193 protein-coding genes, 1 tRNA gene, 1 pseudogene, 2 CRISPR repeat arrays and 4 riboswitches (2 of these 201 cut by a window edge) are annotated in these 230,686 nt (G+C 65.5%); of the genes and pseudogenes, 146 read left to right on the top strand and 49 right to left on the bottom strand.

From position 1 onward, the window contains the following. From NYE40_RS21830 to NYE40_RS21745, 18 genes are all read left to right on the top strand, one after another. Window positions 1-699: the 3' portion of an ABC transporter ATP-binding protein gene (locus NYE40_RS21830; protein ID WP_028599032.1), read on the top strand. Its footprint begins 240 nt before the window's first position; only the last 699 of its 939 coding nucleotides appear in the window; the start codon falls outside the window, past its left edge; its stop codon occupies window positions 697-699. A gap of 13 nt (window positions 700-712) precedes the next feature. Further along, window positions 713-1,846 carry an ABC transporter permease gene (locus NYE40_RS21825; RefSeq protein ID WP_339278948.1) on the top strand — a complete coding sequence of 378 codons (1,134 nt, stop codon included), beginning with the start codon at window positions 713-715 and terminating at the stop codon, window positions 1,844-1,846. Window position 1,847: 1 nt separating this feature from the next. Beyond that, window positions 1,848-2,996: an ABC transporter permease gene (locus tag NYE40_RS21820; RefSeq protein ID WP_339278947.1), complete on the top strand. Its 1,149-nt coding sequence runs from the start codon at window positions 1,848-1,850 to the stop codon at window positions 2,994-2,996. Between the two features lie 188 nt (window positions 2,997-3,184). Beyond that, window positions 3,185-3,598, top strand: coding sequence for a DoxX family protein (locus NYE40_RS21815; protein ID WP_101807659.1), 414 nt, complete (start codon window positions 3,185-3,187; stop codon window positions 3,596-3,598). Window positions 3,599-3,695: 97 nt separating this feature from the next. Further along, on the top strand, window positions 3,696-4,031 hold the full coding sequence (locus NYE40_RS21810) for a metalloregulator ArsR/SmtB family transcription factor (protein ID WP_028599036.1): 336 nt from the start codon (window positions 3,696-3,698) through the stop codon (window positions 4,029-4,031). Next, window positions 4,028-4,447, top strand: coding sequence for an SRPBCC domain-containing protein (locus NYE40_RS21805; RefSeq protein WP_028599037.1), 420 nt, complete (start codon window positions 4,028-4,030; stop codon window positions 4,445-4,447). Before NYE40_RS21810 ends, NYE40_RS21805 begins: the two co-directional genes overlap by 4 nt. A gap of 60 nt (window positions 4,448-4,507) precedes the next feature. After that, complete coding sequence (locus tag NYE40_RS21800; RefSeq protein ID WP_339278946.1) at window positions 4,508-5,101, top strand: DUF1801 domain-containing protein; 594 nt, start codon at window positions 4,508-4,510, stop codon at window positions 5,099-5,101. 64 nt (window positions 5,102-5,165) lie between these two features. Continuing rightward, complete coding sequence (locus NYE40_RS21795; protein WP_339278945.1) at window positions 5,166-6,743, top strand: FAD-dependent oxidoreductase; 1,578 nt, start codon at window positions 5,166-5,168, stop codon at window positions 6,741-6,743. Window positions 6,744-6,926: 183 nt separating this feature from the next. Further along, window positions 6,927-7,031, top strand: a complete 105-nt coding sequence (locus tag NYE40_RS21790) for a putative holin-like toxin (protein WP_028599040.1) — start codon at window positions 6,927-6,929, stop codon at window positions 7,029-7,031. A 288-nt stretch (window positions 7,032-7,319) separates the two neighbouring features. Then, the gene (locus NYE40_RS21785; protein WP_339278944.1) at window positions 7,320-7,871 is read left to right on the top strand and encodes a sigma-70 family RNA polymerase sigma factor; all 552 of its coding nucleotides are present in this window, start codon (window positions 7,320-7,322) and stop codon (window positions 7,869-7,871) included. Continuing rightward, a complete protein-coding gene (locus NYE40_RS21780; RefSeq protein ID WP_339278943.1) occupies window positions 7,864-9,267 on the top strand; it encodes a DUF4179 domain-containing protein in 1,404 nt (467 codons plus the stop codon). Before NYE40_RS21785 ends, NYE40_RS21780 begins: the two co-directional genes overlap by 8 nt. Before the next feature lie 285 nt (window positions 9,268-9,552). Then, window positions 9,553-10,239 carry a cell division ATP-binding protein FtsE gene (ftsE, locus tag NYE40_RS21775; RefSeq protein WP_028599043.1) on the top strand — a complete coding sequence of 229 codons (687 nt, stop codon included), beginning with the start codon at window positions 9,553-9,555 and terminating at the stop codon, window positions 10,237-10,239. After that, window positions 10,229-11,146 carry a permease-like cell division protein FtsX gene (gene ftsX / locus NYE40_RS21770; protein ID WP_028599044.1) on the top strand — a complete coding sequence of 306 codons (918 nt, stop codon included), beginning with the start codon at window positions 10,229-10,231 and terminating at the stop codon, window positions 11,144-11,146. The genes ftsE and ftsX overlap by 11 nt, the downstream gene beginning before the upstream one ends. Window positions 11,147-11,158: 12 nt before the next feature. Next, window positions 11,159-12,352 carry a peptidoglycan DD-metalloendopeptidase family protein gene (locus NYE40_RS21765; protein WP_339278942.1) on the top strand — a complete coding sequence of 398 codons (1,194 nt, stop codon included), beginning with the start codon at window positions 11,159-11,161 and terminating at the stop codon, window positions 12,350-12,352. A 138-nt stretch (window positions 12,353-12,490) separates the two neighbouring features. Further along, the gene (locus NYE40_RS21760; protein ID WP_028599046.1) at window positions 12,491-12,898 is read left to right on the top strand and encodes a nucleotidyltransferase domain-containing protein; all 408 of its coding nucleotides are present in this window, start codon (window positions 12,491-12,493) and stop codon (window positions 12,896-12,898) included. Then, window positions 12,888-13,298 (top strand): DUF86 domain-containing protein, encoded by a 411-nt coding sequence (locus NYE40_RS21755; protein ID WP_028599047.1) that lies wholly within the window; start codon window positions 12,888-12,890, stop codon window positions 13,296-13,298. The genes NYE40_RS21760 and NYE40_RS21755 overlap by 11 nt, the downstream gene beginning before the upstream one ends. A 123-nt stretch (window positions 13,299-13,421) precedes the next feature. Next, complete coding sequence (locus tag NYE40_RS21750; RefSeq protein ID WP_339278941.1) at window positions 13,422-14,918, top strand: S41 family peptidase; 1,497 nt, start codon at window positions 13,422-13,424, stop codon at window positions 14,916-14,918. Window positions 14,919-15,028: 110 nt separating this feature from the next. Beyond that, window positions 15,029-16,336 (top strand): PDZ domain-containing protein, encoded by a 1,308-nt coding sequence (locus NYE40_RS21745; protein WP_101807662.1) that lies wholly within the window; start codon window positions 15,029-15,031, stop codon window positions 16,334-16,336. Here the strand turns inward: NYE40_RS21745 and NYE40_RS21740 are convergent. Beyond that, the gene (locus tag NYE40_RS21740) at window positions 16,333-16,728 is read right to left on the bottom strand and encodes a hypothetical protein (protein ID WP_153784411.1); all 396 of its coding nucleotides are present in this window, start codon (window positions 16,726-16,728) and stop codon (window positions 16,333-16,335) included. The genes NYE40_RS21745 and NYE40_RS21740 overlap by 4 nt on opposite strands. On the opposite strand from NYE40_RS21740, the gene NYE40_RS21735 reads away from it, so the two are divergent. Next, window positions 16,727-18,007 carry a chloride channel protein gene (locus tag NYE40_RS21735; protein WP_101807663.1) on the top strand — a complete coding sequence of 427 codons (1,281 nt, stop codon included), beginning with the start codon at window positions 16,727-16,729 and terminating at the stop codon, window positions 18,005-18,007. The two genes, NYE40_RS21740 and NYE40_RS21735, sit on opposite strands and share 2 nt — an antisense overlap. 412 nt (window positions 18,008-18,419) lie before the next feature. Here the strand turns inward: NYE40_RS21735 and NYE40_RS21730 are convergent, their stop codons facing one another. The 3 genes from NYE40_RS21730 to NYE40_RS21720 all read right to left on the bottom strand — a co-directional run bounded on the left by NYE40_RS21730 (window position 18,420) and on the right by NYE40_RS21720 (window position 21,108). Continuing rightward, window positions 18,420-18,791, bottom strand: coding sequence for a hypothetical protein (locus NYE40_RS21730; RefSeq protein ID WP_339278940.1), 372 nt, complete (start codon window positions 18,789-18,791; stop codon window positions 18,420-18,422). Between the two features lie 52 nt (window positions 18,792-18,843). Next, a complete protein-coding gene (locus NYE40_RS21725; protein WP_084137301.1) occupies window positions 18,844-20,145 on the bottom strand; it encodes a peptidylprolyl isomerase in 1,302 nt (433 codons plus the stop codon). 117 nt (window positions 20,146-20,262) lie between these two features. Next, window positions 20,263-21,108: a dienelactone hydrolase family protein gene (locus tag NYE40_RS21720; RefSeq protein WP_028599051.1), complete on the bottom strand. Its 846-nt coding sequence runs from the start codon at window positions 21,106-21,108 to the stop codon at window positions 20,263-20,265. A gap of 208 nt (window positions 21,109-21,316) precedes the next feature. Here NYE40_RS21720 and NYE40_RS21715 point away from each other — a divergent pair, with 208 nt between their 5' ends. Both NYE40_RS21715 and NYE40_RS21710 read left to right on the top strand, forming a co-directional pair. Next, complete coding sequence (locus NYE40_RS21715) at window positions 21,317-22,234, top strand: M15 family metallopeptidase (RefSeq protein ID WP_028599052.1); 918 nt, start codon at window positions 21,317-21,319, stop codon at window positions 22,232-22,234. Between the two features lie 275 nt (window positions 22,235-22,509). Continuing rightward, on the top strand, window positions 22,510-23,418 hold the full coding sequence (locus NYE40_RS21710) for an NAD(P)/FAD-dependent oxidoreductase (RefSeq protein WP_101807664.1): 909 nt from the start codon (window positions 22,510-22,512) through the stop codon (window positions 23,416-23,418). Between the two features lie 259 nt (window positions 23,419-23,677). Here the strand turns inward: NYE40_RS21710 and NYE40_RS21705 are convergent, their stop codons facing one another. Then, the gene (locus tag NYE40_RS21705; protein WP_028599054.1) at window positions 23,678-24,547 is read right to left on the bottom strand and encodes an SDR family oxidoreductase; all 870 of its coding nucleotides are present in this window, start codon (window positions 24,545-24,547) and stop codon (window positions 23,678-23,680) included. 109 nt (window positions 24,548-24,656) lie between these two features. On the opposite strand from NYE40_RS21705, the gene NYE40_RS21700 reads away from it, so the two are divergent. Next, window positions 24,657-25,250 (top strand): GNAT family N-acetyltransferase, encoded by a 594-nt coding sequence (locus NYE40_RS21700; RefSeq protein ID WP_028599055.1) that lies wholly within the window; start codon window positions 24,657-24,659, stop codon window positions 25,248-25,250. A gap of 135 nt (window positions 25,251-25,385) precedes the next feature. Here NYE40_RS21700 and NYE40_RS21695 read toward each other — a convergent pair whose 3' ends face one another. Further along, window positions 25,386-26,270: an aldose epimerase gene (locus NYE40_RS21695; protein WP_028599056.1), complete on the bottom strand. Its 885-nt coding sequence runs from the start codon at window positions 26,268-26,270 to the stop codon at window positions 25,386-25,388. Between the two features lie 138 nt (window positions 26,271-26,408). Here NYE40_RS21695 and NYE40_RS21690 point away from each other — a divergent pair, with 138 nt between their 5' ends. Continuing rightward, entirely contained in the window at window positions 26,409-27,887 is a 1,479-nt protein-coding gene (locus NYE40_RS21690) for an HD-GYP domain-containing protein (protein ID WP_052333259.1), read from the top strand. 101 nt (window positions 27,888-27,988) lie between these two features. On the opposite strand, the gene NYE40_RS21685 is transcribed toward NYE40_RS21690, so the two are convergent. Beyond that, window positions 27,989-28,207, bottom strand: coding sequence for a hypothetical protein (locus tag NYE40_RS21685; RefSeq protein ID WP_028599057.1), 219 nt, complete (start codon window positions 28,205-28,207; stop codon window positions 27,989-27,991). Between the two features lie 267 nt (window positions 28,208-28,474). Between NYE40_RS21685 and NYE40_RS21680 the strand changes: the two genes are divergently transcribed. Further along, window positions 28,475-29,872 carry an ATP-binding protein gene (locus NYE40_RS21680; protein WP_028599058.1) on the top strand — a complete coding sequence of 466 codons (1,398 nt, stop codon included), beginning with the start codon at window positions 28,475-28,477 and terminating at the stop codon, window positions 29,870-29,872. A 124-nt stretch (window positions 29,873-29,996) separates the two neighbouring features. Here NYE40_RS21680 and NYE40_RS21675 read toward each other — a convergent pair whose 3' ends face one another. Further along, a complete protein-coding gene (locus NYE40_RS21675; RefSeq protein WP_028599059.1) occupies window positions 29,997-30,431 on the bottom strand; it encodes a universal stress protein in 435 nt (144 codons plus the stop codon). Between the two features lie 208 nt (window positions 30,432-30,639). Between NYE40_RS21675 and NYE40_RS21670 the strand changes: the two genes are divergently transcribed. Continuing rightward, a tRNA-Thr gene (locus NYE40_RS21670) sits at window positions 30,640-30,715 on the top strand. Window positions 30,716-30,810: 95 nt separating this feature from the next. Here NYE40_RS21670 and NYE40_RS21665 read toward each other — a convergent pair. The 3 genes from NYE40_RS21665 to NYE40_RS21655 form a co-directional block, all read right to left on the bottom strand. After that, on the bottom strand, window positions 30,811-31,071 hold the full coding sequence (locus NYE40_RS21665; RefSeq protein WP_180968364.1) for a YkgJ family cysteine cluster protein: 261 nt from the start codon (window positions 31,069-31,071) through the stop codon (window positions 30,811-30,813). A gap of 432 nt (window positions 31,072-31,503) precedes the next feature. Beyond that, window positions 31,504-33,249: a hypothetical protein gene (locus NYE40_RS21660; RefSeq protein WP_101807666.1), complete on the bottom strand. Its 1,746-nt coding sequence runs from the start codon at window positions 33,247-33,249 to the stop codon at window positions 31,504-31,506. A gap of 147 nt (window positions 33,250-33,396) precedes the next feature. Beyond that, on the bottom strand, window positions 33,397-34,698 hold the full coding sequence (locus NYE40_RS21655; protein WP_028599062.1) for an AAA family ATPase: 1,302 nt from the start codon (window positions 34,696-34,698) through the stop codon (window positions 33,397-33,399). Between the two features lie 264 nt (window positions 34,699-34,962). On the opposite strand from NYE40_RS21655, the gene NYE40_RS21650 reads away from it, so the two are divergent. Beyond that, window positions 34,963-35,466 (top strand): metallophosphoesterase, encoded by a 504-nt coding sequence (locus tag NYE40_RS21650; protein ID WP_028599063.1) that lies wholly within the window; start codon window positions 34,963-34,965, stop codon window positions 35,464-35,466. A 160-nt stretch (window positions 35,467-35,626) separates the two neighbouring features. Continuing rightward, window positions 35,627-36,520 carry a hypothetical protein gene (locus NYE40_RS21645; protein WP_052333260.1) on the top strand — a complete coding sequence of 298 codons (894 nt, stop codon included), beginning with the start codon at window positions 35,627-35,629 and terminating at the stop codon, window positions 36,518-36,520. Between the two features lie 1,005 nt (window positions 36,521-37,525). Here NYE40_RS21645 and NYE40_RS21640 read toward each other — a convergent pair. Then, on the bottom strand, window positions 37,526-38,476 hold the full coding sequence (locus NYE40_RS21640; RefSeq protein WP_339278939.1) for an NUDIX domain-containing protein: 951 nt from the start codon (window positions 38,474-38,476) through the stop codon (window positions 37,526-37,528). A 313-nt stretch (window positions 38,477-38,789) separates the two neighbouring features. Between NYE40_RS21640 and NYE40_RS21635 the strand changes: the two genes are divergently transcribed. Both NYE40_RS21635 and NYE40_RS21630 read left to right on the top strand, forming a co-directional pair. Further along, window positions 38,790-40,595 carry an ATP-binding protein gene (locus NYE40_RS21635; protein WP_052333141.1) on the top strand — a complete coding sequence of 602 codons (1,806 nt, stop codon included), beginning with the start codon at window positions 38,790-38,792 and terminating at the stop codon, window positions 40,593-40,595. Between the two features lie 46 nt (window positions 40,596-40,641). Further along, window positions 40,642-41,709, top strand: coding sequence for an aromatic acid exporter family protein (locus NYE40_RS21630; RefSeq protein WP_052333142.1), 1,068 nt, complete (start codon window positions 40,642-40,644; stop codon window positions 41,707-41,709). A 154-nt stretch (window positions 41,710-41,863) separates the two neighbouring features. Here the strand turns inward: NYE40_RS21630 and NYE40_RS21625 are convergent, their stop codons facing one another. The 5 genes from NYE40_RS21625 to NYE40_RS21605 all read right to left on the bottom strand — a co-directional run bounded on the left by NYE40_RS21625 (window position 41,864) and on the right by NYE40_RS21605 (window position 45,406). Continuing rightward, on the bottom strand, window positions 41,864-42,169 hold the full coding sequence (locus NYE40_RS21625; RefSeq protein ID WP_028598552.1) for a hypothetical protein: 306 nt from the start codon (window positions 42,167-42,169) through the stop codon (window positions 41,864-41,866). A gap of 26 nt (window positions 42,170-42,195) precedes the next feature. Continuing rightward, window positions 42,196-42,339: a hypothetical protein gene (locus NYE40_RS21620; RefSeq protein WP_228551716.1), complete on the bottom strand. Its 144-nt coding sequence runs from the start codon at window positions 42,337-42,339 to the stop codon at window positions 42,196-42,198. Window positions 42,340-42,446: 107 nt separating this feature from the next. Next, window positions 42,447-43,046 carry a TVP38/TMEM64 family protein gene (locus NYE40_RS21615; RefSeq protein ID WP_028598553.1) on the bottom strand — a complete coding sequence of 200 codons (600 nt, stop codon included), beginning with the start codon at window positions 43,044-43,046 and terminating at the stop codon, window positions 42,447-42,449. Between the two features lie 16 nt (window positions 43,047-43,062). Further along, window positions 43,063-44,277: an MFS transporter gene (locus NYE40_RS21610; protein WP_101807768.1), complete on the bottom strand. Its 1,215-nt coding sequence runs from the start codon at window positions 44,275-44,277 to the stop codon at window positions 43,063-43,065. Further along, complete coding sequence (locus tag NYE40_RS21605; protein WP_339280093.1) at window positions 44,240-45,406, bottom strand: glycosyltransferase; 1,167 nt, start codon at window positions 45,404-45,406, stop codon at window positions 44,240-44,242. The genes NYE40_RS21610 and NYE40_RS21605 overlap by 38 nt, the downstream gene beginning before the upstream one ends. A gap of 79 nt (window positions 45,407-45,485) precedes the next feature. Here NYE40_RS21605 and NYE40_RS21600 point away from each other — a divergent pair, with 79 nt between their 5' ends. The 10 genes from NYE40_RS21600 (at window position 45,486) to NYE40_RS21555 (ending at window position 56,769) form a co-directional block, all read left to right on the top strand. Beyond that, window positions 45,486-45,875: a hypothetical protein gene (locus NYE40_RS21600; RefSeq protein WP_339280110.1), complete on the top strand. Its 390-nt coding sequence runs from the start codon at window positions 45,486-45,488 to the stop codon at window positions 45,873-45,875. 185 nt (window positions 45,876-46,060) lie between these two features. Further along, window positions 46,061-46,618, top strand: coding sequence for a hypothetical protein (locus tag NYE40_RS21595; protein ID WP_339278938.1), 558 nt, complete (start codon window positions 46,061-46,063; stop codon window positions 46,616-46,618). Between the two features lie 381 nt (window positions 46,619-46,999). After that, a complete protein-coding gene (locus NYE40_RS21590; RefSeq protein WP_028598555.1) occupies window positions 47,000-47,974 on the top strand; it encodes an aldo/keto reductase in 975 nt (324 codons plus the stop codon). Window positions 47,975-48,359: 385 nt separating this feature from the next. Further along, entirely contained in the window at window positions 48,360-49,340 is a 981-nt protein-coding gene (glpX, locus tag NYE40_RS21585; protein ID WP_028598556.1) for a class II fructose-bisphosphatase, read from the top strand. Window positions 49,341-49,534: 194 nt separating this feature from the next. Continuing rightward, window positions 49,535-50,809: a glyceraldehyde 3-phosphate dehydrogenase NAD-binding domain-containing protein gene (locus NYE40_RS21580; protein WP_339278937.1), complete on the top strand. Its 1,275-nt coding sequence runs from the start codon at window positions 49,535-49,537 to the stop codon at window positions 50,807-50,809. Window positions 50,810-50,951: 142 nt separating this feature from the next. Then, a complete protein-coding gene (locus NYE40_RS21575; RefSeq protein ID WP_339278936.1) occupies window positions 50,952-51,167 on the top strand; it encodes a GapA-binding peptide SR1P in 216 nt (71 codons plus the stop codon). After that, entirely contained in the window at window positions 51,164-53,848 is a 2,685-nt protein-coding gene (gene ppdK / locus NYE40_RS21570) for a pyruvate, phosphate dikinase (RefSeq protein ID WP_339278934.1), read from the top strand. The genes NYE40_RS21575 and ppdK overlap by 4 nt, the downstream gene beginning before the upstream one ends. Window positions 53,849-53,884: 36 nt before the next feature. After that, window positions 53,885-54,553, top strand: coding sequence for a helix-turn-helix transcriptional regulator (locus tag NYE40_RS21565; protein WP_043111202.1), 669 nt, complete (start codon window positions 53,885-53,887; stop codon window positions 54,551-54,553). An 18-nt stretch (window positions 54,554-54,571) separates the two neighbouring features. After that, the gene (locus NYE40_RS21560) at window positions 54,572-55,399 is read left to right on the top strand and encodes a pyruvate, water dikinase regulatory protein (protein WP_043111203.1); all 828 of its coding nucleotides are present in this window, start codon (window positions 54,572-54,574) and stop codon (window positions 55,397-55,399) included. Window positions 55,400-56,232: 833 nt separating this feature from the next. After that, on the top strand, window positions 56,233-56,769 hold the full coding sequence (locus NYE40_RS21555; RefSeq protein WP_339278933.1) for a hypothetical protein: 537 nt from the start codon (window positions 56,233-56,235) through the stop codon (window positions 56,767-56,769). A gap of 88 nt (window positions 56,770-56,857) precedes the next feature. Here NYE40_RS21555 and ilvA read toward each other — a convergent pair whose 3' ends face one another. Beyond that, window positions 56,858-58,168: a threonine ammonia-lyase IlvA gene (gene ilvA, locus NYE40_RS21550; protein WP_084137080.1), complete on the bottom strand. Its 1,311-nt coding sequence runs from the start codon at window positions 58,166-58,168 to the stop codon at window positions 56,858-56,860. Between the two features lie 150 nt (window positions 58,169-58,318). Here ilvA and NYE40_RS21545 point away from each other — a divergent pair, with 150 nt between their 5' ends. The 5 genes from NYE40_RS21545 (at window position 58,319) to NYE40_RS21525 (ending at window position 63,233) form a co-directional block, all read left to right on the top strand. Then, the gene (locus NYE40_RS21545) at window positions 58,319-58,867 is read left to right on the top strand and encodes a hypothetical protein (protein WP_101807761.1); all 549 of its coding nucleotides are present in this window, start codon (window positions 58,319-58,321) and stop codon (window positions 58,865-58,867) included. Window positions 58,868-59,062: 195 nt separating this feature from the next. Continuing rightward, window positions 59,063-59,881 (top strand): hypothetical protein, encoded by an 819-nt coding sequence (locus tag NYE40_RS21540; RefSeq protein ID WP_101807760.1) that lies wholly within the window; start codon window positions 59,063-59,065, stop codon window positions 59,879-59,881. Between the two features lie 29 nt (window positions 59,882-59,910). After that, window positions 59,911-60,363, top strand: a complete 453-nt coding sequence (locus NYE40_RS21535; protein ID WP_153784394.1) for a flavodoxin — start codon at window positions 59,911-59,913, stop codon at window positions 60,361-60,363. A gap of 1,605 nt (window positions 60,364-61,968) precedes the next feature. Then, window positions 61,969-62,592, top strand: a complete 624-nt coding sequence (locus NYE40_RS21530; protein WP_339278932.1) for a deoxynucleoside kinase — start codon at window positions 61,969-61,971, stop codon at window positions 62,590-62,592. Then, on the top strand, window positions 62,589-63,233 hold the full coding sequence (locus NYE40_RS21525; protein WP_153784393.1) for a deoxynucleoside kinase: 645 nt from the start codon (window positions 62,589-62,591) through the stop codon (window positions 63,231-63,233). The genes NYE40_RS21530 and NYE40_RS21525 overlap by 4 nt, the downstream gene beginning before the upstream one ends. Before the next feature lie 97 nt (window positions 63,234-63,330). On the opposite strand, the gene NYE40_RS21520 is transcribed toward NYE40_RS21525, so the two are convergent. After that, window positions 63,331-63,702, bottom strand: a complete 372-nt coding sequence (locus NYE40_RS21520; RefSeq protein WP_339278931.1) for a hypothetical protein — start codon at window positions 63,700-63,702, stop codon at window positions 63,331-63,333. 157 nt (window positions 63,703-63,859) lie between these two features. Between NYE40_RS21520 and NYE40_RS21515 the strand changes: the two genes are divergently transcribed. Beyond that, complete coding sequence (locus NYE40_RS21515; RefSeq protein WP_339278930.1) at window positions 63,860-65,104, top strand: sialidase family protein; 1,245 nt, start codon at window positions 63,860-63,862, stop codon at window positions 65,102-65,104. 6 nt (window positions 65,105-65,110) lie between these two features. On the opposite strand, the gene rsgA is transcribed toward NYE40_RS21515, so the two are convergent. After that, window positions 65,111-66,352, bottom strand: a complete 1,242-nt coding sequence (rsgA, locus tag NYE40_RS21510; protein ID WP_339278929.1) for a ribosome small subunit-dependent GTPase A — start codon at window positions 66,350-66,352, stop codon at window positions 65,111-65,113. A 660-nt stretch (window positions 66,353-67,012) separates the two neighbouring features. After that, window positions 67,013-68,308, bottom strand: a complete 1,296-nt coding sequence (locus NYE40_RS21505; protein WP_339278928.1) for a hypothetical protein — start codon at window positions 68,306-68,308, stop codon at window positions 67,013-67,015. 239 nt (window positions 68,309-68,547) lie between these two features. On the opposite strand from NYE40_RS21505, the gene NYE40_RS21500 reads away from it, so the two are divergent. Both NYE40_RS21500 and NYE40_RS21495 read left to right on the top strand, forming a co-directional pair. Then, window positions 68,548-71,916, top strand: a complete 3,369-nt coding sequence (locus NYE40_RS21500) for a glycoside hydrolase family 3 C-terminal domain-containing protein (RefSeq protein ID WP_339278927.1) — start codon at window positions 68,548-68,550, stop codon at window positions 71,914-71,916. A gap of 102 nt (window positions 71,917-72,018) precedes the next feature. Next, window positions 72,019-72,522, top strand: a complete 504-nt coding sequence (locus NYE40_RS21495; protein ID WP_339278926.1) for a DUF2691 family protein — start codon at window positions 72,019-72,021, stop codon at window positions 72,520-72,522. 112 nt (window positions 72,523-72,634) lie between these two features. Here NYE40_RS21495 and NYE40_RS21490 read toward each other — a convergent pair whose 3' ends face one another. Then, window positions 72,635-72,928, bottom strand: coding sequence for a DUF3817 domain-containing protein (locus NYE40_RS21490; RefSeq protein WP_339278925.1), 294 nt, complete (start codon window positions 72,926-72,928; stop codon window positions 72,635-72,637). A 236-nt stretch (window positions 72,929-73,164) separates the two neighbouring features. Here NYE40_RS21490 and NYE40_RS21485 point away from each other — a divergent pair, with 236 nt between their 5' ends. After that, window positions 73,165-74,139, top strand: a complete 975-nt coding sequence (locus NYE40_RS21485; RefSeq protein ID WP_339278924.1) for an arsenic resistance protein — start codon at window positions 73,165-73,167, stop codon at window positions 74,137-74,139. A gap of 782 nt (window positions 74,140-74,921) precedes the next feature. Here NYE40_RS21485 and NYE40_RS21480 read toward each other — a convergent pair. Both NYE40_RS21480 and NYE40_RS21475 read right to left on the bottom strand, forming a co-directional pair. Next, window positions 74,922-74,999, bottom strand: coding sequence for a putative holin-like toxin (locus tag NYE40_RS21480; protein ID WP_228551919.1), 78 nt, complete (start codon window positions 74,997-74,999; stop codon window positions 74,922-74,924). 134 nt (window positions 75,000-75,133) lie between these two features. Next, window positions 75,134-76,294 (bottom strand): AraC family transcriptional regulator, encoded by a 1,161-nt coding sequence (locus NYE40_RS21475; RefSeq protein WP_339278923.1) that lies wholly within the window; start codon window positions 76,292-76,294, stop codon window positions 75,134-75,136. Window positions 76,295-76,427: 133 nt separating this feature from the next. Here NYE40_RS21475 and yicI point away from each other — a divergent pair, with 133 nt between their 5' ends. Continuing rightward, window positions 76,428-78,764: an alpha-xylosidase gene (yicI, locus tag NYE40_RS21470; protein ID WP_339278922.1), complete on the top strand. Its 2,337-nt coding sequence runs from the start codon at window positions 76,428-76,430 to the stop codon at window positions 78,762-78,764. Between the two features lie 160 nt (window positions 78,765-78,924). Here the strand turns inward: yicI and NYE40_RS21465 are convergent, their stop codons facing one another. The 4 genes from NYE40_RS21465 to NYE40_RS21450 all read right to left on the bottom strand — a co-directional run bounded on the left by NYE40_RS21465 (window position 78,925) and on the right by NYE40_RS21450 (window position 83,759). Next, window positions 78,925-79,878 (bottom strand): ABC transporter substrate-binding protein, encoded by a 954-nt coding sequence (locus tag NYE40_RS21465; protein WP_101807753.1) that lies wholly within the window; start codon window positions 79,876-79,878, stop codon window positions 78,925-78,927. Window positions 79,879-79,917: 39 nt separating this feature from the next. Then, entirely contained in the window at window positions 79,918-80,937 is a 1,020-nt protein-coding gene (locus NYE40_RS21460) for an iron ABC transporter permease (protein ID WP_028598571.1), read from the bottom strand. Continuing rightward, a complete protein-coding gene (locus tag NYE40_RS21455) occupies window positions 80,938-81,942 on the bottom strand; it encodes an iron ABC transporter permease (protein ID WP_244912713.1) in 1,005 nt (334 codons plus the stop codon). Between the two features lie 149 nt (window positions 81,943-82,091). Next, window positions 82,092-83,759, bottom strand: a complete 1,668-nt coding sequence (locus NYE40_RS21450; RefSeq protein WP_339278921.1) for a helix-turn-helix domain-containing protein — start codon at window positions 83,757-83,759, stop codon at window positions 82,092-82,094. A gap of 507 nt (window positions 83,760-84,266) precedes the next feature. Between NYE40_RS21450 and NYE40_RS21445 the strand changes: the two genes are divergently transcribed. From NYE40_RS21445 to fumC, 13 genes are all read left to right on the top strand, one after another. Next, window positions 84,267-85,157 carry an ABC transporter permease subunit gene (locus NYE40_RS21445; protein ID WP_101807776.1) on the top strand — a complete coding sequence of 297 codons (891 nt, stop codon included), beginning with the start codon at window positions 84,267-84,269 and terminating at the stop codon, window positions 85,155-85,157. A 12-nt stretch (window positions 85,158-85,169) separates the two neighbouring features. After that, window positions 85,170-86,084, top strand: a complete 915-nt coding sequence (locus tag NYE40_RS21440) for a carbohydrate ABC transporter permease (protein WP_028598575.1) — start codon at window positions 85,170-85,172, stop codon at window positions 86,082-86,084. Window positions 86,085-86,224: 140 nt separating this feature from the next. Beyond that, window positions 86,225-87,946, top strand: coding sequence for an ABC transporter substrate-binding protein (locus tag NYE40_RS21435; RefSeq protein WP_339280092.1), 1,722 nt, complete (start codon window positions 86,225-86,227; stop codon window positions 87,944-87,946). 168 nt (window positions 87,947-88,114) lie between these two features. Continuing rightward, entirely contained in the window at window positions 88,115-89,908 is a 1,794-nt protein-coding gene (locus NYE40_RS21430; protein WP_339278920.1) for a histidine kinase, read from the top strand. Window positions 89,909-89,910: 2 nt separating this feature from the next. After that, entirely contained in the window at window positions 89,911-91,449 is a 1,539-nt protein-coding gene (locus tag NYE40_RS21425; RefSeq protein ID WP_339278919.1) for a response regulator, read from the top strand. A 115-nt stretch (window positions 91,450-91,564) separates the two neighbouring features. Beyond that, window positions 91,565-92,428 carry an AraC family transcriptional regulator gene (locus tag NYE40_RS21420; protein WP_101807748.1) on the top strand — a complete coding sequence of 288 codons (864 nt, stop codon included), beginning with the start codon at window positions 91,565-91,567 and terminating at the stop codon, window positions 92,426-92,428. A gap of 57 nt (window positions 92,429-92,485) precedes the next feature. After that, a complete protein-coding gene (locus NYE40_RS21415) occupies window positions 92,486-93,184 on the top strand; it encodes an SOS response-associated peptidase (protein WP_028598580.1) in 699 nt (232 codons plus the stop codon). 313 nt (window positions 93,185-93,497) lie between these two features. Continuing rightward, entirely contained in the window at window positions 93,498-97,112 is a 3,615-nt protein-coding gene (locus NYE40_RS21410; RefSeq protein WP_240478995.1) for a CheR family methyltransferase, read from the top strand. A 370-nt stretch (window positions 97,113-97,482) separates the two neighbouring features. Continuing rightward, the gene (locus NYE40_RS21405) at window positions 97,483-97,683 is read left to right on the top strand and encodes a hypothetical protein (RefSeq protein WP_339278918.1); all 201 of its coding nucleotides are present in this window, start codon (window positions 97,483-97,485) and stop codon (window positions 97,681-97,683) included. A 169-nt stretch (window positions 97,684-97,852) separates the two neighbouring features. After that, window positions 97,853-98,041, top strand: a complete 189-nt coding sequence (locus NYE40_RS21400) for a hypothetical protein (protein ID WP_028598583.1) — start codon at window positions 97,853-97,855, stop codon at window positions 98,039-98,041. 114 nt (window positions 98,042-98,155) lie between these two features. After that, window positions 98,156-98,932 (top strand): type I methionyl aminopeptidase, encoded by a 777-nt coding sequence (map, locus tag NYE40_RS21395; RefSeq protein WP_028598584.1) that lies wholly within the window; start codon window positions 98,156-98,158, stop codon window positions 98,930-98,932. A 248-nt stretch (window positions 98,933-99,180) separates the two neighbouring features. Further along, window positions 99,181-99,849 carry a bifunctional 2-keto-4-hydroxyglutarate aldolase/2-keto-3-deoxy-6-phosphogluconate aldolase gene (locus NYE40_RS21390; protein WP_028598585.1) on the top strand — a complete coding sequence of 223 codons (669 nt, stop codon included), beginning with the start codon at window positions 99,181-99,183 and terminating at the stop codon, window positions 99,847-99,849. Between the two features lie 110 nt (window positions 99,850-99,959). Continuing rightward, window positions 99,960-101,348: a class II fumarate hydratase gene (gene fumC, locus NYE40_RS21385; protein ID WP_339278917.1), complete on the top strand. Its 1,389-nt coding sequence runs from the start codon at window positions 99,960-99,962 to the stop codon at window positions 101,346-101,348. 124 nt (window positions 101,349-101,472) lie between these two features. Here fumC and NYE40_RS21380 read toward each other — a convergent pair whose 3' ends face one another. Beyond that, entirely contained in the window at window positions 101,473-101,850 is a 378-nt protein-coding gene (locus NYE40_RS21380) for a potassium channel family protein (RefSeq protein ID WP_101807774.1), read from the bottom strand. 974 nt (window positions 101,851-102,824) lie between these two features. On the opposite strand from NYE40_RS21380, the gene NYE40_RS21375 reads away from it, so the two are divergent. The 5 genes from NYE40_RS21375 (at window position 102,825) to NYE40_RS21355 (ending at window position 108,385) form a co-directional block, all read left to right on the top strand. Next, entirely contained in the window at window positions 102,825-104,843 is a 2,019-nt protein-coding gene (locus tag NYE40_RS21375; RefSeq protein ID WP_339278916.1) for an ABC-F family ATP-binding cassette domain-containing protein, read from the top strand. 6 nt (window positions 104,844-104,849) lie between these two features. Next, entirely contained in the window at window positions 104,850-105,500 is a 651-nt protein-coding gene (locus tag NYE40_RS21370; protein ID WP_101807744.1) for a fumarylacetoacetate hydrolase family protein, read from the top strand. Between the two features lie 234 nt (window positions 105,501-105,734). Then, complete coding sequence (locus NYE40_RS21365) at window positions 105,735-106,325, top strand: ribonuclease H-like YkuK family protein (RefSeq protein WP_101807773.1); 591 nt, start codon at window positions 105,735-105,737, stop codon at window positions 106,323-106,325. Window positions 106,326-106,587: 262 nt separating this feature from the next. Next, a complete protein-coding gene (locus NYE40_RS21360) occupies window positions 106,588-107,766 on the top strand; it encodes an ABC transporter permease (RefSeq protein ID WP_339278915.1) in 1,179 nt (392 codons plus the stop codon). A 28-nt stretch (window positions 107,767-107,794) separates the two neighbouring features. Next, window positions 107,795-108,385, top strand: a complete 591-nt coding sequence (locus tag NYE40_RS21355) for a TetR family transcriptional regulator (RefSeq protein ID WP_339278914.1) — start codon at window positions 107,795-107,797, stop codon at window positions 108,383-108,385. Window positions 108,386-108,489: 104 nt separating this feature from the next. Here NYE40_RS21355 and NYE40_RS21350 read toward each other — a convergent pair whose 3' ends face one another. Next, complete coding sequence (locus tag NYE40_RS21350) at window positions 108,490-108,957, bottom strand: DNA starvation/stationary phase protection protein (protein WP_339278913.1); 468 nt, start codon at window positions 108,955-108,957, stop codon at window positions 108,490-108,492. 207 nt (window positions 108,958-109,164) lie between these two features. Between NYE40_RS21350 and NYE40_RS21345 the strand changes: the two genes are divergently transcribed. Further along, window positions 109,165-111,387, top strand: coding sequence for a methyl-accepting chemotaxis protein (locus NYE40_RS21345; protein ID WP_339278912.1), 2,223 nt, complete (start codon window positions 109,165-109,167; stop codon window positions 111,385-111,387). Between the two features lie 202 nt (window positions 111,388-111,589). Here the strand turns inward: NYE40_RS21345 and NYE40_RS21340 are convergent, their stop codons facing one another. Continuing rightward, window positions 111,590-111,994, bottom strand: a complete 405-nt coding sequence (locus tag NYE40_RS21340; RefSeq protein ID WP_101807739.1) for a secondary thiamine-phosphate synthase enzyme YjbQ — start codon at window positions 111,992-111,994, stop codon at window positions 111,590-111,592. Between the two features lie 168 nt (window positions 111,995-112,162). Between NYE40_RS21340 and galU the strand changes: the two genes are divergently transcribed. The 4 genes from galU to htpG all read left to right on the top strand — a co-directional run bounded on the left by galU (window position 112,163) and on the right by htpG (window position 117,834). Further along, window positions 112,163-113,044 carry a UTP--glucose-1-phosphate uridylyltransferase GalU gene (gene galU / locus NYE40_RS21335; protein ID WP_146000452.1) on the top strand — a complete coding sequence of 294 codons (882 nt, stop codon included), beginning with the start codon at window positions 112,163-112,165 and terminating at the stop codon, window positions 113,042-113,044. A 192-nt stretch (window positions 113,045-113,236) separates the two neighbouring features. Then, window positions 113,237-114,631: an FxLYD domain-containing protein gene (locus tag NYE40_RS21330; RefSeq protein WP_153784382.1), complete on the top strand. Its 1,395-nt coding sequence runs from the start codon at window positions 113,237-113,239 to the stop codon at window positions 114,629-114,631. 22 nt (window positions 114,632-114,653) lie between these two features. Beyond that, complete coding sequence (locus tag NYE40_RS21325) at window positions 114,654-115,811, top strand: trypsin-like peptidase domain-containing protein (protein WP_153784381.1); 1,158 nt, start codon at window positions 114,654-114,656, stop codon at window positions 115,809-115,811. 145 nt (window positions 115,812-115,956) lie between these two features. Next, window positions 115,957-117,834, top strand: a complete 1,878-nt coding sequence (htpG, locus tag NYE40_RS21320; protein WP_339278911.1) for a molecular chaperone HtpG — start codon at window positions 115,957-115,959, stop codon at window positions 117,832-117,834. A gap of 101 nt (window positions 117,835-117,935) precedes the next feature. On the opposite strand, the gene NYE40_RS21315 is transcribed toward htpG, so the two are convergent. Beyond that, a complete protein-coding gene (locus tag NYE40_RS21315; protein ID WP_153784379.1) occupies window positions 117,936-118,304 on the bottom strand; it encodes a hypothetical protein in 369 nt (122 codons plus the stop codon). Window positions 118,305-119,200: 896 nt separating this feature from the next. Next, on the bottom strand, window positions 119,201-119,815 hold the full coding sequence (locus tag NYE40_RS21310) for a superoxide dismutase (RefSeq protein WP_101807724.1): 615 nt from the start codon (window positions 119,813-119,815) through the stop codon (window positions 119,201-119,203). 329 nt (window positions 119,816-120,144) lie between these two features. Between NYE40_RS21310 and NYE40_RS21305 the strand changes: the two genes are divergently transcribed. The 7 genes from NYE40_RS21305 (at window position 120,145) to folE (ending at window position 124,661) form a co-directional block, all read left to right on the top strand. Continuing rightward, window positions 120,145-120,567, top strand: coding sequence for a GNAT family N-acetyltransferase (locus tag NYE40_RS21305; protein ID WP_153784377.1), 423 nt, complete (start codon window positions 120,145-120,147; stop codon window positions 120,565-120,567). A gap of 143 nt (window positions 120,568-120,710) precedes the next feature. Then, complete coding sequence (locus NYE40_RS21300; RefSeq protein ID WP_339278910.1) at window positions 120,711-121,277, top strand: DUF402 domain-containing protein; 567 nt, start codon at window positions 120,711-120,713, stop codon at window positions 121,275-121,277. Then, window positions 121,274-121,858: a signal peptidase I gene (gene lepB / locus NYE40_RS21295; RefSeq protein ID WP_339278909.1), complete on the top strand. Its 585-nt coding sequence runs from the start codon at window positions 121,274-121,276 to the stop codon at window positions 121,856-121,858. Before NYE40_RS21300 ends, lepB begins: the two co-directional genes overlap by 4 nt. 60 nt (window positions 121,859-121,918) lie before the next feature. After that, a complete protein-coding gene (gene rnhA / locus NYE40_RS21290; RefSeq protein WP_101807720.1) occupies window positions 121,919-122,371 on the top strand; it encodes a ribonuclease HI in 453 nt (150 codons plus the stop codon). 89 nt (window positions 122,372-122,460) lie between these two features. After that, a complete protein-coding gene (queG, locus tag NYE40_RS21285) occupies window positions 122,461-123,714 on the top strand; it encodes a tRNA epoxyqueuosine(34) reductase QueG (protein ID WP_339278908.1) in 1,254 nt (417 codons plus the stop codon). A 53-nt stretch (window positions 123,715-123,767) separates the two neighbouring features. Beyond that, window positions 123,768-124,025 carry a YneF family protein gene (locus NYE40_RS21280; RefSeq protein WP_028598616.1) on the top strand — a complete coding sequence of 86 codons (258 nt, stop codon included), beginning with the start codon at window positions 123,768-123,770 and terminating at the stop codon, window positions 124,023-124,025. Window positions 124,026-124,067: 42 nt separating this feature from the next. Further along, a complete protein-coding gene (gene folE, locus NYE40_RS21275) occupies window positions 124,068-124,661 on the top strand; it encodes a GTP cyclohydrolase I FolE (RefSeq protein ID WP_153784374.1) in 594 nt (197 codons plus the stop codon). Window positions 124,662-124,872: 211 nt separating this feature from the next. On the opposite strand, the gene NYE40_RS21270 is transcribed toward folE, so the two are convergent. Both NYE40_RS21270 and NYE40_RS21265 read right to left on the bottom strand, forming a co-directional pair. Further along, the gene (locus tag NYE40_RS21270) at window positions 124,873-126,060 is read right to left on the bottom strand and encodes a superoxide dismutase (protein WP_339278907.1); all 1,188 of its coding nucleotides are present in this window, start codon (window positions 126,058-126,060) and stop codon (window positions 124,873-124,875) included. Between the two features lie 300 nt (window positions 126,061-126,360). After that, entirely contained in the window at window positions 126,361-127,395 is a 1,035-nt protein-coding gene (locus NYE40_RS21265) for an alpha/beta fold hydrolase (protein WP_101807716.1), read from the bottom strand. Window positions 127,396-127,700: 305 nt separating this feature from the next. Between NYE40_RS21265 and NYE40_RS21260 the strand changes: the two genes are divergently transcribed. Together NYE40_RS21260 and NYE40_RS21255 are read left to right on the top strand one after the other, a co-directional pair. Then, the gene (locus tag NYE40_RS21260; protein ID WP_028598620.1) at window positions 127,701-128,471 is read left to right on the top strand and encodes an IclR family transcriptional regulator; all 771 of its coding nucleotides are present in this window, start codon (window positions 127,701-127,703) and stop codon (window positions 128,469-128,471) included. 250 nt (window positions 128,472-128,721) lie between these two features. Further along, window positions 128,722-130,092: a dicarboxylate/amino acid:cation symporter gene (locus tag NYE40_RS21255; protein ID WP_028598621.1), complete on the top strand. Its 1,371-nt coding sequence runs from the start codon at window positions 128,722-128,724 to the stop codon at window positions 130,090-130,092. A gap of 157 nt (window positions 130,093-130,249) precedes the next feature. Here NYE40_RS21255 and NYE40_RS21250 read toward each other — a convergent pair whose 3' ends face one another. Continuing rightward, a complete protein-coding gene (locus tag NYE40_RS21250; RefSeq protein ID WP_028598622.1) occupies window positions 130,250-130,840 on the bottom strand; it encodes a hypothetical protein in 591 nt (196 codons plus the stop codon). Between the two features lie 5 nt (window positions 130,841-130,845). Next, window positions 130,846-131,037: riboswitch (cyclic di-AMP (ydaO/yuaA leader) on the bottom strand. Window positions 131,038-131,245: 208 nt separating this feature from the next. Here NYE40_RS21250 and NYE40_RS21245 point away from each other — a divergent pair. The 11 genes from NYE40_RS21245 to NYE40_RS21195 all read left to right on the top strand — a co-directional run bounded on the left by NYE40_RS21245 (window position 131,246) and on the right by NYE40_RS21195 (window position 141,181). Next, window positions 131,246-132,364: an amidase domain-containing protein gene (locus tag NYE40_RS21245; RefSeq protein WP_339278906.1), complete on the top strand. Its 1,119-nt coding sequence runs from the start codon at window positions 131,246-131,248 to the stop codon at window positions 132,362-132,364. An 87-nt stretch (window positions 132,365-132,451) separates the two neighbouring features. Next, on the top strand, window positions 132,452-133,579 hold the full coding sequence (locus tag NYE40_RS21240; RefSeq protein ID WP_339278905.1) for a D-alanine--D-alanine ligase: 1,128 nt from the start codon (window positions 132,452-132,454) through the stop codon (window positions 133,577-133,579). Between the two features lie 78 nt (window positions 133,580-133,657). Beyond that, entirely contained in the window at window positions 133,658-133,975 is a 318-nt protein-coding gene (locus tag NYE40_RS21235; RefSeq protein ID WP_153784369.1) for a hypothetical protein, read from the top strand. Then, the gene (gene uvsE, locus NYE40_RS21230; RefSeq protein WP_028598626.1) at window positions 133,972-134,988 is read left to right on the top strand and encodes a UV DNA damage repair endonuclease UvsE; all 1,017 of its coding nucleotides are present in this window, start codon (window positions 133,972-133,974) and stop codon (window positions 134,986-134,988) included. Before NYE40_RS21235 ends, uvsE begins: the two co-directional genes overlap by 4 nt. 36 nt (window positions 134,989-135,024) lie before the next feature. Next, window positions 135,025-135,846 (top strand): sulfite exporter TauE/SafE family protein, encoded by an 822-nt coding sequence (locus NYE40_RS21225; RefSeq protein ID WP_028598627.1) that lies wholly within the window; start codon window positions 135,025-135,027, stop codon window positions 135,844-135,846. A gap of 136 nt (window positions 135,847-135,982) precedes the next feature. After that, complete coding sequence (locus NYE40_RS21220; RefSeq protein ID WP_028598628.1) at window positions 135,983-136,819, top strand: inositol monophosphatase family protein; 837 nt, start codon at window positions 135,983-135,985, stop codon at window positions 136,817-136,819. A gap of 166 nt (window positions 136,820-136,985) precedes the next feature. After that, on the top strand, window positions 136,986-137,219 hold the full coding sequence (locus NYE40_RS21215; protein ID WP_028598629.1) for a hypothetical protein: 234 nt from the start codon (window positions 136,986-136,988) through the stop codon (window positions 137,217-137,219). A gap of 5 nt (window positions 137,220-137,224) precedes the next feature. Further along, a complete protein-coding gene (locus tag NYE40_RS21210; protein WP_043111208.1) occupies window positions 137,225-137,926 on the top strand; it encodes a sulfite oxidase-like oxidoreductase in 702 nt (233 codons plus the stop codon). Window positions 137,927-138,106: 180 nt separating this feature from the next. Next, entirely contained in the window at window positions 138,107-138,556 is a 450-nt protein-coding gene (locus NYE40_RS21205; protein WP_052333153.1) for a MarR family transcriptional regulator, read from the top strand. A gap of 63 nt (window positions 138,557-138,619) precedes the next feature. Beyond that, window positions 138,620-140,248, top strand: coding sequence for an MFS transporter (locus tag NYE40_RS21200; RefSeq protein ID WP_028598631.1), 1,629 nt, complete (start codon window positions 138,620-138,622; stop codon window positions 140,246-140,248). Window positions 140,249-140,353: 105 nt separating this feature from the next. After that, window positions 140,354-141,181 (top strand): (2Fe-2S)-binding protein, encoded by an 828-nt coding sequence (locus NYE40_RS21195; protein ID WP_028598632.1) that lies wholly within the window; start codon window positions 140,354-140,356, stop codon window positions 141,179-141,181. A 59-nt stretch (window positions 141,182-141,240) separates the two neighbouring features. Here NYE40_RS21195 and NYE40_RS21190 read toward each other — a convergent pair whose 3' ends face one another. From NYE40_RS21190 to NYE40_RS21175, 4 genes are all read right to left on the bottom strand, one after another. Further along, entirely contained in the window at window positions 141,241-142,533 is a 1,293-nt protein-coding gene (locus NYE40_RS21190; protein ID WP_028598633.1) for a dicarboxylate/amino acid:cation symporter, read from the bottom strand. Between the two features lie 56 nt (window positions 142,534-142,589). Then, window positions 142,590-144,035 (bottom strand): NAD-dependent malic enzyme, encoded by a 1,446-nt coding sequence (locus NYE40_RS21185; protein ID WP_028598634.1) that lies wholly within the window; start codon window positions 144,033-144,035, stop codon window positions 142,590-142,592. 225 nt (window positions 144,036-144,260) lie between these two features. Next, window positions 144,261-144,962 carry a response regulator gene (locus NYE40_RS21180; protein ID WP_028598635.1) on the bottom strand — a complete coding sequence of 234 codons (702 nt, stop codon included), beginning with the start codon at window positions 144,960-144,962 and terminating at the stop codon, window positions 144,261-144,263. Next, a complete protein-coding gene (locus NYE40_RS21175) occupies window positions 144,949-146,571 on the bottom strand; it encodes a sensor histidine kinase (RefSeq protein ID WP_043111209.1) in 1,623 nt (540 codons plus the stop codon). Before NYE40_RS21175 ends, NYE40_RS21180 begins: the two co-directional genes overlap by 14 nt. 172 nt (window positions 146,572-146,743) lie before the next feature. On the opposite strand from NYE40_RS21175, the gene NYE40_RS21170 reads away from it, so the two are divergent. The 19 genes from NYE40_RS21170 (at window position 146,744) to NYE40_RS21080 (ending at window position 172,844) form a co-directional block, all read left to right on the top strand. Then, window positions 146,744-147,823, top strand: coding sequence for a DctP family TRAP transporter solute-binding subunit (locus NYE40_RS21170; protein ID WP_028598637.1), 1,080 nt, complete (start codon window positions 146,744-146,746; stop codon window positions 147,821-147,823). 186 nt (window positions 147,824-148,009) lie between these two features. After that, window positions 148,010-148,910: a CRISPR direct-repeat array (repeat unit 32 nt; unit sequence GTTTCAATCCACGCTCCCCAGCGGGGAGCGAC). A gap of 379 nt (window positions 148,911-149,289) precedes the next feature. Then, complete coding sequence (locus NYE40_RS21165) at window positions 149,290-151,821, top strand: CRISPR-associated helicase/endonuclease Cas3 (protein WP_028598638.1); 2,532 nt, start codon at window positions 149,290-149,292, stop codon at window positions 151,819-151,821. Between the two features lie 334 nt (window positions 151,822-152,155). Beyond that, window positions 152,156-152,875 carry a type I-C CRISPR-associated protein Cas5c gene (gene cas5c / locus NYE40_RS21160; RefSeq protein WP_028598639.1) on the top strand — a complete coding sequence of 240 codons (720 nt, stop codon included), beginning with the start codon at window positions 152,156-152,158 and terminating at the stop codon, window positions 152,873-152,875. A 3-nt stretch (window positions 152,876-152,878) separates the two neighbouring features. After that, window positions 152,879-154,813 carry a type I-C CRISPR-associated protein Cas8c/Csd1 gene (gene cas8c, locus NYE40_RS21155; RefSeq protein ID WP_028598640.1) on the top strand — a complete coding sequence of 645 codons (1,935 nt, stop codon included), beginning with the start codon at window positions 152,879-152,881 and terminating at the stop codon, window positions 154,811-154,813. Window positions 154,814-154,878: 65 nt separating this feature from the next. Beyond that, window positions 154,879-155,751, top strand: a complete 873-nt coding sequence (gene cas7c / locus NYE40_RS21150) for a type I-C CRISPR-associated protein Cas7/Csd2 (protein ID WP_028598641.1) — start codon at window positions 154,879-154,881, stop codon at window positions 155,749-155,751. Beyond that, window positions 155,738-156,415, top strand: coding sequence for a CRISPR-associated protein Cas4 (cas4, locus tag NYE40_RS21145; protein ID WP_028598642.1), 678 nt, complete (start codon window positions 155,738-155,740; stop codon window positions 156,413-156,415). Before cas7c ends, cas4 begins: the two co-directional genes overlap by 14 nt. Then, window positions 156,412-157,443: a type I-C CRISPR-associated endonuclease Cas1c gene (gene cas1c, locus NYE40_RS21140; protein ID WP_028598643.1), complete on the top strand. Its 1,032-nt coding sequence runs from the start codon at window positions 156,412-156,414 to the stop codon at window positions 157,441-157,443. Before cas4 ends, cas1c begins: the two co-directional genes overlap by 4 nt. Window positions 157,444-157,461: 18 nt before the next feature. Further along, complete coding sequence (cas2, locus tag NYE40_RS21135; protein ID WP_028598644.1) at window positions 157,462-157,752, top strand: CRISPR-associated endonuclease Cas2; 291 nt, start codon at window positions 157,462-157,464, stop codon at window positions 157,750-157,752. Between the two features lie 65 nt (window positions 157,753-157,817). Beyond that, window positions 157,818-158,320: a CRISPR direct-repeat array (repeat unit 32 nt; unit sequence GTCGCTCCCCACTGGGGAGCGTGGATTGAAAC). Between the two features lie 160 nt (window positions 158,321-158,480). Continuing rightward, window positions 158,481-158,993 carry a VOC family protein gene (locus NYE40_RS21130; RefSeq protein ID WP_339278904.1) on the top strand — a complete coding sequence of 171 codons (513 nt, stop codon included), beginning with the start codon at window positions 158,481-158,483 and terminating at the stop codon, window positions 158,991-158,993. A gap of 179 nt (window positions 158,994-159,172) precedes the next feature. After that, window positions 159,173-159,796 carry a uridine kinase gene (udk, locus tag NYE40_RS21125; RefSeq protein WP_153784361.1) on the top strand — a complete coding sequence of 208 codons (624 nt, stop codon included), beginning with the start codon at window positions 159,173-159,175 and terminating at the stop codon, window positions 159,794-159,796. A 536-nt stretch (window positions 159,797-160,332) separates the two neighbouring features. Next, window positions 160,333-161,301, top strand: a complete 969-nt coding sequence (locus NYE40_RS21120) for an ABC transporter permease subunit (RefSeq protein WP_339278903.1) — start codon at window positions 160,333-160,335, stop codon at window positions 161,299-161,301. Between the two features lie 18 nt (window positions 161,302-161,319). Next, window positions 161,320-162,207, top strand: coding sequence for a carbohydrate ABC transporter permease (locus NYE40_RS21115; protein ID WP_153784360.1), 888 nt, complete (start codon window positions 161,320-161,322; stop codon window positions 162,205-162,207). Window positions 162,208-162,299: 92 nt separating this feature from the next. Beyond that, window positions 162,300-163,979, top strand: a complete 1,680-nt coding sequence (locus NYE40_RS21110) for an extracellular solute-binding protein (RefSeq protein WP_028598649.1) — start codon at window positions 162,300-162,302, stop codon at window positions 163,977-163,979. Between the two features lie 112 nt (window positions 163,980-164,091). Further along, window positions 164,092-165,984: a sensor histidine kinase gene (locus NYE40_RS21105; protein ID WP_052333154.1), complete on the top strand. Its 1,893-nt coding sequence runs from the start codon at window positions 164,092-164,094 to the stop codon at window positions 165,982-165,984. Continuing rightward, window positions 165,984-167,759: a helix-turn-helix domain-containing protein gene (locus NYE40_RS21100; protein WP_052333155.1), complete on the top strand. Its 1,776-nt coding sequence runs from the start codon at window positions 165,984-165,986 to the stop codon at window positions 167,757-167,759. Before NYE40_RS21105 ends, NYE40_RS21100 begins: the two co-directional genes overlap by 1 nt. Before the next feature lie 182 nt (window positions 167,760-167,941). Next, complete coding sequence (locus NYE40_RS21095) at window positions 167,942-169,771, top strand: cellulase family glycosylhydrolase (protein ID WP_339278902.1); 1,830 nt, start codon at window positions 167,942-167,944, stop codon at window positions 169,769-169,771. 25 nt (window positions 169,772-169,796) lie between these two features. Next, complete coding sequence (locus NYE40_RS21090) at window positions 169,797-170,750, top strand: hypothetical protein (protein ID WP_339278901.1); 954 nt, start codon at window positions 169,797-169,799, stop codon at window positions 170,748-170,750. 67 nt (window positions 170,751-170,817) lie between these two features. Then, the gene (locus NYE40_RS21085) at window positions 170,818-171,411 is read left to right on the top strand and encodes a YjgB family protein (protein ID WP_028598652.1); all 594 of its coding nucleotides are present in this window, start codon (window positions 170,818-170,820) and stop codon (window positions 171,409-171,411) included. A 227-nt stretch (window positions 171,412-171,638) separates the two neighbouring features. Continuing rightward, window positions 171,639-172,844 (top strand): P1 family peptidase, encoded by a 1,206-nt coding sequence (locus NYE40_RS21080; protein ID WP_028598653.1) that lies wholly within the window; start codon window positions 171,639-171,641, stop codon window positions 172,842-172,844. Between the two features lie 243 nt (window positions 172,845-173,087). Here the strand turns inward: NYE40_RS21080 and NYE40_RS21075 are convergent, their stop codons facing one another. Then, window positions 173,088-173,609: a PCYCGC motif-containing (lipo)protein gene (locus NYE40_RS21075; protein ID WP_052333156.1), complete on the bottom strand. Its 522-nt coding sequence runs from the start codon at window positions 173,607-173,609 to the stop codon at window positions 173,088-173,090. A 137-nt stretch (window positions 173,610-173,746) separates the two neighbouring features. On the opposite strand from NYE40_RS21075, the gene NYE40_RS21070 reads away from it, so the two are divergent. From NYE40_RS21070 to NYE40_RS21035, 8 genes are all read left to right on the top strand, one after another. Beyond that, window positions 173,747-174,466 carry a MerR family transcriptional regulator gene (locus NYE40_RS21070; RefSeq protein ID WP_153784354.1) on the top strand — a complete coding sequence of 240 codons (720 nt, stop codon included), beginning with the start codon at window positions 173,747-173,749 and terminating at the stop codon, window positions 174,464-174,466. 195 nt (window positions 174,467-174,661) lie between these two features. Next, a complete protein-coding gene (locus NYE40_RS21065) occupies window positions 174,662-177,310 on the top strand; it encodes an FG-GAP-like repeat-containing protein (protein WP_339278900.1) in 2,649 nt (882 codons plus the stop codon). A gap of 1,032 nt (window positions 177,311-178,342) precedes the next feature. Further along, on the top strand, window positions 178,343-179,773 hold the full coding sequence (locus tag NYE40_RS21060; RefSeq protein ID WP_052333158.1) for an alpha-amylase family glycosyl hydrolase: 1,431 nt from the start codon (window positions 178,343-178,345) through the stop codon (window positions 179,771-179,773). A gap of 379 nt (window positions 179,774-180,152) precedes the next feature. Further along, entirely contained in the window at window positions 180,153-182,294 is a 2,142-nt protein-coding gene (locus NYE40_RS21055) for a carbohydrate-binding module family 20 domain-containing protein (RefSeq protein WP_052333159.1), read from the top strand. Between the two features lie 162 nt (window positions 182,295-182,456). Beyond that, window positions 182,457-182,630, top strand: a riboswitch (cobalamin riboswitch). 172 nt (window positions 182,631-182,802) lie between these two features. Beyond that, a complete protein-coding gene (locus tag NYE40_RS21050) occupies window positions 182,803-183,735 on the top strand; it encodes a DUF4430 domain-containing protein (RefSeq protein ID WP_156876706.1) in 933 nt (310 codons plus the stop codon). Further along, entirely contained in the window at window positions 183,735-184,622 is an 888-nt protein-coding gene (locus NYE40_RS21045) for an energy-coupling factor transporter transmembrane component T (protein ID WP_339278899.1), read from the top strand. Before NYE40_RS21050 ends, NYE40_RS21045 begins: the two co-directional genes overlap by 1 nt. After that, window positions 184,595-186,514, top strand: a complete 1,920-nt coding sequence (locus NYE40_RS21040) for an ATP-binding cassette domain-containing protein (RefSeq protein WP_043111211.1) — start codon at window positions 184,595-184,597, stop codon at window positions 186,512-186,514. The genes NYE40_RS21045 and NYE40_RS21040 overlap by 28 nt, the downstream gene beginning before the upstream one ends. An 85-nt stretch (window positions 186,515-186,599) precedes the next feature. Continuing rightward, window positions 186,600-187,229 carry an ECF transporter S component gene (locus tag NYE40_RS21035; RefSeq protein ID WP_028598657.1) on the top strand — a complete coding sequence of 210 codons (630 nt, stop codon included), beginning with the start codon at window positions 186,600-186,602 and terminating at the stop codon, window positions 187,227-187,229. Window positions 187,230-187,444: 215 nt separating this feature from the next. Here NYE40_RS21035 and NYE40_RS21030 read toward each other — a convergent pair whose 3' ends face one another. Continuing rightward, entirely contained in the window at window positions 187,445-187,618 is a 174-nt protein-coding gene (locus NYE40_RS21030; protein ID WP_153784348.1) for a hypothetical protein, read from the bottom strand. Window positions 187,619-187,712: 94 nt separating this feature from the next. Between NYE40_RS21030 and NYE40_RS21025 the strand changes: the two genes are divergently transcribed. The 4 genes from NYE40_RS21025 (at window position 187,713) to NYE40_RS21010 (ending at window position 190,720) form a co-directional block, all read left to right on the top strand. Further along, entirely contained in the window at window positions 187,713-188,303 is a 591-nt protein-coding gene (locus NYE40_RS21025; protein WP_052333161.1) for an AAA family ATPase, read from the top strand. 67 nt (window positions 188,304-188,370) lie between these two features. After that, window positions 188,371-189,039 carry an alpha/beta hydrolase gene (locus NYE40_RS21020; protein ID WP_028598658.1) on the top strand — a complete coding sequence of 223 codons (669 nt, stop codon included), beginning with the start codon at window positions 188,371-188,373 and terminating at the stop codon, window positions 189,037-189,039. Then, window positions 189,036-190,202 (top strand): GNAT family N-acetyltransferase, encoded by a 1,167-nt coding sequence (locus tag NYE40_RS21015; protein WP_164820186.1) that lies wholly within the window; start codon window positions 189,036-189,038, stop codon window positions 190,200-190,202. Before NYE40_RS21020 ends, NYE40_RS21015 begins: the two co-directional genes overlap by 4 nt. Next, on the top strand, window positions 190,199-190,720 hold the full coding sequence (locus NYE40_RS21010) for a DUF6886 family protein (RefSeq protein WP_028598660.1): 522 nt from the start codon (window positions 190,199-190,201) through the stop codon (window positions 190,718-190,720). Before NYE40_RS21015 ends, NYE40_RS21010 begins: the two co-directional genes overlap by 4 nt. Here the strand turns inward: NYE40_RS21010 and NYE40_RS21005 are convergent. From NYE40_RS21005 to NYE40_RS20995, 3 genes are all read right to left on the bottom strand, one after another. Continuing rightward, entirely contained in the window at window positions 190,687-191,607 is a 921-nt protein-coding gene (locus NYE40_RS21005; protein WP_028598661.1) for a LysR substrate-binding domain-containing protein, read from the bottom strand. The two genes, NYE40_RS21010 and NYE40_RS21005, sit on opposite strands and share 34 nt — an antisense overlap. 24 nt (window positions 191,608-191,631) lie before the next feature. After that, the gene (locus tag NYE40_RS21000; RefSeq protein ID WP_028598662.1) at window positions 191,632-192,183 is read right to left on the bottom strand and encodes a GNAT family N-acetyltransferase; all 552 of its coding nucleotides are present in this window, start codon (window positions 192,181-192,183) and stop codon (window positions 191,632-191,634) included. A 78-nt stretch (window positions 192,184-192,261) separates the two neighbouring features. Then, a complete protein-coding gene (locus tag NYE40_RS20995) occupies window positions 192,262-192,819 on the bottom strand; it encodes a dihydrofolate reductase family protein (RefSeq protein ID WP_028598663.1) in 558 nt (185 codons plus the stop codon). Between the two features lie 193 nt (window positions 192,820-193,012). Between NYE40_RS20995 and NYE40_RS20990 the strand changes: the two genes are divergently transcribed. Both NYE40_RS20990 and NYE40_RS20985 read left to right on the top strand, forming a co-directional pair. Next, window positions 193,013-193,717 carry an O-methyltransferase gene (locus NYE40_RS20990; protein ID WP_043111212.1) on the top strand — a complete coding sequence of 235 codons (705 nt, stop codon included), beginning with the start codon at window positions 193,013-193,015 and terminating at the stop codon, window positions 193,715-193,717. A 265-nt stretch (window positions 193,718-193,982) separates the two neighbouring features. Then, entirely contained in the window at window positions 193,983-194,471 is a 489-nt protein-coding gene (locus NYE40_RS20985; protein WP_028598664.1) for a hypothetical protein, read from the top strand. Window positions 194,472-195,003: 532 nt separating this feature from the next. Here NYE40_RS20985 and NYE40_RS20980 read toward each other — a convergent pair. Together NYE40_RS20980 and NYE40_RS20975 are read right to left on the bottom strand one after the other, a co-directional pair. Beyond that, window positions 195,004-196,353, bottom strand: coding sequence for a glutamate-1-semialdehyde 2,1-aminomutase (locus NYE40_RS20980; RefSeq protein ID WP_043111213.1), 1,350 nt, complete (start codon window positions 196,351-196,353; stop codon window positions 195,004-195,006). A 93-nt stretch (window positions 196,354-196,446) separates the two neighbouring features. Then, window positions 196,447-197,532, bottom strand: a complete 1,086-nt coding sequence (locus NYE40_RS20975) for an LCP family protein (RefSeq protein ID WP_084137107.1) — start codon at window positions 197,530-197,532, stop codon at window positions 196,447-196,449. A gap of 328 nt (window positions 197,533-197,860) precedes the next feature. Here NYE40_RS20975 and NYE40_RS20970 point away from each other — a divergent pair. The 11 genes and pseudogenes from NYE40_RS20970 to guaA all read left to right on the top strand — a co-directional run. After that, window positions 197,861-198,865, top strand: a pseudogene (locus NYE40_RS20970) (ABC transporter ATP-binding protein); the annotation flags it as partial. 391 nt (window positions 198,866-199,256) lie between these two features. Next, the gene (locus tag NYE40_RS20965) at window positions 199,257-200,051 is read left to right on the top strand and encodes an ABC-2 family transporter protein (protein WP_028598665.1); all 795 of its coding nucleotides are present in this window, start codon (window positions 199,257-199,259) and stop codon (window positions 200,049-200,051) included. A gap of 19 nt (window positions 200,052-200,070) precedes the next feature. Further along, complete coding sequence (locus tag NYE40_RS20960; protein ID WP_028598666.1) at window positions 200,071-200,862, top strand: ABC-2 family transporter protein; 792 nt, start codon at window positions 200,071-200,073, stop codon at window positions 200,860-200,862. A gap of 36 nt (window positions 200,863-200,898) precedes the next feature. Continuing rightward, window positions 200,899-201,387, top strand: coding sequence for a thioredoxin-dependent thiol peroxidase (gene bcp, locus NYE40_RS20955; protein ID WP_028598667.1), 489 nt, complete (start codon window positions 200,899-200,901; stop codon window positions 201,385-201,387). A 402-nt stretch (window positions 201,388-201,789) separates the two neighbouring features. Continuing rightward, window positions 201,790-202,653, top strand: coding sequence for a glycerophosphodiester phosphodiesterase family protein (locus NYE40_RS20950; protein ID WP_052333163.1), 864 nt, complete (start codon window positions 201,790-201,792; stop codon window positions 202,651-202,653). A gap of 41 nt (window positions 202,654-202,694) precedes the next feature. Next, a complete protein-coding gene (locus NYE40_RS20945; protein WP_339278898.1) occupies window positions 202,695-204,602 on the top strand; it encodes a polysaccharide deacetylase family protein in 1,908 nt (635 codons plus the stop codon). Window positions 204,603-204,707: 105 nt separating this feature from the next. Further along, complete coding sequence (locus tag NYE40_RS20940; protein ID WP_339278897.1) at window positions 204,708-205,319, top strand: hypothetical protein; 612 nt, start codon at window positions 204,708-204,710, stop codon at window positions 205,317-205,319. A gap of 790 nt (window positions 205,320-206,109) precedes the next feature. Continuing rightward, window positions 206,110-207,153 (top strand): MoxR family ATPase, encoded by a 1,044-nt coding sequence (locus NYE40_RS20935; protein WP_228551702.1) that lies wholly within the window; start codon window positions 206,110-206,112, stop codon window positions 207,151-207,153. A 479-nt stretch (window positions 207,154-207,632) separates the two neighbouring features. Next, window positions 207,633-208,877, top strand: a complete 1,245-nt coding sequence (locus tag NYE40_RS20930; protein WP_339278896.1) for a DUF58 domain-containing protein — start codon at window positions 207,633-207,635, stop codon at window positions 208,875-208,877. 533 nt (window positions 208,878-209,410) lie between these two features. Then, window positions 209,411-212,353, top strand: a complete 2,943-nt coding sequence (locus tag NYE40_RS20925; protein ID WP_339278895.1) for a transglutaminase-like domain-containing protein — start codon at window positions 209,411-209,413, stop codon at window positions 212,351-212,353. A 410-nt stretch (window positions 212,354-212,763) separates the two neighbouring features. Beyond that, window positions 212,764-214,305, top strand: coding sequence for a glutamine-hydrolyzing GMP synthase (gene guaA, locus NYE40_RS20920; RefSeq protein ID WP_101808217.1), 1,542 nt, complete (start codon window positions 212,764-212,766; stop codon window positions 214,303-214,305). Between the two features lie 82 nt (window positions 214,306-214,387). On the opposite strand, the gene NYE40_RS20915 is transcribed toward guaA, so the two are convergent. Continuing rightward, on the bottom strand, window positions 214,388-216,157 hold the full coding sequence (locus NYE40_RS20915) for an asparaginase domain-containing protein (RefSeq protein ID WP_339278894.1): 1,770 nt from the start codon (window positions 216,155-216,157) through the stop codon (window positions 214,388-214,390). Between the two features lie 15 nt (window positions 216,158-216,172). Next, window positions 216,173-217,360 (bottom strand): asparaginase, encoded by a 1,188-nt coding sequence (locus tag NYE40_RS20910; RefSeq protein WP_052333166.1) that lies wholly within the window; start codon window positions 217,358-217,360, stop codon window positions 216,173-216,175. Window positions 217,361-217,771: 411 nt separating this feature from the next. On the opposite strand from NYE40_RS20910, the gene NYE40_RS20905 reads away from it, so the two are divergent. From NYE40_RS20905 to purL, 10 genes are all read left to right on the top strand, one after another. After that, entirely contained in the window at window positions 217,772-218,995 is a 1,224-nt protein-coding gene (locus tag NYE40_RS20905) for an MFS transporter (RefSeq protein WP_084137120.1), read from the top strand. Window positions 218,996-219,095: 100 nt separating this feature from the next. Continuing rightward, a riboswitch (purine riboswitch) is annotated at window positions 219,096-219,196 on the top strand. Between the two features lie 240 nt (window positions 219,197-219,436). Next, on the top strand, window positions 219,437-220,825 hold the full coding sequence (locus tag NYE40_RS20900) for an NCS2 family permease (protein ID WP_028598673.1): 1,389 nt from the start codon (window positions 219,437-219,439) through the stop codon (window positions 220,823-220,825). Between the two features lie 292 nt (window positions 220,826-221,117). Continuing rightward, window positions 221,118-221,687: a nitroreductase gene (locus tag NYE40_RS20895; RefSeq protein WP_153784294.1), complete on the top strand. Its 570-nt coding sequence runs from the start codon at window positions 221,118-221,120 to the stop codon at window positions 221,685-221,687. Between the two features lie 488 nt (window positions 221,688-222,175). Beyond that, window positions 222,176-222,275, top strand: a riboswitch (purine riboswitch). 185 nt (window positions 222,276-222,460) lie between these two features. Then, window positions 222,461-222,949 carry a 5-(carboxyamino)imidazole ribonucleotide mutase gene (gene purE, locus NYE40_RS20890; RefSeq protein ID WP_028598677.1) on the top strand — a complete coding sequence of 163 codons (489 nt, stop codon included), beginning with the start codon at window positions 222,461-222,463 and terminating at the stop codon, window positions 222,947-222,949. 44 nt (window positions 222,950-222,993) lie between these two features. Further along, window positions 222,994-224,178, top strand: a complete 1,185-nt coding sequence (gene purK, locus NYE40_RS20885; RefSeq protein WP_339280089.1) for a 5-(carboxyamino)imidazole ribonucleotide synthase — start codon at window positions 222,994-222,996, stop codon at window positions 224,176-224,178. Between the two features lie 36 nt (window positions 224,179-224,214). Next, window positions 224,215-225,510, top strand: a complete 1,296-nt coding sequence (gene purB, locus NYE40_RS20880) for an adenylosuccinate lyase (RefSeq protein ID WP_153784292.1) — start codon at window positions 224,215-224,217, stop codon at window positions 225,508-225,510. Window positions 225,511-225,633: 123 nt separating this feature from the next. Further along, complete coding sequence (locus NYE40_RS20875; RefSeq protein WP_339278893.1) at window positions 225,634-226,533, top strand: phosphoribosylaminoimidazolesuccinocarboxamide synthase; 900 nt, start codon at window positions 225,634-225,636, stop codon at window positions 226,531-226,533. A 1,019-nt stretch (window positions 226,534-227,552) separates the two neighbouring features. After that, window positions 227,553-227,795, top strand: a complete 243-nt coding sequence (gene purS / locus NYE40_RS20870; protein ID WP_028598681.1) for a phosphoribosylformylglycinamidine synthase subunit PurS — start codon at window positions 227,553-227,555, stop codon at window positions 227,793-227,795. A 4-nt stretch (window positions 227,796-227,799) separates the two neighbouring features. Continuing rightward, window positions 227,800-228,495 carry a phosphoribosylformylglycinamidine synthase subunit PurQ gene (gene purQ / locus NYE40_RS20865; RefSeq protein ID WP_028598682.1) on the top strand — a complete coding sequence of 232 codons (696 nt, stop codon included), beginning with the start codon at window positions 227,800-227,802 and terminating at the stop codon, window positions 228,493-228,495. Beyond that, on the top strand, window positions 228,473-230,686 hold the 5' portion of the coding sequence (gene purL / locus NYE40_RS20860; RefSeq protein ID WP_339278892.1) for a phosphoribosylformylglycinamidine synthase subunit PurL. It continues 36 nt past the right edge of the window; the window shows 2,214 of its 2,250 coding nt (coding positions 1-2,214); its start codon is at window positions 228,473-228,475; its stop codon lies beyond the right edge, outside the window. Before purQ ends, purL begins: the two co-directional genes overlap by 23 nt.

Here is a 230,686-nt window from a genome sequence, read left to right as displayed (position 1 = left end):
GTGCCGCAGGACCTCGCCATCTACGGCGAGCTGAGCGCCTTCGAGAACGTCGCCTTTTTCGCCGGCCTGTACGGCCTGCGGGGCGCCGAGCTGAAGGCCCGCGCCGAGGAGGCGCTCGAATTCGTCGGGCTCTCGGACCGTGCCGGCGCCAAGCCGGACGGCTTCTCCGGGGGCATGAAGCGCCGCCTCAACATCGCCTGCGCGATCGCGCACAAGCCGCGCCTCATCATCATGGATGAGCCGACCGTCGGCATCGATCCGCAGTCGCGCAACTACATCCTCGGCTCGGTGCGGCAGCTCAACGAGTCCGGCTGCACCGTCATCTACACGAGCCACTACATGGAGGAGGTCGAGGAGATCTGCAGCCGCGTGGCGATCGTCGACCACGGCAAGATCATCGCCGACGGCACGAAGGAGCAGCTCAAGGCGATCATCACCGACATCAAGGAGCTGTCGATCGAGCTGAAGCCCGGCTCGCCGTACCGGCTGCAGGAGCTGCAGCAGGTGCCGGGCGTGCGCGCGGTGACGGAAAAGGAAGGCGCGCTGCGCGTGCAGAGCGATGCCTCGGTCGACAATTTGAACCGCATCCTCAAGGCGCTGATGGAAGGCGGAGCGGAAATCCGCTCGCTGCAGGAGCTCGAGCCGAATCTCGAGACGGTATTCCTGACGCTGACCGGCCGCAGCCTGCGGGATCGCTGAGGAGGCTGGACCGATGACCCCTATGCTGCGCATCGCGCTCAAAGAAATCCGGACCGACTTCCGCGATCGGAAGACGTTTTTCCTGCTGCTCGGCTTCCCGCTGCTGCTCATCCTCATTCTCGGCACGGCGCTGTCCGGCTCCTTCGACTCGGAAAGCGGCGCCGTCCTCAAGCCGCAGGTGCTCGTCCAGGACGCCAGCGGCGGCGACAAGCCGCTTGCCGAGGCGTTCGCCGCGTTCCGCCGCCAGGCCGAGACGAATGGCGTCGTCTTCACCGACGCCTCGGGCACAGCCGACGGCACCGCCGAAGTCGAAGCGGGCCGCTACGACAGCTTCGTGCGGCTGACTCCCTCCGGCATGGAGGTGCACGGCAGCACCCGCCATCCGATCGAGAGCAACATCGCGCAAGGCATGCTGCAGGCGTTCGCCGACCGCTACAACGCGGCGGCGGCGATCGGCGCGCAGCGGCCCCAGGCGCTGCAGAGCGCTTTCTCCGCCTCCGAATCGGCCGGCGGTTATGTGCAGGAGCGCTCGATCGACGAGAACCGCAAGCCCGGCTCGATGGACTACTACGCGCTGGCCATGACCGTGGCGGTCGCGCTGTGGGGAGCCCTGTCCTCCGTGCGCCTCGTCGCCGGCGAGAGAGCGCAGGGCACCGCGGCCAGGCTGATGGCGGCTCCGGTGCGCAAGAGCGACATCTTCGCCGGCAAGGTGCTGGGCAACGTCGTCGTGAACAGCGTCTGCATCCTGGCGGTCGTGCTCCTCAGCAAGTGGGCGTTCGGCGCCTACTGGGGCGACAACCTGCCGCTGGCGCTGGCGCTGCTGCTGACCGTCGTGCTGCTGGCGACGAGCCTCGGGCTGTTCTTCAGCTATTTGCTGCAAGGCAAATCGGCAGGCGGAGTCGTCATGCTGCTCGTGCAGCTGGCCGCCTTTTTCGGAGGCGCGTACTTCCCGGTCTCGACGAAGGCCGCGGACGCCAGCCTTCTCAACCTATGGTCGCCGGTCTACTGGGCCAACTCCTCGCTGTCGCGGCTCGTCTATGAGGGTCAGATCGCGCCCGCTCTGCAGACGATGGCGCTCAACCTGGGGCTGGCGCTGCTGCTGCTCGCCGCATCGGCCTGGCATATGAATAAAAAGGAGGAATTGTAGCATGATCAAGGACTTGGCTTGGCTGTTCGGCTTCATGCTGCGCGGCACGTTCCGTAAGCGGAGCAGCTGGATGCTCTATCTGGGCCTCCCGGTCGTCGGCGTGCTGACCTCCGTGCTGCTCTACTCCGGCACGCAGTCGCCGCCGCTGCGGGTCGCGATCGTGAACGAGGACGGAGCGGCGCGCATCGCCGCCGATACGGCCGCCTATGTCGGCGGCCTGCGCGAGGTGCAGGTTCAGGAGCTCGGCCGCGAGGAAGCGAAAAAAGAAATCGCCTCCGGCAGCCTGGACGTGGCGCTCCTGCTGGAGCCTGGCTTTTCGGCCGCCGCCGCCGCGGGCCATCCGCAGGGAATCGCCCTGGAATCGGTCAAGGGAGCGTCGGTGACGGCTTACGTCAAAAGCATGCTGGACGCCTACCTGTCGAATGTCGCGGCGATCAGCCGGGCGGCGGACGGAGACGGCGCGGCGTTCGAGGCGATGTACGCCGCTTATCGCGACGGCGCGTTCAAGCTGACGGCGGAGTCCGCCCGCGATACGTCGGTCGCCCGGTCGATGAGCGCGCAGGCGATCGGCTTCCTCATCCTGTTCATGCTCATGTCGGCCGTGAATCTGTCCGAGATGCTGCTCAAGAGCCGCGAAAACCGCACCTACCTGCGCATCCTGTCCTCGCCGGTGCCGGCCGGCACGTACGTGCTCGCCAATACGCTCGTCAATTTGTCGGTCATGGCCGTGCAGATCGCGCTGGCGCTCGGCGTGATGCGCTTCGGCTTCGGCATCGACGCCGGCATGCCGCTCGCCGAGCTCGGAGCCCTGCTGCTGCTGTTCGGCCTCGTCTCGGTCAGCCTGTCGCTCGCGATCGTCGCCTTCTCCCGCAGCTCGGCGATGGCGAGCGCGCTCTCGAACTTCATCATCACCCCGAGCTGCCTGCTGGCGGGCTGCTTCTTCCCGGCGAGCATCATGCCGGAGACGATCCGCCGCATCGGCGACTTCATGCCGCAGCGCTGGGTGCTGACGTCGATCGACGCCCTGCAGAGCGGCCGATACGCCGACATTCCGCTCCACATCGCGGTGCTGCTCGCCTTCGCGCTGGTGTTTTTCCTGGCGGCGGCGTTCAAGCTCGGGAGGAGCGACGATACGCGCAGCTTCGTGTAACGGACCCGCATCGAACCCAAGCCCTCTTTCCGAGACGCTTGGGTTTTGTTCTTTTCAGCGAAAAAAAGAGCTCCTGGCATTGACGCGACACCATAAGGTGTCGTATTCTAAATGGGCCACCAAATGGTGTCGTATCGACCGGCATGGCGGACGGGGCAGGAAACCGAACCGATGAGGAGGAAATAAAGATGAGCATGCAGACCGGCACGGCAGCGAGCTTGAACGCAAGTCCGCGATCCCGAGGGAAAGCGGCCGCATATTGGACCGTCACGCTGTTTTTCGCGGCGGCGATGCTGCTGAGCGGACTTGGCCAGCTGATGCGGCTGGAAGGGAACATCGAGCTGGTGCGGAATCTGGGATACCCGCTTTACCTCATGACCATCCTAGGAATCTGGAAGGCGCTAGGGGTCGTCGCAATCGTCGTTCCCGGCTTTCCCCGGGTGAAGGAATGGGCTTACGCCGGCTTCTTCTTCCTCATGACGGGAGCGGCATGGTCCCATGCGCTCGACCATGAGTACGGTTTTCCGGTTTTCCTCCCGCTGGCGTACGCCGCTCTCGCCGCCGCTTCCTGGGCGCTGCGTCCGCGCAGCCGCAAGCTTTGAGCTTCAGGAGCGCCGCGGGCGCCCGCCCGCCGGGCTCGTGAGCCGGTCTGAGCCGGACTGAGCCGGTCCATGCACAACAGGTAAGGGAGAGGACGTCATGAGCGAGAACGGCCCGCAGCGGGATGTGTTCGAAGCCATTGCAGATCCGACCCGGCGCCGGCTGATCCAGATGCTGGCCGCAAAAGAGGAGATTCCGCTTCATGAACTGACGGCGCCGTTCGCCATGGGGCGGACGGCCGTATCCAAGCATCTGGCCATCCTCAAGGAGGCCGGGCTGGTGGCGGACCGCAAGGTCGGCCGGGAGACGCGATTCAGGCTGAACGCCGCTCCGCTCCGGGAGATTCAAGACTGGGTGGCTTTCTATAGCAAGTTTTGGAGCGCCAATATGGCGCGTTTGAATCAGCTTTTACTCGAGGAGGAAGAACAACGATGAGCCAGACGTTAACGATGGATTTTCCGTTTTCGACGACGGTCGAGCAGCTGTGGTCCGCTTTGACCGACTCCAAGAAGCTCGCCAAGTGGGTCGCCAACATCCATACCGGGGAGCCGATGGACAATGATTTCGAGCCGGTCGTCGGCCGCCGCTTCCAGTTCCGCACGACGCCGAACCAGTGGTGGGACGGAGTCATCTCCGGCGAGGTGCTGGTCGTGGAGGAGCCGACGAAGCTGTCCTATACCTGGACCAGCGCCATGGAGGAGCATACGATCGTATGGACGCTGCAGGAGCTCGGTGGCGGCAAGGTCAACCTCCATCTGGAGCAGACCGGCATCTCGACGTCCCAAGCCGTCGAAGGCGCCCGCTTCGGCTGGGGCAAATGGCTGGCCGAGCTGGAGAAGCTTGTCGCCTAGCTGCGGAAAGGCCGGCTCGCGGGGCCGGCCGACAACGGAATCGAAGAGAGGGGGTTCGGCATGACAGCGAATGCGACGAACGCGCGAGTCGATGTCTTTATCAAAAAGGCGCAGAAGTGGAAGGAGGAGTACGAGCTGCTGAGGCAGATCGTGCTCGACTGCGGGCTGTCCGAGGACTATAAGTGGATGCATCCCTGCTACACGCTGGGAGAGGCGAATATCGCGCTCATTCACGGCTTCAAGGACTACTGCGCGCTGCTTTTCCCTCAAGGGGCGCTGCTGAAGGACCCGCAAGGCATCCTCGTCCAGCAGACCGAGAACGTGCAGGCGGCTCGCCAGCTCCGCTTCACGAGCGCGCAGCAGATCGAGGAGATGAAAGAGGTCGTGACGGCGTATGTGCTCGAAGCCGTCCAAAACGAGAAGGCCGGGCTGAAGGTGAAGCTGAAGGAGACGGAGGCGTTCCCCATGCCGGAGGAGCTGGAAGCGCGGTTCGCCGAGATGCCGGAGCTCAAGACGGCCTTCGACGCGCTGACGCCGGGCCGGAGGAGAGCTTATCTGCTTCATTTCTCGCAGCCCAAGCAAGCGAAGACCCGCGTGTCCCGGATCGAGAAGTGGACGCAGCCGATCCTGGAGGGAAAGGGCTTGAACGACTAGCCGGTTTCGGCTTGGATGGAGATGGGCATACAGAGGAGAGGAAATCCAATTCAGGAGGCATCGCATGGACACCTCATCCTCGCCATCTGGCAAGCCTTCCCGCTTGCCTCAGCTCCCGGAGTCGCTCTGGCGGGCGACGACGGAGCTGCCCTCATTCCCGTCGCTCCGGGGCACCGTCCGGGCGGACGTCGCCATCGTCGGCGGCGGCATCGCCGGCATTACAAGCGCCTACCTGCTGACCAAGCAAGGCTTCAAGGTCGTCCTGCTGGAAGCCGGACTGCTGCTCGACGGCACGACGGGCCATACGACGGCCAAGATCACCGCCCAGCACGGGGCGATCTACGGCAAGCTGCTCAAGCATCTGGACCGGGAGCAGGCCAAGCAGTATTTCGACGCCAACGACGAAGCGCTCAAGTGGATCGTCCGGACCGTCGCCGAGCTCGGCATCGAGTGCGGGCTGAAGACCGAGGACGCCTACCTGTACGCGGACAACGAGGCAGATCTCGAGACGCTGCGTCAGGAGTGGAAGGCATACGAGCAGATCGGCCTGCCCGGTGAGTGGGTCGACAAGCTGCCGCTCGAAGGGCTTGCGGAGCTCGGCGCGATCAAGCTGCCGGGCCAGGCCCGCTTCCATCCGCTGCAGTATTTGCAGGCGCTGCTGCAGGAGGCGCTGAAGCAGGGCCTCGTCGTCCATGAATACACGACCGTGACGGACAAGGTCGAGGAGGGCAAGCAGGACGGCCGGCTCAAGCTGCGCACGGCCGCCGGCGGCACCGTCGACTGCAGCTGGGCGCTGTCCGCCTCGCATTTCCCGTTCACGGACGGCGGCGGACTGTACTTCTCGCGGCTGCATGCGCAGCGTTCGTACGTGCTGGCGGTCGAGGCGGAAAAGCCTTTTCCCGGCGGCATGTACTTGTCCGTCGGCCAGACGGTGCGCTCGCTGCGCGCGGCCGAGCTGGACGGCCGTCCGGTCGTGCTCGTCGGCGGCGAGAACCACAAGACCGGCCAGGGGCCGCCGATGATCGAGCACTACGAGGCGCTGGAGCGATACGCCGACTCCCTGCTCGGCGTCCGCAGCATCGCGTACCGCTGGTCGGCGCAGGATCTGACGACGCTCGACGAGATGCCTTACATCGGCCCGATCCGGGACAAGCATCCGAACCTGCTGATCGCCACCGGCTTCAACAAATGGGGCATGACGACCGGCACGCTGGCGGCGCTCACGTTCGAGGAGATGGTCCGCACCGGGCAGAGCCTGCATCTGGAGCTGTTCAAGCCGTCGCGCTTCCATGCCGACCCGTCGATCAAGACGTTCGTCCGCGAGAACCTGAACGTCGCCGGACAGCTGCTCGCCGGCAAGCTGGACTCGCCGATGGAATCGCCGGAGGCGCTCGCGGCCGGCCAGGGCGGCGTCGTCAAGGTCGCCGGCAAGCGCGCCGGCGGCTATCGCGAGCCGGGCGGCGCGCTGCATCTGGTCGACACGACCTGCACGCATATGGGCTGCGAGTGCAAGTGGAACGCGGGCGACCTCAGCTGGGACTGCCCTTGCCACGGCTCGCGGTTCGGCTATGACGGCACGGTGCTGGAGGGCCCGGCCATCGAGCCGCTCAAGCGGCTGGAGCTTCCGCGGGCGGAGGGCTGACGCTTCGTCGCGGACCGGGAGGTGGGGGAATTCCCGGCAAGGAGAGGATAGGCCGCTGCTAGAGAGAACTCCGTAGCCGCGAGCTATAGTGAATAACGTCGAATCCTGGTATAATCAGGAAGCAGAAAGGGAACGGGCTTTATGGGCGGTCTAGGTTGAGCCTCTCGGAAGGGAGGTCATGCCATGACGGTTAAGGATGCGTTGGATCTTATGATCGGCTTCGGCGGGCTGCTGCTCGCCTTGTTATCGCTGGTCGTTTCGATCGTCGCCCTTAACAAAAAGAAATAGGCCGCCCGCCCTGGAAGGTAGCGACCTATTCCTATGAGTTGATATCCTGCCAGCCTAACCGCTCTTAAAGCGGCCGATCTGCCAAGCCGTGGACGTTACAGCGTCTGCGGCTTGTTTATGTTATGCATTCTACTCCCATATTATCACAAGTCCGCCGTAATTGAAACCGCCAGCAGCCTTGGACGGCCCGTGCCGATCAAGGTTTTTCAACGTTTTCAAGAAAACCAAAACCGAACCCTCGCTCTCCCCGTCTAATAGCGAAGGTGAACGAGAAAGGACGGCGAGGGAATGCCGGAGCGCATGGAACAACGGGGCCAAGAAGCGGCAGAGCTCGTCCGCCGGGCGCAGAAGGGCGAGGACGAGGCGTTCATCGAGCTGATGGCCGGGGCCAAGGAGCAGCTGCTGCGCATCGCGCTCGCCTATCTCCGGGACGAGGAGGCGGCGCTCGAATGCCTGCAGGAGACGACCTGCCGCGCTTACGCGGCGCTTGGGAGGCTGCGCCAGCCGGAGCATGTCCGCACCTGGCTCGTCCGCATCCTGCTGAGCGCCTGCGCCGATGAGCGCAGGCGGCGCAAGCGGCAGCAGCCGGTGCCGGTCGTGCCGGAGAGCGCGGCGGGCGGCGAGCATCCGGGCGCGCGGCTGGAGCTGGAGGAGGCGGTGGCCGGCCTCGAGCCCAAGCTGCGCCAGCTCGTGCTGCTGAAGTATGCGGAGGACATGACGGTGGCGGACATCGCGCGGACGCTGGAAAAGCCGGAGGGCACGATCAAGACATGGCTGAACCGGGCGCTGCGGCAGCTGCGCCGGGAGCGCGGCGCGAAGGAGGGGATGGAGCATGGATGATCGGCATGGAGAACGCTTGGATCCGAAGCTCGATCGGCATGGAGAAAGGCTGGAGCGGGAGCTTGCCGAGCTGGGCGGACGCCCGCCGTCGCCGGAGCTGCTGCTGCGCGCGGATGCCGCTATTGCCGCGGGCATGGCGCAAGGCCGGCTTCGCCGCCGCAGCCGTCGCCGCTGGCAGCGCCTCGGCTCTGCGGCGCTGACGCTTGCGCTCGTGCTGGCGGTCGGACTCGCGTCGATCCGCATCTCGCCGGCTTTCGCTTCGGCAGTGAGGCAGCTGCCCGGCATGGCGGCGATCGTGGACGCGATCCGCGAGGAGTACAGCCTGAACCGGACGGTGCAGGACGCGCTCGACGAAGGCTACCTGCAGCCGCTGCATTTGACCCAGGATCACGAGGGCGTAAAGGTGACGCTGGAGGGGCTGGTCGCCGACGACTATCGGATGATGTTCGTGTATACGGTGGCGGGACTCGGCGAGAACGAGCATGCGGATGTGGGAAAGGTGAAGGCGCTTGACCGAAACGGACAGAGCGTCATCGAGGGAGCGGGCTTCTCGTTCGACGGGAGGGAGGAGGCGGTCAAGCGCCAGACGATGGAGCTGATGCTGCAGCCAGGCAGTCCGCTCCCCGATTGGCTCGACCTGCAAGTCGAGGTGAACGGAGCCCCGTACCGCTTCCAGTTTCCCGTCGACCGCGAGCTGTTCGCCGACAAGTCGCGCACGCTGCCTTTGGAGGAGACGATCTCGATTGAAGATCAGCAGCTGCGCTTCACGAGCATGCGCATCTCGCCGCTGAGCGTCGCCATCGAGGCGGAGTACGACCCGGCCAACACGATGAAGCTGTACGGCCCCGTCGACATGAAGCTGACGGATGATTCCGGCACGGAGTGGGGAGGAGTCGGCTATTCGGCGGGCAGCTTGGAGGAGCACAAGGTGCGCTTCGAGTTCCAAAGTCCTTATTTCCGCCAGCCCAAGTCGCTCTACTTGAGCGGCAAGACGTTCCGCGCCTTGCCGAAGGACAAAGGCCTCATCGTCCTCGACGCGGAGAAAGGCGAGCTGCTGGCAGCGCCGGACGACCGCCTGAAGCTGATCTCCAGCAGCGTGGATGCGAAAGGAATGAAGCTCGGCTTCGAGCTGCGCGTCGACGGGCCGGACTCTCCATCGCGCTCCTACTCGGTGCTCGGCAGCGATTTTACCGATGCGGGCGGCAGAAGCTTCGGGCTGCATCTGCAAGGGGGCACGGAGACGAGCGACCCGGAAGGAAGGCAAAAGCTCAGCTACACGTACGGCCCCGGCGACTACAAGCAGCCGCTGACGTTCGAGATCTCCAATTATCCGAATTATATCGAAGGCGAGTACCGGATCCGGCTGCCTCTGGAAGAGCTCCCGCCGGAACAATAGATCATCTCCTCCGAAGCCGCTCTGCGAAAGCAGGCCGGCTTCTTTTTTTCGACATTTATCTACAAAGCGAGAGCCGCTAGCCGATGTAAATAAGGAGGCTTGAAACGCTCCGGTCCGGAGCATTCGACAGTCTTGCCGCCTGCGGCGATGTCGAAAGCCCGCGCCTCAGCGCGGCGAACGATGAGAATTGTGAAAATGAAGGAGAAAACGGCTTTCTGGAAAGGAAATCCGGTTTTTCTGTCGAACAGTCATAAGCGGAAAAAAGACAGGATGTGAGCGATACCCGTGATTGAAATGATGGACATCTGGAAGACCTACCCGAACGGCGCTCATGCGCTCAAGGGCATATCCGTGGTCATCGACCGCAATGAATTCGTGTACATCGTCGGGCCTTCCGGCGCCGGCAAGTCCACGTTCATGAAGCTGATCTATCGCGAGGAGTTCCCGACCAAAGGGCAGCTGTTCGTGAACGGCTTCAATATAGGCAAGCTCAAGCCGCGCAAGATCCCGTACGTGCGGCGCAATATCGGCGTCATCTTCCAGGATTACCGGCTGCTGCCCAAGCTGACCGCCTACGAGAACGTCGCGTTCGCGATGGAGGTCATCGAGGCGCCGCGCAAGCTGATGAAAAAGCGCACGATGGAGGTGCTCGAGCTCGTCGGGCTCGGCGGCAAGCATGCGCATCTGCCCGCCCAGCTGTCCGGCGGCGAGCAGCAGCGCGTCGCGATCGCGCGCGCGATCGTCAACAACCCGAGCGTCATCGTCGCCGACGAGCCGACCGGCAACCTCGATCCTGAGACGAGCTGGGGCATCATGAACCTGCTCGAGGAGATCAATTTCCGCGGCACGACTATCGTCATGGCCACCCATAACCGCGAGATCGTCAACACGCTGCGCAAGCGCGTCATCGCCATCGAGAACGGACTGATCGCGCGCGACCAGGCGAGAGGGGAATACGGCTATGAAGCTTAGGACGCTGGCGAGGCATCTGCGCGAGGGCGTCCGCGGCATCTTCCGCAACGGCTGGATGAGCTTCGCGTCGATCAGCAGCATCTTCATCTCCCTGTTCATCCTCGGCGTATTCGTGCTGCTGGCGCTCAACGTCAGCAAGCTCGCCGACCAGCTCGAGAGCCAGGTCGAGATTCGGGCGTTCCTGCAGCTGGACGCTACGGCGGAGAGCGCCGCCGCGCTGGAGACCAAGCTGCGCGCCATCCCGGAGGTCAAGAGCGTGGAGTACCGCACGCCGGAGCAGAACCTGCAGGAGATGAGCGAGATGCTCGGCGCCGACGGCAAGCAGCTGCTGGAGGACTACCAGGGCGAGGACAACCCGCTGCCGGCGAGCTTCACGATCGAGGTGTACGACCCGCAGACGATCGCGGCCGCCGCGTCGCAGGTGCAGGCGGTCAGCGCCGCGCAGGACCCGCCGGCGTTCCAGCAGATCAAGTACGGCCAAGGCACGGTCGAAACCTTGTTCAAGATCACGGGCGCCGTACGCAACATCGGCCTCATCATCGTCGCCGGACTGGCCGTGACGGCGATGTTCCTGATCGCCACGACGATCAAGACGACGATCATCGCCCGTCAGCGCGAGATCGGCATCATGAAGCTGGTCGGAGCGACCAACGCGTTCATCCGCTGGCCGTTTTTCGTCGAGGGGGCGCTGATCGGCTTCCTTTCCTCGGCGCTGACCGCCGCCGTCGTCGTGCTCGGCTACGGCGAGCTCATCCGCCAGTCCGAGTTCGACCTCGGCCTGATGAGCATCCGGCTCGTCTCGATGGAGGAGGCGGCCGGCATCATCGTTCCGGTAACGATCGGCATCGGCACGCTGCTCGGCGTGTGGGGAAGCGTGTTGTCCGTCCGCAGATACTTGAAAGTGTAGGAGGAAAGCAGCTTGAACAGAACGATCCGCAAGCTGGCCGGCTCCGTGCTCGCCGGCGCGCTTATCCTGACCGCCATGCCGCAAGCGGCCGGCGCGCTGTCGCAGTCCGAGAAGATCAACCGCGAGCTCAAGCAGGTCCGCGAGCAGATGCAGGCGGCCGCGCAAGGGCGCAAGCAGGCCGATGCGCAGTCCAAGACCGTGCTGACGCAAAAATTCTACACCGCCGAATCGCTCAAGGCGATCATGACCGAGATCGACACCGTCGGCTCGCGCATGAGCGCCGTCCAGTCGCAGGTATCCAGCACGACGCAGGCGCTGGAGCAGACAGCCCGCGAGCTGGACGAGGCGGAGCAGCGGATCGCCCGGCAGGACGAGCGGCTGCAGTCGCGCATGCGCGTCACTTACATGAACGGCCGCGTCAGCTACCTCGACGTGCTGCTGAACGCGACGAGCTTTTCCGACTTCCTGGGCCGTCTCGACTCGCTGCACACGATCATGGTGCAGGACAAGGAGACGCTGTTGGACCGCAAGCAGGACAAGCAGCTCGTCATCGCCAAAAAAGCCGAGGTCGAGCAGAAGCTGGCCGAGGTGAAGAGTCTGTACGCCAAGGTGGCCGAGTACCAGCAGGTGCTGGCCAGCAAGGAAGCGCAGAAGACGCAGCTGATCTCCTCCTACAACACCAAGCTCGACGAGCTCGGCGACATCAGCGAGGAGCAGGAGAAGCTGCTGCTGGAGCTGGCCGCCAAGGAATCCGCGCTCATCAAGAAGAAGAACTCGCTGAAGACGACCTACAGCGGGGGCCAGCTCGGCGCGCCGGTGAAGGCCTCGTACCGGCTCAGCTCGCCGTTCGGCTATCGCATCCACCCGATCAGCGGCACTCGCAAGCTCCATGCCGGCGTCGACATGGCCGCTCCGGCGGGCACGAACATCTACGCTGCGGAAGGCGGCATCGTGCTCGTCGCCCAGTGGTGGAGCGGCTACGGCAACTGCATCGTCATCGACCATGGCGGCGGGCTGTGGACGATCTACGGCCATATCCGCGACGGCGGCATCCTGGTGGAAAAGGGCCAGACCGTCAAGCGCGGCGAGCATATCGGCGAGGTCGGCTCGACCGGCAACTCGACCGGCAACCACCTGCACTTCGAGGTGCGCAAAAACGGCGAGCCGGTCAATCCGCTTCCTTACTTGAAAGGCAAAGCGAACTGAGGAATGCGGCGAAACGCGGGCATGGCGCCCGCGGCTCAAGCAACAGGAAGGAACCGTCCGGGCGATTCGCTTGGACGGTTTTTTGCTATACTGGATTTAGGAAGATGTGGGAAACGAATTCAGAAGGACGGTGATCGCATGGATGCGCGCCTGGACCTGGATATCGCGGTGGACGAGATTGAAAAGGCCGTCTCGCCGGATCTCCTCCTGCTCTTCGGCTCGGCCGCGGCCGGTCGGATGCGGGCGGACAGCGATATCGATCTCGCCTATTACGGCGGCAAGCCGCTCTCTGCTTACGAAAGGTTCCTGCTGGCGCAGAAGCTGGCCGGCCGGCTGGGCAGGGAGGTCGACCTGGTCGATCTGAAGGAAGCTTCGACGGTCATGCAGATGCAGATTTTAAGCGAAGGCCATACGCTCCGCTGCAAGGACGAAGACCTGGATCTCCGGCTCCGGACTCAGGTCTATAAAATGTATGCCAAGCTCAACGAGGAGCGTTCGCCCGTGCTGCGGTCGATCCGGGAAAGGGGGAGCATCTATGAAGCATGACGTCATCCTCAATAAAGCGGCAAACATCGAACGCTGTTTGAGACGGATCGGAGAAGTGTATCAAGGGAGACCCGAACACCTGAACGACTTTACGAAGCAGGACTCGATCGTGCTCAATCTTCAGCGCGCCTGCGAAGCGAGCATCGACTTGGCGATGGCGGTCGTGGCATCAGGCAAGCTCGGCGTGCCGCAGACGAGCCGGGACGCCTTTGAGCTGCTGGAGCAGAGCGGACGGCTTGACTCCGAATTGGCGGACAAGATGAAGGCAATGGTCGGCTTCCGGAATATCGCCGTACATGATTATCAGAAGCTTAACCCGGATATCCTCCGCTCCATCCTGGATCTGCATCTAGGGGACTTCACAGACTTCGCCCGCGCGATGCTCGCTTCGGACGGCTAGCCGGCAAGCCGCCTCGCGGCTCCTGCCATCGTTGCCAAATAATCCGCTCCTCTCTGTCGCATACTAAGCGGCGGAAGATCCGGCTCCCGTGCAGGAGCGCCGGACGAAGAGAGGAGAGGGAGCATGAACCGAAACGAAAACGCAGCGGCCGGGCCGCGCCTGCTGAAGGCGGTGCTGTCGGCGTCGCTGGCCGCGGCGCTGCTGCTGGGAGGAGCATGGCCGGCGGGAGAGGCGGGCGCGAAGCCGGCATCAGCGGAAGCGGCGCGCCCGGCGCAAGCCGGAGAGCGTCAGGACGCCTCCGCCGGCTTGACCAAGGAGGAGGCGCAGCGGCTGAGCGCCGTGATGGAGCTGATCCAGCGCCAATATTACGAGCCGGTCGACCGCGACAAGCTCATCAGCGGCGCGCTCAGCGGCATGGTGCAGGCGCTGGGCGACCCTTATTCGACCTACATGGACGCCGGGGCGGCGAAGCAGTTCTCCGAGACGGTCGAAGGCGCGTTCGGCGGCGTCGGCGCGGAGGTGACGTCCGAGAGCGGCAAGGTCGTCATCGTCTCGCCGATCAAGGGCTCCCCGGCCGAGAAGGCCGGCCTGCAGGCGAAGGACGTCATCCTGTCCGTGAACGGCGTCGGCCTGTCCGGACTGCCGATCTCCGAGGCGGTCGCCAAGCTGCGCGGGCCGAAGGGCAGCGCGGCCGAGCTGGTCATCCTGCGGGCGGGAAGGGCCAATCCGTTCGCGGTGAAGCTGATGCGCGCCGAGATCGACATCGAGACGGTCGAAGGCAAGCGGCTGGCGGACGGCATCGGCCTGATCGAGATCCGCCAGTTTTCGCTGAATACGGCCGACCGGTTCGCGGCTGAGCTGGCCAAGCTGGAGAAGCGCGAGCTCAAAGGGCTCGTCATCGACGTGCGCAACAATCCCGGCGGCATCCTGCCGGTCGTGGAGCGGATCGCGCAGCCGTTCGTGCCGAAGGGGAAGCCCATCCTGCAGATCGCGCAGCGCGGGGCGAAGCCGGAGCAGGTGCTGTCGGAGGGCGGCGGTAAGCCGTATCCGGTCGCGGTGCTGATGAACAAAGGCAGCGCCAGCGCCTCGGAAATCCTCGCCGGAGCGCTGCAGGAATCGGCGGGCGCGGTGCTCGTCGGCGAGACGTCTTTCGGCAAGGGGACCGTGCAGGTCAGCTACGACCGCCAGCTCGAGGGCGGGCTCGTCAAGATGACGATCGCCAAGTGGCTGACCCCGAGCGGCGGCTGGATCCACAAGCGCGGCATCAAGCCGGATGTGGCGGTCCGTCCGCCCGCGCTGTACGCCGCGACGCGGCTGTCCAAGACGGCCACGATCCCCGCCGATGCGATCAGCGACGACGCGAAAAGCCTGCAGGTCATGCTGAAAGGGCTCGGCTACGACCCCGGACGCTTGGACGGCTATTACAGCAGCGGCACCGCCGAGGCAGTGCGCGGCTTCCAGCGGGCCAGCGGCCTGCGGGCGAGCGGCCAGGCCGATCCGGCGACCCAGCGCAAGCTGGAGGAGGCGGTGCAGGCTTGGGTCAGCGGAGACGAGCATGACACGCAGCTCGAGGCGGCCGTGCAGGCGCTTCGCGAGGGCAAGGGGGCGCCGCGGCATTGAGCAGGGGCGCCTTCGACCAGAGGCCAGATTCTTCCTTCAGGGGAGGAATCCGGCCTCTGCGCGTCGAAACCATACGGTCTAGCCAGCCTGAAGGAAAATGAGGTGCTTGCTTGGAACTGACATTGGAGCTGCTGCGGCAGTACGGCTCGGCGGCGCTTGGGCTGCTGGCGCAGCCTTATTATTATTTGGCCTTGATCGTTATGGGATTCCTCTATCGACGGCTCGCCGTCACGGAGCGTTCGCACTTCCACGTGCGGCTGCATGCCTGGCCGCTGCTGCTGCTCCGGGCCGCTGGATGGGGCTTGCTGGCGGGCGCCGGCGTCAGCATCGCCGCCGCCTTCATCGGCGCGGCGCTGACGCCGGATGCCGTGCTTTGGCTCTGGGGCACGGCCGCTGCGCTCGCCCTGCTGCGCGTACGCTTCCTATGCTTCGCCTACAGCGCAGGCGTGCTGGGCGTGCTGCAGGCAGCCAGCGGCTTGCTGTCGCTGGAAGAAAGCGGCGGGACGGCCGGACGGCTCGGGACGTCGCTGGCGGCGCTCGACATGCCGGGCCTGCTGCTGCTCGTCGCTCTGCTGCATGTCGCGGAGGCGCTGCTCGTAAAGAGGGATGGGCAGCGACTCGCCTCGCCGCTTTATTTGGAGGGCAAGCGGGGCAAGCTGATCGGCGGCTACTCGCTGCAAGGCCTGTGGCCCGTGCCGCTGCTGCTGCTCGTGCCGGCCTCCGGCGGAGCGGAAGGTGCCGCTGCCGCGCTGCCCTGGACGCCGCTGCTCGGCGGAGAGGGCTGGAGCGCCGGCTGGACGGTGCTGGCGCTGCCGGCCGTCATCGGCTTCACGGACCTGGCGCTGTCCGAGCTGCCCAAGCAGGCGGCCCGCCTCGCCTCGCGCCGGCTGCTGATCTACAGCCTGATCCTCGGCGCGCTTGCGCTGGCGGCGTCGTACGCGCGGCCGCTCGTCCTGGTCGCTTCGCTGGCGGCGCTCGGCCTGCATGAAGCGCTGACGCGGCTGGCGGAGCGCCGGGAGCGGCAGCGGCCGCCGCGGTTCGTCCATGACGAGCGCGGCCTCTGCATCCTCGGCGTGCTGCCCGGCACGCCGGCGCAGGAGATGGGGCTCGAGGCCGGCGAGGTGCTGCGCAAGGTGAACGGACGAGGCGTGCGCACCAAAGAGGAGCTGCATGCCGCCCTGCACGAGAACTCCGCCTTCTGCCGGCTCGAGGTGCTCAACCTGGACGGACAGGTCAAGTTCGTGCAGCGGGCCCGCTTCGCCGGCGAGCATCATCAGCTGGGCGTGCTGCTCGCGCCGGACGAGGATGCGGCCTACAGCGCCGTCCCGGGCCGCGGCTCCGTGCTGGCGCTGCTGCTGCGGCGTGGACACAAGGTGCGGCGCAGAGCGTCCGGCGAGCCGCCGTCCATGGAGGCTTAGGCGCGGACAAGGTCGGAGACGCGGACATGAACGCAGCTGCAGGCGCAGGGACCGGTCAGCCACGGACGCGGCCGGATGCGCAGCCGAAGTCGCGCGGTTAGGCGATGGCAGGTGCAGGTGAAGGTGTAGGCGCAGGTGCAGGTGCAGGCGCCGGCATAGGCATAGGTGCAGGTGAAGGTGCAGGCGCCGGCATAGGCATAGGTGCAGGTGCAGGTGCATGTGAAGGTGCAGGCGCAAGTGCAGGCGTAGGTGCAGGCGCCGGCGTAGGTGAAGGTGCAAGTGCAGGCGCCGGCATAGGCATAGGTGCAGGTGCAGGCGCCTGCGCAGGCGGATCGGCCCGGAACGGGCCTTTTTGCCTTGGCCAACACGATCAGGAAAGAAGGAAAAGGCATGAGCGAAGCCACAGGCCTGAAAAAGCGGCTGGCGGAAGCGGGCAAGGGCAAGGGCGCGGGCGGCATGGTGGCCTTCCTGCTCAAGTGGCTGGCGCTCGGCTCGCTCGTCGGGGCATTGGCGGGCACGGCGTCGGCGTTGTTCCTGTGGAGCCTGGAGCTGGCGACGGAGACGCGGCTGGAGCATTCCTGGCTGCTGTTCCTGCTGCCGGCGGCGGGCTTTTTCGTCAGCTGGATCTATCGGCAGTACGGAGGAACGGCGATCCGAGGCAGCAATCTGATTTTGGAAAGCATCCACGAGGGCCGCGAGCGCATCCCGCTGCGCATGGCCCCGCTCGTGCTGGGCGGCACCGTGCTGACCCATCTGACGGGCGGCTCGGCAGGCCGGGAAGGGACGGCCGTGCAGATGGGCGGCTCGCTCGCCTGGCTCGCCGGCACGCTCGTCCGGTCCGGCGCCGCCGACCGGCGCATCCTGCTGCTCTGCGGCATGGCCGGCGGCTTCGGCTCCGTGTTCGGCACGCCGCTGGCGGGCGCGGTGTTCGGCGTCGAAGTGCTGGCGATCGGCATGCTGCGGCACGGGGCGCTTTACCCTTGCCTCGTGGCCGCGCTCGTCGGCGATGCCGTGACGCGCGCCTGGGGCATCGGCCATGCCGCCTATCGGATTGGCGAAGTGCCGGCCGAAAGCTTCGGCACGCTGGCGGCCGTCGCCATCGCGGCCGTCGCGTTCGGCCTGGCGGCGAGGCTGTTCATCGCCGCCGTGCACGGCGTGCGGCGCTTGGCGACGCGGCTGGTCGCGCCGGCGCCGGGGCGCGCCGCAGCTTGCGGCGCCGTCATCGTGCTGCTGGCGCTGCTGGTCGGCGGAGGGGATTACCTTGGCCTGAGCCTGCCGCTGCTGCAGGACTCGTTCGCTCCTGCGGGGACGGTCGAGCCGTTCGCCTGGTTATGGAAGCTCGTCTTTACGGCGCTCACGCTCGGCGCGGGCTTCCAGGGCGGCGAAGTGACGCCGTTGTTCGTCATCGGCTCGACGCTCGGCCATGCGCTCGCTCCGCTGCTGCAGCTGCCGGCTCCGCTGCTCGCGGGGCTCGGCCTGGTCGGCGTGTTCAGCGCGGCGGCGAACACGCCGCTCGCGTGCTTCGTGCTCGGCCTGGAGCTGTTCGGCGCCGACGCGGCGGCCTATCTGCTCGTCGCCAGCGTCATCGCCTATCTCTGCTCGGGCTCCGCGAGCATCTACTCTTCCCAGCGGCGGACGATCCGCAAGGACGGCCGCGAGCCGGTCGGCTGAGCGAAGCCGCCTTCTGCCCGGCGGCTGTTGCAGGCTCTGCCCGGCGGTGTAAGTCGATGTCCGCCGGTGTCCGCCGAAAGGACTCTGCCGATCTCGGACTCCTCAACCCGGCGGCTCCGTTGGTCTCCAGCATGCGCCCCGACACCGGAGCTACGCGGAAAAACCGAGCAACTCGGTTCGACCGGATGCCTCGTCGGCGGAGATACGCGGAAAAACCGAGCAACTCGGTTCGACCGGATGCTCCGACGGCGGAGATGCGCGGAAAAACCGAGCAACTCGGCTCGAACGGATGCTCCGACGGCGGAGATGCGCGGAAAAACCGAGCAACTCGGCTCGAATGGATGCTCCGACGGCGGAGATGCGCGGAAAAACCGAGTAACTCGGCTTTAGTTGTTGCATTGGGGAGCGTGGATCAAGACTGCGACCCGAAAAAGTCGGGTTGCATAGTCCCGGCAGCACGCTCGGCAAGCTGCAACCCGAAAAAGTCGGGTTGCAGAGGACCGCGAGCGTGCCCGGCAAGCTGCAACCCGAATAAGTCGGGTTGCAGAAGCCCGACAGCCCGCTCGGCAAGCTGCAACCCGAAAAAGTCGGGTTGCAGAAGCCCGGCAGCGCGCTCGGCAAGCTGCAACCCGAAAAAGTCGGGTTGCAGAAGCCCAGCAGCGCGCTCGGCAAGCTGCAACCCGAAAAAGTCCGGTTGCAGAGTCCCGACAGCCCGCTCGGCAAGCTGCAACCCGAAAAAATCGGGTTGCAGAAGCCCGACTGCCGCTCGACCCGAGCGAAGCACAAAAAAAGCTCTTGCCCTCCGGTCCTTCGGACCGGGGCAAGAGCTTTTCACTTTACTTCGAGTTGCTTGCGGCATTCTCTGCCGGAGCATTCTCCGCCGGAGCGTTTTCGCTCGATCCGTTCTTCTCCGCGCTGCCGTTCGTGTTCTGCGAAGGGTCGAGCGTGTTCGTGATCGTCGCCTTGGCGCGCAGATCGGTGATGAGCGTCTGGGACAGCGTGCTCAGCTGCTGGTTCTCCAGTGTCTTCCGGATCTCTTCTTTTTTGTCCTCGAGCGTCGGGGTCGTCGCTTCCTTGCGGTCCACCAGCTTGATGATGTGGTAGCCGTAATCGGACTTGATCGGAGCGCTGATCTCGCCGATCTTCATGCCGAAGGCCGCTTCCTCGAACTCCGGCACCATCGAGCCCTTGCCGAAGAAGCCGAGGTCGCCGCCGTTGGCCGCGCTGCCCGTATCGGTGGACTTCTCCTTGGCGATCGCCGCGAAGTCGCCGCCGTTCTTAAGCTGCTTCTCGATCGCATCCGCTTCTTCCTTGGTCGCGACGAGGATGTGGGACGCCTGCACCTGCTCCGGCGTAGCGAAGCTTTCCTTGTTCTCTTCATAGTTCTTCTTGATATCCTCGTCCGACACCTTCACCTGGTCGGCGAGCAGCTTGCGCATCTGCACCTGCATGAGCATCTGCTTCTTCAGGTCGTCCAGCGACATGCCGGACTGCGCCAGCGCGTTCTCGAATTCCGCCTCGGAGGTGAAGTTCTTCTTGATGTCCTCCAGCTCGGCGTTTTCTTCTTCTTCGGTAACCGCGACGCTTTTATTGTCGGCTTCCTGGTCGACGAGCTTCATCGTGACGAGCTGGTCGAGCGCGGACTTGCCGTAGGTCGGAGCGAGCATGTCGTACAGCTCGTCCTTCGTGATCTTCTCGCCGTTGACCGTCGCGACGGCCTCGCCGCCTCTATTCGAAAAGAGGCTGACAAGCGCGATGATCAGGCCGACCGCCAGCACGAGGGAAGCGATCATCCATCCGGTCGCCGCGCCAGAGCGCTTCGGGCCGCCGCCGTCTCCGTCGCCTTGGACGCCGTCGTTGTCGAGCGGCAGATCGGCTGCTCCCGCGACCGGCGTCACCGGCACCGAGCCGAACGCGCGCTCCGGATCGGCGGTGTGCACCTCCGCATCGTACTCGGCCTCGCGGAGGGCGTCCTCGGAGCGGCGCTCCGAGACTTCCTCTTCGGCTTGAATCGTCTCTTCGGCGCGCTCGCTGCCGGAATCGCCGGCGAAGTCCGCGCCTTCGCGCGTCGCCGTATCTTCCGGCGTCAGATGGTCGTTGCCGTTCGCGTCAAGCGGATCTTTCTTATGGTCTGCCATTCGAAAATTGACTCCCTTCTGTGTGTGGACGGGACTTGTCCCGGTTGTTCGCTCCTCGCATCATATCAAATCCGGGGAGCGCTTACCTTAACGGAACATGAAAAGCAGCTGCGCTTCTTACATCTTCTCCCGGAGAAAGCCGACCGTGGCTTCCAGCGCCGCATCGAGCTCCGGCGTCGCGCCGGCGAACGGATGCGACGCCCCGAACGTATGGCTCGCGCCTTCGAGCAGCAGCGAAGGCTGCTGCGGCGCGGCTTCCTTCAGCCGGCCGAACCCCTCGATCAGCCGCGAGCTGTCCGCGTCGCCCTGGATGAGGAGGACGGGGGCGCGCAGCGAGGCGAGGCGGGCGGGGATGTCGAAGCGATCCGCGTTCCGGTCGAGATCCTCGAAAAACCCCTTGCCGATCGGCATCTGCTGGCCGGTGCGGGCGTTCGGCACGAACGCCTGGCCGTCCCTGCGCGCCGCCGCCTCGAACTCCGCGTCGAACAGGTTCGCCCGGGCGATGCCGTTCCAGGTAACGGCCGCGCGCACGATCGGATGCTCGGAAGCGAAGATGATCGCGTTGCCGCCGCCGCGGCTGTGGCCGCAGATGCCGATCCGCTTGGCGTCGGCCTGCTCCGGATGCGGCAGCTCCCGACCGACGAGCGCGGCGACGATCCGCTCCAGATCGCTCTGCTCGCGGCTGTACGTATTGAGGGCGAATTTGTTCAGCTCGTCGAATTCCTCGCCGCCGCTTACGCCGTTGCGGGAGAAGTTGAAGGTGACGGCATAAAAGCCGGCCTCCGCGATCCGCTCGGCGGCATAGGGCAGGAAGCCCCAGTCCTTGAAGCCCTTGAAGCCGTGGGCGATCAGCACGACGGGCTTGCGCCCGCCGCTCGGAACGAAGCGGACTTCGCCGCGGATTGTGCCGCCGTCGCTCAGCCTGAGCTCGAAAGGGGCTTGGCGAGGCGCTTTGGTTTCCATGCGGGTCATGCTCCTTTCACTTCATAGCTTTTCCAAATCTAAGCATAAACTTCCGTGCCCGTCAGTTCAATCTCAAGTTGCCAAGTTCAGGGCGGTTGAAACCATTCTTCGCGTTTCGCCGTCTGTGTGGTATAACGGAAGCTGAACTTATCCGCTTGCAGCATATAGAAAAGGACGCCGAGCGTCCCTTCAAGGAGATGGAACCATCATGAACAGCAAACGCAATCGAATGCCTGCCGCGTCCGCCCTGCTGCTGGCGGCGGCGTTGACCTTGTCTGCCTGCTCCGGCGCCGCCGCGCCGGAACCCGATGCTTCGCCGGGCGCTTCGGCGACCGCGTCGCCGCCGGCGTCCGCGGGAGGAGGCGGGAGCTCCGCTTCCCCATCGCCGAGCTTGACGCCTTCGCCGTCGTCCTCGCCGACTGCAAAGCCATCGTCCTCGCCGTCCGCCAAGCCGAGCTCGAAGCCGTCCGCCAGTCCGGCGGGGGCGAAGGGCGGCTCCACGGGAGGCTTCTACGAAGCCATCGAGGTGACGGCAAACGCCTCTGCCGCCGCGGCGCTCGTCAACAAGCAGTTCCGGCTGCCGGAAGGGTACGCGCCGAAGGAGCTCGTCTATCCCGACATCCCGTTCACGTTCTCGGAGAAGATCGACAAGCGCAAGCTCCGCAAGGAAGCGGCGGAGGCGCTCGAGCAGCTCGTCGCCGGCGCGGCGAAGGACGGCATCAAGCTCGCCGGCGTGTCGGGCTACCGCTCCGAATCCCGGCAAAAAACGCTGTACGAGGGCTATGTGAAAAAGGACGGCGTCGCGGCGGCCGACAAGTACAGCGCGCGTCCGGGACATAGCGAGCATCAGACGGGACTGGCGATCGACATGTCCGGCATCGACGGAAAATGCGCGGCCGAAAGCTGCTTTGCCGGCACGCCGGAGGCCGAGTGGCTGGCCGAGCACGCGACCGACTACGGCTTCATCATTCGTTATCCGGAAGGCAAGGAAGACATTACGGGCTACAAGTACGAGCCTTGGCATATCCGCTACGTCGGCGTCGAGCTCGCCGCGAAGCTCGCCGAGAGCGGCGACACGCTGGAGGAGCATTACGGCGGAGCGGTTCCGGTCTCGGGCGGCAACTGACCGCAAATGAACATGGAGCCGCCCCCGGTCGATCCCATCGACCGGGGGCGGCTTTTTGGGATGCGGCCGACGCGTCCTGCATGCCAAGGCGCGCCCGCCTGCGTGCCATCGCATACCCGCCTGCGTGCCAAGGCGTGCCCGCCTGCATGCCAAGGCGCGCCCCGCCTGCGTGCCAAGGCGCGCCCGACTACGGGACGTTCGGCAGGGCTCCGCTTCTACACCTGTCCCGTCCTACATACGATACGAAAGGAGAGCAAGCGGGGGAGGTGGAGCGGATGGTCATCGATTGCGCCATCATCGGCGGCGGCCCGGCGGGCTTGGCGGCGGCGCTCGTGCTGGGCAGGGCCCGCCGCTCGGCGCTCGTCGTCGATGACGCCCGTCCGCGCAATGCGGTCACGGCAGCGGGGCACGGCTATCCGACGAGGGACGGCGTTCCGCCCGGAGAGCTGCGGCGGCTGGCCCGGGAGGAGCTGGCGGCCTATCCGGGCATCCGGCTGCGCTCGGGCAAGGTCGCGGCGATCGAGGGCCGGGCGGGCAGGTTCCGGGTGCATCTGGAAGGGGGCGGCGGCTTCGAGGCGCGGACCGTGCTGCTGGCGGCCGGGCTCAAGGAGCAGCTGCCCGACATTCCGGGCCTGCGCGAGCTTTACGGGACATCGCTCTTCAACTGCCCGTACTGCGACGGATGGGAGCTGCGGGATGCGTCGCTGGTGGCGATTTCGACGGGCGGGAATCTTTTTCAACAGGCGAAGCAATTGCTCGTCTGGTCGCGCGATCTGCTCGTCTGCACGCACGGCCGCGGACAGCTCAGTCCGCAGCAGCAGCAGGCGCTGGAGGCGCGCGGGGCGCGCGTCGCCCGCGCGCCGATCGCCGCTCTCGAAGGGAGCGGCGGCAAGCTGCATGCCGTGCGCTTCGCGGACGGCAGCCGGATCGCGCGCAGCGGCGGCTTCGTCACGCCGGACGCGATGCTCGGCACGCCGCTCGGCGCGATGCTCGGCTGCGCGCATGACGCGCATGGCGTGCTGCTCGTCGACGGCTTCGGCCGCACGAGCGTGCCGGGCGTCTACGCCGCGGGCGATACCGCCGGCATGTCGCCGTCGCAGGTCGTCGGCGCCGCCGCGAGCGGCAACCGCGCGGCTTTCTCCATCGGCGGCGACTTGGCCGAAGCGGACTTCGGCCCGGCGTGACGGACGCCGCTCGCCGCGCGGGCACTAGGAAGCGCCCGAGCTGCGGGATGGCTCCTCCGTAGTGGCAATTTTTTGCACTAGGAAGCGCTGCAGCAGCGGATGGCTCTCCTTATTGGCCATTTAGGAAACGCCGCAGCCCGTGGCGGCTCTCCGTCGTGCCGATCTTGGCACTAGGAAGCGCCGCCGCCCGGCACTGGGGCGGCTCAATAAAAAGGCTGTCTCGCCGAGAACGCTCGGGAGACAGCCTCTTTTCCTTTTTCTACCCGTTCAGCACCTGTCCGCCGTTGATGTGGATCATCTGGCCCGACACGTACGACGAGTCGCTGCTGGCCAGGTACACATAGGCCGGGGCGAGCTCATGCGGCTGGCCGGCGCGCTTCATCGGCGTGTCGCCGCCGAACTCGGACACATGCTGCTCGTCGAACGTCGACGGGATGAGCGGCGTCCAGATCGGTCCCGGCGCGACGCCGTTGACGCGGATGCCGCGCTCCACGAGATGGTTGGACAGCGCGCGCGTGAAGCTGACGATCGCGCCCTTGGTGGACGAGTAGTCGATCAGCTGCGGGTTGCCCTCGTAGGCGGTGACGGAGGCGGTGTTGACGATGGAGCTGCCCGGCTTCAGATGGGGGAGCGCCGCCTTGGTCAGATGGAACATCGAGAAGATGTTCGTGCGGAACGTCTTTTCCAGCTGCTCGGCCGTAATGTCCTCGAACTTCGGCTGCGGATGCTGCTCCGCCGCGTTGTTCACGAGCACGTCCAGGCCGCCGAGCGCCTCGACGGTCCTGCTCACCGCTTCCTTGGCGAACGCCTCGTCGCCGATATCGCCCGCCAGCAGCAGGCAGGAGCGGCCGGCCGCCTCGATTTCCTTTTTCGTCTGCTCCGCGTCCGCATCCTCGCTCAGGTAGACGATCGCGACGTCGGCGCCTTCCTTGGCGAAGGCGATCGCCGCCGCGCGCCCGATGCCGCTGTCGCCGCCGGTGATGAGCGCCTTTTTGCCTTCGAGCTTGCCGGACCCGCGATAATCGGGCGCCGCGTAGACGGGGAGCGGATTCATCTCCGACTCGATGCCGGGCTGCTTGTCCTGATGCTGCGGGGGGAACGTCTTCACGGTTTCGGTTGGGCTGGACATGGGATACCTCCTTGGGGGTATAGTGGGATAGGATAAATGTACCCCGATGCCGCCCGGATCAACCGAAAGATCGAGCTCCGGGCCGGCGGAAAGGCAAGGAGGAAACCGCATGAATACGCAAGCGATCGAAATGATCGAGCCGGAGGCGGCAGCAGGCTTCGCGGCCGAGATCGTGACGCCGGACACGGCCGCCGAGGCGTCGGAGCTGCTCGTCGGCATCGCGCGCTGGCTGCGCGGCAACGGATCCAGGCAATGGTCCGGACTGCTGGATGGAGAGGACAGCCACGGCCTGGACGAGGCCGTCCGCCGCGGAGAAGCCATCCTTTTCCGCGACGGGATGGACGGTCCCGGACGGGAGAAGGGCCGGCCCGCCGGCCTCGTGCTGCTGCTGCGGCAGCCGGGCGCTTGGGACCGCGAGCTGTGGGGCGAGCAGGGGCATGAGCCTTATGTCTACCTGCACCGGCTGGCGGTCGCGAGAGCTTATGCCGGCAGCGGGCTTGGACGGGCGATCCTGCGCTGGGCGCGGGAACAGGCGGTCCATCCCGGCAAAAAGGCGATCCGCCTCGACTGCATCGCCGGCAATCCGAAGCTGGAGGCGCTGTACGCGTCCGCCGGCTACTCGCGGCTCGGGACGAGCCCGAACGGCTTCTGCCTGTTCGAGCAGGCGCTGCCCGAGGCGCAGGAGCGGCGGCCGAGCCGGTAATCCGCTCCGCTTGAAGGCCATCGCAGCGTCAAGGAGCAGCATGATGAAAAGCGCAGCCGCTGTCGGCCGGCTCGAAAAAGCAGAAAAGCCTCCTTTTCCCCCTGATCAAGAGGAAAAAGAAGGCCGGGCGCGTCGTCAGCCCTGCCCCGGAGCATGCGAAGCGCGCAGCGTCAGCACCGCCTCGATCTCGCCGCCGGGAGGCACCTGCACGAGCTCCTCGCGGCGATCGAGCTCGCCGGACAGCGCCATCCACGGCTCGACGCAGACGAACGGCTTGCCCGGCACGCTCCACAACACGACGTACTTGAACGCCTCGCTGTAGGCGAGCGTCACGGTGATGCCGCTGTCGAGCGGGAAGGAGATCTCCGGCCGCCTAGCGTCGAGCAGCGCGGCCGATTCCTGCATCAGACCGAGGTCGAGGCGGCCTTCGTACGGCTTGACCTGGCCGTCGTTGTAGTCGAGGTAGCGGGTCGCGTCGGTCGCGAACGGGATGTCCTTGGCCGAGGTGGCGAAGTACGGGTGGAAGCCCGGATACATCGGCATGGCGCGGTCCGAAAGGTTCCGGTACTGCTGGCGGATCGTCAGCTCGCCGTCCTTGAGCGCATAGGCGAACCGCAGCTCGAAGTCGAACGGGAACGCCGCGCGCGTCCGCTCGCTGCTGCGCAGCACCAGCGTCGCGGAGGCGGCGCCGTCCTCGGACGTCTCCGCGACCTGCCACGCCTCGGTCCGCGCGACGCCATGCTGCTTCATCGCATAGGGCTTCCCTTCCCACTCGTATTCGCCGCCGGCGACCGGGCCGCTGATCGGGAACAGCACCGGGTTGCCTCCCCGGATGTTGGCGGACGGATCGAGGAAGGTGGCTTCGTCCAAATAGAACAGCTCGTAGCCGTTCAGCCGGCATTCCAGGGCAATGCCCCCGCGCTCGGGACAGAGCAGCACCCGCGAGCGGGTGGAAGCCTCCGACAGCTCGACCATTTCATAGGCTTCTTTATACATTCTCGCTTGATGACGGGATGACACTCGAGTTCAGCTCCTTGTTTCGATGACTTGAAAAGTTTCCAGATTGCGGTATGCTAGCGGTAATGGCGGTTTTGCCTAAAACCTAACGGATCGCTACTCCAATCAGCCCGAAAGGGCTCGCGAGGTGAACCCCGACGTATGCGCCGTCCTGCCGTCCGGATGATGTCGGTCGCCCTCGTTTCCTTCCTGCTGCCTCTCGGGATGTTCCTTGCCCTTCGGGAGAGCGGAGGATTCGACCCGCGCCTGCATGCTCCCATTATTCATTTCTATATTGTCAGCGGCGTCTCCTTCTTGGCGCTGCTGCTTGCCGCTGCCCTCGGCTATGCCGGGATGCGGCTGCGGAATTTCGGCATCGCGTTCCTGTCGCTCGCCTACGTTTCGATGACGGGGCTGCTCATGCTGCACGGGCTGGCGACGCCGGGGTTCCTGATGGACCACAACAGCGTTCAAGGCGTGTCCAGCCAGCTCGGCATCCTGGCCGCCGCAGGCTGGATCTGGCTGTCGTCGCTGCCCGCCGCCAGACGGATGGTGCTGCGGCTGGGCAACGCTTCCCGCTGGCTCGCGCCGGCGTATACGCTGCTGCTGCTCGCTTTTCTCGTCTTCTCGCTCCAGGGCCCGCATACGATGCACGACTGGGCGCTCGACCTGCAAGGCTCTCGGCCCGCGCTGACCGGACTGGTGCTGGCGCTGCTCGCCCACGCCGCCTGGAGCTACGCCCGGAACTACCGCAGCGCCCGCATGCCGCTGCAGCTCGGCATCCTGTACGGCTGCGGCTTGCTCGCTGCCGGGCAAGTCGTCATGGTGTCGGGAGAGCCTTGGCGGCTCAGCTGGTGGCTCTACCATGTGCTGCTGCTGCTCTCGCTCGTCTCGGTCGCCTGGGGGCTCGGCCGGCAGCTGGCTGGCAGCCGCGGCTCGCTGAGCGCCGCGCTGCGAGCGCTGTACCGATCGACGCCGCAGGAGTGGCTGCAGAAGTGCATCTCTCCGAGCGTCGAGGACCTGATCGAGGCGACGGAGCAAAAGGACGGCTATACGGCCGGACACAACTACCGCGTCGCGCTGTATGCGCTCAAGCTCGCGGAAAAGCTGGACCTGGCCCCCGAGCAGCTGCTGGCGATCGGTCAAGGAGCGATCGTGCACGACGTCGGCAAGCTGTACGTGCCGGAAGCGATCCTAAACAAGCCGGCCGCGCTCTCTCCGGAGGAGCGGCAGGTCGTCGAGCTGCATCCGGTGCGGGGCTACGAGCTCTGCCGCAACCTCGGCTTCATGCGGCAGGAGCTGGCCGTTGTCCGCTCTCATCACGAGCGCTGGGACGGCACCGGGTATCCCGACCGGCTGGAGGCCGAGCAGATTCCGCTGACGGCGCGCATCGCGGCGGTCGCCGACGTGTACGACGCGCTCACCTCGCAGCGGGCGTACCGGCGGGCGATGACGCCGGAGCAGGCGCTGGCGTTCATCGGCGCCGAGTCCGGACGCCACTTCGATCCGGCCTGCGTCGCCGCATGGCTGGAGCTGGCAGAGGAGGAGCCGGAGTTTTTCGCCCGCATGACGGAGGAGGAGCAGCGGCCCCTGCTCGGCCGCAGCCGCTCGGTTCCGGGCTCCGTTCCTCCCCTCGCCTGAATGGGTAGAGACGCGCCCTTGACCTTCTCTACAAAAAAAGCTGCGCTCCGACGACGGAGCGCAGCTTTTTCGGTTGGGGACGGATGGGCGGAGGCGCCGGCTCAGCCGACCTCCAGGTACAGCTTCGTTCCGTCATTGTATTGGAAAATCGCCACGTCGCGGCTCATCTCGACGGAGGCGATCCGCTTCCAGCGCTTGCGGAAATCGAAATTGAGCTCGTATTCCTTGAGCTTGTCGGGCAGCAGCCGAACCGCTTCTTCTTGTCCCGGGGGGTAGAAGACGGGAACGGATCGGTTCTTGTAGGTGATGGACTTCATCATATCGGCGATGCACCCCCTTGGGGAAATAGTTCTTCTTTTCTCTTATTCTACATTAAACGGATTAAAAGAATATGAAAGATTCGGGACATTTTTCTACTTGCAGCCGTTCGGTATGAGTCTTCTTGCCTATTTCTTCGACAAATTACGCGGAAAATTGAGGTCTATCGATAGAAAAAAGCCGGATTCGGCGGCGAGCGGACGATCGGAGTGTTGCAATGCCGGCCAATCCTGTAAAATAGCGGTATTACGGTTGCCCAGGAGGCCAAGGTGGCGTTTCTCAAAGTATTCTTCACGAATATCAGCCTGCTCGTCACAATCGCCTATCTGTTCAATCTCGGGTACAAGCTGTTCTTCCATCGCATCCGTCCGGCCGCGCAGCAGGCGGCCGCGGCGCTCGTCTTCGTCGCATCCGGCATCCTGACGATGCTGTTCGGGCTGCAGCTGAGCGACGAGGTGCGGTTCGACCTGAGGCAGGTTCCGCTGCTTCTGGCCGTGCTTGCGTTCCGCTCGCCTTGGGCGGTCGGGCTGATCGGCGCCGGCATCGGCGCGGGCCGGCTGCTGTTCGGCATCGCTCCCGCCGCCTGGGCCGGCGTCGGCAACATGCTCATCCTCGGCATCGCGGGCGCGCTGGCCAACGTCTGGTTCCGCAAGCGGCGCCTTTCCTACCCGGTCCGGGCGACGATCACGATTCTAGGCATCAATCTGCTGAACGGCATCAACATTTCATTGTTTGGCGTCATTCCGTTCGAGGTCTACTGGAGCCGCTTCTTCCCGCTGACGTTCCCGCTTTCCGTCCTGCTGAGCGGATTTTTCGTCTATATGATCCGCGATTTCAGCAAGGAGCAGGAGCGGATGAAGGAGCTCGGCGTCAAGAACGACACGCTCCGCCTGCAGACCGAGGAGCTGCAAGCGGCCAAGCACGAGCTCGAGGAGCAGGCGGTCCAGCTCAAGCTCGCGTCCAAGTACAAGTCGGAGTTTTTGGCCAATATGTCGCATGAGCTCAAGACGCCGCTCAACAGCATCCTGCTGCTGTCGGAGCTGATCGGCGACAACGAGGACGAGCGGCGGACCGTGGAAGAGCGGAGGCATGGCGCGATGATCCATGCGGCCGGCCGCGAGCTGCTGCAGCAGATCGAGGATATCCTCGATCTGTCCCGGGTGGAGGCCGGCAAGCTGTCGATCCAGATCGAGCCGCTGTCGACGCTGGAGCTGATGCAGTCGCTGCAGCTGCAGTTCGAGCCGCAGGCGCGGCGCAAGGGGCTCCGCTTCGACGTCGAGGTCGACCCGGAGGCTCCGGAGCTGCTGCTGACCGATCCGCTCCGGATCCGCCAGATTCTGCGCAATCTGCTGGCCAACGCGATCAAGTTCACCGATGCGGGCGGAGTCGCCTTGGCGGTGCGCGCGGAGCCGGCGGCCGATCGGACGCCTTGGCTGCGGTTCGACGTCGTGGACAGCGGCATCGGCATCGAGCCGGACAAGCATGAGCTGATCTTCGAGGCGTTCCGCCAGGCGGACGGCGCCGTCACCCGCACTTATGGCGGAACCGGGCTGGGGCTGTCCATCAGCCTGCAGCTGGCGGAGCTGCTCGGAGGCCGGCTGGAGCTGGAAAGCCGCGCAGGCGGAGGGAGCCGCTTCTCGCTCGTGCTCCCGGCCCGCATGAACTAGCTTCCGATTGGCCGCGCCGAACGCTGCGATCCGCCTCGTCCTCCGTGGACGCAGGCGCGGCAAGAGGCCGCCTCCGAGAGACGGAGGCGGCCTGTTCGCCTGTTGCGTTTTATTTGAGGCGGGTTTATTTCACGACCAGCACCGGCACTGGGGCATGCTGCGTCACATAATGGCTGACGCTTCCGGTGAACAGCTCCTTGAAGCCGCCTTTGCCGTGGCTGCCGACGACGATCAGGTCCGCGCCGCGCTCCTTCGCGAGTCCGACGACCCGTTTGCCGGGATCGCCGTCGGTAATCATCACTTCAATCGGCATGTCGGTCGCGGAGGCGATGATCGTCCGCGCCTCGGCCGCGACGGTCTCGGCTTCGAGCCGCATCGATTCCGCGCCTGCCGGCGGCGACGCGGCTACCGCCTCGCCGATGATGACCGGCGCCGCATTGAAAGCATGGACGACCTCGAGCATCGCCTTGAAGGTGGAGGCCAGCTCGATCGCCGAGCGCAGCGCTCGCACCGATTGCTCCGAACCGTCGTAACCAACCAAGATTTTGGAATAGGGCATTGCCATACGCCTCCGATCAGATAGTCTTTCTTTTTCTTTTTACCCCAACAGGATGGCCATCAATCTCGGACAAAAAACCGTCACATTTACAGGGGCGGCAAACATTCGACAAGCGCTTGACATTATTCGCGTGATTCGGTATTCTATAAAAGTCGCCGCTGACGAAATGGATTGGACAAGCGCGAGGCGGACGACATGAAAATGGCTTGCTGATGTAGCTCAGCTGGTAGAGCAACGCATTCGTAATGCGTAGGTCGGGGGTTCGAATCCCTTCATCAGCACCATTCACTTTACATGCAAGGATTCATTCCCTTCGCAAAAACGTTGCTTTCGGCCTGTACCGGGAGCGGCGTTTTTTTATTTTGTCTGGAAACGAGCCTCAGCTCTTCGGCGCGGTCGCCCGCTCCAGCCGCCCAAGATAGCCGAGCGCATGCTCGCGGCTGTCTCCGCACATCTCCGGCTCGGGCAGCAGCTCCGAGCAGACGGCGGGCCGCTCCGGCCGGCCGAAGAGGGCGCAGCGCAGATCGGGCAGCAGCTGCGGACAGGGCATGCCGGCCGGCTTGCCCTGCGGCAGGCCGGGAATCGGCGAGGAGATGGAGGCGGCGATGCAGCATGCGGCGCATCCGTTTCGGCATTGCATAGCGGGTTCCTCCTTGGCATAGAGTAGATCAAGGCTGGCTCTCTTTCGAACGCCGGCTGAAGGCCGCGTTTTTGGAAGCGCTTAATCGGGTATTGACGCTAAACCGGTCGAGCAAGTTGCTGCTGCCAGGTCTGATCGGGCGCGTTCCCGGCCATACTGACAGCAGGAAGCCATGAACCGAAGGAGAGATGCGCCATGATACGGAGAGAAGGACAGCTGTGGATCGGCCTGCTCAACGGCTTGGCGCTGGCGCTGCCTTTTTGGGCCGCTTGCGTCGCCTGGCTGGTCGTGCATTTCGGCTGAGAGCGGAGGCTTTTCCGAATCGCTGCCTAGGGGCGGCGCCAGCCCATCCTGCACGACCTCTGTTTCCCGAATTATTCAGGAGCGCGTACCGTCCCGGCCGGGACGCGCTCCTTTTTGCTGCGCCTGCCGCTAGCGGCGGCGCGCGGCAGCCTCGGGCGCGCGCCGCTCGGGAGCGAACACGTCCAGCAGCAGGCCCGCTGCCGCAGGATCGGCGCCTTCCCAGACGGCGGCGAAGCGGATCCGGTGAGAGACGCCGGCGATGTCGTACGGCCGGGCCAGATGCTGGCGCGGCGAGCCGAGGATCAGCGTATGGAGGCGGACGCCTCTGCGCTGGGCCAGCGTCGCCAGCCGCTCGCGGTACGGGGGCGTCACCTCGCCGACGCCGTCGGTGAGCAGGACGAAGTCGGCGGCGGCGAAGCCGCGCGCGCCTTGCACGAGCTCGATGCCGCGCGCGATCGGCGCGTCGAAGTTCGTGCCGCCGCCGTAGGCGAGCCGCGAGAGCTCGTAGAATTTATCCCAGTCGGGGCGCTGATGATGCAGGCGATGCTCCAGCACCTCGCCCTTGGCGCCGAACAGCAGCAGCGTGAAATCGCGCCGCTCGCCGAGCGTGAAGGCGGCGAACGCCGCCGTGAACGCCTGCGCGAGCCGGAGCTTGGCCCCGCGCATCGAGTGGGAGGTGTCGACCATGCAGATGACCGGTCCGCGCTGCGGCTCCTCCTCGCGTCCCTCGGGCGCGTAGGTGAGCAGCTTGCGGTCGAGCCAGCGCATGAGGAAGTACGGCTCGTAGTCGGGGTCGGCGAGCAGGCTCGCTTCGGACGGCAGCATGCGGGCGATGTCGCCCGACAGCTCGAGGCCGCCGCGCGCCTCGGGAGCGCGGCGGGACGCGGCCTGCTTGCGTGCGGCCTTGAACGCATGCAGCTGGCGTCCGACCTCCTCGAGGAAGGCGAGCAGCTCCTTGTGGCCGCGCAGCCGCTCGACCCACAGGGCGTACTGCTCGTACGTCTGGCGGCGGAGCCGGCCGAGCTCGCTGCCCCAGCGCCGGTTCGCCAGCCGCTGGCTCGCCTGCAGCAGCGCGTGGATGCCGCCGCTGTCCGCCTCCGCGCGGCTCAGCGAGCCGCGCAGCGAATCGGCCAGCCAGCCGCCGAGCTCGTCCTCGAGCCGCTGCATCGCCGCCGCCTCCCGGGCGGTGACGCGCGCGAGCCGCCGCTCCTGCTGGCCGAGCTCCTGCTCGGCCTTGGCGAGCTTGGCGCGATGCTTGTCGCGGCGCACGAAGTCGGTGCGCATCGCCTCGCGCAGCTCCTCGACGCGGCGGCGCAGCGCGGCCAGCTCCTCGAGGTCGAGCGGCCGCGCGTCCAACGCGCGCTGCTTGTCCTCGGCGGCGCTTTTGCCCTGCTGCAGCCGGTAGCCGACGAGCTGCAGCTGCTGCAGCTGCTTGTCCGTCAGCCGCTCGCGCAGCTCTCCGGACGCCTCCTCGCCCCCGGAGCCCTTTTCCTGCGGGCCGGCGCCGGCGATCGGCCGTTTTTCGCGCTCGCGCTTGCGGGCTTCCTCCTCATACGATTCCGTCAGCCACATGAGCGCCTTGAGCGCGGTCTTGAACGAAGCGTTGACCTCGTGCACGGTGCGCGGATGGATCTCGCGGTAGTAGTGCTGGCGGCGCAGGGCGGCCAGCATCCAGCGATGGAACGGATCGCCGCCGGCCGGATGCTCGAAGGCGGGATCGGGCAGGTAGAAGCTCATGAAGAAGTCGGCGAACAGCTCCAGGTCGAACCACGGCACCTGCCGCTCGGCTTCCCGCATCCACTCGCGCGCGGTGCGGGAGGAGCGGACGAAGCCGTCGAACTGGTAGCGGTCGACGCGCGCGCAGCGGATGAGCATGCGGATTCCTCCTTGTCGGTCGGACGGGTGGTCGGGCAGGCGGCAAGCGGACCGGCGTTCGGTCGCGCACGCGGACGGTCGGTACACGGGCGGTCGGACGGTCGGGCAGGCGGACCGGCATGGCGCGCTGCAGCGCGGGCCTGCGCGCTACAGCGTGTAGTCGTAGGCGATGCCCGGGATGTCCTTGTCGAACAGGCTGCGGTAAAGGCCCTGCACCTGCTGCAGCAGCTTCTCGCCCTGGATGCGCAGCCGCGTAAAGCGGACGGCGTATTCGTCCGCATGGAGGACGAACACCGACTGCGCGGCGATCCATTCGGGGAGCTGCTTCTCCCGCTCCTGCCAAGCGGTCAGCCGGCCCTGCAGCGAGCGGGCGGCGTCCTCGAGCTCGGCGCGGGCTTCGTCCAGCTGGCCCTTGAGCCGCTCCGACTGGCCCGCGCCGAGCGAGCCGCCGACCTCCTTGCGGAACTGGAAGCCGCTCAGCTCGTCCTCCTTGTCCAGCCAGCGGCGCAGCGTCTCGCGGTAGGACGGGAGCGGCAGCTCCTTTTCCAGCTCCTTGGCGAGCAGCTCCTGCCAGGCTTCCGCGAACAGGCCGCGCAGCTCCTCCAGGTCCTCGGGAAAGTCCCACAGCAGATGCGGCGTCAGCACCGTATCCCAAACGCTGACCTCGTCGCGGCCGTGGATCGCCGCGCTGATCTGCCAGGTGCGGCCGATGCGGCGCCAGCGGCGGTCGGAGAGCACGTATTCCTTTTCCTCGAGCAGCGTCTTGAGCCGGAACAGCAGGACGAGCACCGGCTCCGGCAGGCGCGCCTCGCGGGCGCGCTCCTGCACCTGCTTCAGCACGGCGGGATCGAGCAGCGCCGGCGGGGGGCTGTCGGGAGCCTGGAACATGCGCTCGAAGCTCGCGATCTGCTGCAGGTAGCGCGTCTCGTAGCGGAACAGGAAGCGGTCGTACAGCGCGGCCAGCCCTTCCTGCTCCTCGGGCAGCTCGTTGGAGGCGGCGATCAGCGTCAGCAGCGGCACCGGCTGCGCCTCCGCGCCGTTGTGGAAGCGGCGCTCGTTGAGCAGCGTGAGCAGGGAGTTCAGGATGGCGCTGCTCGCCTTGAAGATCTCGTCGAGGAAGGCGACCTCCGCGTCCGGCAGGTATCCCCGCGTCTGGCGGATGTAGCGGTCCTGCTTGAGCTGCTGGAGCGACACGGGGCCGAACAGCTCGTCCGGCGAGGTGAAGCGGGTCAGCAGGTAGTCGAAGCTGCGGCTCGTGCCGAGCAGCGCGGCGGCGGCGCGGGCGAGCTGCGATTTGGCGGAGCCGGGAGGCCCGACGAGCAGCAGGCTTTCGCCGCTCATCATGGCCAGCAGCAGGACGCGGATCAGCTCCTCGCGTTCCTGGAAGCGGTTCTCCAGATGGTGCATCGCTTCGCGCAGCTTGTTGGTCAAGGCGATCGTTGAGGTCATGGCGGCGGAAGGCCTCCTTCACGGCGATGTTTCCGCGCATATGCGGTGCTTCCATTGTACCAAACCGCCGGGCTCCGCACGAATGGGCCGGGGGAAGGGGAGCGGCGCCGCCGCGAAGCGCTTGATCCGCGCGCTGTCGTCGCCGCCCGGTCCGCACAATGGGCGCGGCGCCGCAGCTGCCGGTTCATGGACGATCGCCGATGTGATAAGCTGGAGGAAGCAACGATTACGCCGGCCTGGAGCCGGCACGGAGGGGGAAGCCGCATGAGAATCGGACTCGTGTCCGACACGCATCTGAGCGGGGCGGCGGCAAAGCTGCCGGATGAGCTCGTGCGGGGCCTGCAGGGAGTCGAGCTGATCCTGCACGCGGGAGACTGGACGCATGAGCGGGCGGTCTTGCTGCTGGAGCGGATTGCGCCGGTGGACGGCGTCGCCGGCAACAACGACGGACCGGAGCTGGCGCGGCGCTTCGGCCGCAAGCGGCTGCTGGAGCTGGGCGGCTGCCGGATCGGCATCGTGCACGGCGACATCGGCTGGGGGCGCTGGACGGAGCAAAAGGCGCTTTCCAGCTTCGAGGAGGAGCGGCCCGACCTGATTCTTTTCGGCCACTCGCATACGCCGTACCGCAAGCAGCACGGCCCGTCGCTGCTGTTCAATCCGGGCTCGCCGCTGCAGAAGCGCCGCCAGCCGCGCTATTCGTTCGGCCTGCTCGACATCGAGGGCGGACGGCTGCGCGCGGAGCATGTGTATTACGACGATCGGAGCTGAGCGGAGAGGCCGACGGGCGTAAAGCAGGCGAGGAGTCGAGCGGAATATCGGAGGAGAGGGAGCTGGGGAGAGGCGGGCGGGCAGGCACATGCCCGCCCGCCGCGTCATATCCTAGGGAAAGACGCCGGGCATGCAGACCCGCCTCATGGGAGGATTTCCAATGATCATTCCGAATTTTCCGAACGACCTGCTCGAGGAGCATCTGCGCTGGCACCATGCCAACCATGTCAGCGACAACGACAATCCCCCGATCGGCTGGGGCGACCGCTTCCTGAACTTCCACCGCCAGTACATCCGCAAGGTGCTGAGCTGGTATCAATCCCAGGGCTACGACATGAGCCTCGTCCAGCCTTGGACGTCCGTGCCGCAAGGCATCCGCATGAGCCGTTGCTACGACCAGAACGCGGAACGCAGAATTCTGCAGCAGCCGCAATCGTTCGCGACGGCCGACGATCTGGGCCGCTTCATCGAGCGGCTCCATGCCTGCATGCACGACGCCGGCTCCGACGTGCTGAACGAGCCGCTGCTGCAGGATCTCGACACCGCTCCCCGCTCGACGTATTTCTACAACATCCATGGCATGATCGACAACTGGTACTCCAATTGGGAAAGGCTCCAGGGCGGCGGCCAGACGCAGCCGCCCTGGGGCGGGGGCGGGGGAGCGCCGTTTCCGGGAGGCGCCCCCGGTGGCTTTCCGGGCGGATTTCCCGGAGGCTTTCCCGGCATCGGCCCGTTCGGCGGCCGGCCTGGGCTGTCCGGCTTCGGCGGTCCTGTGCCGGGGCAGGGAGCGGCGTTCCCGCTCCCTGCCGGCGCCGGCGGAGCGGCCGCTGCGGCCGCCGGCCCGAGCGGCAGCGTGAACGCCGTGCCGGAGAAGCCGGCCGGCGGCCGCTCGCGCAAGGCGGCGGCGGGCGGCGCGCGCAAGGCCGCGAAGGGCGGCGCTCGGCGGCCGGCGCGGGGCTCCGCCCGCAAGGCGGCGCCGGGCTCGGCGCGCAAATCCGCGCGCGCCGGGCGCTCCGGCGCGCTGAAGCCGAAGCGCCGCGGCCGCCGGCGTTGAGGGAGAGGTGCCGGCGGCGGCCGTCGCTGCGCGCGGTGCTGCGGCCGCCGCGCCGCGTGCAGCGGGCTGGCGTGCCGCGCCGGTTCGGCGCCAATGCGGCAGAAGCCAAACGGAAGGAAGGCGAGCTTGCTCGTCTTTCGTTCCGTTTGGCTTCTTTATGTTGCGGATGGATCGGCCGAATGGGCGGAGTCCGCGGGAACCAAGGCACAAATGTGCCTTGGATTTGCCGAATGGGCGGAGTCCGCATCAACCAAGGCACAAATGTGCCTTGGATCGGCCGAATGGGCGGAGTCCGCGGGAACCAAGGCACAAATGTGCCTTGGATTGGCCGAATGGGCGGAGTCCGCGGGAACCAAGGCACAAATGTGCCTTGGATTGGCCGAATGGGCGGAGTCCGCGGGAACCAAGGCACAAATGTGCCTTGGATTGGCCGAATGGGCGGAGTCCGCGGGAACCAAGGCACAAATGTGCCTTGGATTTGCCGAATGGGCGGAGTCCGCGGGAACCAAGGCACAAATGTGCCTTGGATCGGCCGAATTGGCGCAGTCCGCGGGAACCAAGGCACAAATGTGCCTTGGATTGGCCGAATGGGCGGAGTCCGCGGGAACCAAGGCACAAATGTGCCTTGGATGCCGAATGGGCGGAGTCCGCGGGAACCAAGGCACAAATGTGCCTTGGATCGGCCGAATTGGCGCAGTCCGCGGGAACCAAGGCACAAATGTGCCTTGGATTGGCCGAATGGGCGGAGTCCGCGGGAACCAAGGCACAAATGTGCCTTGGATCGGCCGAATGGGCGGAGTCCGCGGGAACCAAGGCACAAATGTGCCTTGGATCGGCCGAATGGGCGGAGTCCGCGTCAACCAAGGCACAAATGTGCCTTGGATCGGCCGAATGGGCGGAGTCCGCGTCAACCAAGGCACAAATGTGCCTTGGATTGGCCGAATCGGCGCAGTCCGCGGGAACCAAGGCACAAATGTGCCTTGGATTGCATTCGGCTTGCTTTGCCTAGGCTTTGCCGCCGGCCTCCGCCAGTTGGAGCAGCCGCCGGAACAACCCGGCGTAATAGCCGTCGTGCCGTGGGACGAAGTGCTCCGCCCGTACAGCGAGGCTCGCCGCTACCAGCGCTGGCGCTCCGTCGCCCGCATTCGCGTCGCCGCCGTCCTTGCCGCATTTTGCACTCCCGGCGTCCCTGCCTTCGGCACTCCAACCGTCGCCCGCATTCCCGTCGCCCGCATTCCCATCGCCAGCACTCCCGCCACCACCGCCTCCGGCACTCCTGCCGCCGTCCGCATCCTCGCGGCCCCCGCCTCCGGCACTCCTGCCGCCGTCCGCATCCTCGCCGCCCCCGCCAACGGCACTCCTGCCGCCGTCCGCATCCTCGCCGCCTCCGCCAACGGCACTCCTCCGGTCGCCCTCGCCGCCCGCACTACCGCCGCCCGCCAGCTCGGCGCCTTCCGCCCTCAGCTCGCTGAGCTCGCCTTCGAACAGCCGGATCATGCCGCGCAGCGGCGCCTCGTAGACGCCGAGCACCTCCTCCGGCTGCAGCCGCAGCGACAGCGGACGCCGCTCGCAGCGGAGGGCGTACTCCTCGCTCCGCTCATGGTCGATGAACGGCTCGCCGCCCGCGCTGCCGATCGCCCTGGCCTCGCTCCAGCCGAGATAGGCGAGCTCCTCGAACGCCGCGGCGATGCCGAGCTCCTCCTCCAGCTCGCGCACGGCCTCCCGCACCGTCTCGCCCGCCGCCAGATGGCCGGCCGCCGAGATGTCCAGGAAGCCCGGATACGTGTCCTTGCCGAGCTGCCGCTTTTGAAACAGCACCTTCGGCTCGCCGGAGCCGATGCGGTACACCCAGCAGTGAAAGCTGCGATGCCGCAGGCCGAGGCGATGCACGTCCCGGCGCGAAGCGGTGCCGACCGGCATCCAGCTTTCGTCGTAGATGTCGAATTGTTCTTCCATCCGGATCCGCTCCTTTTCTCATAGCCCTAGATCGACGTGCCGGCAATCCCGCAAACACGCCCTAGTGTACGCGAGCCGGGCGCGAAATTCCAGCCCGCTCCGGCTGTAAGCGCGCCGAAATCGCGGAAGCGGTTTCTGAAAGCGCCTCCCATCCGGCATGAAAAGGATTTTCTTTCCTGCCGTCGAATTGGGTGGAAAGCCGCAGCAGGACCGGCTCCTCGAACCGATCTCCGTCAAGGAGGCGCGCGCCCGTTCCTGGCTGCGAAAAAGAGCTCCGGCAGAAAGAGAGATGAATGGGGGAGGACCCATTTACATGAAACCATACCTGACGATCGACCATCTGATTTACCTCCTGCTCGCTTTTATCATCACGACGTTCTCCTCGTACACGATGCTGAGCATGACAGGGGGGCTTCAGCGCACTCGGCCCGGCCGCTTGTTCTGGCTCACCGGAGCTGCGGCCGTGTTCGCGCTCGGCGTCTGGTCGATGCACTTTGTCGGCATGCTCGCCTATGATTACGTCATGACCGTCGGCGCGCTGACGGTCCTGCCGCTGATCGTCACGACGATCAGCGCGCTGTTCGCGCTGTCCTTCCTGCTGCGAGGCGGCCATCCCGCCTCCATCCTGCGCCAGCTGACGGCGTCGTCCATCCTGACGGCCGGGGTGCTGCTGCTGCATCTCATGGGCCTGCTGACCCACCGCCTCGGCCATTTCCGCGTCGATCCCATCTACATCTCCGTCGGAGCGCTGTGCTTCTTGAGCGCGACCGTCGCAGCCCTCCATCTCCACGCCAAATACGGCGGAAAATTCCGCCCGCTGTGCAGCCTGCTGCTGGCATGCGGCACGCTTGCCCTTCATGTGCTGTCCCTCGCCGGGACGACCGTATCGAGAACGATGTCGCCGCCGGACTACCGGCTGGACGATTACGTCATGCTCATGGGCCTGCTGCTCGCGCTGGCCGCGATCGTCATTTTCGCCTTCAGCATCATCGCATGGGTGGCCGACCGCCGCTACGGCCTCATCAACGAGCGGTACCGGCTCATCGTCGAGAACTCGATCGACACGATCGCCGTCATCAGCGGCTCCAATTGGGAATTCATCAATCGCTCGGGCCGGCGCATGTTCGAGATCCAGAACGAGTCGGAGATGGTCGGCCGCTCGGTCTACGAATTTCTTTACTCCGGCCATCACGAGCGCATGAGCGCCTACCTGCGGCCGACCTTGCGCCGCAGCGGCAAGGAGAGGAGACGAGGGGAAAGCCCTCCGATCGAGCTCGATTGGGTAACCGTCAAGGGACGGCTCATCAGCACGGAAGTCATCCTTTCGGAATCGACCTTCGTCGGCAAGCCGATCGTCGTCGTCATCATCCGCGACATCTCGGAGCGCAAGAAGAACGAGGAGCTGCTCATCAACTCCGAGAAGCTGTACGTCGCGGGCCAGCTCGCGGCCGGCATCGCCCACGAGATCCGCAATCCGCTCACCTCGCTCAAAGGCTTCCTGCAGCTGATGGCGAGCGGCCGCTCTTCCTCTGCCGGTTATTTCGACATCATGAAGTCGGAGCTGAGCCGGATCGAGACGATCGTCAGCGAGCTGCTCATGCTGTCCAAGCCTCAGGTGTACGAGATGGACTTCGCCGACGTCCGCGTCATGATGCTCGACACGGTGCTGCTGCTGGAGTCGCAGGCGGCGCTGTACGGCATCGAGATCAAGGCGGACTACGGCGACAATCCGCTTTGGATCTACGGCGTCGATTCGCAAGTGAAGCAGGTGTTCATCAACGTGCTGAAAAACGCGATCGAGGTCATGCAGGACGGCGGCGAGATCGGCATCGGCCTGCGCCGGGAGGACGGAGAGGCCGTCATTTCCGTCATCGACCGCGGACCCGGCATCGACGAGGAGCAGCTCGCCAAGATGGGGCAGCCGTTCTATACGACCAAGGACAAGGGCACTGGACTCGGTCTTATGGTATCCTATAAAATTGTGGACAATCATAAAGGACGGATCCGCGTCTCCAGCGAGCTCGGCATCGGCACGACGTTCGAGATCCGGCTGCCCTGCCGCAGCCACAACGCGCGCAGCTCGTTCCGGGAGCCCGAGGCTCCCGCCTCGGCCGGCTGAGGCGGCTGTCCGCTATTTTGCGCGAATCCAAAGGAGGCCCCGCACCATGACGATAGGCGCCCGCGTCCTCAAGACGGGCATGGCCGTGGCGCTGGCCATTTATTTGAGCGGCCTGTTCGGCTTCGTCAATCCGATTTTATCGGCCGTATCGGCCATCTTCACCCTGCAGCCGTCGATCTTCCGCTCGTGGCAGCAGGTCAGCGACCAGTTCCAGACGAACCTGCTCGGCGCGGCGATCGCGCTTGGCGCGGTGCAGCTCATCGGCAACTCGCCGATCACCGTCGGCATCGTCTGCATCGCCGTCATCCTCATCAGCATCAAGCTCAAGATGGAGGCGACCGTTGGCCTGACGCTCGTCACCGTCGTGGCCGTGATGGAGGCCAACTCCACCGGCTGGATGTTCGCCGTGGAGCGCTTCCTGCAGGTGCTGACGGGCATGGGGGCGGCGTTCGCTGTCAACGTGCTCATCTTTCCGCCGAGTCCGCGCCGCCAGTTCCACGATCTCGTGCATCAGAGCTACGCCCAGCTGTCGCTGCTGCTGCGCACGTCGATCTCCGACGAGATGAGGGAGCAGGTGTACAACGCGGAGAAAGACAAGCTTCAAGGCACGATCGGCCGCCTCGAGGAGCGCTTCAAGGTGCTCGAGGACGAGCGCAGCTTCCGCGCGTCGAGCCGGGCGGAGAGGGCCCGCCAGCTGCTGCTGGCGAGGCAGCTGATCCGCGTCGTGAACAAAGGCGCCGATCTGCTCGAGGTCGTCGAGGAGCATTATTTCTCCGCGCCGGGCGCCGAAGCCTGGGCCGGACGGATGGACGCCCAGATCGAGGAGCTGACCAAGTACCACGAATTCCTGCTGCTCAAGCTCGACAACAAGGTCAAGCCCGGCTCGTTCAGCCAGGCGGAGTCGATTACCGGCTCGAGCCTGGCCCGCCAGCTGACGGACTACCTGCGGGACAATCCGGAGGAGCATCGCCGGCTCGTCTTTGTCGCCTCGGCGCTGTTCGAGTACGGCTACCATCTGCGTCGCCTCGAAAAAGTGATCGAGCAGGTGCAGACGCGCGAGGCGGAAGGCGCCTCGAGCCGCTGGCAGATCTTCCCGCTGCGCGGCAAGGATTAAGCGGCGGGCGGAGCTTCGGCTAGCCGCGAAGCCTCGCTGCGGACATGCCGCCCGGATGCTTCCGGCTGTGCAGCCGCCAAAAAGGCGCATTCCGTATAGACGGAACGCGCCTTTTTTGACGTATGGCGAGAGCGGGCCCAAGCGGGCGCCGGGCCTACTCGTCGCCGCGATGCTCTTTGTGCTTATGGCGGCGCGGATGCTGGAGATGGTTCTCCGGATCGTTCGCGCCGTCATGCGGAATCTCGCGCGGGTCGGTGTGGCCCGCGTGATGGTTGCTGAATTCAAGCTCGGTCAGCTTCCATTCCGTCGAGCCCCACATCGGGTCGGCCGGAAAGACGTCTCCGCGCTGCAGCTTCTCCTCGCGTCCCCATTGGTTCGTGTAGACGCCGTCGACCTCGACATGCTCGCCCGAGACCGGTTCCATTTCGTTGTGGACGGGGTTGTCCTCGTTCCTGCTCATCAAGCTTTCCTCCTGTTCCGGGCCGGCTAGACGCCGTGCTTCTTGACTGCCGCGGCGTCGGCGTCGGACTGACGCTCGCTGGCCTGGGCTTTGCCGCGGCCGGAGCGGTCGGCTTGCGACTGCGCCTTGCGCGCGGACAACTGCTTGGCGGACGGCTGCTCGCCTGACATGGCCATTCTCCTCTCGGCATTGGACTGCCTCAACAGTGTGCCGCCGGAGGGGCTGTCCTATAAGCGGGCGGAGCAGGCAACTTTCGGCAGCGCCGGGACGGCGGCCGCTACTTGGCGAGGTAGCGCATCTCGAGCTTCTTGCCGCCCAGCCACATCGCAACGACGACGACGGCCGCCACGGCGATGCGCCAAGGCGCGAGCTCGCCGATATTGAAGCTGAGCAGCGAGATGATCATGATCATGACGGCTTTGCCGAGCAGCACGGCGAGCAGGAACGTGCGCAGCGGCAGCGAGCTCAGGCCGGAGGCGATGTTCACCAGCACCGACGGGGAAAAGGGAAAGCAGCTGAGCAGGAACACCGGCGTGAATCCGCGGCGCTCCAGCCAGTCGAAAAACTTGCCGGCGCGAGGGAAGCGCCGCTCCAGCCACATGCCGAGGCCCGAGCCGAACGAGCGGGCTATGGCGAACACGCAGATGGACCCGGCGCTGACGCCGATCCACGAGTAGAGGAAGCCGAGGCCGAGGCCGTAGATGTTGGCATTGGCCGCGATAAAGACGAACAGCGGCAGGAACGGCAGGAACGCTTCCGCGAACGGCAGCAGGATGCCGGGCAGCGGTCCGTAGTGGGAAAGCTGCTGCAGCGTATGCTCGAGCTGCTGCAGGTTCATGTTTTTGAGTTGGCTGAGCCACTTCTGGACGTGGTTCATGGAAAAAGCTCACAACCTATTCCGGTGGATTAGTGCGGCCGTGATCGGCTTCCGCGAGAGGCAGGAAGCCGTAGCACAGCCCGATGAGTCCGAACAGCAGGGCGCTCAGCCAGACGACGAACGGCTCGCCGCGCCAGGTGGCCGCGAGGCCGCCGGCGACGGGGCCGATCATGCCGCCGACGCCCTCCACTGTGCTCAGCATACCCCAGCCGAGCCCTTTCTGGCTAGGAGGAACATAGGCGGCGAGCAGCGCGTTCCAGGCGGGCAGCACGGCGGCGTAGGACAGGCCGAGCAGGGCGGCCAGCGCCAGGCACAGCCCGAAGCCGCGCGTGAAGGAGAGCGCGTACAGCGAGGCCGCGACAGCGAAGAAGCCGACGACGAGAAACCAGCGCCGATGGCGGCTGAGCCGGTCGGACAGCCTGCCCATCGGCAGGAGCATGCCGATCGTCAGCACGCCTCCGGCCGTGAGCAGCAGCGAGTACTGGGCGCCGCTCAGCGCCAGGCGGTCCGTCGCGAACGTCGGCAGGACAGTGACGAGCATGCCGGCGACGGCAGTCTGCAGCACCATGCCGGGCAGCAGCAGCCGCATCGCCTGCAGCCGCTCCCGGAGCACCGGCAGCTGCCGGCGCAGCGGCACATGCTGCGGAGCGTCCGCTCCGGTGCGGCCGCGCAGCAGCAGCGAGAGGGCCGTAGCGGCGGCGACGGCTCCGAGCAGCAGCAGATAGGCGGCGCCGCTGCTGAAGTCGAGCACGATGTTGCAGACGATCGGCCCGGCGCCGAGGCCGCCGAGCCAGATGGCATAGAGCGTGCCCATTTGCGAGGCTCGCTTTTCTTCCCTGACCTGGGTGAGGCAGACGATCCAGATCGGAGAGATGCCGACGCCGTACAGCGCGGACGCCGCGATGAACAGCCACGGCGCATGCGCGAGCGGCAGCAGCAGGATGCCGGCGAGCGAGGCGAGCATGCCCGCGAAGACGACGGCCCGGATCGAATGCCGGTCCAGCCAGTAGCCGATGCCGAGCTTGAGCGCCGTGTCGGTCAGATAGTGGGCGGCGATCGCCGCTCCGACCGTCCCCAGCGTCAGGCCGAGCGTATCGGTGCCGTACAGGGGCAGGAAGCTGACCAGCGCCGCCCCGCGCGCGAATTCGACGAGCAGCAGGACGGCGGCGAGCAGCGGGAGCTGGGAGCGGCTTCTAGCTTCGGAGCGCAGCAGCGATGGTATTGCCTTCATCCGAGGTTCCTCCTTGAACGGAGCTTGGCCGGATCGGCCGTTCTTTTCCAGTATACCCCTCGAGCCGCTGCAGCAAATCGTCGGCGATCCGTCCGGCGCCGTCCGGCCGGCCAAGCGCTCCCGTCCGGCGCGCGCTTTCCTTAAGACGCTCCGGGTCGTCCAACAGTTTCAGCACCGCTTCGACGAGCGCATCCGGCGTGCGGACGACGGCGGCCGCGCCCAGGCGCGCCGCGTAGGCCGCGTTGCGGCGCTCCTGGCCCGGTACGGGGCGGTAAAGCACGAGCGGCACGCCGGCCGCCAGCCCTTCGGCGATCGTCAGCCCGCCCGGCTTCGTCACGAGGCATGCCGCATGCAGCATCAGCTCCGGCAGCTCCTCGACGTAGCCGAGCACATGCAGGCGGCCCGAATCCGGGCGGCCGGCGAAGCGGCGGCGGGCGTCGCGCGCGAACGCCTCGTTGCGGCCGCAGACGAGCGCGAGCTGGACCTGCGGCCGCTCCGCGAGCAGCCGGCCGCAGGCGGGCAGCAGGCCGCCGAGGATGCCGGCTCCGCCGCCCATGAGCAGCACGAGCGGCAGCTCGGGATCGAAGCCGCGACGCGCCAGCGCGGAGCGGTCGGAGCCGCGCCGGCGCGCGTCGAAGCCGGGCCTGACCGGGATGCCGGCGAAGCAGACGCGCTCCTCGGGCACGCCGGCGGCGAGGAGCTCGCTTTTCATTTCCTCCGAGGCGGCGTAGTAGCGGTCGATGCCGGGGTGGACCCAGCGGCGGTGCAGGTCGTAGTCGGTGACGATCGCGGCCGTCAGCGCGGGACGGTCCGGCGATCCGGCGGGCGGTCCGGGAAAGAGCGGGAACGTATGCAGCACGAGGTCGGGCCGCTCCTCGCGCAGCAGCTGCCGCAGGCGCCTGCGACCGGGGGCGTGCAGGACGGCGGCGAGCGCCGAGCCCGGCGCCGCGAGGCGCGTGCGCTCGTACAGCCAGCCGTACACGCCGGGGAAGAGGCGGTAGCTGCTGCGGTAAAAGCAGCGAGAGAGGGCGTTCAGCAGCGGGTGGGCCTCGGCCATCAGATCGACCATTCGAATCGGGCCGCAGCCTCGTTCGGCGAGCTGGGCGCGGATGGCTTTGGCGGCCTGCAGATGGCCGTCGCCGTAGGAGGCGTACAGCAGCAGCGCCTTCGGCTGGCGGCGGAGCGAGCGGGACGGCGAGGCCGGGAGCGTGGGCGGAGCAGCCGCTCTCGCGGAACGCTCGGCGGCAGCTGGAGCGGAGAGCGGAGCGGAGGGCGGAGCAGACGCAGGAGCGGCAGAGGGCGGGAGCGTGGGCGGAGCAGGCGCTCTCGAGTCACGTTCGGCGACAGCCGGAGCGGGGGGCGGAGCGGACGCAGGGGCGGCAGAGGGCGGGAGCGTGGTCGGAGCAGGCGCTCTCGCGGCACGTTCGGCGGCAGCCGGAGCGGGGGGCGGAGCGGACGCAGGGGCGGCAGAGGCCGAGAGCGTGGGCGGAGCAGGCGCTCTCGAGTCACGTTCGGCGACAGCCGGAGCGGGGGGCGGAGCGGCAGAGGGCGGGAGCGTGGGCGGAGCGGACGCCGGAATGAGCGCCGAGCTTGAGTGAGGCGCGCGAACAAGAGATGCAGCGGATTCCAAGGGCGCGGCAGAAGCGGCGGACGAAGCGGGGGTTCGCAGGAACCGGAAGCGCAGGGCCATTTCGTTCAGAGCTCCTTTCCGGATGGAAGAAGTCGTTCGGCAGAGCGGCAGACACGGCGACGGCCGGGGATACGGCCAATCCAGGGCACAAAAGTGCCTTGGATTCAAAAATCCGCTGCGGATGGGTCGATCCAGGGCACAAAAGTGCCTTGGATTCAAAAATCCGTCGCGGATGTGTCGATCCAGGGCACAAAAGTGCCTTGGATTCAGAAATCCGCCGAGGATGGGCCAATCCAGGGCACAAAAGTGCCTTGGATTCAGAAATCCGCCGCGGATGGGTCGATCCAGGGCACAAAAGTGCCTTGGATTCAGAAATCCGCCGCGGATGGGTCGATCCAGGGCACAAAAGTGCCTTGGATTCAGAAATCCGACGCGGATGGGTCGATCCAGGGCACAAAAGTGCCTTGGATTCAGAAATCCGCCGCGGATGGGTCGATCCAGGGCACAAAAGTGCCTTGGATTCAGAAATCCGCCGCGGATGGGTCGATCCAGGGCACAAAAGTGCCTTGGATTCAGAAATCCGACGCGGATGGGTTGATCCAGGGCACAAAAGTGCCTTGGATTCAAATTCGACGCGGAGGCGGCAGATCGGCGGCAGCCGCGCCTCTTCAGCCTAGCTTCGCCATGTTAGCGGAGCGTCATCGGCATTGAACGATTTTGTTAGTCGCAACCGCTCTCGTTTCATTTTCGGAACGGTATATTGGAAAAAAGCATGATAAGGGGTTCCCATGAGCAATGATTGGGTTCCTGTCGAAGCAAAAAGCTGCTGTGCAAGAACGAAACGCGAGGGCGCTGGCAGGACGGGGCGTTCGTCCGCAGGTCGGCGGCTTCAAACCACTTCCCTATCGTCTATATCTGGTCTATCAATAACCGAGGCAATAGTAAACGTTGCCTTGCAGCCGCTAAAGCCGACTTTCTTGAGTCGACTGTTCGTCCATCGGCATGCAGCGATTTTTTTCCGCCGCCTCTTTCGTTCAGGTATACTGGTAGAGCAATTCATTTCTTGCGTCTGGAAGGGAGTTCGAAGGACAGATGGAGTACACCAAGCTTGGCCGCTCGGGGCTGCGGGTCAGCCGCCTCTGCCTGGGCACGATGAATTTCGGCGTCGGAACGGATGAAAAGGAAGCGTTTACGATTATGGATGCCGCGCTGGATGCGGGCATCAACTTTTTTGATACGGCGAACATCTACGGGTGGGGAGAGAACTCCGGCCGCACGGAGGAGATCATCGGCCGCTGGTTCGCGCAAGGCGGCGGCCGCCGCGAGCGCACCGTGATCGCCACCAAGGCTTACGGCGACATGAATGATCCGCTTGACGGGCCCAACGGCGAGTCGGGCCTGTCGTCGTACAAGCTTCGCCGTCATCTGGAAGGGTCGCTGCGCCGCTTGCAGACCGATCACATCGAGCTGTACCAGATGCATCACGTCGATCGCAGCGCCAGCTGGGACGAGCTGTGGCCGGCGTTCGGCGACATGCAGGCGCAGGGCAAGATCGGCTATGTCGGCTCCAGCAATTTCGCGGGCTGGGATCTGGCGGTCGCCCAAGGCGAGGCCAAGGCCCGCGGCGTGCTCGGCCTCGTTTCCGAGCAGCACAAGTACAATCTGCTGACCCGCCTGCCCGAGCTGGAGGTGCTGCCGTCCGCACAGGCGCATGGCATCGGCATCATTCCGTGGAGTCCGCTTGACGGCGGCCTGCTGTCCGGCAACATCCGCCGCGGCGAAGCGGGCCAGCGGAGCGGCGACAACCGCTCGGATCGGCATCGCGAGCAGCTGGAGGCTTACGGCCGCCTATGCGACGAGCTCGGAGAGACCGAGGATCTCGTGTCGCTGGCCTGGCTGCTCCATCAGCCGGCCGTCACGGCTCCGATCATCGGCGTCCGTACGCTGGAGCAATTCGAGCGCTCCCTGCGGGCCGTCGAGATCAAGCTCGACGAGAGCACGCTCAAGCGCATCGACGAGATCTTCCCCGGCCCGGGCGGACAGGCTCCGAAAGCCTACGCCTGGTAAGGATATGCGGCCGACAGTTCTTGCCTGATCAGGGCTCTGTCTCCTAGACAAGGAGTCCTCGTTTGCGGCGATCAGGATGGACGGGCTCTACCAATAAAGACCGAACAGAAGGAAGCCGGGCTTCCTTCTGTTCGGTCTTTATTCGTAGATAAGGCAGCTTGCCTGCCTGGCTGTTGGCTATGCTGAGAGCTTTTTTGCAGGCTAAGCTCGTTTCCTTTCCTTCATCGCCTGTCTAAATAGTACGCATAATAAAATCATCCATCGCCTATTGTGACTCATATATAATATGTGTTACATTATATCCGGAAGATCCCTCCTGGCGGAGCAAGAAGCAAGAAGCGAGGGGCGAGGAGCTAAATCGGCAAGCATGCGAAAGGATGAGGGCATGGAACGCGAATTGGCGCTTGAAGTGGTGCGGGTGACCGAGCTGGCCGCCTTGGCCTGCTCCCCGTGGATCGGGCGGGGCGACAAGATGATGGCCGACGGTGCGGCGACGGAGGCGATGCGGAGGATGTTCGGCTCGGTCTCGATCCGCGGACGCGTCGTCATCGGCGAAGGGGAGATGGACGAGGCGCCGATGCTCTATATCGGCGAGGAGCTCGGCGTCGGCAGCGGCCCGGAGGCGGATGTGGCCGTCGACCCGCTCGAAGGGACGGAGCTCGCCGCGCGCGGCCTCAACAACGCGCTGTCGGTGCTGGCGCTCGCGCCGCGCGGCCAGCTGCTGCATGCCCCCGACATGTACATGCAGAAGCTTGCGGTCGGCCCTGCGCTCGCGGGCCGGCTGCGGCTGCAGGATCCGCTTGCGGCGACCATGCGCAAGGCGGCGCATGAGCTCGGCAAGCCGCTCTCCGAGCTGACGGTGTCGCTGCTCGAGCGGGAGCGGCATGCGCCGCTGCTCGCCGAGCTGAGGGCGCTTGGCGTACGCGTCCGGCTGCTGACCGACGGCGACGTGGCCGGGGCGATGGCGCCTTGCTTTCCCGAGACGGGCGTCGATCTGTACGTCGGCTCCGGCGGAGCGCCGGAAGGCGTGCTGGCGGCAGCAGCCGTCAAATGCCTCGGCGGCGAGCTGCAAGGCCGCCTGCTCCCCGAGGGAGAGGAGCAGCTGCGCCGCTGCGCCGCGATGGGCATCGCCGATCCGTCGCGGGTGCTGCGCATGGAGGATCTGGTCGGCACGGGCGACGTCATCTTCGCCGCGACCGGCGTGACGCAGGGAGATTTCCTGGACGGCGTGCGCGAGCTTCCGGGCCGGCTCGCCACGACGCACTCGGTCGTCATGAGAGCGGCGACGCGCACGGTGCGCTTCATCCAGACGCGCCATGACCTGTCGCTCAAAGCCGCGATGCGCAGCGACCAGGCGCTCGGGTAAGCGCCGGCCGACTCTGGACCGACTGCCATCCAGCGGCCGCCGGGCCCGCCTCTGCGGCGTCCACCGGGCGACGCCATGGCCATTCGCCGAATTCGGCTCGAGCCCGGACATCTCCGCGGGAGAGCTGGATGCGGCTTTCCCTTACCTTATAAGGCGTCATATTTATAATTATACGTCATAAAGGAGCTGCTTTCATGCGAATCGCCATCAACGGCACAGGAAGAATCGGCCGTCTCTGCATCCGCCGGCTGCTGGACCTCGCGGATGGCTCGGAGCTCGAGCTCGTCGCCGTCAACACGACCTGCACCCCCGACATGCTGGTCCATCTGCTGGAATACGACACCGTGCACGGCCGCTGGCCGGGACGGGTGAGGACGGACGGCGGAGCGCTGGTTCGGCTGGAGGCCGACGAGCGGCTGGATCGAACCGGGATCCCGCCCGGACGAAGCTCCTCCCCGCAGCCGAGCAGCCGAATCGACTCTGCGCCTGAGCGGAACCCGTCCACGCAGAACCGAATCGAGCCCGCATCCGATCGGAACTCGTCGCCCCAGAACCGGCTCGAGCCCGCATCCGAGCAGAGCTCGTCGCCCCAGAATTGGATCGAGCCCGCGCCTGAGCGGAACTCGTCGCCCCAGAACCGGATCGAGCTCGTATCCGAGCGCGACCCGTCCCGGCTGCCGTGGAGGCGGCTCGGCATCGACCTCGTCATCGACGCGACCGGGGCGTTCACCGATCGGGCGGGCATGGAAAAGCACCTCGAGGCGGGAGCGGGACGCGTCTTGCTCACTTCTCCGGGCGAAGCCGACCTGACCGCCGTCATGGGCGTCAACGACGAGCGTTTCGACCCGTCGGTCCACCGCTTCGTCTCCGCCGCCTCCTGCACGACCAACTGCCTTGCCCCCGTGCTCAAGGCCATGCACGAGGCTTTCGGCGTCAGGGGCGGCTGGGCGACGTCGATCCACGCCTTCACGAGCGACCAGAACCATCTGGACAACCCGCATCGCGACTGGCGCCGGGCCCGCTCCTGCGGCGCCTCCATCGTCCCTGCCGCTACCGGCGTCTCCAAAGCGCTGCGCGAGGTGCTGCCGGAGCTCGCTCCCGTCATCCGCGGCTCGGCGGTGCGCGTTCCCGTCGCCGACGTGTCGCTGCTGCAGCTGCAGCTCGAGCTGGGCGCGCCGGCAGCGGCGGACGAGGTCCGCGAGGCGCTGCGCGAGGCGGCTGCCGGACCGCTCGCGCCGTATGTCGGCTACGCCGACCTGCCGCTCGTGTCCGCCGACTACATCGGCTGCGACAAGTCGGCGGTCGTCGACGGACCGAGCGTGCTGGCCCGCGGCTCCTCCGTGCAGCTGAGCGCCTGGTACGACAACGAATGGGGCTACGCCTGCCGGGTCGTCGACCTGGCGGCGCGGATCGCGGAGCGTGCTTCGGCCGCTGGCCGGCTCGGCGGCGCGCAGGCCGTCCGCGTCTAGCGGCGCCACGGACGCCATTGACCTTCAGCCGCATTGACCTTCGACGCGATCAACATTCAGCCTCGCGAATCGTTCCCTTCCCATAGCTGTCGCTGCGCCAAGATGCCCGTTCAACCCACGACTTCATAAGGAGATGGACCCTATGAAAAACGGATTAGCCGCTGCCGAAGGCAGCCTGGACTACGGACTCATTTTATGCCCGAGCTGCAACGAGATCGTCGATACGCTTCCGACGAATCGGGTCAAAATCTTCCACAGCCTTTGCGACTCGCCGCGATGCCGGGAGGCTGCCGCCGATTCCGGCCTGAACTACGCGCCGCCGACGCGCCCCGCCGCCGGAGAGGGGGAGCGCCCATGAGCGCCAAGCGCGTCTATGCGTTCGAGGAAGGCCGCGCGGACATGAAGCAGCTGCTCGGAGGCAAAGGAGCGGGCCTGGCGGAAATGACCGCCGCCGGCGTGCCGGTTCCCCCCGGCTTCACCGTCACGACGGAAGCATGCCGGGATTACGGCCGCTCCGGCGGCATGCTGGAGGAGCCGCTCTGGGCGGAGATCCGCGAGGCGCTGGCGGTGCTGGAGGAGCGCGGCGGCCAGCGGTTGGGCGACCGCGCCGACCCGCTGCTCGTCTCGGTGCGCTCGGGAGCGGCGGTGTCGATGCCGGGCATGATGGATACGATCCTCAACCTCGGGCTCAACGACGAGACGGCGGAAGGGCTGGCCGCCGCCACCGGCGACGAGCGCTTCGCCTTCGACTGCTACCGCCGCCTCATCGCCATGTTCGGCCAGGTCGTGCTCGGCGTCGACGGCTGGCGCTTCGAGCGCCTGCTGGAGGCGCGCAAGGAAGCGGCGGGCGTCGAGACCGACCAGCAGCTCGAAGCGCAGCATTGGCGCGCGCTCGTCCTCGACTACCAGCAGCTCGTGCTCCGGCAGGCCGGCCGCCCGTTCCCGCAGGACGTGCTGGAGCAGCTGCGGCTGGCGGTCGAGGCGGTGTTCCGCTCCTGGGACAACCCGCGCGCCCGCGTCTACCGAAGCGTCAACCGCATCGACGGCTCGGGCGGGACGGCGGTGACGGTGCAGCGCATGGTGTTCGGCAACAAGGGCGCGGACTGCGGCACCGGCGTCGTCTTCACCCGCGACCCGTCGACGGGGGAGCCGGGCCTGTATGGAGAGTTCCTGCTGAACGCGCAGGGCGAGGACGTCGTCGCCGGCGTCCGCACGCCGCAGCCGATCGCCGCGCTCGCCGCGGCGCTGCCGCAGGCGCATGCCGAGCTGGAGCGCTGGGGCCGGACGCTGGAGGAGCGGTACGGCGACATGCAGGACATCGAATTCACGATCGAGCGGGGCGTCCTGTTCCTGCTGCAGACCCGTACGGGCAAAAGAGGCGCCCAAGCCGCGCTCCGCATCGCCGTCGATCTCGTCTGCGAAGGAAGGATCGCTCGCGAGGAAGCGGTGCGCCGCGTGGAGCTGGCGCATCTGGAGCAGCTGCTCCATCGCGGCATCGACGAGTCGGCCGCCGGACAGCCGCTCGCCAAGGGCTTGCCGGCGTCGCCGGGAGCGGCGATCGGCCGGGCCGTGTTCGACGCCGATACGGCGGAGCGCTGGAGCCGGGACGGACAGCCGGTCATCCTCGTGCGTCCCGAGACGACGCCGGACGACATCCACGGCGTGCTCGCCGCCGAAGGCATCCTGACGAGCCGCGGCGGCATGACGAGCCATGCGGCGGTCGTCGCGCGCGGCATGGGCAAGCCGGCCGTCTGCGGCTGCGAGGCGCTCGCGGTCGACGCTGAGGCGAAGCGGCTCGCCGTGCGCGGCGGCGGGGCCGAGGCGATCGCCGAAGGCGACTGGCTGACGATCGACGGCGGCACGGGCCGCGTCATCGCGGGCCGCATGCCGCTGCGCGAGCCGGCCGTGACAGAGGAGCTGCTGCAGGTGCTGCGCTGGGCCGACGAGCTGCGGCGGCTGGAGGTGCATGCCAACGCCGATACGCCGGAGGACGCGCGCGCCGCGCGCCGGCTCGGCGCGCAGGGCATCGGGCTGTGCCGCACGGAGCATATGTTTTTCGCTCCGGAGCGGCTGGCCGTCATGCAGCGGATGATCGCCGCCGAGACCGACGAGGCGCGGGAGGCGGCGCTGGCGCAGCTGCGGCCGATGCAGCAGGCCGACTTCGAAGGGCTGCTGGAGGCGATGGATGGCTTGCCGGTGACGATCCGGCTGCTCGACCCGCCGCTGCATGAGTTCCTGCCGGGCCGCGAGGAGCTGCAGCGCAAGCTCGAGGCCGCCCGCGAGGGCGAGCGCGCCGAGCTGGAGGCGCTGCTGCGCCGCTCGGATGCGCTGCGCGAGGCCAACCCGATGCTCGGCCAGCGCGGCTGCCGGCTCGGCATCATGCATCCGGAGATTTACCGGATGCAGGCGGAGGCGCTGTGCCTGGCGGCAGCGGCCTGCGCGGAGCGCGGCGTCGACGTGCGGGCGGAGATCATGGTCCCGCTCGTCGGCGAGGCGGCGGAGCTCGGCCTGCTGCGGGCCGAGGTCGAGGCCGTGGCGGAGCGGCTGCTGCCGGAGGCGCTGCGGCGCGAGCGGCCGATCCGCGTCGGCACGATGATCGAGGTGCCGCGCGCCGCGCTGACGGCCGGGCGGATCGCAGAGCATGCGGACTTCTTTTCCTTCGGCACGAACGACCTGACGCAGATGACCTACGGATGCAGCCGCGACGACGCCGAAGGCAAGTTCCTCGCGCGCTACGTCGAGCGCCGGCTGCTGCCGTTCAATCCGTTCCAGGTGCTCGACGAGGAGGGCGTCGGCCAGCTCATCCGCATCGCCACGGAGGCGGGGCGCGCCGCGCGGCCGGGCCTCAAGGCCGGCATCTGCGGCGAGCACGGCGGCGAGCGCGACTCGATTTTCTTCTGCCACGAGATCGGCCTCGACTACGTCAGCTGCTCGCCGTACCGCATCCCGATGGCGCGCATCGCGGCCGCCCAGGCCGCTCTTGCCAGGCCCGGCCGGGACGCCGCTTCTTCCGCTCTTGCGGACGCTTTGCCGGTGTGAAATCGTCCTGCCATCGGTTACAATGGATGGTAGAACATGAAGCGAGCGGAGGGAAAGGCGATCAAACTATCGACGAGGCAAAAGAAGATCGTAGAGACGGTCCGCCGCCGCGCGCCGATCACGGGCGAGCAGATCGCCGAGCTGCTCGGAGTGACGCGCCCGGCGATCCGCTCCGACCTCGGGCTGCTCGTCATGCTCGGCTATCTCGACGCCAAGCCCAAGGTCGGCTATTTCCTCGGCAGCCGCGACGAGTCGGAGCGCGCCGCGGACTCCAGCGCCGCTGCCGCGCTGCTGCCCGTGCGCGAGGTGATGGGCGTGCCGGTCGTGCAGCGCGAGACGGCGACGGTGAGCGATGCGGTCGTGACGCTTTTTCTGGAGAATGTAGGCAGCCTCACCGTCGTCGACGAAGCCGGCCGGCTGGCGGGCATCGTCTCGCGCAAGGATCTGCTCAAGGTCGCCCTCGGCAATCCGCAGGCCTCCTCGATGCCGCTCGGCCTCGTCATGACGCGGCTGTCCAATCTGGCGACGGTGACGCCGGAGCAGACGGTGCGCGAGGCGATGGCGGTCATGATCGCCCGCGAGATCGACGGCCTGCCGGTCGTGCGGCCGCTCGGGGACGGGCCGGAGGCGGGGCTGGAGGTCGTCGGCCGCATTACCAAGACGACCGTAACCCGGCTGTTCTACGAGGCGTCGGCGGAAAGCTAGGAGGAGGCGGGGAAGAGGTTGAGCCAACGGTTGAACGAAGACAGGAAACGCATCGTCGTCTGCTCCGATTCGGCGGGGGAGACGGCGGAGACGGTCGTGCGCGCGACGCTGCGCCAGTTCGAGGCGGAGTCGGTCCAGGTGGAGCGCTGGGCGAACGTCAAGTCCGAGGAAGAGGTGCGCGAGCTGATGGAGCACGCCGCCTCGATCGGGAGCTTTGTCGTCTACACGCTGGTGCTGCCCGAGCTGCGGGAGATGATCCGCCAGGAGTCCGCGCGCCTCGGCGTCTGCGCCGTCGACGTGATGGGACCGGTCATGGAGGGCTTCGTCCGCACGTTCAACTCCGCGCCCAAGCAGGAGGCGGGACGGCCGCATCGGATGGACGAGGAATATTTCACCCGGGTGGAGGCGGTCGAGTTCACGGTCAAGTCGGACGACGGGCAGCATGTCGTCGGATGGAAGGACGCGGATCTGATCCTGCTCGGCGTCTCCCGCACGTCCAAGACGCCGCTTGGCATCTACCTGGCGCACAAAGGCTACAAGGTGGCGAACTACCCGCTCGTGCCCGAGGTCAAGCCGCCGGAGGAGCTGTTCCGCATGCCGGGCTCCCGCTTCGTCGGCCTGACGATGCAGCCGGAGAAGCTCATCTCGATCCGCATCGAGCGGCTGAAGAGCATGGGGCTGCCGGCCGGCGTCAGCTACGCCCGCCTGGAGCGGGTGGCGGAGGAGCTGGAGTACGCGCAGGAGCTGTTCCGGCGGCTCGGCTGCCTCGTCGTCGACGTGACCGACCGCGCGATCGAGGAGACCGCCGGCGTCATTCTCGATGCGCGCAAGCATTTGCTGGGCTGAGCGGGCGAAGAAATGGACCAAGGCTTTGAAGCTCGCAGGCGAGCCCCTTTCAAACCGAAAGGGGCTTTTTGCTTGTGTTTTTTGAATTGATTTCAGGTTAAATTCATTCTATTGATTTTACAAAAATTGATGGGATAAATAGAAAATGGTAATATATTGAGGGGTTTCTATCGCTTGGCAATAACAGGCCGTGGCGTGAATGGAAGGGAACTGCCGATCTTCCAGTCTGACTCGTCGCGCGAGGGAACCGAGAGTGCCTTGGTTGGTGGATTTCAGTCTGACCCGTCCCGCCAGGGAGTCGAGAGTGCCTTGGTTGGTGGACTACGGTCTGACCCGTCCCGCCAGGGAGTCGAGAGTGCCTTGGTTGGTGGATTTCAGTCTGACTCGTCTCCCCAGGGAGTCGAGAGTGCCTTGGTTGGTGGACCCCGGTCTGACCCGCCCCGCGAGGGAGTCGAGGGAACCGAGAGTGCCTCGATTCGTGGATTCCAGTCTGACGCGTCTCCCCAGGGAGTCGAGAGTGCCTTGGTTGGTTGATTCCAGTCTGTCCCGCCCCGCCAGGGAGTCGAGAGTACCTTGGTTGGTGGATTGCAGTCTGTTCCGTCGCGTGAGGGAGTCGAGAGTGCCTCGGTTGGTGGATTTCAGTCTGACCCGTCCCGCCAGGGAGTCGAGAGTGCCTTGGTTGGTGGATTTCAGTCTGACGCGTCTCCCCAGGGAGTCGAGAGTGCCTTGGCATGAAGCCGAGTGCATTTGGAATCGGACTTGGCGAATGCAATAGCAATAGCAATAGAAGCTGGAACGGTGAATTCTGCCGTATCCAGAGAGGAGGGGGAAACATGAAACGTCCGGCAAAGCTGCTGCTGGCGGGGAGCCTGCTCCTTGTGGCTGCGCTGAGCGCATCGTGGTTTTTATCTGCCGACAACAACGGAGGCAGAAATTCTGCCTCTTCCCGAGCTCCGATCTTGAACGAACCGATGTCCGGTCGCGTATCAGTCAAGTTGGACGACTCCCCGGCTGCGGTCGGCTTGCCCGCGAAGCCCGGCGTTCCCGACGAGGACGCCGCATGGTCCGGCAGGACCAGCGGCAGCAAGATGACCTCCGTTTCCTTCGAGGCTCCTCGGCATCACGGCTTCGTCGCCTTGGACTTCCTCAATGAGGGAGAAGGTGCGACGACGATCTCCGTCTCTCATCCTTCGTCCGGCGCGTTCTACTTTACGGAGAGCGTCGAACCGGGACAGCCTTTCGCCTGGAGCAGCGAACGCGACTATCCCGAAGGCATGCCGTCCGGCACCTACACGGTCAGCTTCCATTCCTCGACGGCTGAGGTGGAGGTAAGCTACTCGGGACGCGCGTCGCAGAGCGGGAATTCTTGAACGCATCTAGGAAAAAGACGGCTCCGCCTGGCGCGGAAGCCGTCTTTGCCGTTTCAATCCTTCCAATCATGCGAATCACTACAATCACTCAAATCAGCAGATCGAACAGCACCGGGTCCTTGTTCAGCTCGACGAACTGGTAGCCCTTGCCCTTCATCCGCTCGATGAGCGGACCGTAGTCCTCGCGGCGCTTGAGCTCGATGCCGACGAGCGCGGGGCCGTTCTCCTTGTTGTGCGTCTTGGTGTACTCGAAGCGCGAGATGTCGTCGTCCGGGCCGAGCACCTCGTCGAGGAATTCGCGAAGCGCGCCGGCGCGCTGCGGGAAGTTGACGGTGAAATAGTGCTTGAGCCCTTCGTAGATGAGCGAGCGCTCCTTCATCTCCTGCATGCGGTCGACGTCGTTGTTGCCGCCGCTGATGATGCAGACGACCGTCTTGCCCTCCAGCTCGTCGCGGTACAGGTCGAGCGCGGCGACCGGCAGCGCGCCGGCCGGCTCGGCGACGATGGCGTTCTCGTTGTACAGGCTGAGCAGAGTCGTGCACGCCTTGCCCTCGGGCACGAGCGCGACGTCGTCGAGCAGGTCGCGGCAGATCGCGAACGTCAGGTCGCCGATCCGCTTGACGGCCGCGCCGTCGACGAACTTGTCGATGGAGTCGAGCGGCGTCACCTCGCCGGCGCGCAGCGACAGCTCGAGCGAAGGCGCGCCTTTGGGCTCGACGCCGATGATGCGGGTGCGCGGCGACACCGCCTTGATGTACGAGGCGACGCCAGCGGCGAGGCCGCCGCCGCCGACGGTGACGAACACATAGTCCGGAATCGTATCGGTCGCATCCATGATTTCTTTGCCGACGGTGCCGTTGCCGGCGATGATCGCCGGATCGTCGAACGGATGGATGAACGCCGCGCCGGAGCGCTCGCATTCGCGGGCCGCCTCGGCATACGCGTCGTCATAGGTGTCGCCGGTCAGCACGATGTCCACCTGGTCGCCGCCGAAAAACTCCACCTGCGTCACTTTCTGGCGCGGCGTCGTGCTCGGCATGAAAATCTTTCCGCGGATGCCGAGCGTCTGACAGGAGTAGGCCACGCCCTGGGCATGGTTGCCGGCGCTGGCGCAGACGACGCCCTTGGCCAGCTCCTCCGGCGGCAGCGTGCGGATGCGGTGGTAGGCGCCGCGGATCTTGAAGGAGCGGACGACCTGCAGATCCTCCCGCTTGAGCAGCACGTTGCAGCCGTAGCGGGCGGATAAGACGCGGTTCGGCTGGAGCGGCGTGCGGGTAATGACCTCGTTGAGCGTCATCTGCGCATGCATGATGTCCTCCAGGGCGATCCGGACCGCGGGCGGCTGGTCCGCGCCGGCTGCGTCGGGACGCCTTGGAGGCTGCGGGGTGCTGGGGTTCATTCGCTTCTTCTCTTCCTTTCCGATAGATGAGATGATTGTCTTGTTATACCGCTGGGACTTGCCTTTGTCAATGGCGGGGGCAGGCCGCGGCGGGCTTCGGGCAGGACAGGCGCAGGACCGCGGGCAGAGACGACAGGAGGAGATCTACGTATGGGAAAAGTCGCAAAAGGATTCATCGGCCTGCTCGTCGCGCTGCTCGTGCTGGCCGCAGCCGGCGCGGCCGCGGCCGTCTGGTACATCCGGCCGCAGCAGGAGCTGACGCTCGCGCATGAGCCGATCGACCTCGCGGCCAAGGGGCTGGAGATGGTCCAGTCCGGCAAGGCCGAGCTGTTCCTGAGCGGGCAGGACATCAACAATCTGGCGCGGGAGCGTCTCTCCGCCCAGCCGCAGGTGACGCCGGAATTCCGCATCGAGGGGGCGCAGCTGACGCTGCAGGGACAGCGGCTGACGGCCGACATCGCCGGACGCTACCGCGACCTGCTGGATGCGGGCGTGCAGGCCGAATACCGGCTGGAGTGGCGCGATCCCGACCTCGTCGCGACGCCGCTGTCCGCCAAGCTGCGCGGCATCGCCCTGCCGGCCGGGACGCTGGAGCCGATCGTCATCCCGGTCGGCTCGCAGCTGCCGTCTGTCGTCGGCATCCGCTCGGTCGAGTTCCGGGACGGCGGCGTCGCTGTCGCGCTCCAGCTGCGGCTGTAGGCGGCGAAGGGGGGCCGGAAGGCCCTTCTTTTTTAATGCCGTTGACATCGGCGGCTGGAATCCGTATCCTATATGATGAGATTGAGAATCATTATCATACAAGCCGATGAGGCCGACCGCATGTCGGAAGCGTCGGATTGGAAGCGCCGCTGAGCGCATAGATCCATACGGAATCGAGAGAGGGTGAGAGCAGCCATGTCGAGGGACCACGCGGCGGAGACGCGCGAGGCGAGGGAGCCGCTGTCCTGCTCGTCGGTGCTGGCGGGGGGCGGCACGCTGTACGCCGCTACGATGGGCAGCGGCATTTACCGCAAGCGCGAGGAGCACCGCTGGGAGCGGATCAGCACGCCGGAGATGGACGGATTGACGGTCAACCGGCTCGTCCTGGCGGGAGAGAGGCTGCATGCGTGCACGAGCCGGGGACTGTATATCTTTGATGGAGAAGAGTGGGAGACGGAGGAGCTGGAGCTGCCGGTATTCCAGTACCGCGCCGAGGGCGGATGCCTGTATGCGTGCACGACGCACGGCCTCTGGTGCTCGCATGGAGCGGACTGGGGCTCGGCGGCGTTCGCGGACCGCAAGGTGTACGACATCGTGAACGTGCCTCAGTACCTTATCCTCGGATGCGAGAAAGGGCTGGCGCTGTACGACCGCTTCAGCTCCGCCTGGATGGAGTTCGATCTCGGGGCGGGCGTGACGAGCGTGGCGGTATGCCACGGCCGGCTGATCGGCGTGAGCGAGCTCGGCGAGCTCGTCGTCGGCACGCCTCAGCATGGCTTTGAGCGCTACCGGTATCCGGGGCTGTTCCTGTTCTCGATCGCGGTCCGGGGCGGGCAGCCGCTGCTCTGCTCGGACCGCGGCCTTTACCGCGCGGCGTGGCTGGGAGGCCGGATCGCGCTCCGTCCGGTGGAGACGACGGGACCGGTGACGGACGTGGATGCGAGCGGGGAACGGCTGTATCTGGCGACTTTATATGAGGGCATCCGTCAGCTCGACGGCATGCTGCCGGGCTGATCGCCCGAGCGAAAGGGAGGAGCGGGGAGATGGAGAAGATCATCCTGGTCTGCTGCAGCATGACCGGCAATACGGAGGAGATGGCCGACGCGATCGCCGCCGGCGCCCGCGAGGCGGGCGCGCAGCTGACCGTGCGGGATATTCTGGACGCGGAGGCGGCGGAGCTGGAGCAGTACGACGGCATATTCATCGGAGCTTACACCTGGGGCGAGGGCGATCTGCCCGACGAGAGCCTCGATCTGTACGAAGGGCTCGACGCGGTGGACTTGGCCGGCAAGACGGCGATGGCGTTCGGCTCGGGCGATACGTCGTACGACATCTACTGCGGGGCCGTCGACCAGTTCGAGGCCAAGCTGGCCGAACGCGGAGCGGCGATTTTCGCGCCCGGCTTCAAGGTCGAGTTCAACCCGTCCGACGAGGAAAAGGAGCAGCTGCGCGAGCTCGGCCGCCGCATGGCCGAGCTGACGGTCGAGGCGCTGTGACGGTTCGACCCGCCCCCTGGGCGTAACATTCAAAGCAGGCCGGATGAGCGACAGGCGCTCCATCCGGCCTGCTTTTGCTTGCGGCAACGAGATACGGCGATAGTAGGATCGGCCGATCGCTATGTTCTGCCCGTCCAGCGGCCCATTCGGCAACCTGCGTGTTCTTCATCGCATGTCCGCATGCCCCGTGCGCCGCACGAAGGAAGTTTCGACTCCTTGATCGCATGTCCGGACGCCCCGTGCGCCGCACGAAGGAAGTATCGACTCCTTGATCGCATGTCCGCACGCCCCGCGCGCCGCACGAAGGAAGTTTCGACTCCTTGATCGCATGTCCGCATGCCCCGTGCGCCGCACGAAGGAAGTATCGACTCCTTGATCGCATGTCCGCACGCCCCGCGCGCCGCACGAAGGAAGTATCGACTCCTTGATCGCATGTCCGCACGCCCGCAAGTCGGATGAGTTGGTCCCGAGGAGGAAGTGCGCCGCTCTACGCGCGGAAAAACCGTGCGTAGGAGCAGCCCGGTGCGGGAGACGACGCTCTACGCGCGGAAAAACCGTGCGTAGGAGCAGCCCGGTGCGGGAGACGGCGCCCTACGCGCGGAAAAACCGTGCGTAGGAGCAGCCCGGCACGGGAGACGGCGCCCTACGCGCGGAAAAACCGTGCGTAGGAGCAGCCCGGCACGGGAGACGGCGCTCTACGCGCGGAAAAACCGTGCGTAGGAGCAGCCCGGCGCGGGAGACGGCGCCCTACGCGCGGAAAAAACGTGCGTAGGAGCAGCCCGGCGCGGGAGACGCCGCTCTACGCGCGGAAAAACCGTGCGTAGGAGCAGCCCGGTGCGGGAGACGGAGCTCTACGCGCGGAAAAAACGTGCGTAGGAGCAGCCCGGTGCGGGAGACGGCGCTCTACGCGCGGAAAAACCGTGCGTAGGTGCAGCCCGGTGCGGGAGACGGCGCTCTACGCGCGGAAAAACCGTGCGTAGGTGCAGCCCGGTCCGATAGACGGCGCCCTACGCGCGGAAAAACCGTGCGTAGGAGCGGCCCGGCACGGGAGACGGCGCTCTACGCGCGGAAAAACCGTGCGTAGGTGAAGCGTCAGCCTGCCAAGCCTTCTCTAGAGCTGGCACGGGTACATTTTTTAACGGAATGTGAAAAAGAGCGTTCTCCTCAACCCTCGAAGCGGCTATAATCAAGCAGTGCGTCCGCGAAAGCCGCTCCCAAGGCGGGAAGCTCGGACGCAGAGGACCGGGGCAAGCCCGGCAAGCCAAGCCAGCGTGCCGAATCAGTCCAGGCCAGCCAAGCTCGGCCAGTCAGGCCAGCCCTACCGGCCAGCCCTACCGGCCAGCCCTACCGGCCAGCCCTACCGGCCAGCCCTACCGGCCAGCCCTACCGGCCAGCCCTACCGGCCAGCCCTACCGGCCAGCCCTACCGGCCAGCCCTACCGGCCAGCCCTACCGGCCAGCCCGGCCAGCCCGGCAAGCCAAGCCAGATCCGGCCAGCCAAGCCCAGCCAGCCAGCCCGGCCAGCCAGGCCGGTCCGGCATAGGCCAGCAAGTCCCGGCAAGCCGAGAACGGCTGCCGGCAAGCATTCAAGGGGGAAGCAGCTACGATGAGTCAAGCGCCATATATCGCCGTCGAGGGGCCGATCGGGGCCGGCAAGACGACGCTCGCCACGATGCTGGCCGAAGCGTGGGGATACCCGCTGGTCAAGGAGATCGTCGAGGAGAATCCTTTTCTGGACAAATTCTATCAGGACATGGACGACTGGAGCTTCCAGCTCGAAATGTTCTTCCTGTGCAACCGCTACAAGCAGCTCGAGGACGCCGTCATCCCGAGACTGGCCGCGGGCCAGGCGATCGTCTCGGACTACCATATCTACAAGAACCTGATCTTCAGCGAGCGCACGCTGAAGGGCGTGAAGCGCGACAAGTACCGCCACATCTACCATGTGCTCACCGACGACCTGCCCAAGCCGAACGTCATCGTCTACATCCGCGCCAGCCTGGACGTGCTGCTGGAGCGCATCGCCAGGCGCGGACGGCCGTTCGAGGACGAGATGTCCACGGCCTACCTGCAGCAGCTGATCGAGGACTACGATACGGCGATGAGCCAGCTGGCCGAGCGCGAGCCGGATACGATCATCCTGCCGATCGACGGCGACTCCGTCGACTTCGTAGCCGACCGCGGCGAGTTCGACAAGATCGTCGCGCGCGTAAAGGAGTGCATCCGATGAGCGCCAACCCCTACGGCATCCCGCAAAACGCCGTCATCACCGTCGCGGGCACGGTCGGCGTCGGCAAGTCGACGCTGACCGCGGCGCTCGCGCAGCGGCTCGGCTTCCGCACGTCGCTGGAGAAGGTCGATTTCAACCCCTATCTGGAGAAGTTCTACCATGACTTCGAGCGCTGGAGCTTCCACCTGCAGATCTACTTCCTCGCCGAGCGGTTCAAGGAGCAGAAGAAGATGTTCGAGCTCGGCGGCGGCTTCGTGCAGGACCGCTCGATCTACGAGGATACGGGCATCTTCGCCAAGATGCACGCCGACCAGGGAACGATGTCCCCGGTCGACTACGAGACGTACACGAGCCTGTACGAGGCGATGGTCATGACGCCGTACTTCCCGCATCCGGACGTTCTGCTCTACATCGAGGGCAGCCTGCCGTCGATCCTCGCCCGCATCGCCGAGCGCGGCCGGGAGATGGAGATCCAGACCGACGTCTCCTACTGGGAGCATATGCACGAGCGTTATGCGAAGTGGATCGACGGCTTCAGCGCCTGTCCGGTGCTGCGCCTGAACATCGACGAGTACGACGTCAACGATCCGGCCTCGACCGCCGACATCCTGACGCGCATCGGCCGCGTCATCGGCGGCTGAAGGCTGCCTCCAGAAGATATCGCCTCCTCCCAAAAAAGGACCCCGATCGACGCCGGACGGCGCCAGTCGAGGTCCTTTTTGTCCGGCCGGCAGCGGCTCAGGTCGGGACAAGCGCGGGAATCATCGTCATCTTGGACAACGGGAAGCCCTGCTCGTTCACGAGATTGCCGAACTCGTCCAATCCGTAGGTCGAATAGATCGGGTTCGCCAGCACGGCGCTGTTGTCCAGCTGCACCTCGTACGCGATGTTGCCCGCGATCGTGAACGTCCGGATGTCCGCGGCGAAGCCGGCGACTGCGAACGACGACACGTAGACCGGAGTCAGCGTCGGGATGGCGGGCGAGACGGCGAAAATCTTCAGCGTTACGGTCGCCACTCCGGCTGCCGCGTTGCGGGTATTGACGACAATCGTCGTCGCGGCCGTGCCGGTCGCGCGCGTATTGGTAACGAGCCCTGTCGTATAAGCCATGTCCACTCCTCCTCTTGTCCTTTTCTCCTACTCTATGAATTGGACGCGGAATTCGATCCGGCCGGGAGGCAAAACCCGCATCTGCATAGTCAGGCGGCCTTGGGACGGCGTATGGTATCACGATACCGATCCTATTAATTCGAGAGGAGAATGGAGCATGGCCAACTTTAATTTCAACGTGACGACTCCCGGCGCCAATCCGAAGTTCGAGCCCTCCGTCGCCGTCAATCTGCTGACTCCTTCCATCATGGTCGGGACGGCGACGGACTACACTACCGGAGTCCCGCAGATCGGGCTGTACCGCTCTCTGGACGGGGGCGCGACCTGGAGCAATACGGTGCTTCCGCTGCCGTCCGGCTTCACCGGCGCGGAGGCCGCGGTGGCGGCGTATGCGTTTCCGACCACGTTTTACGTCTCGGCGCATGTCTTTCCCGGAGACAGCGACGGCACGACCTACGTCTACAAGTCGACCGACAACGGCGCGACGTTCGCCGCTCCCGTGCTCGTCGCGCCGGGCTACGGCACCTACATCAACAATGACGAGACGAATACGGTCGTGGACAACTCGCAGTCGAGCCCGTTCCTGGGGAATGTCTACGTTCTGTACAACCATCAGTTCAACGTGGAGAACAACGGCAACTCCGTCGCGTTCCTGACGCGCTCCGAGGACAGCGGCGCCACCTGGGACCATACGGTGCTGCTGTCCAGCGACGCCAACCAGGTGGAGCGTCCGGACGCGACGGTCGACCTGGTCGGCAACGTGGTCGCGGGGTGGATCACCGTCAACCCGAGCTACCGCTTCGTCGTGCGCACCTCAGCCGATGGAGGCACGACGTTCGCGGCTCCCGTTACGGTGAGCACGATCGTGCCGGTGCCGACGGTGCTGCCGGTGACGGGCTACAACTTCCGCGTCTTGACATTCGCCAACCTGTCCTCCGACCGTTCGATCAGTCCCTATACGGGGAACATCTACGCGGTATGGCAGGACTTCCGCCAAGGCTATGCGGACGTCTACATGAGCATCTCGACCGACACCGGCAGCACCTGGTCGGCTGCCGTGAGCATCACCGGGGCGCCGGCGGGCTCGCAGAATTTCTTTCCGGCCATCGACGTCGATCCGCTGACCGGCTGCGTCAACGTCATCTACTACAGCAATCAGGTGGACGGCTTCGATCTCGACGTCTACGTCGCCCGCTCCATCAACGGCGGGCAGTCGTTCACCAACACGCGCATCACCGACGTGTCGTTCAACCCGAACGGAACGAGTCCGACGCCCGTGCCGCTCATCGGGGACTACATCGACATCACGTCCGTGCCGCCGGGAGGGTACATCGGCATCTGGACGAATACGAGCGACTCGCTGTATATCGTGGCGGGCTATTCCAACAACGTCATTACTTGAAAAAGGTCAGTCCCACTGCTGCGCCGCTTCCTTGCCGGAGCGGCGCTCCTGCTTGCGGCGCTGCTTGTTGTGGGCGGGCGGCAGGCTCTTGCGCGCGGCGGACTGCTCCTTGCGGGCGACGCGCGCCAGCTCGCGGCCCGTCTTGAGGTAGTTCTCGTAGCGCCCGGCGTCCAGCTCTCCGCTGGCGAGGGCGCTTTTGATCGCGCAGCCCTGCTCGCGCTTGCCATGCGTGCAGTCGCCGAAGCGGCACTGCGAGGCGAGCTCCTCGATGTCGGCAAAGGCGCCGGCATGCGCAGACGACGAGCCGCCCTCGTCCCATAGCTGCAGCTCGCGCATGCCCGGCGTGTCCATGAGCAGCGCGCCGCCCGGCAGGCGGAACAGCTCGCGATGCGTCGTCGTGTGGCGGCCGCGATCGTCGCCTCCGCGCACGCCTTGCACGCGCTGCGAGGCTTCGCCCGCCAGCTCGTTCAGCAGCGTCGACTTGCCGACGCCGGACGAGCCGGCGACCGCGATCGTGCGTCCCGGCTGCAGGTAAGGCCGCAGCTGCTCGAGCCCTTGGCCGAGCTGCGCGCTGACGGCATGCACGGCGACGCCGGGAGCGGCTCCTTCGACCTCGCGCACGAGCGCTTCTGGATCGTCCGCGAGGTCGGCCTTTGTCAGCAGCACGACCGGCGTCGCCCCGCTCTCCCACGCCGCCACCAGGTAGCGCTCGATGCGCCGCAGGTTGAAGTCGTGGTTCAGCGCCATCGTCAGGAACAGGACGTCGATGTTGGCGGCGACGACTTGGCCCTCCTGGACCTGGCCGGCTTCCTTGCGGATGAGCGCCGAGCGGCGCTCCAGCAGCGCGTGGATGCTGGCGCGGGAGCTGTCGCCGGGCTTCGGCACGGAGGAGAGCACCCAGTCGCCCACGGCCGGGTAGGAGGTGCGGGACGCCGCGCCGTGCGCGTAGCGTCCGGTCACTTCGGCGAGATGCTCGCCGTCCGCCGCCGCGAGCCGGTACAGATGAGAGAACTGCGCGACGATGCGCGCAGGCTCCAGGCCGGCCGTGGACAAGCCGCCGGCTTGCAGCCGGCTGGCGGCCGCCGCGAGCGGCTCGGACCAGGCTTCGTTCCAGCCGAGCGGCTGCAGCGCTTCTTCGTCGAAGGCAGCGAGGCTAGGAGCGGTAACGATGCCGTCCGGTCCGTTCGTTTCGAGCGGTGGACGGGGAGCTTGAGGGACGCTGTTTTTATCGGTGTGGAATGGGTTCAAGGGAATCTCTCCTTTTTTTGTAGGGGAATGAAAAAAAGCCCGCAGCGGCCGGAAGGCCGGGTCTGCGGACCGATTGAGGGAGGCGACGGAGCGGGCGAGCGGCGCCGCCTGCCCGCGAGCCTGCGGACGGGGGGCGCGGCTGCACGGCCGAAGGCCAAGCAAAAAGCCGCAGGAGACAGCGGTCTCCTGCGGCTTAGGCATGGGCATGGCGTCAGGCAGGCAGCCTCGTCCCGGAGGGGACGGCAGGCGGCCTGGCCCGCGTCATGCGGCAAGCTCCGTAGAAACCGGCATAGGGACAATCGACGACATGCGCATTGCGATAATAGTCACCATAGAACATCGGCCTCCTTGACTAAGATAGGTCCAGTATAGCCTCCGGCGAGCCGGAGGAGCAAGGTAGAGAACGGGTATAGCGGATTGCGGTCCCGACCGTGGAAGAAGCCCACGCTGCTCGGAGCGAGGGCTTTTGTGCACATGCCGTTATTGCCGTAAGGGAGCGCGGTCCGCCAGCTGCGGCGCGTTCTAACAACATGTATCCGTGAAGACGGCTTCGAGCTGGATGCTCATACAGTCCTTAGCCTCGTCGGTGAAGCCCGGTTGTCGCGGTTCGCCTTGGTGCGCATGCGGGGAAGCATGGGGACGGCGACAGAGGCGGCCGCTTCAGTCCGCGCTCGGAGGCAGCCAGTCGATCCGCTCTACGGGCAGGCCGATCTCAGCGAGCAGAGCGGAGCTGACGTACAGGCGGTCGCCGAGCAGCTGGCTCGTGCCGCTGTCGGCGCGGACCGCTCCGGCCGGGCCGGTCAGCTCGAACCAATTCTCGCTGCCGCGCTTGCCGGGAACTTGGTGCGCTTCGACGCGGAGGCCGGCGGTCTCGATCAGCTCCCGTGCGGGCAGCAGCGTGCGGCCGCCGCGGATGAAGGCGAACGACAAATCGACGCTGATGCCGGGAGCGATGACGGCGCGGGCGACCGGCTCTACGTCCAGCGTCGTCGTGGTCACCGGCAGCTCCTGCGGCTGCAGGCCGGCCGGCGGAGGCTCCGCCGGCGGGGCCGGATTTTGATACGACGTCCCGGGCTGGATCGGCGAGCGGATCTCGCGCAGGTCCTTGTCCGAGGCGGGCCGCCGGGAGCCGTCCTTCAGGTCGAGCACGGAGCCGGGGCGGCCCGGCTCGTTGAGCAGGAGGAGCGCCCGGTTGCTCTTGGGATCGTAGGCTTGCAGGCGGGCGAATGCGACAAGAGACGGATTGCCGGTGACGGGATCGATGCGGAGCACCTCGATCCGCTTGCTGCGAGGATTGTAAGCCTCGCCGATCATGCCGCCATCCGGCAGCGGAAAGAAGTCGGACGACCAGCCATAGTCGCCGATTTCCCGAATAAGGCCGTTCGGCGAGCGGTAATAGAGCTTGTACGAGACGCTCGTGCGGATGCCGTCCTGGAGCTTCTGATAGGACTCGATCCGCAGCATGGTCATGCCCGTATCGCCTTCGCTGAAAGCGGCGCCTACGCTGGCCCGGTCGCGTGCCGGATCGTAGCGGCCGACGAGCGGCGTCGTGCGGTTGTACATGCCGGACAAGGCGAGCCGAGGCTCTCCGGCCATGCCGTCCCAGTAGGACACGACATCGGGCTCGAGCGCGTGCCAGGAGCCCTCGCGGTCCTGGTAGACTTGTCGGATCAAGGGGAAGTAGCGGCCGGTCTCGTAGGCGTAGGCGGTATAATAGGAGCGGCCGCTTGCTTCGTCGGCGTAGTCGGACGAGAACGACCAGTCGTAGCGTCGCGCCGGTTCGTCGCTGTAGACCGCGGCGGCGACGGTCGCGGACGGCTGCCGCTCCTGCGGCGCGGCGCCTGCGGCAACCGCCTGTGACGGCGGCGCCGCCGTCAGCACGGCCAAGGCGCCGAGCGCAGGCAGGACGGTCAAGGCGCCCAGCGCAGGCAGCAGGCGGCGGATCGGTTTTTTCATCGGCAGGTCTCCTTCGTTGCAGAGGGATGCGAATCTGCTTCGTTGGACGCGAGGGCCGAAGGAAAAGTTGCGTGAAATGGAAAATACCGGACGGCGACAGCGGCGGATCTCCGATTTCTATATGAAAAAGGCTGCGAATCACCGGGTGACGAATTGCTTGAAACCGCTTTATTATAAAGTCAGTCATCCTTTGCCCAGGAGGCAGGGGAAAATTCGGACGGAACGAAGGAGTGCCGGGCATGAGCGAGAACACGAATGCAACCGCTGCTGCAAGCGCGGAAGCTGAGGCCATTGTCGATTCAACCGCCACGACGAGCACGAACGCCGGCGCGGCGCGAGCGTTCGCTTTTTACAACCATGAGCTGCCGCTGGCGGAAAGGGTCGCCGACCTCGTCTCGCGGCTGACGCTGGAGGAGAAGATCGGGCAGATGCCGCAGTACCAGGAGGAGGTGCCGCGGCTCGGCCTCTCCAAGTACAAGCACGGCACCGAAGGCGCGCACGGCATCGCCTGGCTCGGCGAGGCGACGGTATTCCCGCAGCCGATCGGGCTGGCGTCCACCTGGGACGAGGAGCTGCTGCGGCAGGTCGGCGAGGCGATCGGCACCGAGGCGAGGGTGTTTTACCAGCGCGACCCGGAGCGCAACGGGCTGACGATCTGGGCGCCGACGGTCGACATGGAGCGCGACGCCCGCTGGGGCCGGACGGAGGAGGCTTACGGCGAGGACCCGCTGCTGGCGGGCAAGCTGACGGCGGCGCTCGCGCGCGGCATGCAGGGAGACGACCCGGCGTATTTGCGCGCGGTCGCGACGCTGAAGCATTTTTATGCCAACAACAACGAGCTGCATCGCGGCTTCGGCTCGGCCAGCATCGACGCCCGCAGCAAGCGCGAGTATTACCTCAAGGTGTTCGAGCTGGCGTTCAAGGAGGGCGGCGCGAAGTCGATGATGACCGCCTACAACAGCGTCAACGGCGTGCCGGCCAACCTGCTGGACGACATCGAGGCGATCGTGCGCGGCGAGTGGGGCATGGACGGCTTTGTCGTGAGCGATGCGGGCGACGTGCTCGGCACCGTGCATGAGCACAAGCATGTCGACTCGTACGCCGAGGCGGCCGCACTCTCGATCCGGGCGGGCATCGACAGCATCACCGACGACGCGGAGACGGTCAAGCGGGCGATCCGCGACGCTCTGGAGCAGGGCTTGCTGGAGGAGGCCGATCTCGACCGCGCTCTGTCGCGCACGTTCTCCGTGCGGATGCGTCTGGGCGAGTTCGACCCGCCGGGGCTGAATCCGTATGAAGGCGTGCCCGAGGAAAAGGTCGGATCGCCCGAGCATGCCGCCCTGTCGCGCCTGGCGGCGGAAAAGTCGGTCGTGCTGCTGCGCAACGAGCCTGCGGCAGCAGGAGCGGACGGCACGGCGGCTCCGCAGAGCGAAGCGGCGGCCGCCGGCAGCGAGGCCGCGACCCGAGGCCGCGGCGAATCTTCAGCTGCCAGCGAGGCGGCTCGGACCGTAATCGCTGGCGCCGCCGCCGGGGATGCCGCGCCGCTGCTGCCGCTCGCGCCGCAGGGGCGGATCGCCGTCATCGGGCCGCTGGCCGACGAGGCGTTCACGGACTGGTACAGCGGCACGCCGCCGTACCGGAGCACGCCGCTGGCCGGCATCCGGGAGCGGCTCGCCGACGCCGGCGAAGCCGTCTATGCGACGGGCGGCAGCAAGCTGCGTCTGCGCAGCGTGACGAGCGGCCGCTACGTCGGGAGCGGGCCGGTGTTGACGGCGGACGCGGCAGGGCCGGAGGAGGCCGAGATATTCGAGGCGACCGACTGGGGCTATGGCAATGTGACGCTGCGCGCCCAGTCGAGCGGCAAGCTCGTCACGGACGCCGAGGACGGGCTGACGGCAAGCGCGGACGAGGCGCGCGGCTGGTTCGTCAAGGAAGTGTTCCGTCTGGAAGACGCGCAGGCGGGCTTGGGTGACCAGGCGCAGGCGGCGGCTGATGGAGTCCGTGCAGGCGCGCAGCCAGCAGCGGGGGCCGGCTCGTCCGGGACGGCTGCGGGCAGCCGTTTTGGCAAGGAGGAAGAGCGCGGCGCGCGGACCGTCGAGCTGCGCACCTGGGACGGCACGCCGGTAGGCCTGCTGGCGGACGGGCGGCTCATGCCGGCGGAGCTTGCGCCGGAGGCGGCGGTCAACGCGGCCGACGCGGCCAATCCGGACGCCGCCGCCGAGGCGGAGCGCGCCGAGCGGCTGCGTCAGCGCCGCAAGCCGGCGCAGGCGGAACGGTTCCTCGTCGAGGTCGTCGAGGACGGGATCTCGGCGGCGGTGCGGCTGGCGGCATCGGCGGACGCGGCGGTCGTCGTCGTCGGCAACCAGCCTTTCATCAACGGCAAGGAGGATGCGGACCGCCCCGGCATCGCGCTCGCGGCCGCCCAGCAGGAGCTGATTCGCGCCGTTCTGCGCGCCAATCCGCGCACGGCCGTGCTGCTCGTGAGCAGCTATCCGTTCGCGCTCGAGGGCCTCGAGCGGGAAGCTCCTGCGATCTTGCAGCTATGCCATGCCTCGCAGGAGCTCGGCCGCGCGGCGGCCGGGGCGATCTTCGGCGATTACAGCCCGGCAGGACGGCTGCCGATGACATGGCCGGCGACGGAGCAGGGGATGCCGTCGATCATGGACTACGACATCATCCGCAGCGGCCGCACGTACCATTATGGAGACATTTCGGTGCTCTATCCGTTCGGCCACGGCTTGTCGTATGCGGCGTTCCGCTACGGGGAGCTGCGCGTGGACCGTGAGGCGCTGGAGGCGGGCGATGCGGCGACGGTGCGGCTGGAGGTCACGAATGAGAGCGGCCTGGAGGCCGACGAGGTCGTGCAGCTTTATGCCCGCATCGAAGGCTCGGCGTTTCAGCGGCCGAAGCGGCAGCTGGTCGGCTTCCGCCGGCTGCGGCTCGCGGCAGGGGAGACGGCGACGGCGGAGTTCCGCGTCGAGGCGTCGCAGCTGGCCGTCTGGGACTCGGCGGCAGACCGCTGGGCGTTCGAAAGCGGCGTCTGCCGCCTGCTCGCCGGCGCGAGCTCGGCGGACATCCGCGCCGAGGCGCGGCTGCGGCTGGACGGCGAGCCGCTGGCCGCCCGGCCGCTCGGCGATTGGACCGCAGCCTCGTCCTATGACGAGGCGCGCGGGCTCGCCATCGACGCCTGCCGGGACGGCGGCGACAGCGTGCGCCCGGACGTTTTTGCTGCTGCTGATCCGGCAGCCGCAGCAGCTGCTGCAAGCGCGGCTCCAGCAGCCGGAGCAGGCGCAAGCGCAGCGCCTGGCCAGGGCTGGGCGCGCTACGGGCGCGGCTCGCTGCCGGTTGGCGCGGACCGTTTCGAAGCGCGCGTGTCCGGCGCAGGCGGCGGCAGCGTCGAGCTGCGCCTCGGCGGTCCGGACGGCGAGCTGCTCGCGCGCTGCGACGTGCCGCGCACCGGCGGTCCGCAGGCGTGGACGACCGTCGCCGCGCCGCTGGCGCTGCCGGCGGACTCTGCTGCCGCGGCCGGTCGAGATGGAGCGGACACTGTTTCCGTCGTGCTGCGCGGCGAGATCGGATTGGCGCGATTCCGTGTCGTGAAGTCGTAGACGATTGGAGCGGCTTCTTTCGGCATGATACCAACCTATTTAAACTTTTCTGCACAGCAGCCATCGATCCGAAAGATCGGGGCGATCTGGAGGTGAACGTAATTGAAACGGGATCTCCGCAACGAAAGCGCTGGAGGAAATAGAAGAGGAATCAGCTTTGAGATTCCGAACGAATATGGGAGGCATCTTCTAGAACTATTGAAGCCCTTCCCGATCGAGCAATTCGACTGGTACGCAGGGGGAGAGGAATCCTATATCACCGATGGAAGCCAACCGATCGAGCCGCTCTTTTCCGGAGAAAAGGTCGGCCTGGATGGAGCCAGCCTGAAGCGGATGCTTGAAAACTCCTTTCAATATTTGATTTTTTTAAACATGAAGGCTTTCCCTAAAGGAAAACATGTCTTTGATGTCGCCACTTACGAGGATTTTTTGACGAGCCATTGCCAACTGGCGATTCTCGTCATTGATTCGGTATATGTCACGGTTTATGGCAAGGAGATGGAGCAGGTAGAGGAGCTTTATCAAATCGGAGTGAGAAACGGTTATTCCAATGTCCGGTTCCTGACGGATGAAAATGATTCTAGGACGGTGCTGTCGGTCTGGTAGCCGAGACGCTGCCTTGGTCGCCGGGTCGATACGAATAGGCTCTCCAACGAAAACCAGGACGTGCCGCGGCACGTCCTGGTTTGCTTTCAGCAGGTTGGAATGGTTGCTTTGGTTAAGCCGGGTCGCGCTTGATGCGGGCATCGAGCCAGAACGTGCCGAACGGCACGAACGACAGCAGCACGGCGCCGACGAGGCGGCCAAGCTTCCAGCGGGCGGAGATCGTGGCCAGCAGCAGCGTGATCATATACAGCACGAACAGTCCGCCGTGGGCGGCGCCGACGATCGTGACGGGCAAGCTCCAGCCGCCCAAGTATTTGAGCGGCATGGCGATGAACAGCAGGATCAGAAAAGACCATCCTTCCAGCAGAGCGACGAACCGGAAGCGGCCGACAGCCGTTTTGAGCATGGGAACCTCCTCGGATAATGGAAACGATAAGAGCGCAGCCGGCTGCGAGCCGCAGAGCGGATAAGCTCCCGCATGGCCGCTGTTGGATGCCCTTGTTCGTGTAACGGCTGAGGCAAGCTGCGGTTTCGCATTCTCGGCCGGAAGTTGTGACAACTCTGGGACAGTTGCGGCGGGATGGAGCGGAGGGCCGGAATGAAGTAGGATGGAAAGAAACAAGCGGAAGCGGAGGAAGCGTCATGCGCATCACGAGAGAAGGGCTGGAGCGCCGCCAGATCGCCGTCTACGCGGCGGCTTTGCTGGTTGGGGCGGCGATCAGCCTGACAGCGGGAGAAAAAGCGGAACCGCTCGGCGTCGCCGTCAGCCCGGTGCTCGCGCTGCTGCTGTATGGCATGTTCACGCAAATTCCGCTGCTTGAGCTGCGGCCTGGGCGGGCGCAGGGCCGCTTCGCCGGCGGGCTGCTGCTCGTCAACTTCGTCCTTGTGCCGCTTGCCGTCCTGACGCTGGCCTGGCTGGTCCCGCTGGACCCCGCCGTGCGCTTCGGGCTGTGCCTCGTGCTGCTCGCGCCCTGCATCGATTATGTGGTCGTCTTCGCCCAGATAGGCCGAGGCGACGGCAAGCTGATGCTCGCCTCCACGCCGCTGCTGATGCTGGCGCAGCTGGTCGCGCTGCCGCTCTGGCTCTGGCTGATCCTCGGTCGCGAGGCCGCCGCTCTTGTCGAGGCCGGTCCGATCGTACAGGCCTTCCTGCTGCTTGTCGCCACCCCGCTCGCGCTGGCGGCGCTGACGCAGCTCGCCGCCCGCCGCAGCCGCGCCGGGGCAAAGGCGCTTGATGCGGCTGCCTGGCTGCCGGTGCCCGGCATGGCGGCGGCGCTGCTGCTCATCGTCGCCTCGCAGGCGGGCACGGCCGTCCGCCATCTGGACGCGATCGGTCCGGCGATCCCGGCCTATGCCGCTTTCCTGCTCATCGGCCCGGCTCTGGCCTGGCCGATCGCGCGCCTGCTTCGGCTCGGCGCAGAGGCTTCGCGGACGCTTGCGTTCAGCGCAGGCACGCGCAACTCGCTCGTCGTGCTGCCGCTTGCGCTTGCGCTGCCCGGCGAGGCGGGGCGGCTGGCCGCGGCCGCAGTCGTCGCTCAGACGATGGTGGAGCTGATCGGCGAGCTGGTTTACATCCGCGTCATGCCTCGGCTTTTTCGCGGGGGGCGAAGAGCATGAAGACCGCCGTTCGGATCGATGCACGAAGGCAAATGACTCGATCCGACGAATCGGCCTTGGGTTAGCAATCCAGGGCGCATTTGTGCCTTGGATCCGACAAATCGGCCTTGGGAAGAGCAATCCAAGGCACATTTGTGCCTTGGATCCGGCGAATCGGCCTTGGGTTAGCAATTCAGGGCACATTTGTGCCTTGGATCCGACGAATCGGCCTTGGGAAGAGCAATCCAAGGCGCATTTGTGCCTTGGATCCGGCAAATCGGCCTTGGGAAGAGCAATCCAAGGCACATTTGTGCCTTGGATCCGGCAAATCGGCCTTGGGAAGAGCAATCCAGGGCACATTTGTGCCTTGGATCCGACGAATCGGCCTGGTAACAGCCATCCAGGGCACATTTGTGCCTTGGATCCATAGATTTGGCGGGAGAATGAAAGGAGCAAGTCTAAAGTCATAAAAACCTGCTTCGGCAATAGAGCTCCTCCGCTGGCGTTCCGCCGAACCATGGCCCTAAACAGGCCCCGTTTCGTAGAGCGAGCGGGGGCGATTAGCTCGGTGCCGCGCGCTCGGGAGGTTAGCTTCTTCGGAGGGGCGGGCGAGCTGAAATCGGCCTAGATAGCGGCCTTGATGGTATAAAAAGGGTGTGGTATGCTTAAAAATAGATAGAGGCCCCGGTGTTGACGCACCGGGACCTCCGGGAAATGGCTTCCGCATTAAGAGCGGCGGCTTGCCCCCGTAAGTGTCAGCAGCAGCAAAATAGACCGCCGACCTTATGAGGGGTGTGGGCGGTCTACTTCTTTTTCAGGTACGTGAGCAGCGCCAGCAGGAACATCCCGAACATGAACATGAGGGATAAAGCCTGAAACACTTCCACGGGCAACACCTCCCTTCAACGGGGAGAGCCGCCGACCGCCCTTAAAGCCTATGCGCATTTCTTGAATCGATTATACCAAGATTTTCTAGATTGAGAAGGCGAACATAGGAAAAGAATGGCACGGTCATCTACTTCTGCCCGTTACGCCGTCGGAATGCCGACGGCGTTTCTTTGAGCTGCCGCTGGAATTGGCGCACGAAGTAGCTGATGTTGTCAAAGCCGCATTCCAGCGCGATGTCGGCGATGCGCAGCTCGGTCCGTCGGAGCCGCTCGGCCGCGCGGCGAATGCGCAGCGCGTTGAGGTAGGCGATCGGCGTCTGGCCGGTCATCTCGCGGAAGAAGCGGCTGAAATGCCCTTCGCTCATCGCGGCCAGGCCGGCCAGCTCGGCGATGCGGATCGGGCGTCCGTAATGCTCCTGGAGATGAGAGATGACCCGCTTCAGCCGCTCGACCTTGGCCGCGTCCGCCGCCACCCCGCTCGACGGGCCGCCGTCCGCGCCCGCCCGTCGATCCTCGGCCGCGCCGAGCGCATGCGTGCCGGCGAGCATGAGCAGCAGCCGGCCTTTCACCGCCGCCTCCCAGCCCGGCGGACGCTGGCGGCAGGCTTGCCGGATGTGCGCCAGCTCGCCGAGCAGCAGCGCGCCGGCCGGCTCCTGCGGCCGCGCCTGCCGCGGGAACATCGCGCGCCGCTCCAGCAGCGGCAGCACGACGCGTTCCTCCACCGCGTCGAAGGCCGCGCCCGACAGCAGCGCTCCGTGGAACACGAGCGCGAAGAAGCGGCAGCCTGCGCTTCCGCTCGCATGCGCCGCATGCAGCTCGCCGCTCGGCACGAACGCCGCTTCGCCCGCGCGCAGCAGCAGGCTTTCCGTGCCGATCTGCAGCAGCGTCTCCCCCTCGGCGACGTACAGCCACTCCATCTCCTCATGCCAATGCGCCTCGATGACATGCTCGCCGGGACCATACCGGTACTCGTAGCTGCCGAACAGCCGGCGCGCCTCGTTGTGGCCGCGGGCTTCCCGCAGCCGCTCGAAGCGCTCCTTGCGCTCGGCTTTTCCTTGTGCAAAGCCGAACGGCCCGCCTTGGGCCAAATCCGCGTCTCCCGCCAAGTCTGCGATTCCCGTCAAGCCCGCGATTCCCGCCCAGCCCGCGTTTCCCGCCGCATCCGCGTCTCTCATCGAGGCTCCATCTCCCGCCAAGCCCGCGTTTCCCGTCCAATCCGCCTCTTCTGCTTCGGCCGGATCGCCTGTCGGCCGCTCGCCGCCTTGCCGCGGCGACATCTCGTTGCCCATGCTTGTGCCTCCCCTGCGCGATGATCAGAATCGTGTCAGAAACATCACGGGATTCTGCAAGATTAACGATCCGTCCATCGGTATACTGTCAGTATAACGCTTACACTCCCGATACGGAAGGATGGTTCCTCCCATGAAATTCACCGATGGAAACTGGCTCGTCCGCGAAGGCTTCGCCATCGACGGCGCCGTGCAGGCGCATGAAATCGTCGCCGAGGACGGCGGCCTGACCGCCTACATCTCCACGACGCCGCTCCCCGGCCGCGGCGCGATGATCAACACGCAGCTGCTGACCGTGCGCGCCCATGCGCCGCGCGAGGGCATCATCGGCGTGAGCATCTCCCATTTCGAGGGCGAGCGGGAGCGCGGCCCGCGCTTCGAGCTCAGCCGGTCGGCCGATCCGGCCGGCTTCACCGCGATCCGCCAGACGGACGAGTACGCCGAGCTGACGAGCGGCGGCCTGACCTTGCGCATGAGCAAGGGGCCGCAGTGGTCGATGGCCTTTTACCGGGGAGAGGAGAGGCTGACGGGCAGCGCGTTCAAGTCGATCGCCCATGTGACGGGGCCGCACGGCGAGCCGTACACCCGCGAGGAGCTGGACCTGACGGTCGGGGAGAACGTCTACGGCCTCGGCGAGCGCTTCACCTCGTTCGTGAAGAACGGCCAGATCGTCGACATCTGGAACAAGGACGGCGGCACGAGCTCCGAGCAGGCGTACAAGAACATCCCGTTCTACCTGACGAGCCGCGGCTACGGCGTGTTCGTCGACGAGCCCGGCGCGGTGTCGCTGGAGGTCGCCTCGGAAAAGGTCAAGAAAGTGCAGTTCAGCCTCCCCGGCGAGACGCTGAGCTATTATGTCATCGACGGCCCGACGCCCAAGGAGGTGCTCGGCCGCTACACCGATCTGACCGGCAAGCCGGCGCTGCCGCCGGCGTGGTCGTTCGGCCTGTGGCTGTCGACTTCGTTCACGACGGAGTACGACGAGGCGACGGTGAATTCGTTCGTGGACGGTATGGCGGAGCGCGACCTGCCGCTGTCGGTGTTCCATTTCGACTGCTTCTGGATGAAGGAGTTCCACTGGACGGACTTCAAGTGGGACGAGCGCGTCTTCCCCGATCCGGCGGGCATGCTGCAGCGGCTCAAGGACAAGGGCCTGCGCGTCTGCGTCTGGATCAACCCGTACATCGGGCAGCGCTCGCGGCTGTTCCGCGAGGGCCGGGAGCGCGGCTACCTGCTGCGCAAGCCGAACGGAGACCTGTGGCAGACGAACCTATGGCAGCCGGGCATGGCGCTCGTCGACTTCACCAATCCGGACGCTTGCGCGTGGTACGCGGGCTATCTGGACGAGCTGATGGACATGGGCGTCGACAGCTTCAAGACGGACTTCGGCGAGCGCATCCCGACGGATGTCGCCTACCACGACGGCTCGGACCCGCAGGGCATGCACAACTACTACACGTTCCTGTACAACAAGGTCGTGTTCGAGGCGATCGAGCGCAAGCTCGGCCAGGGCGAGGCGGCGGTGTTCGCGCGCTCGGCGACGGCCGGCGGCCAGCAGTTCCCGGTGCACTGGGGCGGCGACTGCTACGCCGACTACGAGTCGATGGCCGAAAGCCTGCGCGGCGGCCTGTCGCTCGGCTTGAGCGGCTTCGGCTTCTGGAGCCACGACATCGGCGGCTTCGAGAACACGGCGTCGGCGCATGTGTTCAAGCGCTGGCTGCAGTTCGGCCTGCTGTCCACGCACAGCCGCCTGCACGGCAGCACGTCGTACCGGGTGCCGTGGGCGTACGACGAGGAGTCGGTGGAGGTGACGCGGACGTTCACCCGGCTGAAAATGAAGCTCATGCCGTATCTGTACGATACGGCGGTCCAGGCGCAGGAGCAGGGCGTGCCAGGCATGCGCGCCATGCTGCTGGAGTTCCCGGACGATCCGGCCGCGGAGACGCTCGACCGCCAGTACATGCTCGGCCGCTCGCTGCTCGTCGCGCCGATCTTCAGCGAGAGCGGCGACGTCTCGTACTACGTGCCGGAGGGCGAGTGGACGTCGCTGCTGACGGGCGAGACGGTGCAGGGCGGGCGCTGGCGCAAGGAGCGCCACGGCTTCCTCAGCCTGCCGCTGCTCGTGCGGCCGAATACGCTGCTCGCGCTCGGCGCGGAGGACGGCCGCCCGGACTACGACCATGCGGACGGCGTCGAGCTGGCGCTGTACGCGCTGGCGGACGGCGCCTCCGCCGAAGCCAATGTGCGCGACCTGAAGGGCGCGCCGCAGCTGGCGGCAAGCGTATCGCGCTCCGGCGGCACGCTGACGCTGCGCGTGTCCGGCGCGGGCAAGCCGCTGCGCCTGACGCTGCACGGCGGCCTGCCGGCGGCGGCTGCCGTCAGCGGCGCGGGCGCGCGGCTCGAGGACGGAGCCGTCTGGCTGAGCGGCTGGGGCGGCGAGGCGACGGTGACGATCGAGCTGCAGGCGTAGGCGTTGGAGTCGGGTGCGGCGCAGGCGCAGAATAAGTGCGTCTGCGCCGCGCCCGCGAGCTTTCCGGCCCAGCGGCCCAGCGGCCCCGCCGCGCTAGACGCAAACGAAAGGAAGCGGAGCCGCCAGGCCCCGCTTCCTTTCGTTTCCTTGCCGGCCTCGCTCAGCTGCCGAACAGCTTCTGCGCGTCGTCGAGCGCCATCTTGTGGCCGAGCGAGGAGTAGTCCAGCCATTTTTGGCCGTCGAGCACGTACACATGGCCGTTCTTCACCGCTTTGAGCCCGGCCCAGAGCGGATTGCTTTCCAGCAGCTCGAAGTTTTTCTTCGCTTCGGAGCCTTTGCTGATGATGACCAGAATCGCATCGGCGTCGAAGTCGTCCAGCACTTCCTGGGAAATGACCTCGTACGCCTTGCCGATGTTCTCGACGCCGTCGGCCGGCTTGAGGGCCAGATCCTCGTACAGCAGCGGGCCTACCGGCCGCGCCATGCCCATGACGCGCAGCTCCTTGGCCGTCATGCGGATGGCCATCACCTTGGCGTCGGCGCCGAGCTTGCTTTTGATGAGCTCGGACGTCTCGGCGGCTTGCTTCTCGTAGTCGGCGATGAACGTCTCGGCTTGCGGCTCGCGTCCGGTCTCCTTGGCGACCAGGCGCAGATGGTCGCGCCAGGTGCCCTGGTCGAGATCGATCGCGACGACGGGAGCGATCGGCTCCAGGCGCGGCTGATCCGCCGCGGTTTGCTGCACGTCGATGAAGATGCGGTCCGGCTTGAGCGCAAGCACCGCTTCGAGATCGGGCTCGGCGGCGACGCCGAGCTTTTCGACGCCCTCGAGCTGATCCTTCACATGCGGGAGGAAATCCTTCACGTCCCCGCCGATGGCGGAGCCGACCGGCTTCAGGCCGAGCGCGAGCAGATGGTTGGTGAGATGGATCGACAGCGAGGCGATGCGCTCCTCCGTCGGAGCGGGCGAGTCGGCCGGAGCGGAAGGAGAGGGAGCGGCGGAGCTGGCCGCCGAGGCTCCGTTCGCGGGATCGTTCGTGCCGGCGGAGCCTCCGCAAGCGGATAGAAGCAGGCAAGCGCTTAGCAGCAGCGCGGACAGGGAAAAGATGCGTTTCATGAGATGGTTCAACCTCCAGGAATAGGGTCGCTTCGGCGGCTAGCGCCTGCGTTTGAACAGCAGATACAGGAAATAGGGGCCGCCGATGGCGGCGCAGACGACGCCGGCGGGGATGGCGACCGGCTGGAACAGCGAGCGGCCGATTGTGTCCGCCGACAGCAGCAGGATGAGGCCGCACAGAGCGGCGATCGGCAGGAAGTGCCGATGCTGCGGTCCGGCGATCCGGCGCGCGAGATGCGGAGCGGCGAGGCCGATGAAGCCGATGCTGCCGGTCATCGCCGTGCTGGATGCCGCCAGCGCGACGGCGGCTAGCGCAAGCAGCAGGCGGCTGCGCTGCACCGGCTGGCCGAGGCCGGTGCCGAGAGCGTCGCCGAGAGCGAGCAGATCGAGCTGGCGCGAGGCTCGGTAGACGAGCGGCGTCAGCAGCGCGATCCAGGGCAGCAGCGTCCACGCGTGGATCGGATCGCGCCCCCATACGCTGCCGGCGAGCCAGCGCGCAGCGAAGGCGTACGTGTCCGGGTCGAGCCGCAGCGACAGCATCAAGGTCGCCGCGCTGAGGCCGGCCTCGACGGCGATGCCGACGAGCAACAGCTGGATCGGCTGCAAGCCGCGCGTCCGGCTCCAGGAGAGCAGGAAGACGATCGCCGCGGCTGCCGTGCCGCCGACGAAGCTGAAGGCGGGAATCCAGAGCGCCGCCGATCCTTCCAGCGTGCGGAAGAAGGAGATGAACAGCATCAGGCCGAGCGCCGATCCGGCATGGATGCCGAGCAGGCCGGGATCGGCCAGTCCGTTGCGCGTCGCGCCCTGCAGCACCGCTCCGGCGACGCCGAGTCCGATGCCGGCGAGCATCGTCACCACGATGCGGGGCAGACGGTATTGGAACAGCACGAGCTGCTCCTGCTCCGTCCCGCCGCCGAGCAGCGTGCGCAGCACAGCGTCAGGGCCGAGGCGCAGCGTGCCGGCATTGAGGCTGGCGAGCGCGATCGCCGCCGCCACGGCTGCCAGCGCCAGCGCGGCGAGCAGCGCCTTGCGGGAGCGCGGGGAGAGGGAGGCGGGCATCTACAGCTCCCTCCTTTCGCGGCGGGCCAAGTACAGGAAGAACGGCACGCCGACGAACGCCGCCATCGCGCCGACGGCGAACTCGCGCGGCGGCTGGACCGTGCGCGAGGCGAGATCGGCTGCGAGGAGCAGCGCCGCGCCGAGCAGCGCGGACAACGGCACGACGAGCCGATAGTCGGTGCCGGCAAGCCTGCGCGCCGCATGCGGCGCGATCAAGCCGATGAAGCCGATGCTGCCGGCCGCGGATACGGAGGCTCCGGCCAGCACGGCCATCAGGCCGAGCGCGGCCAGACGCGTGCGGCCGGTGCGGGCGCCGAGTCCTTCGGCGGCCTCGTCGCCAAGGGAAAGCAGCGACAGCCGGCGGCCGAGCAGCGCGGCCAGCAGCAGGCCGAGGACGAGCACGGGAGCGAGCAGCCGCAGCTGCTCCCAGCGGACGGCGGCCAAGCCGCCCGCATACCAGAACGCCAAATCCTGGCTCAGCTCGAAATAGATCGCCAGGCCCACGGCGAGGCTATGCGCCATCGCGGACACGACCGCTCCGCCGATCGTCAGCTCGAGCGTGGCGAAGCCGCCGCGCGACAGCCAGGCCAGCAGCGCGATGACCGCGGTAGCGGCCGCCGCCCCGCCGAAGGATGCCAGCATGACGAGTCCGTAGCCCATCCACGGGCTGAGCGCGAAGCAGAGCACGACGGCGAGCGCGGCGCCGGCATTGATGCCGAGCACGCCCGGATCGGCGAGCGCGTTGCGCGTCGCGCCTTGGACGAGGGCGCCGGCCGCCCCGAGCGAGGCGCCGACGAGCAGCGCCGCCAGCGCCCGGGGCAGCCGCAGGCCGTGGATGGCGGCATGCTCCGGCAGGCTCGGATCGTAGGCGGTCAGCGCCCCCCAGATGACGGGAAGCGAGACGTCCTTGGCGCCGTAGGCCAGAGCGGCTGCGAGCAGCAGCAGCACCAGGGCGGCAGAAGCGGAAAATGCGGCCGCCTTCGTCCAGCGGCGGGAATGGCTCATCACAAGCGGCAAAGCCTCCTTCAGATCGGTGAGAGCGAGAATCATTATCAGTCAAAAAGGGACAAGCCCCAGTATACCAGCTTTCGGGGCGGAGTCCATGTGGAGATTGTGGAATGTGGACTGGACATTTTTCAGATCGGAGAAGCGGATCAAAAGGGGGCGGCTTGTCCGGCCATCAGCCGAGGCAGGAGCGGCTCCAGCTCCTCCAGCTGGCGCAGCAGCGCGCCGGGAGCGTACGGCAGCCAGAAGCCGCGGTCGAGCAGCGCCCAGCGGCCGGAGCGGATCGCCGGATGGCGCTGCCAATGGGGATTGCGGGCGACGAGCTCCAGCAGCTCCTCCCGTTCCTGCGGACTCCCGGCGAACAGCAGCAGCGCGTCCGATTCGTAGCGGCGCAGCTCGTCCGGAGCGATGGCGGTCCAGTTGAAGCCGGTGCCGGGCGGATGCTGCCGCAGCTCGTCCGCGATGCGTCCGCCCGGGGCGTAGCCGAGCGAGCGGTAGAGCGCATGCCCGAGGTTGCGCTCGCCATAGATGCGCAGGCCGCGCCTCATCGCCGCCAGGCAGGTGAAGCTGGCGCCGCCGACAGCCGCTTCCGTGCGGGAGCGCACGCGGGCAGCCAGCGCGTCATGCCGCTCCCGCCAGCGCCGCGCCTCGTCCGCGCGGCCGGTCAGGCGGGCGATCTCCTCCATTTGGCCGTACACGTCCAGCCCGTTCCAGGGGACGCTGCGGACGGGCGCGATGTCGGCGAGCTGCTCGCGCGCTTTGGCCTCGACATTGGGCTTGCACAGGATCAGCTCCGGGCGCAGCTCCTCGAAGTCGCCGCGCTGCGCCTCCCAAGGATCGACCGCATGCTCCGGCAGCCGCAGCCCGCGCGCCAGCGCATCGGGCGCGAGCGCATAGGCCGGCAGCTGGGCGGCGGCCAGCTGCACGCCCAGCGCGAGCAGATGATCCGTGTACGGCGCCGACAGGCAGACGATGCGGGCGGGCGCGGAGGCGGCGTAGCGGGCGGGCGAGCGGCCCGCGTCCGCCTTGAAGCGGCGGCTGAAGTAAAACTCGTCGGGGTAGCCGCATTCCGCGGCGATCTCCCGGATCGGCCGCTGCCGCCCTTCGCCGAGCAGCAGCTCCTTGGCCCGGTTCAGCCGGATGGCGGTCAAGTAAGCGAGCGGCGTCTTGCCCCAGCGCTGCTTGAACACCTGCGAGAAATACCCCGGATGCAGGCCGGCCTCCTCGGCGAGCGACTCGATGCGCAGCGGCTCCCGGTAGGCGGCCTGCATCGTCTCCGCAGCCCGGTCGAGACGGTCCAGCAGCTCGTCCCTCGCTGCCGGACGGGCGCCGGCGATCAGCGAGGCGAGCAGATCGTGGAGCAGCTGCTGCGCGCCATGCCATCCGTGCTCGCGGGCTTGAACGGCTTGGGCAGCGAGCCTGCGCAGCAGCCGGCGATGCCGCTGGCCGGACACGCGCAGCAGCCCTTGCAGCGGCATCGCCGTCTGGCGAACGAAGCTGCGCCGCTCGCCGAGCCGCGACTCCGGCAGGAACAGGTCGAAGACGATCCACTGGAGCTCGACGCCCTCGATCCCCTCCGGCTCCAGCCGCGGGGCTTCGCCGGGAGAGAGCAGCAGCGCCGAGTCGCCCTTCAGCCGCATGGGCGGCAGGCCGTCGTCCGGCTGCCAGAGCGCTTCGCCGCGCACGGCGGCGATGAGCGCGAAGTGGGAGAGCGGGTCGGAGGAGCCGGCCCAGTCCGGTACGGAAGCGGAGGAGCCGGCCTCCTCGATTTCATAGATGGCGCCTTTCAGAAACGATTTGCTCCATCGGGGAAGCATGGCTTGCACCTCCAGACGGCTTCGGCGAGCCGGATTCGTTGCTTCCATCTTAGCATATCGCATGCCCGCGAGCAGGCGGGCGCATGCCGCGTCCGGCGCGGAGCGGCCGGAGCCGGCGGCCGCGGACGAAACCGCTTCCGCCAATCTCCGATTTCTATCTGATTTTCGCTCCGATCCGTCCGGTAGGAAGCGCATTCTGTATGCGTTACCATTAGGGCATGAGGTTGGCGGATGAACGGAAACCGGTCGAGCGGCGCTTGCGATGAGCGCTTGTCGGGCGGCCGTCCGGCGAGCCGCGAAGCCTATGGAGCCAGCCGCCCGCGGCGCCGGTGTCCATCGGCATTCGCGCTTGCGTCACGCCAGCCAAGAGAGCCCGCTGGCGAGCCGAAACGGCACGCAGCAAGGAGGTCGAAAGCAGCCTTGGAAGCATACACAGACAAGACGCCCGGCAAGCAGACGGCTGCGGCCGCGGCCGAGCAGAGCGGACTCTCCCGCTTCTGGCGCAAGATGAAGTCGCAGAAGGTGCTTTATTTCATGGCGATCCCGTTCGTCCTCTGGGTGTTCGTGTTCAGCTACCTGCCCCTCTGGGGCTGGACGATGGCGTTCCAGGACTTCAAGCCGGGACGCACGTTCATGGAGCAGGACTGGGTCGGCTTCAAGCACTTCGCCGACCTGTTCACGGACGAGCGGTTCTACCTGGTCATGCGCAACACGCTGGCGATGAGCTTCATGGGGTTGATCGTCGGCTTCACGGTGCCGATCCTGTTCGCGGTGCTGCTCAGCGAGCTGCGGGGCAAGTACTTCAAGCGGACGGTGCAGACGGTGTCGTATCTGCCTCACTTCGTCTCCTGGGTCGTCGTCGCCGGCATCGTCACCAAGATGCTGTCCACCGAAGGCGGCGCGGTGAACGACCTGCTGCTCGGCCTGAACCTGATCGACCAGCCGATCCAGTTCCTCGCCAAGGGCGAATGGTTCTGGAGCATCGTCACCGCCTCCGACCTGTGGAAGGAGCTCGGCTGGAACGCGATCATCTACCTCGCCGCCATCTCCGGCATCGACCCGGAGCTGTACGAGGCGTCCCGCGTCGACGGGGCGAACCGGCTCAAGCAGATGTGGCATATCACGCTGCCGGGCATCCGCACGACGATCTCGGTGCTGCTCATCATGAGCATCGGCCATCTCATCAGCATCGGCTTCGAGAAGCAGTTCCTGCTCGGCAACAATCTGGTCATGGACTATTCCGAGGTGCTGGACCTGTACGCCTTGAACTACGGCCTCAACTTGGGCCGATTCAGCTTCGGCACGGCGATCGGCATTTTCAACTCGGTGGTCAGCATCCTGCTCCTGTTCGCCGCGAACGGCGTGCTGAAGAAGGTCGCCAAGGAAAGCATCATGTAAGGAGGGGTATCCATGGCAAGGGCAACGGCGGGCGGCTTCAACGCCACCCGCGGCGAAAAGACATTCGACGTCATCAACATCATCATCATGCTGATACTCCTCGTCATCACCCTCTATCCATTCCTGAACGTGCTGGCGATCTCGCTCAACAACTCCCAGGATACGGTGCGGGGAGGCATCACCATCCTCCCGAGGGAGTTCACCTTCGAGAACTACCGCGTCATCTTCGCCTACGAGGGGCTGCTGCAGGGCCTCCAGGTGTCGGTGCTGCGGACGGTGGTGGGCACCGTGCTCGGCCTCGCCAGCGCTTCGATGCTGGCGTTCACGCTCAGCCGCGTCGACTTCCAGGCGCGCCGCTTCGTCTCGGTGTTCCTGGCGCTGACGATGTACTTCTCCGGCGGACTCATTCCGGTGTACCTGCTCATGCGGGACCTGCATCTGATCGGCACGTTCTGGGTGTACGTCCTGCCCGGCATGGTCGGCGCGTTCAACGTGTTCATCATCCGCTCGTTCATCGACGGCCTGCCGTACGCGCTGCAGGAGTCGGCCAAGCTCGACGGCGCGAACGACTTCACGATCTACTGGCGCATCATCCTGCCGCTGTGCAAGCCGGCGCTCGCCACGATCGCGCTGTTCCTGGCGGTCGGGCAGTGGAACTCCTGGTTCGACACCTACCTGTACAACGGCTCGAACGAGACGTGGACGACGCTCCAGTACGAGCTGATGAAGGTGCTCCAGAGCACGCAGCAGGGCGGGGCGAACATGCGCGGCAGCAACGAGGACCTGTCCAAGCTGATGAACCAGGTGTCGCCGGAGTCGATCAAGATGGCGATCACGATCGTCGTCACCGTGCCGATCCTTGTCGTGTATCCGTTCCTGCAGCGGTACTTCGTCGGCGGCATGACGCTGGGCGCGGTCAAAGCATAGCCTGACGGTTAGCCGGGCCGCCTTACGCGGCCCTTCTAATAAAAGCAAGATTGTATGCGCTTCATCTTTGCAAGACGGCATGATCGCATCCGGTTAGGGTCATACAAAGAATGGGAGGCAACGACATGAAGGTATTGCAGATGAAAAAGACGCGGACGGCGGCGATGCTCGTGCTGGCCGGCGCGCTCGCCGTGACGGCGGGCTGCAGCGGCAGCGGCAACAACGGCAACGGCAACGCTCCGGCGGCGAACTCCGCCGCGAATGCGGGCACGGATGCGGGCGGAGAGGCGAAGGCCGATCCGATCACGTTCAGCTTCTTCGGAGCGGACGCGAGCCCGAACTGGAACAACATGCAGGACGAGGTCGGCAAAGCGATCACGGAGAAGACCGGCGTCACGATCAAGGCCGAATACGCGGTATCCGGCGGCGGCACCGACAAGATCGCCCTGATGGCGGCGAGCGGCCAGTATCCGGACATGGTGTTCGCCAAGGGCGACATCAACAAGCTCGTCGACGCCGGCGCGGTGCTCGACCTGACCGACCTTATCGAAGAGCATGCGCCGAACCTCAAGAAGGTGTACGGCAAGTACATGCAGCGCCTCAAGTACAGCAAGGAGGACCAGGCGATCTACGTGCTGCCGACCAACGATTCCATCGACCAGACGTACTTCGACGCCGGCGGCGGCTTCGAGCTGCAGCAGCGCGTGCTCAAGGAGCTCGGCTACCCGCAGATCAAGACGCTCGAGGACTACGAGAACGCGCTCAAGACGTATTATGCCAAGCATCCGACGACGGACGGACAGCCGACGATACCGCTGACGCTCGACGCCGACAACTGGCGGATCATGATTACGGTGACGAACCCGGCCTTCCTCGCGACGGGCTTGCCGGACGACGGCGAGTACTACATCAATCCCGAGACGTACGAGGCTTCCTTCCATATCAAGCGTCCCGAGGAGCGGGAATACATCCGCTGGCTGAACAAGATGTTCAACGAGGGACTGCTCGACAAGGAAGCGTTCGTCCAGAAGAGCGACCAGTACAAGGCCAAGATCGCCAGCGGCCGCGTGCTCGGCCTGATCGACCAGGAATGGGGCTACGCCGACGCGGAGAACGCGATCAAGACCAAGGAAGACGGCGCGTATACGTACGCCCATCTGCCGGTGACGATGTCCTCCGAGTTCAAGGACGCCAGCTTCGCGCCGACGGGCTTCATGGCCGGCTACGGCATCGCCATCACCGAGAGCTGCAAGGATCCGGTGCGCGCGATCAAGTTCCTGGACTGGCTCGCCTCCGATGAAGGCCAGGTGCTGCGCAACTGGGGCATCGAAGGAAAGCATTACGAGGTGCAGGACGGCAAGCGCGTCATTCCGGCCGACATCCAGAAGCAGAAGACGGAAGACAACGCCAACTTCACGAAATCGACGGGCATCGGGCTGTACTACGCGATGGGCCCTCACTACGGTGACGGCGTGAAGGATCCGTCCGGCAACTACTACACGACCAACTTCCCGGAGCAGATCATCGAGGGCTATACGCCGGCGGAGAAAGAGACGCTTCAAGCATACGGCGCGTCGACGTGGATCGACCTGTTCCCGAAACCGAGCGAGTTCAAGGAGCGTCCTTACGGCGCGGCGTGGAACATTCCGGCTCCGACCGATCCGGACTACAACGTCATCTTCAAGAAGGCCGAGGACATCATCTGGAAAAAGGTTCCGGAGGCGATTCTCGCCAAGCCGGAAGATTTCGACAAAGTCTTCGACGACATGCTGGCCCAGCTCGACAAGGTCAACCTCAAAAAAGCCGAGGAGATCTACACCCAGGCGGTCAAGGACCGCGTGGAGCAGTGGTCGGCGAAATAAGGCTTCCGCAAGGCAGCGCGACCGCGGCCTGAGGCAGGGCTTCCTGTTCCTTTCGGAACAGGGAGCCCTTGGCGATTGTGCGGCTGGAGCGGCTGTCTTACGATAGAGGAAAAGCTTGCGGGGCGTCGGGGCGGCGCGTCCGGCAAGCGGGCAGAGAGAAGGAACCGCATGCGCGCACTCGCATCCCGCATCATCCGGAGCTTCAACAACCTCCGGCTCAAAAACCAGCTGTTCATCGCGTTCCTCATCGTCGTGCTCGTGCCCGTCCTGATCGCGGGCCTGTTCCTGACGGCGGCGTATCGGAGCAACGTGCTCGAGCAGGCGACCCGGCAGACGACGAATAACGTGGACAAGATCGTGACGCAAGTGTCCGACGTCCTGCGCGTGCCGATCGACCTCTCCGACGACTACATGATCAGCGAGCCGCTCAAGGAGACGGTCGCGGGCAGGTACGAGACGGTGTACGAGGCGACCAAGGCGCTGTGGGACTTCACGAGCTTCACCGATGCGTCCAGCCTCTACCGCGAGGTGTCCGGCATCCGGATGTACCATTCGAACGAGACGCTGCTGAACAACGGGGAGTTCGTGCTGGAGACGCCGGAGATCCAGCGCCAGCCTTGGCATCGGGCCGCGGCGGAGAAGGACGGCATCCACTGGAGCTATGTCTCCGGCGAGTCCGTGCTGAGCGGCAGGCAACTCAGCCTCGTGCGGCGAATTCCGTTCCCGGAGTACCGCTCGAGCGGCATCCTCGTCATCGAGGTCAACTCCGACCTCTTCAATGCGATGCTGAAGCAGGAGCCGTACGACACGGTGATCGCGGACGCCGACGGCATGATCGTCGCGGCGCGCGACAGCGGCTGGGTCGGCCGCAACCTGCGGGAGCTGGATATGCCCGATCTGGCCGAGCTGGGCGCAGGAACGTACGAGCAGCAGATCGACGGCGCGGCGTACCGCGTCTTCATCGAGGATCTGATGCCCCGCTCCAGCGTCAGCGGGCTGCGCATCGTCAGCCTGTTCCGCGTCGAGAGCATCGTCGGCGAGGCGAACCGCGTCGCCCTGCTCGGCCTCGGCGTGCTTGCCGCCAGCATGGGCGTCGGGCTCGTGCTCATCTGGATCGTGTCGAGCGTGCTGACGCGCCGCACGCTCGTGCTCTACCGCAACATGTCGCGCATCAGCAAGGGCGATTTCAACGTGTACTCCGACATCCAGGGCACGGACGAGATCGGCCTGCTGTCCCGCCAGTTCAACCTGATGGTGGCCAACATCCGCGAGCTGATGGCGGAGGTCGAGGAGTCGCACCGGCAGCGGGTCGACATGGAGCTGCGGCAGCGGGACATCAAGCTCAAGATGATGGCGAGCCAGATCAACCCGCATTTCCTGTTCAACGCGCTGGAGTCGATCCGCATGCGCATCCATATGAAAGGCGAGAAGGAGATCGCCTCGGTCGTGCGCATGCTCGGCCGGCTCATCCGCAACAACATCGAGATCGGCTCCCGGCATATCGCGCTCGCCGAGGAGCTGGAGATCGTCCGGTATTACTTGGAGATCCAGAAGTTCCGCTACGGCGGCGAGCGGCTCGCCTACGAGCTCGTCGCGGGCGAGGCGGCCGCAGCGATGCCCGTGCCGCCCCTGATCGTGCAGACGCTCGTCGAGAATGCCGTCGTGCACGGGCTCGAGGGCATCGGCGAGGGCGGCCGCGTCACCGTCCGCGCCAGGCTGACGGAGGACGGAGAGCTGGAGGTCGAGGTGGCCGACAACGGCGTCGGCATGGCGCCGGAGCGGCTGGAGCAGGTGCGGCAGGCGCTCGACGACGAGGCCGAGGACAAGGGCCACCGGATCGGCCTGCGCAACGTGCATCAGCGGCTCGCGCTCGGCTTCGGCCGCGAGAGCGGGCTGACGATCGAAAGCAAGGAGGGGGAGGGCACGCGCGTCTTCTTCCGCATCCGCGACAAGGAGGGATGAACATGTTCAAGCTGCTGATCGTCGACGACGAGCCGGCGATCCGGGAGGGGCTGCAGACGCTGGTCGATTGGGAAAGGCACGGCTTCCGCGTCGCCGGCCTCGGCGTGGACGGCGAGGACGGACTGCGCCTGTTCCGCGAGCTGGAGCCGGATCTGGTCGTCGTCGACATCCGCATGCCGAAGCGCAGCGGACTCGAGCTGGTCGAGGAGATCCGCCGCTCGGACCGTGCCTGCCGCGTGCTCGTGCTGAGCGGCCACGCCGACTTCGCCTACGCGCAGCAAGCGATCCGGCTCGGCATCGAGGGCTATCTGCTCAAGCCGGTCGACGAGGAGGAGCTCGAGGCTTACGCCGAGCGGATCTCGCAGTCGCTGCGGGAGGAGCGCCGGGAGACGGGCGGCGGGCCGGACGGGCCGGACCGCGAGGCCGCGCTGCTGGCGCTGCTGGACGGCTCCGCGGACGCTCCGGACGAGGCGGAGGCGGCGGAGCTTGCCGGCGGACCCGGTCCGTGGCGCGTGCTGCTCGTCGAGCCTCCGGAGGGCGACGCCGCCGGGGCGGAGCGGCTGCGCGAGCGGCTGTCCGCCCATGCGGCCGGCGCCGGGCTGGGCCCGGCCGTACGGTCCGCCGGAGCGGCGGCGCTGCTCGTGCCGGGCGGAGACGCGGGGCGGCGGCTGGCGCGCCGGCTGCTGGAGGCCGCGCTGCCGGAGGCCGGCTGCACCGCCGCGCTCGGCGCCGACGCCGGCGCTGCCGAGCTGGCCCGCTCCTGCCGCGAGGCGGCGGAGCTGCTGCGGCATCGATTCGCGCTGGAGCCGGATTTCGTCCACGAGCGGCTGCCGCAGCCGCTGGCGGCCCGGCTCGGCGCGGACGGAGCGGGCGGCGGCCCGCCGGGGCCGGAGGAGACGGCTCAGCTCGCCAAGCGGCTTGTCCAGTCGATCGAGACGGGCAATCGCGAGCGGCTGCGCGAGACGCTGGCGGAGGCGGCGTGGAGCTTCGCCGCGGCGGACAGCTCGCGGCCGGCGCTGGCCGGAGCGATGGCCGAGCTGTGCGGGCTGGCGCTGGCGGAGCTCGCCTCGGCGGTCGACGGCTTCGCCCCGGCGGCGCATGCGGGGCTCGCGGCGGGCGTCTACCGCCAGGCCCGGCTCGGCGGCCTGCTGGCCGAGCTGGAGCGGCAGCTCGCCGAGCTCTCCGCGAAGCTGGACGCCGGAGACAGCGGCTCCGTGATGCGGCGCATGCTCGCCTACATGGAGCGCCATTACGGCGAGCCGCTGCGGCTTGAGATGCTCGCCGGCCTGTACGGCTACAACAGCGGGTATCTCGGCAAGCTGTTCAAGAGCCATACCGGCCTGTCGTTCAACGCCTATCTCGACCAGCTGCGCATCGAGCGCGCGATCGCCATGCTCGAGGGCGGCATGAAGGTGCGCCAGGCCGCCGAGAAGGTCGGCTACGGCAACGTGGACTATTTCCATGCCAAATTCAAGAAAGCGACCGGAAAGCCGCCCTCCTCCTACAAGAAATCGTCCGGCGCCGACCCCGGCCTGTCCTGAGGGCCGCGAATTTGGTAGAATAGGTTCCGTCCGGGAAGCCGGGCGTCCCCGAGCGGGCGCCCGGCCTTCCCTTTTAATCGGGGCGCAAGGCCCCTCAGGCAGGAGAGATGGTTCGATGCAGGATATGCCCGTCATGACGTTCCGCTGCCCGCCGCTGCCGTTCCTCGTGGACGCGCGGCGGCGGACGTACGGCGCGGGAGAGGAGCATCCCGGCCGGATCGACCTGGGATGGTTCGAGCTGCTGTACGTGCGCCGGGGCAGGCTGAGGATCCGCGAGGCGCAGCGGCTGTGGACGGCCGAGGCCGGCCAGGCGCTGCTGCTCCCTCCGGGAGCCGCCCGCTGGAGCGGCGGGGCGTGCGCCGAGGAGACGGAGGTCGAGCTCGTCCACTTCCAGAGCTCCGGCGCTTGGGAGGAGACGGCCGCCGGCAGCGAGCCGGGACTGCTCGGCGACCATTACACGCACGCGATCCGGCTGCCGCGGCTGATCGAAGCCCGCGAGGCGGAGGACGCGTTCGTCCGGCTCGCCGCGGCCGCGGCCGATGCCGGGCCGGACGGCTTCTGGCTGCGCCAGCAGCGCTTCGGCGAGCTGCTGCGCGCGCTCGAGGCGGCCGGCCGTCCGGCGCTGCCGGAGGCGGCCGCGCGGGCGGTGGCCGAGCAGGCGGCCGCCTACATGAAGCGGCGCTGGCTCGAGCCCGCGAGCAACGCCGAGCTGGCGGAGGCGCTCGGCTTCCACGCGGTGTACATCGCGCGCTGCATGGTCGAGGTGTACGGCTGCACGCCGCAGCAGTATTTGCAGTTCTACCGCCTCGACCAGGCCAAGCTGCTGCTGCTGTCGACCGACTGGCCGATCGCCGAGGTCGCCGAGGCATGCGGCTTCCGGCAGCTGCCGCATTTCACGCGCCTGTTCGCGGCGCATGCGGGCCTGCCGCCGCTGCGCTTCCGCAAGCGGTTCACGGCGGAGCCTCCTCGCCATGAATAATATTCCACCTCCTGCGGATGCTAAGGGCAGCAAGCCATCATCCGGGAGGTAGACCCCATGTGCATCCGTTTTTCCCTCGCCACCGACATCGGCGAGCTGAAGCAGCAGTTCCGCATCCAGAAGCATGAGCCGCTGGAGGCGACGCGCTACAACATCGCGCCCACGCGTCCGATCCCGCTCGTCCGCAACGACCGCCACGGCGTACGCATCCTCGACGAGGGGCGATGGGGCCTGTTTCCGTTCTGGGCGCGGGATTCGGTCAACGCCGACGCCTCCTCGCTGGAGGCCAAGCCCTACTTCAAGCGCATGCTGGCCGGAGGACGCTGCGTCATTCCGTGCAGCGGCATGTACGGCTGGGAGCGTCTCGAGGAGGAGGGCAAGGCGGCGCGGCGCGAGGAGGGCCGCCAGCGGCAGCCGCGCGCGATGCATATCCAGGTGCAAGGCCGTCCGCTGTTCGGCATGGCCGGCCTGTACGAGGAGTGGCGCTCTCCGGACGGACGGCTCGAGCGGGCGGCGACGATCGTCACGGTGCCGGCGTCCGGCAGCCTGACGCAGTGGCAGGAGCGTCTGCCCGTCGTGCTCGACGAGGAGGGCATGGAGGAGTGGCTGCATCCGTCGATCCGCGACTTCTCGTTCCTGCGGCGGCATCTGCAGCCGCTGGAGCCGTTCCAGCTGCGCATGTACCCGGTCAGCAACGCCGTCGACGACGAGCGCTACGAGGCGCCGGACTGCATCCAGGAGATCCGCTGGGCGTGACGCCGGCGGTCCCTGTCGCCCTTGTGCAAACAGCCCCGCGCGGAGCAATCCGAGCGGGGCTGTTTGACGTTCCGCCGTACGTACGGCCTGCCTCCGGCGCAGCCGGTCAGGCGGACGCGATCCTCGGAGGGAGTCGCCGCCTCCAGCGCAAATAAAGACGAAAAAACCCGGCTTATAGCGAAAGATAGGTTCTCTTTTATTATTGGAGGAAATGGAAAGGAAAAGGAGAATAGTATCCCTTCTGCAAGTGTTTCCGAGGAAAGCGAGAAAAGGGGACAACCAGCTGCAGAACGGGAACGAGGAGGGACAGCCAGTGTCGCGTAACAACCCCGAGCCGGCTCAGGAAGCAACGATGGCGAAGTTCGGCGAACCGGTCCGCGTCGTAGGCATCGGAGCCTCGGCGGGAGGGCTCGAAGGCCTCAAAAGCTTCTTTCAGCATACGAGCGCCGAAAGCGGACTCGCTTTCGCGGTCATCCAGCATCTGTCGCCTGACCATAAGAGCCTGATGAATGAAATTCTGTCTCTGTACACGCCGATGGCCATCCATGTGGTGAGGGACGGCATGGAGGTGGAGCCCAATACGATCTATCTGATCCCTCCGCGCAAGACGATGACGCTGCGCAGGGGCCGGCTGTGGCTGGCGGAGCCCCATCCCGACGAGATCCATTATCCGATCGACCACTTCTTCTACTCGCTGGCGTCCGACGCCGCCTCGCAAGCGATCGCGGTCGTGCTGTCCGGCACGGGCACGGACGGGACGCGCGGCATCTCCACGGTCAAGCGGGCGGGGGGCATCGTGTTCGCCCAGAGCGGCGAGACGGCCAAATTCGACGGCATGCCCCGCAGCGCGATCGAGACGGGCTATGTGGACTACGTGCTCGCGCCGGAGAAGATTGCGGCGAAGCTCCGCATGCCGCAGTCGCTCATTCCGAGCGTGACGCATGTGCTCTCCTCGTGCAGCGGCGACGGGGACAAGTCCGAGGCCGCGGTCGCCCTCATCCTGGAAAAGGTGCGGGAGCGGACGAACATCGACTTCAGCTTTTACAAACGGAACAGCCTGCTGCGCCGCATGGAGAAGCGGATGGCGGAAAAAAGCTGCTCCTCGCTCGAGGCCTATGCCGAGTACATCCAGGAGGAGCCGGACGAGATCTACGAGCTGCGCCAGGATCTCCTCATCCATGTGACGCATTTCTTCCGCGATCCGGAGGCGTTCCAGATCATCCGGGACACGGTGCTGCCCAAGCTGCTGCGGCAGAAGAGCGAGGCCGCCGCGCCGGAGCTGCGCGTCTGGACGGCCGGCTGCTCGACCGGGGAAGAGGCCTATTCCATCGCCATGCTCGTCTCGGAGGCGCTCGCCGCGGAAGGACTGGCGGACCGGATCGCCGTCCGGATCTTCGCCACGGACGTGGACAAGCAGTCGATCGACTATGCCAATCACGGCGTCTATCCGCTGACCATCGAGTCCACCGTCGGCAAGGAGCGGCTGGCCCGCTTTTTCGTCCGGCACGGCGATACATACCAGGTGACGCGCGAGCTGCGCCGCATGATCGTGTTCGCTCCCCATAATCTGACCAAGGATCCGCCGTTCAGCAACCTCGACCTCATCGCCTGCCGCAACATGCTCATCTACCTGCAGCCGGAAGTCCAGCAGAAGGTGCTCTCCCTGTTCCATTTCGCGCTGGGGGCGGGAGGCTATCTGTTCCTGGGGCCGAGCGAGACGATGGGCAGGCTCGACCATCTGTTCGAGACGACGAGCGGCAAGTGGAACATCTTCAAGCAGAAGATGCGGCCGCGCAAGCTGACGGCGGCTGCGCAGCTGCTGCTCGAGGGCGGCCGCAGCCTGCACGGGGGAGCGGACGGACGGGAACGCCGGCGGGCGTCGATGACGTCGGACTTCCAGGAGAGCCAGCGCCAGAACCAGTTCTACAGCACGTACGTCAACGAGCATATGCTGCCCTCGCTGCTCGTCGACGAGCAGCTGGAGGTGCAGCATGTGACGGGCAGCATCCAGCCGTTCCTCTCGCCGGCCGAGGGCAAGCCGTCCTGGAACCTGCACAAGATCCTCGATCCGGCGCTCGCGATCTCGATCGTGACGGCGCTGCAGCAGATTCGCCTGGACCGCGTCCAGGAGGTGCGCTTCCGCGATCTCGTCATCCAGACGCCGCAAGGGCAGGAGCGCGTGCATGTCGTCGTCCGGCCGTTCACCCGTTCGGTCTCGGCGTTCAGCACGTACAGCCTCGTCGTCTTCCAAAAGTCGGACGAGCAGGATCGGGAGGACGTCAAGCAGATCGATCTGGACGAGAGCGTCCGCCGGCAGATGGTGTGGCTCGAGCAGCAGCTGCGGATGACCGAGGAGAAGCTGCAGACGGCGATCGAGGAGCTGGAGGCGTCCAACGAGGAGCTGCAGAGCACCAACGAGGAGCTGATCGCCTCGAACGAGGAGCTGCAGAGCACGAACGAGGAGCTGCAGGCGGTCAACGAGGAGCTCGTCACGATAAACTCCGAGTACCAGTTCAAGATCCAGGAGCTGACCGAGCTCAACAACGACATGGACCTGTTCCTCGTCAGCACGAAGATCGGCACGATCTTCCTCGATACGCAGTTCTGCATCCGGCGCTTCACGCCGGCGGTGACCAAGGAGATCAACCTGCTCGACGTCGACATCGGGCGGCCGTTCCACCATATCTCGCATCAGTTCTACTACGACGGCTTCATCGAGGACGCCTCCCGCGTGCTGCAGTCGCTGCGCTCGCTGGAGAAGGAGATCAAGAGCCGGGGCGGCAAATGGTACAAGATGCGCATGATGCCGTACCGGACGCTGGAGCATCTGACCAAGGGCGTCATCATCACGCTCGTCGACATCACCGAGCTCAAGGAGATGAACGAGGAGCTGCTGCGCCTCTCCTACGCAGTCGAGCAGAGCCCGAGCCTGATGGTCATCTCCGATCTCGGGGGCAAGGTCGTCTACGCCAACAGCCCGTACCTGGATCTGGCCCTGGACACGCCGGAGGGGGTGCAGGGACGCCATCTGGAGCAGCTGGACGACTGGCAGGCGAGCGGCGCGGCGTTCTCGGACATCTGGAGGCGGCTGCAGGAGGGCGAAGTATGGGAGGGCGAGCTCGCCGGCCTCCGCACCGACGGGGAAATCTACTGGGAGCAGGCGAAGTTCCTCCCGATCGTCAAGCGCGGCGAGGTCATCCACTACATGAAGCTGTCCGAGAACATTACCGACCGCAAGGAGACGGAGGAGATGCTGCGCAAGTCGGAGATGCTCGGAGCGGTCGGCCAGCTCGCCGCGGGCATCGCGCACGAGATCCGCAATCCGCTCACCTCGCTCAAGGGCTTTACGAAGCTGATGCAGGAGGACAACCGCCGCAACTATATTTCGATCATGGCGATGGAGCTCGAGCGGATCGAGCAGATCGTCAGCGAGCTGCTCGTGCTGTCCAAGCCGCAAGCGGTCGATTTCCATGCCGTCTCGCTCGGCGCGGTGCTGCGCGACGTCATCATGCTCATCGAGGCGCAGGCGATCATGAACAACGTGCAGCTCGTGCTGGAGCTGCCGGAGGAGGAGCTGTACGTCCTCGGCGTCGCCAACCAGCTCAAGCAGGTGTTCATCAACCTCCTCAAAAACGCCATCGAGGCGATGGGCTCGGGCGGTACGATCCGGGTCGAGACGTCGACCGACAGCGGCATGATCTGGACCCGCGTCGCCGACGAGGGCGGAGGCATCCCGCAGGAGAAGCTGGCCAAGCTCGGCGAGCCGTTCTTCTCGACGAAGGCGAAGGGCACGGGGCTCGGCCTCGTCATGACGTATAAGATTGTCGAGAACCATCACGGCAAGCTCTATTACGAGAGCGAGCTCGGCAAAGGCACGGTCGGCCATGTCGGCCTGCCGCTGCTGCAGGCGGACGAAAGCGTCGGCTGAGACGATCGAACCGCAGGCGGCGCAGCGAAAGCCGCCCGGAAAGCCGCCGCGCGGCGGCGGACAAGACGCCAGGCCGAGGCCGGAGGGAGCGCCCTCCGGTTTTTTTTGGCGTCCGCGCTCATACACTGGGGGTAGCCGCCGGGAGGAGCGGCGAACAAGCTTGATTGAGGAGCGGATATTTCGGGTAATGGGCTGAAAAGCTTGTCCTTTTTCGCCGATACTCCTAAGAAGAACGAGGAATGCCAGCTGCCTGCCGCACAGGGCTCGAACAGGGGGAATGGAAGGAAGCCGCACGGTTGTAAGCGCCTCTTCCGATACGCTATACTTCTCTGGATGGGAGTTATTGGAGAAGCGAAGGGAGGCGGCGCGGATGGTGGTCAAAGGCTGGGTGACAGCGGTTACCCTTGGATTCGGAGTGCTGGTCGCCATCGTCGTCGTGATCGCTTATCTGCGTCTCTACACCCGTCAGCGTCAGGATGGAACCGTCGAGCAGGCCGGAGACGGCCGGCCGCGATCGGGGCCGGACCGTCGGTCCGATCCGAACGATCCGCCGGGTCAGGCGGACCAATGATTGGAATTTTATTTCCTATCCGTGCATCAAGTGCTATAATAGTGTGAAAAATAAAAACATTCACTCATCTGCCGTGGAGTGCCTGCAGCGTAGGGGAGCGGCCGGACGCCGCTGTTTTCTCGATTGGGATGTTTCGGACTGACCATCCACTGTAAGAGGAGGAGATTTCATGGCCAAGCACAGCCAGAATGAAGTCAAGGAAAGCCTCAAGGAACTCACGAGAATTTTTCAGCCCAAGGATCCGCGCAAGTTCGTCAAGGACTACATCCGCAAGTATCGCATCACCGGCGGCTATGAGGACGAATTGACCTCTCTGGTGGAGCATGAAATGGGCAGAATGAAGTCTTCCGTCAGCTGATCGGACATGAGATGAACATACCGGCCCGCCCTTCCTTCGCGGAAGGCGCGGGTCTTTTTTTGCGTCTCCCCCGAATAAGATGTAGCAAGCTTTAGGAAGCGGGGGTGGCGCCGGATGGCGGAATGGAAGTCGGAAGAAGAGATCGCCTGCATCCGCAGAGCCGGACAGATCGTGGCCGAATGCCACGAGGCGATCGGGCGGAGGATCGCTCCGGGAGTGACGACGCTGGAGATCGACCGCTTTGTGGAAAGGCTGATGGCCGAGCGCGGGGCGAGGCCGGCGCAAAAAGGCTATTGCGGCTATCCGTTTGCGACATGCGCGTCGGTGAACGAGGTCGTCTGCCACGGGTTCCCGGACTCGATTCCGCTGCAGGAGGGAGATCTCGTCACGATCGACATGGTAGCCGATGTCGACGGCTGGAAAGCCGACTCGGCCTGGACGTACGCGATCGGCCGGCCGCAGCCGGAGGCCGCGCGCCTGATGGAGGCGGCCAGGCGGGCGATGCTGCGCGGCGTCGCCGAATGCCGCGCCGGGCGGAGAATCGGCGACATCGGCGCGGCGATCGTCAAGGAAGCGCGGGCGCATGGCTGCTCGGTCGTCGCGACGTTCGCCGGCCACGGCATCGGCCAGTCGATCCACGAAGCGCCGGAGGTCGGCCACACCGGGCTGGCCGGCAGCGGCGCGCGGCTCGAGCCCGGCATGGTGCTCACCGTCGAGCCGATCCTTGCCGCCGGCGACGGCGCTGTGTGGATCGACCGCGACGGCTGGACGGCGCGGACGCGCGACCGCTCCTGGTCGGCCCAGTTCGAGCATACGGTCGCGGTGACGGAGCAGGGACCGGTCATCCTCACCTGCCTGCAGGGCGCGGCGGGCCATGCGGTTATCCCCTGAATTGTCCACATATGCACAAAAAATACCCCCAGTATCCACAACTGACCTGGGATAAGGGAAAGCTTCTCCTTGCGCGCGCTTCCATGCGGGCAGGAGCGGCTTTTTTGGGCTTGCCTTTCCCCATGTGGACAACTTTTGCGAGCTTTTCGGAAGGAAATGAAGCGCCGGGCTGTGGATAAACGGTTGACGATCGGACGGGACGGATGAGACAATGAATCCGGTTATCATGGGGAGGGAATGGTCGAATGCTGAACAAGTTGAGAGTGACCGCCGCGGTCGCGGAAGCGGGCGTCGTGGCGGTGCTGCGCGCCGACTCCGCCGAGGAGGTCGTCCGCATGGCGCGCCATGCGGTCAAGGGCGGGATCAAGGCGATCGAGATCACGATGACGGTGCCGGGCGCGCTGCGCGCGATCGAGCAGCTGGCCGCGGAGTATTCCAGCAAAGCTGATCCGGCCTCGGACAAGCATGCGATCATCGGCGTCGGCACGGTGCTCGATCCGGAGACGGCGCGCGCGGCGATTCTCGCCGGCGCGGAGTTCGTCGTCGCCCCTGCGTTCAATCCGGACACGATCAAGCTCTGCAACCGCTACGCGGTGCCGATCCTGCCGGGCGCGATGACGATCCACGAAATCCAGAGCGCGCTTGAGCTCGGCGTCGACATCGTCAAGCTGTTCCCCGGCAGCGTCTACGAGCCGAGCGTCATCTCGGCGATCAAAGGGCCGCTGCCGCAGGCGAACGTCATGCCGACCGGCGGCGTGTCGCTCGGCAACCTGCGCGAGTGGGTCAAGGCCGGAGCGGTGGCGGTCGGCATCGGCGGCGACCTGACCAAGGAAGCGGTCAAGACGGGCGATTTCTCCTTGATCGAGCGGCAAGCGGCGGCGTACGTGCAGGCCTATCGCGACGCCAAGGCGCAGTAAGTCCGAAGAAGCGGCTCCCGCGGTGGCGGAGGGCCGCTTTTTCCGTTAAAATGGATAGCGGCAAACCAAACGGAAAGCGGTTCAACGAGTTCAAGGAGGCGGAGAAACGAATGACGGAATATCGGATTGAAAAGGATACGATGGGCGAGATCAAGGTTCCGGCGGACAAGCTGTGGGGCGCGCAGACGCAGCGCAGCCGCGAGAACTTCAAGATCGGCTGGGAGAAGATGCCGCTCGAGATCGTGAAGGCGATGACGATCGTCAAAAAGGCGTCCGCGCAGGCGAACGCCAAGCTCGGCGTGCTGGAGCCGGAAAAGGCCGAGGCGATCTGCCGCGCGTCCGACGAGATCCTCGAGGGCAAGCATGACGGCGAGTTCCCGCTCGTCGTCTGGCAGACGGGCAGCGGCACGCAGACGAACATGAACTGCAACGAGGTCATCGCCCGCCGCGCGAACCAGCTGCTCGAGGCAGCGGGCTCGTCTACGCGCATCCATCCGAACGACGACGTCAACCGCTCCCAGAGCTCCAACGATACGTTCCCGGCTGCGATGCACATCGCGGCCGTCCTCGCCGTGCAGACGCGCCTGCTGCCTGCGCTCGAGACGCTGAAGGCGACGCTGCACGAGAAGAGCGTGCAGTTCGACGACATCGTCAAGATCGGCCGCACGCATCTGCAGGACGCGACGCCGATCACGCTCGGCCAGGAGATCAGCGGCTGGGAAGCGATGCTGGAGAAGTCCAGCTGGATGCTGACGAGCAGCACCGACGCGATCCGCGAGCTCGCGCTCGGCGGCACGGCGGTCGGCACGGGCATCAACGCCCACCCGGACTACGCCGTGCAGGTGGCGGCCGAGGTGGCCGAGATTACCGGCCACAACTTCGTCACCGCCTCCAACAAGTTCCACTCGCTCACGTCTCATGACCAGATCGTCTGGGTGCACGGCGCGATCAAGGGCCTCGCGGCCGATCTGATGAAGATCGCCAACGACGTGCGCTGGCTGGCGAGCGGTCCGCGCAGCGGCATCGGCGAGATTACGATTCCCGAGAACGAGCCGGGCAGCTCGATCATGCCGGGCAAGGTCAACCCGACGCAGGCGGAAGCGATCACGATGGTCGCCTGCCAGGTCATGGGCAACGACGCGGCGATCGGCTTCGCGGCCAGCCAGGGCAACTTCGAGCTGAACGTGTTCAAGCCGGTCATCGCCTACAACTTCCTGCAGTCCGTCGTGCTGCTGTCCGACTCGATGCTGTCGTTCAACGAGCACTGCGCCGTCGGCATCGAGCCGAACCGCGAGACGCTGCAGCGCAACCTCGACCAGTCGCTCATGCTGGTGACGGCGCTCAACCCGCATATCGGCTACGAGAACGCCGCCAAGATCGCCAAGCAGGCGCATAAGGACGGCACGACGCTCAAGGAGAGCGCGCTCAAGAGCGGCCTGCTCACCGCCGAGCAGTTCGACGAGTGGGTTCGTCCGGAGAAGATGACCGGCAAGCGCTGAGCAGGCGCAGAAAAGAAGGACGCCAGCGTCCTTGCAGCTCGATGCAGCCCTTGCAGACGCCAAAAAGCTCGCCCCGCGAATGATTCGCGGAGCGAGCTTTTTGCCATGCGAACGTTTCGTCCCGTCAAGCGTCGGGACCGTCTGCCGCCGGCTCGGCCGCGTCCGGGCTCTTGGCCTTGCGGCGGCTGCGCCCGAGGCGGACATGGCTGGCCAGGATGCGGATGAAGCCGAACATGATGCCGATGCCGGCGAACACATAGACGATCGTGAACGCCTTGCCGAAGTCGGTCGCCGGCTCGAGGCTCGAGCCGACTGTCGTGAGCGTCGTCACGCAGAAGTAGAGCGCGTCGATCGTACGCCATCCCTCGACGCCGCGGTAGAACATCGTCCCGGACAGCAGCGTCACGGCGAGGATGAAGAACAGCCCTTGGAACTCCTTGTCCTTGAAGGCATGGAAAAAGGCGGTAAGCAGCCGCTTGCTCGTCACGATAAAGGAAAACATCGATCCCTCCGAAGCCTGGACGGGGCGCGCCCCGCCGGAATGCTCCATAGTGTACCACGCTTTGCGGCGGTCTTCAAAAAAGCGAGGCAGCGGGAAAGAGCGAAGCCGCTGCCGGACGAAGGCCGATCTGCGGCGGACAGAGCTTGGCCGCTGCCGAAGGGAGCCCGGCCGCTGCTGGCGTGCCCCCGGCCGTGAACCGGGCCAACCAAGGCAGAAATGTGCCTTGGATCCGGCGTGACGGCCGGAAGCCGTGCCAACCAAGGCAGAAATGTGCCTTGGATTCGGCGTGACGGCCGGAAGCCGGCCCATCCAAGGCAGAAATGTGCCTTGGATCTGGCGTGACGGCCGTGAAACGGCCCAACCAAGGCAGAAATGTGCCTTGGATCCGGCGTGACGGCCGTGAACCGGCCCAACCAAGGCAGAAATGTGCCTTGGATCCGGCGTGACGGCCGGAAGCCGGCCCAACCAAGGCAGAAATGTGCCTTGGATCCGGCCCGCCGGCCGGAAGCCGTCCCATCCAAGGCAGAAATGTGCCTTGGATCCGGACCGCCGGCCGTGAGCCGGCCCATCCAAGGCAGAAATGTGCCTTGGATCCGGCGTGACGGCCGGAAGCCGTGCCAACCAAGGCAGAAATGTGCCTTGGATCCGGCCCGCTGGCCGTGAGCCGGCCCATCCAAGGCAGAAATGTGCCTTGGATCCGGCCCGCCGGCCGGAAGCCGGGCCAACCAAGGCAGAAATGTGCCTTGGATCCGGCCCGCCGGCCGGAAGCCGGGCCAACCAAGGCAGAAATGTGCCTTGGATCCGGCGTGACGGCCGAAAGCCGGGCCAACCAAGGCAGAAATGTGCCTTGGATCCGGCCCGCCGGCCGAGGCCGCATGAACGCCTGTCGCCGCCTGTGGTATGATGGGAGGACGAACGTCCGGCCCGTCACGGGCCGGATCCGCGACCACAAGGAATGAGGAAAGAGGACTGCCATGCATCTGTTATCCATCGAGCATCTGACGAAGACATACGGAGAGAAGAAGCTGTTCGAGGACGTCAGCTTCGGCATCTCCGAAGGCGACAAGATCGGCATCATCGGCGTGAACGGCACGGGCAAGTCGACCTTCCTCAAAGCGATCGCCGGCATCGAGCCGGCCGATTCCGGCAAGGTTGTCATCCCGCCGCGCGTAAGCGTGCGCATGCTGCTGCAGAATCCCGAGTTCGATCCGGAGGAGACGGTGCTGGAGCATGTGCTTGGCGGCGATACGCCGCAGCTGCGCGCCGTGCGCGAGCATGCCGCGGCGCTGGAGGGGCTGGAGCTGCATCCGCAGAGCGAGGAGCTGCAGCAGCGGCTGCTGCGGGCGGGTGCGGCGATGGACGAGCTGGACGCCTGGCAGCTCGAGAGCGACGCCCGCACGGCGCTGTCCAAGCTCGGGCTGCGCGATCCCGAGGCCCGGCTCGGCACGCTGTCCGGGGGCCAGCGCAAGCGCGCGGCGATGGCGGCGGCGCTGCTGTCGCCGTCGGACGTGCTCATCCTCGACGAGCCGACCAACCATATCGACAACGAGTCGGTGGCGTGGCTGGAAGGCATGCTCCAGAAGCGGCGCGGCGCGCTGCTCATGGTGACGCATGACCGCTACTTCCTCGACCGCGTGAGCAACCGGGTCGTCGAGCTGGACCGGGGGCGCGCGTTTTTCTACACGGCCAACTACAGCCGCTTCCTCGAGCTCAAGCTCGAGCGCGAGGAGCGCGAGGCGTCGAGCGAGGCCAAGCGGCAAAATCTGCTGCGCAACGAGCTCGCCTGGATCCGGCGCGGGGCGAAGGCCCGCTCGACCAAGCAGAAGGCGCGCATCGAGCGCTTCGAGGCGCTGAAGGCGTCCGGGCCGGACAAGACGTCCGGCAAGCTCGACCTGTCCGTCGCCTCGTCGCGGCTCGGCCGCAAGATCGTCGAGCTGGACGGCGTGGCCAAGCGCTACGGCGAGCGGACGCTGATCGCGGACTTCAGCTACATCGCCGTGCCGGAGGACCGCGTCGGCATCATCGGGCGCAACGGCAGCGGCAAGTCGACGCTGCTCAAGCTGATCGCCGGCCGCCTGCAGCCGGACGCCGGCGAGGTGGCGATCGGGCCGACGGTGCGGATCGGGTACTTTTCCCAGGAGCATGAGGAGATGGACGAGTCGATGCGCGTCATCGAGTACATCCGCGAGCAGGCCGAGCAGGTGCGCACGGCCGACGGCACGACGATCTCCGCGGGCCAGCTGCTGGAGCGCTTCCTGTTCCCGCCGGCGATGCAGTGGTCGCCGATCGCCAAGCTGTCCGGCGGAGAGAAGCGCCGCCTGCAGCTGCTGCGCATCCTGAGCGGAGCGCCGAACGTGCTGCTGCTCGACGAGCCGACCAACGACCTGGACATCGCCACGCTCGGCGTGCTGGAGGACTACCTGGAGGACTTCCCCGGCGTCGTGCTCGTCGTCTCCCATGACCGCTACTTCCTCGACCGCACCGTCGAGCGCATCTTCGCCTTCGAAGGCGGCGGGACGATCGTCGAGCATACGGGCAACTACTCGGAATACGAGGAGAGCCGCGGCAAAAAAAGCCTCGCCGAGCCGGAGCAAGCCGGCGCGGGCGGACGCGGCGGGGCCGGAGCGGCCCCGGGAGGCAAGGGCGCTTCGGCCGCTGCCGGAGGGGACCGGCCGGCCGGCGGCTCCGCGCCGCCTGGCGAGCCGGCCGACGCCGCAGCCGGGGCGGCCCGCCGCGAGCCGAAGCTGCGCATGTCCTATCAGGAGCAGAAGGACTTCGAAGCGATCGACGGCCGGATCGAGGAGACCGAGGCCAAGCTCGCCCGCGTGCACGAGGAGATGGGCGAGATCGGCAGCGACTCCGTGCGCCTGCAGCGGCTGATGGCCGAGCAGGCGGAGCTGGAGGCGCGGCTCGAGGAGCTGCTGGAGCGCTGGACGTACTTGAACGAGCTGTCCGAGCAGATCGAAGCCCAAAAAACGAAGCCGAGGAGCTGACCCGATATGAGCGAAAAAGAGTTCGACCTGGAATCCGTACGCAACATCTACTGCATCGGCCGCAACTACCGCCTGCACGCCCTGGAGCTCGGCAACGAGGTGCCGAAATCGCCAATGGTGTTCACCAAGCCGACCCACGCGCTCGTCCCGATGGACGGACGCGAGGTCGAGCTGCCGGGTGCGGAAGGAGAGGTGCATTTCGAGCTGGAGATCGTGCTGCGCGCCGGCCGCGACTGGGAGCCGGGGCTGCCGGCGGACGAGCTGTTCGACGCGATGGCGCTCGGGCTCGACCTGACGCTGCGCGACGTGCAGAGCCGGCTCAAGGAGAAGGGCCATCCGTGGCTCGCCGCCAAAGGCTTCCTCGGCTCGTCGCCGCTCGGACCGTGGCGGCCTTATCCGGGCCTTGAGGGACTGAAGGGCGCGGACTTCTCCTTGCTGCGCGGAGCGGAGGTCGCCCAGCTCGGCAATGCCGCGGACATGATCTTCGCGCCGGATGTGCTGGCCGAGCATATCGGCTCCCGCTACGGGCTGCGCCGCGGCGACATCCTCTACACCGGCACGCCGGCCGGCGTGGCGGCGCTGCTCGACGGCGAGACGCTGACCGCGCTTTGGAACGGAGAGCCGGCGGGCTCGCTTCAGGTGAGGCTGCGGCCCTAGGCTTTCCTTGGCCGCTTGCGGACGGGCGGACCTGCCGCCATTCGCTGCCAGGCGGGGGAGCGGCGGCTTCCCTTCTTCGCTGACGAAAAGGCTGCTGAGACAGGCAGCCTTTTTTGCTTTCTCGGCAAAAGTGCGTCCGCCGCCCGCCGAGCCCTCGTTCATAGCCTTCTCCGTCCCCGCATAAGCTGTTCGAGAGGACCCGAGCACCAAAGCAGCAGCGAGGACGGTGAGTTGGTGACGAAGTTCAAACGAAAGCCGGAGGCGCATGACCGGGCCAACCGGCTGCGGTTCCACAACGTCAAGGAGCAGCATCTTTCGGTAGGAGACGTAGCCGACCGGCTGCTGCGCTTTGTCGCGGAGGACCCGCGGGCGAGCTATCACTTCGCGATCGGGACGGACTGCCAGGTGCACCCGAGCCATACGAAATTCATCACCGGGCTCGTGCTGCATCGGGTGGGCCGAGGGGCCTGGGCCTGCTACCGGCCGTACGTGCTCGGCCGCGAGCTGGATTCCATCCGCGAGAAGCTGGCGCTGGAGACGTCGCTGTCGCAGGAGATGGCCGCCCATCTGGAGGAGCTGAGCGTCGTGCCCCGCATGGAGGAGCTGCTGCTGCCGCATCTGTACCAAGGCGCGGAGCTGCGCGCCTTCATCGACATCGACGCCGGCACCGAGCCGTGCCTCAACCCGACCGCGCTGTACGTGCAGGAGATGATCGCCCGCGTGGAGACGATCGGGAGCTACGTGCCGCGCGTCAAGCCGGAGGCTTACTGCGCCTCCAGCTACGCCAACCGCTATACGAAGCGGCCGGCGAAGTTCGTCATGTAGCGCCGCCGGAAGCGGCGGAGCCGTGCTCAAAAGCCGTTTGCGGGCAGCCGCAGACGGCTTTTCGGCATGACGGGGCTTTCGGACTTCCGACCTTTCGGCGTCCGACCTTTCGGGGGCGAAACGCTCCGCCGAGCCGCCATGCCGAAAAGCGTTTTCGCGAAAACGCTTCATAAAAAAGAGTTTGACAACCAAAACAAATCCCCGTAAAGTTGAACCGTTGTTTTAAACAACCGTTTAAATCAAAGGATAGGGGATCGAACGAATGAATCAAGCCTTCAAGGCCTTTCTGCAAAGGCCGACGACAAAAGCGGGCATCGCCACGGCGCTGCTCATGCAAGTGGTGTTCTCCATCATCTGGATGACCGGATACAGCGGCGTGAACGATCGGATCGGCCAGCTGGCGATCGCCGTCGTGAGCGAGGATCGTCAAGCGGGCGACCAGCTGGCGCAGCAGCTCGTGCAGCAGCTGCCGTTCCGCATGGAGCAGTCGGACAGCCTGGCGGCGGCGAGGCAGGAGCTCGACGAGCGCGAGGTGCAGATGGTCGTGCACATTCCGGCGGACTTCACGGCGAGCGTGTCGGATCCGCAGGGCAAGGCTTCGCTGCACTACTTGCTCAACGAGTCCAACCCGGTCATGATCAAAAACGTGATGAGCTCGGTCGCGGCGCAAATTACGGCCGAGGCCAATGGCCGCGCCGCCGCGCAGGGCATCCAGGGCGCGCTGGCCGCGCAGGGCATGCCGCAGGAAGCGGCGGCGGCCGCCGCCGGCAGCCTCGCGCAGCGGGTCGAGGCCCAGCTGGAGTCGCTGCATGCCGTGGACGGCATGAACAACCAGATGGTGCCGATGATGCTCGTGCTGGCGTCCTGGGTCGGAGCGATGATCATGGCGCTGAATTTCTTCCAGTCCGGCATGGCCGTCGCCCATTCGACGACGAAATGGCAGCGCTTCGGGGTGCAGGCGTCGCTGACGGTCGTCATCGCCTTCGTCGTCTCGCTCGTCTCGGCAGGGCTGCTGGCCGCGCTGGGCGGCCAGATGGAGAGCGGCTTCCTGAGCGTCTGGCTGTTCATGCTGCTCATCCTGCTCAGCTTCATGTTCGTGTCGCAGATGGTGCTGCAGGTGCTCGGCATGGCCGGCATGTTCCTCAACATCATCCTGCTGTCGATGCAGCTGGTGAGCTCCGGAGCGATGCTGCCGCGCGAGCTGCTGCCGTCGTTCTACCATGGCATCGGCGAGTGGCTGCCGGCTACGCGCGCCGTCGAAGGCATGATGAATCTGCTATTCGGCGGCTCGTCGACCGGTCCGGACGTGCTGGCGCTGGCGCTGACCGGCGCGGGGGCGCTGCTCGTCAGCGTGGCTGCCGTCGCGCTCAAGAAGGCCGGAGCTCCGGCGCAGCGCGCCGCTTCGCAGCCGGCGCCGCAGCCGGAGCCGTCGGCCCGCTGAGCGGGGACGGACGGACAGGAGGCGGCTTATGGGCAAGGTAGACGTGCGCGTCCGCATGCTGCGGGCCGCCAAGAAGCTGTTCGCGGAGCATGGCTTCGAAAAGACGACCATCCGGCAGATCTGCGAGGAGGCCTGCGCCAACGTAGCGCTCGTCTCCTATCATTTCGGCGGCAAGGACGGCGTCTTCGCCGCGATCTTCAACGAGTACTTCCCCGACCGGGACATCCGGTCGCTGGCGCCGGGCCCCGATCCCGAGGCCGATCTGAAGGTCATCATCCGCGAGATGACGCGGTTCCGCCGCCGCGAGCCCGAGCTGATCGCGATCATCCAGCAGGAGATGGCGCTGCGCTCCCCGCGCCGCGAGATCATCCAGTCGCACAAGTCGCTCATCCAGGTCCGCCTGCGGGAGTGCCTGGAGCGCGGCCGGGCGGAAGGCTGCTTCCGCTTCCGCTCGCTCCATACGACGCAGCTGTTCGTGATGGGCGCGCTTCTCGCCAACACGAGCATGATCGACATGCACGGCGTGCCGGAGATCGAGCGGCTGACCGCCGACGAGGTCGTCGCGGACTTGACGGCCTTCATCCTGGCCGCGGTCCGAGGGGATGCTGACAGGAGCTAAAGGCGTGGCAAAAGGGCCGCTTTCGAGCAAGCCGGCATCGACCGGCTTCTCGAAGGCAGCCCTTTTTGGCATTCGACAGGGGAGGCGGGAGGAGCTTGAAACGATTAGGCGGAGGCGAACGCGTCCAGCATCCAGGCATGCTTCTCGATGCTTTCGCGGATGCCGAGCAGCAGGTCGGCGGTCGCGTCGTCGCCCGCCCCCTCGGCGTCGGCGATCGCTTGGCCGAGCTCCTGCGCGAGCGTCCGGTAGTCGGAGGCGACGGAACGGACCATCTCGATCGCGGACTCATCGCCGGAGCCTTCCTGCAGCGTCGCCGCGGCCAGGAACTCGCGCATCGTGGACAGCGGGCGGCCGCCCGTGGCGAGCACGCGCTCGGCCAGCTCGTCGACGCGGGCCGCGGCTTCCCGGTACAGCTCCTCGAACTTGGCGTGCAGCGTGAAGAAATGCGGCCCTTTCACGAGCCAGTGGAACTGGTGGAGCTTGGCGTACAGGACGCTCCAGTTGGCCAGCTGGAGATTGAGCGCGGCGTGGACGGCGGCGGCATCGACGGCTTTCGTGTTCGTTTGGGTCATGAGGGAACAGCTCCTTTGATTTATTTTGTATTTGTTATTAGATTAAAATTATTATAAATAAGCTGATTTGTCAAGGACATCCTCCGCATGGAGCCGGTTATTCTTTTTGAAGAGATGGCCGTCCTCCCTTTCAACGAAGCGCCGTCGGACCGATAACGTAATCAAATCCGTTAGAGAGACAGATGAGGACAAGAGGGGGAGAACGCCATGTTTGACTGGCTTGGCTTTCGAACGGGGCTGCCGCTGTGGATATCCTGCCGCCTGAACCGCGGCCGGACGGAGGACGTGAAGGAGATCTTCGAGGGCATCGCGGCCACGCGGGCGGCGCTGCTGCAGGATTGGGCGGAGGAGTATTGGGGCCATATGAAGCGGCTGCGCCAGCAGCTGCAGCAGGAGGCCGGGGACGGAGGCGTGCAGGCGCTGCTGGCGGGCGGAGGCGGCGTCGATTCGCTGCGGGCGGCATATGGACGGGCGGGCGATTTCACGGAGCTGTTCTTCCTCGACCGGGAGGGATTCGTGACGGCATCGACTTTACCGCGTCACAGCGGGACTGCCTACTCGGAGGAAAGCGAAGAGGGACTGGGTCTCGGGCTCGCGTATGCGAAGCGCATCGGCGGGCGCTGCCTGTTCGGCCCGTACCGGGACGAGCGGACGCTCGAGGCCGGGCCCCGTTCGTCGAGCTTCCACGACCGCATCACGCTGCTGTTCATCGAGCCGGTGCTGGAGGACGGGCGGTGGAGCGGAGCGCTCTGCGGACGAGTGCCGGGGGATGTGCTCGGCGATCTGATCCAGCGCGAGTCCGGGCATGTGTATCCCGATTCGGGCGACAACTATCTGTTCATGGCCAAGCCGGAGATCGACCGCAGGATCGAGCCCGGCACGGCGCTGTCGCGCAGCCGCTTCGAGGATCGGACCTTCACGCATGGGGACAACCTCAAGGACGGAGTGCGGACCGATTATGGCGTCGTCGGCATCCGGGAGCATACCGAGCTGGAGCTGCGGTTCACCGATCCGGCGACGGGGGAGCTGCATCCCGGCGTGGCGAATACGATCCGGAACGGCTCCAACCTGTTCGTCGAGTTTCCAGGCTATTCGGACTACCGGCATATCCCCGTCATCGGCAAAGGCGTCACCTTCCGGCTGCCGCATCACCCCGATCTGTGGGGGATGATGTGCGAGGGCGATCTGGAGGAGGTGTACCGGATCCGGGGCATCGACTGGCAGCACCGGCGGAGCTCGGCGCTGTCGCTGCTGGCCGGGACGGCGCTGTTCGCGCTGCTCCTGGCCGTCCTGCTCAGGCTGGGCGCGGATCCGCTGACGCAGGCTGCCGCGGCCGTCGCGGCGTACGTCGTGCTTGGCGCCGCCGGCTCGCTGGCGGCCCGCCGCCGGGTGACGAGGCGGACGGCGGAGCGCCTCGGGGCGATCGCCCGCTTCATCCGGCTCAACGCCGAGGGCGGGGGCGATCTGACCCAGCGGCTGCGGACCGAGACGTTCGCGGGAGACGAGACGCGCGAGCTGGCCAAGTGGATCAACAACATGATCGACTCGCTCGAGGGCATCATGCTGCGCGTGCGGACCGCCTCCGGCGACGTCCGCGTCAGCCAGGGCGAGCTGAGCCGCAAGGCGGCCGAGCTGGCCGAGCGGACGGAGCGGGTCAGCGGCTCGATGGGGCAGATGATCGCCGGCACGGCCGCCCAGCTGGGCGACATCGAAGGCGCCAAAGCTTCGGCGCGGCAGATGCGGGAGCAGCTGCAGGAGCTCGAGGAGCAGGCCAGCCGCGAGATCAGCGTGGCGCGGAGCGAGGTGGAGCGCATCGGAGAGGCGATGGGCGCGATATCGGGTCGCATGGAGCAGTCCGGGCAGACGCTGGACGGGCTCGTGCAGGCGGTGCATCAGGTCGGCGAGGTGCTCGGAGCGATCGAGCAGATCTCGGCGCAGACGCATCTGCTCGCGCTGAACGCCTCGATCGAGGCGGCCCGTGCGGGCGAGAGCGGCCGCGGCTTCGCGGTCGTCGCCGGCGAGATCCGCAAGCTGTCGGAGATGACGCGCCAGTCGACGGAGCATGTCCGCTCCATCATCGGGGGCATCCAGGGCGAGGCGGAGCGCGCGACGGCCTCGATGGCCGAAGGCAGCCGCGCCGTCGAGACCGGACGGCAGCTGGCCGAGGCGGCCGGCGCCATGCTCATGGCCGCCGCCGCAGGCGACGGCCGCAAGGGCGAGGTTGCCGGCGAGGTCGCGCGGCTGATGGAGAGCATCGCGGAGGTGAGCCAGCACAACCGCCGGATCAGCGCCGAGGCGGAGCGCCAGATGCAGGAGCTGCAGAGGGAGATGGCCCAGGTGCAGGCGACCGCCGGCGAGGCCGAGGCAATCACCGGCCAGCTGCAAGGCATGGTCGGCCAATTCCACCTGACCGAATCGCGCGTGCGCTGAGACCGGTCGGCAGGAGGCGCCGCAGCGCGGCCATTTGCCCGTAAAATGTTCAAGGCCCGACCGGATCTCGCGATCCGATCGGGCCTTGCTGCGTTTCAAAAGCGCTGGCCGCCGCTGGAGCCGTCACGATGCCGAAGTACCGGCTGCCTCGACACGGCTGCCGGGAGCGAGCGCGGTCGCGCTATGGGAGCGGCGCCGGAGCCTAGCGGTCGCCGGTGATGCGGAGGCGGTACTCGCGCGTCCTCGGGCCGTCGAACTCGCAGAAGTAGATGCCTTGCCAGCGTCCGAGCGCGAGGCGTCCGCCTTCGATCGGGACGAGCTGGCTCGTGCCCGTCGTGAGCGCCTTCAGATGGGCGGCCGTATTGCCCTCGGCATGCCGATAGCCGGGATGCTCCCACGGATAGATCTCGTCCAGACGGAGCAGGATGTCGTGCTTGACGTCCGGATCGGCGTTCTCTTGGATGGTTAATCCAGCCGTCGTATGGGGACAGTATACCAGGACTTCTCCGCTCTGAATGCCGGCTGCCTGCACATGGGACTGGACCTGCCGGGTAATGTCGATCATTTCATCGCGCCGCAGCGTGCGCAGCGTTTCGGTGATCCGCATGGGCCTCGCTCCTATCCTTATTTGGCTTTCCAAAACCAAGCATCGCTGCCATCATAACCTCTGGTGGCGCGATCCTTCAACAATTGGTAAACTTATGGAACAAGCGGCGAATCCGTCCCGGACTGTCCGATCTTACATATCTTGCATCTCTTAAGGAGTGGTTCAATCTTGACGCATATCCGCAAAGCCATTATTCCAGCCGGCGGGCTGGGCACTCGCTTCCTTCCGGCGACCAAGGCGCAGCCGAAGGAAATGATGCCGCTGATCGACAAGCCGGCGATCCAATACATCGTCGAAGAGGCGGTCGCCTCCGGCATCGAGAGCATCATGATCGTGAGCGGCCGCAACAAGCGGGCGATCGAGGATCATTTCGACAAGTCCGTCGAGCTGGAGGCCGAGCTGGAGGAGCGGGGCAACGAGGAGATGCTCGAGCTCGTCCGCGGCATCTCCAAGCTGGCCGACATCGTCTACGTGCGCCAGCGGGAGCCGCTCGGGCTCGGCCATGCGGTGCTGTGCGCGCGCAGCTTCATCGGCAGCGAGCCGTTCGCGGTGCTGCTCGGCGACGACATCCTGCGTTCCGAGCAGCCCTGCCTGGGCGAAATGATGAACTACTACCGCGATACCGGCTCGTCGGTCATCTCCGTCATGGAGGTGCCGTGGGACCAGACGCATAAATACGGCATCGTCGATCTGGAAGGCGACGGCCTGTTCCCTCGCATCCGCAATCTCGTCGAAAAGCCGGCGCCCGGAGAAGCGCCGTCCAACTGGGCGGTCGTCGGCCGGTATGTGCTCGATCCGGCCATATTCCGCCTGCTTGAGCGCGCCGAGCCCGGCAAGGGTGGCGAGATCCAGCTGACGGACAGCCTGCAGAAGCTGAACTCCGTGCTGCCGATGCACGCCTACAAGTTCCAGGGCCGCCGCCACGACGTCGGCGACAAGCTCGGCTTCGTGCAGGCGACGATCGACATGGCGCTCGAGCGGGACGATCTGGCCGAGGCCGTGCGCGACTACATGCGGAGCAAGCTGCATCCGGAGCCGGCCGCGACCTGATCCCCAGGCGTCATTCGCGCCAAGCCATCTTTGCGGATGGCTTTTTTCGGTTGGACCAAGGCTTTTTCCCCGGGATGATCGTCCTAATCGGGTGGATTGGAAACAAAACGCCGGCAAGCGGCGTATGAACGGAAGACGCTCCGAACCTCCGAGGAGGGCGGGCGAACGGAAAGATGGCGGAGGCATGAAGCGATGAGCAGTGGACCGGAATCGACGGAACGGGAATCGGGCGGCATCCGCACCCCATGCCCTTATTGCGGCTTCAAGACGCTGGACGACGAGGCCAGCTTCTGCAGCCGCTGCGGCAAGCCGCTGCATACGGCGGCTCTGCTCGTGCGGCGCCGCGAGCGGGTGGAATGGCTGGAGCAGATCCAGGAGATCGGGACCGCGCCGGCAGGAGGAACCCCGGACGCGCGGGAGCTGATGGAGCGCATGCGCGAGGACGAGCGGCTGGATCAGGCGGAGGAAAGCTCCTCCGAGCGACCGCGTCCCGCCTACGCTCAAGCGGAGCGCCCTGCCGCCGGCTGGCGGGAGTCGCTGCGCCGCACGCGCAGGCAATGGCTGCCGCCGGCGCTGGCGCTGCTGGTCGGCTGCGCGGGCATCGCGGGCGTGCTCGTCCGCGAGCTCAGGCTCAACGAGCGGGCCGAGGCGTGGCAGCAGCAGGCTTCGCGGGAAGCGCTCGCCGGCCGCTATCCGCAGGCGGAGCAGCTGCTCGAGCGGGCCGCGGAGATGCGGCCGGATGGAGCGGGGCTGCTGCGCGATCTTGACATTACGCGGCAGGCGCGGCGGCTCGACGATCAGGTCGAGGAAGCGGCGCGCCTGCTCGAAAGCGGCCGGCTCGAGCAGGCCGAGGGCGAGCTGAGGCAGGTGCAGGCGGCGGTGGCGAACCGCCAGGAGCGGGTGTTCGACCCTGTGCGAGGCCGCATCGGAGACGAGGCGGCGCGTCTCGCCGTCAAGCAAGTCTCGCAGGAGCTGGACGGGCTGGACAGCGTGGCGGAGCTCGCGGATCGGCTGCAGCGGCTGCGCGGCCTGCAGGATGCCGGCGCTTCCCAGCTGCGGCAGCGCATTCTCGACCTGATCGTCGAGACCGGCTCCGCCCAGGCGGAGGCGCTGCTGCGCGGACGCGACTATTCGGCAGCGCTCGCAGCCGTGGCGGAGGCGCGAGAGCATGCCGGAGCGGTCGAGCCGCTCAAGGAGCTGGAGGCGCGGATCGGACGCGAGCGGGAGAACTATGAGCGCCAGGAGCAGCAGCGTCTGGATGCGGCGCGCCAGATCGCTTACGACGAGCAGCTGCGTAACCGCACCGCCGCCGTGGCGGTGCGCGGCGTCAAGGTCAGCCGCGACGAGGAAGGACGGGCCGTCGTGTCCGGCGAGGTCGAGAGCAAGGCGACGCGCGGCATCCATTCCGTGCAGCTCGAATACAAGCTGCTCGATGCCGAAGGCCGCACCGTCGGCACGGTCACGGCAGGCACGGAGCCGGGCGTCTCGATCGAGCCGGGCGGCAGGGCTGCCTTCCGCGGCGCCGCATCGCTGCCTGCGGGCGAGCTGACCGCCATCATTACGAAGGCGACGTGGTACATTGAGTAGCCCGCCGGAAAGGAGGTCCCGCATGAAATGGAAGACGAGCTGGCCGGCGGCCCTTGCCGCCCTGCTCCTGCTGGCCGGCGGGACGGCTTCGCTGGCGATCCACCTCGACCTGCCTCGGCGGGCGGGGGCGGAGCCGCTGCTGGCCGTCCTCCCGAGCGGAGGAGCGGGCAGCGCCAGCGCTTTGAAGGAAGTCATTTTCAACACGCAGAAAAAGGTGTTCACGATCCAGAGCGACAGCGGCCTCGGCTCGGGCTTCCTGTACAACGACCGCGGCGACCTGCTGACGAACGCGCATGTCGTGGCCGGCTCCCGCACGGTGCGGGTGATCGCCTCCGACGCCAGAGAGCTGACCGGGGAAGTGATCGGCATCGGCAGCGAGCTCGACGTCGCCGTCGTGCGCGTGCCGGAGCTGTCCGGCTCCCAGCCGCTCAAGCTGGAGCGGACCGGACGGGTGGAGGTCGGCGATCCGGTGCTGGCGGTCGGCAGTCCGCTCGGCCTGCAGAGCACGGTGACGACCGGCATCGTCAGCGGCCTCGGGCGCAACTTCGCGATGAAGCCTTATATTTACCGCAATCTGTATCAGATCTCGGCGTCGATCGCTCCGGGCAACAGCGGAGGGCCGCTCGTCGATCAGCGTACGGGAGCGGTGCTCGGCATGAACTCGGCGGAGATGCAGGACGGGGAAATCGGCTTCAGCATCCCGATCGCGGACGTGCTCGGCATCGCCGAGGGCTGGTCGAACAGTCCGATGGAGGAGCTGCCCGGCGTCAGGGACGACGAGGCGGACACGGCGGCGGGCAAAAAGACGATTACGGACTATGCCGGCTACCTCGTATCCCGCTTCTACGAGAGCCTGAGCAACGGCGACTACTTGTACGCCTATTCGCTGCTCGGCTACAGCTGGAAGGCGCAGGACCCGTACGAGGACTTCCGCAAAGGCTATCTGCCGACGAAAAACGTCGTCATCAAGAGCTTGAACGTGACCCAGAACGGCGAGCGCAGCGCAACCGTCAAGGCGGTCATCGAGGCCGAGGAGCATGGTCAGGACGGGGCGAGCGTCAAGCGCAACTTCGAGGTGACGTACAAGGTCGGCTACGAGAACGACCAGCTCAAGCTGATCGACGGCAAGGGCAAGGAGCTGGATGCGGCAGGCAAGAAAGCGCCCAAGAAGAAAGGCTGACCGGGAGGGCCGGCCATGCCGGGAGCGGAAGATTCCGAGCGGCAGGCCGTCCTTGACAAGCCGAATCAGGCCGTGATATATAAACCTTGCTGGCACTCGAGCGATGAGAGTGCTAAGATTCAGGCACGAAGAGGAGAGAGTCGAAGTGGAAAAGAAACCGTTCCTGGCGGAATCGAAGCGTCTTCTGGACATGATGATCAACTCGATCTACACCCAGAAAGAGATCTTTCTGCGCGAACTCATCAGCAACAGCAGCGACGCCATCGACAAGATCTACTATAAAGCGCTTACCGACGACAGCCTGACGTTCGATCAGGACAGCTATTATATCGAGGTCAAGCCGGACAAGGCGGCCCGCACGCTGACGATCGCGGACACCGGCATCGGCATGACGCGCGAGGAGCTCGAGACGAACCTCGGCACGATCGCCAAAAGCGGCTCGCTCGCGTTCAAGCAGGAGAACGAGTCCAAGGACGGCCGCGACATCATCGGCCAGTTCGGCGTCGGCTTCTACGCGTCGTTCATGGTCGCTGACAAGGTGACGGTCGTCTCCCGCGCGCTCGGCGAGGAGCAGGCATGGCGCTGGGAATCCGAAGGCGCGGACGGCTACACGATCGAGCCGGCCGACAAGGCCGCCATCGGCACGGAGATCACGCTGCACATCAAGCCGGACACCGAGGACGAAAGCTACGAGGACTACCTGAACGAGTACCGGCTGAAGGCGCTCGTCAAGAAATATTCGGACTTCATCCGCTATCCGATCAAGATGGAGCTGACCTCCAGCCGTCCGAAGGAAGGCGCCGAGGGCGAGTTCGAGGAATTCTCGGAGCAGCAGACGATCAACAGCATGGTGCCGATCTGGCGCAAGAACAAGTCCGAGCTGAAGGCGGAGGACTACGAGAGCTTCTACCACGAGAAGCGCTACGGCTTCGACAAGCCGCTCGCGCATGTGCATGTGAGCGCCGACGGCGCGGTCGTCTATCAGGCGATCCTGTACGTCCCGGAGACGATCCCGTTCGACTACTACACCAAGGAGTACGAAAAAGGGCTCGAGCTGTATTCCCGCGGCGTGCTCATCATGAACAAATGCGCCGACCTGCTGCCGGACTACTTCAGCTTCGTCAAGGGCATGGTCGACTCCGAGAGCCTGTCGCTCAACATCTCCCGCGAGCTGCTGCAGCATGACCGTCAGCTCAAGCAGATCGCCAAGAACATCGAGTCGAAGATCAAGGGCGCGCTCCAGAGCATGCTCAAAAACGAGCGCGAGAAGTACGAGAAGTTCTTCGGCTCGTTCGGCCGCCAGCTGAAGTTCGGCGTGTACAGCGACTACGGCGCGCACAAGGAGACGCTGCAGGACCTGCTGCTGTTCACCTCGTCCAAGGACAAAGCGCTCGTGACGCTGGCCGAGTACGTCTCCCGCATGCCGGAGGACCAGAAGTACATCTACTACGCGAGCGGCTCCTCCGCCGAGCGCATCGAGAAGCTGCCGCAGACCGAGCTCGTGCTCGACAAGGGCTATGAGATCCTGTACTTCACCGACGACATCGACGAGTTCGCGATCCGCATGCTGACGAGCTACAAGGACAAGGAATTCCGCTCCGTCTCGAGCGGCGACCTGGGCATCGAGGATGAGAGCAAGCCGGAGGACGAAGCGGCCGACGAGGAGAACAAGCCGCTGTTCGAGGCGATGGCGGGGCTGCTGGGCGGCAAGGTGAGCGCGGTCCGCGCCTCCAAGCGCCTGCGCAAGCATCCGGTCTGCTTCGCGACCGAGGGCGACCTGACGATCGAGATGGAGAAGGTGCTGGCGGCGATGCCCGACAGCTCCGGCGTCAAGGCGCAGAAGGTGCTCGAGATCAACACCGGCCACGACGTGTTCCGCGCGCTCAAGGAAGCCCACGCCGCCGATCCGGCCAAGCTCGAGCTGTTCACCTCGCTGCTGTACAGCCAGGCGCTGCTCATCGAGGGGCTGCCGATCGAGGATCCGGTCGAGTTCACGAACCAGATCTGCCAGGTGATGGTGTAATTCTTCCGACGGTAAAAAAAAAGCAAAGCCTCCGTTCCGCATCGCTGCGGGACGGAGGCTTTTTGGGCTGCGCCGCCCTAGGGCGGGTTTGCCGCCAGGCCCTAGCTCTGGCCGATGACGATCAGCTCGATCCCGATCACGTCGCGGCGGTGGACGGGGAAGCTCAGCAGGGAGTGGGGGATCTGCCGCCCGTTGAGCCTCAGCACGTACTGGACGCCGTTCCCGATCCGCACGTCGTCGGTCGTATCGTTGCGGACGCCGCCGACGGCCTGCACGCCGCTCGTCGTCGCCCGGACGACCCCGGTGTAGTCGAGCGCCTGGGCGATGTTCATGCCTTCATAAAAGGGAATCTGGTAGTCCTCCGTGACGTAGGGGAACGACTCCCCGCCGTCGATCCGCACCGTCACGGGCGGAGCGGGAGCATTCGGCGCCGCCGTCGGCCCCGGCGGAACCGAGCCGACCGGCGCCATGGCGGAGACGGCCGCCGTCTCCGCAGGGCTCGCGGCCAGCGCTGGCGCCGCCGCCCCGGGGCCGAACGGGAACGGCCCCGGTCCGGGCGGCCAAGGCCCCGGCCCCGGAGGGAACGGCCCCGGTCCGGGCGGCCAAGGCCCCGGCCCTGGAGGGAACGGCCCCGGTCCGGGCGGCCAAGGCCCCGGCCCTGGAGGGAACGGCCCGGGTCCGGGCGGCCAAGGCCCCGGCCCCGGAGGGAACGGCCCCGGTTCGGGCGGCCAAGGCCCCGGCCCCGGAGGGAACGGCCCCGGTCCGGGCGGCCAAGGGCCAGGGCCCGGAGGGAACGGCCCGGGTCCGGGCGGCCAAGGCCCCGGCCCCGGAGGGAACGGCCCGGGGCCGGGGAAGCCGCCGCCCGGGCCAAGCGGCGGAAACAGGCCGCCGCCGAACGGCGGGAAGAGCGTCGGCGGCGTGGGAGGGATCGGCGGCGGCGCGGGCTGGAACGCGCGAGGACTGCCGCATCCGCAGTCGCCCCCTGCCTGGACATAGCGATAGGCGCTGTTGGGAGCGTAATACAAGTAAGGCTGTGACATACCGGTCGAACAGCTCCTTCCGTCTGGCGCATGGCTGAAAACGCAGGATGCATTAGCCTATGCGGCAGGAGCCTATCCTCTTGACCGACGTCGGAATATTTTCTGGCGGTTCGGCCGAATCGCGATTGATCCGAACGATACTCACAAGCGCTATCGAGCCGGAAAGCAAAGGTTTGTAATTTTAACGAACCTGAGGCAGCGGGCAGCAGACAGCGGACAACGGCGAATATCGGACAGCGGACTTGGAGAGATCGATCGCGCTCGAAATCGAAAAAGCCCGCCCGCAGCATAATGCTGCAGGCAGGCTTGTCCAAGGGCAAGAAGGCTTACTTCGCGACCGCTTCGTAGCGCTTGCCGACTTCGTCCCAGTTCACGACGTTCCAGAACGCCTTGATGTAGTCGGGACGCTTGTTTTGATACTTGAGGTAGTAGGCATGCTCCCACACGTCCAGGCCGAGCAGAGGCGTTTCGCCTTCCATGATCGGGCTGTCCTGGTTGGGCAGGCTGTATACTTTCAGCTTGCCGGCTTTGTCGGCGGCGAGGAAGGCCCAGCCGCTGCCGAAGCGCGTCGTAGCCGCTTTGGCGAAGTCTTCTTGGAACTTGGCGAAGCCGCCCAGCTCGCTCTCGATCGCTTCAGCCAGCTTGCCCGTCGGAGCGCCGCCGGCATTCGGGGCGATCGTCGTCCAGAACAGGCTGTGGTTGGCATGTCCGCCGCCGTTGTTGCGGACGGCCGTGCGGATGGACTCCGGCACGCTGTTCAGGTCGGCGATCAGGTCCTCGACGGACTTGGATGCGAGCTCGGGAGCGGACTCCAGAGCGGCATTGAGGTTCGTCACGTACGTGTTGTGATGGCGGTCGTGGTGGATCTCCATCGTCTGCGCGTCGATATGCGGCTCCAGAGCGTCGTTTGCATACGGAAGTGCTGGAAGTTCATGTGCCATGATCAAAAAACCTCCTCGAATGATATGTAGCGATTCCAGATCATTATCCCTCAAGCCCTTGAATAAATCAACATTTTTCTTTCAAAAGTCGGGCGGACTGCGAGCCGACATCTAGAATGCCACAAAAACGATCGTTTATGCTTACCCGTGCGCTATAAAGTTCAAACGGTCGGGTAAGCGTTATCAATAAAGCGCTTTCAACGAAATGTAAGCGCAATGTTAAATTTAATGCGGTTTTTTGGACAAAAAGTCTCGCTTTCCTTTACTTTTGTCGTATAATCAAACTTAGCTTTTACCAATGACATTGAATGTAAGGGAGCTAAGCATTCATGCATGTTCGTTCTTTCCAGCTCGCCGACTACCGCGGCGCGACCTCCTTGCTGCAATCGGTTCTGTGCGAAGAGTGCTACGAGGAAACGAAGGAAGCTCTCAGCAGGCAGCTGTCCTGGGACAGCGATCTCGTGCTCGTCGCATCGGATGGAGATCAGCTCGCCGGCATCATCATCGGCACGATCGACAACAACCGAGGGTACTACTACCGTGTCGCCGTCCACAAGGATTACCGAGGACGCGGCATCGCCAAGGGCCTCATCTCCCGGCTGCGCGCCCGCTTCGAGCAGCGCAACGTCTCCAAGATTCTCGTCACGGCGGACAGGCATAACGAACCCGTACTTACGCTCTACAGCTCACTCGGCTTCGAGCCGAGCGACTTCTATCATTCGTTCCAGAAACTCAGCATCGTGGCGGGCTAGGACGAGCCCTGGCCGGATTTTTTCCGGACAGGCGCTCGCCGGCCAAGCCGCCCTTTCCTTCAAGCATGTCCGGCGTCCATTGATTTTGGCGCCCGGATATGCTTTTCTTATTACTATGATGGTTTAAGTCAGGGAGTGCGTAAGTGGACACGTATCGGCGCTGTTATATCAAAAGCTTCAAGCACGACGGCCATCTTCACCGCCAGTGGCAGAAGAACTGGCTCGTTCCCGACCGCTTGCTGCTGCCGCAGCAGGCCGAGGAGAACATGATCGTGCTGATCAACAACCAGACTCCGATCACGGAGGCGGACGGCTCGGTATGGGTCAGCCGCGTGCCGGCCGTATCCTTTTTCCTGCCTGGCAAGTGGTACAACGTCGTCGCGATGATGGAGGACTTCGGCATCCGCTACTACTGCAACCTCGCCTCGCCGCCGTACCTGACGGGAGACGTGCTGACGTACATCGACTACGACCTCGACGTCATCCGTACGGCGAACGGCGACCTGGCGGTCGTCGACCGCGACGAGTACGAGCGCCACAAGACGGACTACCGCTATCCGCCGATCGTCGACGCCAAGGTCGGCCAAGGGCTGCGCGAGGTGACGCAGCGGATCCGCGCCGGCGAGCCGCCGTTCGAGGACGAGATCGTGCTGCGCTATTACGAGGCCTGGGCGAACCGTCCAGACCGGGAAGAGGAGGGGCCGGCATGACGGAGCCTGTCGCGGCCGGGACGCCGGCCGAGCCGCAGCCGCAGCCGCGTCCAGCCGCCCGCAGGCGAGAGCTGTCCGCGCTGCTGCGGACGGCCGTCGTCGTGGCGGCGGTCGTGCTTTTTTTGAACCGCTTCGTGCTGAACCTGTCGATCGTCGAGGGCGACTCGATGCAGCCGACGCTTCATCCGGGCGACTGGCTGCTCGTCAGCCGGCTCGCCGGCGACGCGCTGCCGATCCATCTGGGCGATGTGGTCATCCTGCGCGATCCGCGACCGGAGGACGGCAGTCCGGGGTACCTCGTGAAGCGCGTCGTCGGACTGCCCGGAGACGTAGTCGAGCTGCGCCAGGGACAGCTGCTGCGCAACGGGCTTCCGGTGCCGGAGCTTTACGCCGACCGGGCGCCGGCGCTCGAGAATTTCCAGGCGGTGCAGGTGGAGCCGGGGCATTATTTCGTGCTCGGCGACAATCGGCAGTGGAGGGCGAGCCGCGACAGCCGCACGTTCGGCGCCGTCGACGCGAGCGACATCACGGGCCGGGCCGAGCTGCTGCTCTGGCCGCTGGACCATGCCGGACGCCTGTAGGCGGCCGGCGAGAGCGGCGGAGCCGCCGTCCGCCATTTACCGTGGAAGAGGAGCGATAGCATGAAGGAAGTGACCGTATACACCGACGGCGCGTGCTCCGGAAATCCGGGTCCCGGAGGCTGGGCGGCCGTGCTGTTCTACGGCGACAAGCGCAAGGAGATCTCCGGAGCCGAGCCGCATACGACGAACAACCGCATGGAGATCCAGGCGGTCATCGAGGCGCTGGCGCTGCTCAAGGTGCCGTGCCGCGTCACCGTGCACAGCGATTCGGCGTACGTCGTGAACTGCTTTCAGAACAACTGGATCCGGGGCTGGCTGCGCAACGGCTGGAAGAACAGCAAGGGCCAGCCGGTCGAGAACAAGGAGCTCTGGCAGCGGCTGTGGGAGCTCATGGGCATCCATGAGGTGGCTTACGTCAAGGTCAAGGGCCACAGCGACAACGAGTGGAACAACCGCTGCGACGAGCTGGCCGTAGGCGCCATCAAGGCGATGCGGGCCGGCGGCAAGGGGTAGGGGAGCGGGGGCTGCGCGGCTAGCGCGGCCCCGCTTCCGTTTCGCGACAGGCAGACGACGGCTGGGGCGAGGGAAAGGAGGAGGAGCAGATGGATCGAATCGCAGCAGACGCCGGCTTCTGGAGCCGGCTCAAGTCCGAAATGAAGGAAGCCGCCTACGGGCTCGGCATCGACGATATCGGCGTGGCGTCGCCGGAGCCGTTCGCGGCGCTCAAGGGGCGGCTCATCCGCCATCGCGAGCTCGGCTACGAGTCCGGCTTCGAGCCGAAGGACATCGAGCGGCGCGTCGATCCGTCGCTCCTGTTCGACGAGCCGCTGTCGATCATCGCGATCGCGGTCGGCTACCCGTCCAAGCTGCAGGATCCGCCCAAGTCGGAGCCCGGCGCGCGCCGCGGCATCCTGTCCCGCTCCTCCTGGGGAGAGGATTACCATACGGTGCTGCGCGACCGGCTGGCGCGGCTGGAGGCATGGCTGCGCGAGCGCGTGCCGGAGCTGCGGGCCGAGTCGATGGTCGATACGGGCGAGCTGAGCGACCGGGCGGTCGCCGAGCGGGCAGGCATCGGCTGGAGCGGCAAAAACAGCTTCATTCTGAACCGCAAGCACGGCACATACATCTTTCTCGCCGAGATGATCACGAACCTGCCGCTCGAGCCCGATTCGCCGGTCGAGGACGGCTGCGGCAGCTGCACGAAGTGCATCGACGCCTGCCCGACGGGCGCGCTTGTCGGCCCGGGCCAGCTCAACGCGCAGCGCTGCATCTCGTTCCTGACCCAGACCAAGGAGATGGTGTCGGACGAGTTTATGCGCAAGATCGGCAACCGGCTGTACGGCTGCGACACCTGCCAGATCGTCTGCCCCGTCAACCGGGGCGTCAACGTGACGCGGCATCCGGAGTTCCAGCCCGATCCGGAGCAGGTCAAGCCGCTGCTGGAGCCGCTGCTGGAGATCGGCAACCGCGAGTACAAGGAGCGGTACGGGCGCAACGCTTCTTCCTGGCGCGGCAAAAAGCCGATCCAGCGCAACGCGGTCATCGCGCTCGGCAACTTCAAGGAGAAGTCGGCCGTGCCCGCGCTCATCCGCGTGCTGCAGCAGGATCCGCGGCCGGTGCTGCGCGGCACGGCCGCCTGGTCGCTCGGGCGGATCGGCGGGCCCGAGGCCGAGGCCGCGCTCGCCGAGGCGGCGGAGCGCGAGAGTGACGAGGAGGCCCGCTCCTGGGCGGCACGCTCGCTCGCCTCGCTGCGGGAGCAGGCCGAGGCCGACGGCGGAGCCGCCGCTGCGCAGCCGAAAGCAAAGGCGGCGGACGCTGCCGGGACCGCGGTTGAAATTGCGCGGCCCCCCCGATAATGCTAAGATGGAAGAGCTCTATCGACCCTGATTAAAGGACAGGTGAACTGCGCGTGGAATGGTATAATATCGTCATCCCGATCGTTACGTTGATCGTCGGCCTGGTCGGCGGCTTTTTCATCGGCGTGTTCTATCTGCGCAAGCAGATGGAGAAGATGCAGTCCGATCCGGAGATGCTTCAAAAGATGGCCAAGCAGATGGGCTACAACCTGAACAACAAGCAGATGCAGAAGGCCCAGCAGATGATGAAGGGCCAGCAAGGCGGACAGCAAAAATTCATCCCGAACCAGCGTGGCGGCAAGCGCAGATAACACGGCAGCCGCCCGCTCCTCAAGGAAGCCAGGGAGGCCGCGATGGCAGGTTTGAAAGATTACTCCAACTCGATGGTCGCGCGCAACCGCGATCAGATCGAATATCATCTCCGCGAGATTCTCAAGCTGGTCGGCGAGGACGTCGAGCGCGAAGGGCTGCTGGACACGCCCGCCCGCGTCACCCGCATGTACGAGGAGATCTTCGCCGGATACGAGGTCAATCCCGCCGACGTGCTCGGCGTGACGTTCGACGAGAACCATGAGGAGCTCGTCATCGTCAAGGACATCGTGTATTACAGCCAGTGCGAGCATCATATGGCGCCGTTTTTCGGCAAGATCCATATCGGCTACCTGCCGAACGGCCATATCCTCGGCCTGAGCAAGATGGCCCGCCTCGTCGAGGCGGTCACCCGCAAGCTGCAGGTGCAGGAGCGGATCACGTCGCAGCTCGCGGACATCCTCGACGAGGCGCTGTCGCCGCAGGGCGTCATGGTCGTCGTCGAGGGCGAGCATCTGTGCATGTGCTCCCGCGGCGTCAAAAAGCCCGGCAGCAAGACGATCACCTCCGGCGTGCGCGGCGAGTTCCGCTCAAGCAGCGCGCTGCGCGCGGAGTTCCTCTCGCTGCTCAAGCAGTAGCGCCGAGAGCTCCGGCAGCCTGCGCCAGCGAGCCTGCGTCAGCGTGCCAGCGAGCCAGCCAGCGGGCCGGCGAAGCGCGAGGCGGCATGAGCACGGAGCACGGCAAGCCCTCCAGCCTGAATTCAGGCTGGAGGGCTTTTTTCGTGCTGTTTCGGTCAAGGGACGAAGCGTTCCGGACGGCACGGCCGATCTCCTTTTTCAAACGACGGCGCTAGTAAGGCTCCCAGGCCAGCGTCCGCGCTTTGTCGAACCGCTCGCTCACGTACGGCCAGTTGACGACGTTCCACCAGTCCTTGACGTAGTCGGGCCGCTTGTTCTGATGCTTGAGGTAGTAGGCATGCTCCCAGACGTCGAGCGGCAGCAGCGGAATCGCATCCCATTGGGACAGGTTCTGGTGCTTCTCCGCCTGCAGGATCTCGAGCCTGCGGCTGCGCGGGCTGTAGGCGAGGATCGCCCAGCCGCCGCCCTCCACCTTGCCTGCCGCCTCGGAGAACTGCTTCTTGAACGCGTCGAAGCTGCCGAAGCTGCGGTCGATCTCGTCGGCCAGCGTCCCGACCGGCTTGCCCCCGCCCTGCGGCGACATGGCGGTCCAGAACAGCGTATGCAGGTAATGCCCCGCGCCGTTGAACGCCAGCTCCCGCTCCCAATGCTTGACGAGCGCGAAGTCGCCGCTCTTGCGCGCCGCCTGCAGCTCCTTCTCCGCCTTGTTGAGGTCGTCCACGTAGGCCTGATGATGCTTGTCGTGATGGATCCGCATCGTCGCCTCGTCGATGTACGGCTCCAGAGCGTTGTACGCATAGGGCAAAGGAGGCAGCTGGTGCCCGCCGATCGGAACCTGCTGCTGCGCGCCGGCGGCTTGGCCGGTGCGGGGAGGCGATTCCGCGCGGGACGGCTCTAGCTGCGCCGTCGCCGCTGCAGCCGGAGGGGCCGCCGCGTCCGTCGCCGTGCCGGCCGCTGCGCCAGCCGTCGCACTCGGCTGCTCCGCCGCGCGCCCCTGGCGGATCGCCTCGGCCCGCGCGAGGCGGGCGGTGCAGCCGCGCAGGGCCTCATGCACGGCCGAGCGCGCCTCCGGCTCGCGGCCGAGGGCGGGACTGGCCGAGAGCAGCTGCAGCAGCTGCTGGACGAGCACGCCGCTTTGCGCGGCGGCCGCCTCCAGCAGCTCGGCCGGATCGCCAGTCGCTCCAGCGGCCTGCGGCTCGGAGCGGGGCTCCAGCAGCCGGTCCGCTTCCGCGGCCGTCCGCTCCAGCAGCGGCTGCCATTGCTGCAGCACGCCGGCATAAGCCGGCTCCAGCTCGGCGGCCAGCACAATCTGCTCCAGCCGATCCGCCTCTTCTTGCTTCCATTGCTTGATCTCTTCCAGCAGCCTCGCCAGTGCGAGGTCGGACGGCGCTTCGGTCATGGCGAACCCTCCTTTTCGTGGTCGGACCGGCGAGGCGAAGGTCGATTCGCGGCTGCCGGCGGACGCATGGCTCTCGCTTAGGTGTATTCGGTCGACCGGCGGGGATATGAGCGGCAGGCGAAAAAAACCGCTCCGCTGCGCCGAGGCGGCGGCATCCGGCGCCCGTGTCCGGCCGGATCGAGCTTGCGAGGAAGAGGTTGGAGCCCTTCCCGTTCATGAAAAGCACGAAGCCGCCCCTGCGAGAGGAGCGGCTTCGTGCTTTTGGATATTTTCAAGTGTCGCGCCAATCAGGAATTCCGCTCAAGCGTCCAGACGGCCTTCCTGCTCCAGCGACTGGTTGACCTGGCTGAGGAACAGCGCGGCGCGCTGGATGTACTCCTTGGGATGCTGGCGGAACAGCAGCTCATGCTGGCCGCCGTTCACGATCCATTCGCGCGACAGCGGATTCGTCTGCCGGGATGCGATCGTCTCCGCATACTGGTAGGAGGCCTTGGCGTCCATCGTGCCGTGGATCATGTAGATCGGAATGGAGTAGTTCGTGCTCATGACCTGCTCGGCGGGAATCTTGTTGAAGTCGACGCCGGTCCAGAGCGGCAGCAGCTTCTCGATGAGCGGCAGCGACAGGCGCGGCAGGTCGATGATGTTGCGCACATTGTCGAACAGCGTGTCGGGGCTGGCCACGAAGGTGCTGTCGAGGATCATCGCATCGATCGCATCCGTCTGCAGGGCGGCCTGCAGCGCCGTGCCGGCGCCCATGCTGAAGCCCCAGACGACGACTTCCTTGGAGCCGTTCGCGCGGACGTAGTCGACGGCGGCGAGCAGCTGCTGAGACTCCTCCCAGCCGCCGGTCGCCGGAGCGCGGTACTGCTGGGAGGCATAGCCGTAATCGAACATCAGGACGTTATAGTTCAGCCGGTGGAGCAGGCTGGCGAGGTCGTACATCGGCACCCACGTCTCCTCGCGGTTCGCGCCGTAGCCGTGGCTCAGCACGATCGTCCGCTCGGACTCGCTCTGGATCGAGCGGCCGGGGGAGGAGGGGATGTACCAGCCGCTTACGGTCGTGCGTCCGCTGAGGCTCGGGAAGGTCACGTCTTCATAAGCGAGGCCTTTGGCCTCCATCGGATTGGAATGGACCGGGGCGACATAGGGATACGCGACCATCCATGCGATATAGCCGTGGAAGGCGACAATCAGCAGCAGCAGCAGGGCGGCGCCGGCCGACACGGCGGCTACGAGCGCATTGCGGCGCGTGTCGCGGCGAGGAAGCACGGAAGAGAGGGACGGGTCCAGCTGCAGCGGCGAGTTCAGCGGCGTATGCAGGGCAGAGCTGCTCATTTCGTCTTCCCCTCCCTTGTTTTGTAAGCGTTCTAGATCCTATGTACTACTACTGTATGCGTCTATTGTCCGGGCTGTCAATTCATGTCGAGCAATTGTTAAGCACTTGTAATGTTGCCGTAAAATGAAGCCGTTTCTTTACGAGATAAAGGAAACGAGTTATACTAGGAGAATCTTAGTTTCACTGAATGAAACCGAATCGGGGTAGACGGACTCCGCTTTCTCCCCTATAATGATAATGATTCTCAATGAGAACGGAGGAGCGTCATGGCCTTCTCCGCCCCGGAAAGAAAGCAGGTGAGCGCATGGAACCGTCCCGCAGCGGCAAGGCCGAGGATGGAAAATCGAATGTAAGGGCCGTCGAGAGGGCGCTGGATATCCTGCTCTGCTTTACGACGGAGAGCGACCTGCCGATGACCGAGATCGCGGAGCGGGTCGGGCTGCACAAGAGCACCGTGCACCGGATGCTGGCGACGCTGGAGGACAAGGGCTTCCTCGAGCGCGACCGCAGCTCCGAGCGCTACCGGCTCGGCATGCGCATCTGGGAGCTGTCGGCGCATCGGTCGCGGTCGGGCGACCCGGCGGTCATCTGCCTGCCGGAGATGGAGAGGCTGCGCGACACGCTCGGGGAGACGGTGAGCCTGTACGTGCGGGACGGCAGCGAGCGGATCCGCATCCAGGCCGTGCAGAGCAACCAGGCGATCCGGCGCGTGGCGCCGGTCGGCGTGCGGCTGCCGCTGTACGTCGGAGCCTCGAGCAAGGTGCTCATCGCTTTTGCCGAGCCGGCGCTGGCGGCGCAGATGATGTCCTTGGAGGCGCTGCCGCAAGGAATCGACCCGCAGTCGTTCCGCGAGCAGCTGGAGGAGATCCGTCGGCTCGGCTACGCGACGAGCATGGAGGAGCGCGAGCCGGGAGCGGCGGCGCTGTCGGCTCCGGTGTTCGACCGCAGCGGTCGGCTGGCGGCGGCGCTGTCCGTATCGGGACCGGCCGCGCGCTTCACGCCGGCCATCATACGCGAGCAGTCGGCGCTCGTCGTCCAGTCGGCGACCCGCATGGGCGCGATGCTGCCGGGCTGAGCGCCCTCGATTATGGCGTCTGCACAGGGATGCGGCGCCGATTCGTTTCCTATTACCCGCAGAGGCGGCCTGTGAAGGCGCCGGGCTCTGCGGGTTTTTTGGCGCGGGAGCTTGGAGTGCCTTGGTTCGGCGAGTTGGAGGCGTCGAAGCTTCATGCCAATTATTATTCATGGACTAAAATAAACGTTGACATAAGAAGTCAACCTCGCTAGTATACTATAGCATAGTAAATCACTAGGATATGAAGGGGATGGACTCATTGCCTGAAAACAACAACCTCGTGCATGCGTTCCAGACGAACTGGATCAGCCTGCTTGTCTCCCTCATCGTCATCGGACTGCTCGTCTGGCTGGCGCGGCGCCGCGTCGGTTTCGGCTATCGGGTGCTGCTCGCGCTCGGCATCGGCCTCGTCGTCGGCGTGACGCTGAACTCCTTGGAGATCGACGCCACGAGCATCAGCACGCTCGGCTCCATTTACGTCAACCTCATCAAAATGCTCGTCATCCCGCTCGTCGCCGTGCTGGTCGTCTCCAGCATCTCGTCGATCTCGAGCCTCGGGCAGCTGCGCAAGATCGGCACCAAGACGATCCTGCTCTTCATCGGCACGACCGGCGTGGCAGCGCTGATCGGCCTGCTCGTGGCGCTGGCGTTCAACCCGGGCTCGGGCATCGCCCAGGAGACGCCGGAAGGATTCGAGGCGCGGACGATTCCGACGTTCTCCGAGGTCATCCTGAACCTCGTGCCGTCCAACCCGATCGGCGACATGGCCGACGCCAAGGTTGTGCCGGTGCTGATCTTCGCGATCTTCATCGCCGTCGCCATCGTGCAGCTCAGCTCGCGCAAGCCGGAGGCGGCCGAGCCGGTGCGCCAAGTCATCGAATCGCTCAAGCAGGTCATGAACCAGGTGACCAAGTACATCATCCGCCTGACGCCATACGGCGTGTATGCGCTGATCGGCTCGATGGCCGCGCGCTACGGCTTCGATACGCTCAAGCCGCTCATCAGCCTCATTCTCGCGACGTATGTCGCGCTGCTGCTGCACTTCATCCTGACGTTCGGCTCGCTCGTCACGTTCTGGGCGAAGCTCAATCCGTTCAAGTTCCTGCGCAAGATCTACCCGACGATCGCCGTCGCCTTCACGACGCGCAGCAGCTACGCGACGCTGCCGGTCAACCTGGAGGTCATCACCAAGCGGCTGCGCGTGTCGCCGCGCATCGCCAGCTTCGTCGCGCCGCTCGGCGCGACGATGAACATGAACGGCTGCGGCGGCGTCTGGCCGGCGGTCGTGGCGATCTTCGTCGCCGAGGTGTACGGCGTGCCGCTCGGCATCTCCGACTACATCCTGATCGTGCTCGTCAGCACGATCTCCTCGATCGGCGTCGCCGGCGTGCCGGGACCGGCGTCGATCTCGACGACGGTCGTCCTGACCGCGCTCGGCCTGCCGCTGGAAGGGCTCGGCCTCGTGCTCGCGATCGACGCCGTCGTCGACATGGGCCGCACGGCGGTCAACGCGACCGGCACGACTGTGTCGTCGCTGCTCGTCGCCGTGTCGGAAGACGAGTTCGACCGCGAGAGCTACAACCGCGACGAGGAAGAGGAGCTGGAGCTGAGCCACGCGTAAAGCAGGGCGCAGCGGAATGAACGGGACGAAGCGGAGCTGGCTCCGCTTCGTCCCTGTTTTCAACTCGATGAACGCAGCGAAGCCCCCGAGGGACAAAGCCCTTCGGGGGCTTCCTGCATGAGCGGATCATGCGGCAGGGATCATCGAGTTGCCTGGATTACATCGAGTGCTGGATATGGATGTCGGAAGATTCGATGAGGTAGTGCCTTCTCCAGAAGGCGGTGGCGGGAAAGGGCATCGCTTCTCTGGAGCCGGGCTCCAGAGCCTTGCGCAAAAGACGGTCCCGATGATCGCTGATCCACTCGGCGTCATAATAGAGCACCGACATGACCTCGTCGCTCGGAACGCCGACGAACGATTGGAACCAGCCGCTCCAGCTCTGCCAGTCGGCGGGAGCCTCGGAGTAGGACATCGTGACGACGGCACGGTGCAGGCTCGAGCCTGCATAAAGATGAAGCGCGACCAGATAGTCGCCGCTGCCGCCTGCAAGCATCGCCGTGGTGCGGCTGATGAACAGGTCGATGCGGCGGATGCGGCGGTCGGGAGCGAGCGGCTCCTCGACCAGAAGAGCAGCGTGGCGGGCGTCGTGCCCCGCCTCCTCGATGACCTCGGACGCATCCAGTACGACCGGAAGCGGCAACGAGGCGGAGCAGGCGATTTCCTGCTCGGCGCAACAGGCGGCGGAGCGGTGGACGGCTCGCAGCCGTCTCGGCTCCGGACCGCCGGTGAAGCGTTCCTGCAAAGACATGGTCGAACCTCTCCTTTGGTTGCTTACGGGGTTAGCTGACGGATTCGGGCCAAGAGAGTAGCCCTACCAGGCGCAGTCCGCGGCGGCTTCGGCAGCCGCGCGTCGGGTGCGCGCCGGATTCACCCCGGCAGGCGCGACAAGGCGCCTGCGGTTGGTTCCCCCGCTTCCACTTTCGTGGAATTCAGCAGAATAGAAATGTGCTGAACTTTATCATACTTCAGGCCGGCCTGTCTTGTAAAAGGCTATATTTAGCGAAAATTCGATGAAATGCTGTCGGGAACTCGTCCATGCGGACCCATCGTCGCTCTAAAGCGCTCTCATGGAAAAGGATCATAATCCGGAGCGCATCCGTCATAGGATGGAAATTAAGATGGAGAAATAGCGCTTCGGAGAGGATGGGGAAGGATGGCGCGGATCAAGGTGGGAAAAAGGCCTCCGCAAGCCGATGCCGGCGGGGAGGAGCGACGGAGCGAGCCGCCCGCAGGCTGGCGCGGCGCCGTGCAGCACTATGTGCAGGCCTGCAACCAGGCCGAGGTGGAGCTGCGCGACAGCGCGCTCGCCGGAATCATGACGGACGCGGACCATCGGCTGCGCCTGCTGCACCGGCTCCAGCGGCAGCGCGAGCGGGCCGAGGAGCGGGATCTGCTCACCTCCCAATGCGAGACGCGGGCCGCGCTGGTCAAGGTCAACGAATCCGGCGCGGAGGTGTCGGTCGTGCTCCAGCTGCATCTGAAGCGGCATGTCCAGCACAAAGGCCGCCAGTATACGGAGGAGCGGATCGAGCGCGAGCGGATATGGCTCGCACCGGCCGGCGCGGACGGGAGCTGGCGGCTGACGCGGGTCGAGCCGCTCGTCGGCGAGCGGCGGCCGCGCTACGGCCATGCCGCGGCGGACAGCGCGCTCGCCGAGCACCGCTCCTACGGCAATGGCGGCGGCAGCGGCATCCAGCCGCCCGGCGCGCCGCGTCCTTTCCTTAACTATGGCGTCGTTCCGCGCATCAACACCCGCTCCCGCGCCTCCCGCTACCGGCGCGAGCTGGTCGCAGCCTACGCGGACCAGTGGTGGAACGAGCCGAATCCCGCTTACGAGGAATTCGAGGTCAACTGCACCAATTATGTGTCGCAGTGCGTCTTTGCAGGGGAAGCGCCGATGAACTATACTGGGAAAAGGGAATCCGGCTGGTGGTACAAGGGACGGACGGGCGGCCAGGAGCAGTGGAGCTACAGCTGGGCCGTGTCCAACGCATTCCAGCTCTACTTGAGCTTTCCGCGCTCGTCCGGCATGCGGGCGACGCCGGTGGAGAGCGCGGCGGAGCTGGAGCTCGGCGACGTGATCACCTACGACTGGAACGGCGACGGCCGCTTCCAGCACACGACGGTCGTGACGGCGTTCGACGGGGACGGCATGCCGCTCGTCAACGCCAATACGGTGCCGAGCCGCCACCGCTACTGGGATTACAAGGATTCGTACGCGTGGACGGAGCAGACCCGCTACCGGTTCTATCATTTGAGCGACAGCATGTAGCACGGCCAGGATGCCGGCAGCCGGTCCGCATGGGCGGACCCGGCTGTTGGCATCCTAATTTCTAGAGGGTACCGGAGGGCTAACATCATGGGAGAGAAGATTCGCGTCGGACTGGTCTACGGAGGCAAGTCGGGAGAGCATGAGGTGTCGCTGCAGACGGCGCTGGCGGTCATGGGGGCGTTCGATTTCGGCAAATACGAGATTCAGCCCTTCTACATCACCAAAACGGGCGAATGGCGCTCGGCAGGCGTGCTGCTCGCGGCTCCGGACAGCGTGGAGCAGCTGAAGCTGGAAGGCGGCGACAGCAGCCTGGCGCTCGCGCCGGTATTCCGCGGCCTGGCCCCTGCGCCGGCCGGCGAGTCGGCGCTGCAGGCGGCGGCCGCCGCAGCCGCGCCGGAGAAGGCGGTCGACGTCATCTTCCCGCTGCTGCACGGCACCTTCGGCGAGGACGGCACGATCCAGGGGCTGCTCGAGATGGCCAACATCCCGTACGTCGGCGCGGGCGTACTCGCCTCGGCGGTCGGCATGGACAAAATCACGATGAAAAAAGTGTTCGCCCATGAAGGGCTGCCGCAGTGCATCTACCGCAGCTTCAACCGCACGCAGTGGGAGAAGGACCATACGTTCTTCGTCATGGAGATCGAGGTCGCGCTCGGCTATCCGTGCTTCGTCAAGCCGGCGAACCTCGGCAGCAGCGTCGGCATCTCCAAGGCGAAAAACCGCGAGGAGCTGATCGCCGCCGTCGAGCTGGCGCTGCGCTACGACCGCAAGGTCGTCGTCGAGGAGTTCGTCGACGCGCGCGAGATCGAGGTCAGCGTGCTCGGCAACGACGAGCCGCGGGCATCCGTGCCCGGCGAGGTCATCAGCGGCGCGGACTTCTACGACTACAACGCCAAGTACGTCGACGGCACGAGCATCATGCAGATTCCGGCCGACCTGCCGGCCGAGACGGCCGAGGCGGTGCGCGAGATGGCGATCCGCGCCTATCTGGCGATCGACGGCTCGGGCCTGTCGCGCGTCGACTTCTTCCTTCGGAGGAGCGACGGCCAGCTGCTCATCAACGAGGTGAACACGATGCCGGGCTTCACGCCGTACAGCATGTACCCGCTGATGTGGAAGGAATCCGGCATGCCGTACCGCGAGCTGCTCGACACGCTGATCGAGCTGGCGCTGGCGCGCCACGCCGACAAGCAGAAGATCCACTACGGCGGCTGAGCCGCCTGAAGCGTGCTTTCCCCGGGCAGAGCCCTGCTCTGGGGAGGCGCTTTTTTACATAAAGAGGAGGGACAAGCGATGGGCTTCGCCACCGAGTTCAATTCCGTCTGCAAATTCAAGTCTGAGCAGGAGCTGTACGAGCTGCTGGAATACGGCAAGGGCAAGATGGTCAAGAGCGGCTTCCGCGTCTTTCCGACCGGCCAGAAGGTGATCGCGTACACGCCGGACAACCGCGCGATCGCGATCGTGCGCATCCTCGCCTCCATCGCCGAGATCAACTTCCAGGGCCAGGAGGTCACCCAGGTCGAGATGGAACTGGTGCGCAAGCTGACCGAGGAAGAGTCGCGCGTCCAGACGAACCTCGCGCATGAGATGTTCTTCGGAGAGCGGGGATGATCGTCCGCTTCGGCTTTGTCGCGATGAGCCTGCTGCTGGAGAACGCCTCCCCGTCGCGCACGATGACCTACACGAACTTCGCCAAGCTGGGCGACCGGGAGGCCGGCCTCGCCAGGCTGGAGCGCATCGCCGAAGACAACCTGCGCAGCACGCTGCGCATCTTGAACAACAACCGCTATTCGGACATCCACCTGTACCGGTTCTCCTCCAAGCTCATCCCGCTCGCCACGCATGAAGCGCTGAGCGACTGGGACCCGTATCCGGCGCTTGCTCCGGCGTTCGCCGACATCGGCGCGTTCGTGCGGAAGCACGGCATGCGCGTCAGCTTCCATCCCGACCACTTCTGCGTGTTCAGCACGCCGCGGCCGGAGGTGCTGCGCAGCTCGATCCGCGACATGGAGCATCATGTCCGCATGCTGGAGGCGATGGGGCTGGACGAGCGGGCCAAATGCAACATCCACGTCGGCGGCGCCTACGGCGACAAGGCCGTGTCGGGAGAGCGCTTCGTCCGCCAGTTCGGCGAGCTCGGGTCCGCCCTGCGCGGGCGCGTCACGCTCGAGAATGACGACAAGACGTTCACCGCGCGCGAGACGCTGGACATCGCCGAGCAGACGGGCAATCCGGTCGTGCTGGACATCCATCACCATTGGGTGAACGACGGCGGCGAGACGCCGGAGTCGCTGCATGGCGAGCTGTGGCCGCGCATCGCCGCGACGTGGCGCCGGGAGCAGGAGCGGCTCGGCTTGGGCGGCGGGCCGGAGGGGCTGCCGCCCAAGATCCACGCCTCCAGCCCGAAAAGCCTCCGCGATCCGCGCGGCCATGCCGACGGCGTGGAGCCGGGGCCGCTGCTCGCCTTCCTGCGGAGCGTAAACGGCTCGGTGCCGCATATCGACTGCATGCTCGAGGCCAAGGCCAAGGACCAGGCGCTCGCCTGGCTGATGGAGGAGATGCGCAAGCTGGAGGCGGCCGGACAAGGCGTCCGCGTCGTGGACGGCTCGACGATCGAGCTGTAGCGTTTTTTAGAGGATAGAAATGGGGAATCGCAACGCATGCTTGAATGGATCCTGATCTTGCTTACAGGCGTCGTCGCCTCGATCTTCGGCAGCATCGTCGGTCTCGGCGGCGGCATCATCATCGTGCCGGTGCTGCTGCTGCTCGGCCCGCAGCTGACCGGCGCGCCGATCCCGGAGGCGACCGCCGTCGGCACGTCGCTGGCGGTGCTCATCGTGACGGCGCTTGCCTCCTCGCGCACCTATGCCAAGCAGCGCAAGGTGGACTTCCGCAGCGCCTGGTTGCTGTTCATCACGAGCGGCCCGGGCGCGATGGCCGGCTCGGCGCTGACGTCGCAGTTCCACGGCCCGGCGTTCCAGCTCAGCTTCGGCATCTTCATGCTGCTGATGGCGCTGCTGCTCATCCTGCGCGACCGCATCAAGCCGTCCGCGCGCCAGTGGCCGGTGACGGTGCGCATGACCGACGGCGCGGGCATCGAGCATGTCTACGGCTACAGCCTGCCGCTGCTGCTCGGCATCGGACTGCTCGTCGGCATCGTCTCCGGCCTGTTCGGCATCGGCGGCGGCTCGCTGTTCGTGCCGGTCATGGTGCTGCTGTTCGCCTTTCCGCCGCATGTGGCGACGGCGACGTCGATGTTCGTCATCTTCCTGTCGTCGATCAGCGGCAGCGTCGTGCACGGCGCGATGGGCGAGATCGACTGGCTGCTCGTGGCGGCGCTCGCGCCGGGCGCCTGGCTCGGCGGCAAGGCCGGCGCCTGGATCGCCAGCCGCATGAGCGGCAAGGCGATCCTGTGGCTGCTGCGGGCGACGCTGCTCGTGCTGGCCGCGCGGCTCATCTGGCAGGGAGCTTCCCAGCTGTAGCGGAGAGCTTCGCGGGAAGTCGGGAAGTCGCTTGAATCCGAATACGGATGCCGTTCGTATACCGAGGAGGCATCCGTATTTTGCATTCGGACATTGGAAAGGCTTACATTTAGAGAAAAGGAAACGGGGGAGAAGCATGAACGAACCGATCGTAGGCAGCAAGAGCTTCGCGGCGGTGGCGATCAACTGCGCGTCCAAGGCGGGGGAATGGATCCAGTCCAAGCTGGGCGCCTACCAGACGCTCAAGGAGAAGCAGTCGCCCCATGATCTCGTCACCGAGGTCGACCGCGGCTCGGAGAAGCTGATCCGCAGCCTGATCATGATGAACTTTCCGGACCATTCCTTCCTTGGCGAGGAAGGGGTAGAGCCCGGTCCGGCCGCCTCCGCGCAGGCGCTGGAGGACGTGCGCGACGCCGAATATCTGTGGATCGTCGATCCCGTCGACGGGACGACCAACTTCGTGCACGGCTTCCCGTTCTTCACCGTGTCGATCGCGCTCGCGCGGCGCGGAGAGGTCATCCTCGGCGTCGTCTACGATCCTTCGGCGGACGAGCTGTTCATCGCGGAAAAAGGCAAAGGAGCCTATGTCCATGGCAAGCGCATGAGCGTGTCGGGCGAGGCGGCGCTGCGGACGAGCCTCGTCGCGACCGGCTTCCCGGCGGAGCATCGCGAGGCGCTGCCGCGCAACCTGGCGCAGCTGCAGCGGATCGCGCCGCAGGTGCGCAACATCCGCTCGGGCGGCTCGGCCGCGCTCCATCTGGCCTATGTGGCGGCCGGCAGGCTGAGCGGATTTTGGGAGGTCGGCCTGAGCAGCTGGGACATCGCCGCGGGGGCGCTGCTCGTGCAGGAAGCGGGCGGACGCATCGGCGACCAGAACGGGGAGCCGTACCATCTCGGCGTGCGCGACGTGCTGGCGACGAACGGCCTCATCCACGAGGAGCTGCAGGCCGAGCTGGCCGCGCCCTCGGCATGACGGGAGCTTCCGCAGCCGCTCGCGCCTGACCGGAATCCGGATCTCCGGGGCGGACGAAAGACGAGGGAGCGATTCGGCTATAGCCGTTTTGCGCATGGCGCTTCGGGGCAAAATAGGCTACACTAGCGGTAGGAATCATCAAACGGACAAGCATGGAGGGATACACATGACCGAACGCAACGAATCGGCGGAAGTCCAGGCGGACGGAGCGGCGGCGGAAGCCGAAGCCCAGCCGAAAAAAATGTCGCTGGCCGCGGCGGCCAAGCTGAAGCTGCAGCAGAAGAAGCAGACGCAGGCTGTCGGCAAGCAAGGCCAGAGCGGCGCCCAGGGCGGAGCGAAGGAGCTGCGCAGCCAGCTCAACAAGAAGCCGAACAACCAGCGCCGGCGGATGGGCGTCTAACGCCGATGGCTCAGCCTTACGAGAGCGACAAGGCGGAGCGCCTGAAGCGCAATGCGGCGGCGCTGCTCCAGAAGATCAAGCCGGACGCCAAATACGGCGACCGCGTGCCGCCCGGCCAGACGGTGACCGACCGGTTCCCGATCCTGCACGAAGGGGCGGTTCCGGCCTACGACATGTCGACCTGGGACCTGCGCGTGACCGGCGCGGTCCGGGAGGAGCGCCGCTTTTCGTTCGCCGAGCTCGAAAGCCTGCCGCGCGTGAGCGTCATGCGCGACATCCACTGCGTCACCCGCTGGTCCAAGATGGATACGGTGTGGGAGGGCATCCTCTTCCGCGACTTCCTGCGGCATCTGGGCATCGAGCCGCTGCCGGAGGCCAAGCATGTAATGGTGTACGGCGACTACGACTACGAGACGAACGTGCCGCTCGCCGATCTGATGGGCGACGACATCCTGCTCGCCTTCCGCTACGGCGGGGAGCCGCTGACGGACAAGCATGGCGGGCCGCTGCGCCTCGTCGTGCCGCATCTGTACTTCTGGAAGAGCGCCAAGTGGCTGCGCGGCTTCGAGTTCATGACCGAGGACCGTCCGGGCTTCTGGGAGCGCAACGGCTTCCACAACGAGGCCGATCCGTTCCGCGAGCAGCGCTACTCGGAGGAAGGCTTCGAGCTGCCCGAGGACGAATGGGTCCACAAGGACTACGATTGAGCGGGACGGACCTTTCGTCCGCCCGCTGCCAGACTTCGACCTTTCCGGCCGGATCGCCTGGACATGCATGCTGACCGCCTCGCATTCGCGAGGCGGTTTTTTCATGCTTAAAAGTATTTGACACTGATATAGTTAAAGGAGTATAAATATATTATTGATTTAACAAAAGGAGGCGCGCGAGTGAAAGAGGAGGCCAAGCGATTTCACGCCGCCGTGCAAGCCTTCATCCAGACGATGGAGATGTCCATGCCGGAGCTGCTCAAGGAATGCGGCATGACGCGGACGCAGCTGTTCGCGCTGCATCTGGTCAAGGTCAAGGGACCGTGCAAGCTGGCGCTGATCGCCGACAAGCTGGAGGTCAAGCCGAGCGCCGTCACCGTCATGATGGATCGGCTGGAGTCGGGCGGATGGGTAAGGCGAAAACCGGACACCGTAGATCGGAGAGCTGTTTTTGTGGAGATCACGGACGAGGGCAGGAAGGCGCTGGAGAAGTTTCAGCAGCTGAGGGAAAAGCTGATCGAGCGGAGGCTCGTCAAGCTGACCGTGGAGGAGCAGCGCACGCTCTCCGGCCTGATGGAGAAGCTGGCCGAGGACGTGCCGGCGGAGGGCCAGAGCGCGGCGGAAGCTTGAGGCGGCGCCAAGGCGCGGCCGAATGGCGGACAAAGAAAAGAAACGAGGAGAACGAGAGACATCATGGAACATTTAACGCATAAACGAAAGCTGTCGATCATGATCGCCGTCATGGCGGCCATGTTCTTCGCGGCCATCAACCAGACGATCACGAGCACGGCGATGCCGCGCATCATCGCGATTCTGGACGGCATGGAGTACTACACCTGGACGATCAACATCTACCTGCTGACCTCGACGATCGCCACGATTCTCGTCGGCAAGCTGTCCGACATGTTCGGACGCAAGCCGTTCATCCTGGCGGGCATCCTGCTGTTCATCATCGGGGCGTTCCTGACGGGCACGTCCAGCGACGTCTATCAGTTCATCACGTACCGCGGCATCCAGGGCATCGGCGCCGGCATCATCCAGTCGACGGCGTTCATGGCGGTCGGAGACTTGTTCTCTCCGCGCGAGCGCTCCAAGTGGATGGGCCTCATGACCGCCGTCTTCGGCTTCTCGAGCGTGCTCGGCCCGACGCTCGGCGGCTATCTCGTCGACCATCTCGACTGGCACTGGCTGTTCTGGATCTTCCTGCCGCTCGGCGTCGTCGCGTTCGCGATGATCTGGGTGCTCTTCCCGAAAATCGAGCGCGTCAAAGGGGAGAAGATCGATCTTCTCGGCTCGTTGTTCCTGACGACGACGATCGTGCCGCTGCTGCTCGGATTCTCCCTGGCCGGCCCGAATCATGCGTGGGGCTCGCCTGAGATTCTGGGACTGTTCGCAGCCGCGCTGGTGTCCGGCTTCATCTTCGTGATGGTCGAGCGCTACGCCAAGAGCCCGATCCTGCCGCTGCATCTGTTCAAGAACGGCATCGTCACCGTCTCGAACCTCATCGGCTTCCTGATGAACTTCGGCATGATGGGCGCGCTTATCTACCTGACGTTCTTCGTCCAGGGCGTGCTTGGCATCTCCGCCACGTACTCCGGGTACGTCACGATGCCGATGTCGATCTTCATGGTCGTGACGAGCGCGCTCATCGGACAGCGCATCTCCAAAAGCGGCAAGTACAAGCGCTACGCTCTGATCGGCGTGCCGATCATGATTCTCGGCATGGGCATCATGGTCCTCATGAACAGCGTCGGCATGGCCGTGCTGAGCATGTGCATCTTCGGCATCGGCATCGGCATGGGCATGCCGGTATTCTCGCTGGCCACCCAGAACGCAGTGGCGCATACCGAGCTCGGCGTCGTCACGGCGTCCTCGCAGCTGTTCCGCAACCTGGGCGGCACGATCGGCATCGCCGTCATGGGCACGGTCATGTCCAATACGCTGACCAAAAACCTCAAGGATACGCTGACCTCGCCGAACATGCCGGACCTGAGCCAGCTCGATCCGACCGTCGCGCAGCAGCTGACCGGGTTCGCCAACCCGAACTTGCTCATGAACAAGCCGCTCATCGACGAGACGGCAGCTGGCCTGCCGGAGCAGGCGCGGACGCTGTTCCTGCAGCTGATCGAGCAGTTCCGCGGCGCGCTCGGCGACACGCTGGCGCTCGTCTTCCTCGTCGGCACGCTCGTGCTCTGCGTCTCGCTCGTGCTCGTGTTCTTCCTGCGGGAGATTCCGCTGCGCACGACGAACCAGACCGCTCCGGCTCCGGCCGAAGGCGAAAGCGCCGGCGCGGCGGCAGGCAAGCTGCAGAGCGAGAGCTGATCGCCTGCAAGGAGATGAAGAAGAGCCTTTTCGGTCCCCGACCGGAAAGGCTCTGTTTTTTTGGCTGAAGCCGTTGTGGTAAGCTGAAGGAAGGAAAGGCATTATGTGGACGAGGTGATCGGCGTGGCGCAAGAGACGGCAAGCTTCGATTTCGGCATCATCAAGATGTATTACCATATCTCCCCGGAGGGGGCGGACGAGCCTCTGTTCGAGATGGACGCGGACCGCTTCTTCGACGCGGAGTCGCTCGGCGGGGCGCTGGATCTCGGAGGCGCGACCGTGCAGGCGACGAGCCGGGCGCTGCCCGCTTCGTTCGTCGGGACGACGATCGGCAAGCTGCTGCTGACGCAGGCTTATCTGTATGCGATGTACGAGTCGATCCTCGACCTGTCGCCGGAGCGGCTGACGTTCCAGGTCGAGGCGCATGACGATCATGCGCATCTCGGCTTCCGCATCAAGGAGCTGCTGCCTCAGCCGGTTCCGTCCGAACGGGCGGAGGAGCTGCTGGCGGCGGCGTGGACGGACTATGTGCGGTCGTTTGTCAGGCCGGCGGTCGAGGCCGTGTCGGAGGCGTCGGGGTTGAAGGCCGCGGCGATCTGGCAGCAGTACGGCGCCATGAGCGAGTACATGAAGGAGTTCGCCGGCACGATGCCGCTGCCCGAGCCGGTGCGGGAGCGCATGGCGCTTGCCTTCCGCGTGCTCGCCGAGGGCATCCCGGCGGAGGCGTTCGGCACGAGGCGCAACCCGTTCGTCCATAAGGCGCGGTATTGCGACAATCCGTACCCGACCGGCGGCGACAAGCTCATGATGCAGTCGTCCTGCTGCCTGTACGACCAGCGCGAGGGCGGCCAGAAGTGCTACACCTGCCCGATGCTGACGCCCGAGCAGCGCGCGGAGCGGCGGGTGCAGGTGCAGGCGGAGCTGGCGGGGTAGACGGCGGGATACGCAAGAGCGGCATGACGTGCCGGGAAGCGAATCCGGTCCCGCCCGGCTCAAGCTTCGACAGAAGCGGAATGGCCGGCAGCAGTCCCTGTTGCTAGGCCAGGCTCCTTGGAGGACTGGAACTGATTTTCGCTCTTGGCGATGACGACGGTCGCCACCGAGTTGCCGATCAGGTTCGTGATGGCGCGGGCCTCCGACATGAAGCGGTCGACGCCGATAAGCAGCGCGATGCCCTCGAGCGGAATCGGATGGCCGGGCAGAGCGGCCAGCGTAGCCGCAAGCGTGATGAAGCCGGAGCCGGTCACGCCTGCCGCTCCTTTGGAAGTGAGCATGAGCACGCCGAGGAAGGTCAGAATCTGGAGGAGCGTCAGCTCGATGCCATAAGCCTGGGCGATGAACAGCGCCGCCATCGAGAGGTAGATGCTGGTGCCGTCCAGATTGAAGGAGTAGCCGGTAGGAACGACGAGCCCGACGACGGGCTTGGAGCAGCCGTAGGTCTCCATCTTGTTCATCAGGCGAGGCAGCGCGGACTCGGAGGAGGAGGTGCCGAGCACGAGCAGGATCTCCTCCTTGATGTGGCGGATCAGGCCGAAGATGCTGAACTTGTAGTAGCGGGCGATCAGGCCGAGTATGACGATGATGAACAGGAACATGGTCATGTACGTCGCGACCATCATTTTCCCCAGCGACAGCAGGGAGCCGAGACCGAATTTGCCGATCGTATAGGCCATCGCTCCGCCTGCCGCATACGGAGAGAACCTCATGATGATGCCGACGATTTTGAAGAAGATCTCGTTCAGCTTCTCAAAAAACTCGGTCACCGGACGGCCTTTCTCGCCGATCATGGAAAGCGCGAGGCCGAACAGGACGGAAAAGAACAGCACCGGCAGCATCTGTCCGCTCGCCATGGCAGCGATCGCGTTGTCGGGAATGATGCCGAGCAGGAAGTCCTTGAAGCCATGCGAGGTTTCGGAAGCCTGCTGCGCGTAGCCGGCTACCGCATCGGACTTGCTGTCGACGCCGGAGGTGTCGATGCCGTCGCCGGGACGGATCAGGAAGGCGACAGCGATGCCGATCGCCATGGCGAAGGTGGTGACGAGCTCGAAGTAAAGCAGCGCTTTGCCGCCGATGCGGCCGATCTTTTTCATGCTGCCCATGCCGGCGAAGCCGATGACGATCGTGAAGAACACGATCGGAGTGATGACCATTTTGATCAGCTTGATGAAGACGTCGGCGAGCACCTTGAGCGAAGCCCCGAAGCTCGGGAAGAAATACCCGATGGCGATGCCGATCACGATGGCGGTCAGCACCTGGACCGTCAGGTTTCTGAAGTTGATTTTCATCGGAATCCCTCTTTCTGGGCTGGTCGATGGTCAGGCTTGATGGCGGATGGCGGTCCTTAGATCGGAGTCGGAGACGAAGCCCTCGGCTTGGAGGGAGTTTCCTTGCGGGCGACGCCGGAGGCGTACGCCGCTTCGATGACCGCCTCGCGCACCCTCTCCACGACCAGGTGGTTGAACACGCTCGGAATGATATACTGCTCGTTCAGCTCCTCGTCCGTCACGACGGAAGCGATCGCTTTGGCGGCAGCGAGCTTCATCTCCTCCGTGACGCGGGAGGCGCGGCAGTCGAGGATGCCGCGGAAGATGCCCGGGAAGCAGAGCACGTTGTTGATCTGGTTCGGATAGTCGGAGCGGCCTGTCGCCATGACGCGGACGTAAGGCGCGGCCTCCTCCGGCAGAATTTCGGGAGTCGGGTTCGCCATCGCGAAGACGATCGGGTCGACGGCCATTTTTTTCAAATCCTCGGCCTTCAGCACGCCGGGACCGGAGACGCCGATGAAGATGTCCGCGTCCTCGATCACGTCGGAGAGGCTGCCCTCGAGCCGGAAAGGATTGGAGTTGTCGGCATACCACTGCCAGAATTCGTTGGCGTAGCTCTTGCCGGGGACGAGGGCGCCCTCGCGATCCACGCCGATGATGTTGGTCACGCCTGCGGCCATCAGCATCTTGGAGCAGGCCGTGCCGGCGGCGCCGATGCCGCATACGACGATCTTGCACGACTCCAGCGTCTTGCCGGTAAGCTTGACGGCATTGAGCAAGCCGGCCAGCAGCACGACGGCGGTGCCGTGCTGGTCGTCGTGGAAGACAGGAATATCGAGCTCCTCCGCCAGCCGCCGTTCGATCTCGAAGCAGCGCGGAGCGGAGATGTCCTCCAGATTGATGCCGCCGAAGGTCGGGGACAGCGCTTTGACGATTGCGATAATTTCTTCGGTGTCCTGCGTGTTCAGGCAGATCGGGAACGCATCCACCCCGGCGAACTGCTTGAACAGGACGGCCTTGCCTTCCATGACCGGCATCGCGGCCTGCGGTCCGATATTGCCGAGGCCAAGCACGGCCGAGCCGTCGGAGACGACGGCGATCGTGTTGCGCTTGATGGTCAGCGTATGGGCGCGCGACGGCTTTTCATGAATGGCCATGCACACTCTTGCCACTCCGGGCGTATAGACGCGGGACAGATCGTCCCGATTTTTGATCGGCGTCTTGGGCGTCGTTTCGATCTTGCCTCCGATATGGAGGAGGAACGTCTGGTCGGATACCTGCAGCACGCGGACGCCCGGCAGCCGGCCGACGGCCGCTGCGATCCGGTCGGCATGACTCCGTTCGTACACGTTGACGGTCAGGTCGCGCACGGTGGAGGCGGCGTCCGACCGGGTGACGTCGATCGCGACGATATCGCCCCCGGTATCGCCGATGACGGTAGCGATCTGGGCGAACGAAGCGGTGGAGCGGCTGAGCTCCAGCCGGAGTATGATCGGCGTGGAAGCTCCTGCGGGGATGGACATAGGACGGCACATCCTTTTCATGGATATAAGATAAGGTTCAGGGTTGGAAAGCGGGTCTGCCTTTCATGATATCGCTTTCAATTGAAAGCGCTAGCATGCGGTCATAATGGTTGTTTTGGTCTTTATGGTCATGGGGGAGCAGGTCGTCCGAGGGGAGCCGATCGCTCTGCCGGAAAGCAAAAAACCGCAGCCGGGGCGGCTGCGGTTCTCGATGAGGCATGTAGCTCAGCTTTTGTCCAGAGAATAAAGGTTGACCGGCCTGCCGAGGCCGTATTGCAGCTGAAGGCGGAGCTGGCCGCTCTTGGCCAGATGCTCCAAATACCGTCTGGCGGTAACGCGGGCGATGCCGACATTCTCGGCGACGCTCTCAGCCGATACGGCTTCCTCCTGCAGCGCGAGATAACGCAGGATATGCTCCAGCGTTGCGGCCTGCAATCCCTTCGGCAGGCTGCCTCCGTTGTCGGAGGCAGGCGCGGAGGCTGACGCGGATAGGGGACCGTGCAGGAAGCGGTCCAGCTCGCCCTGATCCAGCTGGCCGCCGTCGGCGAGCTGCCTGCTGCGCTGGCGCCAGCGCAGCAGGGCTTCCCGCACGCGCTCCGCCTTGAACGGCTTCATGATGTAGTCATCCGCACCGCCTTGCACCATCGAGCGGATCGTGTCCCGGTCGTTGGCGGCGCTGATGACGATGACGCCGGCGGCATGGCCTTCGCTGCGCAGCTGCCGGAGCGTCTGGATTCCGTCGAGGCCCGGCATGTAAATATCGAGAATGACGAGGTCCGGGTTCATCTGGCGGATCAGCTCCATGCCTTCCCGTCCGCTGGATGCGGTGCCGGTGACATGGAAGCCCTCTACCGATTCCACGAACTGCCGGTTCACCTCGCGCACCATGGGATCGTCTTCGATCAGGACGACCTTAATCCTCTTCATGCTCGCTTCTTCCTTTCTTCGGCCGACTCTCCTCTGTCATCGGAAAGCTCAGCGTGATGGACGCGCCGGCGCCAGGCGCGGATTCGACCCGGATCGTTCCGCCGCCTTTCTCCGCGATGCCGGCGATGAGGAACATGCCGATGCCCCTTCCGTCTCCGGGCTTGGTGCTGAAGCCGCGCTCGAACATGCGCTGGCGGACGAGCTCGTCCATGCCGCAGCCGTTGTCCTCCACCAGCATCGAGAGCTGCTCGTCGTCTTGCTCGAGGCTGACGAGCACCCGCCGGGGCTCCGGAGCGGACGCCAGCGAATCGAAGGCGTTTTCAATCAGGTTGCCGAGCAGGACGACGAAGTCATGATGGTCGAGATGCTTGGGAAACCGCTGCAGCCGGCTGTGCGGATCGATCCTCACGTCGATGCCGAGCTCACGGCCCCGGCTGATCTTGCCGAGCAGCAAGCCCGTCAGGCTGTCATGGAAAAAACGGGTGCCGAGAAACCGGTTCAGCTGCTCGCGTTCGTCCGACATGCGGAACAGGTAATCAAGAGCTTTTTCGCCTTGTCCAAGCTGGATCAGCCCGCCGATCGTGTGCAGGCGGTTCATATATTCATGGTTCTGAACCCTTACCGTCTCTACGAGCGCTTTGACCCCGGTCAGCTCCTCCGCCATCCGGGCGACCTCGGTCCGGTCCTGGAAGATGGCGACGGCACCGACGGTATGCCCCTGCACGCGGATCGGCACGCGGTTGCTGACGATATGCTGGCCGCCGATGAAGATTTCCTGCTGGTAGACCGGAGCATCCAGCTCTAGAATCTCGGGCAGCCGGGTATCGGGGAGAACGTCGCGGATCGGCCGCCCGACCACGTCGCCTCCGATATGGAAAATCTGTCGGGCCCGTTCGTTGAACACGGCAATCCGCTCGTCGTTATGGATGGCGATGACGCCCTCATGCATCGCGTGGAACGTCGCATCCCGCTCCATCAGCAGCCGCGCGATTTCCAGCGGCTCCATATCGAACATCTCTTTTTTGATTTGCCTCGCGAGCGCCCATGAGCCGGCCAGGCCGACGAGCAGCGACAGCAGCAGGACAGTGGAGATTTGCCCGGCGAAGGGCAGGATGACCTCCCTCGGCGAGGGGAGGACCCGGCCGACCAGAACCGTGCCGATCTGCACATGCATGCTGTCCATGACCGGGACGAAGGCGCGCAGCGCGGTGCCGAGCTCGCCCTTTGCCTTGGAGACATAGCTGTGCTCGGCGAATGCCGGTCCTTCGTCGGTTCCTCTGGAAAAGGTGCCCACCCGGTCCGGAACCGGATGCGACAGCCGCTTATGCTGCATGTCCAAGACGACCACATAGGTGGCGTCATGGATGATGCCGATTTTTTCGGCGGCCTCCCGCAGCTTGGGCTGCAGGGCCGCATCCTCCAGGCCGGCGACGATAACCGGAAGGCTGGCCGCCGTCTTGGCGGTGACGAGCAGCCGCCTGCCGAGCTCCTTCTCCTGCAGGTGGAGAATGCTGCCGACTGCGACGCCGCCGCCGGCAGCAAGCGCGAACAGCACGACGCCAAAGGAGAGCAGGGCGATTTTCCAATTGATTTTAAGCTGCTTCAGCATGGTCGGGCCTGTCTCCTTGCGTTGGAATAAGAGCGGCGCCTCTTTTTCCTCATCATACACCAGAGCTTGAGGCATGCAAACCGGCGGGGAATTCGGCCAAGGGCTTCTGCAAAAGAGGGCGGATAGGGTAAGATGATGTCCAAACAGGCTAGGACGGGGGGCTCGTGTCGGAATGGGGAAATGGCGATTCAAGCTATGGGGCGGAGGGCTGCTGCTGGCTGCTGCCGCCGTGCTGACGATCTTCTGGCTTGGGGGATACAAGCTGCCCGGCCCGCTGCCGGTGGACGACGAACAGACGGGCTTCAGCGGCAGGCATGTCATCAAGTTCAGCTATGTCGTCGCGGAGAACACGCCGAAGGGGCTCGCCGCGCAGCGGTTCGCGGACCTGGTGGAGGAGAAGTCCGGAGGCAAGGTGCAGGTGCAGCTGTTTCCGAACGGAACGCTGTACACGGAGCCGGACGAGCAGGCTGCGCTGGCGCGCGGGGATGTGCAGATGATCGCTCCGGCCTTCTCCAATCTGTCGACCCGCATGCCGGAGTGGAGCGTCATGGACCTGCCCTTCGCTTTCCCCACGGAAAAGGCGGTGGAGGAGGCGTTCGGCGGCGAAGTCGGCTCGATGCTGTTCAAGCGGCTGGAGAGCCGAGGGATGATCGGACTCGCCTTCTGGGGCAACGGATTCAAGCAGATGACCGCGAGCGATCGGCCTTTGGAGCATCCGCAGGATTTCCGCGGCCTAAAATTCCGCATCCTTCCTAGCCCGATCATCGACGCGCAGTTCCGGTCTTTGGGAGCGGCTACGGCGGATATTCCGTTCAACAGCGTGTACAAGGCTTTCGAAAGCGGGACGGTCGACGGCGGGGAGAACACGATCACGAATATTTACAGCAAGAAGTTCTATCAGGTGCAAAACTATATGACGGTCAGCAATCATGCGTACCTCGGGTACGCCGTGGTGATGAACCTCTCGTTCTGGGAAAGCCTGCCGTCGGATGTGCAGGGCATCATCCAAGAGGCGATGCGGGAGACGACCGGGTGGGCCAACGAGAGTGCGCGGGAAATGAGCCGCAAGGAGCTGGCGGAAATGAGGAGCGGCCGCCTGATGAGCATCATCGACCTGGGAGAGGCGGAGCGACGCGAGTGGATGGACTTGTGGGAGCCGCTGTACGGACAGGCGGAGAAGCTCGCGGGGCGCGAGCTGATGGACGCGGTCCGGCGGCTGCGGAGCAAGTATGAGAGCCAAGGCGGGGAGTGACGGGGGAAGCTGCCCGTGGTTCGGCGACCGGCATCAGCGGAGTTCTGTGTTAACCGATGCCCTCAGGCGAGACCTGCGTAGTCTGCTTCTTCGCGTTGTCATATTGGTTGTTTCGGTTTACGCTCCCCGCTGGGGAGCGTATTTATTTTGGAATTTTGGAACTTTGGAATTTCAAGTGAGCTTTGTTTCAATTCACACGCTTCCCAGTGGGGAGCGACGGATGTCAGTCTTTTTCATGGGTATCCTCCTTGAGTAGTTTCAATCCCCCCTCCCCAGCGGGGAGCGACCACTACGAGGCCATGCAGTGGGAGAGCACCGCGCAGTTTCAATCCACGCTCCCCAGCGGGGAGCGACGGATGACGCCATGAGCATCCGGCTGACGTGGACGGTTTCAATCCACGCTCCCCAGCGGGGAGCGACGGCTCATGTGCACACCCAAACGTAAAGGGGGTCTGTTTCAATCCACGCTCCCCAGCGGGGAGCGACAAAAATCCTAGAGTTAAAATAAAAGTCAAATAATAGTTTCAATCCACGCTCCCCCCAGCGGGGAGCGACCGGCGCCACGCCCGTCGACGGATCAAGCCAAATGGTTCAATCCACGCTCCCCAGCGGGGAGCGACGATCGTTACCGGGCTGCTTGCGCTGTACGAGGTCTGGTTTCAATCCACGCTCCCCAGCGGGGAGCGACAGCTTCTGGCTCTCATGGACAAAACGACATGGATGTTTCAATCCACGCTCCCCAGCGGGGAGCGACAACAGCACGAGCGGCAAATGCAGCTGCAAAGTCAGTTTCAATCCACGCTCCCCAGCGGGGAGCGACAGGGACAGGTCGAGAGGGCGATCAACCTGATCGAGTTTCAATCCACGCTCCCCAGCGGGGAGCGACGCGTCGGCGTGCTACTCTGAAATCACTTTCGGCAAGTTTCAATCCACGCTCCCCAGCGGGGAGCGACAGCGTCAGGACGCTGTCCAGGCCGTTCGCTTCGCGGTTTCAATCCACGCTCCCCAGCGGGGAGCGACGAGATTCGTCGCTTTCCCACCCCAGGGGATCGTCGGTTTCAATCCACGCTCCCCAGCGGGGAGCGACAGCAAAAAATAACGCTTCCATACCCCTTGGGGTATAAACTAGCCAGTTCCTATACTGATTAGACATAGGAAAGATCTTGACAATCATTAATTAAGGTGAAATGGCATTCATTTCGACAATTTTCGAGGTGCGAATCCCCCAGGGATTCCATGGGAGCTTGGCATTCGCACTCCCGCTCTTGTCCTCATCATAAGCAATGATTCCGATCGAGCCAAGCTTTTTCTGCAAGATCATATTTCAATAAATGCCCTATAGGGGAGGGATAAAGAAAAATTGGGAAAATAAAAGATAAAAGGAGGATTGTGTGTGATTATGTTGAAGTATACGACTAGAATAGGTTATTAGTATTGGGTCTAAAGTCCTTTAAGGAGGTGCGGTAATGAGAGATCAAGAAAATAGTCCTATTCCCGAGTACATCGCCCATATTCGGAAGTCGGACGGCCGCCGCGAGAGCGTGCACGACCATCTCATGGCCGTCAGGCTTTACGCCGAAAAGCTAGGCGAAAAAATTGGAATGAAGCATCTCGCCGGTTTATCAGGACTGCTGCATGACATGGGGAAATACACGACCGAATTCAGAACCTATCTGGAAGAGGCAGTGGCAAATCCTGATTCGCCGCCTCGAAGGGGCTCGGTCGTCCATTCGACAGCAGGCGGGAAGTGGCTTTACGAGCAATTCCACCGTGAATCTTCTGAACCATTGGATCAGTTTGTCGCGGAATGGATCGCCAATTGCATCGTATCTCACCATGGCGGGTTGAAGGATTACTTGAGTCCCGATGGAAAATCTCCTTTTCTGGAGCGGATGTCGACTCCGCTAGAGAAATTACCGGAGTATGAACGAACCGTCGAGGAATTTTTAGCTCATACGATAAGCGAGCAGGAACTCCATTCCTATTTCGCTAAGGCGAGAGAAGAATTGAATGATCTTATGCTGCGATTAAGCAAGCTCAAGCTCAAGTCCAGTGAAAAGCGCGTGACTCATTCCCTCGCGATAAAATATTTGTTCAGTTGCCTGATTGACGCCGATCGGACCAAAACCCGTCAATTCGACGAGAACGAGTCGGAAAGAGAGCCTTTTGATCATCAGGCTTTTTTCCGTGAAACCTATGAGAAGCTGTCGGCCAAGCTCAATGAGCTGGGCAAATCGGAACAATCGCAATCGCCATTGAATCGGTTGCGACGAGAAATGTCGAACCAATGCGACGCTTTTGCGGTCGAGCGGCCATCCGGAGTCTATACGCTGTCTATCCCGACAGGCGGCGGCAAGACGCTGGCAAGCTTTCGTTACGCGCTCCGTCATGCTCTCGAGACCGGAAAAGAACGCATCATTTATATCGTGCCTTTCACAACGATCATTGAACAAAACGTGAAGGTCGTGCGCGAGCTTGTGTCTGATCCTGATCTTGTTCTGGAGCATCATTCCAACGTCGCGGATGATCGGGATTTGAAAAAGGCTTTGCGGTCTTTACAATCCGATAAAATCGATGACAAGGAATGCGACGAAAGCTTTGTCCTGCAGAAGGAAAAGCTTAGCCTCGCTCAAGACACCTGGGATCGCCCTGTCATCTTTACCACGATGGTGCAATTCCTCAATACCTTCTACGCCAAGGGCTCCCGCCATGTAAGGCGGCTGCATCAGCTCGCCAACTCGGTCGTTATTTTTGACGAAGTCCAAGCCGTTCCTTCCCGCTGCATCTCCTTGTTCAATGCTTCCGTTAATTTTTTGCACGAAATCTGCGGGTCGACGCTGGTCCTCTGTACGGCAACGCAGCCGGCACTGCAGTATGTGAAGCGGAATATCCACCTGTCTCTCGATCCGGAGATGATTCGGGATCTTCCGGATGTCATGACCGCTTTCAAGCGTGTCGAGCTAAGAGACGAAACGGGCAGAGGGGCTTTGAATACGGAGCAGCTGGCTGATTTTGTCCAGGGCCGGATGAAGGAGATCAATCAGTTGCTCGTCGTCCTGAACACGAAGGCTGCGGTACGCAAGCTTTTTCAGCAATTGAAAAATGAGTCGTGGACGCAATTGGAGGGAGTTCGACTCTACCATCTCAGTACGATTATGTGCCCCGAGCATCGCAAAGCGAAGCTGGAGGAAATCAAGGAGCAGTTGGAGAACCCGGCCAATCGCGTCATTTGCATCAGCACCCAGCTTATCGAGGCAGGGGTGGACATCAGCTTCCAGGGCGTCATTCGGTCGCTGGCCGGCTTGGATTCCATTGCTCAGGCGGCGGGACGATGCAATCGGCACGGAGAGGACGAGGTAAGATATGTCGATATTATTCGTGCGGCAGATGAGCATTTAAGCAACCTGCCGGAAATTAAGATGGCAGCAGAACAGACGGAGCGATTGCTGAGCGAATTCAAAAAGGATCCACAGCGCTTCGAGAACGACCGTCTATCCCTCCCCGCGATACAGATGTATTTCCACTATTACTATAAGCGAATCGAAAGCATTCAGGGACAAATGGATTACCGAGTGGGTCAGGAAATCAGCTTGTTTGAATTGTTGAATAAGAACCAAGTCGCCATCAAGCAGTTTGAGATTAAAAACCAGATCGGCCCTCCCTTGCGCACTCGGAATGCCATTGCCTCGGTAGAGCATTATTTCGAGGTCATCTCCAACGCAGGCAAGTCGGTCATCGTGCCTTACGACAGCGAGGCCGTTAATATCATTCTTGATTTGAATGGCTCCTTGCAGCCAAGTGAAATCGGAGATCTGCTGCGCAGAGCCCAGAAGTATACGGTCACGTTATATGACCAGGAGCTTAGGCAGCTCGACCGGGGAAGCCATCTGGAGTTCTTGCAGCAGGGCAGGGTGCTGGCGCTTAGCCCGACGGCTTTTTCCGAGGAGTACGGCATTGATCCGGAAGGGAATGGGCTGTGGGATGCTTTAATATCATGATTGCCTAGAAAAAAGAATAGCCCGCTCGTTTAGGAGCGGGTTTCTTCTTCTGATCATGCTCTTATGGTTTCAATCCGCGCCTCCAAGGGAAGGCGACGACACAATCTTAACACATCGTTAGATGGAGTCCAAAAGGGGACATCCATATGTTGACAAAAATTGAACTAGGTCTTATGATGATGCTATCATTAAGAGAATCTTCCATAATATAATTATTAGAAGATAATACAAGGGGTTGGTTAAGGAAGCGACTCATTATGAGTCTGATTGGTTCAACCTGAGATTTCATGCATGTTCCTTTGGGAGATTCATTATAAGAAAGGAGGCCCTCCTTTTGCGGAATCAAATTGAATATGAAGTAACGGGCGCGTATGCCTTATTTACCGATCCCTTGACCAAAATCGGCGGAGAGAAGTTCAGCTATCAAATTCCGACCTATCAGGCTTTGAAGGGGATTACCGAATCGATCTACTGGAAGCCCACCCTCATTTGGTACATCGACGAAGTGCGGGTCATGAATCCGATCCAGACCGAATCTAAAGGCATCAAGCCGATCGAGTACAGCGGCGGCAATACCTTGGCCTACTACACCTATCTGCGCAACGTGCGCTATCAGGTGAGAGCTCATTTCGAGTTCAACCCTCATCGCTCCGATCTGGAGCAGGACCGCAATGAGCATAAGCATCACAACATCGCCAAACGAGCTGTTGCAGCAGGCGGCAGGCGAGACATCTTCCTCGGAACGAGGGAATGCCAAGGCTATGTCGAGGCATGCGAGTTCGGCTCGGGGGAAGGGCATTACGATCAGGTCGCCGAGCTCGCCTTCGGCACGATGGTTCATGGCATCAGCTATCCGGACGAGACCGGCAGCTCCGACATGCTGACCCGCTTATGGCGGGCCAAGATGGAATACGGGGTCATCAAATTTGATCGTCCGGAGGACTGCACGATGGTGCGCAAAACGGGAAGCGGCAGCATCAAGCGGTTTGAACCGGGGAACATGGAGTCGGCCGACGATCTCTACGCGGAATTATTCGGAGAGGAAGGAGGCTGACCAATGACCTGGCTGACGAAACTGAGCGAAACGTATGACAATCATTCAAAATCGGTCGGAATATTTGAAAAAAATCATTTTGATCGGGAATATACGCTGCTGCCTGTCTCGCATACGACCCAAACCGCGCATATTGAGATCTATCTAAACCTGGATGGATCCTTTAGTCGAGCAAGACCACTTGAAAAGGGAGAGGGCAGCACGATTATCCCATGCACCGAAGCCTCTGCAAGTCGGACGAGCGCCCCGGTTCCCTACCCGCTGCATGACAAACTGATGTATGTGGCAGGAGATTACGGGCAGTTTTGTCCCCCGACCAATGAAAAGTTCACTCCATATGAGGATTACTTGAAGCATCTGCAGGAATGGTGCTCGTCTCCTTTTGCGGTACCGGTCATTCAAAGTGTCTACAACTATGTCCGGCAAGGAACGATGATTGCGGACCTGGTGCGAGAGAAGGTGCTCTGGCTGGATGCAGAGGGGCAGCTGGCGGAAAAGTGGACGCCTGAATTGGCCGAGCTTCACGGAGTCGACAGGCCGGACATTTTCAAGGCGCTCGCTTCCGGCCAGAATGCCGCATTTGTGCGGTTCGCGGTGGAAGTGCCTGGAGTGGCAGAGCAGCGGCTGTGGCGGATGCCGGAAGTCCAGCAATCGTTCATCCGGTTTTATGACACCAAGCTGCAGGATACAGAGCTTTGTTATGTAACAGGGAAACTTCTGCCCTATGCGGACAAGCATGCTTCCCGCATCCGGAATTCGGGGGACAAAACCAAGCTGATCTCGGCCAATGACAGCTCCGGATTCACCTATCGGGGGCGCTTCCTCAGCAGCCGGGATGCGGCCGCGGTCAGTTATGAGGTGTCTCAAAAAGCCCATAACGCCTTGAAATGGCTGATCGACCGCCAAGCCTTTGCCATTGACGGCAAAACGTTTGTCGTCTGGGGGACAAAAAGCTTGGATGTGCCGGACCCGTATGCGGACTCATCGGACTTTTACGATGACGATGACGATGAAGAGGAAGACGAGCCAGAGCTTGCCTACACCCATGCTGCATTCGCCGAGCGGGTGCGCCTCGGTCTCAGCGGTTACCGGCATGACACAGATGCCGATCATTCCGATGTCGTCATCATGGTGCTGGATGCCGCGACACCGGGAAGGATGTCCATCAACTACTATCGGGATATGGAGAAGGAGCATTTTCTGCAACGGATTGAAGCCTGGCACCTATCCTGCTGCTGGCTGCAGTATTACCGCAAAGACGGAAAGACGGCAGTCTTCATGAGCGCGCCGGCAACTCGCGATATTGCCTTCGCGGCGTACGGTCCGCGAGCCAGTGAGAAAGTGGTGAAAGGCTTGATCGAGCGGATGCTGCCCTGCATCTTGGACGGAGCCCGAATTCCGAGCGATATCGTGAGGAGCCTCATTGCCCGAGCCTCCAATCCGGTCGGCATGGAGCCGTGGGAGTGGGAGAAGACGCTCGGCATCGCATGCGCAATAGTGAACAGAAGCTATTCCAATTCCAAGGAGGGATTCGAAGTGGCCGTGAATAAGGATTTGAAGGACCGCAGTTATTTGTTCGGAAGGATGCTGGCCGTGGCGGATGTCCTGGAACGCAGAGCGCTGAGCAAGGAGGAGAGAAGAGCCACGAATGCCATCCGCTACATGAACGCATTCGCCCAAAAGCCAGGCCGGACATGGATGGTGATCCAATCCGCGCTTCAGCCTTATCAGGCCAAGCTCGGCGTGAAGGCCAGTTATCTCAATGGGCTTCTTGACGAGATCGGAGCCCAGCTTGACCCGGAAAAGGACTACTCCGATCAGTCCCTGAGCGGGCTTTATCTCCTCGGCTTTTACAGTCAGCGCCACGAGCTCTACCAGAAGCGGAAACAACTGGATGGTGAAGGGAAAGAAGAGGACGATGCGGATCTGGATGACTGATGCGTCTGGCGATCATTAATTTCGACCTTTAATCATCTTACCCCCATTAAAAGGAGACGATCTAAATGCAACCGTTGAATAAGAAAATCGACTTTGCCGTTGTCCTGTCCGTTCGCAATGCAAATCCGAACGGGGACCCGCTCAACGGAAACCGCCCTCGCCAAAACTATGAAGGCAAAGGCGAGATTTCGGATGTATGCTTGAAGCGGAAGATCCGCAACCGGCTGCAGGACATGGGAGAATCCATTCTCGTTCAATCGGATGACCGTCGGACCGATTCCTTCCGCAGCATCAAGGACCGTGTCGAGGCCAACGCCGATGCGCAGGAGTTCATGAAAGGCAAAAAGAAAAATGCGGAGCTGTTTGCCAAAGCGGCCTGCGAGTCTTGGATCGATGTGCGCAGCTTCGGCCAAGTTTTTGCTTTCCCGGGCAGCAATGATGCCGTATCCATCGGGGTTCGGGGACCGGTGTCGCTGCATACGGCCGTCAGCCTCGACCCGATCGACATTTCGAGTCTTCAAATCACAAAAAGCGTCAATCTGACGACTTCCAACGACCCGGACAAGCGCGGTTCGGACACGATGGGCATGAAGCATCGCGTGGACTTTGGCGTCTATGTGACAAAGGGAAGCATCAACGTGCAGCTGGCAGAGCGCACCGGCTTCACCTACGAGGACGCGCTGAAAATTCGGGAAGCGCTGATCTCCTTGTTCGAAAACGATACGTCTTCCGCTCGCCCGGACGGCAGCATGGAGGTGCACCGCGTCTACTGGTGGGAGCACGGCTCCAAGCTGGGACAATATTCATCGGCCAAGGTGCATCGGTCTTTGGAGATTTCGTGGAGAGAAGGTGTTGTAGCACCGAATAAGTTCGATGACTACGTTATTAAAGTTGAGCCGCTGGAAGGGCTGGACGTGCAAGAATATGCCGGACTTTAAGGAGGAGGATTTCCTCCTTCTTTCCGGTATTCAGCATTTTAATTTCTGCCGCAGGCAATGGGCATTAATTCATATCGAACAGCAGTGGGCAGACAATGTCCGGACGATCGAAGGAGAGCACGTGCATCGGGTAGCGGATCAGCCGCAGCTTCGCGAGAAGCGCGGCGAGCGTCTCGTCGTGCGGGCGATGCCGGTCCATTCCCGAGAGCTGGGACTGAGCGGCATCTGCGACGTGGTTGAGTTTGTACGCGATTCCGAAGGGATTCCGTTGGCGGGTGAGGATGGCTTGTACAAGCCATATCCAATCGAGTATAAGCGCGGCAAGCCGAAAAAGAACGATTCGGACTTTTCTCAGCTTGTCGCTCAAGTAATTTGTTTGGAGGAAATGCTCGCTTGCGAGATTTCGACAGGGTACTTTTACTACGACGAGATCAAGAGGCGGGTCGAAATTGACATAAGCGATGCGGACAGAGAAAGAGTAAAAGCCTCCATTGCCGAGATGCATCGCTACTACGAGCGGCGGCACACGCCCAAAGTGAAAACAGGCCCGCATTGTGAAAGCTGCTCGCTCAAGCAGATCTGCATGCCCGAGCTCATGACGAAACGAGCCGTATCGGATTATATAGATCGGCATCTGCTGGAGGAAGGAGCAGCGGGGCGATGAGGAAGATGCTCAACACGCTGTATGTGACGACGCCGGACACCTATCTGTCCAAGGACGGGGAGAACGTCGTCGTACGTTTGGAGGAAAAGACGCTGGCGCGTTATCCGCTGCATAATCTGGAAGGGATATGCACGTTCGGTTATGCAGGCGTCAGTCCGGCGCTCATGGGATCATGTGCCGAAAAAGGCGTTGACCTTACGTTTATGACGAAAAGCGGACGGTTTCTAGCCCGAATCGTGGGCGAGGCGAGGGGCAATGTCGTGCTCCGCAAGGAGCAATACCGCATTTCCGACGATGAGCGGCGCAGCGCCCTCATGGCTCGCAATATGATTGTCGGCAAGCTGTACAACACGAAATGGGTGCTGGAAAGGGCGATTCGAGATTATTCGCTGCGACTGGACAGTACGGCTTTGAAGCGGGTGAGCGCTTCGCTGACGGAGCTGATCGGCCTTGTGCCGCATGTCGAGGATCTCGATGTGCTGCGTGGGCTGGAGGGCTCAGGGGCTGCGCAGTATAGCGGCGTTTTTGATGAATTGATTCTCCAGCAAAAGGAAGCGTTTTTCTTCCATGGCCGCAGTAAGCGGCCTCCGCTCGATAATGTCAATGCGCTGCTTTCTTTCGCGTATTCCTTGCTTGCCAGCGAAATGAGGGCGGCGCTGGAAGCGGCAGGTCTTGACCCGTATGTCGGCTTCATGCACCGAGATCGGCCAGGGAGAGCTTCACTGGCTCTCGATCTGATGGAGGAGCTGCGATCGGTTTATGCGGATCGGTTCGTCTTGACGCTCATTAACAAAAAAATCGTCACCGCGGGCGGTTTCACCCGCAAGGAAAATGGAGCCGTCCTGATGGATGACGACACCAGACGGACCGTATTGAAGCAATGGCAGGAGCGGAAGCAAGAGAAGATCGTTCATCCTTATTTGAATGAATCCATCCCATGGGGGCTCGTGCCGCATGCTCAAGCGATGCTGCTGGCGCGGACCATTCGCGGCGATCTGGAAGAGTACCCGCCTTTTTTCTGGAAGTAGGAAGGAGAAGAGCGCTCGATGCTTGTTCTGATAACCTATGATGTGAGCACTACGACGAGCGATGGACGGAGGCGGCTGTCCAAGGTGGCGAAGACATGCCAGGATTACGGACAGCGGGTTCAGAACTCCGTATTTGAATGCGTTGTGGATGCTTCGCAATTCCGACGGCTGCGGTATGCTCTGGAGGAGCTGATTGATCCCGCTACGGACAGCTTGCGGTTTTATAACCTGGGTGATAGGTATAAGAGCAAGGTGGAGCATGTTGGAGCCAAGGCTTCCTATGACATGGATGGACCGCTGATTTTATGAGACGGAGCTGGTGCGAATGGCAAGCTCCCATGAAATCCCCGGGGGATTCGCGGAGGTTCGCCGCGGTCGCTCCCCACTGGGGAGCGTGGATTGAAACAACTGCTCTCCCTCATCAACAAGACGGCGCGAATGTCGCTCCCCACTGGGGAGCGTGGATTGAAACTGCTGCAGGGGGAGGTCGGTATCGTAAAAGTCGAGTCGCTCCCCACTGGGGAGCGTGGATTGAAACGATCCGGCGACAAACACTTACAAGGAAACGCCGCTGGTCGCTCCCCTCAGGGAAGCGTGGATTGAAACTGCAGCCGCTCGGCTCTTTTTTTCAACGTGAAGTAAGTCGCTCCCCGCAGGGGAGCGTGGATTGAAACGGATCCTGCAGCGTCATGATCTGCGGCAGCGCGCTTTGTCACTCCCCGCTGGGGAGCATGGATTGAAACAGGTGACGGTAGAAGTCAATGGCATGCGCCGCTGCCGTCGCTCCCCGCTGGGGAGCGTAGATTGAAACGGTAGCCCGATCACATTCAAATGGTAGTCCCGCGCGCGTCTCCCCCAGGGAAGCGACGATTGAAACCGCTGTCCGACCGTTGTCGCTTTTTTACAATATCCCGAACATCTCGTTCTCTATAATCGAGACTATCAGACGTCCAGCCGAGATCGCGATGGGCCGCGCGGCGGTGCCGCAACGGGGTTCCGGCCATCCGGCGTCGATCATAACGAGAGGTGGAATTAGGATGGACCATAATGTGAGCACCAGCGGCGCTACAGGCGAGCATACGACGAACGGGAGACCGCACGGCTACTCCGCCCTGACGCCGTTCATCGTCGTCAGCGATCCGGCCGAAGCCATTCGCTTCTACGAAGCTGTCTTCGGAGCCAAGACGAAAAGCGTGACGGATGTCGGCACCGACGGCAATTCGTTCATCGTGCACGCGGACATCGACTTCGGCAACGGGTATCTGCAGCTGGGAGCGGCCAATCCGGACTATCATCTCGTTCCGCCGCCCGGCGGAGGCGACGCCTGCTACTCGCTCGGCGTCTACGTCCCCGACGTCGACCGAGCTCTCGAGCTGGCTGTCCGGCACGGGGCGACCGTCCGGGAGCCGACGGCGAACTTCGTATCCGGCGACCGCTACTGCAGCATCCTCGATCCGTTCGGAATCCGATGGTCGATCATGACTCGCGTCGAGGACCTGTCCGAGGAGGAAAGCTCGCGGCGAGTGGCGGAGTGGAGCAAAAGCCTGTAGGCTGCCGCCGATTGCCGGGCTCCTGGCCGCTCCCGGCTGAGGGCAGGAACGGCAACGATTTATTAGGCTGGCGCAATTGGATCCAATCGGCGTTGGACACGGAATCGACAGATGAAAATCCCTCCCCGATATGCTACACTACGGGAATTGCAACAAATTCGGGGAGGTAGCGCAGCTACATGCTTATCATTGGTATCGCAGGCGGCACGGGGTCGGGCAAGACGACCGTGGCCCGGTCGGTCATCGAGCGGATGGGGACCGGCAACGTGACGTTCATCTCGCAAGACAATTACTATCGGGATCGGCCGGAGCTGACGTTCGCCGAGAAGGAGAAGATCAACTACGATCATCCCTTCGCGTTCGAAAACGAGCTGCTCGTCGAGCATCTTCAGCAGCTGAAGCGGGGAGTGGCGGCCGAAGCGCCGGTCTACGACTTTACGATGCACGCGCGCAAGTCGGACGAGACGGTGACGCTTCTGCCGAGCAGCATCGTCATGATCGAAGGGCTGCATGTCCTGTCGGACGAAGGGCTGCGCGGTCTGCTCGACATCAAGGTGTTCGTCGACACCGATCCGGACGTGCGCATCCTGCGCCGCGTGCTGCGCGACATCGAGGAGCGCGGCCGTTCGATCCACTCGATCCACGACCAGTACATGCAGACGGTCAAGCCGATGCATGAGGCGTTCATCGAGCCGTCCAAAAAATACGCCGACCTCATCATTCCCGAGGGCGGCCACAACGAAGTGGGCATCGGCGTCCTCGCCTCGCTCACCGAGAAATACCTGAGCAGCGGCCATTATTGAGCGCCGCTTGCACGAGCCGCCGGGCGTCCCGGCGGCTTTTTCCTGTTCGCCCGGGAGCGGCGGCTCTATGGAGGCCGAGACTCGGAAGCAGGAAGAAGCAACGAAACGGCGCGACGCTATTTGGCCCCCAAAGCTTGTTCTCAAAACTCTACCAAAACTCAGAAGCGCTATTTCTTCCGTTGAGGCGCTTGCAAGGCCAGCGCGGGGCAAATAAGACGGCTCAGTATCGTTAGCCAGAAAAACCGCCGAAAAACGGGCCGATAGCGACGCTGGGTATCGTTAGGGCTAGACGATCCCTTTGCCTGACTCCTTGCTGCGTCGACGGCTTTCGGACATGACGCTGAGGTTGTTCATGGGCCACGCTCCGCAGGCGCGGCCGCCGCGTCTTCGCCACCTGAAAAATAGTAACCCTACCTAGAATGAGGAGCCTATTTTTCGACATCTCAAGCGCTTACAATGACGATACGGAAATCAGCTTGCGGCGCTTGCGGCCGCGGCGATCATGGCAAGGCAAGGAAAGCGGAGGTGCAAGCACCATGGAACCAGGCGCACAGGCCGGCATCGAGGCGGCCAGCCCGAAGGCGGGCAGCGAACGATGGAAAAAACGGCTAAGGAGAATCTACAGTCAGCGGTATCTGCAGGTGATGGCGCTGCTCGGCGTCGCGTGGATGGTCGTGTTCAACTACATCCCGATGTACGGCATCATCATCGCCTTCAAGGAATATGACATCATCTTCCCGATGTCGATGGCCCCTTGGGTCGGCCTCGATAACTTCCGGGAGTTCCTCAGCGACGACATGCTCTTGACCGTCATCAAGAATACGCTCGGCATCAGTCTCATCAAGCTGATCATCGGCTTCCCGCTGCCGATCCTCTTCGCGCTGCTGCTGAACGAGGTCCGCTCCGTCATCTTCAAGAGATGGACGCAGACGATCACCTACCTGCCCCACTTCCTGAGCTGGGTCATCCTCGGCGGCATCCTCGCCACCTGGCTGTCGGACGTCGGCATCATCAACAAGATCCTGCTCTCCCTGAACGTGATCGACGCTCCGATCACCTACCTGGCGGAGCCGAAGTACTTCTGGTCCATCATCATCGTATCGGACATCTGGAAGGAGCTCGGCTGGTCGGCGATCATCTATCTCGCGGCCATCAGCAGCGTCTCGCCGGAGCTGTACGAGGCGGCGACGATCGACGGCGCGGGGCGACTGCAGAAAATGCGCAACATTACGCTGCCGTCCATCATGGGCACGATCACGATCCTGTTCATCCTGGCCGTCGGCAACGTCCTGAACTCCAACTTCGACCAGATCCTCGTGCTCCGCAACCAGCTCAACGCCGAGGCGAGCACCGTCATCGACTACTACGTCTACCAGACCGGCCTGATCGACAACCGCTTCTCCTACTCGACGGCCGTCAACCTGATCAAGTCCGTCATCGCGCTGTTCCTGCTGCTGATGGCGAACTACGTCACCAAGAAGCTCAACAACAACTCGCTATTCTAAAGGAGGTCCGTGACCACGATGTTTTCCTTGAAAAGGCAAACCCCCGGCGAAGCGGCCTTCGGCATCCTCAACGGGCTGCTCATGCTCATCATCTGCTTCCTGACGCTGTACCCGATCTGGTACGTGCTCGTCAACGCCTTCAACGACGGCGCCGACGCGATGCGCGGTGGCATCTACTGGATCCCTCGCGAATTCAGCCTGGAGAACTTCCGGGCCGTGTTCCGCAGCGAGGGCATCATGACCGCGATGGGAGTGACGGTCGCCAAGACGCTGGTCGGCGTGCCCGTGCACGTCCTGTTCACGGCGATGGTCGCCTACGCGGTCAGCCGCAGGGAGCTGATCGGGCGCAACCTGTACATGATCATCGGCACGATCACGATGTTCTTCGGCGGCGGCCTGATCCCGTACTACCTGCTCATCCGCGATCTCGGCCTGCTGGACAACTTCCTGGTATACATCATCCCGGCCGCGTTCAGCTTCTTCGACCTCATCATCTTCCTGAGCTTCTTCCGCGAGATTCCGGCGGGGCTGGAGGAGGCGGCGAGGATCGACGGGGCCAACGACCTGACGATCTTCACCCGCGTCATCATCCCGGTGTCGATGCCGGTCGTGGCGACGATCGCGCTGTTCCACGGCGTCTATCAATGGAACGATTATTTTACGGGCATGATCTATATCAACAACACGGACCTGCAGCCGATCCAGACGTTCCTCTACCGGGTCGTGGCCCAGTCCAGCTCGAACCAGATGCTGGGGGCGATGCCGAGCGGCGTCACCCAGACCGTGACCAGCCAGTCGCTCAAGCTGGCCACGATGGTCGTCACGACGGCGCCGATCGTATGCGTCTATCCGTTCCTGCAAAAATACTTCGTCAAGGGCTTCATGGTCGGCTCCCTCAAGGGCTGACGCCGATCCGTCTCGGTTATCCTTCCCGCAATCCGCGGGATTGATCATATAAATCGCACTTCTATCTCTTTATAGAAAAGGGGCAATTGTACATGAAAACTACGCGCAAGGTGGCGACGACGCTGTTGGCGCTCGCCATGACCTTCTCCGTCGCGGCCTGTTCGTCGAACGGCAACGGCAACTCGAACAGCGGCGGCACGGCGTCTCCCGCGCCGACCGCAGGCACGGACGCTTCGGCATCGCCGGCTCCGGCGGCCAGCGACGAGCCGGCCTGGAAGCAGGATACCTCCCCGATCACGTTCGACTGGTACTTGAACTTCAGCTGGTTCAACAAGAAGTGGGGCGGCGACGCGACGGCCGACTACATCACGAAGAAGACCGGCGTCTCGCTGAACTTCATCGTGCCGGCTGGCAACGAGAACGAGAAGCTGAACACGCTGATGGCCTCTGGCTCGCTGCCGGACTTCATCACGCTCGGCTGGTACGAGGAAGGCGTGCGCAAGATGATCGAGGGCAAGCTGGTGCTGCCGCTCAACAAGCTCGCCGAAGAGTACGATCCGTACTTCTTCAAGGTCGCCGATCCGGCCAAGCTCGGCTGGTACACGAAGGAAGACGGCAACGTCTACGGCTACCCGAACGCGTCGTCCTCCCCGGCCGACTATGAGAAATACGGTGAGAACTTCACGTCCAACCAGACGTTCGCCGTCCGCAAGGACATGTACGAGGCGCTCGGCAAGCCGGACATGAGCACGCCGGAAGGCTTCCTGAACGCGTTGAAGATGGCGAAGGAGAAGTTCCCGGACGTCAACGGACAGCCGCTCATCCCGCTCGGCCTGCATGAGTTCACGGAGACGGGCAACTACTCGCTCGAGGGCTACCTGCAGAACTTCCTGGCCATCCCGCAAGTGAAGGACGGCAAGCTGTACGACCGCCGCCAGGATCCGGAATACCTCAAGTGGCTGAAGGTGTTCCGCCAGGCGAATCAGGACGGCCTGCTCGCGAAGGACATCTTCATCGACAAGCGTCCGCAGATGGAAGAGAAGATCGCCCAAGGCCGCTACTTCGCGATGCTGTACCAGCGCTCCGACTTCGCCGCCCAGAACACGCAGCTGTACCAAAAGGATCCGAACATGGTGTACATCGCCGTCGACGGACCGAAAAACGCCGCCGGCGACCAGCCGACGCTGTCCGGACCTGGCATCTCCGGCTGGACGGTGACGCTGATCTCCAAAAACGTCAAGGACAAAAAGCGCGCGATCGCGTTCCTCAGCTACCTCATGAGCGAAGAGGGCAACAAGGATATGTTCCTTGGTGAAAAAGGCGTGACGTATGATACAATCGACGGCAAAGACCAGTTCCTGCCGGAAGTGCTCGACCTGCTCAACAAGGACCGCACGGCGTTCGACCAGAAATACGGCGCATCCTATACGTACTGGATGCTCATGGATACGAACATGAACCTGCAATGGGCGCCGCCTAGCGTCGAGCCTGCCAAGCAGATGGAAGACTGGACGAAGGGCAAGTCGATCAGCATGGCCGAGTTCGACAACCTCGATCCGGCCGCGACGAGCAAGGAAGGCGTAGCCGGCAGCAAAAACGCCCGCGCTTGGGGCAAGGCGCTGCCGAAGATGATCCTCGCCAAGTCGGATGCCGAATTCGACGAGATCTTCAACAAGTACCTGAAGGACCGCAGCGAGCAGGAAGCGATCGACGCCTACCGTCAAGCCGCGTACGAATCGAACCTGAAAAAGCTGGAATCCTTGAACAAATAAGCTTGCAGCCGGGAATTGGCCCGCGCAGCAGCCATTCAAGCCTGGCCGTCCGCTTCCCGATCGGGGCGGACGGCCAGGCTTGTACCATCCTGGAGCGGGAAGTGAAGACGACGTGGCGAGAACGGGAAGCTGGATCGGTACCTTAAGGGAATTCGTCGGAAGCCTGCCGCTGCAGGCGAAGCTGATTTCCTCCTTCGTGCTCGTCATCATCGTCCCGATGCTGCTGTTCTCCTGGTACACGCTGCACGGCGTCTCCGACTACTCGATGCGCGAGCTGGTCAAAAAAAACGAGAGCATCCTCGACATCGAGCGGACGAACATCCAGAACAACATCGAGCTGATGGAATGGACCGGCCAGCTGGCTTTGTCCAATCGGGAGATGAACGACTACCTCCAGACCAAGGAGGATCTTGATACGGAGTGGCTGCTCGACTTCAAGACGCGCACGTTCCAGATGTTTCAGAGCTTCCTGTTCAACAATCCGCGCATCTCGGGCATCCGTCTGTTCGCGAGCAACCCCGGGGTGCATGAATTCTGGCCGATCGTGCTGAGCGAGGCGCGCATCCGCGACAAGCCCTGGTACGATACGGTGCTGGATCGGAAAGGCCTGGTGTGGTGGGAGATCCAGAACAACCGCGAGCTGCTGAACAACACGAGCACGACGTCCGGCAGCGAGGTGATGTCGGTGTCGCTGCTGCGGGAGTTCAAGTATCCGGACGACATGACGCATAACGGCTTGCTGGAAATCAGCATGGAGCTGCGCAATTTCTTCACCAAGACGTTCAGCAGCGTGCAGGATCCTTCCTCGCGCATGGTCGTCGTGGACCGCCGCGGCCAGGTCCATGCCGACATGGCCGCTCCGATCTTCCAGCAGACGCCGGCCAAGGAGCTGCTGCGGCATATCGCCCTGACGGAAACCCCGGGCAACCATACGTCTTATTTTACGGCCGGCGGGCAGTCGTTCCTGGCGATCCAGGCCTTCATCCCCGGACTGGACGCGCATCTGGTCAATCTCGTCAGCCGCACCGACACGCTCGCGGACATCGAGCGTACTCGCGGCAATCTCGTCATCCTGATCGTCGTGCTCATCGCCGTGCTCATCCTGCTCTCGTACTTCATGCAGTCGATCATCCTCAAGCGGCTGCGGGTGCTGCGCGACTCGATGAAAAAGGTGCGCGGAGGCGACTTCCACGTCGACGTGCCCGTAGCGGGCAGCGACGAGGTCGGCGAGCTGGCCCATCACTACCGCCAGCTGCTGCGCAAGATCAACGAGCTGATCGTCGATCAGGTGAACCGGCAGGCGGCGGGCAAGGAGGCGGAGCTGCGCTCGCTCAAAAACCAGATCGACTCTCATTTCCTGTACAACACGCTCGAAAACCTCAAGATGCTCGCCGAGATCGAGGGCCAGTATACGATCTCCGACGCGCTCACCTCGCTCGGCGGCATGATGCGCTACAGCCTGCAGTGGACGCGCGCGCATGTGCGGCTGAAGGACGAGGTCCAGCATATCCAGAACTACATCGCGATCATGAACATCCGCTACGACGGCAAGCTGGAGCTGCGGCTCGACATCGCGCCGGAATGCCTCGAGCAGGAGGTGCTCAAAATGTCGCTGCAGCCAATTGTCGAGAACGCCGTCAAGCACGGGATGGACGACCTGGACTCGGACTCGGGCAAGCTGACGATCACGGTGTCGGCGTTCATCCGGCTCGACGACTGCGTCATCGAGGTGACCGACAACGGCTGCGGCATACCGGGCGAGCAGCTGCGGCTCCTGAACGGCATGCTGCGCATAGAGGAGGCCGACTACCAGGAGCGGCGCGCGCGCACGTCGGCGGCCCGGCGCGGCGAAGGCAGCGGCATCGGGCTGCGCAACGTCGACCACCGGCTCGTCATGAGCTACGGCCAGGAGTACGGCTTGCGCGTCGAGAGCGTGGAGGGAAGCTTTACGAAGGTCGTCATGACGCTGCCCCATCTCATCCTGACCGGAGGTGAACCGCGCTGATGCGCAACCTGCTGATCGTAGACGACGAAAAGAATATCCGGCTCGGCCTGAAGGCGATGATCGAGCGTCAGTTCCCCGAGCGGTACGCGTTCCGCTTCGCGGAGAACGGCCGCGAGGCGCTGGAGCAGCTCGCCGCGAGTCCGGCCGATCTGATGATCACCGACATCCGCATGCCGGTGCTGGACGGCCTCGGGCTGCTGGAGCGGCTGCATGCGCTTGGCCGCGGAACCGGCGGCGGGGCGGACAGAGCCGCAGCCGGCGCACAGGGCGAAAGCGGAGGGGCGGACAGAGCCGCAGCCGGCGCACAGGGCGAAAGCGGACGAGGAGACAGAGCCGTAGCCGATGCCTCTGAGCGAGAGGCGGCCGGCGGCTCCGAGCGAGGCGCGGCAGGCTCGCCGGACCCGGCGGCGCAGGGCAAGCTGCCGGCAAGTCCGGCCGCCCGTCCGCTCGCCGGACCGGCGCCGCTCGTCATCATCCTGAGCGGACATGACGATTTCCCGTATGCCCGCGCGGCGATCCGCTACCAGGCCAAGGAATACCTGCTCAAGCCGATCAAGCGCGAGGAGCTGTTCGAGGTGCTGGAGCGGCTGGAGGGCGAGCTGGACCGCAGGCATGGCGCTGCGGCCGGCGCGGCTGCGCCGGCGGATCGCGAGTCGCGGGCGGGCGAGCTGCTGCAAGGCATGCTGACCGGCGAGGCGGCGCCTGAGGCCGCCGCGCTGGCGGCGGCCGGCCTCGGCTGGCTCGCCGGCGACTACTCCGTCGGCGTCCTGCGGGCGGCCGGCGGCGGCGAGGGCTCGCAGCTGCAAGGGCTCGTGCAGCCGCTGCTGGAGGAGACGGGCAGCGAGGCCTGGGCGATGCGGCAGCTGCGCGGCGGCGACCTGGTGCTGGCGGCGGAAGACGAGGAGCTGCTGAGGCGCCTCGGAGCGAGGCTGGACGGCCATGCGCTGCTGCGCTGCCGGCTGGCGCTCAGCTCCCGGGCTACCGGCCCGGGGCAGCTGCGTCGCGCGTACAGCCAGGCGCAGCAGGCGCAGAAGTATTTCCTGCTGCATCCTGGCGTCGCGCTGCTCTCCTACGACAGCGTGCGCAGCCTGAGCGCGGGCTGTCCGCTGCCGGAGGAGCCGATCCGGCGGCTGTCCAACCTGCTCGGCACGGGGCGGCTGCCGGAGATGAAAAAGCTGCTGCAAGGCATCCTCGACATCCGGGTCATCGGCCGCTGCGAGATCGGCTACCTCGAGGGCATCAGCCGGCGGCTGAACGAGGAGGTGTTCGACGGCGTGTTCCGCAGCTACGGGGAGGAGTCGGTCGACATCCTGCGGCTGTACAAGAGCGCCGGGCATATCGAGAACTTCGAGCGTTTCGAGGATTACTACCGCCATGTCGAGCAGCTGCTGGAGCGGCTCGACGAGTTCGTCGGGCGGGTGCGCGGAGCCCATGCGGACCGCAAGGACATGCAGAAGGCGGTCGAGTACTTGCAGGAGCATTATGCCGAGGACGTCAACATGGCGGTCGTGAGCAACCACATCTCGCTCAACTATACGTACTTCAGCCAGGCGTTCAAGGAGCATACCGGCGAGAGCTTCTCGTCGTACCTGCGCAAGCTGCGGCTGAACCGGGCCAAGGATCTGCTGTCCAGCTCCGACCTTAAGGTATACGAGATCAGCGCGCAGTCCGGCTTCGACAACGTCAAGCACTTCACGCGCGTGTTCAAGGAGGCTGAGGGCATCACGCCGCTGGAGTTCCGCAGCATGCGCCAGGGCATCGGCCCGGGGCGGTAGCGGCACGGGGCGTAGCGGTACGGCTGCCTCGGCACGGCTGCCCCAGCGCGGCTGCCTCGGCAGCGCGCAAGGCCATCAGCTCCGCGGACGGCATCCCGTCCGCGGAGCGGCGGCGGCGGAGACGGCGAAAGCTCGCAACGGACCGTAAACGATTACAATCAGAGAGGCGGAGGCGGAAACGAATGGCGACCGAGAATAGATGCCGGCAATCGGAGGTCGACGGCTGGGTCAAGGCCGACGGCAAGCGGCTCGTGAACGGACGAGGCGAGGAGCTCATCCTGCGCGGAGTCGGCCTCGGCAGCTGGCTGCTGCCGGAGGGCTACATGTGGAAGATGCCGCAGCAGGGCGACCGGCCGCGCCGCATCGAGGCGATGGTGTCCGGCCTGCTCGGCGAGAGCGGGGCGGAGGCGTTTTGGCGCACCTATTTTGAACGCTACACGGCCGAGGAGGACATCCGCCAGCTGGCGCTCGAGAGCTTCAACTCGGTGCGCGTGCCGTTCAACTCGCGCAAGCTGCTCGAGGGCCCGCTGAACGAGGACGGCTACAACGCCTTCCAGGTGGGGCTGCTCGATGACGTCGTCGGCTGGTGCCGCAAGTGGGGCGTCTACGTCATCCTCGACATGCACGGCGCGCCGGGCGGGCAGACCGGAGCCAACATCGACGACTGCGAAAACGACCAGCCGGAGCTGTTCACCTCGGCGGAGCACCGCCAGGCGTCGATCGACCTGTGGCGCTATTTGGCGAAGCGCTACCGCGACGAGTGGATCGTCGCCGGCTACGACTTGCTCAACGAGCCGCTGCCGGAATTCCACGGGCAGTACAATGACCGCGTCGAGCCGCTGTACCGCGACATGATCGCGGCGATCCGCGAGGTCGACGACCGCCATCTCATCGTCGTCGAGGGCGTGCATTGGTCGACGGACTTCAGCATCTTCACGGAGAAGCTCGACGGCAACGTGCTTTATCAGTTCCATAAGTATTGGAACAACCCCGACACCGAGAGCATCCAGAAGTACCTCGACTTCCGCGACGAGTGGAACGTGCCGATCTTCATGGGCGAGGGCGGGGAGAACGACCTGGACTGGTACGCAGGCGGATTCCGGCTGTTCGAGGACCACCGCATCGGCTGGAACTTCTGGACGTGGAAAAAGATGGACACGCTCAACTCCCCCTGCTCGGTCCGCAAGCCGGACGGCTGGGAGAAGCTCGGCGCGTGGCTGGAGGGCGGCGCCAAGCCGGAGCCGGAGGAGGCGGGCCGCATCCTCGGCGACTATCTGGACGGCCTCCCGCTGGCGGCGGTCGACTACCGTCCCGAGGTCGTGAACGCGCTGCTGCGCCGGCTGCCGGTGCGCATTCCGGCGATCCATTACGGCTACAAGGGCGAGGGCGAGAGCTTTGGCCTCGGCGGAGCGGAGCGCATCGACTGGGAAAGCGGCTATCGCCGCGGCGACGGCCTCGCGATCCGCAAGCTGGACGGAGCGCCGCATCTGCCGCCGTCGGAGCCTGGCTGGCATCCGTGGAATGCCGGCGACGGACTGTGCGTCGAGCTGCCGGCAGGAGCCTGGACGGCGTACGAGTTCCTCGTGCCGCCTGCGGCAGCGGATGTTGCGCGTGCCGAGGCGGCTGCTGCGGGCGCGGCCCGGGCGAATGCCGCGGCGGCCGGTTCGGCGGCGACTCCTGACGGCGGCGCCCAAGCGAGCGATGAGGCGGCAGCAGCGGCCGATTCCGCAGGCGGTGTCGGCCGCGCGGCGGCGGCGATGGACCTGGACGGCAGCATCCAAGCGAGCGGCGAGGCGGCTGGCTTCGGCGTCAAGCTGCGCCTCAAGGCTGCTGCGGCCGGAGCGGCGGCGGAGCTCGAGCTGGACGGCCGTCCGATCGGACGGCTGGACGCCAGCGGCGAGTGGAGCGAGGCCGAGCTCGGCGCGCTGCCGCAGCCGGAGCCGGGCCTGCGCCGGCTCGTCGTGAAGGCGAGCGGCGGCGCGCTGCTGCTGGAAGGCATCTGGCTAGGCTGAGCGCCGCGGCCTGGGGGTTAGAACATTGGATAAAGCGTCCCGACCTGCATCTGCGCAGGGCGGGACGCTTTTTTATAACGGTTTGCCGGTGCAGCTGCCTTCCGTGGAAGCAAGCCAAGGCACTCTCGACTCCCTGGCCGAGCCGAAGCCCCGGATTCCCGCGATTGAAGGCACTCTCGGCTCCCTGGCCGAGCCGAAGCCCCGGATTCCTGCGATTCAAGGAACTCTCGGCTCCCTGGTCGAGCCGCACCCCTGGATCCCCGCGCTTCAAGGCACTCTCGACTCCCTGGCCGAGCCGCACCCCCACATTCCCGCGCTTCAAGGCACTCTCGACTCCCTGTCCGAGCCGAAGCCCTGGATTCCCGCGATTGAAGGAACTCTCGGCTCCCTGGCCGAGCCGCATCCCCGGATTCCCGCGATTAAAGGCACTCCCGGCTCCCTGGCCGAGCCGAAGCGCCGGATTCCCGCGATTGAAGGCACTCCCGGCTCCCTGGTCGGGCGGAAGCCCCGGATTCCCGCGATTGAAGGCACTCTCGGCTCCCTGGTCGGGCGGAAGCCCCGGATTCCCGCATTTCAAGGCACTCTCGACTCCCTGGCCGAGCCGAAGCCCTGGATTCCCGCGATTGAAGGCACTCCCGGCTCCCTGGCCGAGCCGAAGCCCCGTATTCCCGCGATTGAAGGAACTCTCGGCTCCCTGGCCGAGCCGCCCCCCTGTATTCCCACGATTGAAGGCACTCTCGACTCCCTGGTCGGGCCGCCCCCCCCCTGGATTCCCGCGATTGAAGGCACTCCCGGCTCCCTGTCCGAGCCGAAGCCCCGTATTCTTGCGATTCAAGGAACTCTCGGCTCCCTGGCCGAGCCGAAGCGCCGGATTCCCGCGATTGAAGGAACTCTCTACTCCCTGGCCGAGCCGAGGCTCTGCAACCTTTCCGCCGCGCGCTCCGTCTGGATCTATGCATCGTTAATTATTTATATCTAAAATATTTACCCCGAAGCGGGCCAAACATCCTGCGGATGGGTAATAGAACCAAAAGGAGGCGTTCACCATGAAAGCAAACGTTAAAAAAGCCGCCCTCTCGGTGCTGGCGGCGGCCGTCGTCGCCGGATTCGGAGCCTCGCTGCCGCAGGAGGCGGCCCATGCGGCAGCCAAGCCGGCCGCAGCGGCGTCGGCCTCGGATCAGAAAATGGCGATGGAGAAGCTGATGGCGATGTACAAGCCGGCGCTCGAGGGCCAGTTCCCGAACTTCAACGGCTTCACGGTCGGCGTGACGACCCGCCAGCAGGTCATCGACCAGCTCGGCGAGGCGCCGGAGCCGCGCAAGACGGCCGGAGGGTTCGACTTCTATCACGCCGAGATGGGCCATCCCGGCTACGCGCTCCGCTACGACCGCGACAACGTCGTCGCCGAGATGCGCTACTTCGGCACGAACGTCGAGCGCCAGACGAACATCGGCGGCATGACGCGCGACCTGCTCGTCCAGCAGTGGTTCATGCCGCAGGCTTCCACCGTGTTCACGTCGGGCGGCAAGAAGCAGAAGAAGCTCAGCTACGTGCGCGGCAACTATCAGCTCGACTTCATCTTCAACGACGTCAAAGGCACGGACCTCGACCACATCAATCTGATCCCGAAGGCGCTCTGAGCGGCCGCCGGGACGTGAAGCGCGACATCTGTTCCGGGACTCCCCGGGACAGATGTCTTTTCTTTTGCAGGCGGGGACGCCATCCCTGCTTTTCAACCGGCAGCCGGAAGGCTACACTGGAATCGGAACAGCCGACAGCGGCAGGCGAGGGCAAGAGCATGGCGGGGACTGCGTATGTCGTAGCCGGCTTGCCTGCGTGCGCTTCGGCGGGGAGGGAGAGATCGACGATGGAAAAGGCCCGTGAAAGGAAGCGGCTGCGCGAACATGGCGTGCGGATCGGAGGACTGCCGCCCGGTCCCGTCAACGCCATCACGGATGTGCCTGGCGTGCGGACGGCGCATGTGACGCTGATCCGGGACGAGCCGGGGCATGCGGTGCGCACCGGCGTGACGGCGATCCTGCCGCATGGCGGCAATCCGTTTCGCGAAAAGGTGCCCGCTGCCGCCTACGTCGTGAACGGCTTCGGCAAGACGGCGGGGCTCGTGCAGATCGAGGAGCTCGGCACGCTGGAGGCGCCGATCCTGCTGACGAATACGTTCGGCGTCGGCGCCGCGCTCGAGGGCGGGCTGCGCGCCATGATGGAGCAGGACGAGGGCGTCGGCGGAGAAGCCGGCTCGATCAACATCGTGGCGGCGGAGTGCAACGACCGCTATCTGAACGACATGCGCGGCCTGCATGTGCGGCCGGAGCATGCCGAGCGCGCGGTCCGGCTCGCCCGCGGCTCGGCGGAGGGCGTGCCTCCCGAGGAAGGCGCGGTCGGAGCCGGCACCGGCATGGTCTGCTTCGGCTATAAAGGCGGCATCGGCAGCTCGTCCCGGCTCGTGCGGACGGAGCAGGGCAGCGGCACGGTCGGGGCGCTCGTGCTGAGCAACTTCGGCCGGCGCGCCGATCTGACGCTGCTCGGCCGCCCGGTCGGGCGCTGGCTGGAGGAGCAGGCAGCCGCGGCGCGCAAGGACGCGAGCCGGCCGCTTGCCGGCATGGAGCAGGGGGGCGAAGGAGCGGGAGAAGGCGGCAGCGGCTCCTTCCCGCTGTCCCAGCCCCAGCCACAGCCCGAGCGCTCCGAGGACGGCTCGATCATCATCGTGCTGGCGACGGATCTGCCGCTCGACGCCCGTCAGCTGAAGCGGCTCGCCAAGCGGGCCGCGTTCGGGCTCGCCCGCACGGGCTCGGCGGCCGATCACGGCAGCGGCGACATCGTCGTCGCCTTCAGCACGGCGGAGCGCGTCGCCCATGAGCCGGACGAGCTCGCGCCGGCTCGCCGCTCGCTGCGGGAGGACGGCCCGACGCTCGCGGACGCCTTCCGCGCGGCGGCGGAGGCGACCGAGGAGGCGATCTGGAATTCCTTGTGCGCGGGCATCGGCATGACCGGGCAGGAGGGCCGCCGCGTCGAGGCGCTGCCAATCGAGCGCATCGTCCGCTGGCTGGAGGGGTAGCGGGCGCGATCCTGTCCTTCGAGCGCCAAGCCGAACAGCCCGAGCTCCGCGCGCAAGGCGGGGGCTCGGGCTGGCTTCGCAGGCGGGAGCGGCGGCTTGATTTTCACGATCAGGAGAGCCTCGGTCAGGACCGTGCAGGCCAGAGCCTCGGTCAAGGCTGTGCAGGCCGTTGGCGCTTCAAGGCAGACCGCGCCTGGCGGGGCGCCCGGCTCCTCGTCGGGCCGGACGCGCCTCTCTCGACCGTCAGGCGGCGTACATGTCCTCGATCGTCTGGCGGATCTCCTCCGGCGACTTGCCTTCGGCCATCATCGAGATCGACTCGGCGGCGATCTGCAGGCAGACGCCGCAGCGCGTGCCGTGGTCGTCCCAGATGACGGAGCCGTCCTCGCGCATCTCATGGATGAAGCAGTTCAGGTTGCTCTTGTGCCCGACGCTCTCCATGCAGCCGCAGTAGCACGGCATCGTCGAGAGCAGCTCGGCGGCTTTGGCGGAAGCGGCGTAGACGATGCGGATCTGCTCCGGCTGGGCGTCGAGGAAATTCGGCAGCGTGTCGGCCGAAGCGGTCTCCTCGCGCAGGTCGCCGGAGGCGTGGTCGGCATGATCGGCGTGATCGGCGTGGCCGGCCGAGGAGCCGGATTCGGCGTCCCCGCCCGAAGCGGGAGCGGAGCCTCCCCCGCAGGCGGCAAGCAGCAGCAGCAGGGCGAGGCCGGCGAGCGGCAGCAGCCGGCGCAGACGCGGCCGCAAGGAAATGCGATGAGGAATCATGGCGGGAACGGATGGCCTCCTTTGGCGGACGAGCTTTTTTCCACTATATCACACCTAGGCGCTCCATCCCGAAAAAAACGGTTGACCCTCACGCTGCGTGAGGCCTTATGCTGAAGCGGAAGGGAGGCGGAAAACGGATGCTGAAGGTGAAGGAAGCGGCGGAGCTGGCCGGGGTGAGCGTCCGGACGCTGCACCATTATGACGAGATCGGGCTGCTTCATCCGGAGGAAGCGACCGAATCGGGCTACCGGCTGTACTCGCCGCGCGACCTGAAGACGCTGCAGCAGATTCTGTTTTTCCGCGAGCTCGGCTTCCCTTTGAAGCAGATCAAGGCGATCCTGCACGATCCCGGCTACCGCGAGGAGGAAGCGCTGCGGCTGCACCGCGACCTGCTGCTGGAGAAGCGGAGGCGTCTGGACGTCTTGATCGCCAACGTCGAGCGGACGATCCGGCATGAACAAGGAGAGATGGATATGAGCGACAAGCAGCGGTTCGAGGGCTTCGACTTCGGGGCGAATCCGTACGAGCAGGAGGCGCGGGAGCGCTGGGGAGACCAGGCCGTGGACGAAGCGGGCGAGAAAGCGATGGGCGAGCAGGGGCAGGAGGAGATGAACGCGCTGTATCGCCGTCTGGCGTCGCTGCGCGAGCAGCCGCCCGCATCGGCGGAGGCGCAGGCGGCGATCGGAGAGTGGTACGCTTTCCTGCAGCGGTTCTCGACCTACACTCCGGAAATGTTCCGCCATCTAGGCGAGATGTACGTCGCCGACGAGCGCTTCACGGCGAACATCGACCGCTTCGGCGAAGGGCTCGCGGCCTTCATGAAGGAAGCGATGGCGGTTTACGCGGACCGCGCCTGAGAGGCGGCCTTGACGGGCCGCTTGATGAAGGGCTGGGCCGAGTCGGCTCAGCCTTTCTCCATCCAGAGCCATGCTTCATGCAGAGCCATGCTTCAGCTGGCACCGCCTTCCTTCCTTCGGGGGAAGGTTTTTCCTCGTTTCTGCCGATAGGTAGAGTAGAGGCGTACAGTGAGCTTGAATGGGGAGGAAAAAAGGATGAAAGCAGCAGCATGGCGCTGGCGCCGGTTCATGGCGGCCGCGCTCAGCGTATCTTTGGTCGGCTCGGGGCTGGCGGTCGGGCCGGGACGCGCGGAAGCGGCGGGACTGAGCCACGTCCAGTCCAAGATCGACGACGGAACTTCCGTCGCGATCCGGACGGGGGATTTCAACGGGGACGGAAACGAGGACGTCCTCGTGCTCGAATTGCTAGCCGATCGCGTCTTCGTGATGCTTGGACGCGGCGACGGGACTTTCGACAAGCAGGCTTCCGTCGGGGTCGGATTCAGACCGCGCATGGCCGAGCTCGCCGACTTCGACGGCGACGGGCGTCTCGATGCCGCGGTCGCCTGTTCGGAGGCCAATTCGGTCCATGTGCTTTACGGGGACGGAGCAGGCGGCTTCCGGACCGCCGAGGCGCTCGGCGGCGTGAATTATCCGTTCGGCATGGCGGCTGCCGATCTGGATGGCGACGGAGACATCGACCTTGCGGTCGGCAACCGCATGTCAGACTCGGTCACGATGTACGAAAACGATGCGGGCACGCTCAAGCTGCATGAAACGATCCCGGCAGGAACGAGAAATCGGGGCATGCTCGCCGGCGATTTCAACGGGGACGGGCTTGTGGATCTCGTGCTGGTCAACGATGCCGAATCCGTCGATTATTTGACGATCCTGCCCGGTACGGGAGCGCTCCGGTTCGGGGCGTCGTACAACGTGCCGCTTGGCCTCTCCCCGCAAGGCCTGGCCCAGGCCGATCTGAACGGAGACAGACATCTGGATCTCGTGGCGGCGCTCAACGGAACGAACGGCATCGGCGTGCTGCTCGGCCGCGGAGACGGGACGTTCGAGCCGCGCGCCCTTTATGCAGGAGGCGACAAGCCGCTTGGCGCTGCGCTTGCGGATTTCGACGGCGACGGCGTGCTCGACGTCGTTTCGGGCCGGCAGAGCGGCAGCATCGAATCGTATTTCCATCGCGGCCGCGGAGACGGGACGTTCGAGCCGGCGGCCGCCTTTTCGACGGCGCCCGTCCAGCTGGCCTACTATGCGGCGGGAGACTTCAACGGCGACGGCATCTCCGATCTGGCGGCGGCGAGCGGGACGGGCATCTACTCGCTGCTGAGCCAGGCGGAGGGCGAGCTTGCTTTTGCCGAGGCGGAAGCGACGGTCGGCGAAGCGGACGGACATGCCGAGCTGACGGTCACCCGGAGCGGCAGCGGGCTGGGCAGGCTCAAGGTCCGGCTGCGCAGCGAGGACGGCACGGCGCTGGCAGGCCGGGACTACCAGCCGGTCGACGAGCTGCTGCTGATCGAGGCGGGGGAGACGAGCGTTTCGTACAACGTCTTTGTAAAGGATGATGCGTCGTACCAAGGAGACCGCTCGTTCCGGCTGCGGCTGGAGTCGCCGACGGGCAAAGCGACGCTCGGAGCCGTCTCGGCCGTGACGGTCACGATCGTGGAGGATGAGCCGGCGCCGGATACGACGCCGCCTGCGGTCGACGCGTCGCGCTTCTCCGCGGTCGATGAATATGCCGGCACGCCGGATCGCCTGCAGGGGGCGGCCGGCGCGGCGAGCGAGCCGGGAGCGGCGATGCGCGCCTATCTCTGGAGCGACGCCGACGCCGACGGGGTCGTCGATGCCGGCGAGCTTGGCGCTGCGGTGCCGCTGGGCGCGAGCCTTGCAGACGGCTCCGTCGCGGCGGCGGCTATCGGTGATCTCGCTCCGGGCGCGTACCGCTACGTCGTGACGGCGACTGATGCGGCAGGCAACGAAAGCGCGAGAGCCGCCGCTGCCGCCGTCGCCTTCACGCTCGTCAAAGGCGAGCGGCCGACGCCGACGCCGACACCGACGGGGACGCCGACGCCGACGGGGACGCCGACACCGACGGGGACGCCGACACCGACGGGGACGCCGACACCGACGGGGACGCCGACACCGACGGAGACATCAACACCAACATCAACACCAACATCAACGCCAACACCAACACCAACATCAACACCAACACCAACACCAACATCAACGCCAACACCAACATCAACACCAACACCAACACCAACACCAACACCAACATCAACACCAACACCAACACCAACACCAACACCAACACCCACGCCATTCGCGGATGTCGTCGGCCACTGGGCGGAGGCGGACATCATTCGCGCGCAGGCGCTGGGACTGGTGCGCGGCGATGAAGCCGGCCGCTTCCGTCCGGATGCGGCCGTCACCCGCGCCGAGTGGATCGTCATGCTGGAGCGGCAACGGGGCGGAGCGGCTCCGCTGGCGTCGGGTACATTCGCCGATCAGGCATCGATCCCGGCTTGGGCCTCAGATGCGATCGGCGCCGCTCTTGCAGGCGGGATCCTATCCGGCTACGAGGATCGCAGCTTCCGGCCGCATCGTCCGGTCACGAGGGAGGAGCTGGCCGCGATGCTCGTCCGCACGACGGGGGCGTCCTTGGGCGACGACGGGTCCGTGCCGCGTTTTGCGGACGAGGAGGCCATTCCGGCATGGGCGAAGCCGTTCGTCTATGGCGCTGCCGGCGAAGGCTTGCTTCAAGGCCGAGGCGGCGGACGCTTCGGAGCCGAACAGCCGGCAACGAGAGCCGAGGCGGCCGTGCTGCTGACGCGGCTGTCGGAGCGGGGCTGATCAAGCGTACGCTTCGCGATGAGCCAGTCTTCCTGCCAGTCTTTTCTCCAGAACCAGCGGCTTCGCCTCGGCGGAGCCGTTGGTTCGTTTTTTTGGCGGAAGGACTTCTTGGCCTGCGTTAAGGTCAGCTTCGGAGCCATCTTCTGCTCCAGTTGCCGTCCAATCAAAACGAGAGTTTCGATTCCGCTTTTAGCGATCGATCTTGGATCTTCTACCGCGGAATCATAGGGCACTAGAAGGAAAGCATGTCTGTAGGTTGCCGGACGTTACCCTGATCGAGAGCCTGCTCCTTTCGATTGCACGGCGGTAGTCGGGGCACTTCGATTGCTTGAAGTTACCACTAAGGAGCGAGCTAGCGTGACTGCGGAGCTCCCTAACGCCATTTTTGCCGTTAAGGAGCGAGCTAGCGCGACTGCGGAGCTCCCTAACGACGTTTTTGCCGTTAAGAAGCGAGCTAGCGCGACTGCGGAGCTTCCTAACGCCATTTTTGCCGTTAAGGAGCGAGCTAGCGTGACTGCTGCGCCGACAGGGGCAACATCCGTCCGTGACGGTCCATGTGCGGAAGTCGAGGCACATCGCCGGTTGACAGACTAGCGGCCAGCTCAGCATAATGAGAAGGTATGAGAAAACGTTTGCGCAACCGCGCCGTGGCAGCACCAGCCGGCCGACGAATCGCCGCTAGCCGCTTACGGCTGCAGTCACGGCCGCTGGCGCGCCGGCCCGCCGTGCCGCACCCGCTCCGGCGCGGCTCCCCGCAAGCCTGCCGCTGGCGCTCCGGCTCGCCCGCCGTGCCGCACCCGCTCCGGCGCGGCTTCCCGCAAGCCTGCCGCTGGCGCTCCGGCTCGCCCGCCGTGCCGCTGCCGCTCCGGCGCGGCTCCCCGCGAGCCGGCCGCAACCGCGCCGCTAGCCGCCTGCCGGCAGCGGCGGAAGTGTTGCCGCGGGGCGGCGGCCGCCTTGCCATCGGGAGGCGCAATTGGATATGCTGTCAGGTGAGAGTTCAGACAGGGGTCAGAAGGGACGATTCGAACCGCAATGAACGAAAACCAAGAACAAGAGAAGAAAGTTCCCCGCTGGGCCTACGCGCTAGTCGGCGGCATCCTGCTGCTGGTCCTGCTGAGCGTCACCTACGCCGGCTTCATGAGCGGGAGGGTCGGCGACGACGCGGATGCGAGCGGAGGGCTGCCGGAAAAGACGGAGGACGGCGTCATGTTCCACGCCTGGAACTGGTCGTTCGACGCGATCCGGGAGAAGCTGCCGGAGCTTGCCGAGGCAGGCTTCAAGTCGGTGCAGACATCGCCGGTGCAGCCGAACAAGGAGCCTTTGACGAACGGCAGCCAGTGGTGGATCCTGTACCAGCCGACCGGCTTCGGCATCGGCAACTCGCAGCTCGGGACGCGGGAGCAGTTCCAGCAGCTGTGCGAGGAGGCCGAGAAGCACGGCATCAGCATCATCGTCGACGTCGTCGCCAACCATATGGGCAACGCCGGCGGCGGCGAGCTGGCGCATCGGCCGGCCAAGAACGTCGACCCGGAGCTGCTCGCGAACCCGGACTTCTGGCATGAGGCCAAGGGGGTGCTCGATTGGAACGCTCGCGGCCAGGTGACGCAGTGGGGCATCGGCTTGCCGGATCTCAACACCGCCAACGAGGCGCTGCAGGACAAGGTGATCGCGTTCCTGAACGATGCGGTCGCCCTTGGCGCGGACGGATTCCGCTTCGATGCGGCGAAGCATATCGAGCTGCCGGACGACCGGACGCCGTCGAATTTCTGGCCGCGGGTGCTCGGCGCGCTGGACGATAAGGAAAGGCTGTTCCTCTACGGCGAGGTGCTGCAGGGCGGCGCGGACCGCTACCCGTCTTATGCGGAATTCCTGCATCTGACCGCTTCGCGCTACGGGGAGTCGGTGCGCCATGCGGTCGGCTTCGGCGGGACGCCGGACGTATCGCTGGCGGAGGACTTCAAGGCGAGCCAGGTCGATCCGGCGAAGCTCGTGACCTGGGTCGAATCCCATGACACCTACGCCAACGACAGCGAGGAATCGACCGCGATGACCGACGAGCAACTGAAGCTCGGCTGGGCGATCGTCGCTTCGCGCGCCGGCTCGAATCCGCTGTTCTTCAACCGCCCGGCGGGCGGAGGCAAGTTCGCGGCACGCATCGGCGAGCCGGGCGGCGAGCTGTGGCGGGATCCCGACATCGCGGCGCTGAACCGGTTCCACAACGCGATGGTGGGCGAGGGCGAGCGGCTGCAGGCGCTCGGACCGGACGTGCTGCTGATCGAGCGCGGGGAAAAGGGAGCCGTGCTGCTCAACGCCGGCGCATCGGCCGCCCAGGTGGAGGCGGACACCGCGCTGCCGTCCGGCAGCTACGACAGCCATGCTTCCGCCGGCGGCACGTTCCTCGTCACGAACGGCAAGCTGGCCGGCAGCCTCGCGCCCGGCGCGATCGCGGTGCTGCAGCGCTAGCGCCGCCGGCGTCGACGGCAGGCGCGCAGCGGGAGCCCCGCTCCCGATACGAATCCCGGCAAGCGTTCGACCGGCTCTGCGGAGCCGGTCGAACGCTTTTTTTTCAGGACGACGATCCTCCTGCGGGCCGCGTTCGGCAAGCGGAGAAGGAGGGACTTTAGTCCGGCTTGACAGATTATGCAAAGGTTTGCATAATGAGGGGGACATCTAAGTGCAAGCGCTTGCATAAAGGGGGCGTCGAGCCTCGAAGCGCGACAATCCGGATGGAAGGAGGGGCTCGGGAAGGGGGAAGGCGCATGGCTTTCCTTTTATGAAAGCGTTTTCCAATAAAGGCGGCGCATGCCGCTGCCTCATTTCAGAATGCAAAGGAGAATGGTTGATGTTCAACAAGCTTAGATCCCGCTGGGGAATCGCCCTGGCCGGAGCGCTGCTGCTCCAGACGATCGCCGGAGCGGGGCTCGCGCCGGGAAGTCCCTCTGGACTCGCCGCCGGGACGGCTGCTGCGGCGGCACAGGAGTACGGCTTGCCGGCGGACGCCAAGGACGGCGTCATTTTCCATGCCTGGAACTGGTCGTTCGACAACATCAAGGCGCAGCTCCCGGCGATCGCGGCCGCGGGCTTCAAGTCGATCCAGACGTCGCCGATCCAGGGAAACAAGGAGCCGCTCAAGGAAGGCAGCCAGTGGTGGGTGCTGTACCAGCCGACGAACTTCGCGATCGGCAACGCCCAGCTCGGCAATCGCGAGCAGTTCCGCCAGCTGTGCGCGGAGGCGGAGAAGTACGGCATCGACATCATCGTCGACGTCGTCGCCAACCATACGGGCAATGCCGGCGGCGGCAGCCTGACGTACACGCCGGCGACGAACGTCGATCCGGATATCCGGAACAACACCTCGTATTGGCATGAGGCGCGCGGCGTCGACAACTGGAACGACCGCTGGCAGGTGACGCAATGGGGCATCGGCCTGCCGGACCTGAATACCGGCAGCCAAGGGCTGCAGGACAAGGTGATCGCGTTCCTGAACGATGCCGTGGCGCTCGGCGCGGACGGATTCCGCTTCGATGCCGCCAAGCATATCGAGCTGCCCGGCGATCCGGGAGGCTCGAACTTCTGGCCGCGAGTGCTCGGCTCGCTGAGCAGCCGGCAGGAGCTGTTCGTCTACGGCGAGGTGCTGCAGGGCGGGGCGGACAATTTTGCCGGCTATGCGGACTACATGAGCCTGACGGCTTCGAGCTATGGACATGAGGTGCGGCGGGCAGTCGGCTTCGGCGGCAGTCCGAACGTGGCGCTCGCCCAGCCGTTCCAGGCCGGCAGCGTGAACCCGTCCAAGCTGGTGACGTGGGTCGAGTCGCATGACACCTATGCCAACGACAGCGGCGAATCGACCGGCATGACCGACTATCAGCTGAAGATGGGCTGGGCGCTGATCGCGGCGCGGGCGCAGACAACGTCGCTGTTCTTCGACCGCCCGGCCGGCAGCGGCAAGTTCGGCAGCCCGCTCGGCCAGCCGGGACGCGGCCTCTGGCGCGACGGCGACGTGGCGGCGGTGAACAAGTTCCACAACGCGATGGCCGGCCAGGGCGAGTACCTGCGCACGCAGGGCAGCCAGACGATGCTGGTGGAGCGGGGCGCGAAGGGCGTCGTCATCGTCAATCTCGGCGGAGAGATCCGGATCGACTCGCCGACGAATCTGGCGAGCGGCACCTATGCGAACCGCGCTTCCGGCGGCGGCAGCTTCACGGTGTCCAGCGGCCGCATCACCGGCACCCTCGGCGGCGGCAAGATCGCCGTCCTGTATCAGGACGCGGCGCCAAGCCCGAGTCCGACGGCCGCGCCATCCGCGACGCCGAGTCCGAGCGCGACGCCGAATCCGACTGCGGCGCCGAGCCCGACGCCGAGCGCCACGCCGGTGCCGACGCCGACGCCGGCCGCGGGCATCGTCGTGCACTTCTACAAGCCATCCGGATGGGGAACGCCGAGCGTTTATTATTATGACGACAGCGTCAGCCCGGTCCGCACCGGTCCGGCCTGGCCGGGAACGGCGATGACGGACGAGGGAGACGGCTGGTACCGCTACGCGCTCCCTTCCTGGAGCCAGGCCAAGGTCATCTTCAGCTCCAACGGCGCTCAGCAGCCGGCGGCGCAGCAGCCGGGCTATGCCGTCTCCGGGAGAGAAGCGTGGATCAAGGACGGCGCGGTCAGCGCGGCGAAGCCGGAGCAGGGGCTGGTGCAGGTGACATTTACGATTCAGAACGCCGCGACGGTCATGGGCCAGAACGTGTTCATCGCCGGCAGCATCGCCGAGCTGGGCGGCTGGGACCCCGCGAAGGCGGTCGGACCCGGCTCGGCGGCGGCCTATCCGACCTGGACCGTCACGGCGAAGCTGCCGGCCGGGGCGAACATCGAGTTCAAGGAGATCAAAAAGGACGGATCGGGCGCTGTCGTCTGGGAAAGCGGATCGAACCGGATCTATACGGTGAGCGCGTCCAATCCGAACGTCACGTTTTCCTTTCGGCCGTGAACCATGAATGCCGCTGAAGGTTAAGCATGTGCAAAAAAAACGTCTGGCAGGGCTGGGGCGTGCGGCATCCTTTCATTATCTTTTTGGCCGCGATCTGCTACAATGGAGGCTGATTAGAGTCGCGAGCGGCTCCGGCAGCGCCGGGGCCGAGCGATCAGCCGACGGGCGCTTGCCGGAGCCGATCCACCTTCCGGAAGCTTAATAGGGAAGCCGATGCGAGTTCGGCGCGGTCCCGCCACTGTAGCGCCGAGCGGCCGCCCGCTCCACTGCGATCCGAGAGAGGAGAGCGGGAAGGAGGGCGGTCCCGCGATGAAGCGAAGCCAGGAGACCTGCCCGCCGGCGCAAGACCGGTCTTGCCCACGAGGATGGGAGGATGCCGGCCGCCGCGCGTCCGCTTCCATCCGCGAAGCCGGCCATGAGGCAGCTTTTTCGGCATCTTTCCGCCAGCGGCGGGAGGATGCTTTTTATTTTCCGGACGTCCGCGTCCGGCGGCAGGGAGATGCATGGGATGCACAGCTTCAGCGAGTGGTTGAAACGAAAGCGCAAAGCCCTCGGCGCGCTCGCCGCCGTGCTCGTCGTGGCCGGCACGGCCTGGCTGTATGCCGGCGCGGCCGGCAGCGGAGACGGCGGAGGCCGGCTGGCCGAGCGGCAGCAGGCGGAGCCGGACGGCGGGGTCGCGGCGGAGCGCCAGCCGCCGGATGCGGGAGCCGGCGGCGAGGCCGGCACGGCGGCGAGCCCGGACGGCGGCAGCGCGCAGCCGGCGGCGAGCGCCGAGCCGGGCGCTGGCGGCTCGGCGGGGCCGCAGCCGTCCGCCGGAGCGGCGGAGCCGCCGACGGGCGGCGGCACGGGCACGGCGCAGCCGTCCGCGACGCCGGCGGCAGGCGGCAGCGGCGGAGCCTCGCCGCCAGCGCCTGCGGGCAGCGCGGCAACGTCTCCGCGGCCGGCCGCCTCGCCGGCAGCGCCGCCAGCGGCGGGGGCGTCGCCGTCCGCCGCGCCGGCGAGGACGGCGCCGCCGCCCTCAGGCGCCAAGCCGGGCGGCGGCTCGGCTGCGGCCAGCCCGGCGGCGAAGCCGTCTCGGGCGGACACGGTGTCTTTGAGCGTGACGGGCCCGGCGGAGACGGGCGCGATCTTGTCCAAGCAGGCGATCGCGGTCGAGAAGGGCGACACCGTGCTGGACGTGCTCAAGAGGGCGACGCGCGCGGCGAAGGTGCAGATGGAGTACAGCGGCGAAGGGGCGGGGGCGTACGTGAGCGGCATCGGCAACGTGTACCAGTTCGATGAAGGACCGGGCAGCGGCTGGCTGTACAGCGTTGGCGGCGAGTTCCCGAGCAAGAGCGCCGGCGCGGTGAAGGTGGAGCCGGGCGACGTCATCGAGTGGCGGTACACGCTCGACTACGGCGACGATCTCGGCGCGCCGAGCGCCCAGCAGGGCGGCGGCTGATGGTTTTCGGCTTCGCCAGCCTGCATCCGCGCGTCTCTTTCGCCTACTTCGCGCTGCTGCTGCTCTGCTGCATGCTGCTGAGGCACCCGGTGCTGCTCGCGGCGACGCTGGCGGCGGCGCTGCTGCTGAACCTGTCGCTGGACGGCGGCCGCAGGCTGCGCCGGAGCCTGCCCGCGTATCTGCTGATCGCGCTGCTCGCCGCCGTCGCCAATCCGCTGTTCTCCAGCCGCGGTGAGACGATCCTGTTCTATCTGCGCGACCGTCCGGTGACGCTGGAGGCGATCGCGTACGGCGGACTGTCGGCGGCGGCGCTGCTGAGCCTGCTGCTCGTCTTCACGGCGTTCAACCTCGTGCTGGACTCCGGGCGTCTGCTGCGCCTGCTCGCGCCGGTCGCTCCGCAGACGGCGTTCGCGGTGACGGTGTCGATGCGCTTCGTGCCGCTGCTGACGCGCCGGCTCGGAGAGATCCGGTCCGTGCAGCGGGCGCTGGGCGACCTGCCGGAGGGCATGGGCCGCCGCCGCTACCTGCGCGAGGGGATGGAGACGCTGCATGCGCTCGTCGCCTGGTCGCTCGAGGAGGCGCTGCAGACCGCGCTGTCGATGCGCGCCCGCGGCTACGGCATCGGCCCGCGCAGCAGCGCCGACGTCTCGCGGCTGGACGGCCGGGACTGGGCGTTCCTATGGGTGCTGCTGCTGCTCGGCTGCAACATCATCATCGGACGCGCGTCGGGCGTCCATGCCTATGAGGCGTACCCGCGGCTCGAGCCGCTGCAGGAGACGCCGCTCGGCTGGGTGCATCTGGGCTGCTATCTGCTCTTTCTGGCGCTGCCCGTCCTCATGAACGGAAAGGAGAGGCTGCATTGGCGTCTTATCAGATCGAAGATGTAAGCTTCCGCTACGCCGGCTCGGCGGAGCCGAGGCTGGAGGACGTGCGCCTTTCCATCGGGGAAGGCGAGTTCGTGCTGCTCTGCGGGCCGTCGGGCTCGGGCAAGACGACGCTGCTGCGCCAGCTCAAGCGCGAGGCCGCGCCGGCGGGCGAGCGGACGGGCGCCATCCGCTACGCCGGCGAGCCGCTGGAGGCGCTGGACGAGCGCCGCTCCGCCGAGGAGATCGGCCTGGTGTTCCAGGATCCGGACAGCGGGATCGTCATGAGCACGGCGTGGCAGGAGCTGACGTTCGCGATGGAGAACCTCGGCTACCCGGCGGCGGCGATCCAGCGGCGGCTGGCGGAGCTCGTGCCGTTTTTCGGCATCGAGAGCTGGCTGCATCGGGATGTCGGCGAGCTGTCGGGCGGGCAAAAGCAGCTGCTCAGCCTGGCGTCGGTCATGACGCTGCGCCCGCGCGTGCTGCTGCTCGACGAGCCGACGGCGCAGCTCGATCCCGTCGCCGCGCGCGAGTTCATCGGGCTGATCGCCCGGCTGAACGAGGAGCTCGGTTTGACGGTCGTCATCTCCGAGCACCGGTACGAGGATCTGTTTCCGCTGGCGAGTCGCGTCGTGCTGCTGCGCGAGGGCCGCGTCGCGGTCGACGCGCCGCCGCGCGAGGCGGCGCTGGCGATCTGGCGCGAAGGCCGCGCCGAGTCGGCTCGCGTGCTGCCGTCGGCGGCGCGGCTTTGCCTCGGCGCGGAGCCGCTGGCGCCGTCGGCGGAGCGAGTGCCGCTGACCGTGCGCGAGGGCCGCGCCTGGCTGCGCGATGCGCTGGAGCGCCTCGGGCCGGAGCTCGGCCGCGGTCGAGGCGGCGGGCCGGCGGCGATGGCGGCCGAGCGCGCCGGCGCCGCCGCTTCGGCGGGGGCCGCCCCGAGCGGGGACTCAGCCTCCGCTGCTCCCGACGAGCCTCCGCTGCTGGAATGCCGCGACCTCGTCTTCGCCTACGCCAAGGACGAGCCGCTCGTGCTCTCGCGGCTGTCGCTGCAGGTGCGGCGCGGCGAGTGGATGGCATTGTTCGGCAGCAACGGCGCCGGCAAGTCGACGCTGCTCAAATGCATCGCCGGCGCGCTCGAGCCGCAGCGCGGCCGCATCCTGCTCGGCGGCGAGCCGCTCTCCGCCGGCAGCTCGCTGCGCAGCCTGCTGCGGCTCCGCAAAGGCTCCGGCGAGCCGCCGCAGCGCGGCCTGGCCGCGCCAGACGCGCGTCCGGCAGGGCGAAGCGGCGGGGCTGCCGGCGCCGACGCGGACGCTGCACGCGGCCCCGGCTCGCCGGACGCCAGCGCCTTGGCGGGGCGCGAGCCGTCCCGCGGCGCGGCCTCCTTGCGCCGCCGCATCGGCTACGTCGCGCAAAATCCGCTGCTTTATTTCACCCGCGATACGGTCGGCGCCCAGCTCGAGGACCGGCTGCGCCGGCTCGGGCTGGAGGAGGCCGCCTCGCCGCTGGCGGAGCTGGAAGCGCTGCTGGAGCTGGAAGGGCTGCGCGGCCGGCATCCGTACGACATCAGCGGCGGCCAGCAGCAGAAGCTGGCGCTGCTGCTCGTGCTGCTTGGCGAGCCTGAGCTGCTGCTGCTCGACGAGCCGACCAAAGGGCTCGATCCCGAGTCCAAGCATCGTCTCGCCGGTCTGCTCGGCCGCATCCGGGAGCGCGGCACGACGCTGCTCATGGTCAGCCATGACGTCGAGTTCGCCGCCGCCCATGCCGACCGCTGCGGGCTGCTGTTCGACGGGCGCATGGCGGGACTGCAGCCGACGCGCGCGTTCATGAGCGACAACTACTACTACACGACGTCGGTCCGGCGCGTCGCCGGAGAGCTGCTGCCGGAGCTGCTGACGCTGAAGGATCTCGGCCATGCCTAAGCGCTCCGCGGAAAGAAGCTCGTCGCTGCACAGCTCCGGCATGGGCGGAGTCTACGCGCTCTGCCTGCTCGGCGCGCTGGCGCTCATGGGGCTGGCGATGTGGCGGCGAGAGCTGTATTTGCCGCTCAGCCTGGCGATGATCGCGCTGGCGATGCTGCCGTTCTTCATCCGCTTCGAGCGGAGGAAGCTGCGGGCGGAGGAGCTGCTGCTCGTCGCCATGCTCGGCGCGATCGCGGCGGTGAGCCGCATCCCGTTCGTCGCGCTGCCGAGCGTGCAGCCGGTATCGTTCATCGTCATCATGGCGGCGCTCGTGTTCGGAGCCGAGTCCGGCTTTCTCGTCGGCGCGATCGCCGCGATCGTCTCCAATCTGTTCCTCGGCCAAGGCCCGTGGACGCCGTGGCAGATGTTCAGCTGGGGCATGATCGGCTTCACCGCCGGGCTGCTGCGCCATACCCGACTCATGGGCAGCGCGTGGGGCAGGGCGGCGTTCGGCTTCGCCTGGGGCTTCCTGTTCGGCTGGGTCATGAACCTGTGGGGGCTGCTCGGCTTCATCGGCGACCTGAGCTGGCCGGCGATCGCCGCCTCGTATGCGGCGAGCTTTCCGTTCGACCTGGCGCATGCGCTCAGCAACGTCTTTTTCCTGATGCTGTTCTCCGGCATCTGGCTGAGGATTCTTGGCCGCGCCAAGCGCAAATACGGGCTGCTCGATCCGTAGCGGCAGGCCGCAGGCACGCTGCAGACTTGGGCCGCATGCCGCATCAATCCCCTAATCAGGACCGAAAACGGCCCTGGACGAGCCGCCCTGCGCGCATCGCTTTTCCGCCGCGAGCGCAAGCGCAACCGTAAAAAACCGTTTCCGGCCGCGAGTGGCGGGGAAACGGTTTTTCGGCGTTCCAGGCGCGGCCGAGCCGCCGAAGCATGGGCTCAGCGCTAGAGCTTATACCCGAGCGAATCCAGCAGCCAGTTCAGCGAGATGATCGCGACGGCCAGATGAAGCAGCAGCACCAGCCAATCCTTGCGGGACATCTTCAAGTCCTGGACGAAGCTGTAGACGGCCCAGACGAGCAGCACCAGATAGGAGAGCTGAAGCAGGATGGTCGGCATTCGTCATTTCCCCTCTCGGCAAGTTGTGGAAGCGGACTTGCTGGTATAGCATATGTGGAGACGACGAGCGATAGGACGAAGGAGGAAAGAAAATGTGAAAGCGCTTGCGATCGGCATCGCCGGAGGAACCGGCAGCGGCAAGACGACGCTGGCCCGCTGGCTGCAGGAGCAGCTGTCGGGCTCCGGCCGGAGCCTCGAGGTCCTGCAAATGGACCGCTTCTACAAGCCGGTCCGCCCGCTCGGCAAGGGTCCTTTTTCCGATGCGGCCTACGAAGACTTCAACACGCCCGAGGCGGTCGACTGGGGAGCGGTGTCCGCCCGTCTCGACGAGGCGCTGGAGAAGAGGGACGCCGTCATCGTAGAAGGCTTCCTCGCCTTTCACGACGAGCGGCTGCGGGAGCGATTCGACCTGCGGGTATTCGTCGACTGTCCGTCGGACGAGCGGCTCGCCCGCCGTCTGGCCAAGTTCAAGCCCGGGCGCTACAGCCAGGAGCAGCTCATCCGGGAGTATCTCGACCTCGTCCGTCACCGTCACGACCTCTATGTCGAGCCGACCCGCTGGCATGCCGATCTCGTGCTGAACGGCTCGGCTTCCGGCGGACGGGGAGCGGCGGTGCTGCTGGAGTGGATGGAGGAGGAGCTGCGGAGGCGGCCGACGAATTCCACCAGAACGAAGGTGGAGTAGCGATGATTCCGCGATGGTGCCGCCATGCCGGCTTCCATGTGACCACCACGAAAAGGAGGGCATCTTCATGGAAAAGAAATGGATCCACGCTCCGTCCGCTTGCGGGACGGAAATCCGCTGCCGCCTGGTCCGGCAGGAAGGCGGAGGCAGCCGCTCGTTGGCCGTCCTGTTTCCCGGCCGCGGCTACTCCTGCGACATGCCGGTGCTTTATTATGCCGGGAAGTCGGCGATGGAGGCGGGCTACGACCTCTTGAACCTGGAATACGGCTACCAGGCGGCGCGCCGGGAGCCGAAATCATTCGAGGAAATGACGGCAGCCGCGAGCGCCGACTGCGCGGAGGTGCTGCGGCCGCTGCTGGAGCGGTATGACCGCCTCGCCTTCATCGGCAAAAGCATCGGCACCGTCGTCTCCGGCCTGACGCTGGAGGCGCTGAAGGAGGAGGGCAAAGAAAAGGAAATCCGCCATCTCTTCCTCACTCCGCTCGCCCAGACGATCCCGTTCATGCTGCAGTATGGCGGACTTGCCGTAGCCGGCACGAACGATCCGGCCTTCGGCCCGGAAGAGCTGCGCCGCATCGAGGCGGCCGAAGGAATCGAGCTGCTGCAGCCCGAGGGAGCCGACCACGCGCTCGAGACCGGCGAGGCCGGACAGTCGCTGGACATGCTGCGCATGGTCTTGGCCGGGATGGAGTCATGGCTGCGTCGAGGCGCGGCGGGAAGCGGGGAGCGAGCGTGAGGCGGAGAAGGCACAGAAGCGGCGATGCGCAGGCCGTAGTCGAGCTGCACGCCGAGCTGTACGGACGGGAGCGGGGCTACGACGACTCGTTCCGAGCGTTCGTCGAAGACAGCGTGAACGGATTGGTCGGCCGGGACGATCCTCGGGAGGCGTTATGGATTGTGGAGTCCGGAGACCGCCATCTCGGGTCGATCTGCCTCAAGAAAGCGGACGAGTCGACCGCTCAGCTGGGCCTTTTTCTCCTTCATCCGGATGCGAGAGGCACAGGGCAGGGAAGGCGGCTGCTGGAGGAGGCGCTTCGTTTCGGCGTGGAGCAGGGGTATCGCAGCGTCATGCTGTGGACGAATTCGGAGCTCGTGCAAGCCCGATCCTTGTATGCCTCCTTCGGCTTCGAGCGGGTCGAGGAGCGGGTGGCGTTCCTGTCCGGTCGGGAGATGACGGAGGAAAGATGGGAGCGGAGCCTCGAAGCGCCGATCGGGGGCGATTCCGCGTTCAAGCCGACCGCCAGTCCCGATCCGTCCCCGGCCGCGGACCCGGCCGCGGAAACGGTCATGGACCCGGCTGCGGAAACATTCATCTACCTCATCCGCCATGCGGAATCGGCCTACCGCCATGGCGAGGAGCGCAGCCGCGGCTTGACCGATGCCGGCCGGGCGGAGGCGCGGCGAGTCGCGGATCGGCTGCGGTCAAGGCCGATTCGGGCCGTCTATTCCAGTCCGTACGAACGGGCGCTCCAGACGGTGCGGCCGCTGGCCGAGACGCTCGGCATCGGCGTCGTCGAGCTGGAGCCGCTGCGGGAGCGGGCGATGGCGGACGAGTCCGCCGCGCTGTCGTGGGCGGAGGTGCAGGAGGCGATGCGGCGTTCGTTCGAGCAGCCGGAGCTGGCTTTGCCGGGCGGCGAGTCGCTGCGCGAGGCGCAAAGGAGCGTCGCGGCAACAGCAGCGAGCCTGCTGCGCGCGCATCCGGGCGAGTCGATCGCCCTCGGCACGCATGGCCGGATCATGGCGGCGCTGCTCGCTCATTATGATCCGAGCTTCGGCTTCGACGCCTGGCAGTCGCTGTCGATGCCGGACGTGTACCGCCTGACGTTCCGGGACGGCCGCTTCGCCGGAATGGAGCGGATCTGGAGCGACGGCGAGGGCGAGCCGGAGCCCCGCCCATGAAGCTCTATCATTTCAGCGAGGAGAGCGGCATCGGCGCGTTCCGCCCGCGGGTGAAGGCGAACCGGACCGAGCTGCCGCCGGTCGTGTGGGCGATCGACGAGGAGCGCGAGTTCACGTTCTGGGTGCCGCGCGCCTGCCCGAGGATCGTCTACTGGAGGAGCGAGGACATGGCGGCGGAGGACGAGCGGCGCTTCTTCGGCGCCACGTCCGCGCCGGCGGTCATGACGGTCGAGACCGGCTGGCTGGAGCGCATCCAGACGACGGCGCTGTACCGCTACGAGCTGCCGGCGGACGGCTTCGAGCGGTTCGACGAGATTGCCGGCTACTACATTTCCCGCATGGAAAAAATCCCGTCCTCCGTGACCCGGATGACGGGACTGCTGGAAAGGCTGGCCGCCTCCGGCATCGAGCTGCGCCTGACGCCAAGCCTGCATCCGCTGCGCGAAGCGCTGCTCGGCTCCTCCGTGACGCGCTTCGGCATCCATCAGTTCGGCAACGCCTCGCCGCCTTCTCCTTGAATGCCGCTGCCGCGGATCAGCTCGGCCAAGGCGGCAGCCGCCGGAGGCAGCGGCTCGCCGCGCCGGGTGCAGAGGGCGATGCTGTTGTGCAGCCGCACGCCCTCGACCTCGACGCGGCTCAGCTCGCCTCGCCGCACGGCGTCGCGCACGACGAGCGAGGAGACGAAGCTGGCCCCGTACCCGGCCGCGACGGCGCGGATCGACTCATGCAGGCCGTTGAACTGCAGCGAGATCGTCGGCTCGGGCACGCTGTGCGTCCGGCACAGCGCCAGCAGCCGCTCGCGGGTCGAGCTGCCCGGCTCGCGCTGCACGAACGGCTCGGCGACCATCCGCTCCAGCGGCACCGTCCGGCCGGCGTAGCGATGATCGGGAGAGACGACGAACCAGAGCTCGTCGCGAAAAAGCTCCTCCGAGCGGATGTCCGCCGGATGGACCTCGGGCAGGCCGCCGTACAGCGCCAGGTCGACCTCCACGGCGAGCAGCAGCCGCATCGCCTCGCTCGAGTTGGTCGTCCGCACGCTCAGCTCGACGTCGTCGTACCGCTGCCGGAAGCGGGCGAGCCAGGCCGGGAGCAAGTAGTTGGCCGGCAAATAGGTGGCGGCGAGCCGGATCTGGCCCAGGCTGCCTTCAGCGTAGCCGTGCGCCAGCCGCTCGATCTGCTGCTCCACGGCGAACAGCCGCCGAGCCAGCTCGTCGACCTGCCGGCCGGCGTCGGTCAGCCGGATGCCGCGTCCGTCGGGCTCCAGCAGCCGGACGCCGAGCTCGCCTTCGAGCTTGCGGATCTGCGACGTAATCGCCGGCTGGCTGATGCGCATCCGCTCGGAGGCGCGGGTGACGCTGCCGGTATCGGCGACATGGCGGAACAGGCGCAGCGCGTGCAGGTTCATTCGATGGAAGCCCCCTTTGCTTGCTCACGCCTCTCCGAAGCGCGCATCGAACTCATGGCGCAGCATGCCGTAGATGAGCTCGTCGTGCCGGCGGCCGTTCGTGAAGATCTGCTCGCGCAGCCGAGCCTCCAGCTGGAAGCCGAGCGCTTCCTGGAAGCGCATCGACGCCTCGTTGAAGGCGTACACATGGGCGGTCGCCTTTTCGTAGCGGAGCTCGTGAAAATAATACCGGAGCAGCAGGCGCACCGCCTCCGTCGCGTAGCCGCTGCGCCAATGCGGTCGGAACAGCGCGATGCCGTAGCGGAAGCTGCCGTCGCGCGGCTCGCAGTGATGCGCGTCCAGGCTGCCGACGAGCTCGCCCTCCAGCGTCTCGACCGCGAGCGAGATGTTGTCGCCTTGCGGCTCCTCCTCGGCTTTCTTTTCCGCCCAGCGGCGAGTGCCCTCCTCCGAGCGGGGGAAGTACACCGCATCCGCCGCGCGCGCTCCTTCGGAATCCAGGTCGTTGTCGTGAAAAAGCTCCCAGTCCTCCGGCTCGATCGGCCTCAGCCGAACCTTGCTTCCTTGCCAGATGTACATCGTCGCACCGTCCTCTCGCCGTAGCATTCGACTCCACGCGGTCGATTCCTGCCGCGCCCGGGCGGGCCTTTCTTGCGGCTACTGCTCCGGCTGGCGGCGGTAGATGAGCTGGACGACGCCGGAGGAGAACGTCTTCGCTTCGATCAGCTCCAGCTCCAGCCGCTGCTTCATCTCCGTGAACAGCGGCTTGCCTGCTCCGAGCGCGACCGGATGGACCGACAGCCGGTATTCGTCCACGAGCCCTTGCTCGATGAACGTGGCGATCAGGCCGGCTCCGCCGTACAGCCAGATGTCTTTCCCCGGCTTCCGCTTGAGCTCGGCGACCTTCTCGCCGACGGAGTCATGGATGTAGACGGCGCCGCGAGCGGCCTTGTTCCGGTTCGTCGAAAAAACGTACTTCTCCTTGCTGTGGACGGCCGTCCACAGCTCCTTCTCGCTCGGCGCCGCGTCGTCCGACGGGGCATGCTCTCCCCAGAGCTCGTAGCTTTTCCTTCCATACAGGATCGTGTCGATCCGATCCAGGAACGCCAGGAACTCCATGTCGGGGTCCATGATGCACCAGTCCGTCTCCCCTTGCTTGCCTTCGATGAATCCGTCCAGCGTCACGGCCAGATCGAGAATGATGTTGCGTCCCATGGGCTCAGCTCCTTTTTGGATTGAGCTTGATCATAAGCGAGGAATAGGACATCTTTCGGCTTATTCCAGCCTGCTTTATTCATTACTTTCAATTATGGATCTCTTCTAATCTTATATTATACTTATCGATTGCGTTCGCATACCCTAGAGACATGAAGCCGGCTTCAACTCGGAGTCAAGGGAGAGGGCATGCATGAAACGAATCTGGAAGGATGTCGACCGTTACCTGGAGGAAAGGCTGTGCGGAAGCGAGCCGGAGGCCGAGGCGCTGGACGCGGCGCTGCTGGCGAACCGCGAGGCGGGACTGCCGGCGATCGACGTCTCCCGCAGCCAAGGCAAGCTGCTGCAGCTGCTCGCGCGTTTGAGCGGGGCGCGGCGCGTGCTGGAAATCGGCACGCTCGGCGGCTACAGCACGATCTGGCTGGCGGGAGCGCTGCCGGCGGACGGACGGCTGATTACGCTCGAGCTGGAGGCGGAGCATGCCGAGCTCGCCCGCGGCAACCTGCGCCGCGCCGGGCTGGAGCGGCTCGTCGAGGTGCGGCAAGGAGCGGCGCTGGACAGCCTCGACGAGCTGATTGCCGATGGGGAAGAGCCGTTCGACTTTATTTTCATCGACGCCGACAAGCCGAACAATCCCGTCTATCTGGAGCGGGCGCTGAGGCTGTCCCGTCCGGGAACCGTCATCATCGCCGACAATATCGTGCGAGGCGGGGAGGTCGTCGACGGCAAGAGCACGGATCCCCGCGTGCAGGGCATCCGCAAGTTCCTGGAGCAGCTGGGCGCGGATCGCCGGCTGTCGGCCGCGGCCTTGCAGACGGTAGGCGGCAAAGGCTACGACGGCTTTGCGGTGGCGATCGTGAACGGGCTGGAGCAGGACAGGAGCCTTCTCGACGCATGAAGCGGCGGGGCGGCTCGCGTGGGCGGCAGCGGGAAGTCGAAGCGTCCGCTCGGACGTCCGGGCGACGGACGCACGGCGACGACCGTTAGCGGCGTCAATGTATCGGTGCGTTGACTGTTCATGGCGCGAATGGCGGGTCGTTCTTCCTGTTCGCTCGCAACATCCATGCCCCCTTCACCCGATCCCGCCGCAAGATTCTCCAATGCCTCGCCGGATGGTACAATGAACAACGTTGAAATCGTTCATTTAAGGGGCTGGGAAAGGCATGAACAAGCACTATGAGCAAGTCAAGGAGTTCCATGCGGCGTTCGGAGCGCCGGTGGCGGCAGCGCCGTCGATGGCTGCCCGGGGCGAAGGAGACGCTGTAGCCCAAGCGGCTGCGGCGACTGAAGAGCTGGCGGGGCGAATGAAGGCCGCCTCCTTGCGCGGCGAAGGCGGCAGAGCGCTGGCGCGGGCGTCCTGGATGGCCGAGGAGCTGGCTGAATTCCTTGCCGCCGAGACAGTCGAGGATCAGGCGGACGCGCTGATCGACCTGATGTACTTCGCGCTCGGCACCTTCGTCGAGATGGGCGTGGAGCCGCAGCGGCTGTTCGAGATCGTGCATGGAGCCAATATGGCCAAGCTCGGTCCGGACGGCAAGCCGATCTACAACGAGCAGGGCAAGGTCGCCAAGCCGGCGGGCTGGCAGGCGCCCGAGCCGCAGCTGATCGCCGAGATCGAGCGCCAGCGCGAGCGTGCGGGCTCGGTTGGCTGAAGCGGGAGGATAGGTGAGGACGCCAAAAAGCGGAGCCGGCAGCGGCTCCGCTTTTTGGCGTTCCCGCCCGCCGAGGGACTGCGGGAGATGGGCGGTGCGCCCCATCCTTGGAAATTCATCCTGACCCTAATGATACCTGGAAGCGCTATTCGGCGTTTTAGAAGGCTTTTTCGCAGCCAACGATACGGAGGAGCGCTATTTTGTCGAAAAAGCGGATTTGGGAGCGAATTTCGCAGCAATAAGGTCTGTCCGTATCGTTACCATTCCATTCGGCGCAAATCGGACGGAATAAGGTCTGTGAGTATCATTAGCTTGCGGAGCAGGCGTACGGAAACGACCGCCTCGCTCGTCGCGATAGGCAGGTCCGGCGGCACGGCGGGGCCAGCGGCAGGTCCAGCGGCGAGCCTGGTCGGGCCAGCAGTAGGTCTGGCCAGCGGCAGGTCCGGCGGCGAGCCTGGTCGGGCCAGCAGCGGGTCCAGCGGCGGGTCGTCCGCAGCCTTTGCGCCGGTCCGGAGAAGCGGATCGCCTTTGCCTAGAGGCCCATCGCCGCGAACGCCTCGGCGGCGGCTTCGAGCGTGCGGGCGATGTCCTCGTCCGTATGGGCGGTCGTCAGGAACCAGGCCTCGTACTTGGACGGGGCGAGGCAGACGCCGCGCTCCAGCATGAGGCGGAAGAAGCGCGCGAACGCTTCGCCGTCCGTATCCTGCGCCTCGTCGTAGTTCGTCACCGGATGATCGCAGAAATGCGTCGAGAACGAGCCGCGGATGCGGTTGACCGTCAGCGGCACGCCGTGGCGCGACGCCAGGTCCGCCAGGCCGTCGGCGAGGCCGGCCGCCAGCCGGTCCATGCGCTCGTAGACGCCCGGCTGCTGCAGCACCTCCAGGCAGGCGATGCCGCTCGCGATCGAAGCCGGATTGCCGGCCATCGTGCCGGCCTGATAAGCGGGGCCGAGCGGAGCGACCTGCTCCATGATGTCCTTGCGGCCGCCGTAGGCGCCGATCGGCAGGCCGCCGCCGATGATTTTGCCGAGCGCCGTCAGATCCGGCTCGATCGCCGCTGCGTCGGGGAACGCGCCGAACGTCTGCGCCGTGCCGTAGTGGAAGCGGAAGCCGGTGATGACCTCGTCGTAAATGACGACCGCGCCGGCCGCGCGCGTCAGGCGGCACAGCTCCTCGAGGAAGCCGGGCTTCGGCATGACCATGCCGAAGTTGCCGACGATCGGCTCGACCATGACCGCCGCCGTCTCGCCGCCCCAGCGCTCCAGCGCGGCCTTCAGGGCGTCGATGTCGTTGAACGGCACGGTGATGACCTCGCTCGCGATCGACTGCGGGATGCCCGCGCTGTCGGGGATGCCGAGCGTGGACGGGCCGGAGCCGGCGGCGACGAGCACGAGATCGGAGTGGCCGTGGTAGCAGCCGGCGAACTTGATGATCTTGGATCGGCCGGTATAAGCGCGGGCGACGCGGATCGTCGTCATGACCGCCTCCGTGCCGGAGTTGACGAAGCGTACTTTGTCGAGGGAAGGAATCGCGTCCTTGAGCATGCGCGCCAGCTGGACCTCCAGCTCCGTCGGCGTGCCGTACAGCGTGCCGCTGGCGGCCGCGCGGCTGATCGCCTCGGTAATATGCGGATGCGCGTGGCCGGCGATGATCGGGCCGTAAGCGCAGAGATAGTCGATATACTGGTTGTCGTCGACATCCCAGAAGTAGGCGCCTTGGCCGCGCTTCATGACGACGGGCGCGCCGCCGCCGACCGCCTTGAACGAGCGGCTCGGGCTGTTGACGCCGCCGACGATATGCTGCAGCGCCTCGGCATGGAGCGCCTCGCTGCGGGCGCGGGAGGCGCCGGGGACGGCGAAGCGGCTGGCGGATGGGTTGGACATGGGAGAACCTCCTGATCGGTCTTGGGATGGTAGGGCATGAAAGAAGGAGAGCAGCTGGCTGCTCTCCCGATAAGGGTAGATTGGACGGTAGCTTTAAGGCGAAGCCGCATTCGACGAGGCGTTCTCGCCCGGCGAAGCGGACGGCTCAGGCGCGTTCTGATCCTCCGCCAGCACCTCCTGCACGTATTCGCGCAGCTTGTCCTCGCTCGTGATCGCGAGCACTGACGCGCCGCCGACACGCTCGTCGGCGAGCAGCTTGCTCGGCGGCAGCTGGGCGGTGCCGGCATTGTGCAGGCCGAGGCCGAGCTTGGCGAGGCGAGCCATTTCGTTTGCCGACAGGTTCGTCTCGACGAACGGGCTGACCTTGCGGATGATCGTGCTCAGCTGGGCGATGTTGCCGAAGTTCTGCATCTTGTCGGCGACCGCGCTCAGGAACTTGCGCTGGCGCTCCGTGCGCGTGAAGTCGCTCGTCGCGTCGTGGCGGAAGCGCACGTACTGCAGCGCCTGATCACCGTTCAGCTCCTGATAGCCCTTCTTGAGATGGATATCGTAGCGGTTGCCATCGGCGTTGTCGACGTAGTTCATGTCCTTCTCGACATCGATGTTGATGCCGCCGATCGCGTCGACGAGTGACTTGAAGCCTTCGAACTCCGTGTAGACGTAATACTGGATCTCAAGGCCGGTCAGCTCGCTGATCATCTGCATGCTCAGCTTGTAGCCGCCGTAGACGATCGCTTCGTTGGCGCGGCCCTGGCCATGGCCGGGGATGTCGACCCAGGTGTCGCGAAGCAGCGAGAACAGATGGGCCTTCTTGGTGACGGGATCGATCGACACGACGATCATCGAGTCGGAGCGCGCGGGCTCTTTGCTCGTTTTTTTCGCGCGTCCGTCTCCGCCCATGATGAGGATGTTCACGCGCTCGGTGCCTTCCCATTCCGGCGGCTTCTCCAGCTGCGAGTCGTTCTCGAATTGCTCGAAGATCGAATTTTCCGGGTCTTTTTGGAGATTGTTCAGGGCATTGTAATTGTCGACGATGAAGTAGGCGACCAGTCCGGCCATGACGAGCACGACGGCGAACAGCGACCAGAGCCAGGCGCGGCGCTTCTTTTTAGCCTTCGGCGGCTTGGGGGCGGCGGGTTTGACGCGTCCCGGGCCGTGCCGATCTTTTCTGCTTTCCATCCGGCGGTGATAGCTCCCTTCCCAAATAAAAGCTGCTTCGTACAAAATCGGCATCGGCCGCGGAAATCATGAACCGACGCGGCGGAAATCGACTTCAGGCGCGCTGTCCGCAGCGAGGCGCCGCCAATGGATCGCGAGGAAGCGCCAAGCGGCGCCGGGCATCCGGCAAGGATCCCGTCGCTTGCTTCCCCAAGCTGTCGTAACATATCATAAAATTATAAATCCGGGGTCGGCAGGACGCAAGCTTTGCCGCAGGATGAAGGAAATCCGTCATCCATTTCCCGGGAAATGTCGAGTCGCCTTACGAGAGGAGCACGCCATGAGCACCATGCCGGCCATAGAAGTGCGCGAGCTGCGCAAGCAGTTCCGCGTCCAGAAAAACCGAGAGGGGCTGTCCGGCGCCCTCAAGGATCTGTTCAAGCGGGAGTACCGGGAGGTCGCCGCCGTCAAGGACATTTCCTTCGAGATTCCCAAAGGGGAAATCTGCGGATACATAGGAGAGAACGGAGCGGGCAAGTCGACGACGATCAAGATGCTGACCGGCATCCTCGTCCCGACAGCCGGCCATCTGCGGGTTAACGGCTTCGTGCCGCACAAGGACAGGGAGAAGTTCGTCGGCGGAATCGGCGTCGTGTTCGGCCAGCGCTCGCAGCTGTGGTGGGACATCGGCGTTGTCGAATCGTTCCAGCTGCTGCGCAAGGTATACAAGGTGCCGGAGGCGGACTACCGCAAGCGGCTGGACGAGCTGACCGAGCGGCTGCAGCTCGGCGAGCTGCTCAACCGGCCGGTGCGCAAGCTCAGCCTCGGCCAGCGGATGCGCTGCGAGATCGTGGCGAGCCTGCTGCACAATCCGTCGATCCTGTTCCTTGACGAGCCGACGATCGGCCTCGACATCGTCGTCAAGACCGAGATCCGCGACTTCCTCAAGCAGCTCAACCGCGAGCACGGCACGACGATCCTGCTGACGACGCATGACCTGCAGGACATCGAGGCGCTGTGCACGCGCGTCATCATGCTCGACGACGGGCGCATCATCTACGACGGAGCGCTGGACGAGCTCAAAAGCCGCTGGAGCCGCGGCCGCGAGATCGTGTTCCAGTTCGGCGAGCGCGTCAAGCCGGCGCAGCTCGCGGAGCTGACGGACGGCCTGCCCGGCGTCAGCTGGCGGGCCGAGAGCGACGTGACGGCGGCGATGTGGCTGCCGCACGAGGTCAAGGTCGCCGACGCGCTCGCCCGCGTCGTCGGCGAGTCGCGCCTCGACATCCGCGACATGAAGATCATCGAGACGAACACGGACGACATCGTCCGCGAGATCTACCAGTCCGGCGACGCCGCTTCGCCGGGGCGGACGCGCGCGGCCGAGCTGGCGGAGGCGGAAGCGGACGCCGCAGCGGGAGCAGGCGCGGGAGTAGGCAAGTCCGCCGCGAATCGGACGGACGCAGCAGCGGCCGAAGCCGGCAACGGACGGGACGCGGCCGAAACGGCGGCCGATCCCGTCGAAGGCACGGATGCGCCCGCTGCGGGCCTGACTGGCGGCGAGCCGCATGCCGGCCCTTCGCAGCCGGCGGGCCGCGACGCGCTGGACGAGCCGGACCTGGCGGGCGAGGACAGCCTGACGGCGGCCGACCCGCAGCCTGTCGAGCCGGTCCAAGGCCCGGCCGCCGCGCCCGAGGCCGGCCGCGCGCCTTCCGGCAGCCCGGCCGCCGGAAAGGAGCCGATCCGCCGTGGGTAGCGCTTATGCGGATCTGATCCGCATCCGGTTCCTGATGATGCTCGCTTACCGCGTGAACTATTACAGCGGCATCATTATTTACGCGATTAATATTGGAGCCTATTACTTCCTGTGGGGAGCCATCTACGGCGGCCAGACGTCGCTCGCCGGCTTCACGGTCGGCCAGATGACGACGTACGTCGCCGTGTCGTGGATGGCTCGCGCGTTTTATTTCAACAACCTGGACCGGGAGATCAGCAATGAGATTCGCGACGGCAGCGTGGCGATCCAGATGATCCGCCCGTACAATTACCTCGTCGTCAAGATGATGCAGGGCTTCGGGGAAGGGCTGTTCCGCTTCCTGCTGTTCATGATCCCGGGCATGGCGCTCGCTTGCCTGCTGTTCCCGGTGCGGCTGCCGTCCGATCCGGCGACGTGGGCGGTCTATCTGGTCATGCTGTTCTTCGCTTTCCTCATCAACTCGCAGATCAACATCCTGACGGGGCTGGCGGCGTTTTTCGTCGAGAGCAGCGAGGGCATGATGCGCCTCAAGCGCGTCGCCGTCGACCTGTTCTCCGGCGTCATCGTGCCGATCAGCTTTTTCCCCGGCTGGCTGGGCGAGGCGATGAAGTGGCTGCCGTTCCAGGCGATCACCTACTTGCCGAGCTCGGTGTTCACCGGGCGCACGCCGGCCGGAGAAATTCCGGGCGTGCTCGGCATCCAGCTGCTCTGGTTCGTCCTGCTGCTCGTGCCGATCGCGCTGGTATGGCGGGCGGCCCGCAGACGGCTGTTCGTACAGGGGGGCTGACCGGACGATGAAAAAAATGCTGTTCTACCTGTCGCTGTTCTGGGATTACTTCAAGAACTACGCCAAAACGAAGCTGACGTACCGCGCCGACTTCTGGATCGAGGTGCTGGCGGATCTGAGCTTCCAGGCGGTCAATCTGGTGTTCATCCTGATCGTCTTCCAGCACACGCCGACGCTCGGCGGCTGGAGCGAGGCGGAGGTCGTGTTCGTCTACGGCTTCTTCATGGTGCCGTACGGCATTTTCGGCACGTTTTTCAACCTGTGGAACTTCAGCGACCGCTACATCACCAAGGGCGAGATGGACCGGATTCTGACGCGCCCGGCGCATAACTGGTTCCAGGTGACGCTCGAGAACATGGACCCGCCGTCGCTCATCGGCTCGCTGGCGGGCATCGTCATCATGGCGAGCTGCTGGGTCCAGCTCGGCTTGCCGCTGGAATTCTGGGACATCCCGGTCATGCTGCTGCTCGTCGCCGGCGCGGTGCTCGTCTACGGCGGGCTGTATACGGCGCTGACGGCAATCGCGTTCTACTCCGACGCGCCGACCGGCATCCTGCCGCTCATGTACAACATCCAGAACTACGGGCGCTACCCGATCAACATCTACAACAAGATCATCCGCTTCATGCTCACCTGGCTCATCCCGTTCGCCTTTGTCGGCGTCATCCCGGCCTCCTACTTCCTCGGGGACCATGGCGACGGCCTGGCGCAGCTGGCGCTGCTGACGCCTGTCATGGGCATCGTGTTCATGACGCTCGGCATGCTCGTGTGGAATCACGGCGTCAAGCGATACCGGGGAGCCGGCTCCTAAGCCGAAGCAGGATCCATGCGAAAGGAAGCTGACTTCATGACCCAACTTACGCTCGGCGAGCTTGCGCCGGACTTCACCCTCGCCGCCTCCGGGACGGACAAGCCGGAAGCTTCGCTGTCCGACTATCGGGGCCGCAAGGTCATCCTGTACTTCTATCCGAAAAACAACACGCCGGGCTGCACGCAGGAATCCTGCGATTTTCGCGATGCGATGCCGGCGTTCGCCGGCGCGGACGCGATCGTCCTCGGCATCAGCCCGGACAGCGTCAAGTCGCATGGCAACTTCCGCGCCAAGCACGGCCTGACGTTCCCGCTGCTGTCCGATCCGGATCACGCGGCGGCCGAGGCGTACGGCGTCTGGCAGCTCAAGAAGCTGTACGGCCGCGAGTACATGGGCATCGTGCGCTCGACGTTCCTCATCGACGAGGAAGGGCGTCTCGTCAAGGAATGGCGCGGCGTGAAGGTCGCCGGCCATGCCGCCGACGTGCTGCAGAGCCTCGCGCAAGCGGGCGCAGGCGAGGAATAGTCTCGAGGCGAGGCGTCCCAAGGATTCAGACGCGGGGCAGGATGCTTCAGGTTGTCCCGCCCCGGATTCGCCGCATACGTTGCAAGGCAGCCGCCTGGCCGATTTTCGGCCGGGGGCTGCTTTTTTTTATGAAATTGCAGGCCCTAAGATCCGCTGCGCCAGGAGCTGCGAGTCGCGCGGCCGGGGGCGGATCTCCGCTCATCCCGCCCAGCGATTGGTAAAAGACGGGCGGATTGGAAATAGTAATGGATAGCATCGTGCAGGAGGGGATCCGAAGTGAGGAAACGCGCGTCCGGTCGAACGAATAGGTGGAGAAAAAGGGGGGCTGCGGCGCTGGCTGGGACGCTGGTTTTCCTGTCGCTGCAGGCAGGAGCGGCGTCGGCGAAGGGGAGTTCAGCGGCCTTGCATTCAGCCGAGCGGCCGCCAGCATCGCAGGCCGCCGCCAAGCCGGCCGCGGTCGGACCGTTCCGACCGCTCGTGCTTGCGCATCGGGGCGCGTCCGCGGATGCGCCGGAAAACACGTTCGCGGCCTTCGAGCTGGCGCTGCGGCAGGGGGCCGACTACATCGAGCTGGACGTGCAGCTGTCGCGGGACGGAGTGCCGTTCGTGCTGCATGACGAGAAGCTGGAGCGGACGACGGACGGACGAGGCATCGCGTCGCGCCGGACGATGCGGGAGCTGGAGTCGCTCGATGCCGGCGGCTGGTTTGGCGAGGCGTACCGCGGGGAGCGGATTCCCCGCTTCGAGGAGGTGCTGCGCCGGTACGGCGGCAAGATCGGACTGCTGGTCGAGCTGAAGGATCCGCAGCTGCAGCCGGGGCTCGAGCGGGCCGTCGCCGCGGCGCTCATCCGCTTCGGCCTGACCGGAGAGCAGCGGCTGGAGGCGGGGGGACCGGGCTGGCGAAGAGCGCCGGTCATCGTACAGTCGTTCAGCCTGCCTTCGCTGAAGAGGCTGGGCGAGCTCATGCCCTCGGTGCCGCTCGGCGTCATCCTGTCGCGCGAGGAGGAGCTGGAGCAGAGCCGGCTGCATGAGATGGCCGACATCGCCACCTACGCGAACCTCCGCAAGCAGCTCGCCCAGCCGAAGCTCGTGCGCCGCGTCCACGGCTCGGGCATGGCCGTGTTCGTCTGGACGGTCGACCGCCGGCGCGAGGCGGTTCAAGCCGCCGCCGCCGGCGCGGACGGCATCGTGACGGACGGACCGGACCGATTCCGCGATTGGATCAAAAAAACACCGGACGGCATAAGGCGCCCGTCAGGCTCATAGAATCTAGCACTAGATTCGAGAGTAGGAAAGGGTGGACGGATATGGCGAAAAAGCTTGGCTTGCGGCTCCTGGCCGCGACGGCGGCGCTCGGCATCGGCTGGACGAGCCTCGGAGGAGAAGGAGGCGTCGAGCGGCCGCTGGCTGCGCCGCCGGCGGCGATAGGCGCGGCTCATGCCGCCGCAGGCAGCGGCGGCGAGGGAGGGGAAGGCGCGGCGGCAAGCGCGGCTCATGCCGCCGCAGGCAGCGGCGGCGAAGGAGGGGAAGGCGCTGCAAGCGCGGTCCGAGCGGGCGGGAGCGGAGCGGAAGCTCAAGCGGCAGGGGCTAGGTCGACTCGCGCAGCGATGGCCGCAGGCATCGGTTCCGCGCAGCCGGACAGCGAGGCCGCCTCTGCGGCGGCGCTCGACTCGCCTCAGCCGGAAATCGGCGGGGCGGAGCTGCTGGAGGCGCTGCGCCAGGCCGCGTCCAGAGCGTCCTCGACGGGCGCCGCTCCTGCCGCCGGGCAGCCCGGGGCTGTCGCCGCGAAGGCGAAGCCAGCCGCAGCCGCCAAAACCGTCTACCTGACCTTCGACGACGGACCGAGCGAGCATACGGCCCAGGTGCTGGACATCCTGCGCGAGCAGGGGATCAAGGCGACCTTTTTCATGGTGGGCCGTCAGGTGAAGGCCCATCCGGAGCTCGTCCAGCGGACGCGCGAGGAAGGCCATGCGATCGGCAACCATTCCTACGACCATGACTACAAGCAGCTTTACGGCAGCTTCCAGGGCTATGCCCGCCAGACGCTGCTCACGGAGCAGGCGCTGCTGGACGCTGGCGTCGCGACGACGCTCGTGCGGGCTCCGGGAGGCACGTATACGAACTTTGACGAAGGCTACTTCCGCGCGATGCGCGAGGCCGGCTACACGATGGCGGACTGGAACGTGGACAGCGGGGATTCCAAGCGGATCGGCGTGCCTGCGGCGGAGATCGCCGCCGGCGCGACGTCGGCGGCGCTCAAGCGGGAGATGACCGTGCTGCTCCATGACGGCACCGGCCACGGCGAGTCGGTCAAGGCGCTGCCGGCGATCATCGCTTTCTATCGCGCGCATGGATACGCGTTCGCGGCTTTGGACGGGGGCGGCGAGGCGCCGGTGTTTCCGGTCGCGGCCAAGCTGAAATGGAAACGGGAAGCGCCCAAAGCGGAGGAGATCGCCGCGCTGGCGGAGCGCAGCCGCGAGCTGCGGCGCAGTCCGGAGTGGCTGGCGGCCGCCGCGGACAGCGTGCCGGCCTGGAACGGCAGCGCGGCGCAGGCGGGCAAGACGGCGGAAGCGGATGCGAAGGCGGAGGCGAAGTCAGGCGCGAAGGTAGGCGTTGAAGCGAAGGCGGGAGCGGAGGCAGGAGCTGAGGCGGAAGTGAAGGCGGGAGCGAAGGCGGGAGCGAAAGCAGGAGCTGAAGCGGATGCCAAGGTGAATGCCGAAGCAGAAGGGAAAGCAAGTGCTGGAGCAAATGGATCCGCTTCTGCCAAAACCTACGGGACGCAGCTCGCCGATCTGCGGCTGCACGGCGCGACGGGCGAGACGACGATTGTCTACGGCGAGTACCGGATCGTCGAAGGGGAGCTTTATGTACCGGTGCGCCGGACAGCGGATGCGCTGGGGGGACGCGTCGAATGGGACGGGGCGCGCCGGACGGCGACGGTGTTCGCAACAACGGGAGAAGCGGCGGCGCTGGATCCCGAGACGGCCTTCCGCGATAGCGCGGGCGCGCTGTACGCGCCGCTCGAGGAGCTGCTGCGGCTGCTCGGCGACCCGCTGCAGAAGCTGGAGAAGACGCCGGGAAAAGTGGACGGCTGGCTGAGAAGCGCCGTGGACGCCGGCGGATCTTCCCGCAGCGGTGCGGATGGAGAGCTCGCAGGTCCGAATGCGGAAACGGCGCCGGCCGCCGGGGAGTCGGCTGCGGCGGACAAAGCCTAGCGGTTCGATGAAATAGGGAAGGATATTCAAGGAGGCTCGCCGAAGCAGGAACAGCGGCGGGCCTGTTTCATCTGGAGGCCCGGTCAGCCCAAGGAGGAATGCGGAATGAAACGAATGCCGTTCAAGCGCCCGACGGAGGACTACGACCGCAGGCTGCTCGAGCTGGACGAAAGGCTGTGCGGCTTGATCGGCGAGCGGAAGCGGATCGCCGGGACGGAGCCCGGCTTTCCGCCTGCGGCCGACCTTTCGGCCTGGGCGAAAGCGAGCGATCTGCAGGAGGACTACGTGAACGCCTTGTTCTCCTTTCTCATGACAGATGACGAGGACTACCGTCCGGCGATCGAGCCGGAAGGATACCGGCGGATGCTCGTGATGAGCCAGTCTGTCGTTGCGGGCGACACGGTGTTCACGTTGTCCGCGATCCGGCAGTATGAAAATGCGAGCGTCATCACGCTGCTTGGCGACGACGAACCTGTCCCTTCGGAGCTGCCCTGGGGAGAGCGGGACCGATGGTTCCGCTGCGAGCTGCACATCGAAGGGCCGCACCGGGTCCGATTCGACGGAGGCGGGAGTTCCAATCATTCGTTGATGTGGCGGTACGTCGTGACGCCGGCGCTGCCGGACGAGGCGCCGGGGCAGCGGCTCGTGTTCCGTCCCTATCGCTTCAAGCGGGGCGAAGGCCCGGCCAAGGGCGAGGAGATCGCGTTCATCCGCTAGGAGCGGAGCCTGAGGGTGCCTTGAATCTCGGGAATCCGGCGCTTTGACTTGACGAGGGAACAGAAAGTGCCTTGAATCTCGGAGATCCGGCGCATCGGCTCGACGAGGGAGTCCAGAGTGCCTTGGCTCACGGGAATGCGGGGCATTGGCTCAATGAGGGAACTGAAAGTGCCTTGGCTTACGGAAATCCGGCGCGCCGGTTCGACGAGGGAGTCGAAAGTGCCTTGAATCTCGGGAATGCGGGGCATTGGCTCAATGAGGGAACAGAAAGTGCCTTGAATCTCGGAAATGCGGCGCATCGGCTCGACGAGGGAGTCGAGAGTGCCTTGGCTCACGGGAATGCGGGGCATTGGCTCAATGAGGGAACTGAAAGTGCCTTGGCTCACGGAAACCCGGCGCGTCGGCTCGACGAGGGAGTCGAGAGTGCCTTGAATCTCGGAAATGCGGCGCGTCGGCTCGATGAGGGAACTGAAAGCGCCTCGGCTCGCGACAGAGGTATGATGAACGTCCTAGCAAGCGGCGCGGCGATCAAGCACAAGACCGATATCAGCCATCTTTTTCCCGGAGACCGGGAGAAGGATGGTTTTTTTCATAGGCACGGGAAGCGGCAAACGCTCTGCCGAGCCTGTCGATCTCGCGGCATCGCCGTCAGAGGGCCGCGCCTTTCTGCCTCATGCTGCGGAAAAAGGGCGGGCGGCTGCGGGGGAAAGTCTAAACCTTTCGCCGAGTGGGGAGACTGTCTAGCAAAGAGGCCGCTAGATTGGAAGGCGGAAAAGGGAGATGAGAGACGATGGCCATGCAGCCGAAGCAGGAGCGAGAAGTCTGGGGGGACCCGTACCGGAGCGCCCCGGAGGACAGTCGGGAGGAGTGGCCGGAGCCGCCGGGGGCGCTGCTCGCCCGCATGGCGGCCCGCTCGGAAAGCGTGCTGCTCGGGAAAGGGGAGACGATCGGGCTGGCAATGACGGCGATGCTCGCTGGAGGCCATATTTTGCTCGAGGATGTGCCTGGAGTCGGCAAGACGATGCTGGCGCGCGCGCTCGCGAGGCTGCTGGGCGGGCAGTTTCGGCGCATCCAGTTCACCTCCGACCTGCTGCCGGCCGACGTGGCGGGCTCATCCGTCTGGGATGCGCGCTCGGGCGAGTTCGTTTATCGGGAAGGGCCGATCATGGCCAACGTCGTGCTCGCGGACGAGATCAACCGCACGTCGCCGCGCACGCAATCGGCGCTGCTCGAGGCGATGGAGGAGCGCCGCGTCACGGTCGACGGCGTCACCCGGCCGCTGCCGGAGCCGTGGCTGCTCATCGCGACGCAGAATCCGCTCGACGGGGAGGGCACGTTCCCGTTGCCGGAGGCGCAGATGGACCGGTTCATGATGCGCCTGTCGATCGGCTATCCGGAGCCGCGGGAGGAGGCGCGCATGCTGGAAATGCTGGCGGCCGGCGAGCGCCAGGCGCCGGAGCAGCTGCGGCCCGTCGTCTCGCTGCGCCAGTGGCAGCAGATGGCGGAAGAGAGCCGCGCCGTCCATTGCAGCCCGGAGCTGCTCGCTTATATCGTGCAGATCGTGCAGGCGACGCGCACGGCGCCGGAGCTTGAGCTGGGCGCCAGCCCGCGCGCCTCGCGCGACTGGCTGCGGGCGGCGCAGGCGGCCGCCTACATCGGCGGACGCGATTATGTGCGCCCCGCCGATCTGCGGGCGGTCGCCCGGCCGGTGCTGGAGCACCGGCTGGCCGCTCGCGGCGCTTACGGGCAGCCGGACCGAGCCGCGCCGCGGCGCGTGCTGGAGCGGCTGCTGGCCGCGACGCCGCTGCCCGGCGGCAAGGCGGCCGGGCGATGAGCGTGGGAGGCGGACCGTTCTCCGGGCTGCGCCAAGGAGCGAGGAGCGTTGCCGGGGGGAGCGCGGGAGGCGGAGCCGGGACGAACTCGGCTGGGATAAGCGCGATGGGCGGAGGGACCGCCGTTCCAGGCGTTGCTGGGAGGAGCGCGGCAGGAGCGGCAAGGACGGACCGAACTGGGGGTAGCGCGGCTGTCGGAGGGGCCGGGACGAACTCGACTGGGATTAGCGCGACGGGTGGAGCGGCCGCCGTTGCTGGCGGCGGAGGGCAGCCGAGCTTCCCTACCGCTTCTTTTGGAGGCGGGCGTCGGCCAGCCGCAGCGCCTCGAAGCCGGCAATCGGCGGATCGCCGAGGACGGCCCCGCTCGCGAAGGCTGGCTCTAGGCCTGCTGGCGCTTGCGTTCGGCGGCGCTGCCGGAGCGGCGGCGACGCGCGGCGCGGCGCTCGATTGGTTCGCGGCGGCTTGGGCCGGCGGCCTGCTCTTGCTGGCGGCGCTGCCGGCGCTTTGGAGCTGGACCTGCGGCGGCAGCCTTCACCTCGAGCGCGTGCTTGAGGCCGGCGGCGACGCGGGCGAAGCGGCGGTGAGGCTGCGGTTCAGCGGCCGGCGCCTGCCGCCGCTGCTGCTCGTGCAGGTGCGGGAGGAGCTGAGCCGGCGCACCGGCGTCTCGGAGCAGCCGCTCGTGCTCACCTGCTGGGCGCTGCCTTGGCTGCGAAAGGAATGGACCGTGTCCTACCGGATCGGCTCGCTCAGGCGCGGAGAATATGCGTATGGGCCTTGCACCGTCTCCATTGCCGATCCGCTCGGGCTCGCATGGACGTCGGTCCGGCTGGAGGCGCCGGACGGGTTCGCCGTCCTGCCCGAGCCGGAAGGGCCGCCGCTCGGCGCCGTGGCTGCCGGCAGTCCGCGCTCCCTTGCGGCCGGGAGCGGCAGTGGACAGCCTGACGGCGGCAATCCGCGAAGCGCGCCAGGCCGAGGCCCGTTGACGCGCGCCTATCGCGAGGGCGACCCGCTTCGCCGGGTCGATTGGAGGGCCGCGGCGCGCGGGCGCGGCTTGCAGACGCGTCAGGACGAGCAGGCCGGCTCGCCGGAGCTCGTCGTGCTGCTGGAGCTGGAGCATGCGCTGTGGCAGCGTCTGGGGAGCGCGAGCGGGCTGCCCGGCTCCGCCAGCGCCGAACCCGACGCGCTGCTGGACGCCTGCGCCGGGCAGGCGGCCGCGCTGCTGCGCGACGCGGCCGCTGCCGGTTGGGCCGCGCGGCTTGCCGCCGGAGCGGAGCCGCCGCTTGGGGTGGCCGGCGGACGCGGCTTGCCGCTTGCGGCTAGGCGGCTGGCTGCCGCCAAGCCCCAGCCAGGCGGCAGCGCGGACGCGGCGCTGGAGCGGCTGCTGCGGAGCGGCTCGCTGGCGCCCGGCAGCCGCATCGCGGCGCTGACGCCGCTCGGCGGCGGCTGGGAGCGGCTGGCGGAGCTCGCGCGCGCCGCCCGCTGTCCGCTCGAGCTGCGCGTGCCGATCGGGCCGGCGCTGTCGGCGGCCGCGCGGCGCGAGCGGGAGCGATGGGCGGCCGAGGCGGGCGTCGAGCTGGTCTGGCTGCCGCTGGAAGCGTCGAGATGCCGCGCCTGGCGCGCGAGCGCGAGCGTGCGCGAGCACGACGGCGGAGCCGGAGGGGCAAGCCGGAGCTGGAGCGGGCGCGCGATCGGGAGCGAAAGCGGAAGCTGGACGGTCTGGCGCTGAGCCCCCGCGAACCCGGCAGCGGCGCGAAGAGTTGCGCGGAAAAACCGAGCAGCTCGGGCACGGAAGAGCGGGAATGAGGGGAGTTGCGCGGAAAAACCGAGCAGCTCGGGCACGGAAGAGCGGGAACGAGGAGAGTTGCGCGGAAAAACCGAGCAGCTCGGCACGGAAGAGCGGGAACGAGGAGAGTTGCGCGGAAAAACCGAGCAGCTCGGGCACGGAAGAGCGGGAACGAGGGGAGTTGCGCGGAAAAACCGAGCAGCTCGGGCACGGAAGAGCGGGAACGAGGAGAGTTGCGCGGAAAAACCGAGCAACTCGGGTATGGAAGAGCGGGAACGAGGTTAGTTGCGCGGAAAAACCGAGCAGCTCGGGCATGGAAGAGCGGGAACGAGGTTAGTTGCGCGGAAAAACCGAGCAGCTCGGGCACGGAAGAGCGGGAACGAGGCCACCTGCGCGGACCAAGCTGCAACGGTTCGGCACACGACGCTTGCGAGGCTCCGGCCGACGCCGCTCGCAACGAATGGAGGAGGTACGGCATGAAGGACAGCGGCTCGAACGACTTTTCGGCCGGACTGGTGCTGCAGGGAGCAGCCTGGAAGCAAGCCGGTTCGGCGCAGGCAGGAAAGGCCGTCGGAACGCCGGGGCGAGGCATGGTCGGCGGGACGGCAGGCAGCGGAGGCAAGGGAAGCGCAGTCGGCGGAAACTCGGCGAGCGGAAGCGCACCGTCGACCGTTGGCGGAAGCGCCTTGTCGAAGCCGGGCAGCAGCCTGGCTCCGACAAGGCGTTCGCCGTCCGCTCCGACCGGCGTCGGTTCCGCTGTCCGTCCATCGGCCTCGAGCCGCCATGCGCGCCTGGAGCATGCCGGTGGCCTCCTTCGCTGGCCGCTCCGGGCCGCGGCAAGCCTGCTGCTGCTCGGCTTGCTGACGGAGTGGCTGCTGCCGCTCGGGCGGCTGCCGCAGTGGAACGACGCCTACCGCATCGGCGGGCTGGCCGCCATTGCCGGCTTGCTGCTGCTTGCCGGCGTCTGGCTGCTGCCCGGCTGGGCTTCGCTGCTGCTCCGGCTCGCCGTCGTGACGGCGGGGGCGGGCTGGATCGGCGAAGGCCCGGACGGCTGGTCCGGCATCTCGGGATTGCCGCGACTGCCGGGGCAGCTGGCGCAGGATGCCGGACAGCTGCTTGCCGGCGGTCCAGCCGCGATGTCCGGCGTCGGACAGGCCTTTTGCTTGCTGCTTGGGCTGTCGATCCTGCTCTCGGCGCTGCAGACGCTCGTCTGGATCCGGCAGTGGGGCATCGGCTTGCTCGGGCTGACGGCGGCTTATCTGTGGGCGCTGAGCGAATGGTTCGGGCTGAACACGCTTCCGAATCTGGCGCGCGCGTCGGCCGAAGGCGTGCTGCTGGCCGCGCTGCTCACCCTGCATCGGCTGAAGCGGCGTCAGGCGGACGCTGCGGGCTCAGGGGCGCCTCCCTCTTCCGCTGCCACCGCCAGTGCGGAGATGCCGCCTTGGCGCTGGTGGGCGGCAAGCGGCGGGATAGCCGCTCTGCTCGCCCTCGGCGCGGCCGGACTTTCGGCGGGCAAGACGACTGCGGAGCGGCCGGCCGACTGGGCGCTGGCTGCGCAGCAGGCGATCCGCGCATCCGCATCGCAGGACGGGGCGGGGGCGATCCGCCAGTCGCCGATCTTCACCGGCGCAGGCGGGCAGGCGGCTGCGGAGGCCGGGGCGGGCGGCGCCGCCGCCGAAACGGGCTACGGCCTGGACGATACGCGGCTCGGGGCGCCGCTGCGGCAATCCGACCGCACGCTGTTCTGGGCGGTTTCTCCCGAGCCTCTTTACTGGAGGATGGAGGAGAAAACCGTCTATACCGGCCAAGGCTGGCGGGAAGAGGGCGGCGAGCTCGTAGCGCGGCCCGTTGGTCCGGGGGCGGCTGTGCCGGGGAAAGCAAGTGCGGCAGTAGAAGGGGCGCAGCCGGCGAGCACGGAGCCGGAGGACACGGCGAGCCAAGGCACGGAGAGCAAAGTCACGGCGAGCCAAGGCACGGAAAGCGGAGGCGCGGAAACGATCCGGCAGTCGGTCTGGCTGCCTCGTTTGGAGGAAGGGATGCCGCTGCCTGCGGCCGGCACGGCGGCAGCGATCCTGTCGGCCCGGTCGCCGGCGGCCGAAGCGTACAGGGACTGGACGTCCTATTTGAGCGAAAGCGGCGGCGGAGCCGTCTATCTGCCCCAGGCGGCCGGCGGGGCGCTGGGCTATACGGTCGTGTCGGAACTCGTCCGGCCGACGGCGGAGCAGCTCCGTCAATCGGGCGCCGCTTCGAACAGCGCGCAAGAGAGCGGGAACGGACAAGAAGGGAAGGCCCGGCGGACGGCGGCCGCAGGAGCGGCGACGGCGGAGGCCGGCGAGGCGGCGCTCCAGCTCGAGCTTGAGCTGAAGGCGGCGCTGCAGCTGCCGGCCTCGCTGCCGCAGCGGGTGAAGGAGCTCGCCGCTTCGGCGACCGCCGGCCAGGCAGACCGATACGGGCAGGTCGTCGCGGTGAGCGACTACTTGAAGGCGCATTATCGCTACTCGCTGACGGAGACCGAAGCGCCCGCGCCGGGGCAGGACCTGGTCGACCAGTTTCTGTTCGAGCGGAAGCTCGGCTACTGCGTGCACTTCTCGACGGCGATGGCGGTCATGCTGCGCTCGGTCGGCATTCCGGCCCGGTGGGTGAAGGGATTCGCTCCAGGCGAGGAGACGGCGTCGGGAAAAGCTCCTGCGGAAGTCCGCGCGGCGCTCGGGAGCGCCGCGGCCGGAGCCGGAGGAGACGTCTACCGGGTCAGCGGGCTGGACGCGCATGCCTGGGTGGAGGTTTATTTTCCCGGCGTCGGGTGGGTCGCGTTCGACCCGACGCCGGGGTACGCGGCTGGCGCCGCGCAGCCGCCCGAGGCTGCGGCCGCTGCCGCCGCAGCCGGAGCGGCGGCTGAGCCGAGCCCGGCGCCGCAGCCCGGCGCAGCCGCCGGCTCGCGGCTGCGCGAGGCCGCGGGCGCAGCGGCCGGCCGCGCGGCCGAGCTCGCGCGCACGCTGGCGCAGCCCGGCGCGCTCGCGGCCGTCGCCGCGCTGGGCGCGCTCGCGGCCGCGCTGGCCTCGCCGGCGCTGCGCTCGCGGCTGCGCCTCGCGCTGGCGCTGCGCCGCTACGCGCTGGCGGCCGGCGGCGAGCGCCGCAGCCGCAGCCGCCGCGCCGCGCAGCGGGCCGCGCTGCTTGCCGCCGCGGAGGCGCAGCTGCGCGCGCTCGAGCGCCGGCACGGCGCGTCGCCGCCGCTCGGCGGCGGCCCGGCCGAGCGCGCCGAGGCGCTCGCGCCGCGGCTGGCGCCGGCGGCCGCCGCGCAGCTGCGCCGGCTCGCGGCCTGGGCCGAGGCCGCGCGCTTCGCGGCGCCGGCGGCCTGGCGCGGCCCTGCGGCGGCGGAGCTTGCCGCCGCGCTGGCGCTCGTCCGCCGGGCCCGCGCCTGACGCTCCGCGCGGCGAAGCTCCTACGCGCAAAAATCGTGCGCGCAGCCGCAGCTCCTCGTGCAGCGAAGCCTGCTGCTACGCGCGGAAATCCCGCTCGCAGCCGCCGCTCCTGCGCGCCCGTCCCGCGCCTTCGCCTGCCGTCCCCGCCCGTGGCCGCGCCAGGCCGCCGGGCCCGCGCCTGACGCACCGCGCCCGGCCCACGCCTTCGCCCGCCGGCCCCGCCCTTGGCCTTGTCTCCGCCGGCCCCGCCCGTGGCCCTGTCTCCGCCGGCCCCGTCCCGGGGCCGCTGCTCCGCGCCCGCGCCGCCCTCGCCGGCGGCCGTCCGGCCGCGAAGCCGCGCGGCTTCCCGCCTTGACTGGCCGGAAGCCGCTTTGATAGAATGAGTCCAATTGACTGAGGGAGGTTCGGGCGTGAACAAGCCTAATGAAATGATCGTGGTTCTCGATTTCGGAGGACAGTACAACCAGCTGATTGCTCGGCGCATCCGGGATCTCGGCGTCTACAGCGAGCTGCTGCCGTACAACACTCCGGCTTCCAAGATCCGCGAGCTGGCGCCGAAGGGGATCGTGTTCTCCGGCGGGCCGGCAAGCGTCTATGAAGAAAACTCGCCGATGGTCGATCCGGAGATCTACGAGCTCGGCCTGCCGATCTTCGGCATCTGCTACGGCATGCAGCTGATGAGCCATCAGCTCAAGGGCAAGGTGCAGCGCGCCGGCAAGCGCGAGTACGGCCGCGCCGACGTGACGTTCGCCGAAGGCGCGGCGCTCGCGCTCGGCCTGGAGAACCGCCAGACGGTATGGATGAGCCATACCGACCTCGTCGTGGAGATGCCGGAGGGCTTCCGCTTGGATGCGGGAACGGAACATGCGCCGATCGCGGCCATGAGCCATCCGGAGAAGAACTTCTACGCCGTGCAGTTCCACCCGGAGGTGCGCCACTCCGTCTACGGCAACGACATGATCCGCAACTTCCTTTATACGGTATGCGGCTGCGAGGGCAACTGGAGCATGGAGACGTTCATCGACGACGCGATCCGCGACATCCGCGCGCAGGTCGGCGAGACCGGCCGCGTGCTGTGCGCGCTGTCGGGCGGCGTCGACTCCTCCGTCGTGGCCATGCTCGTCCACAAGGCGATCGGCGACCGCCTGACATGCATGTTCATCGACCACGGCCTGCTGCGCAAGGGCGAGGCGGAGAGCGTCATGGAGACGTTCGTCGGCAAGTTCGGCATGGAGGTCGTCAAGGTCGACGCGAGCGAGCGCTTCCTCGGCAAGCTGCGCGGCGTGTCCGATCCCGAGCAGAAGCGCAAGATCATCGGCAACGAGTTCATCTACGTGTTCCAGGAGGAGTCCGCCAAGTTCGCGAACTTCGAATTCCTCGCCCAGGGCACGCTGTATACGGACATCGTCGAGAGCGGCACCGCGACCGCGCAGACGATCAAGTCCCATCACAACGTCGGCGGCCTGCCGGAGGACATCACGTTCAAGCTCGTCGAGCCGCTGAGCGCGCTGTTCAAGGACGAGGTCCGCAAGGTCGGCTCCGAATGCGGCCTTCCGGACGCGATCGTCTGGCGCCAGCCGTTCCCGGGTCCGGGCCTCGCGATCCGCGTGCTCGGCGAAGTGACGGACGAGAAGCTCGAGATCGTGCGCGAGTCCGACGCGATCCTGCGCGACGAGATCGCCAAAGCGGGCCTCGACCGCGAGATCTGGCAGTATTTCACGGCGCTGCCGGGCATGCGCAGCGTCGGCGTCATGGGCGACGCCCGCACGTACTCGTACACGGTCGGCATCCGCGCCGTGACGTCGATCGACGGCATGACCGCCGACTGGGCGCGCATTCCGTGGGACGTGCTGGAGAAGATCTCCGTGCGCATCGTCAACGAGGTCGACAACGTCAACCGCGTCGTCTACGACATCACGTCCAAGCCGCCGGCGACGATCGAGTGGGAATAGCCCGCTGAGCCAAACGAGAAACGCCCTTTGCCAGACGGTTTCGTCGGGCAAAGGGCGTTTTTGATGTTGGAAATCAGGCTGCTCAGCCGAGATCATGCATCCGCACGAGCAGGACGGACGCTTCCGCGCGCGTCGTCGCCGCGGACGGCTCGAAGCGGTTGCCGTCGCGGCCGTCGATCAGCCCTTTTTGGCGGATGCCGTTCAGAGCCGGGATCGCCCAGGCCGGGATCGCGGCGTCGTCGGCGAACGTAGTGCGGCCGTCCGCCGGCTGCTGCAGGCCGAGAGCCGCTCCGACCATCGCCGCCATCTCGGCGCGCGTGACGAGCGCGTTCGGCTTGAAGCTGCCGTCGGCATAGCCTTTGACGATGCCGAGCTGCTTGGCCTGCGCGACGGCCGTCTGCGCCCACTCGCCGATCGAGGCGGCGTCGGCGAACGGCTCGCCCTCGACGGCCGGCTGCACGTTCAGCGCGTTCATCAGCATGACGGCGAACTCGGCGCGGGTGACCGGCTTGTCGGGGCCGAACGTGCCGTCGGGATAACCGGCGGCGATGCCGTAGGAGGCCGCCCGCTTGACCGGCTCCTCGGCCCAGTGGCCGGTCAGGTCGCTGGCGGCGAGCTCCGGAGCCGGAGCGGCCGGCTCGACCGTGCCGGAGGCGGGCACGTCCTGCGTGCCGATCGTCTGGAACCATCCTTTGACGGTATCATAGTCGGAGCTGAACGCCAGCGCGAGCGTCAGCAGGATGCGCGCATGCTGGGCGTTCAGGCTGTCGCCGGCAATGATGCCCGGCGTATTGCCTTGGTACATCGTGCCGGAGCCGGTGCGCGTCGTCGTAACGAACAGCACGCCTTTTTCAATCGCCTCGGCACGGGCGGCGCTCATTTCCGCGGACAGGCCGCCGGCGCCGGTGCCGGCGGTGACGATGCCTTTGACGCCGTCCAGGGCGAACTGCTTGATCGCGCCTCCGCCCGCGCCTTGGTAGGCATAGGCGATCTCGACGGCCGGGAAGTTGCTCTTGGCGATCGACGTCAGGTCGAACGGCGTGCGCCACTGCGGCGTGCCGGACGCCATCGCCCGCGCGGTGAGGCGGTAGAGGCTGATGTTCTTCTCGTCGATGTAGCCGAGCGCGCCGAGCGCCGGCGTCTCGAACGTATCCATCCGGTGGGCGTTCGACTTCGTCACGTCACGCGCCGTCTGGATGACGTCGTTCAGCATGACGACGGTGCCGTAGCCCTTCGTCTTGCCGCTGCCGGCGAGCTTGATCGCGTTGTACAGGTTGGCCGGCCCGTCGGTGCCGATGACGTCCCACGGACGCATCGCGCCGGTGACGACGACCGGCTTTTCGCTGCGCACGGTCAGGTCGAGGAAGTAGGCGATCTCCTCCATTGTGTCGGTGCCGGTCGTCACGACCGCGCCGTCGTACTTCTCCAGCGCGGCGTCCACCGTCTGCGACAGGTCGTACAGGTCCTGCAGGCTGTAGCTGCCGGATCCCTTGTTGCCGAATTGCGCCGTCTCGACGTCGGCGATCTTCTCCTTGCCGGGCAGCTGCGCGACGAGGTCCTCCATGAGGTAGGTGCCGGCGCGGTAGTTCTGGAAGCTCGTCCCGTCCGCCGCCTTGCCGGCCAGCGTGCCGCCGGTGGCGACGACGATGACGTCAGGCAGCTCGGAGGTGTGAAAAGCCTCCGGCACGGCGGGAATCTCCACCGTCGGCGCGAACGGATTGGCGCTGATCGCAGCGGCCTCGGCGGCCGCAGCGGCAGGGACGGGGCCGGACGCCGCGAAGGCGCCGGCGGCAAGGGAGAGCATCGCCGCGAGAGCGGCGGAGCGTTTGAGCGTGGTCAGCAAGGTAGCCATTGGTCTTGTCCTCCTTTATTCCGCTGCGCTGGCGGTGCTGGCGGCGCTGGCCGCGCCAGTGCCATAGTCGGCGAACCAGCCCTTGATCGTGTCGAAGTCACTGGAGAAGGCGAGGCCGAGCAGCAGCAGGATGCGCGCGTGCTGGGCGTTCAGGCTGTCGCCGGCGATGATGCCGGGCGAGCTTCCCGGATACATCGTGCCGGAGCCGGTGCGGGTCGTCGTGACGAACAGCACGCCTTTTTTGATCGCTTCGGACCGCGCCGCGCTCATCGCCGACGACAATCCGCCCGCGCCGGTGCCGGCGGTGACGATGCCTTTGGCGCCGTCCTTGACGAAGCCGTTGATCGCGCCTGCTCCTGCCGCTTGATACACATAGGCGACCTCCACCTTCGGCAGCGCCTCGGGCGCGATCCGGGTCAGGTCGAACGGCGTCTTCCAGGCGGCGGTGCCGGCTTTTCCGGCTCGTCCCGGCGCGCGGTAGATGCGGATGTTCTTCTCGTCGATGTAGCCGAGCGCTCCGAGCATCGGCGTTTCGAACGTGTCCATCCGATGCGAGTTGCTCTTCGTCACGTCGCGCGCCGCGTGGATGTAGTCGTTCAGCATGAGGACGGTTCCGAACGAGGTCGTCTTGCCGCTGCCGGCAAGCTTGATCGCGTTGAACAGGTTGGCCGGCCCGTCGGTGCCGATGACGTCCCACGGCCGCATCGCGCCGGTGACGACGACCGGCTTTTCGCTGCGCACGGTCAGATCGAGGAAGTAGGCGATCTCCTCCATCGTATCGGTGCCCGTCGTGACGACGGCGCCGTCGTAGATGCGGAGCGCCTCGTCGACCGCGAGCGACAGCTCGCGCAGCTCCGGAATCGTGTAGCCGCCGGAGCCTTTATTGCCGAATTGGTAGGTCGACACGTCGGCGAGCTGGCTTTTGCCGGGCAGCTGCTTGACGAGATCGGCGATCAGGTAGGTGCCGGCCCGATAGCTTTGGAAGCTGGTCGGGGCGTTCGCCTTGCCGGCGAGCGTGCCTCCGGTGCCGATGACGATGACGTTCGGCAGCGGCGACGATTTCGCGGCTTGCGGCAGCGGCGGAATCGCCGCCGCTTCGGCGGCGCTTGCGCGCGGCGCGCCGAAGGCGGCCAGCAGGCCGATCAGCAGCGAGACGGCGAGGGCGTAGACGAGCAGGCGCTTGGGGGATAAGGATGCAGACATCAGACAAGTTCCTCCACTCTATGTAATAGTAGTTGACGCCATCAGTCTATTAAATGTTAAGAAAGTTTACAAGATGGACGATTGGCAGCAGGCGCCCTTCCGTCCGTAGCGGTTGGAAGTTTATTTCACGGAAGAATTCATGACATTATGGCTGTTGAAAGCATGAATTGGACAGTTTCTTCCAAATCCATCAAAAAAGGGCGGGTATGCTTCTCGGCAGCCCGCTCGAGCAACAGGCTTTCTTTTTGTGCAAGGACGGAACAACGGCTCGGCATCGGCCGGCCGTTCCTTTTTTGCATCAGCTTCATTATGGTAAAATTTAAGCGAATTTCGGACGAAAAAAATTTCTCCTGTCCGCAGCTTCGGGGAAATTTTTGCAAAGCGATCGAACGAAGGAGCCATCATCCCGACATGAATCCACCTGCTTCCGCCAGTCCGTTCCTCGAGCCGCCCGAGCGGCTCGTCAGCTACCGGCTGCTCGTGCTGCTCGCCGTCGTCGTCACGGCCGGAGCGAGCCAAGGGCTGCTGCTGCCGCTGCTCGCGATCCTGCTCGAGCGCGCGGGCGTGCCCGAGGACGTCAACGGCCTCAACTCGATGGCGCTTTACATCGGGACGTTCTCGACGATGTTCTTCATCGAGCGTCCGGTGCGGCGCTTCGGCTTCAAGGCCGTCATTGTGACGGGCATCGTCCTCATCACCGCCGCCACGCTGCTGTTCCCGCTGACGGCAGGCTCGCTGACGGCGTGGTTCCTGCTGCGCCTCGTCATCGGCGTCGGCGACAGCGGCATGCATTTCGCCACCCAGCTCTGGATGGTCAGCCGCGCGCCGGCGAGCCGCCGCGGCACCTTCATCTCGCTGTACGGCATGTCCTACGGCGTCGGCTTCAGCATCGGTCCACTCGGCATCAACCTGCTGCACTTCGGCGAAGCGGCGCCGTTCCTCGTCAGCGCCGGGCTGTACGCCGTCGTGCTGCTGCTCGCGCTCGGCCTGCCGGCCAAGGAGCGGCCGGAAGCGGCCGAGCCGGGCGAGGCGACGGGCGCCGCGCGCTACCTGAAGGTGTATCGGATCGCCTGGTACGCGCTGCTGCCGGCGATGCTGTACGGCATCATGGAAGCGTCGATGAACAGCAGCTTCCCGCTGTACGGCACGCAGATCGGCCTGAACCGCGAAGCGATCAGCGCGCTGCTGCCGGCGCTCGGCCTCGGCGGCCTGCTGCTGCAGCTGCCGCTCGGCTCGCTCAGCGACCGGATCGGCCGTCTGCCCGTGCTGATCGGCTGCGGGCTCGGAGGCGGCGTGCTGTTCGCCTGCATTCCGGCCGCGGGCGACAGCGTCGTCCTCGTCGCCGCGCTGCTGGCGCTGGCCGGCGGCCTCGTCGGCTCGTTCTTCTCGCTCGGCCTCGCTTATGCGGCCGACCAGCTGCCTCGCCATCTGCTGCCGGGAGCGAACGTGCTCGCCTCGATCCATTTCTCCGTCGGCAGCATCGCCGGTCCGGTCGTCGGCGGCTTCGGCCTCCGGTACGGCGCGGCCGGCAGCCTGTTCTGGCTGCTGGGCGGAGCGTTCCTGCTGTTCGGCATGATCGGGCTGGCGCTCGCGCGCCTGCGTCCTCCGGCCGCGGCCGCGGACGCCGAGCGCTGACGGTTTTTCCCGGATGTTGGATAATGTTCGGAAAATAAGCCGAAAATCAAAGAGATCGGTTGACTTATGTCGAAAATGAAGGTAAATTAGTTACGTTCTGATTGATATCCAACGCAACTTTCGTATAATTCCGGGGATCGGCCCGGAAGTCTCTACTCGGTCACCGTAAATGACCAGGCTACGAAAGTTCGGAGCGGAAGCCGCTTGCGCCCCGCTCGCTGTCGCCTTCATCGTCCGGCTGTTGCCGGCCGTCGGGGCGGCAGGGAGCGGAGCCGGGACCATTTCCGCTCCGGACGATCCGGGAGAGACGCTTCCGGCAGCTGCCCGCCAGCTGCCGCGCGCTCTCCTTTTTGCTTTTCCGAAAGCAAGGCCCGAGGCCGCTCCCGCGAAGGGAGCGCCTCGGGCGCCAGCCAATCCAACTGTCCAGGGGGGACAAGCAGCATGGAGCGCTTCTTCAAGCTCAAGGAAAACGGCACCACCATCCGCACCGAAATCATGGCCGGCCTCACGACGTTCATGACGATGGCCTACATCCTGGCCGTCAACCCGAGCATCCTCTCGGCGTCCGGCCTGAGCTGGACCGCAGTGTTCCTCGCGACTGCGCTGGCGGCAGGCATCTTCACGATCGCGATGGGCCTGTTCGTCAACTTCCCGGTCGCGCTCGCGCCGGGCATGGGCCTCAACGCCTACTTCGCCGCCACCATCATCGCCTCGCAGGGGACGGGCAATCCGATCTCGCCGGCGATGGGCCTGACCGCTGTCTTCATCTCCGGGATCATCTTCCTCATCCTGACGGTGACGCAGATCCGCCAGATGCTCATCACCGCCGTGCCGGACAGCCTCAAGCACGCGATCACGGTCGGCATCGGCCTGTTCATCGCCGTCGTCGGCCTCAAGAACAGCGGCATCATGACGATCGCCGCGGAGACCGCGGTCACCGACGTCGAAAAAGGCACCTTCACCAACCTGCTCAGCTTCGAGACGGTCATCCACATGGGCGACATCCATAACCCGTCCGTCTACCTGACGATCCTCGGCCTGCTGCTCATCGCCGTGCTGATGGTGCTGCGCGTGCCGGCCGCGTTCCTGTGGGGCATCCTCGGCACGACGCTCGTCGCCTGGCTCACGGGCAACCTGCCGACGATGGCGGAGAACCCGACGTGGCTGCCGGACTTCGGCGAGCTCAACTTCTGGCACTTCGACTTCGCCGGCGTCATGCAGGTCGGCCTCATCACCGTCGTGCTCACGTTCACGTTCGTCGAGCTGTTCGACACGTTCGGCACGCTCGTCGGCACGGCCAACCGCGCCGGCTTCATGAAAAATCCCGAGGAAGGCAAGAAGCGCGTCGGCAAAGCGATGTTCGTCGATGCGGTCGGCGTCAGCGGCGGCGCGATGCTCGGCACGAGCACCGTCACGGCCTTCGTCGAAAGCTCCTCCGGCATCGCCCAGGGCGGCCGCACCGGCCTGACGGCCGTCACGACCGGCATCTGCTTCCTGCTGTCGATCTTCCTCGCTCCGCTCGTGGCGCTCATCCCGGGCTCCGCGACGGCGGCGGCGCTCATCCTCGTCGGCCTGCTCATGATGCAGTCCGTCAAGGAGATCGACTTCCAGGACATGGTCTACGCCGTTCCTTCGTTCTTCATCATCATCATGATGCCGTTCACGTACAACATCGCCAACGGCATCAGCTTCGGCATCGTGTCGTACGTCCTGCTTGCGCTGCTGGCCAACCTGACCGGCAAAGCCGGCAAGAAATACAACATCCATCCGCTCATGTGGATTCTCGCCTTGCTGATCGTGCTCCGCTACCTGTACCTCGGAGCGGGCTGATCCCGCTCGGGTCCGCCGTCCTGTCCCGCCCAGGCGGGGAGGCCGGCGGACCGCCAGCCTGCGGCATGCAGCAGCCGCCTCTCGCGCCATTCGGCGCGCGGAGGCGGCTTTTTTGTTTTGGCTGAGGTGGCCGTCGTTCAACTCTATGCCGCGCGTCCTCCATAGTTGTTTGACTGCTGAATAATTAACTTTGCCCAAGGTTTCCACGGATCGCCCGGCTCGTTATAATAGAAGAAGCAATGTCCGAATGCATGGATGGTCCGGACCTGACTTTGCAGAGGAGGGGAAGCGGATGGAGCTGCAGCAAGCGATCCGGCAGCGGAGAAGCATCGGCAAGGTGCTGGATCTGCCGGTTGAGAAGGAGAAGATTGAGCGCATTCTGGAATCGGCGGTATGGGCCCCCAATCATCACCATACGGAGCCGTGGAAGTTTTTTGTCATGACGGGCGAAGGGCGGCGAGTGCTGGGCAGCGCTTATGCCAATGCGGCGCTCGATTCGCTGGCTGGACTGGATCCCGAGGAAAAGGAAGTCCGCCTGTCGCGAGAGGAAGCGAAGGCGATGCGTGCCCCGGTCGTCATCGCGGTCGCCTGCTCGCCCTCGACGAATCCCCGGGTCATCCGCTCGGAGGAGTTCGCGGCCGTCCATTGCGCCGTGCAGAACATGCTGCTGACGGCGCATGAGGAAGGGCTCGGCGCCGTCTGGCGCAGCGGCGAGCCGATGCATCATTCGTCGATGAAGTCGGCGTTCGGGCTCAAGGACGGAGAAGAGCTAGTCGGCTTCATCTACCTCGGCTATCCGGGCATGAACGTTCCGGAAGGGCGGCGCATCGCGGCCAAGGACAAGACGTTCTGGATGTCCTGACGTTCAAAATGGTTCGGATGGGGAGGATGGGCCGGTGCGGAACGATCGTTTTCGTGTCAGCTAACATCACATCCCCTTGAATGGAGATGTTCGGTTTTAAGGCGATGGAAGCCAACCTGCCATATTCGGCAGGTTGGCTTTTTTAGACCGGTTCGGCGGACCCGGGCCTGCCCTCTTCCGTCGAAAGCGCTTCCTGCCATGCGGCATCCAGAGCTTGCGGGAGGCGGAAAAGCTTGTGTCGCTGCGGCATGTCCCGTCGAAACGAAGCGCCAGGAAGCGGCCTCTGAGAGCGGCAGCAGCCTTCAGGACGGAAATGTTGAAAGACGAACTATGGATGGATATTATCTTCGCAATGTTCGCTTTCCGCAGTTGACAGTGCCAAGTCGGATTGGTACACTAGGAAAGCAAAGCGGGGCAGCCGGGTTTGGCTCGCCTCGCAGATGTCGAATCTTGGAATAGGGCGAGCAGGGACGCGCGGCGTCCGGGTTGCCCGATAATCGCATACTCCTCGTATATATTCGGGAATCGGCCCGAACGTTTCTACCCGGCGACCGGAATCGCCGGACTACGGGAAGAACCGAAGCTCCGCATAGGCGCTTCGGGCAGAGCGGCGCCGTTTCCGGCGCGCGTGTTTCGGCGCCCGGCCGCCGCGCCGCTCTGCGATCCCGCAGGCTGGACGGCCCTCCCGCCCTCTCTTCACGAGAGGGCGGAGCGTCTTTCGTTCCGCGGGATTTTTTTGTACCTCCATAATCAGGCGAAGGCGGGATGAAGAGATGGGTGCAAGCGTAGGCGTCATCATGGGCAGCAAGTCGGATTGGGAAACGATGAAGCTTGCATGCGAGGTGCTGGACGAGCTCGGCATCGCCTACGAGAAGCGGGTCGTGTCCGCCCACCGGACGCCGGACCTGATGTTCGACTACGCCGAGAGCGCCGCGGAGCGCGGGCTCAAGGTCATTATCGCGGGAGCCGGCGGAGCGGCTCATCTGCCCGGAATGGTCGCGTCCAAGACGCCTCTTCCGGTCATTGGCGTACCCGTCAAGTCGTCCGCGCTGAGCGGGATGGACTCGCTGCTGTCGATCGTGCAGATGCCGGCCGGGATTCCGGTCGCCACGGTGGCGATCGGCGCGGCCGGCGGCACCAACGCCGGCCTGCTGGCGGCGCAGATGCTCGGCGCCTTCGACCCGGCCGTGCAGGCGCGCGTCCAGGCGCGGCGGGATGCGACGCGCGAGCGGGTGCTCGCGAGCGGGGAGGAGCTGCTGTGAGCGCGCCCGGCAAGGACGCGGCGCTCGGTCCCGGCGGAGCGGCGGTGACGCCGGAGCAGGCCCGCGTCGTCTTGCCCGGCGCGACCGTAGGCGTGCTCGGCGGCGGGCAGCTCGGCCGCATGCTGGCGCTCGCCGGCAGCGCGATGGGCTATCGCTTCGTCGCCCTCGATCCCACCGAGGACGGCCCGGCCGCCCAGGTCGGCGGCGGCATCCGCGCCGCGTACGACGACCGCGAGGCGGCGCGGGAGCTGGCGGAGCGCTGCGACGTCATCACCTATGAGTTCGAGAATGTCGACGCCGGCGTCGCCTCGATGCTGATGGAGCAATCCTATGTGCCGCAGGGCAGCGAGCTGCTCTACACGACGCAGCATCGCCTGCGCGAGAAGCGCGCCGTCGAGGCGGCGGGCGCGCGCGTCGCTCCCTATGCGGAGATCCGCAGCGAGGACGAGCTGCGCGAGGCGGCAGCCCGGCTCGGGCTGCCGGCCGTGCTCAAGACGGCGACCGGCGGCTACGACGGCAAGGGCCAGTGGGTCATCCGCAGCGAGGAGGAGATTCCCGCCGCCTATGCCGAGCTGTCGCGGGCGGGCACGGATCTCGTGCTGGAGCAGTTCATCCGCTTCGCCAAGGAGCTGTCCGTCGTCGCGGCGCGCAGCTCGCTCGGCGAGGTGCGGGCGTTCCCGCCCGCGGAGAATGTCCACGTGGACAACATCCTCCACTTGTCGATCGTGCCGGCGCGGGTCGCGCCGGACGTGCTGGCGGAGGCGGAGCGGCTCGCGCTGCGCATCGTGGAGCAGCTGGGCGCGGTCGGCCTCGTCGCGGTCGAGCTGTTCCTGACGGCGGACGGCGAGCTGTACGTCAACGAGCTGGCGCCGCGCCCGCACAACAGCGGCCACTATACGATGGAAGCCTGCCGCACCTCGCAGTTCGAGCAGCATGTGCGCGCCGTCTGCGGGCTGCCGCTCGGCGATCCGTCGCTGCTGAGCCCGGTCGTCATGGCCAACCTGCTCGGCCAGCATGTCGAGCCGGCGATCGCTCGGCTGAGCGTCCGCGACAGCGAGGCGGAGCGCCTCGGCGTCGCGCCCAAGCTGCATCTGTACGGCAAGGCCGAGGCCAAGCCGGGCCGCAAGATGGGCCATGTGAACGTGCTGGCGCCGGATGCGGACGCCGCGCTTGCTTGGATTCAGGGAACCGGCATCTGGCAGGCGGAGAACGAAGCGATCGGATCCTAGGCAGTTCAATTTATAGACAAGGGTGTGGAAGACAACATGCTGGAGCGTTACAGCAGGCCCGAGATGCGGGCGATCTGGACGGAAGAGAACAAATTCAAGGCGTGGCTGGAGGTGGAGCTCTGCGCCTGCGAGGCGTGGGCCGAGCTCGGCGTCATTCCGCGGGAGGACGTCGCCGCGCTGCGCGAGAAGGCCGGCTTCGACATCGACCGGATCAGCGAGATCGAGCTGGAGACCCGCCATGACGTCATCGCCTTCACGCGCGCGGTGTCCGAGACGCTCGGACCGGAGCGCAAGTGGGTGCATTACGGCCTCACGTCGACCGACGTCGTCGACACGGCGACGGGCTATCTGCTGCGCCAGGCCAACGAGATCCTCGAGCGCGACGTCGTGAATTTCATCGAGATCCTGCGCGGCCAGGCGGTCGCCTACAAGGATACGGTCATGATGGGCCGCACGCATGGCGTGCATGCGGAGCCGACGACGTTCGGCCTCAAGCTGGCGCTCTGGTACGAGGAGATGAAGCGCAACCTGGAGCGCTTCCGCCATGCGGCGGACGGCGTCCAGTACGGCAAGATTTCCGGCGCGGTCGGCACGTACGCCAACATCGACCCGTTCGTCGAGGAGTTCGTCTGCCGCAAGCTCGGCACGAAGCCCGCGCCGATCAGCACGCAGACGCTGCAGCGCGACCGCCACGCCGAGTACATGGCGACGCTGGCGCTGATCGCCACCTCGCTGGACAAGTTCGCCACCGAGATCCGCGCGCTGCAGAAGAGCGAGTTCCGCGAGGTCGAGGAGCCGTTCGCCAAGGGCCAGAAGGGCTCGTCGGCGATGCCGCACAAGCGCAACCCGATCGGCTGCGAGAACATCTCCGGCCTGGCGCGCGTCATCCGCGGCCACATGATCAGCGCCTACGAGAACGTGCCGCTCTGGCATGAGCGCGACATCAGCCACTCCTCCGTGGAGCGCGTCATCCTGCCGGACGCGACGATGCTGCTCAACTACATGCTCAACCGCCTCGGCAACATCATCAAGAACCTGCAGGTGTTCCCGGACAATATGAAGCGAAACATGGGCCGCACGTTCGGCGTGCCGTTCTCCGGCCGCGTCATGACGATGCTGATCGACAAGGGCTTCAGCCGCGAGCAGGCGTACGACACCGTGCAGCCGCGCGCGATGCAGGCGTGGGAGGAGCAGCGCCAGTTCCGCGACATCATCGCGGAGACGCCGGAGATCACGGCCGCGCTGAGCGCTCAGGAGATCGACGACGCGTTCAACCCGAGCTGGCATCTCAAGCATGTCGACACGATCTTCCGCCGGCTGGAGCTGATCTAGGGGGCTTTTGCGGCGGCGGGCACCGTTCGCTCGCAAGGGATCGTCCGCTCGGGCGGCTGCAGGCTCGCTCAAGCGACCCATCGTTTTCGCTACATCCATCTCGCATTGGCAGGAGGAACCATCATGGCTGCAGCAACGCAGGCGCTATCGACGGCGGCAGGCCTCATCCAGGCGCCGCTGCTCTATAAAGGAAAGGTCCGAGAGCTCTACGATCTCGGCGAGCATTACCTGATCGTCGTCACCGACCGCATCAGCGCGTTCGACTACGTGCTCGATCCGCCCGTGCCGGACAAGGGCAGCGTGCTCAACCGGCTGAGCGCCTACTGGTTCGACCAGACGGCCGCGATCCAGCCGAACCATGTCGTCCATACGGATGTGGAGCGGCTGGGCGAGCTCGTCTCCGACAAGGACGCGCTGCGGGACCGCATCATGGTGACGCGCAAGGCGGAGCGGATCGACATCGAATGCGTCGTGCGCGGCTACATCACCGGCGGCGGCTGGCGCCAGTACGCGGCGACCGGCGAGATCAACGGCATCCCGCTGCCGGCGGGCCTGCGCAAGAACGAGCGCTTCGAGCGGCCGATCTTCACGCCTGCGGCCAAAAACGACGTCGGCCACGACGAGGACATTCCGTTCTCGCGGATGGAGGAGCTGGTCGGAGCGGACGTCGCCGCCCAGCTGCGCGACCGCAGCCTCACGCTGTACGAGTTCGCGCATGCGCGCTGCCTCGAGCAAGGCATTCTGCTGGCCGACTGCAAGTTCGAGTTCGGGCTCGTCGACGGGGAGATCATCCTGATCGACGAGATCTTCACGCCCGACAGCTCGCGCTTCTGGGCGCAGGACAAGTACGAGCTCGATACCGAGATCGACAGCATGGACAAAGAGCCGGTGCGGACGTATCTGCTCGGCTCCGACTGGGACAAGGACAGCAAGCCGGCCCCGCTGCCGGAGCCGGTCGTCGCCGCGACGACCGCCCGCTACCGCGCCATCTACCGCGCCATTACCGGCGAGGAGCTGAGCTGACCGCTATTCCGCGGAGCCGCAGCCGGATTTGATCGGGCTGTATGCACCCGGGGGCTCGAAGCAGAGGCTGCAACCCGGAAAAGTCCGGTTGCAGATGCTCGGAGGCCTGAGGCAGGCGCTGCAACCCGGAAAAGTCCGGTTGCAGATGCTCGGAGGCCAGAAGCAGGCGCTGTAACCCGACAAAATCGGGTTGCAGGAGCCCGTAGGCCAGAAGCAGGCGCTGCAGCCCGAAAAAATCGGGTTGCAGCGCGCCAATTGAGCAACTCGGCACCAGCAGGCGGTCGGCGGTCGGAGTTGTGCGGAAAAACCGAGTAACTCAGCACCAGCAGGCGGTCGGCGGTCGGAGTTGTGCGGAAAAACCGAGCAACTCAGCACCAGCAGGCGGTCGACGGTCGGAGTTGCGCGGAAAAACCGAGTAACTCAGCACCAGCAGGCGTTCGACAGTCGGAGATGCGCGGAAAAACCGAGTAACTCGGCACCAACAGGCGTTCGACGGTCGGAGTTGCGCGGAAAACCCGAGTAACTCGGCACCAGCAGGCGGTCTGCGGTCGGAGTTGCGCGGAAAAACCGAGTAACTCAGCACCAGCAGGCGTTCGACGGCCGGAGTTGCGCGAAAAAACCGAGTAACTCAGCACCAGCAGGCGTTCGACAGTCGGAGTTACGCGGAAAAACCGAGTAACTCGGCTCCGAGGAGCGCGACCGGTAGGCGTTAAGTCGAAAAAATCGAGCTGGTGAGCATTACGCAGGGAGCGGAGGGGACGGAAACCTCTTGGAGAAGCGGCAGCGGTTCCCTTGAAGGCCGGATTCCTTCCGTTTCGGAAAGGGAGATCGAGGAATCTGGGCTTCAGCGGAATCGGAAAGAGGTTCCGTCCCCGGAGCGGCGGCAGCGGATAGCTCCGGCGGCCCCAATCGTTCCGCCGCCCGCCCATCAGCCCGCAAGCAGCTTCACCCGACAAGCATTCAGCCCGACGAATCTTCAACCGCCTTGATAATCAATCCACTCAAGAGGAGTTGCCACGATGAAAGCAACCGTATACGTGACGATCAAGCAAAACGTGCTCGACCCGCAAGGAACGGCCGTCCAGGGAGCCCTGCACAGCATGGGCTTCGCGGAAGTGGACAAGGTCCGCATCGGCAAGTACCTGGAGCTGACCCTGGACACGACGGACCGCGCCGAGGCCGAGGAGCGCGTGCGCGCCATGTGCGAGAAGCTGCTGGCCAACACGGTCGTGGAAGACTACCGCTTCGAGCTGGAGGGCTGATCGGATGAAGTTCGCCGTCATCGTTTTCCCCGGATCGAACTGCGACATCGACTGCTACAAGGCGGTCGAAGAAACGATCGGGCAGTCCGTCGACTACGTCTGGCATACCGCCACGGACCTCTCCGCCTACGACGCGATCCTCGTGCCGGGCGGCTTCTCCTACGGCGACTACCTGCGCTGCGGCGCGATCGCCCGCTTCGCTCCGGTCATGGCCGAGGTCGTCAAGGCCGCCGAGGCCGGCAAGTACGTGCTGGGCATCTGCAACGGCTTCCAGATCCTGACCGAGGCCGGCCTGCTGCCGGGCGCGCTGCTGCGCAACCGCGACCTCAAGTTCCTTTGCCACCAATCGCCGCTCGAAGTCGTCAACGCGGCCACTCCGTTCACCAACCAGTACCGCGAGGGCGAGGTCATCTCGATCCCGATCGCCCACGGCGAAGGCAACTACTACTGCGACGACGAGACGCTGGCGCGGCTGCAAAAAAACAACCAGATCGTGTTCCGCTACGCCAGCGGCGGCAACCCGAACGGCTCGGTCCACGACATCGCCGGCATCTGCAGCGAGCGCGGCAACGTCGTCGGCATGATGCCGCATCCCGAGCGGGCGGTCAGCCAGCTGCTCGGCTCCGAGGACGGCAAGCGGATGTTCACATCGATTTTGAACGCATGGAGGGAACAGCATGACGCAGCAGTCAACAGCTAAGGCGTTGGAGCCGACGGCGGAGCAGATCGCCGAGCAGAAGATCTACCAGCAGTTCGGCGTGACGGACCACGAGTACGAGCTCATCTGCGGCTTCATGGGCCGCCTGCCCAACTACACCGAGATCGGCGTCTTCAGCGTCATGTGGTCGGAGCACTGCTCCTACAAAAACTCCAAGCCGATCCTCAAGAAATTCCCGATCACCGGCCCGAAGGTGCTCATGGGACCGGGCGAGGGCGCGGGCATCGTCGACATCGGCGACAACCAGGCCGTCGTGTTCAAGATCGAGTCGCATAACCACCCGTCCGCGGTCGAGCCTTACCAGGGCGCGGCGACGGGCGTCGGCGGCATCATCCGCGACATCTTCTCGATGGGAGCGCGTCCGGTCGCGCTGCTCAACAGCCTGCGCTTCGGCCGGCTGGAGAGCGACCGCGTCAAGTACCTGTTCGAGCATGTCGTCGGCGGCATCGCCGGCTACGGCAACTGCATCGGCATCCCGACGGTCGCGGGCGAGGTCATGTTCGACGAGAGCTACGAGGGCAACCCGCTCGTCAACGCGATGTGCGTCGGCCTGATCGACCATGACAAGATCCAGCGCGGCGTCGCCAAGGGCGTCGGCAACCCGGTGTTCTACGTCGGTCCGGCGACAGGCCGCGACGGCATCCACGGCGCGACGTTCGCGTCGGTCGAGCTGTCCGAGGAGTCCGAGGAGAAGCGCACGGCGGTGCAGGTCGGCGACCCGTTCATGGAAAAGCTCGTCATGGAATCGACGCTCGAGCTGATCGACTCCGGCATCGTGCTCGGCATCCAGGACATGGGCGCGGCGGGCCTCACCTGCTCCAGCGCCGAGATGGCTTCCAAGGCCGGCAACGGCCTCGAGCTGTACCTCGACGAGGTGCCGCAGCGCGAGGAAGGCATGACGCCGTACGAGATGATGCTGTCCGAGTCGCAGGAGCGCATGCTGTTCGTCGTCGCTCCGGAGCATGAGGCGCAGGCGCGCGAGATCTTCGAGCGCTGGGGCGTCATCTGCGCCAAGGTCGGCAAGGTGACCGACGACGGCCGCCTGCGGTTGTTCCACCAAGGCGAGCAGGTCGCCGACATGCCGGTCAAGGCGCTCGTGGACGAGTGCCCGGTATACAGCAAGCCTTCGCAGGAGCCGCCCTCCTATGCGGCGAGCGCGTCGATCGACACGGCCGCTTTCGAGGAGATCACGGATCTGACGGGCGCGCTCAAGGACGTGCTGGGCTCCCCGACGATCGCGAGCAAGGAATGGGTGTACCGTCAATACGACTACATGGTGCGCACGGGCACCGCGGTGCCTCCGGGCTCGGACGCGGCCGTCGTGCTCGTGCCGGGCACGCGCAAGGCGCTGGCGATGACGACCGACTGCAACGGCCGCTACGTCTACCTCGATCCCGAGGTCGGCGGCGCGATCGCGGTCGCCGAGGCGGCGCGCAACATCGTCTGCTCCGGCGCGCAGCCGCTGGCGATCACGGACAACCTCAACTTCGGCAGCCCGGAAAAGCCGGAGGTGTTCTGGCAGCTCGAAAAGGCGGCGGACGGCATGAGCGAGGCTTGCCGCGTGCTGGAGACGCCGGTCATCGGTGGCAACGTCAGCCTGTACAACGAGAACGCCAAAGGCGCGATCTACCCGACGCCGGTCATCGGCATGGTCGGCCTGATCGACGACATCGACTACATCACGACGCAGGAGTTCAAGCAGGCCGGCGACGCGATCATCCTGCTCGGCGAGACGCGCGCCGAATTCGGCGGCAGCGAGCTGCAGCAGGTGCGCGGCGGCAAGGCGGAGGGACGTCCCCCGGCGCTTGATCTGGCGGTCGAAAAGACGCTGCTGGACGCAGTCCAGGCGGCGATCCGCGCCGGCCTCGTCGCCTCGGCGCATGACCTGTCCGAGGGCGGCCTGGCGGCGGCGCTGGCGGAAGCGAGCTTCGGCCGCGGCCTCGGCGCGAGCGTGGACGTCGCGACGGAGCTGCGCGCCGACCACGCGCTGTTCAGCGAGTCGCAGTCGCGCATCCTGCTGAGCGCATCGCCGGAGCGCAAGGGCGAGCTGCTGGCGCTGCTCGCGGAGCGCGGCGTGCCGCATGCGGAGCTCGGCACGGTCGGCGGGGAGGAGCTGGACATCCGGGTGAACGGCCGGCCGGGCGTGCGCGCGGCGGTGTCGGAGCTGCGGAGC

This window comes from Paenibacillus sp. FSL W8-1187 (assembly GCF_037965485.1).
In the GTDB taxonomy this organism is placed as follows: domain Bacteria; phylum Bacillota; class Bacilli; order Paenibacillales; family Paenibacillaceae; genus Paenibacillus_O; species Paenibacillus_O pasadenensis.
This window is presented reverse-complemented; position numbering and strand designations above follow the sequence as displayed.

Bases quoted from the DNA above. Each gene is read 5' to 3' on its own strand.
- ftsX (WP_028599044.1), top strand. From the start codon at position 10,229: ATGAAGCTTAGGACGCTGGCGAGGCATCTGCGCGAGGGCGTCCGCGGC.
- NYE40_RS20915 (WP_339278894.1), bottom strand. From the start codon at position 216,157: ATGGCTACCTTGCTGACCACGCTCAAACGCTCCGCCGCTCTCGCGGCG.
- NYE40_RS20940 (WP_339278897.1), top strand. From the start codon at position 204,708: ATGAAACGAATGCCGTTCAAGCGCCCGACGGAGGACTACGACCGCAGG.
- lepB (WP_339278909.1), top strand. From the start codon at position 121,274: ATGACGGAGCCTGTCGCGGCCGGGACGCCGGCCGAGCCGCAGCCGCAG.
- NYE40_RS21475 (WP_339278923.1), bottom strand. From the start codon at position 76,294: ATGGGCAACGAGATGTCGCCGCGGCAAGGCGGCGAGCGGCCGACAGGC.
- NYE40_RS21780 (WP_339278943.1), top strand. From the start codon at position 7,864: ATGGATGATCGGCATGGAGAACGCTTGGATCCGAAGCTCGATCGGCAT.
- NYE40_RS21575 (WP_339278936.1), top strand. From the start codon at position 50,952: ATGAAAAACGGATTAGCCGCTGCCGAAGGCAGCCTGGACTACGGACTC.
- NYE40_RS21565 (WP_043111202.1), top strand. From the start codon at position 53,885: ATGAAGCGAGCGGAGGGAAAGGCGATCAAACTATCGACGAGGCAAAAG.
- NYE40_RS20875 (WP_339278893.1), top strand. From the start codon at position 225,634: ATGGCTGCAGCAACGCAGGCGCTATCGACGGCGGCAGGCCTCATCCAG.
- NYE40_RS21080 (WP_028598653.1), top strand. From the start codon at position 171,639: ATGGAAAAGGCCCGTGAAAGGAAGCGGCTGCGCGAACATGGCGTGCGG.
- udk (WP_153784361.1), top strand. From the start codon at position 159,173: ATGCTTATCATTGGTATCGCAGGCGGCACGGGGTCGGGCAAGACGACC.
- NYE40_RS21200 (WP_028598631.1), top strand. From the start codon at position 138,620: ATGGAACATTTAACGCATAAACGAAAGCTGTCGATCATGATCGCCGTC.
- NYE40_RS21000 (WP_028598662.1), bottom strand. From the start codon at position 192,183: ATGTACATCTGGCAAGGAAGCAAGGTTCGGCTGAGGCCGATCGAGCCG.
- ppdK (WP_339278934.1), top strand. From the start codon at position 51,164: ATGAGCGCCAAGCGCGTCTATGCGTTCGAGGAAGGCCGCGCGGACATG.
- purS (WP_028598681.1), top strand. From the start codon at position 227,553: ATGAAAGCAACCGTATACGTGACGATCAAGCAAAACGTGCTCGACCCG.
- NYE40_RS21185 (WP_028598634.1), bottom strand. From the start codon at position 144,035: ATGTCCATCCCCGCAGGAGCTTCCACGCCGATCATACTCCGGCTGGAG.
- NYE40_RS21465 (WP_101807753.1), bottom strand. From the start codon at position 79,878: ATGAAACGCATCTTTTCCCTGTCCGCGCTGCTGCTAAGCGCTTGCCTG.
- NYE40_RS21685 (WP_028599057.1), bottom strand. From the start codon at position 28,207: ATGATGAAGTCCATCACCTACAAGAACCGATCCGTTCCCGTCTTCTAC.
- NYE40_RS21315 (WP_153784379.1), bottom strand. From the start codon at position 118,304: ATGGCGCCGGTCGGCTCGGTTCCGCCGGGGCCGACGGCGGCGCCGAAT.
- NYE40_RS21020 (WP_028598658.1), top strand. From the start codon at position 188,371: ATGGAAAAGAAATGGATCCACGCTCCGTCCGCTTGCGGGACGGAAATC.
- NYE40_RS21525 (WP_153784393.1), top strand. From the start codon at position 62,589: ATGAGCGCCAACCCCTACGGCATCCCGCAAAACGCCGTCATCACCGTC.
- NYE40_RS21035 (WP_028598657.1), top strand. From the start codon at position 186,600: ATGGGGCTGGCGATGTGGCGGCGAGAGCTGTATTTGCCGCTCAGCCTG.
- NYE40_RS21050 (WP_156876706.1), top strand. From the start codon at position 182,803: ATGCACAGCTTCAGCGAGTGGTTGAAACGAAAGCGCAAAGCCCTCGGC.
- NYE40_RS21455 (WP_244912713.1), bottom strand. From the start codon at position 81,942: ATGAGCCATTCCCGCCGCTGGACGAAGGCGGCCGCATTTTCCGCTTCT.
- NYE40_RS21650 (WP_028599063.1), top strand. From the start codon at position 34,963: ATGAGAATCGGACTCGTGTCCGACACGCATCTGAGCGGGGCGGCGGCA.
- NYE40_RS21120 (WP_339278903.1), top strand. From the start codon at position 160,333: ATGGAACCAGGCGCACAGGCCGGCATCGAGGCGGCCAGCCCGAAGGCG.
- NYE40_RS21500 (WP_339278927.1), top strand. From the start codon at position 68,548: ATGAGCGAGAACACGAATGCAACCGCTGCTGCAAGCGCGGAAGCTGAG.
- NYE40_RS21530 (WP_339278932.1), top strand. From the start codon at position 61,969: ATGAGTCAAGCGCCATATATCGCCGTCGAGGGGCCGATCGGGGCCGGC.
- purE (WP_028598677.1), top strand. From the start codon at position 222,461: ATGGGTGCAAGCGTAGGCGTCATCATGGGCAGCAAGTCGGATTGGGAA.
- NYE40_RS21245 (WP_339278906.1), top strand. From the start codon at position 131,246: ATGGCGCGGATCAAGGTGGGAAAAAGGCCTCCGCAAGCCGATGCCGGC.
- NYE40_RS21440 (WP_028598575.1), top strand. From the start codon at position 85,170: ATGGCAAGGGCAACGGCGGGCGGCTTCAACGCCACCCGCGGCGAAAAG.
- bcp (WP_028598667.1), top strand. From the start codon at position 200,899: ATGACCCAACTTACGCTCGGCGAGCTTGCGCCGGACTTCACCCTCGCC.
- NYE40_RS21130 (WP_339278904.1), top strand. From the start codon at position 158,481: ATGGACCATAATGTGAGCACCAGCGGCGCTACAGGCGAGCATACGACG.
- NYE40_RS20935 (WP_228551702.1), top strand. From the start codon at position 206,110: ATGGCCATGCAGCCGAAGCAGGAGCGAGAAGTCTGGGGGGACCCGTAC.
- NYE40_RS21360 (WP_339278915.1), top strand. From the start codon at position 106,588: ATGAATCAAGCCTTCAAGGCCTTTCTGCAAAGGCCGACGACAAAAGCG.
- NYE40_RS21660 (WP_101807666.1), bottom strand. From the start codon at position 33,249: ATGCTCATCCGCTGCGCGCGCGTCGACCGCTACCAGTTCGACGGCTTC.
- NYE40_RS21460 (WP_028598571.1), bottom strand. From the start codon at position 80,937: ATGCCCGCCTCCCTCTCCCCGCGCTCCCGCAAGGCGCTGCTCGCCGCG.
- NYE40_RS20990 (WP_043111212.1), top strand. From the start codon at position 193,013: ATGAAACGAATCTGGAAGGATGTCGACCGTTACCTGGAGGAAAGGCTG.
- NYE40_RS21785 (WP_339278944.1), top strand. From the start codon at position 7,320: ATGCCGGAGCGCATGGAACAACGGGGCCAAGAAGCGGCAGAGCTCGTC.
- NYE40_RS21640 (WP_339278939.1), bottom strand. From the start codon at position 38,476: ATGGAAGAACAATTCGACATCTACGACGAAAGCTGGATGCCGGTCGGC.
- cas2 (WP_028598644.1), top strand. From the start codon at position 157,462: ATGCTTGTTCTGATAACCTATGATGTGAGCACTACGACGAGCGATGGA.
- NYE40_RS21490 (WP_339278925.1), bottom strand. From the start codon at position 72,928: ATGCTCAAAACGGCTGTCGGCCGCTTCCGGTTCGTCGCTCTGCTGGAA.
- fumC (WP_339278917.1), top strand. From the start codon at position 99,960: ATGACGGAATATCGGATTGAAAAGGATACGATGGGCGAGATCAAGGTT.
- NYE40_RS21265 (WP_101807716.1), bottom strand. From the start codon at position 127,395: ATGAGCAGCTCTGCCCTGCATACGCCGCTGAACTCGCCGCTGCAGCTG.
- NYE40_RS21405 (WP_339278918.1), top strand. From the start codon at position 97,483: ATGGTGGTCAAAGGCTGGGTGACAGCGGTTACCCTTGGATTCGGAGTG.
- NYE40_RS21505 (WP_339278928.1), bottom strand. From the start codon at position 68,308: ATGAAAAAACCGATCCGCCGCCTGCTGCCTGCGCTGGGCGCCTTGACC.
- NYE40_RS21030 (WP_153784348.1), bottom strand. From the start codon at position 187,618: ATGCCGACCATCCTGCTTCAGCTCTCCTATCTGGTGCTGCTCGTCTGG.
- NYE40_RS21325 (WP_153784381.1), top strand. From the start codon at position 114,654: ATGAAATGGAAGACGAGCTGGCCGGCGGCCCTTGCCGCCCTGCTCCTG.
- NYE40_RS21485 (WP_339278924.1), top strand. From the start codon at position 73,165: ATGCGCATCACGAGAGAAGGGCTGGAGCGCCGCCAGATCGCCGTCTAC.
- NYE40_RS21380 (WP_101807774.1), bottom strand. From the start codon at position 101,850: ATGTTTTCCTTTATCGTGACGAGCAAGCGGCTGCTTACCGCCTTTTTC.
- NYE40_RS21215 (WP_028598629.1), top strand. From the start codon at position 136,986: ATGACCGAACGCAACGAATCGGCGGAAGTCCAGGCGGACGGAGCGGCG.
- NYE40_RS21815 (WP_101807659.1), top strand. From the start codon at position 3,185: ATGAGCATGCAGACCGGCACGGCAGCGAGCTTGAACGCAAGTCCGCGA.
- NYE40_RS21615 (WP_028598553.1), bottom strand. From the start codon at position 43,046: ATGAACCACGTCCAGAAGTGGCTCAGCCAACTCAAAAACATGAACCTG.
- NYE40_RS20910 (WP_052333166.1), bottom strand. From the start codon at position 217,360: ATGTCTGCATCCTTATCCCCCAAGCGCCTGCTCGTCTACGCCCTCGCC.
- NYE40_RS21655 (WP_028599062.1), bottom strand. From the start codon at position 34,698: ATGACCTCAACGATCGCCTTGACCAACAAGCTGCGCGAAGCGATGCAC.
- NYE40_RS21645 (WP_052333260.1), top strand. From the start codon at position 35,627: ATGATCATTCCGAATTTTCCGAACGACCTGCTCGAGGAGCATCTGCGC.
- NYE40_RS21735 (WP_101807663.1), top strand. From the start codon at position 16,727: ATGAGCGAAGCCACAGGCCTGAAAAAGCGGCTGGCGGAAGCGGGCAAG.
- NYE40_RS21100 (WP_052333155.1), top strand. From the start codon at position 165,984: ATGCGCAACCTGCTGATCGTAGACGACGAAAAGAATATCCGGCTCGGC.
- NYE40_RS21700 (WP_028599055.1), top strand. From the start codon at position 24,657: ATGAATACGCAAGCGATCGAAATGATCGAGCCGGAGGCGGCAGCAGGC.
- NYE40_RS21370 (WP_101807744.1), top strand. From the start codon at position 104,850: ATGAGCGAAAAAGAGTTCGACCTGGAATCCGTACGCAACATCTACTGC.
- NYE40_RS21800 (WP_339278946.1), top strand. From the start codon at position 4,508: ATGACAGCGAATGCGACGAACGCGCGAGTCGATGTCTTTATCAAAAAG.
- NYE40_RS21590 (WP_028598555.1), top strand. From the start codon at position 47,000: ATGGAGTACACCAAGCTTGGCCGCTCGGGGCTGCGGGTCAGCCGCCTC.
- NYE40_RS21175 (WP_043111209.1), bottom strand. From the start codon at position 146,571: ATGCTGAAGCAGCTTAAAATCAATTGGAAAATCGCCCTGCTCTCCTTT.
- NYE40_RS21400 (WP_028598583.1), top strand. From the start codon at position 97,853: ATGGCCAAGCACAGCCAGAATGAAGTCAAGGAAAGCCTCAAGGAACTC.
- NYE40_RS21305 (WP_153784377.1), top strand. From the start codon at position 120,145: ATGCATGTTCGTTCTTTCCAGCTCGCCGACTACCGCGGCGCGACCTCC.
- NYE40_RS21210 (WP_043111208.1), top strand. From the start codon at position 137,225: ATGGCTCAGCCTTACGAGAGCGACAAGGCGGAGCGCCTGAAGCGCAAT.
- NYE40_RS21165 (WP_028598638.1), top strand. From the start codon at position 149,290: ATGAGAGATCAAGAAAATAGTCCTATTCCCGAGTACATCGCCCATATT.
- NYE40_RS21180 (WP_028598635.1), bottom strand. From the start codon at position 144,962: ATGAAGAGGATTAAGGTCGTCCTGATCGAAGACGATCCCATGGTGCGC.
- NYE40_RS21070 (WP_153784354.1), top strand. From the start codon at position 173,747: ATGCTGAAGGTGAAGGAAGCGGCGGAGCTGGCCGGGGTGAGCGTCCGG.
- cas4 (WP_028598642.1), top strand. From the start codon at position 155,738: ATGCCGGACTTTAAGGAGGAGGATTTCCTCCTTCTTTCCGGTATTCAG.
- NYE40_RS21075 (WP_052333156.1), bottom strand. From the start codon at position 173,609: ATGATTCCTCATCGCATTTCCTTGCGGCCGCGTCTGCGCCGGCTGCTG.
- NYE40_RS21445 (WP_101807776.1), top strand. From the start codon at position 84,267: ATGAAGTCGCAGAAGGTGCTTTATTTCATGGCGATCCCGTTCGTCCTC.
- NYE40_RS21635 (WP_052333141.1), top strand. From the start codon at position 38,790: ATGAAACCATACCTGACGATCGACCATCTGATTTACCTCCTGCTCGCT.
- NYE40_RS21515 (WP_339278930.1), top strand. From the start codon at position 63,860: ATGGCCAACTTTAATTTCAACGTGACGACTCCCGGCGCCAATCCGAAG.
- NYE40_RS21630 (WP_052333142.1), top strand. From the start codon at position 40,642: ATGACGATAGGCGCCCGCGTCCTCAAGACGGGCATGGCCGTGGCGCTG.
- NYE40_RS21350 (WP_339278913.1), bottom strand. From the start codon at position 108,957: ATGACCCAAACGAACACGAAAGCCGTCGATGCCGCCGCCGTCCACGCC.
- NYE40_RS21010 (WP_028598660.1), top strand. From the start codon at position 190,199: ATGAAGCTCTATCATTTCAGCGAGGAGAGCGGCATCGGCGCGTTCCGC.
- NYE40_RS21110 (WP_028598649.1), top strand. From the start codon at position 162,300: ATGAAAACTACGCGCAAGGTGGCGACGACGCTGTTGGCGCTCGCCATG.
- NYE40_RS21310 (WP_101807724.1), bottom strand. From the start codon at position 119,815: ATGGCACATGAACTTCCAGCACTTCCGTATGCAAACGACGCTCTGGAG.
- NYE40_RS21115 (WP_153784360.1), top strand. From the start codon at position 161,320: ATGTTTTCCTTGAAAAGGCAAACCCCCGGCGAAGCGGCCTTCGGCATC.
- NYE40_RS21170 (WP_028598637.1), top strand. From the start codon at position 146,744: ATGGGGAAATGGCGATTCAAGCTATGGGGCGGAGGGCTGCTGCTGGCT.
- purQ (WP_028598682.1), top strand. From the start codon at position 227,800: ATGAAGTTCGCCGTCATCGTTTTCCCCGGATCGAACTGCGACATCGAC.
- NYE40_RS21340 (WP_101807739.1), bottom strand. From the start codon at position 111,994: ATGCGGATCACCGAAACGCTGCGCACGCTGCGGCGCGATGAAATGATC.
- glpX (WP_028598556.1), top strand. From the start codon at position 48,360: ATGGAACGCGAATTGGCGCTTGAAGTGGTGCGGGTGACCGAGCTGGCC.
- NYE40_RS21520 (WP_339278931.1), bottom strand. From the start codon at position 63,702: ATGGCTTATACGACAGGGCTCGTTACCAATACGCGCGCGACCGGCACG.
- NYE40_RS20985 (WP_028598664.1), top strand. From the start codon at position 193,983: ATGAACAAGCACTATGAGCAAGTCAAGGAGTTCCATGCGGCGTTCGGA.
- NYE40_RS20900 (WP_028598673.1), top strand. From the start codon at position 219,437: ATGGAGCGCTTCTTCAAGCTCAAGGAAAACGGCACCACCATCCGCACC.
- NYE40_RS21375 (WP_339278916.1), top strand. From the start codon at position 102,825: ATGCATCTGTTATCCATCGAGCATCTGACGAAGACATACGGAGAGAAG.
- NYE40_RS21675 (WP_028599059.1), bottom strand. From the start codon at position 30,431: ATGCCCTATTCCAAAATCTTGGTTGGTTACGACGGTTCGGAGCAATCG.
- NYE40_RS21260 (WP_028598620.1), top strand. From the start codon at position 127,701: ATGGAACCGTCCCGCAGCGGCAAGGCCGAGGATGGAAAATCGAATGTA.
- NYE40_RS20975 (WP_084137107.1), bottom strand. From the start codon at position 197,532: ATGGAAAGCAGAAAAGATCGGCACGGCCCGGGACGCGTCAAACCCGCC.
- NYE40_RS21755 (WP_028599047.1), top strand. From the start codon at position 12,888: ATGAAGCATGACGTCATCCTCAATAAAGCGGCAAACATCGAACGCTGT.
- NYE40_RS21825 (WP_339278948.1), top strand. From the start codon at position 713: ATGACCCCTATGCTGCGCATCGCGCTCAAAGAAATCCGGACCGACTTC.
- purB (WP_153784292.1), top strand. From the start codon at position 224,215: ATGCTGGAGCGTTACAGCAGGCCCGAGATGCGGGCGATCTGGACGGAA.
- queG (WP_339278908.1), top strand. From the start codon at position 122,461: ATGGATCGAATCGCAGCAGACGCCGGCTTCTGGAGCCGGCTCAAGTCC.
- NYE40_RS21625 (WP_028598552.1), bottom strand. From the start codon at position 42,169: ATGAGCAGGAACGAGGACAACCCCGTCCACAACGAAATGGAACCGGTC.
- NYE40_RS21810 (WP_028599036.1), top strand. From the start codon at position 3,696: ATGAGCGAGAACGGCCCGCAGCGGGATGTGTTCGAAGCCATTGCAGAT.
- folE (WP_153784374.1), top strand. From the start codon at position 124,068: ATGGCAGGTTTGAAAGATTACTCCAACTCGATGGTCGCGCGCAACCGC.
- NYE40_RS21190 (WP_028598633.1), bottom strand. From the start codon at position 142,533: ATGAAAATCAACTTCAGAAACCTGACGGTCCAGGTGCTGACCGCCATC.
- NYE40_RS21795 (WP_339278945.1), top strand. From the start codon at position 5,166: ATGGACACCTCATCCTCGCCATCTGGCAAGCCTTCCCGCTTGCCTCAG.
- NYE40_RS21005 (WP_028598661.1), bottom strand. From the start codon at position 191,607: ATGAACCTGCACGCGCTGCGCCTGTTCCGCCATGTCGCCGATACCGGC.
- NYE40_RS21715 (WP_028599052.1), top strand. From the start codon at position 21,317: ATGAACAGCAAACGCAATCGAATGCCTGCCGCGTCCGCCCTGCTGCTG.
- NYE40_RS21330 (WP_153784382.1), top strand. From the start codon at position 113,237: ATGAGCAGTGGACCGGAATCGACGGAACGGGAATCGGGCGGCATCCGC.
- cas8c (WP_028598640.1), top strand. From the start codon at position 152,879: ATGACCTGGCTGACGAAACTGAGCGAAACGTATGACAATCATTCAAAA.
- NYE40_RS21420 (WP_101807748.1), top strand. From the start codon at position 91,565: ATGCAGGATATGCCCGTCATGACGTTCCGCTGCCCGCCGCTGCCGTTC.
- NYE40_RS21250 (WP_028598622.1), bottom strand. From the start codon at position 130,840: ATGTCTTTGCAGGAACGCTTCACCGGCGGTCCGGAGCCGAGACGGCTG.
- NYE40_RS21240 (WP_339278905.1), top strand. From the start codon at position 132,452: ATGGGAGAGAAGATTCGCGTCGGACTGGTCTACGGAGGCAAGTCGGGA.
- NYE40_RS21450 (WP_339278921.1), bottom strand. From the start codon at position 83,759: ATGCTTCCCCGATGGAGCAAATCGTTTCTGAAAGGCGCCATCTATGAA.
- NYE40_RS21665 (WP_180968364.1), bottom strand. From the start codon at position 31,071: ATGCAATGCCGAAACGGATGCGCCGCATGCTGCATCGCCGCCTCCATC.
- NYE40_RS20995 (WP_028598663.1), bottom strand. From the start codon at position 192,819: ATGGGACGCAACATCATTCTCGATCTGGCCGTGACGCTGGACGGATTC.
- NYE40_RS21820 (WP_339278947.1), top strand. From the start codon at position 1,848: ATGATCAAGGACTTGGCTTGGCTGTTCGGCTTCATGCTGCGCGGCACG.
- NYE40_RS21725 (WP_084137301.1), bottom strand. From the start codon at position 20,145: ATGGCAGACCATAAGAAAGATCCGCTTGACGCGAACGGCAACGACCAT.
- NYE40_RS21065 (WP_339278900.1), top strand. From the start codon at position 174,662: ATGAAAGCAGCAGCATGGCGCTGGCGCCGGTTCATGGCGGCCGCGCTC.
- NYE40_RS21545 (WP_101807761.1), top strand. From the start codon at position 58,319: ATGGGAAAAGTCGCAAAAGGATTCATCGGCCTGCTCGTCGCGCTGCTC.
- NYE40_RS21085 (WP_028598652.1), top strand. From the start codon at position 170,818: ATGAAAGCAAACGTTAAAAAAGCCGCCCTCTCGGTGCTGGCGGCGGCC.
- NYE40_RS20925 (WP_339278895.1), top strand. From the start codon at position 209,411: ATGAAGGACAGCGGCTCGAACGACTTTTCGGCCGGACTGGTGCTGCAG.
- NYE40_RS20895 (WP_153784294.1), top strand. From the start codon at position 221,118: ATGGAGCTGCAGCAAGCGATCCGGCAGCGGAGAAGCATCGGCAAGGTG.
- NYE40_RS21555 (WP_339278933.1), top strand. From the start codon at position 56,233: ATGAAACGTCCGGCAAAGCTGCTGCTGGCGGGGAGCCTGCTCCTTGTG.
- NYE40_RS21345 (WP_339278912.1), top strand. From the start codon at position 109,165: ATGTTTGACTGGCTTGGCTTTCGAACGGGGCTGCCGCTGTGGATATCC.
- uvsE (WP_028598626.1), top strand. From the start codon at position 133,972: ATGATCGTCCGCTTCGGCTTTGTCGCGATGAGCCTGCTGCTGGAGAAC.
- NYE40_RS21055 (WP_052333159.1), top strand. From the start codon at position 180,153: ATGTTCAACAAGCTTAGATCCCGCTGGGGAATCGCCCTGGCCGGAGCG.
- NYE40_RS21790 (WP_028599040.1), top strand. From the start codon at position 6,927: ATGACGGTTAAGGATGCGTTGGATCTTATGATCGGCTTCGGCGGGCTG.
- NYE40_RS20980 (WP_043111213.1), bottom strand. From the start codon at position 196,353: ATGTCCAACCCATCCGCCAGCCGCTTCGCCGTCCCCGGCGCCTCCCGC.
- NYE40_RS21435 (WP_339280092.1), top strand. From the start codon at position 86,225: ATGAAAAAGACGCGGACGGCGGCGATGCTCGTGCTGGCCGGCGCGCTC.
- ilvA (WP_084137080.1), bottom strand. From the start codon at position 58,168: ATGAACCCCAGCACCCCGCAGCCTCCAAGGCGTCCCGACGCAGCCGGC.
- NYE40_RS21235 (WP_153784369.1), top strand. From the start codon at position 133,658: ATGGGCTTCGCCACCGAGTTCAATTCCGTCTGCAAATTCAAGTCTGAG.
- NYE40_RS21805 (WP_028599037.1), top strand. From the start codon at position 4,028: ATGAGCCAGACGTTAACGATGGATTTTCCGTTTTCGACGACGGTCGAG.
- NYE40_RS21540 (WP_101807760.1), top strand. From the start codon at position 59,063: ATGTCGAGGGACCACGCGGCGGAGACGCGCGAGGCGAGGGAGCCGCTG.
- NYE40_RS21690 (WP_052333259.1), top strand. From the start codon at position 26,409: ATGCGCCGTCCTGCCGTCCGGATGATGTCGGTCGCCCTCGTTTCCTTC.
- NYE40_RS21535 (WP_153784394.1), top strand. From the start codon at position 59,911: ATGGAGAAGATCATCCTGGTCTGCTGCAGCATGACCGGCAATACGGAG.
- NYE40_RS21270 (WP_339278907.1), bottom strand. From the start codon at position 126,060: ATGACCGAAGCGCCGTCCGACCTCGCACTGGCGAGGCTGCTGGAAGAG.
- NYE40_RS21740 (WP_153784411.1), bottom strand. From the start codon at position 16,728: ATGCCTTTTCCTTCTTTCCTGATCGTGTTGGCCAAGGCAAAAAGGCCC.
- map (WP_028598584.1), top strand. From the start codon at position 98,156: ATGGCGGAATGGAAGTCGGAAGAAGAGATCGCCTGCATCCGCAGAGCC.
- NYE40_RS21255 (WP_028598621.1), top strand. From the start codon at position 128,722: ATGGACTCATTGCCTGAAAACAACAACCTCGTGCATGCGTTCCAGACG.
- yicI (WP_339278922.1), top strand. From the start codon at position 76,428: ATGAAATTCACCGATGGAAACTGGCTCGTCCGCGAAGGCTTCGCCATC.
- cas1c (WP_028598643.1), top strand. From the start codon at position 156,412: ATGAGGAAGATGCTCAACACGCTGTATGTGACGACGCCGGACACCTAT.
- NYE40_RS21425 (WP_339278919.1), top strand. From the start codon at position 89,911: ATGTTCAAGCTGCTGATCGTCGACGACGAGCCGGCGATCCGGGAGGGG.
- NYE40_RS21610 (WP_101807768.1), bottom strand. From the start codon at position 44,277: ATGAAGGCAATACCATCGCTGCTGCGCTCCGAAGCTAGAAGCCGCTCC.
- NYE40_RS21060 (WP_052333158.1), top strand. From the start codon at position 178,343: ATGAACGAAAACCAAGAACAAGAGAAGAAAGTTCCCCGCTGGGCCTAC.
- NYE40_RS21225 (WP_028598627.1), top strand. From the start codon at position 135,025: ATGCTTGAATGGATCCTGATCTTGCTTACAGGCGTCGTCGCCTCGATC.
- NYE40_RS21355 (WP_339278914.1), top strand. From the start codon at position 107,795: ATGGGCAAGGTAGACGTGCGCGTCCGCATGCTGCGGGCCGCCAAGAAG.
- NYE40_RS21415 (WP_028598580.1), top strand. From the start codon at position 92,486: ATGTGCATCCGTTTTTCCCTCGCCACCGACATCGGCGAGCTGAAGCAG.
- NYE40_RS21750 (WP_339278941.1), top strand. From the start codon at position 13,422: ATGAACCGAAACGAAAACGCAGCGGCCGGGCCGCGCCTGCTGAAGGCG.
- NYE40_RS21045 (WP_339278899.1), top strand. From the start codon at position 183,735: ATGGTTTTCGGCTTCGCCAGCCTGCATCCGCGCGTCTCTTTCGCCTAC.
- NYE40_RS21220 (WP_028598628.1), top strand. From the start codon at position 135,983: ATGAACGAACCGATCGTAGGCAGCAAGAGCTTCGCGGCGGTGGCGATC.
- NYE40_RS21430 (WP_339278920.1), top strand. From the start codon at position 88,115: ATGCGCGCACTCGCATCCCGCATCATCCGGAGCTTCAACAACCTCCGG.
- NYE40_RS20905 (WP_084137120.1), top strand. From the start codon at position 217,772: ATGAATCCACCTGCTTCCGCCAGTCCGTTCCTCGAGCCGCCCGAGCGG.
- NYE40_RS21720 (WP_028599051.1), bottom strand. From the start codon at position 21,108: ATGGAAACCAAAGCGCCTCGCCAAGCCCCTTTCGAGCTCAGGCTGAGC.
- NYE40_RS20945 (WP_339278898.1), top strand. From the start codon at position 202,695: ATGGCGAAAAAGCTTGGCTTGCGGCTCCTGGCCGCGACGGCGGCGCTC.
- NYE40_RS21705 (WP_028599054.1), bottom strand. From the start codon at position 24,547: ATGTCCAGCCCAACCGAAACCGTGAAGACGTTCCCCCCGCAGCATCAG.
- NYE40_RS21095 (WP_339278902.1), top strand. From the start codon at position 167,942: ATGGCGACCGAGAATAGATGCCGGCAATCGGAGGTCGACGGCTGGGTC.
- rnhA (WP_101807720.1), top strand. From the start codon at position 121,919: ATGAAGGAAGTGACCGTATACACCGACGGCGCGTGCTCCGGAAATCCG.
- NYE40_RS21620 (WP_228551716.1), bottom strand. From the start codon at position 42,339: ATGTCAGGCGAGCAGCCGTCCGCCAAGCAGTTGTCCGCGCGCAAGGCG.
- cas7c (WP_028598641.1), top strand. From the start codon at position 154,879: ATGCAACCGTTGAATAAGAAAATCGACTTTGCCGTTGTCCTGTCCGTT.
- NYE40_RS21760 (WP_028599046.1), top strand. From the start codon at position 12,491: ATGGATGCGCGCCTGGACCTGGATATCGCGGTGGACGAGATTGAAAAG.
- NYE40_RS21580 (WP_339278937.1), top strand. From the start codon at position 49,535: ATGCGAATCGCCATCAACGGCACAGGAAGAATCGGCCGTCTCTGCATC.
- NYE40_RS21710 (WP_101807664.1), top strand. From the start codon at position 22,510: ATGGTCATCGATTGCGCCATCATCGGCGGCGGCCCGGCGGGCTTGGCG.